Source organism: Pseudomonas citri, assembly GCF_025336485.1.
In the GTDB taxonomy this organism is placed as follows: Bacteria; Pseudomonadota; Gammaproteobacteria; order Pseudomonadales; family Pseudomonadaceae; genus Aquipseudomonas; species Aquipseudomonas citri.
On the sequence record NZ_JAODAB010000006.1, the window covers coordinates 112,750 to 337,120 of the forward strand.

General features: G+C 61.9%; 211 protein-coding genes, 1 other RNA gene, 2 pseudogenes and 1 riboswitch (2 of these 215 running past the window's edge). Of the genes and pseudogenes, 107 read left to right on the forward strand and 107 right to left on the reverse strand.

All coding sequences use genetic code 11. The features are described from left to right. The 4 genes from N4Q37_RS09430 to N4Q37_RS09445 all read right to left on the reverse strand — a co-directional run. Positions 1-356, reverse strand: partial view of an S-type pyocin domain-containing protein gene (locus N4Q37_RS09430; RefSeq protein ID WP_260957279.1) — the start only. It extends 514 nt beyond the left edge of the window; the window shows 356 of its 870 coding nt (coding positions 1-356); its start codon is at positions 354-356; its stop codon lies beyond the left edge, outside the window. 36 nt (positions 357-392) lie between these two features. After that, positions 393-1,127 carry a hypothetical protein gene (locus N4Q37_RS09435; RefSeq protein WP_260957280.1) on the reverse strand — a complete coding sequence of 245 codons (735 nt, stop codon included), beginning with the start codon at positions 1,125-1,127 and terminating at the stop codon, positions 393-395. 149 nt (positions 1,128-1,276) lie between these two features. Beyond that, on the reverse strand, positions 1,277-1,828 hold the full coding sequence (locus N4Q37_RS09440; protein ID WP_260957282.1) for a hypothetical protein: 552 nt from the start codon (positions 1,826-1,828) through the stop codon (positions 1,277-1,279). A gap of 441 nt (positions 1,829-2,269) precedes the next feature. After that, positions 2,270-3,247: an NADPH:quinone oxidoreductase family protein gene (locus tag N4Q37_RS09445; protein WP_260957283.1), complete on the reverse strand. Its 978-nt coding sequence runs from the start codon at positions 3,245-3,247 to the stop codon at positions 2,270-2,272. 150 nt (positions 3,248-3,397) lie between these two features. On the opposite strand from N4Q37_RS09445, the gene N4Q37_RS09450 reads away from it, so the two are divergent. Then, complete coding sequence (locus N4Q37_RS09450) at positions 3,398-3,805, forward strand: flagellar basal body-associated protein FliL (RefSeq protein ID WP_260957287.1); 408 nt, start codon at positions 3,398-3,400, stop codon at positions 3,803-3,805. A gap of 67 nt (positions 3,806-3,872) precedes the next feature. Here N4Q37_RS09450 and N4Q37_RS09455 read toward each other — a convergent pair whose 3' ends face one another. The 4 genes from N4Q37_RS09455 to N4Q37_RS09470 all read right to left on the reverse strand — a co-directional run bounded on the left by N4Q37_RS09455 (position 3,873) and on the right by N4Q37_RS09470 (position 9,207). After that, entirely contained in the window at positions 3,873-4,991 is a 1,119-nt protein-coding gene (locus N4Q37_RS09455; protein ID WP_260957288.1) for an ABC transporter permease, read from the reverse strand. Continuing rightward, positions 4,991-7,714: a ribosome-associated ATPase/putative transporter RbbA gene (gene rbbA, locus N4Q37_RS09460; RefSeq protein WP_260957290.1), complete on the reverse strand. Its 2,724-nt coding sequence runs from the start codon at positions 7,712-7,714 to the stop codon at positions 4,991-4,993. Before rbbA ends, N4Q37_RS09455 begins: the two co-directional genes overlap by 1 nt. Continuing rightward, a complete protein-coding gene (locus N4Q37_RS09465; protein WP_260957292.1) occupies positions 7,711-8,676 on the reverse strand; it encodes an HlyD family secretion protein in 966 nt (321 codons plus the stop codon). Before N4Q37_RS09465 ends, rbbA begins: the two co-directional genes overlap by 4 nt. 81 nt (positions 8,677-8,757) lie before the next feature. Beyond that, positions 8,758-9,207 (reverse strand): EVE domain-containing protein, encoded by a 450-nt coding sequence (locus tag N4Q37_RS09470; protein ID WP_260957293.1) that lies wholly within the window; start codon positions 9,205-9,207, stop codon positions 8,758-8,760. A gap of 193 nt (positions 9,208-9,400) precedes the next feature. Here N4Q37_RS09470 and N4Q37_RS09475 point away from each other — a divergent pair, with 193 nt between their 5' ends. Beyond that, positions 9,401-9,547, forward strand: coding sequence for a hypothetical protein (locus N4Q37_RS09475; RefSeq protein ID WP_260957295.1), 147 nt, complete (start codon positions 9,401-9,403; stop codon positions 9,545-9,547). Positions 9,548-9,576: 29 nt separating this feature from the next. On the opposite strand, the gene N4Q37_RS09480 is transcribed toward N4Q37_RS09475, so the two are convergent. From N4Q37_RS09480 to N4Q37_RS09495, 4 genes are all read right to left on the reverse strand, one after another. Continuing rightward, positions 9,577-10,182, reverse strand: coding sequence for a 5-formyltetrahydrofolate cyclo-ligase (locus tag N4Q37_RS09480; RefSeq protein ID WP_260957296.1), 606 nt, complete (start codon positions 10,180-10,182; stop codon positions 9,577-9,579). Positions 10,183-10,299: 117 nt separating this feature from the next. Further along, a non-coding RNA gene (ssrS, locus tag N4Q37_RS09485) (6S RNA) lies at positions 10,300-10,479 on the reverse strand. Between the two features lie 30 nt (positions 10,480-10,509). Further along, positions 10,510-10,824 (reverse strand): cell division protein ZapA, encoded by a 315-nt coding sequence (locus N4Q37_RS09490; protein ID WP_260957299.1) that lies wholly within the window; start codon positions 10,822-10,824, stop codon positions 10,510-10,512. Then, positions 10,821-11,030, reverse strand: coding sequence for a TIGR02449 family protein (locus N4Q37_RS09495; RefSeq protein ID WP_260957301.1), 210 nt, complete (start codon positions 11,028-11,030; stop codon positions 10,821-10,823). The genes N4Q37_RS09490 and N4Q37_RS09495 overlap by 4 nt, the downstream gene beginning before the upstream one ends. Positions 11,031-11,159: 129 nt before the next feature. On the opposite strand from N4Q37_RS09495, the gene N4Q37_RS09500 reads away from it, so the two are divergent. The 8 genes from N4Q37_RS09500 (at position 11,160) to gcvH (ending at position 20,112) form a co-directional block, all read left to right on the forward strand. Beyond that, positions 11,160-11,714, forward strand: a complete 555-nt coding sequence (locus N4Q37_RS09500; protein WP_260957303.1) for a YecA/YgfB family protein — start codon at positions 11,160-11,162, stop codon at positions 11,712-11,714. A gap of 25 nt (positions 11,715-11,739) precedes the next feature. After that, complete coding sequence (gene pepP, locus N4Q37_RS09505) at positions 11,740-13,074, forward strand: Xaa-Pro aminopeptidase (RefSeq protein ID WP_260957307.1); 1,335 nt, start codon at positions 11,740-11,742, stop codon at positions 13,072-13,074. Then, entirely contained in the window at positions 13,071-14,264 is a 1,194-nt protein-coding gene (ubiH, locus tag N4Q37_RS09510; RefSeq protein WP_260957308.1) for a 2-octaprenyl-6-methoxyphenyl hydroxylase, read from the forward strand. Before pepP ends, ubiH begins: the two co-directional genes overlap by 4 nt. Before the next feature lie 55 nt (positions 14,265-14,319). Continuing rightward, entirely contained in the window at positions 14,320-15,537 is a 1,218-nt protein-coding gene (locus N4Q37_RS09515; RefSeq protein ID WP_260957670.1) for a 2-octaprenyl-3-methyl-6-methoxy-1,4-benzoquinol hydroxylase, read from the forward strand. A gap of 149 nt (positions 15,538-15,686) precedes the next feature. Then, entirely contained in the window at positions 15,687-16,691 is a 1,005-nt protein-coding gene (locus N4Q37_RS09520) for an extracellular solute-binding protein (RefSeq protein WP_260957310.1), read from the forward strand. A gap of 188 nt (positions 16,692-16,879) precedes the next feature. After that, complete coding sequence (locus N4Q37_RS09525; RefSeq protein ID WP_260957312.1) at positions 16,880-18,496, forward strand: ABC transporter permease; 1,617 nt, start codon at positions 16,880-16,882, stop codon at positions 18,494-18,496. Positions 18,497-18,593: 97 nt separating this feature from the next. Next, entirely contained in the window at positions 18,594-19,676 is a 1,083-nt protein-coding gene (gene gcvT / locus N4Q37_RS09530; protein ID WP_260957315.1) for a glycine cleavage system aminomethyltransferase GcvT, read from the forward strand. Between the two features lie 52 nt (positions 19,677-19,728). After that, the gene (gcvH, locus tag N4Q37_RS09535; RefSeq protein WP_260957317.1) at positions 19,729-20,112 is read left to right on the forward strand and encodes a glycine cleavage system protein GcvH; all 384 of its coding nucleotides are present in this window, start codon (positions 19,729-19,731) and stop codon (positions 20,110-20,112) included. Between the two features lie 68 nt (positions 20,113-20,180). Here the strand turns inward: gcvH and N4Q37_RS09540 are convergent, their stop codons facing one another. The 3 genes from N4Q37_RS09540 to N4Q37_RS09550 form a co-directional block, all read right to left on the reverse strand. Next, entirely contained in the window at positions 20,181-20,501 is a 321-nt protein-coding gene (locus N4Q37_RS09540; RefSeq protein ID WP_172680574.1) for a DUF2388 domain-containing protein, read from the reverse strand. Between the two features lie 85 nt (positions 20,502-20,586). Beyond that, entirely contained in the window at positions 20,587-22,371 is a 1,785-nt protein-coding gene (locus N4Q37_RS09545) for a GspE/PulE family protein (RefSeq protein WP_260957319.1), read from the reverse strand. A 142-nt stretch (positions 22,372-22,513) separates the two neighbouring features. Further along, positions 22,514-22,852: a hypothetical protein gene (locus tag N4Q37_RS09550; RefSeq protein WP_260957321.1), complete on the reverse strand. Its 339-nt coding sequence runs from the start codon at positions 22,850-22,852 to the stop codon at positions 22,514-22,516. 127 nt (positions 22,853-22,979) lie between these two features. On the opposite strand from N4Q37_RS09550, the gene N4Q37_RS09555 reads away from it, so the two are divergent. After that, positions 22,980-23,450, forward strand: coding sequence for an Lrp/AsnC family transcriptional regulator (locus N4Q37_RS09555; protein WP_260957323.1), 471 nt, complete (start codon positions 22,980-22,982; stop codon positions 23,448-23,450). Between the two features lie 111 nt (positions 23,451-23,561). Here N4Q37_RS09555 and N4Q37_RS09560 read toward each other — a convergent pair whose 3' ends face one another. After that, positions 23,562-24,929, reverse strand: coding sequence for a CYTH domain-containing protein (locus N4Q37_RS09560; RefSeq protein WP_260957675.1), 1,368 nt, complete (start codon positions 24,927-24,929; stop codon positions 23,562-23,564). Positions 24,930-25,086: 157 nt separating this feature from the next. Here N4Q37_RS09560 and argE point away from each other — a divergent pair, with 157 nt between their 5' ends. The 3 genes from argE to N4Q37_RS09575 all read left to right on the forward strand — a co-directional run bounded on the left by argE (position 25,087) and on the right by N4Q37_RS09575 (position 29,463). After that, positions 25,087-26,244, forward strand: coding sequence for an acetylornithine deacetylase (gene argE / locus N4Q37_RS09565; protein WP_260957324.1), 1,158 nt, complete (start codon positions 25,087-25,089; stop codon positions 26,242-26,244). A 132-nt stretch (positions 26,245-26,376) separates the two neighbouring features. Further along, positions 26,377-27,675, forward strand: coding sequence for an amino-acid N-acetyltransferase (gene argA / locus N4Q37_RS09570; RefSeq protein ID WP_260957325.1), 1,299 nt, complete (start codon positions 26,377-26,379; stop codon positions 27,673-27,675). Between the two features lie 450 nt (positions 27,676-28,125). Next, positions 28,126-29,463, forward strand: coding sequence for an OprD family porin (locus N4Q37_RS09575; protein WP_260957327.1), 1,338 nt, complete (start codon positions 28,126-28,128; stop codon positions 29,461-29,463). A gap of 58 nt (positions 29,464-29,521) precedes the next feature. Here the strand turns inward: N4Q37_RS09575 and hepT are convergent, their stop codons facing one another. Beyond that, the gene (hepT, locus tag N4Q37_RS09580) at positions 29,522-29,950 is read right to left on the reverse strand and encodes a type VII toxin-antitoxin system HepT family RNase toxin (RefSeq protein WP_260957329.1); all 429 of its coding nucleotides are present in this window, start codon (positions 29,948-29,950) and stop codon (positions 29,522-29,524) included. Further along, positions 29,940-30,335, reverse strand: a complete 396-nt coding sequence (gene mntA, locus N4Q37_RS09585) for a type VII toxin-antitoxin system MntA family adenylyltransferase antitoxin (protein WP_260957331.1) — start codon at positions 30,333-30,335, stop codon at positions 29,940-29,942. The genes hepT and mntA overlap by 11 nt, the downstream gene beginning before the upstream one ends. Before the next feature lie 332 nt (positions 30,336-30,667). Here mntA and N4Q37_RS09590 point away from each other — a divergent pair, with 332 nt between their 5' ends. The 7 genes from N4Q37_RS09590 to N4Q37_RS09620 all read left to right on the forward strand — a co-directional run bounded on the left by N4Q37_RS09590 (position 30,668) and on the right by N4Q37_RS09620 (position 36,277). Beyond that, positions 30,668-31,306, forward strand: coding sequence for a peroxiredoxin (locus tag N4Q37_RS09590; protein ID WP_260957332.1), 639 nt, complete (start codon positions 30,668-30,670; stop codon positions 31,304-31,306). Between the two features lie 239 nt (positions 31,307-31,545). Next, positions 31,546-32,139 (forward strand): NADPH-dependent FMN reductase, encoded by a 594-nt coding sequence (ssuE, locus tag N4Q37_RS09595; protein ID WP_260957334.1) that lies wholly within the window; start codon positions 31,546-31,548, stop codon positions 32,137-32,139. A gap of 85 nt (positions 32,140-32,224) precedes the next feature. Next, the gene (locus tag N4Q37_RS09600; protein ID WP_260957336.1) at positions 32,225-33,190 is read left to right on the forward strand and encodes a sulfonate ABC transporter substrate-binding protein; all 966 of its coding nucleotides are present in this window, start codon (positions 32,225-32,227) and stop codon (positions 33,188-33,190) included. A gap of 24 nt (positions 33,191-33,214) precedes the next feature. Beyond that, on the forward strand, positions 33,215-34,363 hold the full coding sequence (gene ssuD, locus N4Q37_RS09605) for an FMNH2-dependent alkanesulfonate monooxygenase (protein ID WP_260957338.1): 1,149 nt from the start codon (positions 33,215-33,217) through the stop codon (positions 34,361-34,363). 7 nt (positions 34,364-34,370) lie between these two features. Continuing rightward, positions 34,371-35,153 carry an aliphatic sulfonate ABC transporter permease SsuC gene (gene ssuC, locus N4Q37_RS09610; protein WP_260957340.1) on the forward strand — a complete coding sequence of 261 codons (783 nt, stop codon included), beginning with the start codon at positions 34,371-34,373 and terminating at the stop codon, positions 35,151-35,153. Next, the gene (gene ssuB / locus N4Q37_RS09615; protein ID WP_260957342.1) at positions 35,150-35,956 is read left to right on the forward strand and encodes an aliphatic sulfonates ABC transporter ATP-binding protein; all 807 of its coding nucleotides are present in this window, start codon (positions 35,150-35,152) and stop codon (positions 35,954-35,956) included. The genes ssuC and ssuB overlap by 4 nt, the downstream gene beginning before the upstream one ends. A 105-nt stretch (positions 35,957-36,061) precedes the next feature. Beyond that, positions 36,062-36,277: a TOBE domain-containing protein gene (locus N4Q37_RS09620; RefSeq protein WP_007928303.1), complete on the forward strand. Its 216-nt coding sequence runs from the start codon at positions 36,062-36,064 to the stop codon at positions 36,275-36,277. A gap of 241 nt (positions 36,278-36,518) precedes the next feature. Here the strand turns inward: N4Q37_RS09620 and N4Q37_RS09625 are convergent, their stop codons facing one another. Then, positions 36,519-37,157, reverse strand: a complete 639-nt coding sequence (locus N4Q37_RS09625) for a TetR/AcrR family transcriptional regulator (protein WP_260957352.1) — start codon at positions 37,155-37,157, stop codon at positions 36,519-36,521. A 307-nt stretch (positions 37,158-37,464) separates the two neighbouring features. Beyond that, positions 37,465-38,841: a glutamine synthetase family protein gene (locus tag N4Q37_RS09630; protein ID WP_260957354.1), complete on the reverse strand. Its 1,377-nt coding sequence runs from the start codon at positions 38,839-38,841 to the stop codon at positions 37,465-37,467. 278 nt (positions 38,842-39,119) lie between these two features. Here N4Q37_RS09630 and N4Q37_RS09635 point away from each other — a divergent pair, with 278 nt between their 5' ends. The 8 genes from N4Q37_RS09635 to N4Q37_RS09670 all read left to right on the forward strand — a co-directional run bounded on the left by N4Q37_RS09635 (position 39,120) and on the right by N4Q37_RS09670 (position 47,964). Beyond that, entirely contained in the window at positions 39,120-39,560 is a 441-nt protein-coding gene (locus tag N4Q37_RS09635; protein ID WP_260957355.1) for a glutamine amidotransferase, read from the forward strand. 42 nt (positions 39,561-39,602) lie between these two features. Next, on the forward strand, positions 39,603-40,961 hold the full coding sequence (locus N4Q37_RS09640) for a glutamine synthetase family protein (RefSeq protein WP_260957357.1): 1,359 nt from the start codon (positions 39,603-39,605) through the stop codon (positions 40,959-40,961). 58 nt (positions 40,962-41,019) lie between these two features. Continuing rightward, on the forward strand, positions 41,020-42,384 hold the full coding sequence (locus tag N4Q37_RS09645; RefSeq protein ID WP_260957359.1) for an aspartate aminotransferase family protein: 1,365 nt from the start codon (positions 41,020-41,022) through the stop codon (positions 42,382-42,384). 184 nt (positions 42,385-42,568) lie between these two features. After that, positions 42,569-43,666 carry a polyamine ABC transporter substrate-binding protein gene (locus tag N4Q37_RS09650; protein WP_260957677.1) on the forward strand — a complete coding sequence of 366 codons (1,098 nt, stop codon included), beginning with the start codon at positions 42,569-42,571 and terminating at the stop codon, positions 43,664-43,666. A gap of 183 nt (positions 43,667-43,849) precedes the next feature. After that, positions 43,850-44,947 (forward strand): polyamine ABC transporter substrate-binding protein, encoded by a 1,098-nt coding sequence (locus N4Q37_RS09655; protein WP_260957361.1) that lies wholly within the window; start codon positions 43,850-43,852, stop codon positions 44,945-44,947. Between the two features lie 70 nt (positions 44,948-45,017). Further along, complete coding sequence (locus N4Q37_RS09660) at positions 45,018-46,160, forward strand: ABC transporter ATP-binding protein (RefSeq protein ID WP_260957363.1); 1,143 nt, start codon at positions 45,018-45,020, stop codon at positions 46,158-46,160. Then, positions 46,157-47,077: an ABC transporter permease subunit gene (locus N4Q37_RS09665; protein WP_260957365.1), complete on the forward strand. Its 921-nt coding sequence runs from the start codon at positions 46,157-46,159 to the stop codon at positions 47,075-47,077. Before N4Q37_RS09660 ends, N4Q37_RS09665 begins: the two co-directional genes overlap by 4 nt. Then, the gene (locus N4Q37_RS09670; RefSeq protein ID WP_260957366.1) at positions 47,074-47,964 is read left to right on the forward strand and encodes an ABC transporter permease subunit; all 891 of its coding nucleotides are present in this window, start codon (positions 47,074-47,076) and stop codon (positions 47,962-47,964) included. The genes N4Q37_RS09665 and N4Q37_RS09670 overlap by 4 nt, the downstream gene beginning before the upstream one ends. A gap of 124 nt (positions 47,965-48,088) precedes the next feature. On the opposite strand, the gene N4Q37_RS09675 is transcribed toward N4Q37_RS09670, so the two are convergent. The 3 genes from N4Q37_RS09675 to N4Q37_RS09685 all read right to left on the reverse strand — a co-directional run bounded on the left by N4Q37_RS09675 (position 48,089) and on the right by N4Q37_RS09685 (position 51,629). Beyond that, the gene (locus N4Q37_RS09675; protein ID WP_260957369.1) at positions 48,089-48,430 is read right to left on the reverse strand and encodes a carboxymuconolactone decarboxylase family protein; all 342 of its coding nucleotides are present in this window, start codon (positions 48,428-48,430) and stop codon (positions 48,089-48,091) included. A 99-nt stretch (positions 48,431-48,529) separates the two neighbouring features. Beyond that, positions 48,530-50,935, reverse strand: a complete 2,406-nt coding sequence (locus N4Q37_RS09680) for a penicillin acylase family protein (RefSeq protein ID WP_260957370.1) — start codon at positions 50,933-50,935, stop codon at positions 48,530-48,532. Between the two features lie 106 nt (positions 50,936-51,041). Next, positions 51,042-51,629, reverse strand: a complete 588-nt coding sequence (locus tag N4Q37_RS09685; protein WP_260957372.1) for a DUF6436 domain-containing protein — start codon at positions 51,627-51,629, stop codon at positions 51,042-51,044. A 108-nt stretch (positions 51,630-51,737) separates the two neighbouring features. Here N4Q37_RS09685 and N4Q37_RS09690 point away from each other — a divergent pair, with 108 nt between their 5' ends. After that, positions 51,738-52,685: an alpha/beta hydrolase gene (locus N4Q37_RS09690; protein WP_260957374.1), complete on the forward strand. Its 948-nt coding sequence runs from the start codon at positions 51,738-51,740 to the stop codon at positions 52,683-52,685. Between the two features lie 59 nt (positions 52,686-52,744). Here the strand turns inward: N4Q37_RS09690 and N4Q37_RS09695 are convergent, their stop codons facing one another. Next, positions 52,745-53,488, reverse strand: a complete 744-nt coding sequence (locus tag N4Q37_RS09695; protein ID WP_260957375.1) for a DUF2059 domain-containing protein — start codon at positions 53,486-53,488, stop codon at positions 52,745-52,747. A 131-nt stretch (positions 53,489-53,619) separates the two neighbouring features. Here N4Q37_RS09695 and N4Q37_RS09700 point away from each other — a divergent pair, with 131 nt between their 5' ends. Both N4Q37_RS09700 and N4Q37_RS09705 read left to right on the forward strand, forming a co-directional pair. Then, a complete protein-coding gene (locus tag N4Q37_RS09700) occupies positions 53,620-54,252 on the forward strand; it encodes a 2OG-Fe(II) oxygenase (RefSeq protein ID WP_260957378.1) in 633 nt (210 codons plus the stop codon). Positions 54,253-54,254: 2 nt separating this feature from the next. After that, entirely contained in the window at positions 54,255-54,746 is a 492-nt protein-coding gene (locus N4Q37_RS09705; protein ID WP_260957381.1) for a DUF523 domain-containing protein, read from the forward strand. 178 nt (positions 54,747-54,924) lie between these two features. Here the strand turns inward: N4Q37_RS09705 and N4Q37_RS09710 are convergent, their stop codons facing one another. Continuing rightward, a complete protein-coding gene (locus N4Q37_RS09710; protein ID WP_260957383.1) occupies positions 54,925-56,298 on the reverse strand; it encodes a GTPase/DUF3482 domain-containing protein in 1,374 nt (457 codons plus the stop codon). Beyond that, on the reverse strand, positions 56,291-57,658 hold the full coding sequence (locus tag N4Q37_RS09715) for a DUF2868 domain-containing protein (protein ID WP_260957385.1): 1,368 nt from the start codon (positions 57,656-57,658) through the stop codon (positions 56,291-56,293). Before N4Q37_RS09715 ends, N4Q37_RS09710 begins: the two co-directional genes overlap by 8 nt. Before the next feature lie 86 nt (positions 57,659-57,744). Between N4Q37_RS09715 and N4Q37_RS09720 the strand changes: the two genes are divergently transcribed. Both N4Q37_RS09720 and N4Q37_RS09725 read left to right on the forward strand, forming a co-directional pair. Next, entirely contained in the window at positions 57,745-58,257 is a 513-nt protein-coding gene (locus tag N4Q37_RS09720; RefSeq protein ID WP_260957387.1) for a dihydrofolate reductase, read from the forward strand. 209 nt (positions 58,258-58,466) lie between these two features. Beyond that, complete coding sequence (locus N4Q37_RS09725; protein ID WP_260957389.1) at positions 58,467-59,522, forward strand: haloacid dehalogenase-like hydrolase; 1,056 nt, start codon at positions 58,467-58,469, stop codon at positions 59,520-59,522. A 118-nt stretch (positions 59,523-59,640) separates the two neighbouring features. Here N4Q37_RS09725 and ilvD read toward each other — a convergent pair whose 3' ends face one another. From ilvD to N4Q37_RS09740, 3 genes are all read right to left on the reverse strand, one after another. Continuing rightward, a complete protein-coding gene (gene ilvD, locus N4Q37_RS09730) occupies positions 59,641-61,482 on the reverse strand; it encodes a dihydroxy-acid dehydratase (protein ID WP_260957391.1) in 1,842 nt (613 codons plus the stop codon). A gap of 267 nt (positions 61,483-61,749) precedes the next feature. Beyond that, a complete protein-coding gene (locus N4Q37_RS09735) occupies positions 61,750-62,955 on the reverse strand; it encodes an MFS transporter (protein WP_260957393.1) in 1,206 nt (401 codons plus the stop codon). Between the two features lie 241 nt (positions 62,956-63,196). Continuing rightward, a complete protein-coding gene (locus N4Q37_RS09740) occupies positions 63,197-64,393 on the reverse strand; it encodes a class I SAM-dependent rRNA methyltransferase (RefSeq protein ID WP_260957395.1) in 1,197 nt (398 codons plus the stop codon). 193 nt (positions 64,394-64,586) lie between these two features. Here N4Q37_RS09740 and N4Q37_RS09745 point away from each other — a divergent pair, with 193 nt between their 5' ends. The 3 genes from N4Q37_RS09745 (at position 64,587) to N4Q37_RS09755 (ending at position 66,648) form a co-directional block, all read left to right on the forward strand. Further along, entirely contained in the window at positions 64,587-65,402 is an 816-nt protein-coding gene (locus tag N4Q37_RS09745) for an HDOD domain-containing protein (protein ID WP_260957679.1), read from the forward strand. 44 nt (positions 65,403-65,446) lie between these two features. After that, the gene (gene mutM / locus N4Q37_RS09750) at positions 65,447-66,259 is read left to right on the forward strand and encodes a bifunctional DNA-formamidopyrimidine glycosylase/DNA-(apurinic or apyrimidinic site) lyase (RefSeq protein ID WP_260957398.1); all 813 of its coding nucleotides are present in this window, start codon (positions 65,447-65,449) and stop codon (positions 66,257-66,259) included. 68 nt (positions 66,260-66,327) lie between these two features. After that, entirely contained in the window at positions 66,328-66,648 is a 321-nt protein-coding gene (locus N4Q37_RS09755; RefSeq protein ID WP_260957400.1) for a multidrug transporter, read from the forward strand. A gap of 34 nt (positions 66,649-66,682) precedes the next feature. Here N4Q37_RS09755 and N4Q37_RS09760 read toward each other — a convergent pair whose 3' ends face one another. The 5 genes from N4Q37_RS09760 to N4Q37_RS09780 form a co-directional block, all read right to left on the reverse strand. Further along, positions 66,683-66,934, reverse strand: a complete 252-nt coding sequence (locus tag N4Q37_RS09760; RefSeq protein WP_085621653.1) for a YfhL family 4Fe-4S dicluster ferredoxin — start codon at positions 66,932-66,934, stop codon at positions 66,683-66,685. Between the two features lie 133 nt (positions 66,935-67,067). Beyond that, complete coding sequence (coaD, locus tag N4Q37_RS09765; RefSeq protein WP_260957403.1) at positions 67,068-67,547, reverse strand: pantetheine-phosphate adenylyltransferase; 480 nt, start codon at positions 67,545-67,547, stop codon at positions 67,068-67,070. A gap of 116 nt (positions 67,548-67,663) precedes the next feature. Then, entirely contained in the window at positions 67,664-69,259 is a 1,596-nt protein-coding gene (locus tag N4Q37_RS09770; RefSeq protein ID WP_260957405.1) for a GMC family oxidoreductase, read from the reverse strand. Positions 69,260-69,320: 61 nt separating this feature from the next. Then, positions 69,321-69,866 carry a twin-arginine translocation pathway signal protein gene (locus tag N4Q37_RS09775; protein WP_260957407.1) on the reverse strand — a complete coding sequence of 182 codons (546 nt, stop codon included), beginning with the start codon at positions 69,864-69,866 and terminating at the stop codon, positions 69,321-69,323. 27 nt (positions 69,867-69,893) lie between these two features. Next, positions 69,894-71,324: a coniferyl aldehyde dehydrogenase gene (locus N4Q37_RS09780; RefSeq protein WP_260957408.1), complete on the reverse strand. Its 1,431-nt coding sequence runs from the start codon at positions 71,322-71,324 to the stop codon at positions 69,894-69,896. Between the two features lie 150 nt (positions 71,325-71,474). On the opposite strand from N4Q37_RS09780, the gene N4Q37_RS09785 reads away from it, so the two are divergent. Both N4Q37_RS09785 and N4Q37_RS09790 read left to right on the forward strand, forming a co-directional pair. Further along, positions 71,475-72,146 carry a TetR/AcrR family transcriptional regulator gene (locus N4Q37_RS09785; RefSeq protein WP_260957410.1) on the forward strand — a complete coding sequence of 224 codons (672 nt, stop codon included), beginning with the start codon at positions 71,475-71,477 and terminating at the stop codon, positions 72,144-72,146. Positions 72,147-72,277: 131 nt separating this feature from the next. Continuing rightward, positions 72,278-73,132: a sulfurtransferase gene (locus N4Q37_RS09790; RefSeq protein ID WP_260957412.1), complete on the forward strand. Its 855-nt coding sequence runs from the start codon at positions 72,278-72,280 to the stop codon at positions 73,130-73,132. 47 nt (positions 73,133-73,179) lie between these two features. Here the strand turns inward: N4Q37_RS09790 and N4Q37_RS09795 are convergent, their stop codons facing one another. Genes N4Q37_RS09795 through N4Q37_RS09810 form a run of 4 tightly spaced genes read right to left on the reverse strand, consistent with a single transcriptional unit; the run spans position 73,180 to position 77,662 of the window. Then, positions 73,180-74,184, reverse strand: coding sequence for a hydrolase (locus N4Q37_RS09795; RefSeq protein WP_390897917.1), 1,005 nt, complete (start codon positions 74,182-74,184; stop codon positions 73,180-73,182). Between the two features lie 28 nt (positions 74,185-74,212). After that, complete coding sequence (rsmD, locus tag N4Q37_RS09800; protein ID WP_260957414.1) at positions 74,213-74,824, reverse strand: 16S rRNA (guanine(966)-N(2))-methyltransferase RsmD; 612 nt, start codon at positions 74,822-74,824, stop codon at positions 74,213-74,215. Then, positions 74,824-76,314, reverse strand: a complete 1,491-nt coding sequence (locus N4Q37_RS09805) for a M16 family metallopeptidase (RefSeq protein ID WP_260957416.1) — start codon at positions 76,312-76,314, stop codon at positions 74,824-74,826. Before N4Q37_RS09805 ends, rsmD begins: the two co-directional genes overlap by 1 nt. Further along, complete coding sequence (locus N4Q37_RS09810; protein WP_260957418.1) at positions 76,307-77,662, reverse strand: M16 family metallopeptidase; 1,356 nt, start codon at positions 77,660-77,662, stop codon at positions 76,307-76,309. Before N4Q37_RS09810 ends, N4Q37_RS09805 begins: the two co-directional genes overlap by 8 nt. A gap of 344 nt (positions 77,663-78,006) precedes the next feature. Here N4Q37_RS09810 and ftsY point away from each other — a divergent pair, with 344 nt between their 5' ends. The 4 genes from ftsY (at position 78,007) to rpoH (ending at position 82,058) form a co-directional block, all read left to right on the forward strand. Continuing rightward, complete coding sequence (gene ftsY, locus N4Q37_RS09815; RefSeq protein ID WP_260957420.1) at positions 78,007-79,404, forward strand: signal recognition particle-docking protein FtsY; 1,398 nt, start codon at positions 78,007-78,009, stop codon at positions 79,402-79,404. Continuing rightward, positions 79,401-80,072, forward strand: a complete 672-nt coding sequence (ftsE, locus tag N4Q37_RS09820; protein WP_053148274.1) for a cell division ATP-binding protein FtsE — start codon at positions 79,401-79,403, stop codon at positions 80,070-80,072. Before ftsY ends, ftsE begins: the two co-directional genes overlap by 4 nt. Continuing rightward, complete coding sequence (ftsX, locus tag N4Q37_RS09825) at positions 80,069-81,091, forward strand: permease-like cell division protein FtsX (protein ID WP_260957424.1); 1,023 nt, start codon at positions 80,069-80,071, stop codon at positions 81,089-81,091. The genes ftsE and ftsX overlap by 4 nt, the downstream gene beginning before the upstream one ends. Positions 81,092-81,203: 112 nt before the next feature. After that, the gene (rpoH, locus tag N4Q37_RS09830; protein WP_260957425.1) at positions 81,204-82,058 is read left to right on the forward strand and encodes an RNA polymerase sigma factor RpoH; all 855 of its coding nucleotides are present in this window, start codon (positions 81,204-81,206) and stop codon (positions 82,056-82,058) included. Between the two features lie 145 nt (positions 82,059-82,203). Here rpoH and mtgA read toward each other — a convergent pair whose 3' ends face one another. After that, complete coding sequence (gene mtgA / locus N4Q37_RS09835) at positions 82,204-82,926, reverse strand: monofunctional biosynthetic peptidoglycan transglycosylase (RefSeq protein ID WP_260957426.1); 723 nt, start codon at positions 82,924-82,926, stop codon at positions 82,204-82,206. A gap of 73 nt (positions 82,927-82,999) precedes the next feature. Between mtgA and N4Q37_RS09840 the strand changes: the two genes are divergently transcribed. From N4Q37_RS09840 to trmB, 4 genes are all read left to right on the forward strand, one after another. Beyond that, on the forward strand, positions 83,000-83,380 hold the full coding sequence (locus tag N4Q37_RS09840) for a DUF423 domain-containing protein (protein WP_260957427.1): 381 nt from the start codon (positions 83,000-83,002) through the stop codon (positions 83,378-83,380). A gap of 91 nt (positions 83,381-83,471) precedes the next feature. Beyond that, positions 83,472-83,672, forward strand: coding sequence for a sulfur carrier protein ThiS (gene thiS, locus N4Q37_RS09845; protein WP_260957429.1), 201 nt, complete (start codon positions 83,472-83,474; stop codon positions 83,670-83,672). Positions 83,673-83,726: 54 nt separating this feature from the next. Further along, the gene (locus tag N4Q37_RS09850) at positions 83,727-84,521 is read left to right on the forward strand and encodes a thiazole synthase (protein ID WP_003177480.1); all 795 of its coding nucleotides are present in this window, start codon (positions 83,727-83,729) and stop codon (positions 84,519-84,521) included. A 9-nt stretch (positions 84,522-84,530) separates the two neighbouring features. After that, positions 84,531-85,256, forward strand: a complete 726-nt coding sequence (gene trmB, locus N4Q37_RS09855; protein ID WP_260957434.1) for a tRNA (guanosine(46)-N7)-methyltransferase TrmB — start codon at positions 84,531-84,533, stop codon at positions 85,254-85,256. 67 nt (positions 85,257-85,323) lie between these two features. On the opposite strand, the gene N4Q37_RS09860 is transcribed toward trmB, so the two are convergent. The 10 genes from N4Q37_RS09860 to N4Q37_RS09905 all read right to left on the reverse strand — a co-directional run bounded on the left by N4Q37_RS09860 (position 85,324) and on the right by N4Q37_RS09905 (position 92,244). Next, the gene (locus N4Q37_RS09860; protein ID WP_053148260.1) at positions 85,324-85,647 is read right to left on the reverse strand and encodes a DUF3392 domain-containing protein; all 324 of its coding nucleotides are present in this window, start codon (positions 85,645-85,647) and stop codon (positions 85,324-85,326) included. Positions 85,648-85,665: 18 nt separating this feature from the next. Continuing rightward, entirely contained in the window at positions 85,666-86,865 is a 1,200-nt protein-coding gene (hemW, locus tag N4Q37_RS09865) for a radical SAM family heme chaperone HemW (RefSeq protein WP_260957439.1), read from the reverse strand. Beyond that, positions 86,862-87,458 carry an RdgB/HAM1 family non-canonical purine NTP pyrophosphatase gene (rdgB, locus tag N4Q37_RS09870; protein WP_260957440.1) on the reverse strand — a complete coding sequence of 199 codons (597 nt, stop codon included), beginning with the start codon at positions 87,456-87,458 and terminating at the stop codon, positions 86,862-86,864. The genes hemW and rdgB overlap by 4 nt, the downstream gene beginning before the upstream one ends. After that, positions 87,455-87,889 carry a DUF4426 domain-containing protein gene (locus tag N4Q37_RS09875; protein WP_260957442.1) on the reverse strand — a complete coding sequence of 145 codons (435 nt, stop codon included), beginning with the start codon at positions 87,887-87,889 and terminating at the stop codon, positions 87,455-87,457. The genes rdgB and N4Q37_RS09875 overlap by 4 nt, the downstream gene beginning before the upstream one ends. Positions 87,890-87,914: 25 nt before the next feature. After that, complete coding sequence (gene metW / locus N4Q37_RS09880) at positions 87,915-88,535, reverse strand: methionine biosynthesis protein MetW (RefSeq protein ID WP_260957443.1); 621 nt, start codon at positions 88,533-88,535, stop codon at positions 87,915-87,917. A gap of 7 nt (positions 88,536-88,542) precedes the next feature. Then, complete coding sequence (gene metX / locus N4Q37_RS09885) at positions 88,543-89,682, reverse strand: homoserine O-succinyltransferase MetX (RefSeq protein ID WP_260957446.1); 1,140 nt, start codon at positions 89,680-89,682, stop codon at positions 88,543-88,545. A 126-nt stretch (positions 89,683-89,808) separates the two neighbouring features. Beyond that, on the reverse strand, positions 89,809-90,102 hold the full coding sequence (locus N4Q37_RS09890; protein WP_260957448.1) for a DUF167 domain-containing protein: 294 nt from the start codon (positions 90,100-90,102) through the stop codon (positions 89,809-89,811). 3 nt (positions 90,103-90,105) lie between these two features. Then, on the reverse strand, positions 90,106-90,696 hold the full coding sequence (locus N4Q37_RS09895; RefSeq protein WP_260957450.1) for a YggT family protein: 591 nt from the start codon (positions 90,694-90,696) through the stop codon (positions 90,106-90,108). A 10-nt stretch (positions 90,697-90,706) separates the two neighbouring features. Then, positions 90,707-91,525 (reverse strand): pyrroline-5-carboxylate reductase, encoded by an 819-nt coding sequence (gene proC / locus N4Q37_RS09900; RefSeq protein WP_260957452.1) that lies wholly within the window; start codon positions 91,523-91,525, stop codon positions 90,707-90,709. Positions 91,526-91,563: 38 nt separating this feature from the next. Further along, entirely contained in the window at positions 91,564-92,244 is a 681-nt protein-coding gene (locus N4Q37_RS09905; protein ID WP_260957454.1) for a YggS family pyridoxal phosphate-dependent enzyme, read from the reverse strand. A gap of 56 nt (positions 92,245-92,300) precedes the next feature. Between N4Q37_RS09905 and N4Q37_RS09910 the strand changes: the two genes are divergently transcribed. Further along, positions 92,301-93,335: a type IV pilus twitching motility protein PilT gene (locus tag N4Q37_RS09910; RefSeq protein ID WP_260957455.1), complete on the forward strand. Its 1,035-nt coding sequence runs from the start codon at positions 92,301-92,303 to the stop codon at positions 93,333-93,335. Positions 93,336-93,384: 49 nt separating this feature from the next. Here the strand turns inward: N4Q37_RS09910 and N4Q37_RS09915 are convergent, their stop codons facing one another. After that, the gene (locus N4Q37_RS09915; protein WP_260957457.1) at positions 93,385-93,996 is read right to left on the reverse strand and encodes a C40 family peptidase; all 612 of its coding nucleotides are present in this window, start codon (positions 93,994-93,996) and stop codon (positions 93,385-93,387) included. A 248-nt stretch (positions 93,997-94,244) separates the two neighbouring features. Between N4Q37_RS09915 and N4Q37_RS09920 the strand changes: the two genes are divergently transcribed. Beyond that, on the forward strand, positions 94,245-94,673 hold the full coding sequence (locus N4Q37_RS09920; RefSeq protein WP_260957458.1) for an NINE protein: 429 nt from the start codon (positions 94,245-94,247) through the stop codon (positions 94,671-94,673). Between the two features lie 50 nt (positions 94,674-94,723). On the opposite strand, the gene N4Q37_RS09925 is transcribed toward N4Q37_RS09920, so the two are convergent. The 7 genes from N4Q37_RS09925 to gshB form a co-directional block, all read right to left on the reverse strand. Continuing rightward, positions 94,724-95,995, reverse strand: a complete 1,272-nt coding sequence (locus tag N4Q37_RS09925) for a dihydroorotase (RefSeq protein WP_260957459.1) — start codon at positions 95,993-95,995, stop codon at positions 94,724-94,726. Further along, positions 95,992-96,996, reverse strand: a complete 1,005-nt coding sequence (locus tag N4Q37_RS09930; RefSeq protein ID WP_260957461.1) for an aspartate carbamoyltransferase catalytic subunit — start codon at positions 96,994-96,996, stop codon at positions 95,992-95,994. Before N4Q37_RS09930 ends, N4Q37_RS09925 begins: the two co-directional genes overlap by 4 nt. 24 nt (positions 96,997-97,020) lie before the next feature. Beyond that, positions 97,021-97,527, reverse strand: a complete 507-nt coding sequence (gene pyrR, locus N4Q37_RS09935; protein WP_260957462.1) for a bifunctional pyr operon transcriptional regulator/uracil phosphoribosyltransferase PyrR — start codon at positions 97,525-97,527, stop codon at positions 97,021-97,023. Positions 97,528-97,612: 85 nt separating this feature from the next. Then, a complete protein-coding gene (gene ruvX / locus N4Q37_RS09940) occupies positions 97,613-98,050 on the reverse strand; it encodes a Holliday junction resolvase RuvX (RefSeq protein ID WP_260957464.1) in 438 nt (145 codons plus the stop codon). Next, positions 98,050-98,619, reverse strand: a complete 570-nt coding sequence (locus tag N4Q37_RS09945; RefSeq protein ID WP_260957466.1) for a YqgE/AlgH family protein — start codon at positions 98,617-98,619, stop codon at positions 98,050-98,052. The genes ruvX and N4Q37_RS09945 overlap by 1 nt, the downstream gene beginning before the upstream one ends. A gap of 66 nt (positions 98,620-98,685) precedes the next feature. Continuing rightward, positions 98,686-99,582 carry an energy transducer TonB gene (locus N4Q37_RS09950; protein WP_260957467.1) on the reverse strand — a complete coding sequence of 299 codons (897 nt, stop codon included), beginning with the start codon at positions 99,580-99,582 and terminating at the stop codon, positions 98,686-98,688. Between the two features lie 96 nt (positions 99,583-99,678). Continuing rightward, positions 99,679-100,650 carry a glutathione synthase gene (gene gshB / locus N4Q37_RS09955; RefSeq protein WP_260957468.1) on the reverse strand — a complete coding sequence of 324 codons (972 nt, stop codon included), beginning with the start codon at positions 100,648-100,650 and terminating at the stop codon, positions 99,679-99,681. Positions 100,651-100,889: 239 nt separating this feature from the next. On the opposite strand from gshB, the gene pilG reads away from it, so the two are divergent. The 17 genes and pseudogenes from pilG to madM all read left to right on the forward strand — a co-directional run bounded on the left by pilG (position 100,890) and on the right by madM (position 119,404). Beyond that, entirely contained in the window at positions 100,890-101,306 is a 417-nt protein-coding gene (gene pilG / locus N4Q37_RS09960; RefSeq protein WP_260957470.1) for a twitching motility response regulator PilG, read from the forward strand. A 42-nt stretch (positions 101,307-101,348) separates the two neighbouring features. Beyond that, entirely contained in the window at positions 101,349-101,714 is a 366-nt protein-coding gene (gene pilH, locus N4Q37_RS09965) for a twitching motility response regulator PilH (RefSeq protein ID WP_260957472.1), read from the forward strand. Between the two features lie 10 nt (positions 101,715-101,724). Further along, positions 101,725-102,264, forward strand: coding sequence for a chemotaxis protein CheW (locus N4Q37_RS09970; RefSeq protein ID WP_260957474.1), 540 nt, complete (start codon positions 101,725-101,727; stop codon positions 102,262-102,264). A gap of 210 nt (positions 102,265-102,474) precedes the next feature. Then, positions 102,475-104,535, forward strand: coding sequence for a methyl-accepting chemotaxis protein (locus N4Q37_RS09975; RefSeq protein WP_260957476.1), 2,061 nt, complete (start codon positions 102,475-102,477; stop codon positions 104,533-104,535). Between the two features lie 186 nt (positions 104,536-104,721). Then, positions 104,722-110,625, forward strand: coding sequence for an Hpt domain-containing protein (locus N4Q37_RS09980; RefSeq protein ID WP_260957478.1), 5,904 nt, complete (start codon positions 104,722-104,724; stop codon positions 110,623-110,625). Further along, positions 110,618-111,085, forward strand: a complete 468-nt coding sequence (locus N4Q37_RS09985; protein ID WP_260957480.1) for a chemotaxis protein CheW — start codon at positions 110,618-110,620, stop codon at positions 111,083-111,085. Before N4Q37_RS09980 ends, N4Q37_RS09985 begins: the two co-directional genes overlap by 8 nt. A 124-nt stretch (positions 111,086-111,209) precedes the next feature. Next, positions 111,210-111,836 carry a nucleotidyltransferase domain-containing protein gene (locus N4Q37_RS09990; protein ID WP_260957482.1) on the forward strand — a complete coding sequence of 209 codons (627 nt, stop codon included), beginning with the start codon at positions 111,210-111,212 and terminating at the stop codon, positions 111,834-111,836. Then, a pseudogene (locus N4Q37_RS09995) lies at positions 111,811-111,990 on the forward strand (hypothetical protein); the annotation flags it as partial. The gene N4Q37_RS09990 and the pseudogene N4Q37_RS09995, both read left to right, overlap by 26 nt. Positions 111,991-112,131: 141 nt before the next feature. Further along, positions 112,132-113,802 carry a malonate decarboxylase subunit alpha gene (mdcA, locus tag N4Q37_RS10000; protein WP_260957484.1) on the forward strand — a complete coding sequence of 557 codons (1,671 nt, stop codon included), beginning with the start codon at positions 112,132-112,134 and terminating at the stop codon, positions 113,800-113,802. Continuing rightward, positions 113,803-114,678 carry a triphosphoribosyl-dephospho-CoA synthase gene (locus N4Q37_RS10005; protein WP_260957487.1) on the forward strand — a complete coding sequence of 292 codons (876 nt, stop codon included), beginning with the start codon at positions 113,803-113,805 and terminating at the stop codon, positions 114,676-114,678. Continuing rightward, positions 114,678-114,977, forward strand: a complete 300-nt coding sequence (locus N4Q37_RS10010; protein ID WP_260957489.1) for a malonate decarboxylase subunit delta — start codon at positions 114,678-114,680, stop codon at positions 114,975-114,977. Before N4Q37_RS10005 ends, N4Q37_RS10010 begins: the two co-directional genes overlap by 1 nt. After that, the gene (locus tag N4Q37_RS10015; protein WP_260957490.1) at positions 114,970-115,821 is read left to right on the forward strand and encodes a biotin-independent malonate decarboxylase subunit beta; all 852 of its coding nucleotides are present in this window, start codon (positions 114,970-114,972) and stop codon (positions 115,819-115,821) included. The genes N4Q37_RS10010 and N4Q37_RS10015 overlap by 8 nt, the downstream gene beginning before the upstream one ends. Then, a complete protein-coding gene (mdcE, locus tag N4Q37_RS10020) occupies positions 115,818-116,621 on the forward strand; it encodes a biotin-independent malonate decarboxylase subunit gamma (protein ID WP_260957492.1) in 804 nt (267 codons plus the stop codon). Before N4Q37_RS10015 ends, mdcE begins: the two co-directional genes overlap by 4 nt. Beyond that, positions 116,615-117,238, forward strand: a complete 624-nt coding sequence (locus N4Q37_RS10025; protein WP_260957494.1) for a malonate decarboxylase holo-ACP synthase — start codon at positions 116,615-116,617, stop codon at positions 117,236-117,238. The genes mdcE and N4Q37_RS10025 overlap by 7 nt, the downstream gene beginning before the upstream one ends. Further along, positions 117,235-118,155 (forward strand): malonate decarboxylase subunit epsilon, encoded by a 921-nt coding sequence (gene mdcH / locus N4Q37_RS10030; RefSeq protein WP_260957496.1) that lies wholly within the window; start codon positions 117,235-117,237, stop codon positions 118,153-118,155. The genes N4Q37_RS10025 and mdcH overlap by 4 nt, the downstream gene beginning before the upstream one ends. Before the next feature lie 66 nt (positions 118,156-118,221). After that, positions 118,222-118,638 (forward strand): malonate transporter subunit MadL, encoded by a 417-nt coding sequence (madL, locus tag N4Q37_RS10035; protein WP_260957499.1) that lies wholly within the window; start codon positions 118,222-118,224, stop codon positions 118,636-118,638. Position 118,639: 1 nt separating this feature from the next. Further along, positions 118,640-119,404, forward strand: coding sequence for a malonate transporter subunit MadM (gene madM, locus N4Q37_RS10040; protein ID WP_260957501.1), 765 nt, complete (start codon positions 118,640-118,642; stop codon positions 119,402-119,404). Positions 119,405-119,454: 50 nt separating this feature from the next. Here the strand turns inward: madM and N4Q37_RS10045 are convergent, their stop codons facing one another. Beyond that, entirely contained in the window at positions 119,455-120,369 is a 915-nt protein-coding gene (locus N4Q37_RS10045; RefSeq protein WP_260957502.1) for a LysR family transcriptional regulator, read from the reverse strand. A gap of 207 nt (positions 120,370-120,576) precedes the next feature. Here N4Q37_RS10045 and trhA point away from each other — a divergent pair, with 207 nt between their 5' ends. Continuing rightward, positions 120,577-121,194 carry a PAQR family membrane homeostasis protein TrhA gene (gene trhA, locus N4Q37_RS10050; protein ID WP_260957504.1) on the forward strand — a complete coding sequence of 206 codons (618 nt, stop codon included), beginning with the start codon at positions 120,577-120,579 and terminating at the stop codon, positions 121,192-121,194. Here the strand turns inward: trhA and N4Q37_RS10055 are convergent. Continuing rightward, positions 121,191-121,910, reverse strand: coding sequence for a 16S rRNA (uracil(1498)-N(3))-methyltransferase (locus tag N4Q37_RS10055; protein ID WP_260957506.1), 720 nt, complete (start codon positions 121,908-121,910; stop codon positions 121,191-121,193). The genes trhA and N4Q37_RS10055 overlap by 4 nt on opposite strands. Before the next feature lie 129 nt (positions 121,911-122,039). Further along, positions 122,040-123,446 carry an adenosylmethionine--8-amino-7-oxononanoate transaminase gene (locus tag N4Q37_RS10060; RefSeq protein WP_260957508.1) on the reverse strand — a complete coding sequence of 469 codons (1,407 nt, stop codon included), beginning with the start codon at positions 123,444-123,446 and terminating at the stop codon, positions 122,040-122,042. Between the two features lie 247 nt (positions 123,447-123,693). On the opposite strand from N4Q37_RS10060, the gene N4Q37_RS10065 reads away from it, so the two are divergent. Then, complete coding sequence (locus tag N4Q37_RS10065; RefSeq protein WP_260957510.1) at positions 123,694-125,463, forward strand: flavin monoamine oxidase family protein; 1,770 nt, start codon at positions 123,694-123,696, stop codon at positions 125,461-125,463. A 369-nt stretch (positions 125,464-125,832) separates the two neighbouring features. Here the strand turns inward: N4Q37_RS10065 and N4Q37_RS10070 are convergent, their stop codons facing one another. Then, on the reverse strand, positions 125,833-126,339 hold the full coding sequence (locus tag N4Q37_RS10070) for a hypothetical protein (protein ID WP_260957512.1): 507 nt from the start codon (positions 126,337-126,339) through the stop codon (positions 125,833-125,835). A 357-nt stretch (positions 126,340-126,696) separates the two neighbouring features. Between N4Q37_RS10070 and N4Q37_RS10075 the strand changes: the two genes are divergently transcribed. Beyond that, positions 126,697-127,248, forward strand: a complete 552-nt coding sequence (locus tag N4Q37_RS10075; RefSeq protein WP_260957513.1) for a cytochrome b — start codon at positions 126,697-126,699, stop codon at positions 127,246-127,248. A 32-nt stretch (positions 127,249-127,280) separates the two neighbouring features. Further along, a complete protein-coding gene (locus N4Q37_RS10080) occupies positions 127,281-127,877 on the forward strand; it encodes a YceI family protein (protein WP_260957515.1) in 597 nt (198 codons plus the stop codon). Positions 127,878-127,949: 72 nt separating this feature from the next. Here N4Q37_RS10080 and N4Q37_RS10085 read toward each other — a convergent pair whose 3' ends face one another. The 5 genes from N4Q37_RS10085 to ahcY form a co-directional block, all read right to left on the reverse strand. Next, positions 127,950-129,797 carry a DEAD/DEAH box helicase gene (locus N4Q37_RS10085; protein ID WP_260957517.1) on the reverse strand — a complete coding sequence of 616 codons (1,848 nt, stop codon included), beginning with the start codon at positions 129,795-129,797 and terminating at the stop codon, positions 127,950-127,952. A 267-nt stretch (positions 129,798-130,064) separates the two neighbouring features. Further along, positions 130,065-130,838, reverse strand: a complete 774-nt coding sequence (locus tag N4Q37_RS10090) for a substrate-binding periplasmic protein (RefSeq protein ID WP_260957518.1) — start codon at positions 130,836-130,838, stop codon at positions 130,065-130,067. Between the two features lie 55 nt (positions 130,839-130,893). Beyond that, positions 130,894-131,970 (reverse strand): hypothetical protein, encoded by a 1,077-nt coding sequence (locus N4Q37_RS10095; RefSeq protein ID WP_260957520.1) that lies wholly within the window; start codon positions 131,968-131,970, stop codon positions 130,894-130,896. A gap of 77 nt (positions 131,971-132,047) precedes the next feature. Next, the gene (gene metF / locus N4Q37_RS10100; RefSeq protein WP_260957523.1) at positions 132,048-132,893 is read right to left on the reverse strand and encodes a methylenetetrahydrofolate reductase [NAD(P)H]; all 846 of its coding nucleotides are present in this window, start codon (positions 132,891-132,893) and stop codon (positions 132,048-132,050) included. 183 nt (positions 132,894-133,076) lie between these two features. After that, on the reverse strand, positions 133,077-134,486 hold the full coding sequence (gene ahcY, locus N4Q37_RS10105) for an adenosylhomocysteinase (protein WP_260957525.1): 1,410 nt from the start codon (positions 134,484-134,486) through the stop codon (positions 133,077-133,079). A gap of 23 nt (positions 134,487-134,509) precedes the next feature. Further along, positions 134,510-134,617: riboswitch (S-adenosyl-L-homocysteine riboswitch) on the reverse strand. A 193-nt stretch (positions 134,618-134,810) separates the two neighbouring features. Between ahcY and N4Q37_RS10110 the strand changes: the two genes are divergently transcribed. After that, positions 134,811-135,212, forward strand: a complete 402-nt coding sequence (locus N4Q37_RS10110) for an acyl-CoA thioesterase (protein ID WP_003206420.1) — start codon at positions 134,811-134,813, stop codon at positions 135,210-135,212. Between the two features lie 10 nt (positions 135,213-135,222). On the opposite strand, the gene N4Q37_RS10115 is transcribed toward N4Q37_RS10110, so the two are convergent. Then, positions 135,223-137,160 carry a patatin-like phospholipase family protein gene (locus N4Q37_RS10115; protein WP_260957527.1) on the reverse strand — a complete coding sequence of 646 codons (1,938 nt, stop codon included), beginning with the start codon at positions 137,158-137,160 and terminating at the stop codon, positions 135,223-135,225. A gap of 255 nt (positions 137,161-137,415) precedes the next feature. On the opposite strand from N4Q37_RS10115, the gene N4Q37_RS10120 reads away from it, so the two are divergent. Together N4Q37_RS10120 and N4Q37_RS10125 are read left to right on the forward strand one after the other, a co-directional pair. Continuing rightward, on the forward strand, positions 137,416-138,249 hold the full coding sequence (locus tag N4Q37_RS10120) for an EamA family transporter (protein ID WP_260957529.1): 834 nt from the start codon (positions 137,416-137,418) through the stop codon (positions 138,247-138,249). A gap of 51 nt (positions 138,250-138,300) precedes the next feature. After that, entirely contained in the window at positions 138,301-138,684 is a 384-nt protein-coding gene (locus N4Q37_RS10125; RefSeq protein WP_260957531.1) for an MAPEG family protein, read from the forward strand. 83 nt (positions 138,685-138,767) lie between these two features. On the opposite strand, the gene mltA is transcribed toward N4Q37_RS10125, so the two are convergent. Continuing rightward, entirely contained in the window at positions 138,768-139,955 is a 1,188-nt protein-coding gene (gene mltA, locus N4Q37_RS10130; protein ID WP_260957532.1) for a murein transglycosylase A, read from the reverse strand. A gap of 125 nt (positions 139,956-140,080) precedes the next feature. Here mltA and N4Q37_RS10135 point away from each other — a divergent pair, with 125 nt between their 5' ends. Beyond that, a complete protein-coding gene (locus N4Q37_RS10135; RefSeq protein ID WP_260957533.1) occupies positions 140,081-140,530 on the forward strand; it encodes a c-type cytochrome in 450 nt (149 codons plus the stop codon). 127 nt (positions 140,531-140,657) lie between these two features. Here the strand turns inward: N4Q37_RS10135 and N4Q37_RS10140 are convergent, their stop codons facing one another. Continuing rightward, positions 140,658-141,053 carry a DUF1090 domain-containing protein gene (locus N4Q37_RS10140; protein ID WP_260957535.1) on the reverse strand — a complete coding sequence of 132 codons (396 nt, stop codon included), beginning with the start codon at positions 141,051-141,053 and terminating at the stop codon, positions 140,658-140,660. A gap of 92 nt (positions 141,054-141,145) precedes the next feature. Continuing rightward, entirely contained in the window at positions 141,146-142,819 is a 1,674-nt protein-coding gene (gene ligB, locus N4Q37_RS10145) for an NAD-dependent DNA ligase LigB (protein WP_260957536.1), read from the reverse strand. Between the two features lie 206 nt (positions 142,820-143,025). On the opposite strand from ligB, the gene N4Q37_RS10150 reads away from it, so the two are divergent. Then, positions 143,026-143,646: a LysE family translocator gene (locus N4Q37_RS10150; protein ID WP_260957537.1), complete on the forward strand. Its 621-nt coding sequence runs from the start codon at positions 143,026-143,028 to the stop codon at positions 143,644-143,646. Positions 143,647-143,771: 125 nt separating this feature from the next. Here N4Q37_RS10150 and metK read toward each other — a convergent pair whose 3' ends face one another. After that, complete coding sequence (gene metK, locus N4Q37_RS10155; RefSeq protein WP_260957538.1) at positions 143,772-144,962, reverse strand: methionine adenosyltransferase; 1,191 nt, start codon at positions 144,960-144,962, stop codon at positions 143,772-143,774. A gap of 19 nt (positions 144,963-144,981) precedes the next feature. Beyond that, positions 144,982-145,977 (reverse strand): ArsR/SmtB family transcription factor, encoded by a 996-nt coding sequence (locus N4Q37_RS10160; protein WP_260957539.1) that lies wholly within the window; start codon positions 145,975-145,977, stop codon positions 144,982-144,984. 271 nt (positions 145,978-146,248) lie between these two features. Between N4Q37_RS10160 and tkt the strand changes: the two genes are divergently transcribed. The 6 genes from tkt to fba all read left to right on the forward strand — a co-directional run bounded on the left by tkt (position 146,249) and on the right by fba (position 152,532). After that, the gene (gene tkt, locus N4Q37_RS10165) at positions 146,249-148,246 is read left to right on the forward strand and encodes a transketolase (RefSeq protein ID WP_260957540.1); all 1,998 of its coding nucleotides are present in this window, start codon (positions 146,249-146,251) and stop codon (positions 148,244-148,246) included. Between the two features lie 167 nt (positions 148,247-148,413). Continuing rightward, positions 148,414-149,469, forward strand: coding sequence for an erythrose-4-phosphate dehydrogenase (gene epd / locus N4Q37_RS10170; protein WP_260957541.1), 1,056 nt, complete (start codon positions 148,414-148,416; stop codon positions 149,467-149,469). Between the two features lie 24 nt (positions 149,470-149,493). Then, positions 149,494-150,657 carry a phosphoglycerate kinase gene (locus tag N4Q37_RS10175; RefSeq protein WP_260957542.1) on the forward strand — a complete coding sequence of 388 codons (1,164 nt, stop codon included), beginning with the start codon at positions 149,494-149,496 and terminating at the stop codon, positions 150,655-150,657. A gap of 31 nt (positions 150,658-150,688) precedes the next feature. Then, positions 150,689-150,910 (forward strand): hypothetical protein, encoded by a 222-nt coding sequence (locus N4Q37_RS10180; protein ID WP_260957543.1) that lies wholly within the window; start codon positions 150,689-150,691, stop codon positions 150,908-150,910. A gap of 56 nt (positions 150,911-150,966) precedes the next feature. Beyond that, positions 150,967-151,302: an MliC family protein gene (locus tag N4Q37_RS10185; protein WP_260957545.1), complete on the forward strand. Its 336-nt coding sequence runs from the start codon at positions 150,967-150,969 to the stop codon at positions 151,300-151,302. Between the two features lie 165 nt (positions 151,303-151,467). Continuing rightward, positions 151,468-152,532 carry a class II fructose-bisphosphate aldolase gene (gene fba / locus N4Q37_RS10190; protein ID WP_053156043.1) on the forward strand — a complete coding sequence of 355 codons (1,065 nt, stop codon included), beginning with the start codon at positions 151,468-151,470 and terminating at the stop codon, positions 152,530-152,532. 46 nt (positions 152,533-152,578) lie between these two features. Here fba and N4Q37_RS10195 read toward each other — a convergent pair whose 3' ends face one another. The 4 genes from N4Q37_RS10195 to N4Q37_RS10210 all read right to left on the reverse strand — a co-directional run bounded on the left by N4Q37_RS10195 (position 152,579) and on the right by N4Q37_RS10210 (position 155,167). Then, positions 152,579-152,761 (reverse strand): hypothetical protein, encoded by a 183-nt coding sequence (locus N4Q37_RS10195; RefSeq protein ID WP_260957550.1) that lies wholly within the window; start codon positions 152,759-152,761, stop codon positions 152,579-152,581. A gap of 27 nt (positions 152,762-152,788) precedes the next feature. Next, positions 152,789-153,073, reverse strand: coding sequence for a fructose-bisphosphate aldolase (locus N4Q37_RS10200; RefSeq protein WP_260957552.1), 285 nt, complete (start codon positions 153,071-153,073; stop codon positions 152,789-152,791). Between the two features lie 455 nt (positions 153,074-153,528). Continuing rightward, entirely contained in the window at positions 153,529-154,197 is a 669-nt protein-coding gene (locus N4Q37_RS10205) for a polysaccharide lyase family 7 protein (protein WP_260957554.1), read from the reverse strand. Between the two features lie 298 nt (positions 154,198-154,495). Next, on the reverse strand, positions 154,496-155,167 hold the full coding sequence (locus N4Q37_RS10210) for a polysaccharide lyase family 7 protein (RefSeq protein WP_260957556.1): 672 nt from the start codon (positions 155,165-155,167) through the stop codon (positions 154,496-154,498). A 314-nt stretch (positions 155,168-155,481) separates the two neighbouring features. On the opposite strand from N4Q37_RS10210, the gene N4Q37_RS10215 reads away from it, so the two are divergent. From N4Q37_RS10215 to N4Q37_RS10225, 3 genes are read left to right on the forward strand one after another with little or no spacing between them, the layout of a single operon-like run. Further along, positions 155,482-157,605 carry a putative bifunctional diguanylate cyclase/phosphodiesterase gene (locus N4Q37_RS10215; protein ID WP_260957558.1) on the forward strand — a complete coding sequence of 708 codons (2,124 nt, stop codon included), beginning with the start codon at positions 155,482-155,484 and terminating at the stop codon, positions 157,603-157,605. A gap of 42 nt (positions 157,606-157,647) precedes the next feature. After that, on the forward strand, positions 157,648-158,151 hold the full coding sequence (locus N4Q37_RS10220; RefSeq protein WP_260957559.1) for a M48 metallopeptidase family protein: 504 nt from the start codon (positions 157,648-157,650) through the stop codon (positions 158,149-158,151). Between the two features lie 4 nt (positions 158,152-158,155). Continuing rightward, entirely contained in the window at positions 158,156-158,452 is a 297-nt protein-coding gene (locus N4Q37_RS10225) for a winged helix-turn-helix domain-containing protein (protein ID WP_260957561.1), read from the forward strand. A gap of 24 nt (positions 158,453-158,476) precedes the next feature. On the opposite strand, the gene N4Q37_RS10230 is transcribed toward N4Q37_RS10225, so the two are convergent. Beyond that, positions 158,477-158,935: a GNAT family N-acetyltransferase gene (locus tag N4Q37_RS10230; RefSeq protein WP_260957563.1), complete on the reverse strand. Its 459-nt coding sequence runs from the start codon at positions 158,933-158,935 to the stop codon at positions 158,477-158,479. 284 nt (positions 158,936-159,219) lie between these two features. On the opposite strand from N4Q37_RS10230, the gene N4Q37_RS10235 reads away from it, so the two are divergent. Continuing rightward, positions 159,220-159,957 (forward strand): substrate-binding periplasmic protein, encoded by a 738-nt coding sequence (locus N4Q37_RS10235; RefSeq protein WP_260957565.1) that lies wholly within the window; start codon positions 159,220-159,222, stop codon positions 159,955-159,957. 17 nt (positions 159,958-159,974) lie between these two features. Here the strand turns inward: N4Q37_RS10235 and yccS are convergent, their stop codons facing one another. The 12 genes from yccS to N4Q37_RS10295 all read right to left on the reverse strand — a co-directional run bounded on the left by yccS (position 159,975) and on the right by N4Q37_RS10295 (position 177,147). Further along, the gene (gene yccS, locus N4Q37_RS10240) at positions 159,975-162,149 is read right to left on the reverse strand and encodes a YccS family putative transporter (protein WP_260957568.1); all 2,175 of its coding nucleotides are present in this window, start codon (positions 162,147-162,149) and stop codon (positions 159,975-159,977) included. A gap of 144 nt (positions 162,150-162,293) precedes the next feature. Continuing rightward, positions 162,294-163,472, reverse strand: coding sequence for a BaiN/RdsA family NAD(P)/FAD-dependent oxidoreductase (locus tag N4Q37_RS10245; protein WP_260957570.1), 1,179 nt, complete (start codon positions 163,470-163,472; stop codon positions 162,294-162,296). Between the two features lie 186 nt (positions 163,473-163,658). Next, positions 163,659-164,996 carry an ATP-dependent RNA helicase DbpA gene (dbpA, locus tag N4Q37_RS10250; RefSeq protein ID WP_260957683.1) on the reverse strand — a complete coding sequence of 446 codons (1,338 nt, stop codon included), beginning with the start codon at positions 164,994-164,996 and terminating at the stop codon, positions 163,659-163,661. 442 nt (positions 164,997-165,438) lie between these two features. Next, positions 165,439-166,905: a multidrug transporter subunit MdtD gene (gene mdtD / locus N4Q37_RS10255; protein WP_260957572.1), complete on the reverse strand. Its 1,467-nt coding sequence runs from the start codon at positions 166,903-166,905 to the stop codon at positions 165,439-165,441. Positions 166,906-166,974: 69 nt separating this feature from the next. Further along, complete coding sequence (locus N4Q37_RS10260) at positions 166,975-168,312, reverse strand: TldD/PmbA family protein (protein WP_260957574.1); 1,338 nt, start codon at positions 168,310-168,312, stop codon at positions 166,975-166,977. Then, entirely contained in the window at positions 168,312-169,754 is a 1,443-nt protein-coding gene (locus tag N4Q37_RS10265; RefSeq protein ID WP_260957576.1) for a TldD/PmbA family protein, read from the reverse strand. Before N4Q37_RS10265 ends, N4Q37_RS10260 begins: the two co-directional genes overlap by 1 nt. Before the next feature lie 156 nt (positions 169,755-169,910). Then, positions 169,911-171,614: a choline dehydrogenase gene (gene betA, locus N4Q37_RS10270; protein ID WP_260957577.1), complete on the reverse strand. Its 1,704-nt coding sequence runs from the start codon at positions 171,612-171,614 to the stop codon at positions 169,911-169,913. Positions 171,615-171,793: 179 nt separating this feature from the next. After that, positions 171,794-173,266, reverse strand: a complete 1,473-nt coding sequence (gene betB, locus N4Q37_RS10275) for a betaine-aldehyde dehydrogenase (RefSeq protein ID WP_260957579.1) — start codon at positions 173,264-173,266, stop codon at positions 171,794-171,796. An 80-nt stretch (positions 173,267-173,346) separates the two neighbouring features. Continuing rightward, positions 173,347-173,967: a transcriptional regulator BetI gene (betI, locus tag N4Q37_RS10280; protein WP_260957581.1), complete on the reverse strand. Its 621-nt coding sequence runs from the start codon at positions 173,965-173,967 to the stop codon at positions 173,347-173,349. A gap of 145 nt (positions 173,968-174,112) precedes the next feature. Beyond that, the gene (gene choV / locus N4Q37_RS10285; protein WP_260957583.1) at positions 174,113-175,291 is read right to left on the reverse strand and encodes a choline ABC transporter ATP-binding protein; all 1,179 of its coding nucleotides are present in this window, start codon (positions 175,289-175,291) and stop codon (positions 174,113-174,115) included. Continuing rightward, positions 175,288-176,133 carry a choline ABC transporter permease subunit gene (choW, locus tag N4Q37_RS10290; RefSeq protein WP_260957584.1) on the reverse strand — a complete coding sequence of 282 codons (846 nt, stop codon included), beginning with the start codon at positions 176,131-176,133 and terminating at the stop codon, positions 175,288-175,290. The genes choV and choW overlap by 4 nt, the downstream gene beginning before the upstream one ends. Before the next feature lie 66 nt (positions 176,134-176,199). Next, the gene (locus tag N4Q37_RS10295; RefSeq protein WP_260957586.1) at positions 176,200-177,147 is read right to left on the reverse strand and encodes a choline ABC transporter substrate-binding protein; all 948 of its coding nucleotides are present in this window, start codon (positions 177,145-177,147) and stop codon (positions 176,200-176,202) included. A 428-nt stretch (positions 177,148-177,575) separates the two neighbouring features. Here N4Q37_RS10295 and N4Q37_RS10300 point away from each other — a divergent pair, with 428 nt between their 5' ends. Together N4Q37_RS10300 and gbdR are read left to right on the forward strand one after the other, a co-directional pair. Beyond that, positions 177,576-178,952 carry an L-serine ammonia-lyase gene (locus N4Q37_RS10300; protein ID WP_260957588.1) on the forward strand — a complete coding sequence of 459 codons (1,377 nt, stop codon included), beginning with the start codon at positions 177,576-177,578 and terminating at the stop codon, positions 178,950-178,952. A gap of 506 nt (positions 178,953-179,458) precedes the next feature. Next, on the forward strand, positions 179,459-180,562 hold the full coding sequence (gene gbdR / locus N4Q37_RS10305; RefSeq protein WP_260957591.1) for a choline metabolism transcriptional regulator GbdR: 1,104 nt from the start codon (positions 179,459-179,461) through the stop codon (positions 180,560-180,562). 104 nt (positions 180,563-180,666) lie between these two features. On the opposite strand, the gene N4Q37_RS10310 is transcribed toward gbdR, so the two are convergent. From N4Q37_RS10310 to choX, 6 genes are all read right to left on the reverse strand, one after another. Beyond that, positions 180,667-180,930, reverse strand: coding sequence for a hypothetical protein (locus N4Q37_RS10310; protein ID WP_260957592.1), 264 nt, complete (start codon positions 180,928-180,930; stop codon positions 180,667-180,669). 325 nt (positions 180,931-181,255) lie between these two features. Continuing rightward, positions 181,256-182,419, reverse strand: a complete 1,164-nt coding sequence (locus N4Q37_RS10315) for a gamma-butyrobetaine dioxygenase (protein WP_260957594.1) — start codon at positions 182,417-182,419, stop codon at positions 181,256-181,258. 20 nt (positions 182,420-182,439) lie between these two features. Further along, positions 182,440-182,916 (reverse strand): thioesterase family protein, encoded by a 477-nt coding sequence (locus N4Q37_RS10320; RefSeq protein WP_260957595.1) that lies wholly within the window; start codon positions 182,914-182,916, stop codon positions 182,440-182,442. Positions 182,917-182,994: 78 nt separating this feature from the next. Then, positions 182,995-183,960 carry an L-carnitine dehydrogenase gene (locus N4Q37_RS10325; RefSeq protein ID WP_260957597.1) on the reverse strand — a complete coding sequence of 322 codons (966 nt, stop codon included), beginning with the start codon at positions 183,958-183,960 and terminating at the stop codon, positions 182,995-182,997. A gap of 194 nt (positions 183,961-184,154) precedes the next feature. Further along, the gene (locus tag N4Q37_RS10330; RefSeq protein WP_260957599.1) at positions 184,155-185,042 is read right to left on the reverse strand and encodes a BKACE family enzyme; all 888 of its coding nucleotides are present in this window, start codon (positions 185,040-185,042) and stop codon (positions 184,155-184,157) included. 72 nt (positions 185,043-185,114) lie between these two features. Beyond that, complete coding sequence (gene choX / locus N4Q37_RS10335) at positions 185,115-186,059, reverse strand: choline ABC transporter substrate-binding protein (protein WP_260957600.1); 945 nt, start codon at positions 186,057-186,059, stop codon at positions 185,115-185,117. Between the two features lie 188 nt (positions 186,060-186,247). Between choX and N4Q37_RS10340 the strand changes: the two genes are divergently transcribed. Then, positions 186,248-187,207: a GlxA family transcriptional regulator gene (locus N4Q37_RS10340; protein ID WP_260957601.1), complete on the forward strand. Its 960-nt coding sequence runs from the start codon at positions 186,248-186,250 to the stop codon at positions 187,205-187,207. Positions 187,208-187,302: 95 nt separating this feature from the next. Here the strand turns inward: N4Q37_RS10340 and N4Q37_RS10345 are convergent, their stop codons facing one another. From N4Q37_RS10345 to N4Q37_RS10365, 5 genes and pseudogenes are all read right to left on the reverse strand, one after another. After that, on the reverse strand, positions 187,303-187,719 hold the full coding sequence (locus tag N4Q37_RS10345) for a DUF3010 family protein (RefSeq protein WP_260957602.1): 417 nt from the start codon (positions 187,717-187,719) through the stop codon (positions 187,303-187,305). Positions 187,720-187,779: 60 nt separating this feature from the next. Then, positions 187,780-188,556: a bestrophin-like domain gene (locus N4Q37_RS10350; protein WP_260957604.1), complete on the reverse strand. Its 777-nt coding sequence runs from the start codon at positions 188,554-188,556 to the stop codon at positions 187,780-187,782. A gap of 125 nt (positions 188,557-188,681) precedes the next feature. Further along, entirely contained in the window at positions 188,682-189,008 is a 327-nt protein-coding gene (locus N4Q37_RS10355; protein WP_260957606.1) for a helix-turn-helix domain-containing protein, read from the reverse strand. Beyond that, positions 188,992-189,246, reverse strand: a pseudogene (locus tag N4Q37_RS10360) (type II toxin-antitoxin system RelE family toxin). Before N4Q37_RS10360 ends, N4Q37_RS10355 begins: the two are co-directional and overlap by 17 nt. 100 nt (positions 189,247-189,346) lie before the next feature. Further along, a complete protein-coding gene (locus tag N4Q37_RS10365; protein ID WP_260957685.1) occupies positions 189,347-189,748 on the reverse strand; it encodes a lysozyme inhibitor LprI family protein in 402 nt (133 codons plus the stop codon). A 235-nt stretch (positions 189,749-189,983) separates the two neighbouring features. On the opposite strand from N4Q37_RS10365, the gene N4Q37_RS10370 reads away from it, so the two are divergent. The 7 genes from N4Q37_RS10370 (at position 189,984) to N4Q37_RS10400 (ending at position 198,702) form a co-directional block, all read left to right on the forward strand. Next, positions 189,984-190,961: a dipeptidase gene (locus N4Q37_RS10370; protein ID WP_260957607.1), complete on the forward strand. Its 978-nt coding sequence runs from the start codon at positions 189,984-189,986 to the stop codon at positions 190,959-190,961. Between the two features lie 212 nt (positions 190,962-191,173). After that, on the forward strand, positions 191,174-191,704 hold the full coding sequence (locus tag N4Q37_RS10375; protein ID WP_260957609.1) for a DUF5943 domain-containing protein: 531 nt from the start codon (positions 191,174-191,176) through the stop codon (positions 191,702-191,704). A 15-nt stretch (positions 191,705-191,719) separates the two neighbouring features. Beyond that, positions 191,720-193,780, forward strand: coding sequence for a dimethylglycine demethylation protein DgcA (dgcA, locus tag N4Q37_RS10380; RefSeq protein WP_260957611.1), 2,061 nt, complete (start codon positions 191,720-191,722; stop codon positions 193,778-193,780). A gap of 169 nt (positions 193,781-193,949) precedes the next feature. Further along, a complete protein-coding gene (gene dgcB, locus N4Q37_RS10385; protein WP_260957613.1) occupies positions 193,950-195,896 on the forward strand; it encodes a dimethylglycine demethylation protein DgcB in 1,947 nt (648 codons plus the stop codon). Continuing rightward, on the forward strand, positions 195,896-197,116 hold the full coding sequence (gene etfA, locus N4Q37_RS10390) for an electron transfer flavoprotein subunit alpha (protein ID WP_260957615.1): 1,221 nt from the start codon (positions 195,896-195,898) through the stop codon (positions 197,114-197,116). The genes dgcB and etfA overlap by 1 nt, the downstream gene beginning before the upstream one ends. A 15-nt stretch (positions 197,117-197,131) precedes the next feature. After that, on the forward strand, positions 197,132-197,902 hold the full coding sequence (gene etfB, locus N4Q37_RS10395) for an electron transfer flavoprotein subunit beta (protein ID WP_260957617.1): 771 nt from the start codon (positions 197,132-197,134) through the stop codon (positions 197,900-197,902). A gap of 233 nt (positions 197,903-198,135) precedes the next feature. Then, entirely contained in the window at positions 198,136-198,702 is a 567-nt protein-coding gene (locus tag N4Q37_RS10400) for a GNAT family N-acetyltransferase (RefSeq protein ID WP_260957619.1), read from the forward strand. Between the two features lie 315 nt (positions 198,703-199,017). Here N4Q37_RS10400 and N4Q37_RS10405 read toward each other — a convergent pair whose 3' ends face one another. Then, positions 199,018-199,272 carry a hypothetical protein gene (locus N4Q37_RS10405; RefSeq protein WP_260957620.1) on the reverse strand — a complete coding sequence of 85 codons (255 nt, stop codon included), beginning with the start codon at positions 199,270-199,272 and terminating at the stop codon, positions 199,018-199,020. A 475-nt stretch (positions 199,273-199,747) separates the two neighbouring features. Here N4Q37_RS10405 and N4Q37_RS10410 point away from each other — a divergent pair, with 475 nt between their 5' ends. The 4 genes from N4Q37_RS10410 to N4Q37_RS10425 all read left to right on the forward strand — a co-directional run bounded on the left by N4Q37_RS10410 (position 199,748) and on the right by N4Q37_RS10425 (position 208,238). Next, the gene (locus N4Q37_RS10410) at positions 199,748-203,200 is read left to right on the forward strand and encodes an alpha/beta fold hydrolase (RefSeq protein ID WP_260957622.1); all 3,453 of its coding nucleotides are present in this window, start codon (positions 199,748-199,750) and stop codon (positions 203,198-203,200) included. 83 nt (positions 203,201-203,283) lie between these two features. After that, complete coding sequence (locus tag N4Q37_RS10415) at positions 203,284-205,152, forward strand: c-type cytochrome (RefSeq protein ID WP_260957623.1); 1,869 nt, start codon at positions 203,284-203,286, stop codon at positions 205,150-205,152. Positions 205,153-205,179: 27 nt separating this feature from the next. Then, positions 205,180-206,430, forward strand: coding sequence for a metallophosphoesterase (locus N4Q37_RS10420; protein ID WP_260957625.1), 1,251 nt, complete (start codon positions 205,180-205,182; stop codon positions 206,428-206,430). Between the two features lie 161 nt (positions 206,431-206,591). Beyond that, complete coding sequence (locus N4Q37_RS10425; protein WP_260957627.1) at positions 206,592-208,238, forward strand: hypothetical protein; 1,647 nt, start codon at positions 206,592-206,594, stop codon at positions 208,236-208,238. Positions 208,239-208,292: 54 nt separating this feature from the next. Here N4Q37_RS10425 and gbcA read toward each other — a convergent pair whose 3' ends face one another. Then, positions 208,293-209,588: a glycine-betaine demethylase subunit GbcA gene (gene gbcA / locus N4Q37_RS10430; RefSeq protein WP_260957629.1), complete on the reverse strand. Its 1,296-nt coding sequence runs from the start codon at positions 209,586-209,588 to the stop codon at positions 208,293-208,295. A 286-nt stretch (positions 209,589-209,874) separates the two neighbouring features. On the opposite strand from gbcA, the gene gbcB reads away from it, so the two are divergent. Then, complete coding sequence (gbcB, locus tag N4Q37_RS10435) at positions 209,875-210,975, forward strand: glycine-betaine demethylase subunit GbcB (protein ID WP_260957631.1); 1,101 nt, start codon at positions 209,875-209,877, stop codon at positions 210,973-210,975. A 175-nt stretch (positions 210,976-211,150) separates the two neighbouring features. On the opposite strand, the gene N4Q37_RS10440 is transcribed toward gbcB, so the two are convergent. After that, positions 211,151-212,191, reverse strand: a complete 1,041-nt coding sequence (locus N4Q37_RS10440; RefSeq protein WP_260957633.1) for a threonine aldolase family protein — start codon at positions 212,189-212,191, stop codon at positions 211,151-211,153. 318 nt (positions 212,192-212,509) lie between these two features. Between N4Q37_RS10440 and glyA the strand changes: the two genes are divergently transcribed. From glyA to fdhA, 7 genes are all read left to right on the forward strand, one after another. Beyond that, on the forward strand, positions 212,510-213,763 hold the full coding sequence (glyA, locus tag N4Q37_RS10445) for a serine hydroxymethyltransferase (RefSeq protein WP_260957635.1): 1,254 nt from the start codon (positions 212,510-212,512) through the stop codon (positions 213,761-213,763). Positions 213,764-213,784: 21 nt separating this feature from the next. Next, a complete protein-coding gene (locus N4Q37_RS10450) occupies positions 213,785-215,035 on the forward strand; it encodes a sarcosine oxidase subunit beta (RefSeq protein WP_260957637.1) in 1,251 nt (416 codons plus the stop codon). Positions 215,036-215,050: 15 nt separating this feature from the next. Continuing rightward, positions 215,051-215,380 (forward strand): sarcosine oxidase subunit delta, encoded by a 330-nt coding sequence (locus N4Q37_RS10455; protein WP_260957638.1) that lies wholly within the window; start codon positions 215,051-215,053, stop codon positions 215,378-215,380. Beyond that, on the forward strand, positions 215,377-218,394 hold the full coding sequence (locus tag N4Q37_RS10460) for a sarcosine oxidase subunit alpha (protein ID WP_260957641.1): 3,018 nt from the start codon (positions 215,377-215,379) through the stop codon (positions 218,392-218,394). Before N4Q37_RS10455 ends, N4Q37_RS10460 begins: the two co-directional genes overlap by 4 nt. A 100-nt stretch (positions 218,395-218,494) precedes the next feature. After that, positions 218,495-219,127: a sarcosine oxidase subunit gamma gene (locus N4Q37_RS10465; protein ID WP_260957643.1), complete on the forward strand. Its 633-nt coding sequence runs from the start codon at positions 218,495-218,497 to the stop codon at positions 219,125-219,127. Positions 219,128-219,299: 172 nt separating this feature from the next. Further along, on the forward strand, positions 219,300-220,157 hold the full coding sequence (purU, locus tag N4Q37_RS10470) for a formyltetrahydrofolate deformylase (protein ID WP_260957645.1): 858 nt from the start codon (positions 219,300-219,302) through the stop codon (positions 220,155-220,157). Between the two features lie 128 nt (positions 220,158-220,285). Further along, complete coding sequence (gene fdhA / locus N4Q37_RS10475; RefSeq protein ID WP_260957647.1) at positions 220,286-221,485, forward strand: formaldehyde dehydrogenase, glutathione-independent; 1,200 nt, start codon at positions 220,286-220,288, stop codon at positions 221,483-221,485. Between the two features lie 49 nt (positions 221,486-221,534). On the opposite strand, the gene N4Q37_RS10480 is transcribed toward fdhA, so the two are convergent. The 4 genes from N4Q37_RS10480 to N4Q37_RS10495 all read right to left on the reverse strand — a co-directional run. Further along, the gene (locus tag N4Q37_RS10480; RefSeq protein ID WP_260957648.1) at positions 221,535-222,608 is read right to left on the reverse strand and encodes an RHS repeat-associated core domain-containing protein; all 1,074 of its coding nucleotides are present in this window, start codon (positions 222,606-222,608) and stop codon (positions 221,535-221,537) included. 56 nt (positions 222,609-222,664) lie between these two features. After that, positions 222,665-222,883: a hypothetical protein gene (locus tag N4Q37_RS10485; protein WP_260957650.1), complete on the reverse strand. Its 219-nt coding sequence runs from the start codon at positions 222,881-222,883 to the stop codon at positions 222,665-222,667. Between the two features lie 75 nt (positions 222,884-222,958). Further along, entirely contained in the window at positions 222,959-223,165 is a 207-nt protein-coding gene (locus N4Q37_RS10490; RefSeq protein WP_260957653.1) for a cold-shock protein, read from the reverse strand. Positions 223,166-223,352: 187 nt separating this feature from the next. After that, positions 223,353-224,371, reverse strand: the 3' portion of a protein-coding gene (locus N4Q37_RS10495) for an RHS repeat-associated core domain-containing protein (protein WP_260957655.1). It continues 43 nt past the right edge of the window; the window shows 1,019 of its 1,062 coding nt (coding positions 44-1,062); its start codon lies off the right edge, out of view — the gene reads right to left on this strand; its stop codon occupies positions 223,353-223,355.

Below are 224,371 nucleotides of genomic sequence, written 5' to 3' on the forward strand. Positions count from 1 at the left end.
TCTACTCTCCCCTCGATCTGGGTAATCCTGGCCCCAGGAAGGATCCTGATCTCCGGTTGCGTCGCGGGTAATTCGGTTGATCCCAGAAAACTTTCCCCTGGTGGGCCGTTCGGTGTCCAGGTCAGCGTTCTCGGTAGAATCCCTTCTGTCGTAAACGTATACAGGTTTGTCTTTGGGTCAAGTGGTACGTTTCTAACTCTGACATCGCCGGGCAGATTTTTTCCGGTAGGTGAAAAATAGAAGTTGGTATGTTCTCCTCGTGCAGATGAAACTACCCGAAATGGTAGGTGGTCGACGCTATCAGGAATTGGTTTGGCATTTTCTTTTAACTGGGACAGAGGAATGCTAATTACCACTGGATTGCGTTGAAGTTCACTGTGGCCGATTGTCGGTTAATAAGACACAGCCATGCCAAATACTGCCAAAGGACCATTTGCCGCGACGGCCCTCGCTTTTGTCAGTAGATCGATAACTCCTTGCAAAGAAACGGATGAGCCTTCATACCCGGCAATCAGGCCGTCGGGAGTAGCCATGAGCAGCCGCGATGAGGCCATCGCCCCGCTGGAGATGGATAATTGAATATTTTCGATGCGATATTTTGAACGAAAAGTCGCGTCGATATCGGCTTGTGCTTTACGCAGCGACTTCTCGCGAGGATCACTTTTCAGGAGGCTGTGACGGTCTCCCGCAGCGTGCTCCGCTTTGGTTGCGTCTTGATGTGCGATGGACAGCTCGCGGTGTTTTTGCTGCATCCAAGGCAGCCTTTGGTCGATGTCTTCGGGTTGGGCGTGGTTGAACTGATGGAGCAGCTCGTTGAAGCGGGCTGCCCAGGTCAACGCGATTTTCTGTTTTCGTTCTTGCTCAGCTTGTTGCGCTGCGGCTTGGGCTTCCGCTTGCTTTCGTGTCTGTGCTTGTTGCTCGGCTGCAATACGCAGCCTTTCTTGTAAGCGCTCGGCGACTAGAGCTCGGTCGATTAATCCGGTGAGTGAATTTGAGGTTTTTGTTAAGTAACGAACAGATTCTGAATGAAGAAGGGATATATGGTAGTCCAGCCACCGCTTCCCTAAATTCGTTTTTGTCTGCAGGGCCACAAGATTGTGAAGTGCCTCGAGTTCGGGTTTGCTCAATGGCGGCTTTATGTTTGGATTGGCTTTTTTATAAGCGGCAATAGCTGCTCGTTCAGTTGTGATTGTTTTAGTTACGGCCGTCTTGTAGTTTTTAAGTAGTTGAGAGGTAGGTAAGCCGACTGCTGTGCCCAGTATCGATGATATTTTTTTTAGCAAAAAACCAGGGAGGAGCTGGAGATGGATGTTTTTTCCTGATTGATAATTCTGAGTTTTTCATCTACAGCTAACGCTGAATGTTGTTGTCCGGGCTGGGCTTGGGTGGCAGTCTGTTCGACTTTGATCGACAAATTTCCGAGCTTTTCTGCAAGAATTTCTTTCTGCAAGGAAAGTCGTTTGAGCTCCAGTGCTGATCTATATGCGTTGTTAATTGCTGTATAAGCGACAATGGCGTTAGGTGGAGAAGTCTCTGTGCTTTCTCGTATTCTTCTTAAGGATAATTCTCGTAGTAGAAAAAATGGATTTTGACCATGCAATGAATAAGCTGGTTTGGTGCGCGCTTGATATTCTATTTCTTTGGCTTTAATGAGGTTTATGGTTGTTTCTTGTTCGCTTTTGACTTCTTCCAATGGCGAGAGTCGACGAGCGCCGATTGCTGTTTTATTTGCTTTTTCAATTTCTTTAGTAGTAATTTCCTTAAGGTTTTTAAAGATGCTTTTATACTCAGCATCGATGATCTCACAATATTCTTCTTGTATTGACATAAGGTCATCCCAGATAAAGGGAGTGGACGCATTGGATCGTTTGGAGCTTCTGCTGGTTCCTCTACGGGGCCCCTCCTGCGGACCCCAGGCTCCAGAGAAAAATCCTCCAGTGCCGAGATTTGGTAGCCTTTCTGTTTGAATCGATACAGGACCTATCTCGTATGAGCCAGGTCCTAGTTGTCTGTGAGGCCCTAAATAATTATTCGTGTTGCACATAAGATTTTTCCATGTCAGGTCGTCCATTAATAAATCGCAGCCTGCTCCTGCGGGATGCTGTTGTATATGAAGTAGGTTTACGTACTTTTTTGGCGAGGGTGCGGTATATATCTACCGCCAAATCGACTTTTATTTATGGTTTCCGAGTGTTCAGAGCAGTAGTAAGAAAGAAAAAATGCCAGAACCGCCTCGTCAGCGGTTCTGGCATTTTTTCCCTGCACGGTTTCAGCGAACTTGAATAACCACCTTCCCCACCGCCCTGCGCTGACCCAGGTCATTAATCGCCTGGGCGGCGTTGCTCAGTGGGTAAGTCTGCGACACCAGCGGCTTGAGCTTGCCTTCGGCGAACCAGCCGAACAGCTGCTGGAAGTTGGCGGCGTTGTCCTGGGGCTGGCGTTGGGCGAAGGAGCCCCAGAACACGCCGACCACGGCGGCGCCCTTGAGCAGGGCCAGGTTCACTGGCAGCTCGGGGATGCGCCCGCTGGCGAAGCCGACCACCAGCAGCCGGCCGTTCCAGGCGATGGCGCGGATGGCCTGGTCGAACAGGTCGCCGCCCACCGGGTCATAGATCACGTCGGCACCCTGACCGTCGGTGAGGCGCTTGATTTCATCCTTGAGGCTGGTTTCGTTGTAGTTGATCAATTCGTCGGCGCCGGCCGCCTTCGCCACGGCGAGTTTCTCTGCGCTGCTGGCGGCAGCGATCACCCGGGCACCCATGGCCTTGCCGATTTCCACGGCCGCCAGGCCGACGCCACCGGATGCGCCGAGCACCAGCAACGTTTCGCCAGGTTGCAGGTGGGCCCTTTGCTTGAGCGCGTGCATCGAGGTGCCGTAGGTCATGCTGAAGGCGGCGGCGGTGGCGAAGTCCATGGCGGAGGGGATTGGCAGCACGTTGTAGCCTGGCACCGCCACCTGCTCGGCGAAGCTGCCCCAGCCGGTCAGCGCCATGACCCGGTCGCCGACCTTGAGATGGCCGACCTTTTCTCCCACCGCACTGACGACACCTGCCGCCTCGCCGCCGGGGGAAAACGGGAAGGGCGGCTTGAATTGGTATTTGCCCTCAATGATCAGCGTGTCGGGGAAATTCACTCCGGCGGCGTGCACGTCCAACAGCACTTCGTTCTTTTTTATGACAGGGCTGGCGACGTCTTCCAGCACCAGCGATTCGGCAGGACCGAATTCTTTGCACAGCACGGCTTTCATCAGGGCTATTCCTTTGGGAGGGCTGGCCGATAAGTGTAGGTGTGAGAGTCAACGGGTCAACGAGCATGCCCCGCCCTGATAGCCGGCCATAAGCTTGTGCTGGAGCGGCGGGGCGGTATGCTGGGCCGCAAACCGGATGAGGAGTGGAATGTGAAAGCGTGGATCATGTTGATGCTGGCCTTGTCGTTGCCGGTGGCAGCGACGGCCCAAGAGGCGAAGGAAGGCGAGGCGCCGAAAGTCAGTTACATCACCCTCAGCCCGCCGTTCGTCGGCAATTATGGCCTGGATGGCACCGCGAAGTTGAAGGTCTACAAGGCCGACGTAGCCCTGCGCGTCACCGGTGACGCCGCGGCTGCGGCGGTGAAGGCCAATGAACCGTTGATCCGCAACCAACTGGTGGCGTTGTTCGCCCAGCAGACCACCGAGACCATGAACAATCTGGAAGCCAAGGAAAAGCTGCGCCAGGAAGCGTTGAAGCAGACCCAACAGGTCATGAACGACGAGACGGGCAAGCCGATGGTGGATGACCTGCTGTTCAACAACCTGATCATTCAGTAACCCGGTAGGGTCGCGGTCTCGGGCGGTGCCGGCAATCGGCAACGGCCCGGGGCTGTTGCTCGTGGGGTCAAGACGCCAGGCTTTTGCGGAATCGCCCCAGGGCGATGGCGAAGAACACCAGCCCGATCGCCGCCAGCGCCAGCAGGTCCGGCCATACCACGCCAACACCGGCGTCGCGGAACAGAATGGCCGCGCTGAGGCTGACGAAATGGGTCGACGGCGACCCTTGCATCACCCATTGCAGCCATTGCGGCATGCTGTCCAGCGGTGTGCTGCCGCCCGACAGCAGCAGCATCGGGATGATCACCGGGATCGCCAGCAAGCCGAACTGTGGTGTCGAGCGGGCCAGCGTTGCGAGAAAGATGCCCAGTGCGGTGCTGGCGAACAGGTAGAGTGCCGTCACCGATAGAAAGAGCACCATGGAGCCCGCAAGCGGCACACCCAAGGCTGCCTTGACGATGATTTGCAGCGACATCCAGGTGCACAGCACCACGACCAGCATGTTGCTCCAGATTTTCGCCAACATGATTTCCAGCGCCGTCAGTGGCAACACCAGCAGGTGATCGAGGGTGCCATGCTCGCGCTCGCGCAGCAGCGCGGTGCCCGTCAGGATAATTGCCAGGATGGTGATGTTGTTGACGATCTGGATCACCGCCAGGAACCAGCCACCCTCCAGGTTGGTGTTGAACAGTGCGCGGGTGCTCAACTGTATGGGCGTTTTTTCGCCGACCCCGGCCTGGCCACCGTAAGCCATCAGCTCGCGTTGGAAAATCCGCCCGATGTAGCCGGCGCCCATGAACGCCTGGCTCATGGCCGTGGCATCGACGTTCAGTTGCAGTGCCGGCTCGCGCCCGGCCAGCAGGTCGGCCTGGAAGTTGGCGGGCACGTTGATGACAAAGGTGTAGCGCCCACTGTCCATGACTTTATCCAGTTCGCCATAGGGCAATGCCATCGGCGCCTGGAATTCGGGTGGCAGCAGCGATTGCGCCAGTTGGCGCGAGAGGTGGCTGTGGTCTTCATCCACCATCGCCACGCTGGCGTTGTGGACGCCGATCACCGAACCGGCCGCCGGCATGTAGATCGCCACCGTGAACGCATAGCACAGGAACAGCAGGAGCACCGAGTCGTACCGCAGGCTGGTCAGTTCCTTGAGGCCAAGGCGCCAGATATGTGAGAGCGCGTGCATCAAGCCTCCTGTTTCTTCAGCATGAGCAGGCTGAGTCCGGTGAAACCGAGGAAAAATCCCGCCAACGCCAGGCATTGCGGCCACAGCTGGCGCAGGTCGAGAGCCTTGGTGAAGGTCCCGACGGCGATGTCCAGGAAGTATCCGGCGGGAAACAACTGGCCCATCACCGAGGCCGCACCGCCCAGGGAAGAGCGGGGCACGATCAGCCCGGAGAACTGGATAGTCGGCAGGCTGGTGAGGATCATCGTGCCGAGGATCGCGGCGATCTGGGTGCGGGTGAACGCCGAGATCAACAGGCCCATGCTGGTGGTCGCCAGCACGTAGAGCAAGCCGCCGAAGGCCAGCGTGAGGCCGCTGCCCTTGAACGGCACGCCGAACAGCCAGCGATTCATCGCCGTCAGCAAGGCGAGGTTGATCAGGCTGACCGCCAGGTAGGGCGCTTGCTTGCCGAGCAGGAATTCCAGGCGCGTCAGGGGCGTGGCGTAGAAGTTGGTGATTGAACCCAACTCCTTTTCCCGGACGATGCCCAGGGCCGTCAGCATGGCCGGGATGAATGCGAGGATCAGCGCCATCACCCCCGGGCCGATGGCGTTGACGCTGACCACGTCCTGATTGTAGCGGAACCGGGTTTCCAGCCTGGCCGTGGCAGATGGGTTCTGCGCCACGCTGCTCTGTTCGGCCAGTTGTTCGAGGTTGGCCTGATGCACCGCCTCGACGTAGTTGCGACTGGTCTCGGCGCGAAATGGCATGCCGCCGTCCAGCCAGGCGCCGACCGTGGGTTGTCGACTGGCAAACAGGTCGCGGCCGAAACCCGGCGGGATCTCCAGCGCCAATTTGATTTCCGAACGTTGCAAGCGTCGGTGCAGTTCGCCGGCATTGCGGATCGCTGGCTGCTCCTCGAAATAACGCGAGCCGCGAAATGCTTCCAGATAGGCACGGCTTTGCGGGCTCTGATCTTGATCGAACACGGCAAACGCCAGTTTCTCCACGTCCAGTGAAATGCCGTAGCCAAAAATGATCATCATGAACAAGGCGCCGAGCAAGGCGAATCCGAGTCGCACCTTGTCGCGCAACAGCTCCTTGCCTTCCCGGCTCGCGACCGCCAGCAACCGACCAAGGCGCAGGCCCGGGCGGTCTTGCAGGAGGGCGGCGCTGTCCAGGGTCACGGGGGCGGAATCTTGTCGTGTCTCGCCCTGGGCTTGTTCCAGGCAAGTGACGAACGCCGCTTCCAGGGTCTGGCCATTGAACTGGGCCTGTAGGGCCGCCGGTGTGTCGCAGGCCAGGACTTTGCCGGCGTGCATCAGCGAAATCCGGTCGCAGCGCTGGGCTTCGTTCATGAAATGGGTGGAAAGGAAAATGGTCACGCCCTGTTCGCGGGACAACTCGACCAGCAACCGCCAGAAGTCGTCGCGCGCCGCCGGGTCGACGCCGGAGGTCGGCTCATCGAGGATCAGCACTTCCGGACGGTGCAGCACCGCCACCGCCAGGGACAGACGCTGGCGCAGGCCCAGGGGCAGTGCACCGGAAGGTTGGTCGGCCAGCGCCTGGAGGTTGAAGCGCTGGATCAACGCCTCGATGCGCGGGCGGCTGTCGGCCGGCGGCAGGTCGAACAGCCTGGCGTGCAAGTCCAGGTTCTGGCGCACGCTCAATTCGCCGTACAGTGAAAAACTCTGGGACATGAAGCCTACCCGTTTGCGGGTGGCGAGGTCCTTGGCGTCGACCGGGTTGCCCAACAGGCGGGCGTCGCCTTCGCTGGCGGGGATCAGCCCGGTCAGCACTTTCATGGTGGTGGTCTTGCCGCAGCCATTGGAGCCCAGGAAGCCGAAGATCTCGCCGCGCCCGATGGCGAAACTGACGCTGTCGACCGCAGTGAAATCACCGAAACGCAAGGTGAGGTCTCGGGCCTGGATGGCGATTTCGGTGTTGTCGTCGGTCCTGGGAGGAATGACCAGTGGCCCGGCGTCGCGAACCTTGCTGCCCTGGAAGTGCGTGAAGGCCGAGTCGAGCTTGCCGTCGGGCGTGACGACCGCCAGCTCGGTGCTCAGCCCCTGGGCGATCAGGCGACCACCGTCGAGCATCAGGCAATGCTCGAATTGCTCGGCCTCTTCCATATACGCCGTGGCAACCAGCAAGGTCAGTTGCGGACGTTGGCGGCGGACGTCTTCGATCAGCTCCCAAAAGCGTCGGCGAGACAAAGGATCGACGCCCGTGGTGGGTTCATCAAGGATCAGCAGGTCCGGTTCGTGGATCAGCGCGCAACACAGGCCGAGCTTCTGCTTCATCCCACCGGACAGCTTACCGGCCGGGCGGTCGGCAAAGCGCTGCAGGTCGGTGGCGAGCAGCAATTGGCCCATGCGCTGCTCGCATTCCTTCTTCGATAGTCCGAACAGCGTGCCGAAAAAACCGATGTTCTCGCGTATCGACAGGTCAGGATAAAGATTGCCGCCCAGCCCTTGGGGCATGAACGCAATGCGTCGATAGAGGGTCTTGCGATGCCGTCGGTTCTCGATCGAGGCGCCCAGTACGTGCAGTTGGCCTCCCTGGCGTTTCTTGACCCCGGCGATCAACCCCAGCAGGCTCGATTTGCCTGCCCCATCGGGGCCGATCAGGCCGCAGCGCGTACCGGCGGGCAGGCTGAAGCTGATATCGCTCAAGGCGCTGTAGGCGCCGTAGCGGTGCTCGAGTCCCGAGGCTTGCAGCGCCGGTTCGTTGAGCGAACTCATTGCAGGTTGGCCGGCCATTCGACGGGGACGATGCGGACATAACCGGCGCCGGGCATGCCGGGTTTGGCCTGGGGGACTTCGCCGGGGCGGGTCAGGTGGACCTTGACCCGAAACACCAGCTTCTGGCGCTCATCGCGGGTTTCGACTTCCTTGGGGGTGAACTGGGATTTGGCGGAGACAAAACTGATCCTTGCCGGCAACGGTCGTTCGGGCAAGGCGTCGAGCAGCAGGCGCGCTTCGTCACCCACGGCAAGTTTCCCGGCCACGGATGCCGGCAGGTACAGGTTCATGTATTGGTCGTTCGGGTCGATCATCAACAGCACGCGCCCGCCCGCGCCCAGCACTTCTCCCGGTTCGGCCAGGCGCAGTTGGATGACCCCGTCGATGGGGGCGCGCAAGCTGCTGTCGTCTATTTCGCTGGTCAATTGGGCGACCTGGGCCTGGGTCGCGCCGATCGCGGCAGTTGCAGCCGACACCTGGGCCCGGGCGGCGTTGAGCGCCGCATTCGCGGTGTCCATGCGAGCTTGTTGCTGGTCGATAGCCTGGCCGCTGGCATAGCCGCGCTTGAACAGCTCCTGGGTCCGCTTGAGTTCCTGGTGGGCGAGCAGTTGTTCGCTCTGGCGCAGTTGCACGTTGGCCTCGTTGGCGGCGAGGTTCTCCCGGGCCCGGATCACCTCGGCTTCCGCCTGGCTGCGCTGGGCCTCCAGCGTGCGGGTGTCCATGCGCGCCAGCAATTGGCCTTTGGTGACCTTGTCGCCCTCGTGGACCTGGACGTCGGCCAGGCGCCCGGGCGACTTGCTGGCGATCTGGACTTCGGTCGCCTCGAGGCGACCGTTGCCCATGCTCAAGCCGTCCGGCAGGCGGTCATGCCGGGATTTCCAGTAGCCGAAGCCGCCGGCGGCCAGCAGCACGGTCAGCAATGCGAGGGCAAAGAAACGAGAAGTACGTGGGTTCGTGGACATGTGCGGCATCCTGCGGCAATAGCATGAGAGTCTGCAGGATCGCTGACAGACCCGGCTTGATGTCCATCAACTCTTGAACGATCAGCGCAGTGCGAGCACCGTCGCCCATTGCTCGGCCGTCACTGGCATCACCGACAGTCGCGAGCCTTTCTGCACCAACGGCATTTCGGCCAGGGCAGTCTGTTGCTTGAGATAGTCGAGCTTCAGTACGCGGGCAAACGTCTCGACATGGGCCACGTCGATCGCGGTCCAGGGGTTTTTCTCCGGGCTGGCCTTGGGGTCGAAATAATGACTGTCCGGGTCCAGGGCTGTCGGATCGGGATACGCTGCCTGGATGATTTTGCCGATGCCGGCGATGCCCGGCTCGGGGCAACTGGAGTGGTAAAAGAAAAATGAATCGCCCGCCACCATGGTCCGCAGAAAATTGCGCGCCTGGTAGTTGCGCACCCCGTCCCAGCATGCCTGACCGAGTTTTGCCAGGGCTTGGATGGACAACTCGTCGGGCTCGGATTTCATCAGCCAATAGGCCATGTTTTCTACTCCTGGGCGATGATGAAAAAAAGTTCAGCGATTTTATGACAAACCGACAGTCGGTTGACGCCAGAGTTTGCGTGACGGTTCAGGTTGCCGCAAAATGCCGGCCTCCAAGCTTGACGCTGCTGCACGGCCAAATAAGAAAACCGCTGCTGTCATCGTGTGGGATATGCCTTGAGGGGGGCAATCGATGAAACGCAAACCGGATTTGTTGTGGATCTTGGTCATTCTGTTCGGCCTGGGTGTCGTGACCACGGGTTACGCCCAGAGCTTGTGGGCCAGCAAGGCCGAAACACCCGTGGACGTCACCCAACCCGCGCCGTCGCTTAAACGCTGAACCGTCTTCCAGGCGCCGCCGAGTGGCGCCTATTGCGCGATGTACCATTGCCGGTCACTGACCGTTCCTTGCAGTGGTACGTCCCAACTTGCTTGTGCCAAGCGTTCGACTTTCTGACACTCATGAGCCAGGCCCAGCAATGTCGGCTTGCACCACTGCTTGCGCCTCGCCAGGTACGCCAGGCTTCGATCATAGAAGCCGCCTCCCATGCCCAGCCGACCGCCGACATCGTCAAAACCCACCAAGGGCAATAGCACCAGGTCCAGCGCCCAGGCCTTGCGTTGGCGGGCGATGTTCTTGCGCGGCTCCGGGATACGAAACCGATTGGGCTGCATTTTTTCGCCGGGATGGATGCGCTGGAAAACCATCTTGGTCTGCGGCCAGGGGCTGAGCACCGGCAGATAGGTGGCCTTGCCTCGGCGCTGGGCTGCGCGCAGCAGCAGGCGCGGATCGATTTCGCCATCGTTGGGCAGGTACAGGGCGATGTGGCGGGCTCGGCGAAACAACGGGTGCTGGGCCAGTTGTCGATAGAGCCCGCGGGCGGCATCGCGTTGCTGGGCGGGAGTCAGGGCTCGACGGGCCTGGCGCAGCAGGCGTCGCAGTTGCGGGCGGGGCAGCAGCGCAGGGTCGCTCATGTCCGGACTTCGAGATTGGCTACGGCTTTACAGCGTAACCGCAAATGGCCTGGCTCGAAAATGCCTGGGCCAGACACAACAATGCCAGTCGTGATGACTGGCATTGTCTGAAAATCCAGGCTCCCCGGATGAACCGCTGTCGGCTTAGCCCTTGAACCCGAGAGTTCAAGGTGGAAGTTGCAGGGGGCGTTAAGGCTTTCCGTCAAGCGGACATGCACACCGGCCCCAACGTGCAACCCCCGTGGTTGTGCGTATCGGCTCAGGGACATCACCAACTGGCAAGCACCCCAGGGAGTGGCGCCAGTATACCCCAGGCTGCCTCGCGAATCAGCCCTTGCTGACGTCCGGATCGGTGGCCAGCACCAAATCCACTCGCTCGAGCAGGTCGCGCACCTGTTCGCGGGTCGAGCCGCTGACCTGCACCGGCGTATCCTGGCGATGCAGCAGGTCGTGGGTAATGTTCAAGGCGGCCATGACGGCGATCCGGTCGGCACCGATGACCTTGCCGCTGCTACGGATCTCGCGCATCTTGCCGTCCAGGTAGCGGGCGGCACTCACCAGGTTGCTGCGCTCTTCCTGGGGACAGATGATCGAATACTCTTTATCGAGGATCTGCACGGTAACGCTATTGCTTGAACTCATGAGTCTTGCTCCAGGGCCTTGAGGCGCGAAATCATCGATTCGACCTTACGCCGGGCGATTTCGTTTTTTTCAATGAGGTGCGCGCGTTCCTCGCGCCAGGTTTTTTCCTGAGCTAATAGGAGTCTGTTTTGGCTCTTAAGTTGCTCGACCCGGTCAATTAGCAATTCGAGTCTGGCCATCAGCGCTTGCAGGTCGTTGTCTTCCATTGTGTCCACTGAAGATTGTGTCTGATGGAGGGCGGTGGGTCGCACGGCCTTTATGGTTTTGGCGAGTCTGTCGATGTAGGATACAAGGCCTCCATTCTAGACATAGCGCCGTCTGGCGCCTAGCTGCCCATGCCCATTCAGAATTCCCCGTATCAAGCCTTTGCCACCCTGCTGAGCACCAGCGGCCATCCCGTCTCGCCTGCCGAACTGCATGGCTTGTTGCTTGGTCGCAGCTGCGCCGGTGCCGGCTTCGAGGCCGACGGCTGGCTGGCCGACGCCGCCGAACTGCTGGAAGGCGAGCCGGCGGACAACGTCCGCAACGCCCTCATCGGCCTGCAGGAAATGGTCAAGGGCGAGCTGACCAGCGACGACATGACCGTCGTCCTGCTGTTGCCCACCGACGATGCTCCCTTGGCCGAGCGCGCCGCTGCGCTGGGCCAGTGGTGCCAGGGCTTCCTCGCGGGCTTCGGCCTGACCCGCCGCGAATACGCATTGAGCGAAGAGGCCAAGGAAGTGTTGCAAGACCTGGCCGCGATTTCCCAGGTCCAGGATGCCCTGGAAGAGTCCGACGACGGCGAAAGCGACTACATGGAAGTGATGGAGTACCTGCGGGTCGCGCCATTGCTGCTGTTCACCGAGACCAAGAAAACCGATGCGGCGGCCGCCAAGCCGTCCTTGCATTGATTTTTAGAGGGAATACCGTCTGCCCATGATTTATATCCCGAAATCGGAATACAGCCGTCGCCGCAAGGCCTTGATGGCGCAGATGGAGCCCAACAGCATTGCAATCCTGCCCGCCGCCGCGGTTGCGATCCGTAACCGCGACGTCGAGCACGTCTACCGTCAGGACAGTGACTTCCAGTACCTCAGCGGCTTTCCCGAGCCGCAAGCGGTGCTGGTGCTGATGCCGGGCCGGGCCCATGGCCAATACATCCTCTTTTGCCGCGAGCGCAACGCCGAACGTGAATTGTGGGACGGCCTGCGGGCCGGCCAGGAAGGGGCGATCCGTGACTATGGCGCCGACGACGCGTTTCCCATCACCGATATAGACGACATCCTGCCGGGCCTGATCGAAGGCCGCGACCGGGTCTATTCGGCCATGGGCAGCAACCCGGAATTCGACCGGCACCTGATGGAGTGGATCAACGTGATTCGCTCAAAGGCCCACCTCGGCGCCCAGCCGCCGAACGAATTCGTTGCCCTGGATCACCTGCTGCACGACATGCGCCTGTATAAATCAGCCGCGGAAGTGAAGGTGATGCGCGAAGCGGCGCGGATTTCCGCCCAGGCACATGTCCGGGCGATGCAGGCGGCGCGACCGGGGCTGTACGAATACAGCCTGGAAGCCGAGCTGGATTATGAATTCCGCAAGGGCGGGGCAAAGATGCCGGCCTATGGCTCGATCGTCGCGGCAGGCAACAACAGTTGCATCCTGCATTACCAACAGAATGACGCGCTGCTCAAGGACGGTGACCTGGTGCTGATCGACGCCGGTTGTGAAATCGACTGCTATGCCAGCGATATCACGCGCACCTGGCCAGTCAACGGCAAGTTTTCGCCCGAGCAGAAGGCGATCTATGAAGTGGTGCTGGCCGCCCAGGAAGCGGCATTTGCCGAGATCGCACCGAACAAGCACTGGAACCAGGCGCATGAAGCCACGGTCCGGGTCATCACCGAGGGGCTGGTGCGGCTGGGGCTGCTGGCAGGTGAGGTGGACGAATTGATCGCCAGCGAGGCCCACCGGGCGTTCTACATGCACCGCGCCGGTCACTGGCTGGGCCTAGACGTGCACGATGTGGGCGAGTACCGGGTTGGTGGCGAATGGCGGGTACTAGAGGTCGGCATGACGTTGACGGTGGAGCCGGGCATTTACATCAGCCCGAACAACCGCGACGTGGCGAAGAAATGGCGCGGCATTGGCGTGCGCATCGAGGATGACGTGGTAGTGACCAAGACCGGTTGTGAAATCCTGACCAGCGGTGTGCCGAAAACGGTCGCCGAAATAGAGGCCCTGATGGCCGCCGCACGGGCTCGCGCAGCATGAGCCGGGTCAATGTGGCGATCGTCGGCGGTGGCCTGGTGGGCGCCAGCCTTGCCCTGGCCCTGCAGGCCGGCGCCAAGGTCCGTGGCTGGAAAATCATGTTGATCGAACCCTTCGCCCCCGGCGATGCCTGGCAGCCAAGCTACGATGCCCGTTCCTCGGCGTTGTCCTATGGCGCCCGGCAGATCTATCAGCGGCTGGGGCTCTGGCAGGCGATTTCCCGTCGCGCCGAGCCGATCAAACAGATCCACGTGTCCGACCGCGGGCGCTTTTCCACGGCGCGGCTGTCGGCCATGGAAGAAGGCGTGCCGGCCCTGGGCTACGTGGTGGAGAACGCCTGGCTCGGCCAGTGCCTCTGGCAAGGCCTCGATAAAGACGTGGTGAGTTGGCACTGCCCGGCGCAAGTCATCCGGATGGAACCTCTGGTCGATGGCTATCGCCTGACCCTCGACGACGAGACTACCGTGGAGTGCGACCTCGCCGTGTTGGCCGATGGTGGCCGTTCCAACCTGCGCGAGCAGTTGGGCGTCGGGGTGCGCAACCGACCTTATGACCAGAGCGCCCTGATCGCCAACATCACCCCCGGCGAAGCCCACAACGGCATGGCCTTCGAACGCTTCACCGACGATGGCCCGATGGCCTTGTTGCCGCTGCCGGAGAACCGTTGCGCCCTGGTCTGGACCCGCCAGGGCATGGACGCACAACGGCTGGCGGCCCTCGACGAGCGCAGCTTCCTCAGCGAATTGCAGGGCGTGTTCGGCTATCGCCTGGGCACCCTGAAACAAGTGGGCGCGCGACATCTTTACCCGTTGGCGTTGGTGGAGGCCGAAGAACAGGTACGGCCACACCTGGCCATCCTGGGCAACGCTGCCCACAGCCTGCACCCGATTGCCGGGCAGGGGTTCAACCTGTCCCTGCGCGATGCCCAGGTCCTGGCCGATGCCCTGCTCGACAGCGACACCACGCCGGGAGATTTTGCCGTGCTGCAGGCCTATCGCGAGCGCCAGCGCCTGGACCAGACCCTGACCGTGGGGTTCTCCGACCAGGTCACGCGCCTGTTCAGCAGCAGCCTGCCGCTGGTGTCCGTGGGCCGCAACCTGGGCCTGCTGGGCCTGGACCTGCTGCCGCCGGCCAAGCGCTGGTTCGCCCGTCAGGCCATGGGCCTGGGGACTCGGCCCGATGTGTGGGATTAATTATTCTTTTCATGGGTGGCTCATGTCGCCCGCAAAACAGGCTTGAAGCATGGAATTGCGTGCAGATCTGCTGATTGTCGGCGCCGGTATGGTTGGCAGCGCCCTGGCGCTGGCGTTGCAGGGCAGCGGCTTGCAAGTGCTGCTGCTCGACGGCAGTCCGCTGAGCGTCAAACCCTTCGACCCGCAGGCGGCGTTCGAGCCGCGGGTCAGCGCCTTGTCGGCGGCCAGCCAGCGGATTCTCGAGCGCCTGGGCGTCTGGGACGGCATCACCGCCCGGCGCGCCAGTCCGTACACCGACATGCACGTGTGGGACGGCAGCGGTACCGGGCAGATCCATTTTTCCGCCGCCAGCCTGCATGCCGAGGTGCTGGGGCATATCGTCGAGAACCGTGTCGTGCAGGACGCCTTGCTGGATCGCCTGCATGACTGCGACCTGGGTCTGCTGGCCAATGCCCGGTTGGAGCAGATGCGTCGCTCCGGCGACGACTGGCTGCTGACCCTGGCCGATGGCCGCACCTTGCGCGCGCCGCTGGTGATCGCCGCCGACGGTGCGAACTCGGCCGTGCGCCGCCTTACTGGTGTCGCCACTCGTGAGTGGGATTATCTGCACCACGCCATCGTCACCAGCGTGCGCAGTGCCCGGCCGCATCGGATGACGGCATGGCAGCGCTTTACCGACAACGGCCCGCTGGCCTTCTTGCCGCTGGAGCGAGACGGCGAGCACGACTGGTGCTCGATCGTCTGGTCGACCACACCCGGCGAGGCGCAGCGCTTGATGGCGCTCGATGACGCCCAGTTCTGCAGTGAATTGGAACGGGCTTTCGAAGGTCGGCTCGGCACGGTGCTGGGCGCCGACCCGCGCCTGTGCGTGCCGCTGCGCCAGCGTCATGCCAAGCGCTACGTGGCCGAAGGGCTGGCGCTGATCGGTGATGCGGCCCATACCATCCATCCGCTGGCCGGGCAGGGGGTGAACCTGGGCTTCCTCGATGCCGCCGTGCTGGCCGAAGTGTTGTTGCAAGCGGCCGGACGTGGCGAGCGACTGGCGGACGTCAAGGTGCTGAGTCGCTACGAGCGCCGACGCATGCCTCACAATCTGGCGCTGATGGCGGCGATGGAAGGTTTCGAGCGCTTGTTCCAGGCCGATCCCTTGCCGGTGCGCTGGTTGCGCAACACCGGATTGAAACTGGTGGACCACCTGCCTGAGGCCAAGGCGCTGTTCGTGCGCGAGGCGCTGGGGTTGACCGGGGATTTGCCGGATTTGGCCAAGGCCTAGTGGGCAGGCCCCATCGCAGGCGAGCCTTGCCCCACAGATGAATGTGGGGCAGTTGCAACATTTGGAAATGTGTCCACCGACTGTTCGATTGAGCTGCCAAATGTGAGTCCTTATCATTTGCGCACTTCATTCATCGAGAGACTGCTCCCATGTCGGCACCCAAACGCCTGCTGTCCGCCCTCGCCTTGACCCTGATCGGCGCCACTGCCGCCCAGGCTGCCGACGAGGTGGTGGTCTATTCCTCGCGTATCGACGAACTGATCAAGCCGGTCTTCGATGCCTACACCAAGCAGACCGGCGTATCGGTGAAATTCATCACCGACAAGGAGGCGCCATTGATGCAGCGGATCAAGGCGGAAGGCGAGAACGCCACCGCCGACCTGCTGCTCACCGTCGATGCCGGCAACCTCTGGCAGGCCGAGCAGATGGGCATTCTCCAGCCGTTCACTTCGCCGGTGATCGACGCCAACATTCCTTCGCAATACCGCGCTTCTTCCCACGCCTGGACTGGCTTGAGCCTGCGGGCGCGGACCATTGCCTACTCCACCGACCGGGTCAAACCCGACGAACTGAGCACCTACGAAGCCCTGGCGGGTGACCAATGGGAAGGTCGCCTGTGCCTGCGGACCTCGAAGAAGGTCTACAACCAGTCGCTGACCGCCACGCTGATCGAGACCCACGGTGCGGAAAAAACCGAGGAGATCCTCAAGGGCTGGGTCCGGAACCTGTCCACTGACGTGTTCTCCGACGACACGGCCTTGCTTGAGGCGATCAACGCCGGGCAATGCGACGTCGGCATCGTCAACACCTACTACTTCGGTCGCCTGCACCAGCAGAAGCCGGACCTGAAGGTGAAGTTGTTCTGGCCGAACCAGGCGGATCGTGGCGTGCACATCAACCTTTCGGGCATCGGCCTGACCAAATATGCGCCGCACCCGGAAGCCGCGAAGAAACTGGTGGAGTGGATGACCACGCCGGAGGCGCAAAGTATCTTTGCCGACGTGAACCAGGAATTCCCGGCCAACCCGAAAGTCGAGCCGTCCAAGGAAGTGGCGGCCTGGGGCAAGTTCAAGGCCGATACCTTGCCGGTGGAAGTGGCCGGTAAGCGCCAGGCCGAAGCCATTCGCATGATGGATCGGGCTGGCTGGAACTGAACAAACGGGCAAGGTCCCTTGTGGCGAGGGGATTTATCCCCGTGGGCTTGCGAAGCAAGCCCAAAAAAAGCATTCGCCTGATGTAACCAGGAGCTCTACCAGGGTCGCTTCGCGACCCAACGGGGATAAATCCCCTCGCCACAGAATTCTGTGTGCCTGCCGATGCATCACTTGAACGAGAGCCTTCCTTGACCCACCCCGTCCAACGCCGCTGGTACCCCCTGGTCTTCGCCATCGCCGCGTTGGTCCTGCTGCCCCTGAGTGTCCTGCTGCTGTCCTGGCAGAGCATCGACCAGCAGATCTGGTCCCACCTGTGGGACACCCAGATGCCACGCCTGCTGGGCAACACCCTGACGTTGATCCTGGGGGTCGGGGTGGGGGTGACGCTGCTGGGCGTGAGTCTCGCCTGGCTGACCAGCCTGTGCGAATTCCCCGGACGACGCTGGCTCGACTGGGCGTTGATGCTGCCTTTTGCGATTCCAGCCTACGTGCTGGCGTTTGTCTTCGTGGGCCTGCTGGATTTCGCCGGCCCCGTGCAGACGCTGCTGCGCGAGTGGTTGGGCACGGGCCTGCGCCTGCCGCGAGTCCGCTCCACCGGTGGCGTGATCCTGGTGCTGGTGCTGGTTTTCTACCCCTACGTTTATCTGCTGGCGCGCAGTGCGTTCCTGGCCCAGGGCAAAGGCTTGATGGAAGCGGCCCGAGTGCTCGGACAATCGCCGTGGCAGGCGTTCTGGCGCGTGGCCCTGCCGATGGCCCGGCCGGCCATCGGTGCGGGCGTGGCACTGGCGCTGATGGAAACCCTGGCGGACTTCGGTGCGGTGTCGGTGTTCAACTTCGACACCTTCACCACTGCCATCTACAAGACCTGGTACGGCTTCTTCAGTCTCTCCAGCGCTGCCCAACTGGCCAGCCTGTTGTTGCTGGCGGTGATGCTGGTGCTCTATGGCGAACGCCGCGCCCGCGGTGCCCAACGGGCCAGTAACGAGCGCCCCCGGGCCAAGGCGCTGTACACCTTGCGCGGCCTCAAGGCCATGGCAGCCAGTGGCTGGTGTTTCCTGGTGTTTGCCTGCGCGTTCGTCATCCCGGTCTTGCAACTGGTGGTGTGGTTCTGGCAACGCGGTCGTTTTGACCTGGACGAGCGCTATGCCGGGTTGATCCTCCACACGCTGTACCTGGGCGGTTTGGCGGCGCTGGTCACGGTGTCTGTCGCCTTGCTGCTGGCGTTCGCCCGACGGCTGGCGCCGACCCGCCCGATCCGGGCCGGCGTCGGCCTGGCCAACCTGGGCTATGCCTTGCCCGGTTCGGTGCTGGCGGTGTCGATCATGCTCGCGTTCAGCTATCTGGATCGCGAGCTGGTCATCCCGTTGTCGACCTGGCTTGGCGGTGCGGGCAAACCGTTGTTGCTGGGCAGCCTGTCCGCGCTGTTGCTGGCCTATCTGGTGCGTTTCCTGGCCGTGGCCTACGGCCCGCTGGAAAGCAGCCTGGGGCGGATTCGCCCGTCGCTGCCTGAAGCTGCACGCAGTCTCGGGGTCAGTGGGCCGCGACTGTTCTTCAAAGTGTATCTGCCGTTGCTGCTGCCCGGCACCCTGAGCGCGGCGCTGCTGGTGTTCGTCGATGTCCTCAAGGAAATGCCCGCGACCTTGCTGATGCGTCCGTTCGGCTGGGACACCCTGGCGGTGCGGATTTTCGAAATGACCAGCGAAGGCGAATGGGCCCGCGCCGCATTGCCGGCGTTGACCCTGGTGCTGGTGGGATTGTTGCCGGTCATCGGCTTGATACGACGTTCGGCCCATCGAAACAGCTAGGTGTCAGTCCTACATCATGCGGCTACAATGCGCGGCATTCGGTGCGGTCCGTCTGTCGGACTTGCCGCACCTTCGCCAAGCCCGGAAGGAGAAACCCATGGGACAGCGCACGCCTCTGTATGACCTTCATCTCGCCCTCGGCGCGAAGATGGTCGATTTTGGCGGTTGGGATATGCCTTTGCATTACGGCTCGCAAGTTGAAGAACACCATCAGGTGCGGCGCGACTGCGGCGTGTTCGACGTATCCCACATGACCGTGATCGATATCGCCGGTCCCCAGGCCAAGGCCTGGCTGCAACGCCTGCTGGCCAATGATGTCGATCGCCTGCAAGACACGGGGCGCGCCTTGTACAGCGCCATGCTCAATGAGCGCGGCGGTATCGTCGACGACATGATCGTCTACCGCGTCGAGGACGGCTATCGACTGGTCTTCAATGCCTCGACCCGCGATCAGGACCTGGCCTGGATGCAAGCCCAGCTCGCCGGCTACGACGTGCAACTGCATGAGCGTTCCGAACTGGCGATGCTGGCGATCCAGGGGCCCCATGCGCGCCACAAGATTGCCGAACTGGTGGCGCAATCGCGCGGCCAGTTGATCCAGCAACTCAAACCTTTCGAAGGTCGCGCCGACGGTGACTGGTTCATCGCCCGCACTGGCTACACCGGCGAGGATGGTTTGGAAATTGTCCTGCCTGCCCACGAAGCCCCGAGTTTCTTCAACGACCTGGTGGGTGCCGGCATTTCTCCCATCGGCCTTGGCGCCCGCGACACTTTGCGCCTGGAGGCCGGCATGAACCTCTACGGCCAGGACATTCACCAGGATGTTTCACCGCTGGCCTCGAACATGGCCTGGAGCATCGCCTGGGAACCGGCGAGCCGCCAGTTCATCGGGCGCAGCGTGCTGGAAGCCGAGTTGGCGAAGGGCGTGCAGCACAAACTGGTCGGGCTGGTGTTGGAGGAGCGCGGCGTTCTGCGCGCCCATCAGGTGGTTCGCATTGCCGATGTTGGCGAAGGGGAGATCACCAGTGGTAGTTTTTCTCCTACGCTTAGCAAGTCGATCGCCCTGGCACGCGTTCCGATGGCCACCGCCGACCGTGCCGAGGTAGAAATTCGTGGTAAGTGGTACCCGGTACGGGTGGTCAAGCCGACCTTCGTCCGCCATGGCAAAACCCTGATCTAACTCTTTGCGGCAGGCCGCTGGCTGCTGAAACTTTCATTTGAGGACACAGAATATGAGCAACATCCCTGTCGAGTTGCGTTTTGCCGAAAGCCATGAATGGGCGAGAAAGGAAGGCGATTTGATCGTGGTGGGTATCTCCGACCACGCCCAGGAAGCGCTGGGTGACGTGGTGTTTGTCGAGCTGCCGGAAATCGGCAAGGTCTTCGCGGCCGGTGATACGGCGGGCGTGGTGGAGTCGGTGAAAGCGGCATCGGACATCTATTCGCCAGTGGCGGGTGAAGTGGTCGAAGTGAACGAAGGCCTGAGCGGCGAGCCGGAAGCGCTGAACAATGAGCCATACGAATCGTGGATCTTCAAGGTCAAGCCATCCAATGCCGATGCTGACCTGGCCAAGCTGCTGGATGCCGCGGGTTACGCAGCGGCTATCGGCGAGTAAACACAGGCCTGGGGTTCGCCGGGCAAAAAAATGCCGCTCGATCGAGCGGCATTTTTATTGGCCGGGAATCAGTCCTGGGCGACGGCGTTTTTCGCCAGGATCGCGTTGGCCAGTTCCATGTCGGTGGCCTGCAGGCCTGGATTGTCGGCACGGACTTTTTGCATCGCGGCCTCGAGGTACGGGCCACGGATACTGCCGTCACTGGCGACAAAACTGCCGGCGTCGTCCTGGGCGGCGACGATCAGCTTGTGATCCTTGAAGGTCAGGTAGGTAGAACCGGTGGTTGCACCGGAAGAGATGACGTTACGCCAAAACGTGTCGGCCATTGCCGAGCCCACAGGCAAAGAAAGCAGGGCTAGGGTCGCGACAGCAAGTTTGAGACGCATGATAGGTGACTCCACTGGGTTAACTATGGGTTTGGATTACTTGCGCCTCGATTCAGTTCCATGACGGTCCGGTCAAGCGTCGCCTGCCTCACTTTTGCTCGCTTTGGGGAGTGACCCGCAGCACTTCCTCGACGGTCGTCAGGCCGGCAGCCACTTTTTGCGCACCGGACAACCGCAGGCTGCGCATACCTTCCTTGAACGCCTGGCGACGTACCGCCAAAAGATCGGTGTCCGGATGGATCAGCGCCTTGACGCTGTCGGTCAGTTGCATGATTTCGTAGACCCCGGCGCGACCGTGATAACCGGTGTCGCGGCATTCCAGGCAGCCGACGGCCTGTTGGGCATTGCTCGGCAGCGGGGCCTGCCAGGGGCGTGTCAGGGTTTGCCAGTCATCTTCGTCCAGGGTCAGCGGGCTCTTGCAATGGGGGCACAGTGTGCGCACCAGGCGCTGCGCCATGACGCCCAGCACGGTGGCCTTGATCAGGTAATGGGGCACGCCCAGTTCCAACAGGCGGCTGATGGCGCTCGGCGCGTCGTTGGTGTGCAGTGTCGAGAGCACGAGGTGTCCGGTCAGTGCAGCCTGGATGGCCATTTCCGCGGTTTCCAGGTCGCGGATCTCGCCGATCATGATGATGTCCGGGTCTTGTCGCATCAGGGCGCGCACGCCGGCGGCAAAGTTCAGTTCGATGTTGTGCTGGACCTGCATCTGGTTGAAGGACGCCTCGACCATCTCGATCGGGTCTTCGATGGTGCAGAGGTTGACCTCCGATGTCGCCAGCTTCTTCAGGGTGGTGTAGAGGGTGGTGGTCTTGCCGGAACCGGTGGGCCCGGTCACCAGGATGATGCCGTTGGGCTGGCGCGTCATGTCCTGCCAGCGGCGCAGGTCGTCGGCGGAGAAACCGAGCTGGTCGAAGTCCTTGAGCAGCACTTCCGGGTCGAAGATCCGCATCACCATCTTCTCGCCGAACGCTGTCGGCAGGGTCGACAAGCGCAACTCCACTTCACCGCCGTCGGGGGTCTTGGTCTTGACCCGGCCATCCTGGGGTTTGCGTTTTTCCGCGACGTTCATTCGTCCCAGGGTCTTGAGGCGGCTGATGATCGCCATCGTCACCTGCGGCGGGAACTGATAAACGGTGTGCAGCACCCCATCGATGCGAAACCGTACGGTGCCCTGGTCGCGGCGCGGCTCGATGTGGATATCGCTGGCGCGCTGCTGGAACGCGTACTGGAACAGCCAGTCGACGATGTTGACGATGTGCGCGTCGTTGGCGTCCGGCTCCTGGTCGCTGGCGCCCAGGTTGAGCAGTTGTTCGAAATTGCCCTGGCTGCTCGACGGCTGGTCGGCCACGCTGGCACCGCTGACCGATTTGGCCAGGCGATAGAACTCCACGCTCAGGCGCTGGATATCCACCGGGTTGGCAACCACGCGCCGGACCGGGAGCTTGAGCACGTGGGTCAGGTCCGCTTCCCAACTGCTGACATAGGGCTGGGCGCTGGCCACGGTGACGGCGTCGCGGTCGACCGCCACGGCGAGGATCTTGTGGCGTTGGGCGAAGGCATAGGACATCAACGGCGTCACGGCCGCCACGTTGATCTTCAGCGGGTCGATGCGCATGTAGGACTGGCCGGCCTGGTGGGACAGCCAGAGGGTCAGGCTTTCCAGGTCCAGGTGCTTGCCGGGGCGGCTCAAGTCATCCAGGTGCTGGTTGGCGATGAACTCCAGCGGATGCACTTGGGCACTGGCGCTGTGGCGCCGGCGGGCATTGAGCGCGGTTTCGGCCGAGTCCTGGCTGATGAAGCCTTGGGCGACCAGTTGGCGCAGCAGATCATTGAGGTCCAGCCAGCGGTCCTGAGTGGCGTGTTTGGTGGACATGTGGGTTTCCTATTGGACAATTGCAGCAAAGCCGCGATATAGACGCTTCGGCGTCCTGCTCGTCTGCAAAAGGATAGCCCCGGCCCTATGGACCGTTGGGCCACTACCCGACCAATGCGTTTCGAATTCTTGCGCCCGCGGCTCAGCCGACCGCTTGGGCTGGCTCGGCCTGCGCGCTATCAGCGTCCTGCAGGTTCACCGCGTGCACGCTGATCAGGTTACGAAGTTTTTCCGCAATGACCTGGGCACGGTGCCAGCTCAGCCCCTCCATGAGTATCGTCATCGACAGCAGATCGTCGTGGCGTTCGACCTGGACCTGCTGCGGTGTCAGGCCTTGCAAGGCAAACAGGTTCAGCGCCCGGCACAGCAGGTCTGGTTCGGCTTCGGCCAGCAGTTGGTAATGGGCGCGACAATGAACATTGTGCAGGTGCCAGACATCGGCGCGGGTCGAAACAGGGGTGACGGCTTCAAGTGGGGGCATGTTGAGTCTCCTGGAATGCCGGGAGAAATATTTACATGGGGCGCGGGGTATTTCTTATCTAAGATGGGTGTTTAGACGAGATATGCGAATTGTGTGATTCTCATATCAGGTAATCATGGGTTTATTTATGCACGATGAGTTGGATGGCTACGACCGCAGGATACTGGCCCTGCTGCAAGAGGACGCTTCGCTGTCCAGCGCGCAGATCGCCGAACAGGTGGGTTTGTCCCAGTCGCCGTGCTGGCGGCGGATCCAGCGGATGAAGGAAGAGGGGATCATTCGTGGCCAGGTGACCTTGCTGGATCGCAAGAAGATTGGCCTCAACACGCAGATTTTTGCCGAGATCAAACTCAACACCCACGGGCGCTCGAATTTCACCGAATTCACCGATGCGATCCGTGGCTTTCCCGAGGTGCTGGAATGCTACGTGCTGATGGGGTCGGTGGATTTTCTGTTGCGCATCGTCACGGCGGACATCGAGGCCTATGAGCGATTCTTTTTCGAAAAGCTGTCGATGGTGCCGGGAATCCAGGAGGTGAACTCGATCGTGGCGTTGTCGGAAATCAAGTCGACGACGAGTTTGCCGGTGCTGCGGTGAGCTTGTTTCAAGGCGTTTGGACGGGGCTCATTGTCGGATCTCACCCGGAGCAAGCCCGCCTTCACAAAGGTCAGATCCAATGTGGGGGCGAGCCTGCTCGCGATAGCGCTATTACAGACGCAACAAGGTCTTCCAGGCCCGATTCTGGTACACCGCAATCGCCTGTTGCTTGCGCGCATCCAGCGCTTCGTCGGTGATCGGCTGGTTGGCCAGTTGCGCCAGTTTGTTCAGTTCGCCGTACAGACGGTCCATTTCCGGGATGTCCAGCGCCTGGCGGGCGTGGTGCAGCCAGACCTGGATCCGTTCGATGCGCGGCAATTGCTCGGCCAGATCTTCCGGCTGCTGCTGGTAACGTTGCAATTGCAGGGACGAGGCTTCTTCGCCGAGCAGGTGAGGCAGCCAGTTGCCCAGTTGTGCCGCGCCCTGGCGGTTGCCGCGGGTGTTGCGGTCGACGGCCCAGCTGCGAGCCAGCAGCCAGCGTGAGGCGCTCAGGGAGAGTTGGCCCCAGCGCGGGTCTTGAAGCTCTTCGAGGAACTGTTCCGGGGCCGCCTTGCGTACGTCTTCGTCGTCCAGGCCGGCCTGGACCAGCGGGCGCCAGTCTTCCAGCAAGGCGTCGAGGGCCACCCGCAGGGCGTGGGTCGATTGACGCGGTGCGGCCTGGCCGAGGCTGCTGAGCAGGGCGCGCAGTTCGACGAGGTTCTCCACCCAGTCCTGCAACAGGCGCCAGTGGCCGTTGAAACGGTATTGCTCGGCCAGGCGCTGGCTGCTGCCGAGCAAATGCCAACTCAGTGCGGCGAAGGCTTCGTCCAGCGGCATTTCGGCGTTCAGGGGCGGGGCCGGCAGGCTCAGGGCGTAGCTACCGGCGTCGTGCAGGCGATAGCCACGCTCGGCCTTGCTGATGTCGCAGGGCATCAGGGGCAGGGTTTCGGCCAGCTCGGCGGCCAGTTCCAGCAACGCGGCGGGTTCGCCTTCGCGTAACTCCAGCTCCAGCTCGCAGATTTCTTCCTTCTGCTTGCCTACGACGACGTGGCCCAGGTCCAACGCGGCCTCGATGACCACCTTGGCTTTGCCACGGCCCCAGGCGATTTCAGCGCGTTCGCGGACGAAATCGGTGGTGAAGATGGCCTTGAGGGTCTTCTTGTCCAGTTCGGCCAGCGCCTCGGGCCAGCATTCGCCGTCGAGCTTCTTCAGGTCGAGCTTGGCCTTGGGCAGGTGCCAATCGTATTCGTTGCGCTCGGACAGGCCGGCGATGCTCTGGCCGCGGGTCTTGAGGGTCTGGATCACCTCTTCGCCGTCGCGACGCAGGCGCAGGGCGACCTTGGCGCGGGCCAGATCGCGCTCGGGCGTGTCGAAGTACTGGTTCATCAGGTCACGCTGTTCCCAGCCGCCCTTGAGGCGTTTTTTCAGCAGCGGATGCTCGCGCAGGGCTGCCAGGGTCTCGCGGCTGACGCGGAGTTTGATTTCGGTTTCTTTCTGCATGGCCGGAAAATCCAGGGATCGGGTGCGCAGCCGGGGGAAGGTGTGGCTGCCAAGGCCGTGCAGTGTACAGGACTCGTCCATCCTGCGCGCCGCAACGGTTTATTCCTTTCTACAGATGGTTCTATGATGGGTACCAATCTGTAAGCCGGAGTCAGCGATGCCTTTGCCGTCCATGAAAGATCAATTCGCTGCCCTGATCGCCGCACCTTCGGTCAGTTGCACCCAACCCGGGCTGGACCAGTCCAACAGCGCCGTGATCGAACTGCTGGCCGGCTGGCTCGGCGAGCTGGGGTTCTCGTGCGATATCCAGCAGGTCAGCCCTGGCAAATTCAACCTGCTGGCCAGCTTCGGCAGCGGCCCCGGCGGCCTGGTACTGGCCGGGCACAGCGACACGGTGCCGTTCGACGGCGCGCTGTGGCAGACCGATCCACTGAAACTCACCGAGGTCGATGGCCGCTGGGTCGGCCTGGGCAGTTGTGACATGAAGGGCTTTTTCGCCCTGGCCATCGAAGCGGTCAAGCCCTTGCTGGACCAACCGTTCAAGCAACCGCTGCTGATCCTCGCCACTTGCGACGAAGAAAGCTCCATGGCCGGCGCCCGGGCGCTGGCAGAGGCGGGACGGCCGTTGGGGCGTGCCGCGGTGATCGGCGAGCCGACCGGCCTGCGGCCAATTCGCCTGCACAAAGGGGTGATGATGGAGCGCATCGATATTCTCGGGCGCAGCGGTCATTCCTCCGACCCGAGCCTGGGCCACAGCGCACTCGAAGCCATGCATGACGCCATGGGCGAGCTGCGCGGCCTGCGCCTGCAATGGCAGCGCGAATTCCGTAACCCGCAGTTCACCGTGCCGCAACCGACCCTGAACTTCGGCTGCATCCACGGCGGTGACAACCCCAACCGGATCTGCGGCCAGTGTTCCATGGAATTCGACCTGCGGCCCTTGCCGGGCATGGATCCGCAGGTGTTGCGGGCGGCGATCCGGCAGAAGCTTGCGCCCATCGCCGAGTGGCACAAGGTCAAGATCGACTATGCGCCGCTGTTCCCCGAAGTGCCGCCGTTCGAACAGGCCGAGGACTCCGAATTGGTCCGTGTGGCCGAACGGCTCACCGGTTATCGTGCCGAAGCAGTGGCGTTCGGCACCGAAGCGCCTTATCTTCAGCGCCTTGGTTGCGAAACCCTGGTGCTGGGGCCCGGCGACATCGCCTGCGCGCACCAACCAGACGAATACCTTGAAATGTCACGGTTACAACCTACCGTACAGCTGTTGCGGCAGTTGATCGGCCATTATTGCCTGACCCCGGCCACGGCCGGTTGAATTGCGCCCGTCCGGGTCCGTATCCATGAGGAGAGTACGCGTGTCGCCAAGCCTGTTCCGACGATAACCACCAGCCAGCTGTGCGTTCTGTCTCGTCTTTTTTCGGCTGTTATTTATTACAGGTCCAGGTTCATGCCCGAATACGTCAATTGGCTTCGTCACGCTTCGCCTTATATCAACGCCCACCGCGATTGCACTTTTATCGTCATGCTGCCCGGCGACGGGGTGGAACACCCCAATTTCGGCAACATCGTCCATGACCTCGTGCTTTTGCACAGCCTCGGCGTGCGCCTGGTGCTGGTCCACGGTTCGCGCCCGCAAATCGAGACCCGCCTCGCTGCGCGGGGACTGACGCCTCATTACCACCGTGGCATGCGCATCACCGATGCCGCGACCCTGGAGTGCGTGATCGATGCGGTCGGCCAGTTGCGCATTGCCATCGAGGCGCGCCTGTCCATGGACATGGCGTCCTCGCCGATGCAGGGCTCGCGGCTGCGGGTCGCCAGCGGCAACCTGGTCACGGCGCGCCCCATAGGGGTGCTCGAAGGCGTTGACTATCACCATACCGGTGAAGTGCGCCGGGTCGATCGCAAGGGCATCAATCGCCTGTTGGACGAGCGCTCCATCGTGCTGTTGTCGCCGTTGGGCTATTCCCCCACCGGGGAAATTTTCAACCTCGCCTGCGAAGACGTCGCCACCCGCGCGGCCATCGACCTGGCGGCCGACAAGCTGCTGCTGTTCGGTGCCGAACCCGGCTTGATCGGTGAAGACGGGCGTCTGGTGCGCGAATTGCGCCCGCAGCAGGTCCCCGCCCACATGCAGCGCCTGGGCAGCGACTACCAGGCCGAGCTGCTGGATGCGGCGGCCCAGGCCTGTCGTGGCGGCGTGGCCCGCAGCCATATCGTCAGCTATGCCGAAGACGGTGCGCTGCTGGCCGAGCTGTTCACCCGCGACGGCAGCGGTACGCTGGTGGCCCAGGAGCAATTCGAAGTGGTGCGCGAAGCGGCCATTGAAGATGTGGGCGGCCTGCTGGACCTGATCAGTCCGTTGGAGGAGCAAGGGATCCTGGTCCGCCGCTCCCGGGAAGTGCTGGAGCGCGAGATCGAGCTGTTCAGTGTGGTCGAGCGCGAAGGCATGATCATCGCCTGTGCCGCCCTTTACCAGATCGCCGATTCGGATGCGGGTGAATTGGCTTGCCTGGCGGTGAATCCGGAATACCGCCACGGCGGTCGCGGCGATGAGCTGTTGGAGCGGATCGAAACCCGCGCCCGCGCCCAAGGGCTCAAGACGCTGTTCGTGCTCACCACGCGCACCGCTCACTGGTTCCGCGAGCGGGGCTTTGAACCGAGCAGCGTGGAGCGTCTGCCGGCGGCACGGGCGTCGCTGTACAACTATCAGCGCAATTCGAAGATTTTCGAGAAGGCGCTATAGGCCCATCGCCCTGTCGCTGTGCACGGGTTGCACTCTTTTTGATCCCGGACAATGAATTGTCCGAAATAAAACCCTCAATATTGCTCAAGGCCAGGGCTTGCGGCTTTTCCCGCAAGCCCTGAGGTAGAGGGTCTTTGCCCTGAAAAGGTGCGAAAAAATTTCATTCAGCAATCCGCCGAACTGGCCGATATGCCCTGATTCAGTTTGAAGAGTTTTGATGGCCTATATATTTCAAAACGGTCTGAAAACTGATGAAACAATTCTTTTTGGAATTATCCAGAATCCATTATTCTGCGCGCCGATGTAGCAGGGTTAGACCTTGGTCGTAATCACAAATGGTTACGATTGACTTGTCAGTCACGGTCTGGCGCTAATCGCGCATCCGCGGACCCCGGGCGTTCGATTCGGGGCCAAAGATACACAAGAATTAGAAAATGAGAGGAGCTAAGCATGAAGAAGTCCACCTTGGCCATCGCTGTGGCCGTTGGGGTTTTGGCGCAGCAGGCAGGCGCCGCCGGTTTTATCGAAGACAGCAAGGCGAGCATCACTGCCCGTAACTTTTACATCAATACCGACAACCGTGATGGCACTGCCAATCCTTCCAAGCAGGAAGAATGGGGTCAGGGTTTCATCTTCAACTTCGCTTCCGGCTATACCGAGGGCACCGTCGGCTTCGGCGTCGACGCCATCGGTCTGCTGGGTGTAAAGCTGGACTCGGGCAAAGGCACCGCCTACAACGCCAATAGCACCAACAAAGGCGGCACCGTCTTTCCTAGCGATGGCGATGGCCGTGCAGTAGACGATTTCAGCAGCCTGGGCCTGACGGCCAAGGCCAAGATTTCCAAAACCGAGCTGAAACTGGGCACTCTGATGCCTAAACTGCCGGTCGTGACATCCAACGATGGTCGTCTGTTGCCTCAGACCTTCGAAGGCGGCCAAATCACTACCAATGACATCGACAACCTGACTCTGGTTGGCGGTAAGTTGGAGCACGCCAAGGGGCGTAACTCGACCAACAATGATTCTCTGACCATCGCCGGTTCCAACGGTCCGAACTCCACTGCGACTTCCAACCAGCGTAGCAACGAGTTCTACTTTGCCGGTGGTGACTACAAAATCACCAAGGACCTGACTGCGCAGTACTACTACGGCAACCTGGAAGACTTCTACAAGCAGCACTTCCTGGGCCTGACCCACAACTTGGCTCTGCCAGTCGGTAGTCTGAAGAGCGATCTGCGTTACTTCAACAGTGACTCCGATGGCAAGAACGCCAGCCAGGAAGGTCGTCTGGCGGGCTATCGCTCCTCGGGCTTTCAGAACAACGGTGGTGAGGTAGACAACCGCACTTGGAGCGCCAAGTTCACCTATAGCCTGCAAGGCCACGCGCTGAGCGCCGGCTACCAGCGTGTGAACGGCACCAGCGACTTCCCCTTCCTGAACCAGGGTGACGGCGCTTCGGCTTACCTGATCACCGACGTGCAGATCGGCAAGTTCCAACGTGCCGGCGAGCGTACCTGGTTGGGCCAGTACGCCTATGACTTCGCCACTGTCGGTTTGCCAGGTCTGACGACTTCCGTGATGTACCTCAAGGGCGACAATGTTGCGACTTCAACCGGTGACAAAGGCGAGTGGGAGCGTGATTTCACTTTGGGCTACGTTGTTCCGGAAGGCACCTTCAAGGGGCTGGGGCTGACATGGAAGAACGCTTCTCTGCGTTCCGAAGTGGCCAGCCAGCGTAACCAGGACGAGAACCGTCTGATTGTCAGCTACACGCTGCCGATTTTGTAATCCAGCTAAAGAAAGCCCCGCCCGGCATTGCGCCTGGCGGGGCTTTTGCGTTTTCGAGTCAGGTGGCGGACCCTGTCGAGTCTTTCTGCAGGATGAATGCGCTGAATCGCAGAAAATCATCCAAGTGCTGGGTGATGATAGCGACCATGATTGGCAGTTGCAGGGCCTGATAGTCATGCACGGCGATATTCCTGAAGCCGACCATGTTCTTCAGGTTCTTCACTAGGTCTTGCGCCACCCAACCACCTTGGAAAAGCAACTCGAACACGTCCCGAGCGCTTTGCGGGGCTCCCAATCGTTCACGGCGAATCAAATGCTGCCCCATGTCCAGCGCCGCTTCACAGGCACGCTGGATATTCAGAATGGCTGAATCCTGGCGAGTGAAGTCCGTGGCGAAGGTAGCAGGATCCTTCTCGTACTCCTCCCGCACCCTGGCGACGCAACGTTCGATACTGGCTGCTTTGTTAATCAGTATGTCATCGGCCATACACGATGCCTTTTTCTTGAATATCCTTGAGCAAGCCTGCCCGAGCCTCGTCGAAGGCGGTTTTTTCGCTGAGGATAAAGCTTTCGAACAGCCCCGCTTGTACGTCGCGGGCCCAGAGTCTCTGACCTCGGGTCACGATCTGGTATTGCATGACGGTCGTTGCCGCACGGAGGTCGAGCAGATCCACAGGACTGCCAGCGATATCCGCCAAATCACCTGAAAGTTCCCATAACGACACCGGGTCGACCTGGCCGGGCACGAGTACGGCCATATCGATATCACTGTCAGGTCCGGCGGCGCCCTGTGCATGGCTACCGAACAGGTAAACTGCCAGTAATCCAGGGAGGTGGTTTTGCAGGTGGGCTAGCAAGGCTTGAGTGTTCATGCTGCCTATCCTAGCCGCTCGTCCAGAAATCGCGTCAATAATTTCGTAGTGTGAATACAAAACAAAAAAAACCGCCCGGCATTGCGCCGGGCGGGGCTTTTGCGTTTTCGAGTCAGGCCCACCCCTGTAGCCCTTCTCGAAGTTTCTCCTCTTGCAGCAACTCGAGGCCTTCTCGAACCTCGCTGGCGATGGTGGGCCGGTATGCGAAAGGGTGCCAGTGAACAGTTTTTTATATTCACTATTAGTCTAAATAAATGGATATATATTCTTTTTAAAGCGATCGAAAGCGGTGCACAGTTGGGTTCACAACAACCTCATCCAGGAGCCGCATCATGAGCCTCAGACTCGGCGACATCGCCCCCGACTTCGAACAGGATTCCAGCGCCGGCAAGATTCGTTTTCACGAATGGCTCGGCGATAGCTGGGGTGTGCTGTTTTCCCATCCGGCGGATTTCACCCCGGTGTGCACCACCGAGCTGGGTTTCACCGCCAAGCTCAAGGATGAATTCGCCAAGCGTGGCGTGAAGGCCATTGCCCTCTCGGTAGACCCTGTGGACTCGCACCATAAATGGATCGAGGACATCAACGAGACCCAGGGCACCGTGGTCAATTTTCCGATCCTGGCTGACGCCGACCGCAAAGTGTCCGACCTGTACGACCTGATCCACCCCAATGCCAGCGACACCTTGACCGTGCGCTCGCTGTTCGTGATCGACCCGAACAAGAAGGTTCGCCTGACCATTACCTACCCGGCCAGCACGGGGCGCAATTTCCACGAGATCCTGCGGGTGATCGATTCCTTGCAACTGACCGACAACTACAAAGTCGCCACCCCGGCCAACTGGCAGGATGGCGAGGACGTGGTGATCGTGCCGTCGCTCAAGGATGAAGAAGAACTCAAGCAACGCTTTCCCAAGGGCTACCGCGCGGTGAAACCGTACCTGCGCCTGACTCCACAGCCTAACCGCTGAGCCTAGGCAAACCCTGTGGGACCGCGCGCTCCCACAGGGGAAATCGACTGTGCACCAAGGGTTTTGGCCGTTTCGACGGCCTTTTTTACGGCCGCGAAAAATTCAAGTCATATATATATTTTGAGAATAACTAAATGAATAAATATGATTTATGGATATATGCGTCCCCTGTTATGGTTTGACCCATGCAGCGAGATCGCCCGCCGCGAATCGCACGTGACAGTTAAGGAAAGGTAGGCATGTTGGTCGTCTCTCTCGGTGGCAGTCCCAGCCAGCGCTCCCGTTCCGGGGTGCTGCTGGAGCGTTCGCAACGCTGGTTGCAGCAGCAAGGTGTGGAGGTGGTGAGCTATCAGGTTCGCGATTTTCCGGCAGAGGATCTGCTCCATGCCCGTTTCGATAGCCCGAAGGTGATCGACCTGCTCCAGCAGATCGAAAATGCCGATGGCCTGATGATCGCCACGCCGGTGTACAAGGCGTCTTTTTCCGGCGCACTGAAGACTGTATTGGACCTGCTGCCTGAGCGGGCTTTGCATCACAAAGTGGTATTGCCCATGGCGACCGGCGGCAGCATCGCCCATATGCTGGCGGTGGATTACGCCCTCAAACCGGTGTTGTCGGCCCTCAAGGCCCAGGAAATGCTCCAGGGCATTTTTGCCGAAGACAGCCAGATCGCTTATGGCGAAGGCAGTGCCCAGGCGCAATTGACGCCGGCCCTGCAACAGCGGCTGGACGAGGCCCTGGAACAATTTCTCAGTGCCATGGCGCGGCGGCCCAGGCCGTTGGCCCCGGGCCTGTTGAACGAACGCTTATTGAGTGCTCGCTGGAGCATTTGAACCCTATTAGCTTCAACCCACCTTACTCAGCCGCCAACGGCCAAGCAGGTGCAGCCAAAACCCCACAGCAAAAAGGAGAGGCGCCATGCGCACTGTCATTTTGCGTCGGGGGCTGGTCGCGCTGTTTGCTGCGGCTGTGTCCCTCGGCGTCATCACCCAGGTTCAAGCCGAGACCTTGCGGATCGGTTATCAGAAATACGGCACCCTGGTGCTGCTCAAGGCCAAAGGGTCGTTGGAAAAACGTCTCGCCGCCCAAGGCGTCGACGTGCAATGGACCGAGTTCCCCGGCGGCCCACAGTTGCTTGAAGGCTTGAATGTCGGCTCCATCGATTTCGGTGTGACCGGGGAAACCCCGCCGGTGTTCGCCCAGGCTGCCGGCGCCGATTTGCTTTACGTCGCCTACGAACCCCCGGCGCCTGCCAGCGAGGCCATCCTGGTGCCGAAGGGCTCGGCCATCCAGTCGGTGCAAGACCTCAAGGGTAAGAAAGTCGTCCTGAACAAAGGCTCCAACGTTCATTACCTGTTGGTGCGGGCGCTGGAAGACGCCGCCCTCAAGTATGCCGACATCCAGACCGTGTTCCTGCCACCGGCCGACGCTCGCGCCGCGTTCGAGCGTGGCAGTGTGGACGCCTGGGTGATCTGGGACCCGTACCAGGCCGCCGCCGAACAACAGTTGCAGGCGCGCACTCTGCGTGACGGCAAGGGCATCGTCGACAACCACCAGTTTTACCTCGCCACCAAGCCCTATGCGCAAAAGCATCCCCAGGTCATCACGGCGCTGGTGGAAGAGGTGCGGGCAGTGGGGGAATGGTCCAAGGCCAACCCTGAAGACGTGACCCGGCAAGTGTCACCGCTGCTCGGTCTGCCTGCCGACATCACCCTGACGTCGGTGAAACGCCAAGGCTACGGGGCGCTGTTCCTCACGCCGGAGGTGGTGGCGGCGCAGCAGAAGATCGCCGACAGCTTCTACCAGCTCAAATTGATTCCCAAGCCCTTGAGCATCAAGGACGTGATCTGGACGCCGCCGGCGGCCGTTGCGACAGCGCAGTAATCCGATCCCTTAGGAGACCACTCCATGAGCCTCAATATTTTCTGGTTCCTGCCTACCCATGGCGATGGCCATTACCTTGGCACTGCCGAAGGCGCCCGCGCCGTCGATCACGGTTATCTGCAACAGGTCGCCCAGGCGGCGGATCGGCTGGGTTTCGGCGGTGTGCTGATTCCCACCGGCCGTTCCTGCGAGGACTCCTGGCTGGTGGCCGCGTCGTTGATTCCCGTAACCCAACGCCTGAAGTTCCTCGTGGCCCTGCGCCCCGGGATCATTTCCCCGACGGTGGCGGCGCGCCAGGCCGCGACTCTGGACCGGTTGTCCGGCGGCCGGGCGTTGTTCAACCTGGTAACCGGTGGCGACCCGGATGAGCTGGCTGGCGACGGCCTGTTCCTGGGCCATGAGGCGCGCTACCAGGCGTCGGTGGAATTCACCCGCATCTGGCGCCGGGTGCTGGAAGGCGAGACCGTGGATTACGACGGCGAGCACATCAGCGTGAAGGGCGCGAAGTTGCTCTATCCGCCGATCCAGCAACCGCGTCCGCCGCTGTACTTCGGCGGCTCGTCGGAAGCGGCCCAGGACCTGGCCGCCGAGCAGGTGGACATGGTGCTGACCTGGGGCGAGCCGCCCGCGGCGGTGGCGGAAAAGATCGAACAAGTGCGGGCCAAGGCGGCCAAGTTGGGTCGGACCGTGCGGTTCGGCATCCGCCTGCACGTGATCGTGCGCGAAACCAACGCCGAAGCCTGGCAAGCGGCCAACCGGCTGATCTCCCACTTGGACGACGACACCATTGCCCGTGCCCAGGCCTCCCTGGCGCGCTTCGATTCGGTGGGTCAGCGACGCATGGCCGCCCTGCACGGTGGTCGTCGCGACAAGCTGGAAGTCAGCCCCAATCTGTGGGCCGGCGTCGGCCTGGTGCGCGGTGGTGCCGGTACGGCGCTGGTGGGCGATGGCCCGACGGTGGCGGCGCGGATCAAGGAATACGCCGGGTTGGGGATCGACACCTTCATCTTCTCCGGTTATCCACACCTGGAAGAGTCCTACCGCGTGGCGGAACTCTTGTTCCCGCACCTGGACGTGGAGCGCCCGGAGTTGCCGAAGAACCAGGGCTATGTGAGCCCGTTCGGTGAGATGGTCGCCAACGATATCCTGCCCAAAGCCGCGTCCCAGAGCTGAGGCGGCCATGAAGAAAATCATCCACAACCTTGTGCCTTGGGCGGTGCCGTTGCTGTTACTGGCGGTGTGGCAGTTGTCGGTCTCGGCCGGCTGGCTGTCCACACGAATCCTGCCGGCACCGGTGGCGGTGATCGAAGCCGGGGTCAACCTGGTGCGCAGCGGCGAGATCTGGACGCACCTGGCCATCAGCGGCTGGCGCGCGGCAGTCGGTTTCCTGATCGGCGGCGGCATTGGCTTGGCGCTGGGGTTCATCACCGGCCTGTCGAAATGGGGCGAGCGCCTGCTGGACAGCTCGGTGCAGATGGTGCGCAACGTGCCGCACCTGGCGCTGATCCCGCTGGTGATCCTGTGGTTCGGCATCGATGAGTCGGCGAAGATTTTCCTCGTGGCCCTGGGCACGCTGTTCCCGATTTACCTCAACACCTATCACGGCATCCGCAACGTCGACCCGGCGCTGGTGGAAATGTCCCGCAGCTACGGCTTGTCCGGCTTCAGCCTGTTTCGCCAGGTGATCCTGCCGGGCGCGTTGCCGTCGATCCTGGTGGGCGTGCGCTTTGCCCTGGGCTTCATGTGGCTGACGCTGATCGTGGCGGAAACCATCTCGGCCAGTTCCGGCATCGGCTACCTGGCGATGAACGCCCGCGAATTCCTGCAAACCGACGTGGTGGTGCTGGCGATTCTGCTGTACGCCGTGCTCGGCAAATTGGCCGACCTTGCCGCTCGCGGGCTGGAGCGGGTCTGGCTGCGCTGGCATCCGGCCTATCAGGTGAGCAAGGGAGGTGCCGCATGACTGCGCAACAACCTCCGCGCCTGCGACAGGGCATTCCCCTGGCGGTGCGCAAGCTGGAAAAAAACTACGGCACCCGCCAGGTGCTGCGGGACGTCGACCTGCATATTCCGGCCGGGCAATTCGTCGCGGTGGTCGGGCGCAGCGGTTGTGGCAAAAGTACTTTGCTGCGCTTGCTCGCAGGCCTCGATCAGCCCACGACTGGCGAATTGCTGGCGGGTTCGACCGCGTTGAGTGCGGCCCGGGAAGACACGCGGTTGATGTTCCAGGAAGCGCGTTTGCTGCCCTGGAAAAAAATCATCGACAACGTCGGCCTCGGCCTCAAGGGCCATTGGCGCCCGCAAGCGTTGCAGGCACTGGAAGCGGTGGGCCTGGCCGATCGCGCCGATGAGTGGCCGGCGGCATTGTCCGGCGGACAGAAGCAACGCGTGGCCTTGGCTCGCGCGCTGATTCACCAACCGCGCCTGCTGTTGCTCGACGAGCCGCTGGGGGCGCTGGACGCCTTGACCCGCATCGAAATGCAGCAACTGATCGAACGCCTGTGGCAGCAACACGGATTCACCGTGCTGCTGGTGACCCACGACGTCAGCGAAGCGGTGGCGATTGCCGACCGGGTGATCCTGATCGAAGACGGCCAGGTCGGCCTCGACCTGCCCGTCGACCTGCCGCGCCCACGGGTTCACGGCTCCCATCGCCTGGCGAGCCTGGAAACCGAAGTCCTCAACCGTGTGCTGTCCCTGCCCGGCCAACCGCCGGAACCCGAACCCGTTTCACCCTTGCCCACGCAGTTGCGGTGGGCGCAATGAAGCCGCTTCAAGCGACAAGCCACAAGCTGCAAGAAGAAGCGCGTGCTTTTACTTGCAGCTTGTAGCTCGAAGCTTGCAGCTCATTTCGACCCCAGGAGAAATCGTATGACCATCAAAGCCATCAACGTACGCAACCAGTTCAAAGGCACCATCAAGGAAATCGTCGAAGGCGACGTGCTCTCGGAAATCGACGTACAGACCGCGTCGGGCATCGTCACTTCGGTGATCACCACCCGCTCGGTGCGGGAATTGGAACTGGCGATTGGCAGCGAAGTGATCGCCTTCGTCAAATCCACGGAGGTATCGATCGCCAAGTTGTGAGCGATGCTTGGCCCTCAGCCCCGGACGGCGTGAGCCCTTCGGGGCTTTTCTATAGCGTAGTGCCGGTCAGTTAAGGATCAAACGGCGCAAAAAATCTGTGGGAGCAAAGCTTGCTCGCGATTGGACATGACAGTCGAAAACGGCATTGGTTGGACCACCGCTATCGCGAGCAAGCTTTGCTCCCACGGGCTAGCTGACCGGCATTAATCGTTATAGTCGGAAGTAATTCTGGTGGCCGTCATCATCGGATGGCTTCGCGTTTGGGCAGATACGGCGGCAAGTACAACCCCAGGTAAGCATCGAACACCCGCATGCCTTCTTCAGCCAGGCGTGGGGTGATCTGGCCGTATTGCTGGACGGAGCGGGCATAAACGCGGTCGCCCAGTTCCATGGCCAGGGCAAACACGTCGATGTCTTCAGGCAGTTTCGGCAATTCGAAATGCCGGTTGAACAGTTTGTGCATCAAGTCGCCCAGCTCGACGTCGTGCTGGCGGTCGGCCTGGGTGACTTCGGTCAGGCCGTGCTGGGTCAGGATCAACTGGCGGGCGGCCGCGTCCTGTTCGTAGAGGGTCAGCATGCGCTGTTCCACCAGCCGTGACAGGTCGCGCCAGTGGTTGAGAGCCTGATGATCGATGGGTTCTTGCAGGCACGCGCGGAAGGCGGCGTGGACATCGGCGGTCAGGGCTTGCAACAGGGCCGGGACGCTGGCGAAGAAGTGATACACGGAGGAGGGCGGGATCCCGGCACGCTCGGCGACGCCGTAGATCGACAGACCGGCCACGCCTTCGGCGGCCAGCAGCGTGCGCGCGGCATCGAGAATCGAGTCGATCCGGGCCTGGCTGCGGGCGCGAGGTTTACGCGGGGTGGCGGTGCGGGTCATGGAGGTCTCCTGCGGGGCTGCCGGGCATTGTACGAGTCGGGTCCGGTGTTGTCTGCCAGGCCGTCATCGCGGGCAAGCCTTGCTCCCACAGAGAAATGCAATGGAATGATCACAAAGAATCCTGTGGGAGAGATGCATTGGAATGATCACAAAGAATCCTGTGGGAGAGATGCATTGGAATGACCACAAAGAATTCTGTGGGAGCTGAGCTTACTCGCGATCCGCCGAAGGCGGCCATTCACTCCAAAACCCCAAAAGAAAACGCCGCAGCCCCGAAGGTCTGCGGCGTTTTCTTCACAGCAACCGCTTACACGGTATGCAAGTACCAGTTGTACTCAAGGTCGGAGATGGAGTGTTCGAATTCCTCCAGCTCGCTTTCCTTGCAGGCCACGAAGATGTCGATGTATTTCGGGTCGATGTACCTGGCCATGACTTCGCTGTCGTCCAGCTCGCGCAGGGCATCGCGCAGGTTGTTCGGCAGGCTCTGCTCGTTTTGCTCGTAGCTGTTGCCTTCCACCGGCGCGCCGGGCTCGACTTTATTGACCAGGCCATGGTGCACACCCGCCAGTACCGACGCCATCAGCAGGTACGGGTTGGCGTCGGCGCCGGCAACCCGGTGTTCCAGGCGCACGGCGTCGGCGGAGCCGGTGGGTACGCGCAAGGCCACGGTGCGGTTGTCCAGGCCCCAGGAAGGTGAGTTCGGCACATAGAACTGGGCGCCGAAGCGACGGTAGGAGTTGACGTTAGGGCAGAGGAACGCCATCTGGGCCGGCAGGGTCTCGAGCACACCGCCGATCGCGTGGCGCAGCGCGGCGTTCTGCTCGGGATCCTCGCTGGCAAAAATATTCTTGCCATCCTTGTCCAGAACCGAGATATGGACGTGAAGACCGTTGCCCGCCTGACCCGGATAGGGCTTGGCCATGAAGGTGGTGTCCATTTCATGGTCGTAGGCGATGTTCTTGATCAGGCGCTTGAGCAGGACCGCGTAGTCGCAGGCCTTGATCGGGTCGGCGACGTGGTGCAGGTTCACTTCGAACTGGGCCGGGGCACTTTCCTTGACGATGGCGTCGGCGGGAATGCCTTGCTCCTTGGCCCCTTCCAGAATGTCCTGGAGGCAATCGACGTATTCGTCGAGGTCATCGATCAGGTAGACCTGGGTCGAGTGCGGGCGCTTGCCCGAGATCGGCGAACGCGGCGGTTGTGGGCGACCATTCACGTTCTCCTGGTCGATCAGGTAGAACTCCAGCTCGAAGGCGGCACAGATGGTCAGACCCAGCTCATCGAATTTGGCCACGACCTGGCGCAGGACTTCGCGAGGGTCGGCGAAGAAAGGCTCGCCTTCGAGTTCGTGCATGGTCATCAGCAGTTGCGCGGTCGGGCGCTTCTGCCAGGGTTCGTTGGAAAGGGTGCCGGGGATGGGATAGCAGATGCGGTCGGCATCGCCGATGTCCAGGCCCAGGCCAGTGCTTTCCACCGTCGAGCCGTTGATATCCAGGGCAAATAAAGAGGCCGGCAGGTTGATGCCTTTCTCGTAAACCTTGTGGAGGCTGGTGCGTTCGATGCGCTTGCCGCGCACCACACCATTCATATCCGCAATCAGAAGGTCAACGTACAGAACCTCAGGATGTTCCTTAAGGAACGCGTTCGCTTCGTTAAGCTGAACGGCACGCGGGGGTACCGACATGATGCAACACCTTTGTTGTTAAAAATATCAATCATTGATCTTTTCGAAACCCAGTCAACCCGAACGGCATGCCGAAGTCAAGCGAGGCCTTTTTTGCCCTAAAAAAGCACCTGAGGGGCTTTTTTGAGGCAATTTAGGGCGTTTTTTCCCCCTTGGGAGGCCTGTCGCCCGCAGGCTTGAGCGGGCCGTGTTGTATTTTTTACGGGGGTGTTGTGTAAAAAAATGAACAAGGCTAAGCTCGATTCAAACCCATAACAGCAATAATACCGGGGTGCTTCATGTCTCGCCTGCCGTTAATCGGCGTTACCACCTGCTCCAGGCAGGTGGGTCTGCATGCATGTTCCGTCAGTGGCGACAGATCTTTCCAGGCTGTCACGACAGCTACCCCGGGCATGCTTGCGTTCCTGGCAGGTCCGCTCCCGCCGTCCGATATTCTGGACGCCCAGACCGGCATTCTTTTTGCCAGCCTTCCTTTAAATGTAGAACTTTTCCGTGAACATCATCAGGGATCCGTCCATGGGCCGAATGCCGTTCATGACGCTGCCGGAGATGCCCAATGGGCGGTAAGCTCTAGGCTCTGTATGAAAAGCCTTGATACTTGTCTCAAGATTTCTCATACAGAGCCTAACCCGCACTACCTTGTGATGTTCCCGGTATTTGGCAACACCTGCCGAGCAAGGGCGACACAACGCGACGCCGACGCGTCAAACAACGCCTGACTACAGAACAGCAGTCAGGAAACTCAAAGCCTAGAGGCATTTATGAGTAACAACCTCGACCAGCTCACCGATTGGTTGAAAGACCACAAGATCACAGAAGTCGAATGCATGATTGGCGACCTGACCGGTATCACCCGGGGCAAGATCTCGCCGACCAACAAGTTCATTGCCGAGAAAGGCATGCGCCTGCCCGAGAGCGTCCTGCTCCAGACCGTGACGGGCGACTATGTCGAAGACGACATCTATTACGAACTGCTCGACCCTGCCGACATCGACATGATGTGCCGCCCGGACGAGAACGCAGTCTTCCTCGTGCCCTGGGCCATCGAGCCCACCGCCCAGGTCATCCACGATGTCTATGACAAACAGGGCAACCCCATCGAGCTGTCGCCGCGCAACGTGCTCAAGAAGGTGCTCAAGCTCTACGCCGACAAGGGCTGGCAGCCGATCGTCGCGCCGGAGATGGAGTTCTACCTGACCAAGCGCAGCGACGACCCGGACTTTCCGCTGCAACCGCCCGTTGGCCGCTCGGGCCGCCCGGAAACCGGTCGCCAGTCGTTCTCGATCGAAGCGGCCAACGAATTCGACCCGCTGTTCGAAGACGTCTACGACTGGTGCGAATTGCAGGAGCTGGACCTCGACACCCTGATCCACGAGGACGGTACGGCGCAGATGGAAATCAACTTCCGTCATGGCGACGCCCTGTCCCTGGCCGACCAGATCCTGGTGTTCAAGCGCACCATGCGCGAGGCGGCACTCAAGCACAACGTGGCGGCCACCTTCATGGCCAAGCCCATGACCGGCGAGCCGGGCAGCGCGATGCACCTGCACCAGAGCATCATCGACAAGGAAACCGGCCGGAACGTTTTCTCCAATGAAGACGGGACCATGAGCGAACTGTTCCTGCAGCACATCGGCGGCTTGCAGAAATTCATCCCTGAGTTGCTGCCGCTGTTCGCCCCCAACGTCAACTCGTTCCGCCGCTTCCTGCCGGACACTTCGGCGCCGGTCAACGTGGAGTGGGGTGAAGAAAACCGCACCGTGGGCCTGCGCGTACCGGATGCCGGGCCGCAGAACCGTCGCGTGGAAAACCGCTTGCCGGGCGCCGATGCCAACCCGTACCTGGCGATTGCCGCCAGCCTGCTGTGTGGCTACATCGGCATGGTCGAAGGCATCAACCCGAGCGCGCCGGTGGTGGGCCGTGGCTACGAGCGTCGCAACCTGCGTTTGCCGCTGACCATCGAAGACGCCCTGGAGCGCATGGAAAACAGCACCACCATCGAGAAATACCTGGGCAAGAAATTCATCACAGGCTACGTCGCGGTCAAGCGGGCCGAGCATGAAAACTTCAAGCGCATCATCAGTTCGTGGGAGCGGGAATTCCTGCTCTTTGCCGTCTGAAGCGTTGGGCGGGGCGGTCCCTGGCCGCCTCTCCCCTTCGAAATAAAGGAGAATTCGCATGACCCGCAACAACCCGCAAACCCGTGAATGGCAGGCCCTGAGCAGCGATCATCACCTGGCCCCGTTCAGCGATTTCAAGCAGCTCAAAGAGAAAGGCCCGCGCATCATCACCCACGCCAACGGCGTCTATCTCTGGGACAGTGAAGGCAACAAGATCCTCGACGGCATGGCCGGCCTCTGGTGCGTAGCCGTCGGTTATGGTCGCGAGGAACTGGCCGAAGCGGCCAGCCAGCAAATGCGCGAGTTGCCGTACTACAACCTGTTCTTCCAGACAGCGCACCCACCCGCGCTGGAACTGTCCAAAGCCATCGCCGACATCGCCCCCGAAGGCATGAACCATGTGTTCTTCACCGGCTCCGGCTCCGAAGGCAACGACACCATGTTGCGTATGGTCCGCCACTATTGGGCGATCAAGGGCCAGCCGAGCAAGAAAGTCATCATCAGCCGCAAGAATGGCTATCACGGCTCGACCGTGGCCGGCGCGAGCCTGGGCGGCATGACTTATATGCACGAACAGGGCGACTTGCCGATCCCCGGCATCGTCCACATTGCCCAGCCTTACTGGTTCGGCGAGGGCGGCGACATGAGCCCCGAGGAGTTCGGGGTGTGGGCGGCCAATCAACTGGAAGAGAAGATCCTGGAAATCGGCGTGGACAACGTCGGTGCCTTCATCGCCGAGCCGATCCAGGGCGCTGGCGGGGTGATCGTGCCGCCGGACAGCTACTGGCCGCGCATGAAGGAGATCCTCGCCAAGTACGACATCCTGTTCGTGGCCGACGAGGTGATCTGCGGGTTCGGCCGTACCGGCGAATGGTTCGGCACCGATTACTATGGGTTGAAGCCGCACCTGATGACCATCGCCAAGGGCCTGACCTCCGGCTACATCCCCATGGGTGGGCTGATCGTGCGCGACGACGTGGTGGCGGTGCTCAACGAGGGCGGCGATTTCAACCACGGCTTCACCTATTCCGGCCACCCGGTGGCCGCAGCGGTGGCCCTGGAAAATATCCGCATCCTGCGCGACGAGAAGATCATCGAGCGCGTCCACGACGAAGCGGCACCCTATTTGCAGAAGCGTTTGCGGGAGCTGAACGACCATCCGCTGGTGGGTGAAGTGCGCGGCGTCGGTTTGTTGGGGGCGATCGAGCTGGTCCGGGACAAGGCCACGCGCAAGCGCTATGAAGGCAAGGGCGTGGGCATGATTTGCCGGCAGTTCTGCTTCGACAACGGACTGATCATGCGCGCCGTGGGCGACACCATGATCATTGCGCCGCCGCTGGTGATCAGCAAGGACGAGATCGATGAGCTGGTGACCAAGGCGCGCAAGTGCCTGGACCTGACGCTCAATGCATTGCAAGGCTAAGTGCTAGGCTCAGAGCGGGGCCCCTGCGCGGGCCTCGCCCGGTGTGAATAAAAGACTGGGCTTGTGTTGTAAGCCTGCACCGTAACTTGCCAGACTATCCGCGCTGTTCAAGTTGCCCGCGAGCTGGTTACTGAACTTTGGCTAAGAAGAATAACTGGAGCATTTTTTCATGAAGGCATTAGGTATGAAGATAGCTGGCAAGACCCTCCTCGCCATGTCCCTGATGGGCGTGATGGCGGGCGCCGTTCAGGCGGACGATAAAGTGCTGCACGTGTATAACTGGTCCGACTATATCGCCCCGGACACCGTCGCCAAGTTTGAAAAAGAGTCGGGGATCAAAGTGGTCTACGACGTGTTCGACAGCAACGAAACATTGGAAGCCAAGCTGTTGGCGGGCAAGTCCGGCTATGACATCGTGGTGCCGTCGAACAACTTCCTGGCCAAGCAGATCAAGGCCGGGGTCTACCAGAAGCTCGACAAGTCCAAGTTGCCTAACTGGAAAAACCTCAACACCGACCTGCTCAAGGCCGTTTCGGTGAGCGACCCGGGCAACGAGCACGCGTTCCCCTACATGTGGGGTTCGATCGGCATCGGTTTCAACCCCGAGAAGGTCAAGGCCGCGCTGGGTGCCGACGCACCGACCAATTCGTGGGACCTGCTGTTCAAGCCGGAAAACGCGGCCAAGCTGAAGTCCTGCGGCATCAGCTTCCTCGACTCGCCGACCGAAATGATCCCGGTGGCCCTGCATTACCTGGGCTATCCGACCGACAGCCAGGACAAGAAGCAACTGGCTGAAGCCGAGGCACTGTTCCTCAAGATCCGTCCTTCGATCAGCTACTTCCACTCCTCCAAGTACATCTCCGACCTGGCCAACGGCAATATCTGCGTAGCGGTCGGTTACTCGGGCGACGTCTACCAGGCCAAGTCCCGTGCGGCTGAAGCCGGTGGCAAGGTCAAGGTCAGCTACAACATTCCGAAGGAAGGTGCCGGTAGCTTCTTCGACATGGTCGCCATTCCCAAGGATGCCGAGAACGTCGAAGGTGCCTACAAGTTCATGACCTTCCTGCAGAAGCCGGAAATCATGGCGGAAATCACCGACACCGTGAGCTTCCCGAACGGCAACGCGGCCTCGACCCCGTTGGTCAGCAAGGAAATCACCAGCGACCCGGGCATCTACCCACCAGCAGAGGTGCAGGCCAAGCTCTACGCGATTGCCGACCTGCCAGCCGCCACCCAGCGGATCCTGACCCGCAGCTGGACCAAGATCAAATCCGGTAAGTAAGCCGGCCTGAAGCATCGTCCTGTTGTCGCTGTCCTCGCGGCGGCGGCAACAGGAACAATAAATAACTAAAAGTTTTGCTGGATCGGTTTATCGAGGGTAAGTTGCGCGCCGGTTTTGTTGCAGGGCCCATCGTGGCCAAGTAACGGGGGCAACTTGGGCCCAACTATTCAAGAGGACCTCCACGTGCCAGTCTTTTCTTTGTTACGCAACGCTTTGCTGGTCGGTGCCGGCCTGACGCTCGCTGTCAGTGTCCAGGCGGCTTCCACCGTGCATATTTATAACTGGTCGGACTACATCGGCGAGACCACCCTGGCAGACTTCGAAAAAGCCACGGGCATCAAGCCGGTATATGACGTCTTCGATTCCAATGAAACCCTGGAAGGCAAGTTGTTGGCCGGACGCACTGGATATGACGTGGTCGTGCCGTCCAACCACTTCCTGGGCAAGCAGATCAAGGCCGGGGCGTTCCAGAAACTCGACAAGGCGCAACTGCCTGACTACGCCAACCTGGATCCTCAACTGCTCAAGCGCCTGGAAAAGAACGACCCGGGCAATCAATACGCCGTGCCGTACCTGTGGGGCACCAATGGCATCGGCTACAACGTCGAGAAGATCAAGGCCGTGCTGGGCGTCGACAAGATTGACTCGTGGGCCATGTTGTTCGAGCCGGAAAACATCAAGAAGCTGTCCAGCTGTGGTGTCTCGTTCCTCGACTCGGGCGATGAAATGATCCCGGCGATGCTCAATTACCTGGGCCTGAACCCCAACAGCGAAGACCCCGAAGACTACAAGAAGGCCGAGGCCCAGCTCCTCAAGATCCGGCCTTACGTGACCTACTTCAACTCCTCCAAGTACATCTCCGATCTGGCCAACGGCGAGATCTGCGTGGCCGCCGGGTTCTCCGGGGACATCTTCCAGGCCCGTTCACGTGCCAGCGAAGCCGGCAAGGGCGTCGAAATTGCCTACGTGATCCCCAAGGAAGGCGGCAACCTCTGGTTCGACATGCTGGCGATCCCTCGCGACGCCACCAACGTCAAGCAAGCGCACGCATTCATCAACTATCTGCTCAAACCCGAGGTGATCGCCCAGGTCAGCGACGCCGTCGGTTATGCCAACCCGAACCCCAAGGCTGGCGAGCTGATGGACCAGAAAGTCCGCACCGACGAAGCGGTCTACCCGTCACAAGCGGTCGTCGACAAGCTCTACGTCAACTCCGAGTTACCGCCCAAGATCCAACGACTCATGACCCGCAGCTGGACCAAGGTCAAGTCGGGTAAATAGCGTTAAACGCTCAAACTATCGAAGGTTCGCCCATATGGGGCGAACTGCAAATTCTGTGGGAGTTTCGTAAATGGCAGTTGCCTCCGGCGCCTATAAGAAAGCCCTCGAGGGCGACCAGACACCCAAGCAGGTGCTGGTCAAAATCGACCGGGTCACGAAGAAGTTCGACGAGACGATTGCCGTGGACGATGTGTCCCTGGAAATCAAGAAAGGCGAGATCTTCGCCTTGCTCGGCGGGTCGGGATCGGGCAAATCCACCTTGCTGCGTATGCTGGCCGGTTTCGAGCGGCCCACGGAGGGGCGCATTTTCCTCGACGGCGTGGACATCACGGACATGCCGCCGTACGAGCGGCCGATCAACATGATGTTCCAGTCCTACGCCTTGTTCCCCCACATGACCGTGGCGCAGAACATTGCCTTTGGCCTGCAACAGGACAAGATCCCCAAGGCCGAGATCGATGCCCGCGTGGCGGAAATGCTCAAGCTGGTGCAGATGAGCCAATACGCCAAGCGCAAGCCGCACCAGCTCTCCGGCGGCCAGCGTCAACGCGTGGCCCTGGCCCGTTCGCTGGCCAAGCGACCCAAGCTGTTGCTGCTCGACGAGCCGATGGGCGCCCTGGATAAAAAGCTGCGCTCGCAGATGCAACTGGAGCTGGTGGAGATCATCGAGCGGGTCGGCGTGACCTGCGTCATGGTGACCCACGACCAGGAAGAGGCCATGACCATGGCCGAGCGCATCGCGATCATGCACCTGGGCTGGATCGCCCAGATCGGCAGCCCGATCGACATCTACGAAACCCCGACCAGCCGGCTGGTCTGCGAGTTCATCGGCAACGTCAACATCTTCGAGACCGAAGTGGTGGACGACGCCGAAGGCCACGCCGTGCTGACCTGCAAGGACCTGGATCGCAACATCTACGTGGGTCATGGCATCAGCACCTCGGTGCAGGACAAGTCCGTGACCTACGCCATTCGCCCGGAAAAACTGCTGGTCACCGCCCAGCAGCCGACCTGCGACCACAACTGGTCCAGCGGCAAGGTCCATGACATCGCCTACCTGGGCGGTCATTCGGTGTTCTACGTCGAGCTGCCGAGCGGCAAGCTGGTGCAGTCGTTCGTCGCCAACGCCGAACGCCGTGGCCAACGGCCGACCTGGGGCGACCAAGTGTTCGTCTGGTGGGAAGACGACAGCGGCGTGGTGCTTCGCTCATGAACCTGCGCAAACTCAAACGCCGACTCGCTCGAATAACGCCCGGTGGCCGTCAACTGGTCATCGGGGTGCCCTTCATCTGGCTGTTCCTGTTCTTCATGCTGCCGTTCTTCATCGTCCTGAAGATCAGCTTCGCCGAAGCCGACGTGGCCATCCCGCCGTACACCGAGATCTACAGCTACGTCGACCAGAAACTGCAAATCCTGCTCAACCTCGCCAACTACACGATGCTCAGCGAGGACGAGTTGTACATCGCCGCCTATCTCGGCTCGCTGAAGATGGCGCTGGTCAGCACCGCGCTGTGCCTGCTGATCGGTTACCCGATGGCCTATGGCATCGCCAACGCCCGCAAGGAAACCCAGACGGTCCTGGTGCTGCTGATCATGATGCCGACCTGGACCGCGATCCTGATCCGCGTCTATGCGTGGATGGGCATCCTCAGCAATAACGGCCTGCTCAACGGTTTCCTGCTGGGCATGGGCTGGATCAGCGAACCGTTGCAGATCCTCAACACCAACCTGGCGGTGTACATCGGCGTTGTCTACTCGTACCTGCCCTTCATGATCCTGCCGTTGTACGCCAACCTGGTGAAGCACGATCCAAGCTTGCTGGAAGCCGCGTCGGACCTGGGTTCGAGCACCTTCAACAGCTTCTGGAAAATCACCGTGCCGCTGTCGCGAAACGGCATCATCGCCGGTTGCATGCTGGTGTTCATCCCGGTGGTGGGCGAGTTCGTGATCCCGGAACTGCTGGGCGGCCCGGAAACCCTGATGATCGGCAAAGTGCTGTGGCAGGAATTCTTCAACAACCGTGACTGGCCGGTGGCGTCTGCCCTGGCGGTGGTGATGCTGGCGATCCTGATCGTGCCCATCATTCTGTTCAACCGCAGTCAGGCCAAGGAAATGGAGGGCAAGGAATGAAGCGCTTGCGTTTTTCAAACCTGATGCTGGTGCTGGGATTGTTGTTTATTTATGCACCGATGGTGATCCTGGTGATCTTCTCCTTCAACGCCTCGAAACTGGTGACGGTGTGGGGCGGCTGGTCGATCAAGTGGTACGTTGGCCTGCTGGACAACACGCAGTTGATGGGCTCGGTGCTGCGTTCGCTGGAGATTGCCTGCTACACGGCGGTCGCGGCGGTCGCGCTGGGGACGCTGGCGGCCTTCGTGCTGACCCGCGTCACCCGCTTCAAGGGCCGCACGCTGTTTGGCGGCCTGGTCACCGCGCCGTTGGTGATGCCCGAAGTGATCACCGGCCTGTCGCTGTTGCTGCTGTTCGTGGCCATGGCGCAGATGATCGGCTGGCCCCAGGAGCGTGGCATCGTCACCATCTGGATTGCCCACACCACGTTCTGCGCGGCTTATGTGGCGGTGGTGGTGTCGTCGCGCTTGCGTGAGCTGGACCTGTCCATCGAAGAAGCGGCCATGGACCTGGGGGCGCGACCGTGGAAAGTGTTCTTCTTGATCACCATCCCGATGATCGCGCCGTCGCTGGCGGCCGGCGGCATGATGTCGTTCGCGCTGTCCCTGGATGACCTGGTGTTGGCGAGTTTCGTCTCCGGCCCAGGTTCGACGACCTTGCCGATGGAAGTCTTCTCGGCGGTACGCCTGGGGGTCAAGCCGGAAATCAACGCCGTGGCGAGCCTGATTCTGTTGGCTGTTTCCCTGGTGACCTTCCTGGTCTGGTACTTCAGCCGTCGCGCCGAAGAAAACCGCAAGCGGGCGATCCAGCAAGCCATCGAAGAAAGTGCCGCCGATTCCTGGAAACAACCGGAAGTACGCCGGGCGGTGGCTGCTGCTCAGGCTTGAATGTGGCAGTCGTGGTGAGGGAGCAAGCTCCCTGGCCACGGAGTTTTCGGTTACCCGTGAAACCGCTATCGCGGGCAGGCTCGCGATAGCGGTGGGACAGTCGATGAATATGTCACGCCATCCCTCATTTCTTCAGCGTGTCATGCGCCTCCAGCGCTCGCAGGGAGAAGATGTACGCTGCACCGGCATTCAGCGAGACGGCGGTGGCCAGGGTCGCGGCGATTTCTTCGCGGGTAGCGCCGGCCTTGATGGCGGCGTCGGTGTGGACGCCAATGCAGCCGTCACAACGGGTGGTGATGGCGACGGCGATGGAGATCAGTTCACGGGTCTTGGCATCGAGCACGTTGTTTTCGGCGGCGGCTTCATCCAGGGCCATGTAGGCCTTGACCATTTTCGGATTGCTCTTGCCCAGGGCACCAAAGGCACTCTTGATGGTAGGCAGCAGTTCGGACCAGTTGTTGAACATTGTGTTGACTCCTGTGCAGGTGGCTTGGAGGGATCCCTTGCAGTCTTGACCATCAATGGCGATCCAGCCCGCCGGTGATGAAAAAATACCCGCGCCGACTCAGGGGGCCCTGGCCGGCAGCAGTTTCAGGGTGCCGCGGGTGTTCGCCGTCACTTCTTCCTCGGCCAGGTGCGCCTGGTGATACAGCCCTTCGATATAGGCTTCGGCCTGGTCCTCGTAGTGCTTGTCGAACGGTACGCCGCTCTGGCCGACCGGGTTGATGGTGACGCTATGGGCCGGGTCGGCGAAGTCGATGATGCGCCGGGTCGAGGGTCCGTAGGTCACCGGCCAGGGCGCCGGGCCGATCCTGGCGGAGAGGTTGTTGGGCACTTCATGGGTGCCGGGCGCGGCGAAGGGGCCGATGTTGAAAATGCGGTCCAGTGGCTTTTGCATGCCCAGCGGATGGCCGTGGGTGAGGGTATGGGCCTTGCCCCATTGCCATTGCGTGGCATCGTCGCCCAAGGTTGCCTTGAGGTGCGCCAGGCTCTTGTCCCAGGCCTTTTTCACGGTGTCGGCCCGGGTTTCCTTGCCCGCTGTCGAGCGATCGTCCCACCACGGTGAATCCGCCGCAGCGGCCAGACGTGGCAGGGCTGCGTCAATGACCCGGGTCGACAGCGCGGTGTCGAAGAATCCGTCGCCCAGTTCATCGTGCAGGGCGGCGTCGGCGAGGTTGAACAGGAACTGGTTGAACAGCGTCGCACTGGTGGAGTCCAGCGGATAATCCCCCGGCCACTGCGCCAGTTGTTCGACCCATTTGCGTTCCTGCGGGTCGCTGACCACCTCACGCAGCACCGGCAGCAACGGCGCGAGCAGGCGAGGGCCGTAGGCGGTGGTGGTGCCCAGTTGCAGTTTCCGGGTGGTTTCGATGTCCCACTTTGCCTGCTTGTCGCTGAGCTGCCGGTTGAGTTGCTGGCCGCGATCGGCGAGGTTGTAGTAGCCGGGAATCTCGATACCGCTGGCCGGCACGGGCTGGAAATTGGCTGAGATGATGTAGCCCCGCGCCGGATTTTCTTCCTGCGGGTTGCTGCTGAACGGGTAGAAGCCTTCCTTTTCCGCCTCCGGGCGGCTGCCGTCGAGGAGAAAGCCGGGCTTCACACCGACCGGCCGCTTGGGCAATTGCGCGGCGGCCCACCAGCCAATGTCCCCCTTGGCGTTGGCCCACACCACGTTCAACCCAGGGGCGTGGATCTTGGCCGACGCGCCACGGGCCTTGGCGAGGGTGTCGGCGCGGTTGAGCTGGTAAAACGCGTCGAGGATCGGGTTGCGGCTTTCCAGGAACCCCCACCACATGGCGACCGGGGTCTTGCCGGCGTTCACCCCGAGGGCATCGTTGACGATGGGACCGTGGGGCGACTGGCGCAGCACCAGCGTCACCGGCGCCTGGCCCTTGACCGCGATCTGCTGTTCGCTGCGGGTCATGTCCACCCATTTGTCGCGGTACCAGACCTGTTCGGGGTTCTCCGGATTGACCTTCTCGACGATCAGGTCGAGGTCGTCGTTCTGGAACATGGTGACGCTCCAGCCGAAATCCTTGTTCATGCCCAGCGTCGCGAACGGCATCAGCGCCTGGTAATGCCCATAGAGCTCGAAACCCGGTGCCGACAGGTGCGCCTCGTACCACACCGAAGGGGCGGAAAAACGGATGTGCGGATCGCCCGCCAGCAATGGCTTGCCGCTGCGGGTGCGACTGCCGGAGACCGCCCAGGCGTTGCTGCCCTCGAACTGCGGCAAGCCATTGCCGGCCAGGGCCTGCTCGCTCAGTCGGGCCAGGGCATTGAGGTCTTTCCAATCGGAAGCGGCCAACGACAGGCCGCCGTTGCGTCCTTCGGTCAGCACGCCTTGGGACTGCCAGTCGAGGTCAAAGATGTTCAGGTAATGGGCACCCAGTTGATCGCGGACATAAGTCAGCAGCGGTTCGGTGCGAAACGCCGCGGCGAAGCTGTAGGCCATGTAACCGGTAATGCTCACGGTGTCTTCGGCGGTGAAGGGCCGCTTGGGAATGCCCAGCACATCGAATTCGATGGGGCGGGTGTGACTGTCCTGGTAGGCATTGATGCCCTCCAGGTAAGCCTGCATCGCCAGCCAGGACGGCGATTGCGGATCCTGTTCCGCCACATAGGCCGCGGCGCGCTCGCGAATGCGCAGGCTGCGCATCAGTTTGTCGGTGTCGAGCAGTTTGGGCCCCAGCACCTCGGCCAGTTCACCACGGGCGAGGCGGCGCAGCACCTCCATCTGGAACAGCCGATCCTGGGCCTGGACATAACCCAGGGCGCGGTACAGGTCGGTTTCGTTTTCGGCGCGGATATGCGGCACGCCGCGTTCGTCGTAGCGCACCGTCACCGAACCATGCAGCCCCTGCAACTGCACCGTGCCCTGGCGGGTGGGCTGCTTGCTGTAGAGGTAGCCGCCCGCGACGATGACGGCGGTGACGACCAAGGACAGCAGGGCGATGAGGGTGCGTTTCATGGAGATTCCTTATTCTGGTGACAGCACTTCCGTGGTTGCGCTATTCGTTCCCTGTTTAACATGCCGCTGTGCGACTTCGCATCGCTCCCCGAAGGATTTCCCGGTCTTATTCCTTGCCCGATGTATCTTGGGCCCACGGACAATAGCAACCCACCGCCATCGTGTGGGTCGCGTTGACCGTCCGGCCAGCGCTCAACGCTTCGAGAATCGGTTCGATGAAGCTGTTGCTCGAATTGCAGGTCAGGCCTTCGCTGTAGGGACCGAAGTACGCCAGCTCGCCGCTGCGATCCCAGATCGCCACGGCGGGGCTGGCGGGGATCCGGTTCGAGCCGGGGAGCGCCGACAGGGGCTTGAGACGGTTCAAGGTGGCGGGTAAATGGCCCTGGCTTGCGGTTTTCTGTACCGCGTAGAACTCGACCCCCTGGGGTATGTATTTGTCGAGCAGTTCGGCAAGGTGTTGCTGGTTGCCGACGTTGCATGGGCAGGCCGGATCCCAGAAATGCACCAGGCGAATCGCGCCAGGGCCGGCCAGGTCGGCGGGCAGGCGCAAGGGGTCACCGGAAAATACCGCCGTGTGTTGGCTGAAAGCCCGCAGGAAGCGGCCCTGGAACCACTCATACGCGAACCACAACACGGCGGCGCACCCGAGGGCAAGCAGGCTGGCGAGCAAGGTCGTGCGGTGGGACGGGCGCATGGAGTCGATCCTCTGGGGCCGGGTAGCTTGCCACGCCTGTCGCGACAGATGAATATCTGAGGCCTACAAAATCCGTTTCGCGCGATGCGCTTATCCCTGGAAATATCGATGCCTGCCACTTTCGACCCCGATCACTTGCGTGCCAGCCTGCAACCCCTGGCCCAGTGGCAGCCGCTTTCCGAGCAAGCCCTGGCCTACCAGCGGTTCTACGGCTTGGACTTTCCTCAACGCAGCTTGCGCAAGGGGCTGGGGCGTTTCCAGGTGGGCGGGTATGAGCTGGTCGGCCAGGTCTGGTGGCCGGAAAAAGCCGCGGCGACGCTGTTTGTGTTCCACGGTTATTACGATCACATGGGGTTGTATCGCCATTTGATCGAGTGGGCCCTGGAGCAGAAATTCGCGGTCATCGCCTGCGACCTGCCGGGTCACGGCCTGTCCAGCGGCGAACGTGCCAGCATCCATGACTTTGCCGAGTACCAGGCCACCTTGCAGGCTCTGTTGGCCGAGGCCGCGACACTGGCGCTGCCGCAACCCTGGCACCTGTGTGGGCAAAGCACGGGCGGGGCCATCGTGGTCGACCATGTGCTCAACCAGGGCGCGAACAGCCCGGCACAGGGCCAGGTCATCCTGTTGTCACCCTTGGTACGGCCGCGAGCCTGGGGCTGGTCACGCCTGAGTTATTACCTGCTCAAGCCGTTCGTCACCGGTATCGCCCGAGTGTTCAGCGAGAACTCCACCGATCCCCAGTTCCTGCCCTTTCTGCGAGCCGACCCGCTGCAACCGCTGCGCCTGCCCACCGCGTGGGTGGGTGCGTTGGCGCGATGGATCAAGCGTATCGAGGCGGCCCCGAGCAGCCCGCGCCAGCCGTTGATCGTGCAAGGGCAAGCGGACATGACGGTGGATTGGAAGCACAACCTGCAAGTGCTGAATAGCAAGTTCGACCGGCCGCAGGTGTTGATGTTGCCTGAAGGACGGCATCACCTGGCGAACGAAGCGCTGGCGATGCGGCAGGAGATGTTTGGGTTTCTGAGCAAGCGGATGAGCCGGAATCGGCGGTGACGGATCGATCGCTTTTGTCGGATCGCCGCCCGGAGCAGCCTCGCGATAGCGATGTTGGGCTATTGCCCGAGGTTCTGCCCCACCGCCAACCCCGCCCGGATCGCCGCCAGCGCAGCCTGATAATAAGCCTGGCCCTCGGCCGACTCGGCGAAGGTGGAAAACTCTTCCAGCTCGGTGTCCGTCAGGTCGCGGTAGACGTACAGCAACGTGTTGTTCAGGTCGGCGCCGATCTGCTCCATCAACCGCTGGCGCTGGCCATTGAGCATGCCTTGGGCCTGGCCTGCTCCCAGCAGGCCGGGGATCATCGAGCTGAGGCTGTCGGCCGCTACGCCGGCAATCGCCAGGCTGACCTCGGCGCCGGCTTCGCGGGCAGGCAGGGCCTGGGCCAGGTGACCGATGATCAACAGGCGATTATCGCTGGCCTGCATCTTCGGCAGCCCCTTGGCGTTTTTCGCCAGTTGATCGCGGCGGGTCGCCAGTAGTTCGGCCGCCACGACCTTGCGCCCCAGCGGCGACTGGAAAAACGCCAGTGCCGGTTGCGGGTCGCGCAGGTGCTTGCGCATTTGCGCCTCGGCCCGTTGGTCCACGGCCTGGGGAGCGAAACGTTGGTTGCTGTTGTCCACCAGCGCCTGGAACACTGCCGGCGGCAGGCTGTTTTGATAGCGCTGCTGGGCGGCGCTCAAGGCGTCATTGAAATGCGCCCGCTGTTCCGGCCAGCCGGCGACCTTGTACAACTGGTCGTAGCTGTCTGCCCAGGCGGGCAAGACACAGAACATCAACAGTGAGAAAAGCAAACGGCGCATAGGGGCTCCTATCAGCAGCCGACTATTCTCCGTGGGGTGTGGGAACTTGTCGAGAATTCGTATCAGGTTCGTACGCTCGTGCAATCAAAGTCGCTGCGCGGTGCTGTCGGTTTCGCAGACACAGGCATACTATGCGCACCATGCAAATACCCTCTGACCACCCGATGCTGCTGCGCATTGTCGACGACCTGGCCGAACGCGGCTGGTCGCAGCAGAACCTCTTCTTGCCGGATGCGCTGACCCGTAGCCTGGCGGCCGAATGTCGCCAGCGTGCCGCCGACGGCGAATTGGCGCCGGCCGGGGTCGGACGCGGGTCGTCCTCGCAGGTCCGCGAAGGGGTGCGTGGCGATCGCATCCAATGGCTGGAGCCCGGCCAGGCCGAGGCGTGCGACCGTTACCTGGCGTGGATGGACAGCTTGCGCGAGGCCCTCAACCGAGGGCTGTTCCTGGGCCTGGAAGATTTCGAAAGCCACTTCGCCTTGTACCCACCCGGCGCGTTCTACCTCAAGCATGTCGACCGCTTCCGCGATGACGACCGACGCGCGGTGTCGGCGGTGCTCTACCTCAACGAGGACTGGCTACCCGAGCAGGGCGGGCAGTTGCGCATGTACCTGGACGAAGGGGTGGAACATGACGTGGTGCCTTGCGGCGGTTGCCTGGTGGTTTTCCTTTCCGGAAGCGTTCCCCATGAAGTCTTGCCGGCCACGCGGGAGCGCTTGTCGCTGACCGGCTGGTTCCGCCGGCGTGGCAACGAGTTGTTCTGACCATGGAAAAGATCCTGGTCAGTCGTTGCCTGCTCGGGCATCGCGTGCGCTATGACGGCGGTGCCAGCGGGCCGTTCGATCAGCTCCAGCAGTGGCTCGACGAGGGCCGGGTCGTGCCGTTGTGCCCGGAAGTGGCCGGCGGCTTGCCGACACCCCGGGCGGCGGCAGAGATTCCCGGCGGGCAGGGCGCACGAGTGCTCGACGGCCAGGCGGGGGTGTTTACCGGTGAAGGCGAGGACGTCAGCGCGCAGTTTCTGTCAGGCGCCCATCAAGCGCTGGAGCTGGTGCGCGAGCATGGCATCCGGCTCGCAGTACTCAAGGCCAACAGTCCTTCGTGTGGCAACCTGCTGACCTATGACGGGACGTTCAGTGGCGTAAAGGTCAGCGGCGAAGGTGTGACGGCGGCGTTGCTCAAGCGCCATGGGGTGCGGGTGTTCAGTGAGTTGGAGTTGCCTGAGGCCGTGTTGGCATTCCAGGCCTTGGTCCACGAATAACCGTCGATTGGCGCTGCTCGTTCGGCAAGGATATTTTCTGTAGGAGCAAGGCTTGCCCGCAATGAAGACATTGCGGTCTTCAGGAAAAACGAGGTGTCCCTATCGCGGGCAAGCCTTGCTCCCACAAATCTCCTTGCCACAGAGGGAATGTGCACCTGACCACAGGGCACTGTGTTGCTCAGAGCTCCCCAGCCAACTGCTCGATCTGCTCCTGCCGCTCTGCCTGGCTCAACCGTGCCTGGGCATTGAGCGATGACCATTGCGGATGCGCCCGGGCCTTGCCCAGGGCTTCGGGCAGCTTGCCTTCGCGCCAGGTCTGGTCCTGGGGCGTGGCGATGCGGATGCTGTCCAGCGCCGCGTGGCCGCGTTGGTCGAGGGCTTGCAGCAGTTGCCGTTGGCGTAGCGCCAGCAGGCGCAGCACGTTGTCGTCCATCGTCAGTTCCCGTTGCCCCTTGAGCTTGCCCAGCAGTCGGTTGCCGTAGTTGCGAGCGGTTTGCAGGGCGCCGCCGGCCACCGCCCCGGCCAGGGCCGCGGCGCCGAGGGTCAGGCCACCCACCAGCAGGTCCACCCCGGCGCCGGCCGCCGCGCCCGCCGCGATGCCGCCGCCGACGCGTACGCCCACTTGCTTGAGGGTTTCGGGATTGAACAGGTCATCGCCCCAACGTCCATCGAGCAGCGGCAAATCGCTGGCCGCGGCGTCCCCGGGACGGAAGGCATAGAGCTTGAGCAGGGCTTCGACGCAGCGTTGCTCACGCTGACGCACGGCGCTGCGCAGCTCGCCGATGGCCTGGCGTTCCAGTTCGGGGTCGCTGGCGACGCTGCGTCGGCAGGCCGCGCAGTCGATCAGCAGTTCGGCGATCAGGCGCGTCGCACCCTGCTGGCGCGCCAGGCGTTGGACTTGCTGGTCGGCGATCAACCGTTCCAGAGGCGCGCGGGCATGTTCCAGCAGCAGCGCGAGGCTTTCATACAAGCGCCGCTCGCCGTCTTCGGGCGGGGCGACGCTGTCGAAGCGCACCAGGGCATGCAGCCCCAGCCGGGCCAGGGCGTCGCGCCAGTCGGGTTCGCGGTGGTGGGTGCCGCTGACGAAATTCAGCACCGGCAGCAGCGGCTTGCCACAACTGGCGAGGACTTCCAATTCATCGCGGTATTTGGCCAGCACCGGCTCCCGGGCATCGATCACATACAGCCCGGCATCGCTGGCGAGCAGTTGCCGCAGCACCTTGGCTTCCTGTTCGAAGCGTTGCCGCGCCTCGCTGCCTTCGAGAAACCGCGCCAGGCGGGCCGGGCCGTCGAGGCGCTCGCCGGGACGCTCCAGGCGTTCGAGGTAGTCGAGCAGGGCGATGGCATCTTCCAGGCCGGGCGTGTCGTACAGCTCCAGCAACGCGTCGCCCTCCACCGACAGCCGCGCGCCCTCGACATGCCGGGTGGTACTCGGGCGATGGGACACCTCGCCAAAGCCGACGTCCCGGGTGAGGGTGCGCAGCAGCGACGTCTTGCCCACATTGGTGTGGCCGACCACGGCCAGTTTCAGCGGCTTCAGCGGGTCAGTCATGGCCGGTCTCCAGCCAGTTCAAGGGCGCGCAGTCGGCGAAGGGTAATTGCAACTGTTGCAGGGCGTTGTGCCAGTCGCCCAGGCGATCGGCGTCCAGCGCTTCGCCGGGGGGCGCCTGCAACAGCCAGACACGGGTGGCGCTGGCGCTGCGGGCCAACTCGGCGATCAGTGCCACGCTGCCTCGGTCCGGTGAGCGTCGTGGGTCGCAGGCAATTGCCAGCCGGGCGGGCGGGAAGCGCGACAATTGTTCGAGGAGCTTGTGGCGCGATTCACGGCTGTCGAGGATCCCGGCGCTTTTCACGGTCTCGGGCAACTTGGGTGGCCAGGGCCGATCGTCCAGTTCGATCGCCACCAGCAGCGCGCCGTCGCTTTGCATGGGGTTGGCCGCGCTTTCGATGGAATGCAATTGCGCAGGAGCGGCATCGTTGACGCCCAGGCGTTCGCTGCTAGGCATCAGCCGTTCACGCAGTTGAGCGTAGCCCGGCAGGTTCAAGTCCAGGCGCAGCGTGGCGCGGCCACGTTGCCAGCGCCACAGGCACAACAGTGCCAGGCCCAGGCGCGGCAACACGCCATACACCAGCAGCACGCCCACCAGCCAGGTGGCCCAGGCCTGGCGGGCGCTCTCGATGTTCAGCGCGGCATCGCCGCTGGCGCGGATCATGTCCACCGTCGGCACGCTGAAGCCCAGCAACGCCGGAAGTGCCCCGAGGGCCTGGGTCATGGCGACGAAGGTATCGGCGCCGAGAATAGTGGTCTCCCACACGAAGCCATAGCGCCGGGTGGCCATCAGCATCAGCACGATGACCAGCGCGCTGAGCATCGCCAGCAGCCACAAACCGTTGACCAGCACACCGAGGGCCCAACGATTGAGCCTGCGCCGTTGCAGCAACAGCAGCAGGGCCGGCGCCAGTTGGGCGGCCTTGGCGTCGCGGGCGAGTTTTTCGCTGAGCCACAACCACAGGCGACCCAGCGCGGCGCCTTGCTCCCCGGCAAACAGCAGGCCCAGAGCCCAGCCGATGAGCAGGATCAGGTTCAGGCCCAGAAGGCTGCCGAGGGCCCAGAACACATTGACTGGAGTCTGTCCGTCGCCGAGGGCGGCAAACCCCAGGCCAGCGCCGCTCATCAGGGCCAGCAGCGCCAGGACGAACAGCGCCAGGCGCGCCCCTTGCAGCCAGTGGCGCAAAGCCTGGGTGAGGCTATCACGCTCGGCCAGCCAACGGGCGCGATGCTGGATGCGGCTAGACAGATCACCGCCCGCCGCACGGGCCAGGCGATTGGCTTCCTGGTCCTCGAGCGGGCCGGCGTGTTCTTCACGCAGGCGGATCGTCTCGGCCAGCCAGAGGTTTTGCAGATGAGTCACGAGGGCTTCCGTTGCTCGAATGAAGGTTGAGCATAACCGCTGTGACGCCTGTCGGGGTACGCCGGGCCTCTGGTATCCTCGCGGCCATGAACAAGACCCTTCCCTTAAGCCTGATCGCAGCCCTCGGTGAAAACCGCGTGATCGGCGTCGACAACAGCATGCCCTGGCACTTGCCGGGGGATTTCAAATACTTCAAGGCCACCACCCTGGGCAAGCCGATCATCATGGGGCGCAAGACCTGGGATTCCCTCGGTCGACCGCTGCCGGGGCGCCTGAACATCGTGGTCAGTCGCCAGCCGGGCCTGGTGCTCGACGGTGCCGAGGTTTTTTCCTCGCTGGAGTTGGCAGTGGCGCGGGCCGAGGCCTGGGCGCTGGAGCAGGGTGTCGATGAGCTGATGCTGATCGGCGGTGCCCAGCTGTACGCCCAGGCCCTGGCGCAGGCCGATCGCCTCTACCTGACCCGCGTGGCGCTGAGCCCGGAAGGGGATGCGTGGTTTCCGGAGTTCGATTCCAGCCAGTGGACGCTGGTTTCTAATCAACCGAACCCGGCCGAAGGTGACAAACCGGCGTACAGCTTCGAGGTGTGGGAAAAGCGGTAAGCCCTGTTCCCACACCTCATACAGAGCCTAACAACCTGATAACTAACGAATTAATGCTAAAGAAGCATATCGATTGTCGTTTATGGAATAAGGGCGTGGCGTTTATGGGTATGCCGCTGGCGTGATCAGGACGCAAGCGGTCGCGGGCAGGCGAGGACTGTCACAGGCATTTGTTAGCGTCGGGTTCTTTGAACCTGGGAGAAATGCCGATGAAGCTCGTACCTCGTTTTCTCGCTGTTGCCCTGAGCCTTGGTCTCGCCGGCCAGGCACTTGCCACCGAACTCAAGCACTGGCCGGCCGAGCAGGCCAAGGCGCTGGAGGCCATGATCGCGGCCAATGCCAACAAGGGTAACTACGCGGTGTTCGACATGGACAACACCAGTTACCGCTATGACCTTGAGGAATCGTTGCTGCCGTTCATGGAGAACAAGGGCCTCATCACCCGTGAATCCCTGGACCCTTCCCTGAAGCTGATGCCGTTCAAGGACACCGCCGATCACAAGGAAAGCCTGTTCAGCTATTACTACCGCCTGTGCGAAGTGGACGACATGGTCTGCTACCCGTGGATTGCCCAGGTGTTTTCCGGCTTCACCCTCAAGGAGCTCAAGGCCAACGTCGATGAGCTGATGGCGTCCGGCAAACCGGTGCCGACCACCTATTACGATGGCGACAAGGTGGTCCAGTACAACGTCAACCCACCCAAGGTCTTCACCGGCCAGGCCGAGCTGTACAACAAACTGATGGAAAACGGCATCGAGGTCTATGTCATGACCGCGGCGTCGGAAGAGCTGGTGCGCATGGTCGCCTCCGATCCCAAGTATGGCTACAACCTCAAGCCGCAAAACGTGATTGGCGTGACCACGCTGCTCAAGGACTCCAAGAGCGGTGAGCTGACCACCGCACGCAAGCAGATCACCGCCGGCAAATATGACGAGAAAGCCAACCTCGACCTGGTGTACACGCCTTATCTGTGGACCCCGGCAACCTGGATGGCCGGCAAGCACGCGGCGATCCTGACCTACATCGACGAATGGAAAAAACCGGTGCTGGTGGGCGGCGACACGCCAAGCAGTGACGGCTACATGCTGTTCCACGATGTGGACGTGGCCAAGGGCGGCATCCACCTGTGGGTCAACCGCAAGGACAAGTACATGACCCAGATCAACGGCATGATGGCCAAGCACGCCGCCGCCCAGGCCAAGGAAGGGCTGCCGGTGACGGCGGACAAGAACTGGGTGATCGTCAAGCCGGAAGATATCCAGTAAGCCCACGATCCCCTGGGAGCAAGCTCCCTCGCCACAAGAGACTCCATGGCTGCAAGGCAAATGAGAGCCCAAAAAATGCCCCGCACTTGGCGGGGCATTTTCATGGGCGATGTAAGGCTTACAGCCCTTCGAGCATCGCCTTGTTACGCACCGCACCCTTGTCGGCGCTGGTGGCGAGCAGGGCGTAGGCCTTGAGGGCCGTGGTGACTTTGCGCGGACGCACTTCCACCGGTTTCCAGCCCTTGTTGTCCTGTTCGATGCGGCGGCCGGCCAGTTCTTCATCGCTGACCAGCAGGTTGATCGAGCGGTTCGGAATGTCGATCAACACCTTGTCGCCGTCGCGCACCAGGCCAATGGCGCCGCCCGCGGCGGCTTCCGGCGAAGCGTGGCCGATGGACAGGCCCGAGGTGCCGCCGGAGAAGCGGCCATCGGTCAGCAGGGCGCAGGCTTTGCCCAGGCCCTTGGACTTCAGGTAAGAGGTGGGGTAGAGCATTTCCTGCATGCCCGGGCCGCCTTTCGGACCTTCGTAGCGAATGATCACGATGTCGCCGGCCTTCACTTCGTCGGCGAGGATGCCGCGCACGGCGCTGTCCTGGCTTTCGAAAATCTTCGCGTTGCCTTCGAACACATGGATCGACTCGTCGACGCCGGCGGTTTTCACCACGCAGCCGTCCAGGGCGATGTTGCCGTAGAGCACGGCCAGGCCGCCCTCCTTGGAGTAGGCATGTTCGACGCTGCGGATGCAGCCGTTTTCACGGTCGTCGTCCAGGGTTTCCCAACGGGTCGACTGGCTGAAGGCGGTTTGCGTCGGAATACCCGCCGGGCCGGCCTTGAAGAAATGATGCACGGCTTCGTCGGTGGTCTGGGTGATGTCCCACTTGGCGATGGCCTCGGCCATGGTCTTGCTGTGCACGGTCGGCAGGTCGGTGTGCAGCAGCCCGCCACGGGCCAGGGAGCCGAGGATGCTGATGATCCCGCCGGCACGGTGCACGTCTTCCATGTGGTACTTCTGGATGTTCGGCGCGACCTTGCACAACTGCGGCACGTTGCGCGACAGGCGATCGATGTCCCGCAGGTCGAAATCCACCTCGGCTTCCTGGGCTGCTGCCAGCAGGTGCAGGATGGTGTTGGTGGAACCGCCCATGGCGATGTCCAGGGTCATGGCGTTTTCGAACGCCTTGAAGCTGGCGATGTTGCGCGGCAACACCGACTCGTCGTTCTCACCGTAGTAACGCTTGCACAGTTCAACGATGGTGCGGCCCGCTTCCAGGAACAGCTGTTCACGATCACTGTGGGTGGCGAGGGTCGAACCGTTGCCCGGCAGGGCCAGGCCCAGGGCTTCGGTCAGGCAGTTCATCGAGTTGGCGGTGAACATGCCGGAGCACGAACCGCAGGTCGGGCAGGCGCTGCGCTCGTACTCGGCGACCTTTTCGTCAGAGGCACTGGAGTCGGCGGCGATCACCATGGCATCGACCAGGTCGAGGCCGTGGCTGGCGAGCTTGGTCTTGCCGGCTTCCATCGGGCCGCCGGAGACGAAGATCACCGGGATGTTCAGGCGCAGGGCGGCCATGAGCATGCCGGGGGTGATCTTGTCGCAGTTGGAAATGCACACGATGGCGTCGGCGCAGTGGGCATTGACCATGTACTCGACGGAGTCGGCGATGATCTCGCGGCTCGGCAGCGAATAGAGCATGCCGTCGTGGCCCATGGCGATGCCGTCGTCCACGGCGATGGTGTTGAACTCTTTCGCCACGCCGCCAGCGCGTTCGATTTCCCGGGCGACCAGTTGGCCCAGGTCCTTGAGGTGCACGTGACCGGGTACGAACTGGGTGAAGGAGTTGGCAATGGCGATGATCGGCTTCTTGAAGTCGTCATCCTTCATCCCCGTGGCGCGCCACAAGGCACGGGCGCCGGCCATGTTGCGGCCGTGGGTGGATGTTTTCGAGCGGTAATCAGGCATGGAGCACTCCGGGCGGCAAATCAGGTACTTATCAGGTATCAATGGGAAGTGAGCTTCTGTTGACCTCTGGAACACCCGTGTTTGCCCGTGTGTCCGGAAGTGGCCGCTGACCGTGCAGGATCGCTGCGCGCCTCGGCATGAGCTCATAAACCCGCCGGGGATGAATGGCGATGAATGTCGCGATTCTACACCGCTGGCGCCAGGATGAAATGACGCAAAGCGCTGATCGGATGCCAATGTCGCGTGCGGGATGACGACTGGCAATCGTCAACCTGCCAACAGCACCCTGTGGCGACGCCGGACCAGAGCGTTGAGGGCCAGCCCCAGCAGGCTCAGTGAGATCAGGTTCAGGGCCAGGGTGGTTTGCAGGGCCAGCGGGGTGAGGCTTAGGGTGGCGCTGGCCAACCCGCCGACAATGAAGATCAGCACACTGCCGGCCGAGGCTGACGTCCCGGCCTGATCGGGGAATATGTTCATGGCCCGGGTGTGGGCGGCGGCGCGGGCGATGGTGGTTCCGGCGGTGCACACGATCATGGGTAGCAACAAGGTGGTGACCGACAGGCCCAGGCGGCTGGCGAGAAGCAGCATCAGGACGCCCGCCGCGAGGATCAGGCAAAGACCGGTGATGATTTGTGTCTGCGAGTCGATCCGATTGCTCAGCACCGACGCCACCGCGCCCCCGCCGATGTAGGCCAGCCCATAGCCCAGCAATGCCAGCGAAAAAGCCTCGGGCGAAAGGTGTAGCTGGTCGATCAGGATCAGTGGCGAAATGACGATGAACGAGAAGTGGCAGGAAAACGCGAGCGCGGATGTGAGCCAATAGGCCATGAAACTGAAGTCGCTGCAGACCTTTGAATAGGCTGCGATGTAATCCAGGCGCCTGGGTTGGCCCACCGTGGCAGTGTGTTTCAGCAACAGGGCAGCGCCCACCCACACAGCGATGGCCAGGCCAATGAACACCAGGAAGCTGCCGCGCCAGCCCATCCAGCTTTGCAGCCCGGTGCCGGCCAGGGGCGAAAGCGAAATGAAAATGCCCCCGCAGGTGACCAGGAAGATCCGCAGTCGCTGCTGTTCCCGGGCGCTGAACAGGTCTTGGATCAGTGCCTGTGCCAGGACAAAACAACCACATCCCAGGGCCTGGACGACCCGAAAGAACAGAAAGGACCAGTAGCCGTCGGCGAGCACGCAACCTGTTGCGCCGATGGCGGACACCGTGATGCCGATCAGCAGCAGTTTTTTTCGCCCCATGACGTCGGAGAGCGGGCCGACCAGCAACTGTGAAAGGGCGATGCCCACCGCGAACAGGCTGACCGACAGGGCGATGTCCGACGATGAACTGTCAAAATGCTCGGAAAGGGCTGGGAAGGACGGCAGCACGACATCGATGGGAAAGACACTGAGCAATGTCAGCGCCAGCAATAAGCCGACGGTGGCAGGTTTGCCGGTCGCCACACGGTTTTGCGTATCAGTCATTGCCGGGTTCCAGAGCGTATTCAAAGGGTCGTGTTCAATCCTAATGGCGAATGCTTGTCTGGCACGGGGAGATTGAGTAGGAAGGCTCTGGTAATAACGTGGGGGTTCTCCTACAGGCTTCTGCTGTTCATTAACTTTTGTGTGAAAGCCCTGTCAGACGGGCAAAAAAAATCGCAGCCAAGGCTGCGATTTCGGTGTCGGGTGTGCGGGGCATGAGCGATGGCTCCAGCCCCGCCCTGCCTCAGCTGTTGGGCAACAACCGGCAGGTGATGCTCTTGATGTAGCGGGTCTCGGCGATGGCCGGGTGCACCGGATGGTCCGGCCCCTGACCGCCGCGTTCGAGCAACTGGATGTTGCGGTCCAGGTGGCGGGCGCTGGTCAGCAGGATGTTTTGCAGGTCGTCTTCGGGCAGGTGCATCGAGCACGAAGCGCTGACGAGGATGCCGTCCTTGGTCAGCAGGCGCATGGCTTGCTCGTTCAGGCGGCGGTAGGCGCCTTCGCCGTTTTTCATGTCTTTCTTGCGTTTGATGAACGCAGGTGGGTCGGCGACGATCACGTCGAAGCGTTCTTCGCTGGCCTTGAGTTCCTTCAAGGCTTCGAAGACGTCACCTTCGATGCAAGTCATTCTGTCGGCGAAACCGTTCAGGGCGGCGTTGCGCTCGACGCCATCGAGGGCGAAGCCCGAGGCGTCGACGCAGAACACCTCACTGGCGCCGAAAGCCGCCGCTTGCACGCCCCAGCCGCCGATGTAGCTGTACAGGTCGAGGACGCGCTTGCCTTTGGCGTAGGGGGCCAGGCGGGCGCGGTTCATGCGGTGGTCGTAGAACCAGCCGGTTTTCTGGCCTTGGATGACCGGCGCTTCGAATTTCACGCCGTTCTCTTCCAGCGCTACCCACTCCGGCACCAGGCCGAATACCGTGTCGACGTAGCGCTCGAGACCTTCGGCATCGCGGGCGGCGGAGTCGTTCTTGAACAGGATGCCGCTGGGCTTGAGCACCTGGGTCAGGGCGGCGATCACGTCGTCCTTGTGGGCTTCCATGGTGGCCGAGGCGATCTGCACCACCAGGATGTCGCCGAAACGGTCGACCACCAGGCCTGGCAGCAGGTCGGAATCGCCGTAGACCAGGCGATAGAACGGCTTGTCGAACAGGCGTTCGCGCAAGGACAGCGCCACATTGAGGCGATGCACCAGCAGGGATTTGTCCAGCGGCAGCTTCGCGTCACGGGACAGCAGGCGCCCGCAGATCAGGTTGTTGGGGCTCATCGCGACGATGCCCAGCGGCTTGCCGCCAGCGGCTTCGAGGATGGCCTGGTCGCCGGCCTTGAAACCGTGCAGCGGGGTAGCGGCTACGTCGATTTCGTTACTGTAGACCCACAAGTGGCCGGCGCGCAGGCGACGGTCGGCGTTGGCTTTGAGGCGCAGGCTGGGCAGGGACATGACGTCGCTCCGGAAAAAAAGAGCGGGAGTATACCGTGTTGCGGCGCTTGTCGGGCCTGAAGGACGATCGGTGGCCGGGCGGTGTATCGGATCCATCTTTAAGGGTTAGAATCGCCGCCTGATCCCGGAGTGTGTACCCATGTCCCAAGAGCTTTCCGCCGAACAGATCCAACAGTCCCTGCAAGGCATCAGCGTGCCGCCCCAGCCGCAGATCATGGTGGACCTGCAGATGGAGCAGTACATGCCCGACCCGGACCTGGAGACCATCGCCAAGTTGATCTCCCAGGACCCGGGCCTGTCGGGGGCGTTGCTCAAGATCGTCAACTCGCCGTATTACGGCCTGCGCAACAAGATCACCTCGATCCAGCGCGCGGTGAACCTGTTGGGCAGCCGGTCGATCATCAACCTGATCAACGCCCAGTCGATCAAGGGCGAGTTGCACGACGACGCCATCGTCACCCTCAATCGCTTCTGGGACACGGCCCAGGACGTGGCGATGACCTGCCTGACCCTCGCCAAGCGCGTCGGCCTGGACAACGGTGACGAAGCCTACGCATTGGGGTTGTTCCACGATTGTGGCGTGCCGCTGATGCTCAAGCAGTTCCCCGATTACATGGGTGTGCTGGAAGAGGCCTATGCCAATGCCAGTACCGAATGCCGGGTCGTGGATACAGAGAACCGCGTGTTCAACACCAACCATGCGGTGGTCGGCTACTACACCTCCAAGTCCTGGCGCCTGCCGGACCACGTCAGCCAGGCCATCGCGAACCACCACAATGCCCTGGCGATTTTCAGCGACGAGTCTTCGCGCAACAACAGCCTGCTGAAGAACCTGCTGGCGGTCTTGAAGATGTCCGAGAACATCTGCGCCTCGTACCGGGTGCTCGGTAACCAGGCCGTCGATCACGAGTGGGAGTGCGTCGGGCATCTGGTGCTCGATTACATCGGTTTGTCGGAATACGATTTCCAGACCCAGAAACAGGAAATCCGCGACCTCGCCACTCGCTAAGCGCCGGGCAACCCGCGCCGAGCTTCGCCTGATTTGAGAGCCCTATGCCAGAACTGCCGGAAGTCGAAACCACCCGCCGCGGGATCGCCCCGCATCTCAAAGGACAGCGGGTCAGCCGTGTGATCGTGCGCGACCGGCGTTTGCGCTGGCCGATCCCCGAAGACCTCGATGTGCGGCTTTCGGGCCAGCGCATCGTGCAGGTGGATCGGCGGGCCAAGTACCTGCTGATCAATGCCGAGGTCGGCACCCTGATCAGCCACCTCGGTATGTCTGGTAACCTGCGGCTGGTGGAGGTCGGCCTGCCCGCCGCCAAGCATGAGCATGTCGACATCGAGCTGGAGTCCGGCCTGGCCTTGCGTTACACCGACCCCAGGCGTTTCGGCGCGATGCTCTGGAGCCTGGACCCGCTCAATCACGAACTGTTGATTCGCCTCGGGCCGGAGCCGTTGACCGATCTGTTCGACGGTGAACGCTTGTTCCATCTTTCCCGCGGACGTTCCATGGCGGTCAAGCCGTTCATCATGGACAACGCCGTGGTGGTGGGCGTGGGCAATATCTATGCGACCGAAGCGCTGTTCGCCGCCGGCATCGATCCGCGCCGGGAAGCCGGAGGCATTTCCCGGGCGCGCTACTTGAAGCTGGCGATCGAGATCAAGCGCATCCTCGCCCATGCCATCGAGCGCGGCGGCACTACATTGCGGGACTTCATCGGCGGGGACGGCCAGCCCGGTTATTTCCAGCAGGAACTGTTCGTGTATGGCCGGGGTGGAGAGCTGTGCAAGGTCTGCGGCGCGGGGCTGCGGGAAATCCGCCTGGGCCAGCGCGCCAGTGTCTGGTGTCCACGCTGTCAGAGCTGAGCGGTCAGTTGATCTGTCCTACGGTCTATAGTCAGTAGTCATACTGTTTTTAGCCGAAGGATCGCACCATGAAACTGTTTCGACCTGTCGTTCCAGCGCTGCTGCTGACGGTCGCTTTGCCTGCCGTGGCGAACAACGGCAGCGGCGACCCGCGCTACACCATCCAGAATCCACCCGCCTACGCCATGATCGGCGACCTGCTGATCGCCCGGCCGCTGCTGCTCGCCGCCACGGTGATCGGTGCCGGGGCGTTCGTTGTGTCGTTGCCCTTTACCGCGCTGGGCGGTGGGGTGGGCGACGCGGGGAAAGCGCTGGTGGTGGACCCGGCGAAGGCCACGTTCGTGCGGTGCCTGGGGTGCGTCGGGGAGGGGTTTGAGCAGCAGGAGTGAGGCTTTTCGTACAGAGCCTACAAAACCACCCGGCTCAAGCCTTGCCGGTAATCCTGCGATACTTCTCCATCAACTGTTCTTCAGTCTCCGGATGGGCTTCGTCCAGCGGGATGCAATCCACCGGGCAAACCTGCTGGCACTGGGGTTCGTCGTAATGGCCGACGCACTGGGTGCACAGGTTCGGGTCGATGACGTAGATCTCTTCGCCCTGGGAAATGGCTTCGTTCGGGCATTCGGGTTCGCAGACGTCGCAATTGATGCAGTCGTCGGTGATGATCAGGGACATGCAAGCTCCTGCCGGGGCATTCGGCCCGGGCATCTGAAAACGTATGGGCGCAATTGTGCCGCATTGGCGAGCGCAGTGCACGCGGGTGCGATGGACTGCGCCGGGCTGCGAGACGAGTCGCAGCGCTTGCGAGTTACTTCTTGAAGCGCTCGGTCAGCGCATCGGCCACGACCGGATGGACGAACTTGGTGATATCCCCGCCCAGGGCCGCGATTTCCCGCACCAGGGTCGAGGAAATGAATGAATAACGTTCCGACGGGGTCAGGAACAGGCTTTCGACGTCGGGCGCCAGTTGGCGGTTCATGTTGGCCAGCTGGAACTCGTACTCGAAGTCCGAGACCGCGCGCAGGCCGCGCAGGAACACATTGGCGTTCTTTTCCTTGGCGAACTGCGCCAGCAGTGTCGAGAAGCCGACCACTTCCACGTTGGGCAGGTGCTGGGTGACCTCGCGGGCCAGTTCTACACGTTGCTCCAGCGGAAACAGCGGGTTTTTCTTCGGGCTGGCGGCGACGGCAATGATCACGTGGTCGAACAGGCGCGAGGCGCGTTCGACCAGATCGCCATGCCCCTTGGTAATAGGGTCGAAGGTACCTGGGTACAACACTCGGTTCATCGCGTCGTCCTGGCGGGAGTGCGTTGGGGAGTCGGATGGTATCGCAGCCTGCTACGGTCGGCCAAGTCGACTGTGGGATAAGGCGGCACTATAGACGCTGCGAATAAACCGGATCCTCATGGGTTTTTCAGGCGTTCGGCCAGGGCGCTCGCCAGTTTCGCCGTCAGCCCGTACACCGATAATTGCGGGTTCGCACCAATGCTCGTGGGAAACAGTGAACCGTCGTGGATCGACAGGTTGCCCAGTTGATGGTGACGACCGAGGCTGTCGGCCACGGCACTTCCGGGGTCTTCACCCATGGCGCAGCCCCCCATCACGTGGGCACTGCCCAGGCGCGTGCGGTACAAGGCCAGGTCCAGGCCGTCGATCAGGTTGCGGGCCTCGGCCAGGCGCTTCACATAGCGCGCATTGCTGTGCAGCGGCATGACCGCCCGGGCGCCGGCGGCGAACTGAATCTCGGCCATGCTGTGGAACGCCCGGCGCAAGCCGTCCCAGGCATAGGGCGAAACCTTGTAGTCGAGTACGGCGGAGCCATCGCTGCGCAATTCGACGGTTCCGCCGGGGCTGTCCGGATGGAAGCCGTCGCGCATCAGCGCCAGCATGGCGTGGGTGTGGGGCAGTCGGGACATGTGCAGAGCGTTCTCGGTGCCGTAGCCGCCCAAGAGCGTGGCGGCGAGGGCCGGGTGCAAGGGCGGGACTTCGAGCTTGTAGGACATTTTGCCCGTGGTTCCGTCCTGCCATTGGAAGTGATCGGAATAGATCGACTGCGGCGCGCCGTAGAACGGGTTGATGACTTCGTCGAACTGCCCGGCGGATATGTTCACCAGATGCAGGAACGTGCGTTTGCCCAGGCGTTCATGCGGGTCCGGTGCAGCGGAGCGCAACAGCAGCCCGGGGCTGTTGATACCGCCGCCGGCCAGCACGTAGTGCCGTGCCTTGACGACGATCCGCCGCCCGGTTGGCGCCACGCAGCGCGCGTCCATGGCCAGGCACTCCAGGCCGACGACGGCGTCGTTCTTGATCGTCAGCCGTTCGGCTCGGGCCAGGTAAAGCAGCGCGCCACCCTTGTCCAGGGCGGCCGGGATGGTGGTGACCAGCATCGACTGCTTGGCGTTGGTCGGGCAGCCCATGCCGCAGTAACCCAGGTTCCAGCAACCGCGGACATTGCGCGGGATGACATGCCAGCTGTAGCCCAGGCGCTCGCAGCCTTTGCGGATCACGTCGTTGTTGGCGTTGGGTGGAATCAGCCACGGCGCCACGCCCAGGCGTTGCTCCATGCGTTCGAACCAGGGGGCCATCTCGGCGGGGCCGTGTCCCTTGACGTTGTGCTCGGCGGCCCAATGCTCGAGCGTTTGCGTGGGCGTGCGGAAGCTGGAGGTCCAGTTGATCAGCGTGGTGCCGCCCACCGCTCGCCCCTGGAGGATGGTGATGGCGCCGTCCTTGCTCATGCGCCCGAGGCCTTCCTGGTACAGGCTGCTGTAGGCCTGGTCTTCAAGGAGCTTGAAGTCGCTGCTGGTCTTGAGCGGACCTTCCTCGATCAGCAATACGTCATAGCCCGCGGCGCTGAGGATTTCGGCGGTGGTGCCACCGCCGGCACCGCTGCCGACGATGGCCACGTCCGTTTCCAAGGTCAGGTCCTGGGTCAGCTCGGCGCCGTTGTAGGTGGTCCAGCCATGGGCCAAGCCTTCGCGGAAGAGATCGGGGACGGGCATGTTCGGGGGCTCTTATTGTTATGAGTTGATAAGGAAGGTCCCGCAGGTTTTGCTTGGGTTTTCAGACTGTTGGAGGCCCCGGATACCCACAATGCGCCCAGGCCTCGGGGCGGCTGTACCAAGCCATCATCACCAGTTGCAGCAATGAGTTGTGGCCTTGGCGCAACAGGTCGAGCGAGCTGTTTTCCCACCGGGCGAGGAACTGGTGAATGTCCTCGGCGCTGGCGCTTTCCCACGAGCCCCAGATGCCTGTCAGCGGTCCACGGGTGACGCCCAGGGTGAGTACGTCGAACAACTGGTGGGTGAGCTTGAGCATGGACGGGGACAGGTGGGCCAGGCCGGTGTCCAGATTTCGCAGGGTCGCGTCGCTGGCGACGGGGATCTGTTCGGCGATTACTGCGCCGTCCAGCATCACCGGGATGATGCTGCGCAGGAACGGCAGGTCGCTGTCGCGCAGGGCCATCAGGCCACTGGCCGGTTGGCTTGGCGAGCAACCGCTGAGGCTGACCCCCACGCCCACGGTGGCCAGGAACAGGCTGCTGCCGAGACTGAATTTCAGCAGGCCGCGCCGTGACAGCGCGGGTGTGTCGGTGAGGCTTGGGTTCATGATGGTGACTACCCGGGAAGACGCGCGTCAGCGGACAAACAGCTTCTGGATCAGCTTCTGCAAAGGTTTGCCGTAGGGCGGATAAATCAGCTTCGCGGCGTTGAAGCGCTGTTTGGCCAAGACGCCCTTGGCCTTGCTGAAGGTCAGGAAACCTTCGTGCCCGTGGTAATGCCCCATGCCCGAGGCGCCGATTCCGCCGAACGGCATGTCGTCCTGGGCGACGTGCAGCAGTGTGTCGTTCAGGCAGACACCACCGGAATGGGTTTCGTGGAGCACGCGCTGCTGTTCCGCCTTGTTGTAGCCAAAGTAGTAAAGCGCCAGTGGACGGGGTCGCCGGTTGATATAGGCAAAGGCCTGGTCCAGGTTTTCGTAGGGCACGATAGGCAGCAGCGGACCAAAGATTTCATCCTGCATGACGGTCATCTCGTCGCTGACGTTGAGCAGCACGCTGTGGGCCATGCGGCGGTCCTGGCCTTGTTCGAACAGCTCGATCAGCAACGCGCCCTTGCTGGTGGCGTCGCTGATATAGCCATTGAGTCGCGCCAACTGACGGTCGTTGATGATGGCGGTGTAGTCCGGGTTGTCCGCCAGGGTCGGATAAAACCGGCGAACCGCCTCGCGATAGGCTTCGACGAATTCAGCGACGCGGTTCTGTGGCACCAGCACGTAGTCCGGTGCCACGCAGGTTTGCCCGGCGTTCAGGGTCTTGCCGAAGGCGATACGTTCGGCGGCGTCCCTGGCAGGCACATCGACGGACACGATGGCGGGCGATTTTCCACCCAGTTCGAGGGTTACCGGGGTCAGGTTTTCAGCGGCGGCGCGCATCACGTGCTTGCCGATACTGGTGGCGCCGGTGAACAGCAGGTGATCGAAGGGCAGTCTGGAAAAGGCCATGCCGACCTCCGCCTCGCCCAGCACCACGCAGACCAGATCCTGGGGAAACACCCGGGCCAGCAGTTGCTTGAGCAGCAACCCGGTGGCCGGGGTCGCTTCGCTGAGCTTGAGCATCACTCGGTTGCCGGCCGACAGTGCTCCCACCAGCGGGCCGATAGCCAAGAACAGCGGATAGTTCCACGGCACGATGATGCCAACCACGCCCAGTGGCTGGTACACCACCTTGGCCGACGCCGGCTGGAAGGCCAGGCCCACCTTGCGTCGGGAAGGTTTCATCCAGCCTGTTAGGTGCCGGCGGGCGTAATGGATGCCATGCAGGCTGGGCATCAATTCGGCCAGCAGGGTTTCGTCGGCGCTGCGATGGCTGAAATCCTGGCGGATGGCGTCGATCAGGGCCTGGCGTTCGTTACTCAGCACCTCCTGCAATGCCTTGAGCCATTGTCGGCGTTGTTCGGCCGCAGGCATCGGATGGGCGGTGTAGGCTTGGCGCTGGGCTTCGAAGAGCGCGCGCAGTTCGCCCGGTTGCAGTTGAGATTCATGCAGGTAAGCGACGTCGGCAGGCATTGTCGGCCCCGGATTATTATTGGAGTGGGTGCTTTTTAGAGCTATAACTCTAAAAAGTCAAATGACATCCGTAAAGGGCTTTGGGGTTGTGCTACGACCGATAGGTCGTAAGATGCCTTTCAATGCCTTCGACGAATTAAAGTCCAAATCATGGCCACACGAATAAAAACCAGCGAGCGCATCGTGCAGAACAGCCTGGAGCTGTTCAACCAGCAGGGCGAGCGCAGCGTCAGTACCAACCACATTGCCGCTCATATGGACATGTCGCCGGGCAACCTCTATTACCACTTCCCTAACAAGCAAGCGATCATCGCCGTGCTGTTCAGTGAATACGAGAACCTGGTGGACAGCTTCCTGCGGCCTCCCCAGGGGCGTGCGGCCACGGTGGAAGACAAGCGTTTCTATTTGCAGGAGTTGTTGGCCGCGATGTGGCGCTACCGCTTCCTGCACCGGGACCTGGAACATCTGCTCGACAGCGATCCGGACCTGGCCGCGCGCTACCGGCGGTTTTCCCAGCGCAGCCTGATCCATGGCACCGCAATCTACGAGGGGTTCGTCGCCGCCGGCATCCTGAAGATGGACCGCGTGCAGATCGAGTCCCTGACGCTCAACGCCTGGATCATCCTCACCTCGTGGGTGCGGTTCCTGTGCACCACGCGGGAGAACTTCAGCCACCTGAGCGAACAGGCCATCAAGCGGGGCGTGTACCAGGTGTTGGTGCTGGAAGCCGGTTTCGTGACCGACCAGGCCCGCGAAGCGGTGGATGCGCTGTGCAAGGAGTTTTATGTACCACTGGCCCAGACCCTGGAGGATGGGCAGTAGGCCTAGGCGCTGTCTGAAAAGCCTTGATACTCGGTGATGCTGCGTTAAAAACCGCCTCACCTTCGTCTCAAGACTTTTCAAACAGAGCCTGGGATTGGACTTTCGATTTTCGCCAAAGGAGCTAGCCCACCATGCCGATTGCGCAACTCATCAGCCCCCAAGCCCTCGAACAGAGACGATCCCAACCCGGGTTGGTGATCCTCGATTGTCGCTTTGCCCTGGAGGACCCGGATTATGGCCAGCGCAGTTATGCCGAGGGCCACATTGCGGGTGCGTCGTTCGCGGACCTTGAACGTGACCTGAGCGGGCCGGTGACCAAGGGTGTGACCGGGCGTCATCCGCTGCCCGAGCCCGGGGCTTTGATAGCGCGCCTCCAGTCCTGGGGTATCGACAACGACAGCGAGATCGTGCTCTACGACGATGGCCCCGGCGCCTACGCCGCGCGGGCCTGGTGGCTACTGGCCTGGCTGGGTAAGCGCGAGGGTGTGTTCATCCTCGACGGCGGACTCAAGGCCTGGCACGCCGCCGGCTTGCCTTTGAGTCTCGATCCCCCTGCTGGCCGTCGGGGGACATTCAGCGGCGCGCCGGACGCTACCCTGCTGCTCGACGCACAAGCGCTGCAACGACGCCTGGGTCAATCGGACATGACCTTGCTGGACGCCCGCGCGCTGCCGCGTTTCAAGGGTGAAGTCGAGCCGATTGACCCCATAGCTGGGCACATACCGGGGGCGCAATGCGCCGCATTCACCGACAACCTGGGCGGTGACGGGCGCTTCCTGCCGGCCGACCAGCTCAAGCAGCGCTTCGCCGAAAAACTGGGTGCACGCTCACCCACCGATCTGGTGGCCTATTGCGGCTCCGGCGTGACGGCGTGCCATAACCTCTTTGCCTTGTGCCTGGCCGGGTATCCCCTGGGGAAACTGTACGCCGGGTCGTGGAGTGAATGGATCAACGATCCCCGGCGGGGCGTGGCGACGGGGGAATAAGCTGTAGGGGTAGGCTTGCCCCATAGGGGTTATTCCGTCGGAGGGTTCTACGCTCGGCCATGGCCCAGGCTGGCCAACCAATGGGGAATCCGCCGCTCCAGGTAATACCCCGGACGCCGCAAGGAGCCTTCGACGAAACCCACATGCCCACCTCGTGCATGGAGTTCGAATCGGGTAGAGGCGGATAACTCGCCGGGTTCGGGCAGGCTGTGGGGAAATACGAAAGGGTCGTCGGCAGCCTGGATGACCAGCGTCGGCGTACTGATTCCACCCAGGAAATATCGACTGGAGGCGCGACGGTAATAGTCCGCCGCGTCCGAAAAACCGTGCAGAGGAGCCGTTACCCGGCCGTCGAAGTCCCAGAAGGTCCGCATGTTCTCCAAGGGGCCCAGTGCGGTGAGGGTTTGCAGCCCTTCGTGGCGCCCATCGTGCTGGAACTTGCGCTGCTTGTTGCGCACGTAGGTCACCAACGAGCGCATGAAATGCGCCTGGTAGAACCTGGAGAAGCCCTGGCCGATGCGGTCTGCGCACTGGTCGAGGCGAAACGGCACCGAAACGGCCACCGCGCCTTGCAGCTGGCTGTTGTGGCCGGTCTCTCCCAGGTGCTTGAGCAGCACGTTGCCGCCCAGTGAATAACCCACTGCAAACAAGGGGGCCAAGGGCCGGCAGGCCCGCAGATGAGCGATGGTGGCTGCCAGGTCCTCGCTGACGCCTGAGTGATAGCTGCGCGGCAGCAGGTTCGGCTCGCCCGAGCAGCCGCGCCAGTTCAACGCGACACTGGCCCAGCCCCGGTTGCCGAGGGCTTGTTGCAGACCCGCCACATACGGCGAGTTGGATGAGCCGGTCAGCCCGTGAAGCACCAATACCACCGGGGCCTTGACGTTGTGAGGGCCGTGCCAGTCGAGGTCGAGGAAATCCCCGTCATCCAGCCACAGCCGCTCGCGCTCGCGCTCGATGGGTGTGGTTTTGCGCCATAGGGGGCCCCACAAGGTTTGCAAGTGTGGATTGCCAAGGCCCAGGGCGGGGACGAAATGTTCAGGGACGGCAGGCACAATCACTCTCGATGCAAGGGGCGGCCGTTTAGTCCATGTCCTTTGTCAAACGCTGCCACAACGCGTAATACACCCGTCCGGACTTCTGCTCGCGATGCAGGCGCCAATTTCCCGGCAAGCCCAATGTGGACGGGGCGGTCTCGCTTTCAGTGTAGACCCAGGCATCCTCGGCCAGCCAATACCGCTCCTCGAGTAACGTGCACACCGTCGGCAACAGATTCTGATTGAAGGGCGGGTCGAGGAACACCAGGTCGAAGGGGGTCGCCGGCTGGCTGTCGAGGTAGCGCAGCGCGTCGGCGGTCTGCACCTGGCCGACGGTGCAGCGCAGCGTGCCCAGGTGTTCTTTCAGGCTGGAGACCGCCAGGCTGCTGGCGTCCAGCGCCTGGCCCATGGCGGCGCCACGTGACAGCGCCTCGAGAAACAGCGCGCCGCTGCCGGCGAACGGGTCGAGCACCCGGGCACCTGCCACGTAGGGCGCCAGCCAGTTGAACAGGGTCTCGCGGACCCGGTCCGGGGTGGGGCGCAGACCGGGGGCGTCGGGGAAGCTCAGGCGTCGACTGCGCCATTCACCACCAATGATGCGCAACTGGTTCACGCCATTGTGAGTGGGTTTCTTGCTGGAATTCGATGGACGGGCCATTAATGCTCCGGGACTCCGAGCGGTTGCTCGGCAGGTTTGTCAGAAGGGGCCGGCAGCGGTTTCTGCGCAACGGTCGGGCCGGCGGTGACGATGACCATTTTGTCCGTGCTCAAATGTTTGTTCAGGGCAGCCTTGACCTGCTCCACGGTCAGCGTCTGGGACTGGCGCATGAAATCCTCCAGGTAGCTCAGCGGCAAGTCATAGAACCCCATGGCTCCGAGCTGGCCGACGATATCGGCGTTGCTGGCGGTGGACAGGGGAAAGCTGCCGGCCAGCTCACGCTTGGCGTCGTCGAGTTCTTTCTGGGTAGGACCATCCCTGAGGTAGTCGGCGAACACGTCCTGCACCAGTTTCAAGGTGCCTTCGCTCATCTCGGCACGGGTTTGCAGGTTGATCATGAAGGGACCGCGGGCCTGCATCGGCGTGAAGCCGGAGTATACGCCGTAGGTCAGGCCACGCTTTTCCCTGACCTCGGACATCAGCCGCGTGCCGAAACCGCCGCCGCCCAAGATCTGGTTGCCCAGGGATACGGCGGCGTAATCCGGGTCGTCCCGGTCGATACCCAGTTGGGCCAGCAGCAGGTTGGTCTGCTTGGACGGGAATTCGATATGGCTGACGCTCGGGCTCGGCTCCACCGGCGCCGGGGTCTTTGCCAGTGCGGGACCTTTGGGGAGCGCTGCAGATACCTGACCGGCAATCGCTTCGGCCTCGGCGCGGGACAAGTCGCCCACCAATGCAATCACCGCGTTGCTGGCGGTGTAGGCCTTGGCGTGGAAGGCTCGCAATTGAGCCAGTGTAATCGGCGGGATGCTTTCGGCGGTGCCGTCGCTGGAGTGGGCATACGGATGGTCGCCGTACAGGCGCTTCATCAATTCCAGGCCCGCCAGCTTGCCGGGGTTCTGCTTCTGATATTCGAAGCCCGCCAGCATCTGGTTCTTGATGCGGGCGAAGGAGTCGGCCGGGAAGGTCGGTTTACCGACGACGTCGGCGAACAACTTCAAGGCCGGCTCACGCTTGTCCACTGCGCTGAGGCTGCGCAGCGAGGCCAGGGCCATGTCCCGCAACGCACCGTTGCCAAAGTCTGCGCCGAGGCTCTCGAACCCTTGGGCGATGGCGCTGACGTCCTTGCCCGCCACGCCTTCGTTGAGCATCGCGTTGGTCAGCAGCGCCAGGCCCGGCGTGCCACCGTCCTGGCTGCTGCCGGCGGCGAAGGTCAGGCGCAGGTCGAACATCGGCAGCTCACGGGCTTCTACAAACAGCACCTTGGCGCCGTCGGCGGTTTTCCAGGTCTGTACGTCAAGCTGGCGGTGGCTGGGGGCCTTGTCGTCCAGTTCGGCCAGTGATTGCAGTTTGTTGCCGGATTTGGCCTTGTCCAGGGCCTGGCTGGCCGTCACGCCCGTGGTGGGCGCCAGGTAGAACGCCAAGGATCCGGCCAGGGCCAGGACGGCCACGCCGATCAATACCAGGCGCGGTGATTTACGCTCACTCATGAGCCTTTTCCTCGGGCAGGATGTGGGCAACGCTCAGGCGCGAGCGGGTGAAATACAGCTGGGCTGCCTTCTGGATGTCTTGCGGGGTCACGCTTTGCAGGTCGGCGAGCTCGGTGTCCATCAGCTTCCAGGACAAGCCGACGGTTTCCAACTGGCCGATAGCCGTGGCCTGGCTGGTGATCGAATCGCGTTCGTACACCAGGCCGGCGATGACCTGGGCGCGCACACGTTCCAGCTCTTCGGCGGTGGGGGCGGTGCTCTTCAACTGGTCGAGCAGGCGCCACAGGCCGGCTTCGGCCTGCGCCATGGTTTTGTTTTTCTGGGTATTGGGTGCGGCCGACAACGTGAACAACGAATCGCCACGGGTGTAGGCGTCGTAGCTCGACGAACCGCCCGACACCAGTTCTTCGCCGCGCTCCAGCTGGGTCGGGATCCGACCGCTGTAGCCGCCGTCCAACAAGGCCGAGATCAGCCGCAGGGCATTGACCAGGCGCTTGTCCGTTGCCGTGGCGATGCTGGGCACGTTGAAGGCCAGCATCAGGCTCGGCAACTGTGTCTGCACATGCAAGGTGATCTGGCGTTCACCCGGCTCGGCCAGTTCCAGTGGGATCTTCGCCGAAGGCACGTCACGCCGGGCAATGGGGCCGAAATAACGTTGGGCCAGGGTCTTGACCTCGTCCGGTGTCACGTCGCCGACCACCACCAGGGTCGCGTTGTTCGGCACGTACCAGGATTCGTACCAGTGACGCAGCTCCGTTACCGTCATCCGGTCCAGGTCGGCCATCCAGCCGATGGTCGGGGTGTGGTAGCCGCTGGCCGGGTAGGCCATGGCCTTGAAACGCTCGAAGGCCTTGGACATCGGCTTGTCGTCGGTGCGCAGGCGGCGCTCTTCCTTGATCACTTCGATCTCGCGGCTAAACTCCTCCGGCGGCAGGCGCAGGCTGGCCATGCGGTCGGCTTCCAATTCGAAGGCCACGCCCAGGCGGTCCCGGGCCAGTACCTGGTAATAGGCGGTGAAATCGTCGCTGGTGAAGGCATTTTCTTCGGCGCCCAGGTCGCGCAGGATCAACGATGCCTCGCCGGGGCCGACTTTCTCGCTGCCCTTGAACATCATGTGTTCCAGGGCATGGGACAACCCGGTCTGGCCAGGCGTCTCGTAACTGGAGCCGACCTTGTACCAGACCTGGGAGACCACCACTGGGGCCCGATGGTCCTCGCGCACCACGACCTTCAGGCCGTTGTCGAGGATGAATTCATGGGTGGGTTGTGGGTCGGCAGCCAGGACTGAAAACGGCAGGCAGACTGTGCTGAGCAGCAGGCCTGCGGCGCGGCGGGCAAGGGCATTCATTCGTGTTTAAACCTGTTGGGCTGCCCGCTAGGTCTTAGCGTCGGCGGGCGAGAGGGTGCTAGGATAACGGTCCGTTTTACTGGCGGCCACGCCTATCGGGCCTTTTATCGGCCTGGGGTTGTCCGGGTTTTTCGCAGAAGCAGCGGGTTTGCTCGTTGATCCCTGCGTTTTCGCCGATGATGCCGTGCCAGTCCTGAGTAAAAAACGACCGCGGGGTGTCCAGGGGACATTTCGACAATCTGTTGCGCGTGAACAAGCTGGATGAAACGCAGTCTGTTCAGCATCGAATTTTTTATCACCGAGGCGCCCCGTGGCGCGTCGCTACCGTGAGATAGCCGTCCTCCATGTTTGGTTCCAACGACGACAAGAAGACCCCAGCTGCGGCTGGCGAGAAAAAAGGCCTGTTCGGATGGCTGCGCAAGAAGCCGCAGGAAACCGTCGTCGAACAGCCACAACCGACGCCTGAGCCCGCCGCCGAACAGCCGGTCGAAGAGGCGGCGCCCATCGTCTTGCCGTTGGCCGAGCCGGTGCTGCAACCGGTCGAGCCGGAGCCTGTCGTCGAGCCGCTGGCTGAACAGCATCCGCCCCGGCCCGCCGAACCTGCTGCCTGGCTGACCCTGCCGGTGGCGGAAGAACCGGTGGCGCTGGTTGAAGACGCCCAGGCCCCACACATCACCCCGCCGATTCCGCCCCTGGTGCAACCTGTCGCGGCGATGCCTGTGGAGCCGATTGTCGAGGCTCCGGTGCAAGCCAGCGCACCGGCGGCGCCTGCGCCGGTCGTCGAGCCAGAGCCCGCGGCGGAGCAAAGCAAGCTCGGCTTCTTCGCCCGACTCAAGCAAGGCCTGTCCAAGACCAGCGCCAGTATTGGCGAAGGCATGGCCAGCCTGTTCCTGGGCAAGAAAGTCATCGATGACGAATTGCTGGACGATCTCGAAACCCGCCTGCTGACTGCGGATGTCGGTGTGGAGGCCACCTCGGTGATCATCCAGAGCCTGACGCAGAAAGTGGCACGCAAGCAGCTGACCGATGCCGATGCGCTGTACAAGTCCCTGCAAGGTGAGCTGACCAACATGCTCAAGCCGGTGGAACAGCCGCTGGTGATCACCTCGCAGAACAAACCGTTCGTGATCCTGGTGGTGGGCGTCAATGGCGCCGGCAAGACCACCACCATCGGCAAGCTGGCCAAGAAGCTGCAGTTGGAGGGCAAGAAGGTCATGCTCGCCGCTGGCGACACCTTCCGCGCCGCGGCGGTCGAACAATTGCAAGTGTGGGGCGAGCGCAACAGGATCCCGGTGATCGCCCAGCACACCGGCGCCGACTCTGCCTCGGTGATCTTCGATGCCGTCCAGGCCGCCAAGGCCCGTGGCATCGATGTGCTGATCGCCGACACGGCCGGTCGCCTGCACACCAAAGACAACCTGATGGAAGAGTTGAAGAAGGTCCGCCGGGTGATTGGCAAGCTCGACGTCGACGCGCCCCACGAGGTGTTGTTGGTGTTGGACGCCGGCACCGGCCAGAACGCTATCAACCAGGCCAAGCAGTTCAACCAGACCGTCGAACTGACCGGCCTGGCGCTGACCAAGCTCGACGGCACGGCCAAGGGCGGGGTGATTTTCGCCCTGGCCAAGCAATTCGGCCTGCCGATCCGCTACATCGGCGTGGGCGAGAGCATCGACGATTTGCGCACCTTTGAAGCCGAGCCTTTTGTCCAGGCTCTGTTCGCCGAGCGGGAGCACTCATGATTCGTTTCGAACAGGTCGGTAAACGCTATCCGAACGGTCACGTCGGCCTGCATGAGCTGAGCTTTCGGGTCCGTCGGGGCGAATTTCTGTTTGTCACCGGCCATTCCGGCGCCGGTAAAAGCACCTTGCTGCGCCTGTTGCTGGCGATGGAGCGGCCCACCAGCGGCAAGTTGCTGCTGGCCGGCCAGGACCTGAGCACCATCAGCAACGCCCAGATCCCGTTCCTGCGACGGCAGATCGGCGTGGTGTTCCAGAATCATCAGTTGCTGTTCGACCGCACCGTGTTCAACAACGTGGCGTTGCCATTGCAGATCCTTGGCTTGTCCAAGGCCGAGATCAGCAAGCGCGTGGATTCGGCCCTGGAGCGCGTGGCCCTGTCGGACAAGGCCGAGCTGTACCCGGGTGACTTGTCCACCGGCCAACAACAGCGGGTCGGCATCGCCCGCGCCATTGTCCACCGTCCGGCCTTGCTGCTGGCGGACGAACCCACCGGTAACCTCGACCCGCGTCTGGCGGCGGAAATCATGGGCGTATTCGAAGACATCAACCGTTTGGGCACCAGCGTGCTGATCGCCAGTCACGACCTGGCGTTGATCGCTCGCATGCGTCACCGCATGCTCACCTTGCAGCGCGGTCGCTTGATCGGTGACGGGGAGGCTGGCGTATGAGCGCAACCCGCAGTCCGAAAGTGGCCGAGCGTGTGGCTCCGAAGGCCTCCGACCCGCAGCCGCAAAAGAAAAAGCGCGATGACGACGATGGCCCGGACTTCGCCACGCTGCTCAGCGCCTGGATCGAAAGCCACCGCGCCAGCCTGCTCGACAGTCTGCGGCGCCTGGGCAAGCAACCCATTGGCAGTTTCTTTACCTGCATGGTGATGGCCGTGGCGCTGAGCTTGCCCATGGGGCTGTCATTACTGCTGAGTAATGTCGAGCGCCTGGGGGGATCCTGGCAGCGCGCGGCACAGATTTCCCTGTACCTGCAACTGGAGGCGACGCCGGGCGAAGGCCAGGCTTTGCGCGGGCAGATCAAGGTCATGCCAGGGGTGGCCGATGCCGAATACATCGGCCGTGACCAGGCGCTGGAGGAGTTCCAGCAGCAATCCGGCCTGGGCGAAGCCCTGCGGGAGTTGCCGGAAAACCCCCTGCCGGGCGTGGTGCTGGTGACGCCGAAGGAGGTCGATAAGCCAACTCTTGAAGCATTAAGACAAAGACTTTCCGAATTGCCGAAGGTGCAACAGGCGCAACTTGATCTAGTCTGGGTCGAGCGTCTTGCGGCGATACTCAAGCTCGGCGACCGGTTTGTCTTCGGCCTGACGGTGCTCCTGGTGTCTGCATTACTTTTGGTGATAGGCAATACCATTCGTCTTCATATTGAAAACCGCCGCACCGAGATAGAAGTGATTAAACTCGTCGGCGGCACGGACAGTTATGTACGCAGGCCCTTCCTTTATATGGGCGCGCTGTATGGCTTCGGCGCCGGGATCCTGTCCTGGGGTGTATTGGCGTTCGGCCTGGACTGGCTGAACGATGCGGTAGTGGGGTTGGCTGGTTTGTACGGCAGCGATTTCTCGCTGGCCGGTGTGCCAGTCGCCGACGGTCTGTCGCTCTTGCTTGGCGCGGTGCTGTTGGGTTATATCGGTGCATGGATTGCGGTAGCACGCCACCTGCGGGAGCTTGCACCAAAATAGTTTTTTTTGCGCGTATTGACCTTTCGGTTTTTGTGGGAACTTGCCTTGCGGTTCCCGGTCAATTTTCGCAGTGCTGAACTGCACGAGTTATGTGAGTCGGAGGTTTTTTCGTATGACCACTTCTTTGCAACCTGCTTATGCCTTGGTCCCGGGTGCGAACCTGGAGGCCTATGTGCACACGGTGAACAGCATTCCATTGCTGACGCCTGAGCAGGAGCGTGAACTGGCCGAGAGTCTCTACTATGAGCAGGATCTTGAGGCGGCTCGGCGGATGGTGCTCGCCCACCTGCGTTTTGTCGTACATATCGCCCGTAGCTATTCCGGCTACGGGCTGGCCCAGGCCGACCTGATCCAGGAAGGCAACGTAGGCCTGATGAAGGCGGTCAAGCGTTTCAACCCGGAAATGGGTGTGCGCCTGGTGTCGTTTGCGGTGCACTGGATCAAGGCGGAAATCCACGAGTTCATCCTGCGCAACTGGCGCATCGTGAAAGTCGCGACCACCAAGGCCCAGCGCAAGCTGTTCTTCAACCTGCGCGGCCAGAAGAAGCGTTTGGCCTGGTTGAACAACGAGGAAGTCCATCGCGTGGCGGAAAGCCTGGGGGTGGAACCTCGGGAAGTGCGTGAGATGGAAAGCCGCCTGACCGGCCAGGACATGGCCTTCGACCCGGCTGCCGAAGCGGACGACGACAGCGCTTTCCAGTCACCAGCCAATTACCTGGAAGACCACCGGTACGACCCGGCGCGTCAACTGGAGGATGCGGACTGGAGCGATAACTCCAACAGCAGCTTGCACGAAGCCTTGGAAGTGCTGGACGAACGTAGCCGCGACATCCTCTACCAGCGTTGGTTGGCTGAGGAAAAAGCCACGCTGCACGACCTGGCGCAGAAGTACAACGTATCGGCCGAGCGGATTCGCCAGCTTGAGAAGAGTGCGATGAACAAGCTCAAGATGTCGATCGCCGCCTGACGGTGGTAGCCACATGAAAAACGCCCCGATCAGTGATGATCGGGGCGTTTTTGTTCGTGTCCGATGTTCAAGTCCACGCGGCTCCTGTGGGAGCAAAGCTGAACTCCCACAGGCTCGCTCCCATAAGGGAACTGAGGTGTTGCGGTTACTGCGCCCAGGGCGCTCGGCGGGCGTTGTTGAGGCCCAGCAGATAACTGTCGCCGCCCAATTGACTCATCTGCTGGCGAATCCAGCTCGCGCGCCGCAGCACATACGGGCTTGGCCGACTGGCGCTCCACGCGCGCGGGTTGGGCAGTACGGCCGCCAGCAGGCTGGCCTGCTGGCGGGACAAGGCGCTGGCGCCTATCCGGAAATGATGTCGCGCTGCCGCTTCGGCGCCGAACACTCCGTCATCCCACTCGACGCTGTTGAGGTACACCTCGAGGATCCGCTGCTTGGGCCAGAACACTTCTATCAACGCGGTGAACCAGGCTTCCAGGCCCTTGCGCAGCCAACTGCGGCCCGACCACAGGAACAGGTTCTTGGACACTTGCTGGCTGAGGGTGCTGGCGCCGCGAATCGAGCCGCCGCGCCCGTTGTGAGCAAACGCGGCCTGGATGGCACTGATATCGAATCCCCAATGTTCGGGGAATTTCTGGTCCTCGCCGGCAATCACCGCCACCTTGAGGTTGTCGGAGATCTGGTCCCAGGGCTGCCAGGTACGTTGCAGGTCAATCGGCTCGCCGCTGAACCACGATTCAACCTTGCGCTCGATCATCAGCGCCGTGAACGGTGGGGGGACTACGCGAAACAACAGCACCAGCGCAACGCTGCCAATGGCGAACCATAGCAGTGCCTTGAGGAGTCGTGGAAACAATGTACGCAGCATAGAGATAGCTTGGCCGAACCGGTCGAGCGGGCCATTATACAGACCCTGCCGACCGAGTCTGACTGGAGTTCTCATGCTGCGTAGCTTTCTGATGCTGGCTGCTTTTTTTGGCTTCACTGGCGTGGCGCTGGGAGCGTTCGCCGCCCATGGCCTGAAAAACCGCCTGAGCGCCGATTACCTGGCGATTTTCCACACTGGCGTTACCTACCAACTGGTGCACACTCTGGCATTGCTGGGCGTCGCGCTGCTGGCCACGCACATCCCCGGCCGCATTGTCACCTGGGCCGGAATCTCATTCGTGATCGGTATCCTGTTGTTCTCCGGCAGCCTTTACCTGCTCACCCTGACCGGCATCAGCAAACTCGGCATCATCACCCCGTTTGGTGGCATGGCGTTCCTGATCGGCTGGCTCTGCCTGGGGCTCGCCGCCTGGCGCCTGCAAGTTGCCGCTTGAAGCTTGCAGCTTGTAGCTGACCAAGGGACTTGGGTCACCCAGACTGATCGGGCTAGAATGCCAGCCCCTAAAAATGATGGCGGCATCCGGCATGCGCATTCAATTGAACGGCGAACCCTTTGAACTGCCCGACGGTGAAACCGTTGCGGCCCTGCTGACCCGTCTGGAATTGACCGGACGCCGCGTCGCGGTGGAGCTCAATCTGGATATCGTCCCGCGCAGCCAGCACGCCGACACCGCGTTGAACGACGGCGATTCGGTCGAAGTGGTCCACGCCATCGGTGGCGGCTAGTCGCCTCGGTTTCACAGCATTTCGCAAGAACCTCACCCCTACAGAGGATTTCCCATGAGCATCGTTCGTAGCGACAAGCCTTTCGTCCTGGCCGGTCGTACCTACCAGTCGCGCTTGCTGGTTGGTACCGGCAAATACCGCGACATGGAAGAAACCCGCCTGGCCATCGAGGCTTCGGGCGCGGAAATCGTGACCGTCGCGGTACGCCGGACCAATATCGGCCAGAACCCGGGCGAACCGAACCTGCTGGATATCCTGCCGCCGGATCGCTACACCATCTTGCCGAACACCGCAGGCTGCTTCGACGCCATCGAGGCCGTGCGCACCTGCCGCCTCGCCCGCGAGCTACTCGACGGCCACAACCTGGTGAAGCTGGAAGTGCTGGCCGACCAGAAGACCCTGTTTCCCAACGTGATCGAAACCCTCAAGGCTGCCGAAACCCTGGTCAAGGAAGGTTTCGACGTGATGGTGTACACCAGCGACGACCCGATCATTGCTCGTCAGTTGGCGGAAATCGGCTGCATCGCGGTCATGCCGCTGGCTGGCCTGATCGGTACTGGCCTGGGGATCTGCAACCCGTACAACCTGCAGATCATCCTTGAAGAAGCCAAGATCCCGGTGCTGGTGGATGCCGGTGTCGGTACCGCCTCCGACGCCACCATCGCCATGGAGCTGGGTTGCGAAGCGGTGTTGATGAACTCTGCCATCGCCCATGCCCAGCAGCCGATCCTGATGGCCGAAGCCATGAAACACGCCATCGTGGCGGGTCGCCTGGCTTACCTGGCCGGGCGCATGCCGAAAAAACTTTACGCCAGCGCCTCCTCGCCGCTGGATGGTCTGATCAAGTAAGAGCCATTGATGACTGAATCGAACGACACGCCTGTCTTGCCAGAAGAAGGTGAAGAGCGCCAACACCGGCGCATCAAGAGTTTCGTGATGCGCGCCGGGCGTATGACTGAAGGCCAGCAACGCGGCCTGGAACAGGGCGCGCCGCGGTTCGTGCTGCCCCTGGCCGATGCGCCGGTGGATTTTGACCAGGTGTTTGGCCGCTCGGCTCCGCGCTCGCTGGAAATCGGCTTCGGCATGGGCCACTCGCTGCTGGAGATGGCCGCTGCCGCGCCGGAGCAGGATTTCATCGGTGTGGAAGTGCACCGTCCCGGCGTAGGTGCGTTGCTCAACGGCGTGCTGACCCAAGGGCTGACCAACCTGCGGGTCTATGATTGCGACGCCATCGAAGTGCTCAACCGCTGTGTGGCCGACAACAGCCTCGACCGGCTGATGTTGTTCTTCCCGGACCCTTGGCACAAAAGCCGTCACCACAAGCGCCGTATCGTCCAGGCGTCGTTCGCCGAGCTGGTGCGTAGCAAGTTGAAGGTCGGCGGTGTGCTGCACATGGCCACCGACTGGGAACCCTACGCCGAATACATGCTGGAAGTGATGAACGCCGCCCCGGGCTATCGCAACCTGGCCGAGGACGGCAAATGCGTCCCACGCCCGGCCGAACGGCCGATCACCAAGTTCGAACGCCGTGGCGAACGGCTTGGTCATGGGGTGTGGGATTTGAAGTTCGAGAAGTTGTCTTAAGCATTACTCAATAAAAACAGTGGGAGCAAAGCTTGCTCCCACTGTTTTTTTTGGGTTGTGCCCGGGATCAGCGCCGATCCGCCACCACCCCAATCAGCACCAACACCACCAGTAGCACTGGCGCCAGGCTGTAGTTGTTGAACTGGCTCAGCCCCCGCACCACCCATGGCGTGGCATAGATCAGCGCGGCACCGCTGCCGATCATGCACAGCAGGGCGATCAACGGGACGCGCAAGGCACCGGCGATGCTGCCCAGGCGCTGTTCGATCCAGCCCTTGATGTCGGCGCCAAACAGCACCAACAGGCAACCGACCAGGGCCAGGGAGATTTCCGACAGGTTACTGCGGCTCCAGCGGGACACGGTGGCGAGCAGGTCGAGTACCAGATCCATTCGATTTCCTTGTGTTGATCAGCTCAGAAAATTCTGCAGCAGGTCGTTGAGAAACAGTTGCCCGCGTTCGGTGGCCACCAGGCGTGACGGTTCGACCTGCAACAACCCGCTTTGTTCGGCTTCGCGCCGGCCTTCGGCGAGGCTTTGCAGGGGCAGTCCCGTGCGCTCGGGGTAGAGCCGCGCCTCCACGCCTTCGGTCAGGCGCAGGGCGTTCATCAGGAACTCGAACGGCAGTTCTTCGTTGGCCAGGGTTTTCTCACCGGCCAGGAAGCGTTTGGCCGGGTTGAGGTAGTCCTTGGGCAGGCGCGTCTTCCAGGTGCGCACGATGCGCCCGTCCGGATGGCTGAGCTTGCCGTGGGCGCCGGCGCCGATGCCGATGAAATCACCGAAGCTCCAGTAATTGAGGTTGTGCCGCGCCGCCCGACCGGGTTGGGCGTAGGCCGAGACTTCGTATTGAACGTAGCCATGCTCGGCCAGCAGCGCTTGCCCCGCTTCCTGGATGTCCCACAGGGTGTCGTCTTCTGGCAAGGTCGGTGGCTGGTTCCAGAACACCGTGTTCGGCTCCAGCGTCAGCTGGTACCAGGACAGGTGGGTCGGTTTCAGCGCGATGGCCTGGCGCAGGTCGCTCAGGGCGTCGTCCAGGGACTGGTCGGGCAGGCCATGCATCAGGTCCAGGTTGAAGTTATCGAACCCGGCCTGGCGGGCCATGCCGGCAGCGCGCACCGCCTCATCGCCGTTGTGGATCCGCCCCAGGGCCTCAAGCTTGGCCTGCTGGAAGCTCTGGACGCCGATGGACAGGCGATTGATGCCCAAGGCGCGGTAAGCGACGAATTTCTCTTGCTCGAAGGTGCCGGGGTTGGCTTCCAGGGTGATCTCGATGTCCTGGGTGAACGGGATCCTTGCCTCGACCCCTTTGAGTAACCGGTCCAAGGCCTGGGCGCTGAACAGGCTCGGGGTGCCACCGCCGAAGAAGATCGAACTCAATGGCCGGCCATGGACCGCGTGCAGATCCTGGTCGAGGTCGGCCAGCAGGGCGTCGACGTATTCCTCTTCCGGCAATTGCGGGCTGGCCGCGTGGGAGTTGAAGTCGCAATACGGGCATTTGCGCACGCACCACGGAATGTGGATGTACAACGCCAGGGGCGGCAGTACCGGCAGCGGCGCCCGGGGCGTTTGCGCACCGCCGTGAATCAGCGGTGCGGGGCTGTCATCGGTCATTGCAGGCCCAGGCGTTGACGCAGCAGGGCCATGGCGCGGGCGCGGTGGCTCAGCTGGTTTTTTTCCACCGGGCCCAGTTCGGCGCTGGAGCAATTGCGCTCCGGCACCCAGAACAGCGGGTCGTAGCCAAAGCCGTGCTCGCCGCTGGCTTCGGTGAGGATGCGCCCGTGCCACAAGCCTTCGCACAGGATCGGCAGCGGATCGTCGGCGTGACGGACCAGGGCCAGGACGCACACGAACTGCGCGTCGCGTTCGGTTTCTGGTACGTCCTTGAGCACTTCGAGCAACTTGGCGTTGTTGGCCGCATCACCCTTGCCGTCGGCGTAGCGGGCCGAATAGATGCCCGGCGCGCCGCCAAGGAAATCCACCGCCAGGCCCGAATCGTCGGCCAGCGCCGGCAGGCCGGAGATGCGCGCGGCGTTGCGGGCCTTGAGGATGGCGTTCTCGACAAACGACAGGCCGGTTTCTTCAGGTTCCACCTGGCTGAACTCGCCGATCGAGCGCAACTGCACCGATCCGCCGAGCATGGCCTGGAGTTCCTTGAGTTTGCCGGCGTTGTGGCTGGCCAGTACGAGTTGGGTGAAGTTCATCATTCGCCGGGGAACAGTTCCTGGTTGAAGTTGATGGTGTTGATCTTGCCGTCCGTCTGCACCTTGATTTCAAAAGTGCGGGTTTCCTGCTGTTCCACCGGGTACTGGGCGATGTAGTAGATCGCGCCTTGCTCGGTCACCTGCTTGAATTTCAACGGGACGCTCTGGCTGGTGAGGTCCTTGACCGTGCCGCTGACCTGGGCGATCAACGGTTTGCCAGCCTTGAGCACCGAGATGTTGATCACGCCCTGGTGCTTGCTGCGGGTCAACTCGGCCGCCTTGGCGATGTCCGGCGTCAGGAATGTGGAGTTGAAGGTGTTGTAGTGCACGGTGATGTCGCCGAACACTTCCTTGCGCTCGCCTTTGATGGCATCGGCGGCGATGGCGCCCACGCTGAGGCAGGCGGTGATGAGAAACAATGCTAGACGTTTCATGTCGTGCTCCTGGTTCGGCCGGGCTTCATACCGCGACCTGGTGATCGGCAAGGCCTGGGCTGCTGACCCGATAAATGCCTATTTCACCTAACAGATTAGGCCATAGCTTGCTCGCCCACCCATGACGGTGTTGCTGGTCCACCGCCAGGCGGTCGATGACCGTGGCTTTACGTTCGCGGCACAGTTCTTCGAAATCCTCGAAGGTGCAGAAGTGGATGTTCGGTGTGTTGTACCAGGTGTAGGGCAGGAACTCCGACACCGGCATGCGTCCCTTGCTCGCCAGGTACCAGCGGCAGCGCCAGTGGCCGAAGTTGGGGAACGTGATGATGCACTGGCGCCCGACCCGCAGCATTTCGTCGAGGATCTTGTCCGGGTAATGCACGGCTTGCAGGGCCTGGGTCATGACCACGATGTCGAAGCTGTTGCTGGCGAAGTTGCCCAGGCCCTTGTCCAGGTCCTGCTCGATGACGTTGATGCCCTTGGCGACGCACTCGGCAATGTTGTCCGGGTCGTTTTCCAGGCCGTAGCCGGTGACTTGCTTGTTGTCCCGCAACCAGGTCAGCAGTTCGCCGTCGCCGCAGCCCAGGTCGAGCACGCGGCTGCCGGCGGGGATCCATTCCTGGATGATTTCCAGATCGGCTCTCATGGCGTCCTCACAGCGTTATACGGTTCATGTAGTTGCCGAACGCCTGCAAATAACGCGGGATCGGGATCAAGAAGGCGTCGTGGCCCTGGGGGGCGTCGATCTCCAGGTAGCAGACGTCCTTGCGCGCGGCCATCAGCGCGTCCACCAATTCCCGGGAGCGCGCCGGGGAGAAACGCCAGTCGGTGGTGAACGACATCACACAGAACTTGGCGGTGGCATTTTCGAAGGTTTTTGCCAGGTTATCGTTGAAATTCGCTGCTGGATCGAAGTAGTCCAGCGCCTTGGTCATCAACAGGTAGGTGTTGGCGTCGAAACGCCCGGAGAACTCCTCGCCCTGATAGCGCAGGTAGCTTTCCACCTGGAATTCGACGCTGTGGAAGTCGTAGTTGAGCTTTTCGCTCTTGAGTCCGCGGCCGAATTTCTCGCCCATGGAGTCGTCGGACAGGTAGGTAATGTGCCCGACCATCCGCGCCAGCATCAGGCCGCGCTTGGGGATCACGCCGTGCTCCTGGAACGAACCGCCATGAAATTCCGGGTCGGTGAGAATCGCCTGGCGCGCCACCTCGTTGAAGGCGATGTTCTGCGCCGACAGCTTGGGCGCCGAGGCGATGGCCAGGCAGTGACGCACGCGGTCCGGGTAGGTGATGGTCCATTGCAGCGCCTGCATGCCCCCGAGACTGCCGCCGATCACCGCGGCCCACTGGCCGATCCCGAGGCGGTCGGCCAGGCGCGCCTGGCTGTGGACCCAGTCTTCCACGGTCAGCACCGGGAACTCAGCGCCGAAAGGCTTGCCGGTATCCGGGTTGATGCTGCTCGGGCCGGTGGAACCGTTGCAACCGCCGAGGTTGTTCAGGCTGACCACGAAGAACTTGCGGGTATCGATGGGCTTGCCCGGGCCGATGCAACTGTCCCACCAGCCGGGCTTGCGGTCGTCGACGCTGTGATAGCCGGCGGCGTGGTGATGCCCGGACAAGGCGTGGCAAATCAGCACGGCATTGCTCGCCGTGGCATTGAGGGTGCCGTAGGTTTCGTAGATCAGGTCATAGGCTGGCAACGAACGACCGCAGGCCAGGGCCAGGGGCTCGCTGAAATGCGCCATTTGCGGCGTCACCAGACCAACGGAATCGGCGGGAAAGGCAGCTGGCATCGACCCTGCTCTCGTTGAAATGAGGCGTAAGTCTAAAGACCGCTGTGGCGGGCGGCAAGCAATGGGCGGAGCTGATTGTTCGCCGCTTTACCTGTGGCGAGGGAGCAGGCTCCCCCGCCACAGGTATCAGGCGGGCCCGGACAGCCCCGGCAACGCCGGCAGCTTCTTCGGCGAGCTGATCCGCACCCGCTTCTGCCGGTTCAACTCGCCGCTGAGCAGGCTGACCTGGCTCTTGGACACGCCGAACGTCTTGGCCAGGAACGCCATCAGGTAGGCGTTGGCCTTGCCCTCGACCGGCGGGGCGGTGAGGCGGATTTTCAGGCGATCGCCGTGCAGCCCGGCGAAGTCGTCGCTGCGGGCTGCCGGTTGCAGGTGGCATTCCAGGATCAGGTCGTCACCGTCCCAACGGAAGTAACTCATGGGTCAGATCAGCACGCGCAGGATTTCCGGCATCATGGTCATCGCCGCCAGGTTGTTGATCACCAGCATGTCGATCAGCTTGAGCACCATGAACGCCAGGATCGGCGAGATGTCCAGGCCGCCGAGGTTCGGCAGGAGGCGGCGGAACGGTGCCAGGGCCGGTTCGCAGATCTGGTTCACCAGTTCCGCTCCCGGGTTATGGCTACCCGGCGCGACCCACGAGAGGATCACGCTGATGATCAGGGCGAAGAAGAAAATCTTCATGAACAGCGCGGTTACGCCGATGACCGACCAGATCAGCAGTTGCAGCGGGTTGCCGGTGGTGCCGTAGGTCAGCAACAGGGTCAGGGCCATCAAGGCCATTTGCACCAGGATGGCCAGCAGCAGCGAGGACATGTCCAGGCCGAACAGGCTCGGGATGATCCGGCGCAGGGGCTTGAGCAGCGGTTGGGTGGCCTTGACGACGAACTGGCACAGCGGGTTGTAGAAGTTGGCGCGCACCAGTTGCAGCACGAAGCGCATCAGCACGATCAGCAGGTACAGGCTGCCGAGGGTTTGCAGCACGTAGACCGCTGCGGTGTTCAATCCGATCATGGGTGGCTCCTTATTGGCCCAGTTGTTCGGCCATTTCGGCCGAGCGGTGCGCGGCGGCACCCAGTGCTTTCTCCACCAGGGCTTCGAAGCCGCCGGCCTGGAACGATTTGATGGCCGCTTCGGTGGTCCCGGCCGGCGAGGTCACGCGACGGCGTAATTCGGCGGCGTCGACGTCGCTTGCGACGGCCATGTGGGCAGCGCCGAGGGCGGTCTGAAGGGTCAGTTGTGCGGCGGTTTCCCGAGGCAGGCCAAGTTTCTCGCCGGCGGCGGTCATGGCTTCGATCAGCAGGAAGAAATACGCCGGGCCCGAGCCGGAGACGGCGGTGACCGCATCCAGTTGCTGCTCGTTCTCCAGCCACAACGCCAGGCCCACGGCCGACAGCAGTTCTTCGGCCTGCTGGCGTTGCGCGGCGCTGACCTGTGCGGTGGCGAACAGGCCGCTGACGCCCTGGCGCAACAGGGCCGGGGTGTTGGGCATGCAGCGCACGATCGGTTGCTCGCCGAGCCAGTTGTTCATGCTGGCGCAGGTGATGCCGGCGGCAATCGACACCACCAGTTGATGGGGCTTGAGGCTGGGCCGCAGGGCCTCGCACACGGTTTTCATCGCTTGCGGCTTGACCGCCAGCACGACGACGTCCACGCCGTCGATGGCCTGGGCGTTGTCGGCGAAGGTTTCAATGCCGTGTTCGGCGCTGACGCGCGCGCGGGTGGCGTCGCCCGGATCGCTGGCGCGGATCTGCGCGGCGTCCAGGCCCTTGGCCCGCAGGCCACCGATCAGGCTGGCGGCCATGTTGCCGGCGCCAATAAAGGCAATACGCGTGTTGCTCATGACAGGTCCTTGATTAGAGAGTAGGTCGGCATGACTGGCTAGCTGTAGTCGCGCGCACCGAACAGCGCGGTACCGATGCGCACCCAGGTGGCGCCTTGGGCAATGGCTGATTCGAGGTCATGGCTCATGCCCATGGAAAGTGTGTCCAATGGCAGGTCCAGGCTGGCTTGCAGGCGTTGCACGGCCGCGAAGGCGGCGTCCTGGGCGGCACGGTCTTCGGTGGGTTCGGGAATCGCCATCAGGCCGCGCAATTTCAAGCGTGGCAAGGCGCTGATGGCTTCGGCCAGGGCCGGCAGGTCGGCTGGCGTGCAACCGGATTTACTGGCCTCACCGCTGACGTTGACCTGGATACAGATGTTCAACGGCGGCAGCTCGGCGGGGCGCTGCTCGGACAGGCGTTGGGCAATTTTCAAGCGATCCACGGAGTGCACCCAATCGAAATGTTCGGCGATGGCACGGGTCTTGTTCGACTGGATGGGGCCGATGAAGTGCCAGATCAAGGGCAGGTCGGTCAGTTCCGCCTGCTTGCCCAGTGCTTCTTGCAGGTAATTCTCGCCAAAGTCCCGCAGGCCGGCGGCATAGGCTTCGCGCAAGGCCGGGGCGGGCTTGGTCTTGCTCACGGCCAGCAGGTGGACGCTGTGTCCGGCGCGTTGGGCGGCCAGCTCGGCTGCATGGATGCGCGATCTAACCTGAGAAATGTTGTCTGCTATCGTGGACATAAAGAAGCGCCGGCGGGTCTGAGGTTCGCGGCATTCTACTGGAATTGGGGAGCGCTATGGATATCACTGAGTTGCTGGCGTTCAGCGCCAAACAGGGGGCGTCGGACCTGCACCTGTCTGCCGGGCTGCCGCCGATGATCCGCGTCGATGGCGATGTCCGGCGCATCAACCTGCCGGCACTGGATCACAAGCAAGTCCATGAGCTGATCTACGACATCATGAATGATCGGCAGCGAATGGATTACGAAAAGTTTCTGGAGACCGATTTTTCCTTCGACGTGCCGGGTGTCGCCCGGTTCCGGGTCAACGCCTTCAACCAGAATCGCGGCGCGGGGGCGGTATTTCGTACCATTCCGTCGAAAGTCCTGACCATGGAAGACCTGGGGATGAGCGATGTGTTTCGCAAAGTGACCGAGGCGCCTCGCGGGCTGGTACTGGTGACGGGGCCGACGGGGTCAGGCAAGTCCACCACCCTGGCGGCGATGATCGATTACCTCAACAGCCACAAGCATCACCACATCCTTACCATCGAAGATCCGATCGAGTTCGTGCATGAACCGCGCAAATGCCTGATCAATCAGCGCGAAGTGCACCGCGACACCCAGGGTTTTTCCACGGCCCTGCGTTCGGCGCTGCGCGAAGACCCGGACGTGATCCTGGTGGGGGAAATGCGCGACCTCGAAACCATCCGCCTGGCGCTGACCGCCGCCGAAACCGGGCATTTGGTGTTCGGCACGTTGCACACGACCTCGGCGGCCAAGACCATCGATCGGGTGGTGGATGTGTTCCCGGGGGATGAGAAGTCCATGGTTCGCTCGATGCTGTCGGAGTCGTTGCAGGCGGTGATTTCCCAGACGTTGATCAAGAAAATTGGCGGCGGCCGGGTGGCTGCTCATGAAATCATGCTGGGCACCTCGGCCATCCGTAACCTGATCCGCGAAGACAAGGTGGCGCAGATGTATTCGGCGATCCAGACCGGCGGTTCGCTGGGCATGCAGACCCTGGACATGTGCCTGAAGGATTTGGTGAACAAAGGGCTGATCAGCCGCGAACATGCGCGGGAGCGGGCGCGTACGCCGGATAACTTCTGAGGAAACTGCGTGGAGCCCGTGGCGAGGGAGCAAGCTCCCTCGCCACGGATCAGCGCTGCACCACCCGCATCGTTCCCGGTTCTTTCGGCAGGACTCGCTTGGCAACCACGTAATGGCTGTCCCAGTACGGTTTGTTCAGGGTGTCGATGGACACCGACTTGCCCCGGCGCGGGGCATGGATGAAGCGGTCGTTACCCAGATAGATCGCTACGTGGTTGACCCGGCGGCTCTTGAGCTTGAAGAAAATCAGGTCGCCGGGCTTGAGGTCGTTGCGATCGACCTTTTCGCCGTGGCCGCTGGCCATGGCGTTGGAGGTGCGCGGCAGGTCGAAGGTGGCGTCGTTGAAAGCGTATTTCACCAGCCCGCTGCAATCGAAGCCTTTACTTGGGCTGCTGCCGCCCCAACGATAAGGTGTACCGAGCACATTCACGGCACGACTCAGCACGTTGCTGCTGGCCTTGGTTGCCATGGGCGGCACCAGTTTGCCGTTGACGGTGCTCACCGGTTGGACGGTTGGCCCGTTTTTGCTCGAAGGAGCAGAAACATGGGACTTGGGGGTGTAGCCGTTGATGTTGGGAAGACGTTGCTCACGGTTGGTGGCGTGGGCGGCCAGTGGCAATAATAGGCAAATGGTTAGCCATGTCTTGAAAAATGGACGCATTAGGCAGGGCTCGTATGGGTTAGCGCGCAACTTTATAACAGCTTTTTTCCCCATTCCCGGGCCGTTTGTCGACTCGAAACCCTGCGTAATCACGTGCTATTGCGACAATTTGCCCTGACTGTCCGACAAAACCCCCATGTCACGGGCGTTTCACCGGTTCGCGTCGCCAAGGACCGCTTGTCGGCAAGACACATAAAAGTCACAGAAAGTCAGAAAAAATTTTTCTATCGCGGAAAAAGAGAGGATTCATGAACAGCTATCGGCAGGACGTAAACTCCGACACCCACAGTAAGGTCATCGGTTATCTGCTGTGGATTTTCGGCTTTACCGGCGCCCATCGGTTCTATTACGGCAAGCCCGTGACCGGCACGATCTGGTTCTTCACCCTCGGCCTGCTGGGCATCGGCTGGCTGATAGACCTGTTCCTGATTCCGGCCATGGATCGTGAAGCGGGCCTGCGGTTTACCCCAGGGCCGATCGAATACAGCGTGGCGTGGATCCTGCTGACGTTTCTCGGTGTATTCGGCGTGCACCGCATGTACCAGGGCAAGTGGCTCAGCGGGATTCTTTACCTGTTGACCGGCGGGGTGTTTTTCCTGGGGGTGCTGTATGACTTCTGGACGCTGAACGATCAAATCTCTATTCGCAATGCGCAGAAGCGTGGGGCTTTTCAGTAAGACAGGTCGCCCTTATCCCGAGCACGCTCGCGATAAGGGCGACCCTGTACTCAGGCCTGGTGCGTGATCCGCCCATCCATCAGGGTATAGCGCACCACGCCCGGCAGGCTGTGGCCCAGGAACGGGCAGTTGTCACCCTTGGAGCGCCAGGCTTCGCCGGCTACGGTGGAGGCGGCGGGGTCGAACAGCACCAGGTCGGCCGCGGCCCCCACGGCCAGTGTCCCCGCTGGCAATTGCACTGCCTGGGCCGGGCCGCTGCTCAGGCGTGCCAACAGGGTCGGCAGGTCCAGCAGACCATCTTCCACCAAGGTCAGGGCCAATGGCAGCAACAGCTCGACGCTGCTGATACCCGGTTCGGTGGCGCCGAACGGTGCCAGCTTGGCATCGCGCTCGTGGGGTTGGTGGTGGCTGGCGATGGCCGAGATCACGCCGGATTTCACGGCTTCGCGCAGGCCATCGCGGTCGGCGCGGGTGCGCAGCGGCGGTTGGACGTGATAGACGCTGTTGAAGTCGATCAGCGCTTCGTCAGTCAGGATCAACTGGTACAGCGCCACATCGGCGGTCACCGGCAGGCCGCGGGCCTGGGCCTGGGCAATCAGGGCCGCGCCGCGGGCGCTGGTCAGCTGGCTGAAGTGCGCGCGCACGCCGCTTTGCTCCACCAGCAGCAGATCCCGGGCCAGGGCCACGGTCTCGGCGGTTTCCGGGATGCCCGGCAGGCCGAGGAAACTGGCGGTCGGGCCTTCATGGGCCAGGCCACCTTCGGCCAGGTCATGGTCTTGGGAGTTGAAGATCACCGTCAGGCCGAACGTCGCCGCATATTCCAGGGCGCGGCACAGGGTGCGGGTGTTGCGGAAACTATTCAGGCCGTTGCCGAATGCCACGCAACCGGCGTCACGCAGGGCGATGAGCTCGGCCAGTTGTTCACCGTCGAGGCCCTTGCTCAGCGCGCCGATCGGGAAGACCTTGGTGTTGCCGGCTTCGCGGGCGCGGTCGAGGATCAGTTCGGCCACGGCCGAGGTGTCCAGCACGGGTTTGGTCTGTGGCGGGCAGCACAGGCTGGTCACGCCACCGGCGGCGGCGGCCCGGGTTTCGCTGACGATGCTGCCTTTGCGGCTGTAGCCGGGCTCGCGCAGGGCGACGTTCAGGTCCACCAGTCCGGGAGCGGCCACCAGGCCTTGGGCGTCGAGGGTCTGGACCGCGACGAAGCCAGCCGGGGCGGCGCCCAGGGCGACGATTTTGCAGGCATCGATATGGATATCAGTCACTTGATCCAGGCCACTGGCCGGATCGATCACGCGTGCGCCGAGAATGCTGAGCTTCACTGGGCGTTCTCCTGGTCGAATTGGCGCTGGGCCGTTTGCCCGCTCATGGCCATGGACAGCACGGCCATGCGGATGGCGATGCCGTAGGTCACCTGGTTGAGAATCACCGAGTGCGGTCCGTCGGCTACCGCCGATTCGATCTCCACCCCACGGTTGATCGGCCCCGGGTGCATGACGATGGCGTCCGGCTTGGCCCCGGCCAGGCGGGCGGTGGTCAGGCCGAACAGGCGGTAGAACTCGCCTTCGCTGGGCAGCAGGCCGCCGGTCATGCGTTCGCGCTGTAGACGCAGCATGATCACCACGTCCACATCCTTGAGGCCTTCGGTCATGTCGGTGTAGACCTTTACGCCGTATTGCTCGACGCCGATGGGCAGCAGGGTCTTCGGGGCGATCACGCGGATGTCGGGGCAGCCGAGGGTCTTGAGGGCCAGCATGTTCGAGCGCGCCACTCGCGAGTGCAGGATGTCGCCGACGATCGCCACCGACAGGTTTTCGAAGCTGCCCTTGTGCCGACGAATGGTCAGCATGTCCAGCATGCCCTGGGTCGGGTGGGCGTGACGGCCGTCGCCGCCGTTGATGATCGCCACTTGCGGGCAGACATGTTCGGCAATGAAGTGCGCGGCGCCGGAATCGGCGTGGCGCACGACGAACATGTCGGCGGCCATGGCTTCCAGGTTACGCAGGGTGTCGAGCAGGGTTTCACCCTTGCTGGCCGAGGAGGTGGACACGTTCAGGGTGATCACGTCCGCCGATAGCCGTTGGGCCGCCAGTTCGAAGGTGGTGCGGGTACGGGTGGAGTTTTCGAAGAACACGTTGCACACGGTCTTGCCGCGCAGCAGCGGGACTTTCTTCACTGCCCGGGCGCCAACCTCGAGGAACGAGTCGGCGGTGTCGAGGATTTCTGTCAGCAGCTCGCGGCGCAGGCCGTCGAGGGACAGGAAATGCCGCAGCTGGCCCTGATCGTTGAGCTGCAGCGGGCGCTTGGTTTCGAGAGGCGTCATCGCGATGGACTCTTACAAGGGCAGTTAAAGGGCAAGGTCTTGCAGTTCGAGTTGCAGTGGCGCAGGGCCCAAGAGCTTGACCCGCTCGTGGGCGGCCAGGGTCAGCGTCGCCCCCACCACGTTCGGGCGGATCGGCAGCTCGGCGGCGTCCAGGTCCAGCAGGCACACCAGCGTCACGCTGGCCGGGCGGCCGTAGTCGAACAGTTCGTTCATGGCGGCGCGGACGGTCCGGCCACTCATCAGTACGTCGTCGATCAGCACCAGATGCTGGCCTTCGATCTCGAACGGCAGCGCCGAGGGACGTACCTGTGGGTGCAGGCCGTTCTGGCTGAAGTCGTCGCGGTAGAAGGACACGTCCAGGGTGCCCAATGGCGCCTGGTTGCCCAGTTCATCGAGCAAGGCCTGGGCGACCCAGACGCCGCCGGTACGAATGCCGATATAGCGCGGTTCGCGGATGCCGCGTTGTTCCAGGTGCGCCGTGAGACGGATCGCCATCTGGCTGATCAGGTCGGCAGGATTGGGCAGGCTCATGCTGGCTCCTTCAGGTTCCCGGGCCGGTGGTTAAGCGGCGCGGTGTATCACTAAAAGAAAGCGCCTTGGCGGCGCTTTCGAACAATCAGCTTTCAAACAGGGCGGCGTTGGCGTCGAGCCAGCCTTGCAGCAGCAGGGCGGCGGCGATGGCGTCCACCGGGTTGTCGCGGTAACTGCCTTTCTGCCCGCCGCGCACCAGGCGCTCGCCCTTGGCCTCGAAGGTGGTCAGGCGTTCGTCATGGGTATAGAAGGGCAGGTTGAAGCGACCGTTGAGCCGGCGGGCGAATTTCTCGGCGCGCACGCACATGTCGCTGGGCGTGCCGTCCATGTTCAGCGGCAGGCCGACCACCACGGCGTCGGGTTTCCATTCCTTGATCAGCGCTTCGACCTGGTTCCAGTCCGGAACGCCATTCTGCGCTTTCAAGGTGCACAACTCGCGGGCCTGGCCGGTCACGACCTGGCCGACCGCCACGCCGATCTGTTTGGTGCCGTAATCGAAGCCCAGCAGCAAACGCAGGGCCATCAGGCGTGTCCTGCCTGGCTGGTGAGCAGGCTGAGGTTGATTCCCAGCCGGCTGGCCGCCGCCTCCAGGCGCAGTTCGCTGCTGGTGTTGAACAGGATGTCTGCATCGAACGGGCAGGTCAGCCAGGCGTTGTCGGCCAGTTCGGCTTCCAGTTGCCCGGCTTCCCAACCGGCGTAACCCAGGGCGATCAGGCTTTTTTCCGGGCCGACACCGTCGGCGATGGCGAACAGCACGTCCTGGGAGGTGGACAGCGAGACGCCGTCCAGGTCCACGGTGGCCTGGTATTTGGGGCCCGACGGGTGGAGCACGAAGCCGCGGTCGGTCTGCACCGGTCCGCCGATGAAAATCGGCACGTGCTGGCACAAGAGTGGCGGCTCAACCTCCGGACGCAATTGCTCGAGAATGTCCGCCAGGTTCAGCTCCTGCGGACGATTGATCACCAGCCCCATGGCGCCATTGGCCGTGTGCTCGACGATGTAGGTCAAGGTATGGGCGAAGTTCGGATCGGCCATGTGCGGCATGGCGATCAGGAAGTGATGCTTGAGGTAGCTGGGGCTGACATTTTTCATAGGCGCTAGTGTGGCGGCGTGGGGGCGAACTGACAAGCTGGGGATGTGCGGCAATCCTTCTTGTCTTTAGTTACTGGAAAGCCGATCGCCCCGGGAGAATCGCCAGGTGCGGATGATTTCCAATCGGTCGATGTCCGACAGGTCGCCGGTAAACGGCGCGAAGGGCGCGGCCAGGCGCACGATCCGCTGGGCGGCCTGGTCCAGCAACGGCTGGCCGGAGGATTCGAGCACCAGCACTTCATACAGCGAGCCGTCGCGGTTGATCGAGACCATTAGACGCAGGTTGCCGTAGATCTGTTTGCGCCGCGCTTCGTCGGGGTAGTTGAGGTTGCCGATGCGCTCGACTTTCTTGCGCCATTCGTCCTTGTACCAGGCACCCTTGTCGCGCATGGTCGAGGCGGCGCTCAGGCGGTGGATGCGTGGGCGCTTGGCATACAGTTGCTGTTCCTGGGCCAGTTCGGCTTCCAGGCTGGCGATGTCGCTGGACAGTTGGGAACTGTCGAAGGTCGGTGCCGGGGCCTTGGGCTTGGGGTCGGGCTTGACCTCTTCCTTGGCGGGGGCCTTTTTCGGCTTCGGCGCCACGGTGGTCACGGCGGCCTTGGGCGCCGTCTCCTGCACCTCCGGCTTGGCCGCCGGCGGTGGGGTGACTTTCTGCACCGTGTTGTCCTGGAATGGCGCGATCTCGGTGGTCTTGGGAACCGCCTTCTTTTCCAGGGTGCCGCTGCCTTGCTGGTTTTCCTGGGCAAGGAAATCCGCCTTTGCCGGCTTGGTTTCGCTCTTGAACGTGGCGAGGGTGATTTCCAGGGTCTGGCTGATCTGCTTGGGCTCGACCGTGGCGAATCCCACCCCCAACAACAGCGCCAGGTGGATCAGCGCCGCCAGGAACAGGGTAAAACCGAGGCGATCGGCCGGGCGCACGCCACGATGGGCGAGCTCTGGGGGCAGATCGGACGGGAGGGTCATGGCAAAAAAACCAACATCGCAGGTTTCACAGGCCGGGCATGATAACGCAATGTTGGTTTTTAGCTTCAAGCCTCAAGTGACAAGCGACCAGTTGCATCAAGCCTGGGGCTTGACGCCCTTGGCTTGCAACTTCTTGTCGATGGCCTCCATCAGCATGCCGCCGATGTCGGTGCCGAAGGCGTTGTCGATCTCGCGGATGCAGGTCGGGCTGGTGACGTTGATTTCCGTCAGGTGCTCGCCGATCACGTCCAGGCCTACGAACAACAGGCCTTTTTCGCGCAAGGTCGGGCCGACCTGCGCGGCGATCCAGCGGTCCTTGTCGGTCAATGGGCGGGCTTCGCCACGACCGCCGGCCGCCAGGTTGCCGCGGGTTTCGCCGGCCGCCGGAATGCGCGCCAGGCAATAGTCCACCGGCTCGCCGTCGATCATCAGGATGCGCTTGTCGCCATCGACGATGGCCGGCAGGTAAGCCTGGATCATGATCTGCTGCTGGCCATGCAAGGTCAGGGTTTCCAGGATCACCGAGAGGTTCGGGTGGCCGGCGGTGTGACGGAAGATCGACGAACCGCCCATGCCGTCCAGCGGCTTGAGGATCACGTCGCCATGGTGGTCGGCAAATTCACGCAACACGTCCGGGCGACGGCTGACGATGGTCGGCGGCGTGCAGTGCGGGAACAGCGTGGCAAACAGCTTTTCGTTGCAGTCGCGCAGGCTCTGGGGTTTGTTGACCACCAGCACGCCGGCACTTTCGGCCTGCTCCAGCAGGTAGGTGGAGTAGACGAACTCCATGTCGAAGGGCGGGTCCTTGCGCATCAGGATCACGTCCAGGTCGCTCAGCAATGCATCGCTTTCGTTGCCCAGTTCAAACCATTTTTCCGGGTTGGCGAAGACTTTCAGCGGTTTCATCCGCGCCCGTGCCTGGCCCTCGGCCTGGTAGAGGTCGCGCTGCTCCATGTAGAACAGCTCCCAACCGCGCTTCTGGGCGGCCAGCAACATGGCCAGCGAGCTGTCCTTTTTGTAGGAAATACTGGCGATAGGGTCCATGACAATGCCGACGCGTACGCTCATGGCTCGATTCCTCGAAAATGGGGTGGGCATGAATGCCGTGAAAAAGTGGCGTCAGAGTGGCGCCCGGCGGATTTGCGGTCAAGGAAAAACCACCGCGCCGCCCGCCCGATAGCCCGGCGCTGGAGACTGTGCTAAAAAGGCTGCCATGTGACGTGCAGGCCTTGAACATCAAGGGTTTGCGCTGTCGTTCACTCTTGAGCGTTAAAAACCGGTTCGCAGTGGCAATGGCAGAGCATCCGATGCAGCAGCAACCCAGTGCCTTGAAGGTCATGGTCATCGATGATTCGAAGACCATCCGCCGCACCGCCGAAACCCTGTTGCGCAATGTGGGCTGCGAGGTGATCACGGCCGTCGACGGCTTCGAGGCCCTGGCGAAGATCGCCGACCATCATCCGGGCATCATTTTCGTCGACATCATGATGCCGCGCCTGGACGGTTACCAGACCTGTGCCCTGATCAAGAACAACAGCGCCTTCAAGGCTACGCCTGTGATCATGCTGTCGTCCCGTGACGGGTTGTTCGACAAGGCCAAGGGGCGCATCGTCGGCTCCGATCAGTTTTTGACCAAGCCGTTCAGCAAGGAAGAATTGCTGGGGGCGATACAGGCCCATGTCCCGGGCTTTGCCGCTGTCCAGTCGCACCAGGCAAATCAATGACGCCGGCCAGAGGGCCAGGGGTCGAAAAAAATGGGGAACACCATGGCACGTATCCTGATCGTCGATGATTCGCCGACCGAAATGTACAAACTGACCGGCATGCTGGAAAAACACGGCCACCAGGTCTTGAAGGCCGAGAACGGCGCCGATGGCGTGGCGCTCGCCCGCCAGGAAAAACCCGATGCGGTGCTGATGGACATCGTCATGCCCGGCCTCAACGGCTTCCAGGCGACACGCCAGTTGACCAAGGACCCGGAGACCGGCCACATCCCGGTGATCATCATCACCACCAAGGACCAGGAAACCGACAAGGTCTGGGGCACGCGCCAGGGCGCGAAGGATTACCTGACCAAACCGGTGGAAGAACCCACGCTGATCGCCACGCTGAACAAAGTACTGGCCGGTTGACCGCGCGGCCATGAGCCAGTCCCTGACGGCATTCGAGCTGCTGTTGCAGATCGACCGGCGCTGCCGCTTGTTGGGCGCGGACCTGCCGTCCCAGACGACCCACCGCTCCGGTTGGAGTGGCATCGGTTTTCGCCTGGGCGAGCATTGGTACGTGGCGCCGATGGGCGAAGTCAGCGAAGTGCTGCACGAACCGCGCTACACGCCGTTGCCCGGGGTCAAGGCATGGGTTCGCGGGGTGGCTAACCTGCGCGGACGCCTGTTGCCGCTGATGGACCTGTGTGCGTTCTTCGGCCATGAGCTGTCGCCTGTGCGCAAACAGCGGCGGGTGCTGGTAGTGGATCACGACGAGGTCTTTACCGGGTTGCTGGTGGATGAAGTGCTCGGGTTGCAGCATTTTCCCCAGGACAGCCTGGAAGCGCCCCTGGAGGACGCCCTCGACGGCCCGGAATCAGCCTTCGTCAAGGGGCGGTTCCGCGGCGAGCGGCCATGGCAGGTGTTCAGCCCGTTTGCGCTGGCGCGATCGCCGGCGTTCATGGATGTGGCGGTTTAGCGCGAGGCCGTACAGACCTCTGATAGGAGCGAGCCTGTGGGAGCAAAGCTTGCTCGCGATGACGGCGCCTCGGTTGGCGCGAGACCGTGTTGTTTCCATCGCGGGCAAGCCTTGCTCCCACAGGGCCGCGCTGATTGAGCGGGTGCCACCGCAAAGGCTTGTTCACCGTTAACCGCAATGAGTTGGATTGGGTCGTACAGGCGAGGACCGATGATCAAAGCAAACACAGACAATTCACTGGAAGCGTCGCGCAGCCGTTCGCAGATCATCGTGCTGTTCGTCGCGCTGATTGTCTTCATCATGCTGCTGTTCGCCAATTTCGCTTACCTCAACACCCAGGCCACCTACGACAAGCAGTACATCGGCCATGCCGGTGAGCTGCGGGTGCTGTCCCAGCGCATCGCCAAGAACGCCACCGAGGCCGCTGCCGGCAAGGCGGCGGCTTTCAAGTTGTTGAGCGATGCGCGCAATGATTTCGCCCAGCGTTGGGGTTACCTCAAGCAGGGCGACCCGGTCACCGGTTTGCCGCCGGCACCTGCGACCCTGCGACCGCAAATGCGCGCTGTGCAGTTGGACTGGGAGCGCCTGCTCAAGAACACCGATGCGATCCTCTCCAGCGAGCAGACCGTACTGTCCCTGCATCAAGTGGCGGCCACCCTGGCCGAAACCGTGCCGCAGCTACAGGTCGAGTACGAGAAAATCGTCGAGATCCTGCTGCAACGCGGCGCACCCGCCGCCCAGGTGGCGGTGGCCCAGCGCCAGTCGTTGCTGGCCGAGCGGATTCTCGGCGCGGTGAACACCGTGCTGGCGGGAGATGAAAATGCCGCCCAGGCCGCCGAAACCTTTGGCCGCGACGCGGCGCGCTTCGGCCAGGTGCTCAATGGCATGCTGCAAGGTGACCCGACCTTGAAGATCTCCCAGGTCCAGGACCGCGATGCCCGGGCACGCTTGAGCGAAATCAGTGATCTTTTCGAGTTCGTCTCGGGTTCGGTAGACGAAATCCTCGAAACCTCGCCGGAGCTGTTCAAAGTCCGCGAATCGGCCGGCAACATCTTCAACCTGTCGCAAACCCTGCTGGACGAAGCCTCGCACCTGGCCTCGGCCTTCGAAAACCTCGCCGGCGGGCGTTCCGTCAACACCATCGGCGGTTATGTGCTGGGTTTGCTGGCGCTGGCGTCGATCATCCTGATCGGCCTGGTGATGGTGCGCGAGACCAACCGTCAGTTGCATGAAACCGCGCAAAAGAACGAGCGCAACCAGAACGCGATCATGCGTCTGCTGGACGAGATTGCCGACCTGGCCGACGGCGACCTCACGGTGACCGCCTCGGTCACCGAGGACTTCACCGGTACCATTGCCGATTCCATCAATTATTCGGTGGACCAACTGCGCGATCTGGTCGCCACCATCAACCTCACCGCCGGACAGGTCGCCGCCGCCGTGCAGGAAACCCAGGCCACGGCCATGCACCTGGCCCAGGCTTCCGAACATCAGGCCCAGCAAATCTCCGAAGCTTCGACTTCAATCAATGAAATAGCGCGGTCCATCGACCAGGTCTCGGCCAATGCCGCCGAATCGTCGGCGGTGGCCGAGCGCTCCGTGGAGATCGCCAACAAGGGCAATGAGGTGGTGCATAACACCATTCATGGCATGGACAACATTCGCGAACAGATCCAGGACACCGCCAAGCGCATCAAGCGCCTGGGCGAGTCATCCCAGGAGATTGGCGACATAGTCAGCCTGATCGACGACATCGCCGACCAGACCAACATCCTGGCCCTCAACGCCGCCATCCAGGCGTCCATGGCCGGCGATGCCGGGCGTGGGTTCGCGGTGGTGGCCGATGAGGTGCAACGACTGGCGGAGCGTTCCTCGGCGGCGACCCGCCAGATCGAAACCCTGGTGCGGGCGATCCAGGCCGACACCAACGAGGCGGTGATTTCCATGGAGCAAACCACCACCGAAGTGGTGCGTGGGGCGCGGCTGGCCCAGGATGCCGGGGTGGCCCTGGAGGAGATCGAAGGCGTGTCCAAGACCCTGGCGGCGCTGATCCAGAGCATTTCCAACGCGGCGCAGCAACAGACCACCTCGGCGGGGCAGATCTCCTTGACCATGAACGTGATCCAGCAGATCACCACCCAGACCTCGTCCGGCTCCACCGCCACCGCCGAAAGCATTGGCAACCTGGCGAAAATGGCCAGCCAACTGCGCCGTTCGGTGTCGGGGTTTACCTTGCCGCCTGCGGCTGTGGTGGATGAGGACAAGGTGTGACCAGGCTGTTTTTTCTGTTGGAAGGGGTTTTTTGTGACGATGAAATTTCTGTGGGAGCAAGGCTTGCCCGCGATGAACACAGCGCGGTGTCGCCGGGACTGAGGCGTCTGCATCGCGAGCAAGCTTTGCTCCCACAGATGAACGCTTTCTCCAGGGAGGCTTTTTATCCTCCTTATGGGAGTGGTTATGGGTGATCGGCACGACTATGTGGCCCTGGAATGGGTCAAGGGCGAGATTGCCGAAACGCTGAAGCAGGCCCACCTGGCACTCAACCGCCTGGTGGAGGATCCGCAGGCGCTGGATGCCCTTGCCCATTGCCTGGCCTGCATTCACCAGGTGCATGGTGGCTTGCAGATGGTCGAGTTCTATGGCGCGGCGTTGCTGGCCGAGGAAATGGAGCACCTGTGCACCGCGCTGCAGAACAACCGCATTGCCCATCGCGACGAAGCCATCAGCCTGCTGAGCCAGGCCCTGGGCCAGTTGCCGATCTACCTCGACCGCGTACAAAGTGCCCGCCGCGACCTGCCGCTGGTGGTCCTGCCCTTGATCAATGACCTGCGCAGTGCCCGGGGCGAGGGCCTGTTGTCGGAGACCAGCCTGTTCAGCCCCGAGTTGCCCGAGATTGCGCCGCTGGGCGAAGACGCCTTGAAGCGGCTCGAACCGCCCGACCTGCCGGGCACTTTGCGCAAGTTGCGCCAGAGCCTGCAAGTGGCCCTGGTGGGGCTCTTGCGCGAGCAGGATGACGCCACTCACCTCGGTTACCTGGCCAAGGTCTTCCATCGCCTTGAAGGCCTGTGCGCCGGTGCGCCGCTCAACGCGTTATGGCAGGTCGCTTCGGCGCTGGTCGACGGCATGCGCGAGGGGCGCATCGCCAACAGCCCGGCGTTGCGCAGCCTGTTCAAGGAAGCCGACAAGGAACTCAAGCGCCTGCTGGACCAAGGCATGCCCGGCATCAATCAGCCGGCACCGCCTCCGTTGCTCAAGAGTTTGTTGTTCTATATTGCCAAGGCCGAACATCCCAGCGGGCAGATGCAGATCATGAAAGAACGCTACTCACTGGACGAGGCGCTGCCCGACAGCGCCATGGTCGACGAAGAACGCACGCGACTGGCCGGGCCCGACCGCGATGCCCTGCATTCGGTGCTCGTGGCGCTGTGTGAAGAACTGGTACGGGTCAAGGAACGCCTGGACCTGTTCGTGCGCAGCGACCGCCAGCACGCCTCTGAGCTGGACAGCCTGCTGGCGCCCCTGCGGCAGATCGCCGATACCCTGGCGGTGCTCGGCTTCGGCCAGCCGCGCAAGGTGATCATCGATCAACTGGCGGTGGTGCTGAGCCTGGCCCAGGGCCAGCGCGCACCCGATGACGCGACCCTCATGGACGTCGCCGGCGCCTTGCTCTACGTCGAGGCGACCCTGGCCGGCATGGTCGGTACCGTCGAGCCACAGAGTGGTGAAGACAGCCGACTGCCCACGACCGACCTGAGCCAGATCCACCAGATCGTCATCAAGGAAGCCCATACCTGCCTGCAACAGGCCAAGGACATGATCGTCGACTACATCGACGCTGACTGGAACCGCGAGCAATTGCAGGCCCTGCCGGCGCTGTTGACCCAGGTCCGGGGGGCGCTGGCGATGATTCCCTTGAGCCGTGCGGCCAGCCTGGTGGAGGCCTGCAATGGCTTCATTCGCGAACACCTGTTGCTGGAACAGGGCCAGCCGGGCTGGGAAGCGCTCGATCACCTGGCCGATGTGATCACCGGCCTCGAGTATTACCTGGAGCGTTTGAGCGACGACGCCGAAAGCCCTGGCGAACCCTTGCTGGACGGGGTCGAGCGAAGCCTGGCCGCGCTCGGTTATTTCCCTGATGAAGCCGGTGTGCCGCTGCTCGACGATGTGCTGAGCCCCAATGAGGCCCAGGTCATGCAGGACCTGCAGGAGCTGGACGACCCGCAGACCGTGCAATCGCTGGCCCAAGTGCTGGCCAATCCGGTCTCGGCGGTCAACCCGCCGGCCCGGAACACGCCGGGCAGCCTGCTGCCGCCGCCGATGGACGAGAGCCCGGTGGACGATGAGCTGCGCGAAGTGTTCCTTGAAGAAGCCGATGAGGTGCTGGATGTCCTGGAGGAGTACCTGCCGCGCTGGAGCGCTCACCCCGACGACCACGTCGCCCTGGGCGAATTGCGCCGGGCCTTCCACACCCTCAAGGGCAGCGGTCGGATGGTCCGGGCGCTGGTGTTGGGTGAGCTGGCCTGGGCCGTGGAAAACCTGCTTAACCGGGTATTGGAGCGCAGCGTCGAACCCGGGGCGGCGCTCCGGCAAGTGCTGGAAGACACGGTGCGGTTGTTACCGGCCCTGGTGGCCGAGTTCGCCGCCCACCATCAGCGTCAGCGCGACGACGTCGACCGTTTGGCCGCTCGGGCCCATGCGCTTGCCAAGGGCGGCGATGAAGACGAACGCGATGTGGCCGCCCTCGATCCGCTGCTGCTGAAGATCTTCGACAACGAAGCCCGGGGCCATCTCGCCAGCCTCGACCGTTTTCTCGACCAGGCGGCCGAACACTTGCCCTTGCAGGCCAGCGATGAACTGCAGCGGGCCTTGCACACGCTCAAGGGCAGCGCTTCCATGGCCGGCGTGTTGCCGATCGCCGAGCTGGCCGGTGCGATGGACCAACTGGCGCGTGAATACAAGGCGCACTTGATCGCCCTCGACCTGGAGGAAGTGGAGTTGTTGCTGGAGGCCGGCGGGTTGTTGCGCCTGGGCCTGCGGCAGTTGCACAGCGAGCCGCTGGCACCGATCCCGGGAGCGGCGGACCTCATACAGCGCACCCAGGCGCGGTTGACCGAGCGCGTGCAAACCGCCCTCAACGCCCCGGACAAGGGCGTGCGGACCAAGCGCGATCCCCAACTGATCAACAATTTCCTCGCCCAAGGCATGGATATCCTGCTGGACGCCGAAAGCCTGTTGCAGCGCTGGCAACAGCATTCCGGCGAAGGCCAGGAGCTGAGCGCGCTGCTCGATGAGTTGACCACCCTGGGCGAAGGCGCGCACCTGGCCGACCTGCACCCGGTGGACGAACTCTGCGAAGCCTTGCTGGACCTTTATGGCGCCGTGGAAGAAAGCAGCCTGGCAGTCAGCGATGAATTTTTCCAGGAGGCGCAACGTGCCCACGAGGCGCTCATCGACATGCTCGATGAGCTGGCGGCGGGGCAGCATGTCCATCCGCAGCCCGAACGGGTCCGGGCCCTGCGCGAGTTGTTGCAGGCCAGCCTCGATCCGCTGGCGGCCGGCCTGGTTCGCAGCGACGGCAGTCGTACCTTGAGCATTCGCGAGCTGGGTGCCGCGACGGCCGAGCTTGAGCGCAACGTCGCCGGCCATTCGGTGGACGACGAGCTGGTCTCGATCTTTCTCGAAGAGGCCCAGGACATTCTCGAAAGCGCGGCCCAGGCCCTGCGACGCTGGCTGGCCGAGCCGGACAACAGCGCCCCGTTGTCCTCGTTGCAACGCGACATGCACACTTTGAAGGGCGGGGCGCGTATGGCCGACATCCGCCCGGTGAGCGACCTGGCCCAGGAGCTGGAAAACCTCTACGAAGGTCTGGTGGACCGTCGCTACAATTACAGCGAAGAGTTGGTGCAACTGCTCAACAACAGTCATGAGCGCCTCGACCTGTTGCTCGGACAATTGCAGCAGGGTCAACCGCTGGGCGATCCGGTCGCATTGATCGATGCCATCCACCGGTTGCGCCGGGACAAGCCCGGCGCCAGCGAAACCTGCGACCCGACCCACAGCGATGTCGCCGGGCATGATCCCGAATTGCTGGAGATCTTCCTCGAGGAAGGTTTCGACATCCTCGACAGCTCTGGCTCGGCCTTGCTGCGTTGGCAGGCCGAACCTTCGAACCGCCAGGCCGTGGAGACCCTGCTGCGCGACTTGCACACCCTCAAGGGCGGGGCGCGGATGGTGGAAATCGTCCCCATCGGCGACCTCGCCCATGAGTTGGAAAACCTCTATGAGGGCCTGTCCGCCGGCCTGCTTCAGCCGAGCCCGGCGCTGTTCACGCTGCTGCAGAGCAGCCATGACCGATTGGCGCAGATGCTCGACGCGGTCCGGGCCGGCCACCCTTGTCCGCCGGGCGATCGGCTGATCGCGCAGATCCAGGCGGTCAATCATCCGCAGGACAGCGAGCCGCCCCAAACCGTCGCGGAGCCGGCACCGCTGGCGCCGCCTGTACCGGCCAAGCCTGAGCCCGCCGCACCGGGTGACGGCGCGGACATGGTCAAGGTGTCCGCCGAACTGCTCGACGACCTGGTGAACCTGGCCGGTGAGACGTCGATCTTCCGTGGACGCATCGAGCAGCAGGTCAATGATGCGCGCGTGGCCCTGGGCGAGATGGAAACCACCCTGGAGCGCATGCGCGACCAGTTGCGCCGCCTGGATACCGAAACCCAGGGCCGGATTCTCAGTCGCCAGCAGGTGGAAGCCGAGCGCCTGGGTTATGAAGAGTTCGACCCGCTGGAGATGGACCGCCACTCCCAACTGCAGCAGTTGTCCCGGGCGTTGTTCGAATCCACCTCGGACCTGCTCGATCTCAAGGAAACCCTGGAGCGCAGCAACCACGACGCCGAGAACCTGCTGCAACAACAGGGACGCATCCACACCGAACTCCAGGAAGGCCTGATGCGCACGCGCATGGTGCCGTTCGAACGCATGTTGCCGCGCCTCAAGCGCATCGTCAGGCAAGTGGCGCAAGAGCTGGGCAAGGACGTGGAATTCGTCGTCGATAACGCCGAGGGCGAATTGGATCGCAATGTGCTGGAACGCATGGCCGCGCCCCTCGAACACATGCTGCGCAACGCCGTCGATCATGGCCTGGAGCCGGCCGACGTGCGCATCGCCGCTGGCAAACCGGCGCGAGGGCGCATCAGCCTCGACCTGTCCCGCGAAGGCGGCGACATCATTTTCGACATCCGCGATGACGGCGCCGGTGTGCCGCTGGACGCGGTGCGCCGCAAGGCGATCAAGCGCGGGTTGCTGGCCCCGGACAGCGACATCAGCGACCGCGATGTGTTGCAGTTCATCCTCCAGCCGGGGTTTTCCACGGCCGAGAAAATCACCCAGATCTCCGGGCGCGGCGTCGGCATGGACGTGGTCCATGAAGAGGTGCGGCAACTGGGCGGCACCATGGTCATCGACTCCACGTCGGGGCAGGGCGTGCATTTTCGCATTCGCCTGCCCTTCACCGTGGCGGTGAACCGGGCACTGATGGTGCAGTGTCACGAAGACCAGTACGCGATCCCGTTGAACACCATCGAAAGCATTGTGCGGGTGCTGCCAGCCGAGCTGGACGCTTACTACCAGCTCGATCCACCGGCCTACACCTATGCCGGGCAACGTTATGAGCTGTGTTACCTGGGCGAGCTGCTGAAAACCGCTGCCCGGACGAACCTGCTGGGCCAGAGCCAGCCCTTGCCGGTGCTGCTGATGCAATGCAACGAGCGACATATCGCCGTGCAAGTGGACGCGACCGCCGGCACCCGCGAGATCGTGGTCAAGAGCCTCGGCCCGCAATTCTCGGCGGTGCAGGGGCTGTCCGGGGCGACCATCCTGGGAGACGGTCGCGTGGTGCTGATTCTCGACTTGCTGGCGCCGATCCGTGCCTTGCCCAGCCAGGCGCCGCGTCGCCAGGCCCCGGCACAGGGCGAGAGCGAACACCCGCGGCCGTTGCTGGTGCTGGTGGTGGACGACTCGGTGACGGTGCGCAAAGTCACCAGCCGCCTGCTGGAACGTCATGGCATGCACGTGCTCACCGCCAAGGACGGCGTGGACGCCATGGCGCTGCTGGCCGAGCATTCCCCTGACCTGATGCTGCTGGACATCGAGATGCCGCGCATGGACGGTTTCGAAGTGGCCACGCAAGTGCGCAACGACCCGCGCCTGGCACACCTGCCGATCATCATGATCACCTCCCGCACCGGCCAGAAACACCGCGACCGCGCCATGGCCATCGGCGTCAATGACTACCTGGGCAAGCCGTACCAGGAGTCGGTGCTGCTCGACAGCATCGCCTACTGGAGCAAGACCCATGCATGACCTTCATCCGCGTACCCACCAGCTCACCGGGCTATTGTTGCCCCTGGCGGACCGTCACCTGATCCTGCCGAACGTGGCGGTGGCCGAACTCATCGACTACCAGGGCAGCGCCTTCGATCTGGACACCCCGCCGTGGTTCCTGGGTTGGGTCGGCTGGCGCGAACGCCAGGTCCCCTTGCTGAGCTTCGAGTCGGCCTGCGGACAGAAAACCGTGATCGGCGAACGAGCCCGCATCGTCGTGCTCAACGCCCTGGGGGGGCGGGCGGAGTTGCGCTTCATCGCGCTGGTGGTCCAAGGCATCCCGCGCTCCTGCAAGCTCGACAGCCAGTTGAGCTACGTCGACGTGCCGCTGTGCGGGTTGGAGCAGGCGGCGGTGCAAGTAGGCGAGCACGTGGCGAAGGTGCCGGATTTACTGGCGTTGGAAGAGTTGGTGCTGGCGGCGGGGTTGCTGGGGGACTGAGTCTCAATGAAACGGTCCCATAAAAGGTCTGATCAGTCCTTTTTTGGGACCTATTTCATATTCAGGATTTGATAAGTCCCCAAAAGGGACCTATCGTTCCCTTTTTGGGACTTCTGGCGGCCTCATGTACCCACTCTCTCTCAGTGATGCCTTGTTTACTGCCACCCAACAACGCGTCTTGGGTTTGCTTTTCGGGAAACCGGATCAAAGCTTCTATACCAATGAAATTGCTCGCTGGGCCCACATAGGTAAAGGCAGCCTCACAAGGGAGTTGGAGCGCTTACAGCGCTCAGGTGTACTCACCATGACTCGCCGGGGCAATCAAACCCATTATCAAGCTAACCCACGCTGTCCGATTTACGCTGAGTTGCTGGGTATTGTGCAGAAAACTGTAGGCATCGCCGAACCTTTACGCCTGGCATTGAAGCCTTTTGCAGGACAGCTGTGCTGGGCGTTCATCTATGGTTCCGTTGCCAAGGGCCAGGCAAACGCATCCAGTGACATAGATCTCATGCTGATAGGCGAGGACCTGCACTACAGTGAGGTGATGGAGCGGCTTCTGCCTCTGGAAGAACAATTGGGTCGCCCTCTGAACCCTACGCTCTACACACCTCGGGACTGGGCTGAAAAGTTTGCCGCAGGCAACAGTTTCGTGGTGCGAGTAGCGCAACAGGACAAGATCAATTTGCTGGGCGAAGACCCTTTGGAGTCCCAGGATGGGCAAGCTGGTTCACACGGCAGACGCCAGTAAAGTGCAAGTCCGAGTATTCGCACTGTGTCATGAACGACGCAATCTTGCGGAGTACGAGGGCTACATGAATGAAGATGACGCACTGCTTGCCCAATTGATGGAGAGTACTGCCGAACTGGTCCACCGGGTTGGGCGACTGATGGCTAGCTGTTGAACCCTGGCAATCTGCAAGAAACTCAAGCCAAACACAACTCATCATTACTCCAAGCGTAACGATCAGCCGCTGAGCTTGATTGATGCCCACGCCTCAACACTCCTAAGGTGACCTCCACGACAGCGAACCCGTGGAGTGGTCATGACAACAACAATATCCCCCGACTCGCGCTGGACGCGGCGGCGCAGCGAGAAGCAGCGGCGGCTCGGGCAGGTGAAGGGGCTTGCCGACGGTGTGGTGTTGCCCACCGACAAGATCGTCGCGGCGCTGGAGGCATTGATCCTGCCCGGCGACCGTGTGGTGCTGGAGGGCAATAACCAGAAGCAGGCGGATTTCCTTTCGCGTGCCTTGGCCAAGGTCGATCCGGGCAAGTTGCATGACCTGCACATGATCATGCCCAGCGTCGGTCGCTCCGAGCACCTGGACCTGTTCGAACGCGGCATCGCCCGCAAGCTGGATTTTTCCTTCGCCGGCACCCAGAGCCTGCGCATCAGCCAGTTGCTCGAAGACGGCCTGCTGGAGATCGGCGCGATCCACACCTACATCGAACTCTATGCCCGGCTGGTGGTGGACCTGATTCCCAACGTGGTGCTCTCGGCCGGTTTCATGGCCGACCGCGCCGGCAATATCTACACCGGCCCCAGCACCGAAGACACGCCCGCGTTGATCGAACCGGCAGCCTTCAGCGATGGCATCGTCATCGTCCAGGTCAACCAGTTGGTGGACGATGTCAGTGACCTGCCGCGCGTGGACATCCCGGCGTCCTGGGTGGATTTCGTGGTGGTGGCCGACAAGCCGTTCTACATCGAACCGCTGTTCACCCGCGACCCGCGCCACATCAAGCCCGTGCATGTGCTGATGGCGATGATGGCGATCCGCGGGATCTACGAAAAACACAACGTCCAGTCCCTCAACCATGGCATCGGTTTCAATACCGCCGCCATCGAGTTGATCCTGCCGACCTACGGCGAGTCCCTCGGTCTGAAGGGCAAGATCTGCCGCAACTGGACCCTCAATCCGCACCCCACACTGATCCCGGCCATCGAAAGCGGCTGGGTCGAAAGTGTGCATTGCTTCGGCACCGAGTTGGGCATGGAAAACTACATCGCCGCCCGGCCCGACGTGTTCTTCACCGGTCACGACGGCTCGCTGCGCTCCAATCGCATGGTCTGCCAACTGGCCGGGCAGTACGCCGTGGACCTGTTCATCGGCGCCACCCTGCAAGTGGACGGCGATGGTCATTCCTCCACCGTCACCCGGGGCCGCCTGGCCGGTTTCGGTGGCGCGCCGAACATGGGCCACGACCCGCGCGGGCGTCGTCATGGCACGCCTGCCTGGCTCGACATGCGCCACGGCGATGGCGAGGCGCCGCTGCTCGAACGTGGCAAGAAGCTGGTGGTGCAGATGGTCGAGACGTTCCAGGAGGGCGGCAAACCGACTTTCGTCGACACCCTCGACGCGGTGGACGTGGCGAAGAAAGCTGGCATGCCCCTGGCGCCGATCATGATCTACGGCGACGACGTCACCCACCTGCTCACCGAAGAAGGCATCGCCTACCTGTACAAGGCCCGCTCGCTGGAAGAGCGCCAGGCGATGATCGCGGCGGTGGCCGGCGTCACCAGTATCGGCCTGCGCCACAACCTGAAAGACACCGCGCGCCTGCGCCGCGAAGGGTTGATTGCCCTGCCCGAAGACCTCGGCATCCGCCGTACCGACGCCACCCGTGAGTTGCTCGCGGCCAAGAGCGTGGCCGATCTGGTGGAGTGGTCCGGTGGTCTCTACAACCCGCCCGCCAAGTTCAGGAGCTGGTAAATGCGCGCCTTCAACCTGCAACCGAAAACACTCTCCCTGGCCGAGCACCTGGCCGATCTGGCGGTGGACGCACTGATCGACGAGGCGGACCTTTCGCCCAAACCGGCGCTGGTGGACCGGCGCGGCAGTGGCGCCCACACCGACCTGAACCTGGGCCTGATGCACGCCTCGGCGCTGTCGTTGTGGCCAGCGTTCAAGGCGATGGCTGACGCAACCATGGACTGCGGCGAGATCGGCTTGCCGCTGCGCGAAGCCCTCGGCCAGATCGGCCGCGATGGTGAAGCGGCGATGCTTGCCACCACCGGCGGCGTGAACACCCACCGGGGGGCGATCTGGGCCCTGGGTCTGCTGGTCGCGGCAACGGCGCTGGAGCCTGAATCCAGCACCCCGGGTGCCGTCACCTTGAGAGCCGCACGTCTGGCCTTGCTCAACGACCGCTATGCGCCGCACCCCTTGAGCCACGGCGCCCAGGTCGCCCAGCACTACGGCGTGCGCGGCGCCCGGGAAGAAGCGCAACTGGCGTTCCCGGCGGTCACTGGCCTGGGCCTGCCGCAACTCAAGCGCAGCCGCACGGCGGATGCAGGCGAACAGAATGCCCGGCTCGACGCGTTGCTGGCGATCATGACCGGCCTGGCTGACACCTGCGTGCTCTATCGTGCCGGCGAAGCGGGTTTGCAGACCATGCAGCAGGGCGCCAAAGCGGTGCTCGAAGCCGGTGGCAGCGCCACGTTGGACGGTCGCCGCCAGTTGCATGCGCTGGACCGCCAATTGATTGCCTTGAACGCCTCGCCCGGCGGCGCTGCCGATCTGCTCGCCGCGTGCCTGTTCCTCGACCGCGTCGAGCGCGGCGCTGGCCTCTTCCCAGGAGTGTGCTGATGCAAACCTTATCCTTTGAATTCCCCGCCGGACAGCCGCCGCGGGGCCGGGCGCTGGTGGGCTGTGTCGGCTCGGGCGACCTGGAAGTGCTGATCGAGCCCGGCGTGGCGGGCAAGTTGACCATTCAGGTGCAGACCTCAGTCAACGGCAGTGAGCAACGTTGGCAACATCTGTTCGCCCGCCTGTTCGACGGCCAGACGCCACCGGCCCTGGCCATCGACATCCACGACTTTGGCGCGACCCCCGGCGTGGTGCGCTTGCGCCTGGAACAAGGCTTCGAGGAGATCGGCCATGACTGACAGTGCAGCGCTGCTCAATAAGCACAGCTTCGTCGAGCTCGGTGCTCGGCAACGGGCAAAAGCGTTGCTCGACGACGGCACCTTTCGCGAATTGCTCGACCCCTTCCAACGAATCATGTCGCCGTGGCTGTTGCGCCAGGGCGTGGTGCCGCAAAGCGACGACGGCGTGGTGATCGCCAAGGGCACGCTCGACGGCCTGCCGGTGGTGATCGCTGCCATCGAGGGCGCGTTCCAGGGCGGTAGCCTGGGTGAAGTCGGCGGGGCGAAGATTGCCGGTGCGCTGGAATTGGCCGCCGAGGATAACCGCAAGGGTATCCCGACCCGCGCCGTGTTGCTGCTGGAAACCGGCGGCGTGCGTTTGCAGGAAGCCAACCTCGGGTTGGCGGCGATTGCCGAGATTCATTCGGCGATTGTCGACCTGCGCCAGTACCAACCGGTGATCGGCGTGGTGGCCGGCAGCGTTGGTTGCTTTGGCGGCATGTCGATTGCCGCCGGGTTGTGCAGTTATCTGCTGGTGACCCAGGAAGCGCGACTGGGCCTGAACGGTCCGCAGGTGATCGAGCAGGAAGCCGGGCTCGAGGAATACGATTCCCGCGACCGGCCGTTCATCTGGAGCCTGACCGGCGGCGAACAGCGTTTCGTCACCGGGCTGGTGGATCGCTACGCGGCGGATGATGTGGCGCAGATTCGCCAACAGGTCAGTCAGTTGCTGCACCTGGGCGTGCCCGCCGAACACCGCAGTGGCCAGGCCGAGTTGTTTTTACAGCGTCTGGCTTGCTTGGACACCGAAGTGCAAATCGAGCCGGCAGTGGTTCGTCAGCTGTATCAGGGGGAACGGCCATGAGTTCGTATTCATTGAGAGGCCTGCGCTGGTTCGAGGCCCTGAGTGGCGGTGCCAGTCCGGTGCAAGGCTTGCCTGCTTCGCTGAAAGTGGCTGATGTCAGGTTGGGCGAGCAAACCGTGCGCCTGCTGGCGGTGGTAGCCGACCCCGATAACCGCTTCCCACGGGCGCGCAGCGGCGAAGTCGGTTTGCTTGAGGGCTGGGGCCTGGCGAAGGCGGTGGATGAGGCCATCGACGCTGATCGAGACGCATCACAAAAACGTCCGTTGATCGCCATCGTCGATGTGCCGAGCCAGGCTTACGGTCGGCGTGAAGAAGCCTTGGGCATTCATCAGGCCCTGGCCGGTGCAGCCGAGAGTTATGCCCGCGCCCGACTGGCCGGCCATCCCGTAATCGGCTTGCTGGTGGGCAAGGCGATGTCCGGGGCGTTCCTGGCCCACGGCTACCAGGCCAACCGGTTGATCGCCCTGCGCGACCCGGGCGTGATGGTCCACGCCATGGGCAAGGCGTCGGCGGCGCGGGTGACCCTGCGCAGCGTCGAAGAACTGGAAGCCCTGGCCGCCAGCGTGCCGCCGATGGCCTATGACATCGACAGCTTCGCCAGCCTTGGCCTGTTGTGGGAAACCCTCTCGGTGGAGCAGATCGAACGGCCCTCGGCGGCCGATCTGGCGCGGGTCGTCGATTGCCTGCAACAGTCGATCAATGAAGTGGCCGGGTCGCCCCGGGATCTGCGCAGCCGCCTTGGCGCGCCGCATCGGAGCGCCTCCGGCACGGTCCGCCAGTTGCTGAGGGCGCAGTGGTGAACAGTGTGCTGGCCCATGACCTGCTGTGGGGAATGACCCCACTGCAACTGCCTGTGGACGCGCCGTCGTGGGTCACTGACTCCCTCAGTCACGGCCAACCGGTGGTGGTGCGGCGCGCGTTGATGGGCCCTGGGCACGTCGCGATTGGTGTGCGCGGCGCCTCGCGGGAACAACGCTACGCCACGTCGATGCCGCTGGCTGCGATCCAGCGCCGGTTGCGTCCGGAGGATCTGTGCCACATCGAGTCGACCCGTGCTCTGCCGGCCTTGCAGGCATTGGCCCAGTTGCGACCGCTGCTCAATGCCAGCGGCTGGACCTGGGGCGTGAGCGGCAGCGCCGGGTTCGAACTGGCCAGCGGCATCGAGGCCCTGCATGCCCACAGCGACCTGGACCTGATCCTGCGCGCGCCCGATCCTCTGGATCGCCTTCAGGCCAGGGCATTGCTGGCCCGTCTGGATGCCTCGGTGTGCGTCGTGGACATGCAGTTGCAAACGCCCTTCGGCGCTGTCGCCCTGAGGGAGTGGGCCGGCCCGGCGCGGCGGGTGCTGCTCAAGGACAATCGACAGGCTCACTTGGTAAGCGATCCGTGGCAGCCTTCATTGGAGCGTGTCGCGTGAGCAGCTTGCTGGTGTTTCCCGGCCAGGGTGCGCAGCGACCGGGCATGCTTCGTGGCGTGTCTCCGCAGGTATTGGCCGAGGCGACTGCTGTCCTCGGCGAAGACGTGCAGCAAATGGACAGCGTCGAGGCCTTGCAATCGACCCGTGCGGTGCAGGTGTGCCTGTTGATTGCCGGTGTGGACGCAGCCCGTCGGTTGCTGGAGCACGCCCCATCGCCGGACTATGTCGCGGGCCTGTCCATTGGCGCGTATCCGGCGGCGGTGGTGGCCGGCGCGCTGGGGTTTGCCGACGCGCTGCGGCTGGTCAGCCTGCGGGGTGAACTGATGCAACGGGCGTATCCCCAAGGCTACGGCATGACCGCCATCATCGGCCTGGACCTGACAGCCGTGGAAGCCTTGCTTTCCCGGGTGCACAGCGACACGACGCCGGTCTACCTGGCGAACATCAACGCCGATCACCAGGTGGTCATCGCCGGCAGTGACGAGGCGATGGCGATCGTTGCCGCGCAGGCTCGTAGCCAGGGTGCCGCCAAGGCCTGTCGCCTGGCGGTGAGCGTGCCGTCCCATTGCCCGTTGCTGGAAGCGCCAGCGCGGTCATTGGCCCAGGCGTTTGCCGATGTGCCGTTGCAGCCTCCGACCCTGGGTTACCTGAGCGGTAGCCGCGCGCGGCCGGTGACAACGATCGAGGTCTTGCGCGACGACCTGGCGTTCAACATGTGCCGCGTTGTCGATTGGCGGGGCACGGTGCAAAGCGCCTACGAACGCGGCGTGCGGCTACAGATCGAACTGCCGCCCGGTGCGGTGCTGACCGCCCTGGCGCGCCGGGTGTTCGAGCAGGGTAGCGTCATGGCTTTCGACGGTGCGCGGCTCGACACTCTGCAAGCTCTGTTGCGTGAGGAGGGAAACCGCCAACCCTGAACCTTCGACTCAGGCTTCGAACGACAAAAACAACAACTTCGACGATGCACTTTGAGGACTACGACAATGATTATTTACGGTGTGGCACTGTTGGCGATCTGTACGCTGACGGGAGTGATCCTGGGCGACATGCTCGGCGTGTTGTTGGGCGTGAAATCCAACGTCGGCGGGGTCGGCATCGCGATGATCCTGCTGATTTGCGCGCGTTTGTGGATGCACAAGCGTGGCGGCATGACCAAGGATTGCGAGATGGGCGTCGCCTTCTGGGGCGCCATGTACATCCCGGTGGTGGTGGCGATGGCTGCGCAGCAGAACGTCGTTACGGCGCTGCACGGCGGGCCGGTGGCGGTGCTGGCGGCCATCGGCTCGGTGGTGCTGTGCGGCGCGACCATTACGCTGATCAGCCGCACCCATAAGGGTGAGCCCTTGCCCGATGAACCGACGGACATCGCGTCGGTCGGCACCCCGGTAGGAGGTCGCTGATATGTGGGATCTCATCGAGAAAGGCCTGGAACACAACGGCTTGATCACGGCGTTCGCCTTCGTGGGCGTGATCATGTGGGTGTCGGTGGTGCTGTCCAGGCGCCTGACGTTCGGACGGGTCCATGGCTCGGCGATCGCCATCGTCATCGGCCTGGTGCTGGCCTGGGTCGGCGGGACCATGACCGGCGGACAGAAGGGGCTGGCGGACCTGTCGCTGTTCTCCGGCATCGGCCTGATGGGCGGGGCGATGTTGCGGGATTTCGCCATCGTCGCCACGGCCTTCGAGGTGCAGGCCACCGAGGCGAAGAAGGCCGGGATGATCGGCGCCATCGCGTTGCTGTTGGGCACGATCCTGCCATTCATTGTCGGGGCGAGCATCGCCTGGGTATTCGGCTATCGCGATGCGGTGAGCATGACCACCATTGGCGCGGGCGCGGTGACCTACATTGTCGGGCCGGTGACCGGGGCGGCGATCGGGGCGACGTCCGATGTCATGGCGCTGTCGATTGCCACCGGGTTGATCAAGGCGATTCTGGTGATGGTCGGCACACCCGTGGCGGCGCGCTGGATGGGCCTGGATAACCCCCGTTCGGCGATGGTGTTCGGCGGCCTCGCCGGGACCGTGAGTGGCGTGACGGCAGGCCTGGCCGCGACGGATCGGCGACTGGTGCCCTATGGCGCGTTGACCGCCACTTTCCACACCGGGCTGGGCTGTTTGTTGGGGCCTTCATTGCTGTTCTTCATCGTGCGCGGGATCGTCGGCTAAGAGCAGCCGCTTCTGTGGCGAGGGAGCTTGCTCCCTCGCCACAAGGTTTCTCAACCCTGGCGATTGGCATACATCCGGCACTCAGCCAGCAACGCCAACAGGTTCGGGTCGCGCTCCTTGGCCTTCAGGAACACCACGCCGATGTGCTGCTGCAAGCGGTACTTCTCCTGCAATGGGATGAGCTTCACCCGGTTTTCATACACCGCTGCAATCCTGCCTGGCAACAAGGCATAGCCGACCCCGGAACTGACCATGCTCAGCAGGGTGAAGATGTCGTTGACCTGCATCGCCACCTTCGGCTCGAACCCCGCCTGCTTGAATACCCGGATACCGTCCTGGTGCGTGGCAAAACCCTGGGTCAGGGTGATGAACGTCTCGTCGCGGACCTCGGCCAGGTCGACTTCACTGCGTTGGGCGAAGGGTGAATCGGCGGGCGTGGCGAGGAAGATGTCATCGGAAAACAACGGGATCTGCTCACAATCCGGATCGTTGACGCTGTCGTCCAGCGACACCAGGATCGCATCGACTTCCATGTTCTTGAGCTTGTACAACAGGTCGATGTTGGAGCCCATGATCAGGTCGATGTTGAGTTCACTGCGACGGATCTTCAGGCCCATGATCAACTGCGGCACGGTCTTGACCGTCAACGAATACAGCGAGCCCAGCTTGAAGCGCTCGGCGGAGAAGCCGGCGGCTTCGCGGGTCAGGCGCACGCTGTCGACCACGTCCTGGATCAGCTTCTGCGCCCGCTCTTCCAGCACATAGGCACTTTCCAGCGGCGTGAGGTTGCGGCCTTCATGCTTGAACAACGGGCAACGCAGGGCGCTTTCCAGCGAATGAATGGCCCGGTGGACGCTGACGTTGCTGGTCTGCAACTCGGCCGCCGCCCGCGCCAGGTTGCCGGTGCGCATGAAAGCCAGGAACACCTCGAGTTTTTTCAGGGTCAGTTCTTCATCGATCAGCATGGGGCGGGCTCTTATTCGTGTCATCCGATTGTGCCCCAATAGCCTGTGGGGGCAAGGCTTGCCCGTGATGAATACACTGCGGTGTTTTTTCAAGCATCGATTCGCCTGTTTCGCGAGCAAGCTTTGCTCCCACGGTGCAAACCATTGCACTTTTGCGCCGCAGGGCTGAGCCTTGGCGCCATGTTTTATCATGGAGGGTAGGGATAGATGTATCACGGGGAACGACTCAATGCCTGGACTCACCTGGTCGGGGCGGTCGCAGCGTTTATCGGTGCGGTGTGGTTGCTGGTGATTGCCGGGATGGCCGGCGACCCTTGGAAGATCGTCAGCGTGGCGATCTACGGTTTTACCTTGCTGGTGCTCTACAGCGCCTCGACGGTGTATCACAGCGTGCGCGGGCGCAAGAAAGCGATCATGCAGAAGGTCGATCATTTCTCGATCTACCTGCTGATCGCCGGCAGCTACACGCCGTTCTGCCTGGTCACCTTGCGCGGGCCATGGGGGTGGACGCTGTTCGGGATTGTCTGGGGGTTGGCGCTGATCGGGATTTTGCAGGAGATCAAGCCGCGCTCCGAAGCGCGGATCCTGTCCATCGTGATCTACGCCGTGATGGGCTGGATCGTGCTGGTGGCGGTCAAGCCGTTGTGGGCCGCCCTGGGCGGCGCCGGGTTTGCCTGGCTGGCCTCGGGTGGGGTGTTGTACACCGTGGGCATCCTTTTTTTCGCCCTCGACAGCCGCCTGCGCCATGCCCATGGCATCTGGCACCTGTTCGTCATCGCTGGCAGCCTGCTGCACTTCGTGGCGATTCTGTTCTACGTTCTCTAGAAATCTCCCCACAACTGCTGCGCTACCGCCAGCGCCACCACCGGTGCGGTTTCGGTGCGCAGCACGCGAGGACCGAGGCGGGCGGCGTGGTAGCCGGCGGACTTGGCCTGCTCGACCTCGGCATCCGACAAGCCGCCCTCGGGGCCGATCAGGAAGGCCAATGCCTGCGGCTTGGCATGGCTGACCAGTGGCTCGGCCACGGGATGCAGCACCAGTTTCAGTTCGGCTTCGGTCTGCTTCAGCCAGTCGGCCAGCAGCAGCGGCGGATGGATCACCGGTACGGTGGAACGCCCGCACTGCTCGCAGGCGCTGATCGCCACTTGGCGCCAGTGCAACAGGCGTTTGTCGGCGCGTTCGTCCTTGAGCCGCACTTCGCAGCGTTCGCTGAAAATCGGCGTGATCTCGTTGACACCCAGCTCCGTGGCTTTCTGGATCGCCCAATCCATGCGCTCGCCTCGGGACAGGCCCTGGCCGAGGTGAATGTGCAGCGGTGATTCAGGCTGGCCGGCGAATTGCTCATCGAGCTGCACCCGCACGCGTTTCTTGCCGATTTCGGCCAGGGTGCCGCGAAATTCCTGGCCCGAACCGTCGAACACCTGCACCGCATCGCCCTCGGCCATGCGCAGCACACGGCCGATGTAATGGGCCTGGGCTTCGGGCAGCTCGTGGTCGCCGAGGCTCAGGGGGGTGTCGATGAAGAAGCGGGACAGTCTCATGTTCAATCTCTGCAAGAAAAAGGGTCGCGGTTGACGCTGAAGGCCTTGTCGCGGGCAAGCCTTGCTCCCACAGGAGTACGGTAACCCACTGTGGGAGCAAGGCTTGCCCGCGATGGCGGTGGCCCAGGCTCAGCCCGGATCACGAAACCCCGGGTGGAAGTCCTTCGGCACCGCCACGCTGACGGTGTCCCGCGTGGCAATATCGATGCCTTCGCTGGCCACTTCGGCGAGGAAATCGATCTGCTCGGGCGTGATCACATACGGCGGCAGGAAATACACCACGCTGCCCAACGGCCGCAACAGCGCACCACGCTCCAGCGCGTGCTGGAACACGCTCAGCCCACGGCGCTCCTGCCAGGGATAGGCGGTCTTGCTGGCTTTGTCCTTGACCATCTCGATGGCCAGGACCATGCCGGTCTGGCGCACTTCGGCCACGTTCGGGTGGTCGGCCAGGTGTGCGGTGGCGCTCGCCATGCGCTGGGCCAGGGCCTTGTTGTTTTCGATGACGTTGTCTTGTTCGAAGATGTCCAGCGTCGCCAGGGCCGCCGCGCACGCCAGTGGGTTGCCGGTGTAGCTGTGGGAGTGCAGGAACGCGCGCAGGGTCGGGTAGTCGTCGTAGAACGCGCTATAGACCTCATCGGTGGTCAGGCACGCCGCCAGCGGCAGGTAGCCACCGGTCAGGGCCTTGGACAGGCAAAGGAAATCCGGCGTGATACCGGCCTGTTCGCAGGCGAACATCGTTCCGGTACGGCCGAAGCCGACGGCGATTTCGTCGTGGATCAGGTGCACGCCATAACGGTCGCACGCTTCGCGCAGCAGCTTCAGGTATACCGGGTGGTACATGCGCATGCCGCCAGCGCCCTGGATCAACGGCTCGACGATCACCGCCGCCACCGTGTCGTGGTGCTCGGCAAGCGTCTGCTCCATGGCCGCGAACATCGTGCGTGAGTGTTCTTCCCAGCCCATGCCTTCGGGGCGGTGGTAGCAATCGGGGCTCGGCACCTTGAGGGTGTCCAGCAGCAAGGCCTTGTAGGTTTCGGTGAACAACGGCACATCGCCGACCGACATCGCCGCGATGGTTTCGCCGTGGTAACTGTTGCCCAGGGTGACGAAGCGCTTCTTGGCCGGCCGACCGCGATTGACCCAGTAGTGAAAGCTCATCTTCATCGCCACTTCGATGCAGGACGAGCCGTTATCGGCATAGAAGCACCGCGTCAGGCCTTCGGGCGTCATGTTCACCAGGCGCTCGGACAACTCGATCACTGGCTGGTGGCTGAAACCGGCGAGGATGACGTGCTCCAGTTGATCGACCTGGTCCTTGATCCGCTGGTTGATCCGCGGGTTGGCGTGGCCGAACACGTTGACCCACCAGGAACTGACGGCATCGAGGTAGCGCTTGCCCTCGAAGTCTTCCAGCCACACGCCTTCACCGCGCTTGATGGGAATCAGCGGCAGTTGTTCGTGATCTTTCATTTGCGTGCAAGGGTGCCACAGCACCGCGAGGTCGCGTTGCATCCACTGGTTATTCAGGCCCATGTACAGTCTCCTCGAGGCGGCTCGCGGCGGGCGCGGGCAAAACAATCGCGCAAGCCTATGCAATGGCGGCCATGCGGACAACCCATTGTGTCGTTCCCGCTACTTTGAGGCAGGCGATAGACGTCGCTGGCGGCGTTTTGATGGCTGACGTATTCTTCGCCGTTCCCTGGGTCGACTGGCCCGAAAAACCACGAGCCGTCTGGCTCGAAAACAGAAATTTCCTACGTTTTAATCCGGAGTTCGTTGAATGTCTGCTGGTTGGCTGCGCGCTTGTGCGCTGGTGATGATAGGGCTGTTCAGCGTTTCGGCGCTGGCCAAGGACAAGCAACCGACGGCGATCGTCATCGGCGGTGGCCTGGCGGGACTGACAGCGGCCTATGAGCTGCAGAACAAGGGCTGGGGCGTGACCCTGCTGGAAGCCAGGCCAGACCTGGGCGGTCGTTCGGGCATGGCCACCAGCGAATGGATCGGCAACGAAAAGACCCAGCCGGTGCTGAATAAGTACGTCTCCACATTCAAGTTGAGCACCACGCCGGCCCCGGAATTCGTGCGCACCCCCAGCTACCTGATCGACGGTACTTACTTCACCGCGGCGGACCTGGCGACCAAGCAGCCGGCCACCGCCGAAGCCCTCAAGCGCTACGAAACCACCCAGGACGAACTGGCGCGCTCCATCGAGGACCCGCAGAACCCCGCGGCCACCAATGCATTGCATGCCCTGGACCAGATCACCGTGTCCAACTGGCTCGACCGCCTGCAACTGCCGGCCACCGCGCGTCAGTTGGTGAACCAGCAGATTCGTACTCACTACGACGAACCTTCGCGGCTGTCGCTGCTGTATTTCGCCCAGCAGAACCGGGTCTACCGTGGCATCTCCGACCGCGACCTGCGGGCCTCGCGCCTGGTGGGCGGCAGTCCGGTGTTGGCCCAGGCTTTCGTCAAGCAACTGAAAACCATCAAGACCAATTCGCCGGTCTCAGCAATTTCCCAAGACAAGGATGGCGTGACGGTCAAGGTCGGCAGCGTCGGCTACCAGGCTGACTACGTGGTGCTGGCCGTGCCGTTGCGGGCCCTGAACAAGATCCAGCTGACGCCGGCACTCGATGCCCAACATCAAGCGGCGATCAAGGGCACCAACTACGGCTGGCGCGACCAGATCATGCTCAAGTTCAAGAACCCGGTCTGGGACAGCAAGGCGCGCATGTCGGGTGAGATCTACAGCAATACCGGCCTGGGCATGATGTGGATCGAGCCGGCCTTGAAGGGCGGCGCCAATGTGGTCATCAACCTGTCCGGCGACAACGCCCGGGTGATGCAGGCCTTCGGTGACAAGCAGATGGTCGACCAGGTGCTGATCCGCCTGCATGCTTTCTATCCACAAGCGCGTGGCGCCTTCACCGGTTATGAAATCCGTCGCTACAGCACCGACCCGTCCACGGGCGGCGCTTACCTGGCCTTTGGTCCGGGCCAGATCAGCAAATTCTGGCGCCTGTGGGAAAAACCATTGCAACGCGTAGCCTTTGCCGGCGAACACACCGACACCCTGTATCCGGGCACCCTGGAAGGCGCCTTGCGCACCGGCCAGCGCGCCGCCAGCCAGGTGCAGGACCTGGCGGCGGGCAAGTCGTTCGAACCGGCCAAGGTCGTTCCGGCTGCCACGGCGGCAGCGGCCGGCGCAGTGGCGGCGAAGAAGGGCAACTTCTTTACCAACCTGTTCGGTGGTTCGGATGACGAGAAGAAGCCAGAACCGGTCAAGGCGCCTGAGCCGGTAGCGCCGCCGGCCCCGACACCTGCTCCAGCGCCAACTCCGGCACCAGCCCCCGTAGAAGCGCCGAAGCCTGTTGCTCCGGTAAAAGCTGAGCCTGCCAAGAAGACACCGACTAAAGCTTCGACGAAGAAGCCGGCAGCCAAGGCGGCGGTAAAGAAACCCACTGTGAAGGCGCCGGTGAAAAAGGTGGATCCGGCGAAGACCCCAGCGGCTAAACCGGTGACGGGTACTGAGACCAAGGCTCAGTAACGTCAGGTTGTAAAGAAAGCGCGGCCCAAAGGCCGCGTTTTTCTTTTAAGGTCCTACAGGTCCTGGCGATATATCAGATGCTTCCCACAAAACAGTCGGAAGGAGATGATAGAGCGCGCGAGGTATTGCGCTCTAGTCTCTTCAAAAAACTGGGGTGCATATGAAATTATTAACGGCGGTAATAATGTTGATCATGCTTGCTGGTTGTGTAGTTGGCGAATGTAGAGATCCTCTGCAAATTCCGATGATTCCAAAGAGGGACCCTCAGCTGGCATACAAATGTACGATAGATCCGTATAAGCCGGAGTGTTCGGTCAATTAATGCTTTTTAAATTGCCCTGAGCTTTTGTACTTGGGCTGCCAATAGCGCTAAAGAGACCCTAAGGAAAATTTCCATGTATGGATAGGTATATCTTCGAATAGGATTTTGACTCGTCTTGGCTTTGAGGTGCGCCCTGGGACGAAACTAAAGCGGGCCCAGCATAGCTTGCCCGTTCGCCTATCATGGATAACCAGATTGCCGTCATCCTCAATGACCATACAAGCGTTGTACCAAAGCGACTTATCAGTGCTGTGAGTACTTTCAGCGATCCATAAGCGTCTTCTGGACGGGTCATAAAGAAATCCACTGTTGGCAATTACAAATTGCAGAGGCTCGCGCATTCTTTTGGGATACAAAGTTGCGCTATAGCGTTGATTGTCATTGGCAACCCAAATGACAGTTTCACCGCCCTTGATGACCAGATTTCCATCTGCCTGCAACACCAATCGATATTTCCCGTTTGGGGATTGGAGGTATTGCCCCGGCGACATCGTTTGATTGGGCGGCAGCAGCGGCGAACCATTTGCTCGAAATGGAGTGTAAGGAACGGCCATGTTCTTCACCTTGTTCATGAGTTGTTGGAAACTCATTCAACCAAGGGCAGAAGCGAAAATGGCGATACATATATATACCGTCGCAAAAAGAACCTCGCCGTGTCGGTTGCGATAATGTGCAAGCTCCCACGGCAAGCACGCTCACCAATGTGTGCGAGCCTCCGCCGGGGGGGGCGATCCGACTAAGGGCCCCGTCCTGACGCGTTGATGCCAGGCACCGTACTGGCTTTAATCCTTCCTTAACCCACCCCACCCAGACTGATCATCGTATTTCTCGATATTTCAAAGCGAAATTTTCCGCTTTAAATCGATAGATAACTCGCTAGTCTTGGTCGCAGTTTTTACAGGATATGAGAAATGCAGCTACGCAACTCTTCTTCTCGCTATGGCTGGGTCAGCCTCGTTATGCACTGGGGCGTTGCGCTGGCGGTGTACGGGTTGTTCGCCCTGGGCCTGTGGATGGTCGGGCTGGACTACTACAGCAGTTGGCGCAAAGACGCGCCGGACCTGCACAAGAGCATCGGCCTGGTGCTGTTGGCGGTCATGGTGTTGCGAGTGGTCTGGCGTTTTGTCAGCCCGCCGCCGCCAACCCTGGAGACCTATGGGCGCCTGACCCGGGTCAGCGCCAAGCTGGGTCACAGTGCGCTGTACCTCGGGTTGTTCGCCGTGATGGTGGCCGGTTACCTGATTTCCACCGCAGACGGTGTCGGGATCCCGGTGTTTGGTTTGTTCGAAGTACCGGCGCTGGTGTCCGGACTGCCCGATCAGGCAGACGTCGCCGGCCAGATTCACCTCTACCTGGCATGGGCGCTGGTTATTTTCTCCGGCCTTCATGCGTTAGCTGCATTGAAACACCACGTTATCGACCGTGACGCGACCCTCAAGCGCATGCTGGGACGCCAAGCCTGATGTACAACCTCGACTCCAAAGGAATAGAAAGCATGTTGAAAAAGACGCTCGCCGCCTTGGCAATCGGTTCTGCTCTGTTGTCGGCCGGCCAGGTCATGGCCGCCGACTATGTGGTCGACAAGGAAGGCCAGCACGCCTTCGTCGACTTCAAGATCAGTCACCTGGGCTATAGCTACATCACCGGGACCTTCAAGGACATCGACGGCAAGTTCAGCTTCGATGCCGCCAAGCCTGAAGCCAGCAAGATCGAATTCAACGTACGTACCGCCAGCGTCTTCACCAACCACGCCGAGCGCGACAAACACATCGCCAGCAAAGACTTCCTGGACGTCGGCAAGTTCGCCGATGCCAAGTTCGTCTCCACCAGCGTCAAGCCCACCGGCAAGAACGCCGATGGCAAAGACACTGCCGATGTGACAGGCGACCTGACCCTGCACGGCGTCACCAAACCGATCGTGGTCAAGGCCACCTTCCTGGGTGAGGGCAAGGACCCGTGGGGCGGCTACCGTGCAGGCTTCGAGGGCACCACCAGCATCAAGCGCTCGGACTTCGGCAAGATGATGGACCTGGGTCCACAATCCGATGCCGTTGAACTGTACATTTCGTTTGAAGGTGTCAAAGCGAAGTAACTTTCGCCACGGCCAGACAAAAAAACGCCCCTGATCTTGCGATCAGGGGCGTTTTTCATTACTTGGAAAAACTCAGCGATTGCGGGTCAGCAGCGCAGGTTTCTCACCGCGAGGGCGGCTTGGCAGTTGGTCCAGTTGCTCAGGCGTCGGGAAGCGATCGAGTTTCGATTCCTTGTGCATGATCTTCGGCTGGTTGCCACGGGGGTTCTGTACCGCCGGTTCCTGACGCGACTGATCGTCCCGGGCCGGACGGCGGGGGCGCGAATCTTCGCGACGGGCCTGACCGTCACGTGCGCTGCCGTTGCGTGGGCCGCTGCGTTTGGCAGGTGAGTTGCCCGTGGACGAACCGCTGTTGTTGCGAGGACCGTTCTGGCGTCCCTGGGACTGACCGCGCCCAGTACCTGCACCCGCGCCTTGGGCTGGCGTGCCCGGACGGCGGCCGCGACCTTGGGCAGGCTTCTGTTGCGGCACGTAGTCGACGCGGTTACCGAAATTATCGATATCGTCATCCAGGAATTCGTCCGGAGCGCGATCGGCAGGCATGCGGGGGGCCTGGCGCTGCGCTTCGCGGGCCGGGGTGCCTTCGCGGGGCTTTTGCTCGCGGGCGGGGCGTTCGCCGCGGCCATTGGCAGCTTTTTCCTTGCCCTTGTCCTTGCCTTTGTCCTTGCGGCCGCTGCCGCTGTTGGAGCCTTCGCCACGTGGGCCGCGGGCGTTGCGCGGGTTGCGCACGTCCGGACGTTCACGGACCTCAGGCTTCTCGGCTTCTATCGTGCTGGCGTCGAAGCCCATCAGATCGCCGTCAGGGATCTTCTGCTTGGTCATGCGCTCGATGCTCTTGAGCAGCTTTTCCTCGTCCGGCGCGACCAGCGAGATCGCTTCGCCCGAACGACCGGCGCGACCGGTACGGCCGATACGGTGCACGTAGTCTTCATCGACATTCGGCAGTTCGAAGTTGACCACGTGAGGCAACTGGTCGATGTCCAGGCCGCGGGCGGCGATGTCGGTGGCGACCAGGATCCGTACTTCACCGGCCTTGAAGTCGGCCAGGGCCTTGGTGCGGGCGTTCTGGCTCTTGTTGCCATGGATCGCCACGGCTGGCAGGCCGTGCTTGTCCAGGTACTCGGCCAGGCGGTTGGCGCCGTGCTTGGTGCGGGTGAATACGAGCACTTGTTCCCAGGCACCGGCGGTGATCAGGTGCGCCAGCAGCGCGCGCTTGTGGCTGGCGGCCAGGCGGAACACGCGCTGTTCGATACGCTCGACCGTGGTGTTCGGTGGCGTGACTTCGATGCGCTCTGGGTTGTGCAGCAGTTTGCTGGCCAGGTCGGTGATGTCTTTGGAGAATGTTGCCGAAAACAGCAGGTTCTGGCGCTTGGCCGGCAGGCGTGCCAGCACTTTCTTCACGTCATGGACAAAACCCATGTCGAGCATGCGGTCGGCTTCGTCCAGCACGAGGATTTCAACGTGGGACAAGTCGACGCTGCCCTGGCCAGCCAGGTCCAGCAGGCGACCGGGGCAAGCCACCAGGACATCGACGCCGCGGGCCATGGCCTGGACCTGGGGGTTCATGCCGACGCCGCCGAAAATGCAGGCACTGACGAACTTCAGGTCACGCGCGTAGACCTTGAAGCTCTCGTGTACCTGGGCTGCCAGTTCGCGGGTCGGGGTCAGGACCAGCACGCGCGGTTGGCGCGGGCCATGACGCTGGGACTTGTCCGGGTGACCGTTGGGGAACAGCCGTTCCAGGATCGGGAGGGCGAAACCGCCGGTTTTGCCCGTACCTGTCTGCGCCGCAACCATCAGGTCGCGACCTTGCAACACGGCGGGAATGGCCCGCTGTTGCACCGGGGTAGGCTCGGTGTAGCCGGCGGCTTCGATGGCGCCGACCAAAGCCTCGGAGAGACCGAGGGAAGCAAAGGACATGAGTAATCCTGTTTTTAGTGAGGGCTTGGCCCAATGGGATAATCTTGCCGGGCGCGAATGACGTTCAACCAAAAGACGTCATCCCGTCCGGTCCTGCCGGGTCTCAGAGGCGGGTCCGGACAAGCTCGCGCGGGGCTGGAAGCTGCGCTGTAGCGGTGTCGGGCTGCCTTTTGCAAGACCGGGCGTCCGGGCGTGAGCCTGGCGGGAAGGCGCGAGTATAACAGAGCAAACGCCGTACGCCGCTTTCCTGCTGCTCAACGGTTTATTTCAGCGCCGCAACGGGGCTGTCGTTGCGCGGGTTGCCGGGGCGGCGTCATATCGGGCGATCAGCTCGGCATAGGCCTGTTCGCGCTTGAAACGCTTGAGTTCGGCACTGAAACGCTGCACGAGCAGGTCCATTCCAGCCTTGCGCCTGACGGCCAGGTACTGGCTTTGTCGGCTCACCACCATGGGGTTCTCGGTGAACTGCCCGCTCAGTTGCATCTGCTGGAGCACGCGCCGACCCACTCGGCGATCCGTGATGAGCAGGTCGATCCGTCCCAACTGCAACTTCCCGAAGTTGGCTTCGTGGGTGGGCGCCGTCTCACGCTCGAACACTGTCGAGTCCATGAAAGCCTGGCCATACAAATAGCCGGGGGATGTACCGACGGTCAGGCCGGACAGCTCATCGAGCGTGCGAAACGGATGGGGGCGGGCGTTGGCGTAGAACATCACGAATTCCACATCCGAGAGCGGTTCGCTGGGGTAAAGCAGCAGGGAGTCGCGCTCGTCGCTGTGAAAAATGTCCAGCGCCCCGTCGGCCATGCCTTGTTCCAGCATGGCCAGGCAGCGCTTCCAGGGCAGGAACTGCCATTCAATGTCGATGCCCAGGCGTTTGAACACGATGGCCGTGGTTTCGTAGTCCAGGCCCAGCACCCTGCCATTTTCTTCGTAGACGTAGGGCGCCCAGGGTTCGGTGACGATGCGCAACTTCTCTGCCCGAGCGGCCAGGCTCAGGCAGAGGAGAACAACGACAGTGAATAGCTGGGTGATGATGGGCATGACCTGAGGTTACGACGGGAACTCATCAAATAGCTAGAGCGCTCTGGCTTGGGGGTTAGTGGCCTTTTGCTTGCATTAGATGCGTATAAATGGCTTCACGGCGTTTGCCCAGCACCAGGCGAATCAACGGATGATTGAGCCAGCGCTTGAGTTCATGGTCTTGCAAGGGTTGGTTGCGGCGGTGCTCGACGTTCTCCAGGGCCTTTTCCCACCAGACCGGGGCACAGGCCTGATCGAACGGGTTGGTATGGCGGTAGCAGCCGTAGAGGATCTCGCGCATGAACTGCCGTTTATGTCCGGGCAATGCCAGGGTGACGAGTTTATAAGCCAGGCGCTGGAAGGTCGGCGGCCGAGGCAGGATCGCGGTGACTTGCCGCGTTTCATCCAGGGCATGCTGGCACACCGGCGAGGCACGGTGCTTGTCGAGCCAGGCCTTGGTCTTGGCGCGGAACAGCTGCTTGCGGCTCCAGTAGTGATGGATCAGGTCCGGGCATTCGCGCACTTGCACCGTGCGATAGGCGGCTACCGAGAGGCAGAACTCCTCCAGGGTATAGGCGCCCTTTGCCACGGGGTAGAACTCGTCCATCAGGGCAATCGAGCGATCCATGATCGACGCGTCTGTGTAATGGAGACCGATGACGCCCGAATTCAACAAGGGCATGTCGTCGTCCGCCAACCCACGCTGGCGCAAGATGTCCGCCAGCGTCAGGTGCAGTAGCGAGTCCTTGTTGGCGCCATACGCCAGGCCGAAGGCATTGCATAGCAGGGTGCCAGGCTGGACGCGGCGGAACAGTTCCAGGGGGGAGCTGTGGAAGAAGGTGTCGGTGTCGATCAGCAGCGCCAGCTCGGCTTCTTCGAGGACCTTCTGCATCACCACATGTTTGGCGCGAAAGTGATACCCGTGGGGCTGGATCCAGGCCTGGCGGGTTTCGTTGTCCAAGAGACGCAAGCGCACCGGCAACCCTTCGTACGGCGCCAGGTTATCGGTGAAAACCTGGATGTCCAGCGCTTCGCCGGGCGTCTCGCGCAGCATGGCCAGCGCACTGGCGATGCTGAACAACGCTTCCTGGTGATAAGTCTCGGCCCCGTAGACCAGGTATATGAGTTGTGGGGTCGTTAACCTGCTGGGCATCCATCGAATCCTTCAGATGACTGGGATGGCAACAGGCCTTGGTCCGGGCCAAGGCCTGTTGCCATCCCATGAATCATTTAACGCGGCAGCTTGAGGTTGTTCCATACCGCCAGGCTGGGTTCGGCCTGGTTCAGGGTATAGAAATGCAGCCCTGGTGCGCCACCTTGCAACAAACGTTCGCACATCTGCGTGACGACGTCTTCGCCAAAGCGCTGGATGCTTGTCGCATCGTCGCCATAGGCTTCCAGTTGCTTGCGGATCCAGCGTGGGATTTCTGCACCGCATGCGTCGGAAAAACGCGCCAGCTTGCTGTAGTTGGTGATCGGCATGATCCCCGGTACGACAGGAATGTCGACACCCAGTTTTTGGACGCGTTCGACGAAGTAGAAGTAGCTGTCGGCGTTGAAGAAGTACTGGGTTATCGCGCTGTTGGCGCCGGCCTTGGCCTTGCGCACGAAGTTGCGCAGGTCTTCTTCGAGATTGCGCGCCTGGGGATGCATTTCCGGGTAGGCGGCGACTTCGATGTGGAAGTGTTCGCCGGTTTCTTCACGAATGAAACTCACCAGTTCATTGGCATGGCGCAGCTCGCCGCTGGCCATGCCCATGCCCGACGGCAGGTCGCCGCGCAGGGCAACGATGCGCGTGATGCCCGCCGCCTTGTATTCGGCCAGCAGGCTGCGCAGGTCTTGCTTGCTGTCGCCCACGCAGGAAAGGTGCGGAGCGGCGGGGATTTTGACTTCGCTTTCGAGCTGCAACACGGTGTTCAGGGTGCGGTCACGGGTCGAACCACCGGCGCCGTAGGTGCAGGAAAAGAAGTCGGGGTTGTAAGTGGCCAGCTGGCGGGCAGTGGCGATGAGCTTTTCATGTCCAGCATCGGTCTTCGTCGGGAAGAACTCGAAGCTGTAGCGACGGTCTTGGGACATGGTCATATCCTTGGAAACTCGTAAGCCGGAGAGGTCAGCTCTTGCCTTGAGAGGTAGGCTTGTGTGGGAGCGAGCTTGCTCGCGATTGGCGTCGCCTCGGTCTGACAACGGAACCGAGGTGTCTGCATCGCGAGCAAGCTCGCTCCCACAGAAGAGCCTGCTCCCACGGGGGAGCAGCGCCGATCAGTAGCGGTAAGCGTGCGGCTTGAACGGGCCTTCGACGGTGACGCCGATGTAGTCAGCCTGTTGCTTGGTCAGTTGGGTGACCACGCCGCCGAAACCGCGGACCATTTCCAGGGCCACTTCTTCGTCGAGTTTCTTGGGCAGTACTTCCACGGTCAGGCGCTCGGCTTTCTGGGCCGGCGACAGGTCGGCGTATTTCTGGCCGAACAGGAAGATCTGGGCCAAAACCTGGTTGGCGAACGAACCGTCCATGATGCGGCTTGGGTGGCCGGTGGCGTTGCCCAGGTTAACCAGGCGGCCTTCAGCCAGCAGGATCAGGTAATCGTCGTTCTGCGGGTCGAAGCTGCCAGCACCGGTGCGGTGGATCTTGTGGACCTGCGGCTTGACCTCTTCCCATGCCCAGTTCTTGCGCATGAAAGCGGTGTCGATTTCGTTGTCGAAGTGACCGATGTTGCACACCACGGCACGCTTTTTCAGGGCCTTGAGCATGTTGGCATCGCACACGTTGACGTTGCCAGTGGTGGTCACGATCAGGTCGATCTTGCCCAGCAGCGCCTTGTCGATACTGGCTTCGGTGCCGTCGTTGTTACCGTTGATGAACGGAGAAACCACTTCGAAACCGTCCATGCAGGCTTGCATGGCGCAGATCGGGTCGACTTCGGAGACCTTGACGATCATGCCTTCCTGGCGCAGGGACTGGGCCGAACCCTTGCCCACGTCACCGTAGCCGATCACCAGCGCCTGCTTGCCCGACAGCAGGTGGTCGGTGCCGCGCTTGATGGCGTCGTTGAGGCTGTGACGGCAGCCGTACTTGTTGTCGTTCTTGCTCTTGGTTACCGAGTCATTGACGTTGATGGCCGGGATTTTCAGCTCGCCCTTGGCCAGCATGTCCAGCAGGCGATGCACGCCGGTGGTGGTCTCTTCGGTCACGCCGTGGACCTTGTCCAGTACGGCCGGGTATTTCTTGTGCAGCAGCTCGGTCAGGTCGCCGCCGTCGTCGAGGATCATGTTGGTGTCCCATGGCTGGCCATCCTTGAGGATGGTCTGCTCCAGGCACCACTCGTACTCTTGCTCGGTCTCGCCTTTCCAGGCGAATACCGGGATACCGGCAGCGGCGATGGCGGCGGCAGCCTGGTCCTGGGTCGAGAAGATGTTGCAGGACGACCAGCGTACTTCGGCGCCCAGGGCGACCAGGGTCTCGATCAGCACGGCGGTCTGGATGGTCATGTGGATGCAGCCGAGGATCTTCGCGCCCTTGAGCGGTTGTTCGCCAGCGTACTTGCGACGCAGGCCCATCAGGGCAGGCATTTCGGATTCGGCGATGATGATTTCGCGACGGCCCCAGGCAGCCAGGGACAGGTCGGCAACTTTGTAGTCGGTAAAATCTGCAGGCGTGATAACAGCGCTCATGAAGAGCCTCCATTCGTAATGTATGCGAATGGGCGCCGTTGTGCGTTTAGTGTCCGTGCGGGGAGCCCCCGTACAAACAACGCCCCATCCGAGCCTGACAGGTCGAGCCTGCTGCAGCGCCCCTCGGACAGGTGGCGGGAACGGTCCAATGCGTGGACCGAGGTAAAGCGGTGGCGATTATAGCGGGCTAATCGGATCTTCCAAAAGGGTTTGTTGTCGGCAAATCGAAATTGCCGATGACTGTTATCAGGCCGGCGGCGTAGAGCCTGGCGGTCCGGTCTGCCATGATGCTCGCATCGATCGGCCAGACACTCAGGAGTGAACATGAATTTCCACACCCGCAAATGGGTCAAGCCCGAAGACCTTAACCCCAACGGCACGCTGTTCGGCGGCAGCTTGCTGCGCTGGATCGACGAGGAGGCGGCGATCTACGCGATTGTCCAGCTCGGCAACCAGCGCGTGGTCACCAAGTACATCTCGGAAATCAACTTCGTCAGCGCTTCGCGCCAGGGTGACATCATCGAACTGGGCATCACCGCCACCGAGTTCGGACGTACGTCCATCACCCTGACCTGCGAAGTGCGCAACAAGATCACCCGCAAAAGCATCCTGACCGTGGAGAAAATGGTTTTCGTCAACCTCGGCGAAGACGGTCTGCCCGCGCCGCACGGGCGGACCGAGATCAAGTACGTCAAGGATCAGTTCAAGGACGCCGTCGTCGAGTGAGAGCGGTGTATCAGGCTTTCTGTTCCGGATACTTCATGGCGAGCAGGCTGTTGCGGGTTGTTGATTCAGGATTAGGCAGCCCCGTGTAGCGCGATTTGTAGTTTGCGATGACCCGGTCGAGTGCGCTGTTGAACGCCTCTTGGCTGCGTACTTCGTTCAGGTCCCTGATGGCTCCGTTGAGCAACTTGATGTTCGATTCCGGCTGGCCACCGCGAAACAGCGAGGGGTAGAGCACGTAGCGCACGACGTTATCGACGCGCGTGGCCAGGTCGTGCAGCTTCATCTCCTCGACGGCCTGGCGGGTCACCTCGGACACACCGCTAGACGCGCCTGTGTCCCAGCGGGCGGCGGCTTGCAAGAACTGCATGAAGTCCGGGTCATTGCCATGGTTGAGGCGTTTGGCCAGCCATTCCAGCTTGCCGGGCCGGTCGGCAAGTTGATCGAGGGCCCAGATGGCCATGTGTATTTGTGGGCTTGGTTCAAGCCGGGTGGAGGTGTCGTTGGCCTCCTGGATCGCTTGTTTCAGTTGCGCCAGTGCCTGTTGCGCCAACTGCCTGAAGGCGATCACCTCGGTGCAGGCTTGGTCGTGCTCCAGTTCTGCGCTTAGCTGCGCGAGCGTTTCGTCGCTCAATGCCAACAGGGCGTCTTCGGTCGAGGCAAACCAGAAGGTCTGCTGCGTGGCGCTACGTGTGTCCAGGTGCGTTTGGACAACCTTGCGCAGTTCTTCCTGGAGATGATTCTTGATGTCCTTGGACATGCGGAAGTTGACCGTTCCATTCAACAGTCCACGGAAGTCGCCTTTATCGGTGTTCAGTGGCACGGTGACGATCTGGTCGGCAAAGTGCTTCATTTGCTCGGCATTCAGTGCAGAGGACGCTGTATGGGGCGCCTTGAGGAATCTGTCTGTCAGCGCCGAGAGGCCCGTAGCTCGCTGGCTTTGTTTGCCCGGTTCGTCAGCGTCGAATACCAGGATCAAATGCTCACCGTCCGGGATCGGGCTCATGGAGGAGTGCGGGTTGTAGAGGGCCGGTATCGGTGTGTTGTTCAGGATGCCGCCATCGGCAAATGCCGTGGTCTCAGTACGGTTCTCGTCGCTCTGTTGGAAGGGCAGTTCCTGCTGAGTCGGTTTGCTGAAGACGACCGGCAGCGACGCGGAGATATGCGCCGCCACGGCAATGTCCATGTCCGGGGTCAGTTCCGCGCTGAAGACCACCAGTTGCGCGCTTTTCTCGAACAGGGCGGTGCCGGTGATCTCCACGGTCTTGATCTGCGGGATCTCCTGGCTCAGGACGGCCAGGTCGGCAAAGGTGACGTACCGGTTGTTTTCCACGTTGGCAACGGCTTGTTGCGCTGCTGCGGAAAGAGGCCCCGGGTGTTCTTTGCAACGCTGTAAAAACGCCTTGCAGGATTTCTCCCGAATCAGATTCTCCAGCGGTATTCCTTTGGAACCCAGGCGCGGCCATAGATCACAGAGCAATTGCGCCAGCGGGACTTTTTTCAGTTTCTCGCCCCACTTCGACCATTCGTCCTGGCTGGCTGATACGTCAGGCTTGGCGCTGTTGAGCAGGGAAATGAGGGGGACGTGGTCAGAGATCTGGTCGAAAACTTTGTGATTTATGCCGCTGGCCAGTAAAGCGGCCGATATGGCCCCTGCCGAGGATCCTGAAATCGTCCGGATACATTTCAGGACATCCATGTTTTCGAGCGCATTGACGAATCCAGAATAGGCCACCCCCTTGGCGCCGCCGCCACTCAGGACAAGTTTGGTAGCGGGCGGAGGCTGCATGCTGACATCGACGCTACCGTCCTCATGTCGAACGATGGAGATCGACCGGTCTGTCGCGTTGGTGACCAATCGGTAGCCATCTGCCGGGGGCGCTTGTTTTGTGACCGGTCTTTCGTCATTAAAAGAGCGAGTGGCTTGGGTGCTTTGAGAGATTGCTAGCATTCTGGTTCGTTCCGTGTGCCCAGGAGTGAAGGACCGAACTGTAAGCAAGTTCTGTAGGCTTATGGCGTTGAGACTCAATTGGATAAACATCCATCGACTGCAAGCGAGCCCCGGCAGGTTTCCATGGAAACGCTCTGGAATAGGGCTTTGGGGAGGTAGGTAAAACAGCCCACATGGATGGGGATAACGTCTTACTGAGCGCGTCGCTTGTTCGCTAGTGGCGTGGGCAGATTTCTCAATGATAGGGAGTCCACTGTGCTGGCAACGACCCTGGTACTGATCGCCGCGCTGCTGCACGCGGCTTGGAATACGCTGATCAAGTTCAGCGGTGAGCGCTTGCTGGTGGTGGCGTGCATGGACAGCGTCGCCTTGCTGTTCGCCGCGTTGGCCCTGGGTTTCGTGGCGCTTCCACCGCCTGGGATCTGGCCATGGATCGTGGCGTCGGCGGCGCTCGAGTTGTTGTACCGGTATCTGCTGATCCAGGCCTATCGGGTTGGCGACCTGGGGCTGGTCTATCCGTTGATGCGCGGTCTCTCTCCGCTGGTGGTGCTGGCGTTGACCTTTATCTTTGCTGGCGAGGCGCTGACGGCGCAGCAGGTTACCGGCATCTTGCTGATTCCCTTCGGCATGCTTTGCCTGTTGTGGCGAGGTGGTGGCGGTGAGCGGCTGCCCTGGTCAATGTTGCCGGTGGTGGCGCTGATCGGGCTGTGCATCGGCGGCTACACCTTCATTGACGGTCATGCGCTACGGCGCTGGCCCCATCCGCTGGATTACCTGGTCTGGGTCACGCTGCTCAGCGCCTGGCCGTTCCCCTTGCTGGCGTTGCTGGGCAAGCGACCGGCGTTCATCTCGTTCTGGCGTGAACAATGGGCGCTGGGGGTGGCGGTCGGATTCTGCGTATTGCTGAGCTACGCTCTGGTGCTGTGGGCCATGCAATTGGGCTCGATCGCCGAGGCTGCGGCGCTGCGCGAGATCAGCGTGATCCTGGTGGTGCTGTTCGGCATGCGCTACCTCAGAGAACCTTTCGGCTTGCCGCGGCTCTTAGCCTGCGGGCTGGTGCTGATTGGCATGCTGGTGATGAAGTCTTGACCTGCGCCCGGATTCTCGACTCCCTATGAAACCCAAAGAAGGAACTGCGTCATGACGGTTGCCCTGTGGTGTATTTTGATTGCCTTTTTGCTGCCGTATCTGTGCATTGCAATCGCCAAGATCGGCGGAAGATTCCGGTTGCGCGACAACCACGATCCCCGGGACTTCCTCGAATCCCTTGACGGTGCTCCCCGGCGTGCCTATGCCGCGCACCTGAATGGTTTTGAAATCTCGCCGTTTTTCGCTGCCGCGGTGATCGTCGCGCATCTGGCCGGCAATGCTGAGCTGGTGACTATCAACGTGCTGGCAGTGCTGTTCATTACCAGTCGCCTGCTGTACATCATCTGTTACCTGGCGGATTGGGCGATCCTGCGTTCGCTGGTGTGGCTCGTGGGCGTAGGGTTGATCGCGAGTTTCTTCTTTGTCTCGATCTGAGCCTGGCTGTTGAGTCCTGGTTCTTGTGTCGGCCCCGTCGCGAGCCTGATCGCGATGGGGCCGGCACAAGTCAGCGCGTTTACTCAGGGATTGGCGGTAACGGCATTGCCCACCTGCGGCACTTGCGGCAACGCCATGCCCTTGGGCCAGAGCATCCAGATCTGGCCTTGTTGCTTCATGTCCCCGGCCAGTTGCCCGGCCACTTCACCCGTACCCCAGAACAGGTCGGCCCGTACCTCGCCGGCGATGGCGCCGCCCGTGTCCTGGGCGGCAACGGGGCGGTTCAAGGGGCTACCATCGGGGCGCGTGGTGGAGAGCCAGAGCAGGCTGCCCAGGGGGATCACCTTGCGGTCCACCGCCACGCTGTAGCCGGCGGTCAATGGCACGTTCAGCGAGCCACGCGGGCCTTCATTGCTGTCAGGGTTGCGGTTGAAGAACACATAGCTGGGGTTGCTGCCGAGCAGCTCGGGAATCCGGTTCGGGTTGGCCTTGGCCCAGGCGCTGATGGCGCCCATGGTCACGTCTTCTTTCTTCAGCTCACCCTGTTCGACCAGCCAGCGTCCGATGGGGCGGTAAGGGTGGCCGTTCTGATCGGCATAGCCGATGCGCAATTGCCGACCGTCATCGAGTCGAATGCGGCCCGAGCCCTGGATTTGCAGGAATTGCAGGTTCATAGGGTCTGTCAGCCAGGCGATCACGGGCGCCTTCACCCCGTTGGTTTCGATGCTGGCGGCGTCGTCGTAGGGCTTGAGCACCCGGCCTTCGAGACGACCGCGCAGGCGCTTGCCCTTGAGTTCGGGGTAAATGCTTTCCAGCGACACGATGATCATGTCTTCCGGTACGCCATACACCGGAATGTTCGCGCGGCTGGTCTGGGTGAGGCTGCCGGGATAGACCGGTTCGTAGTAACCGGTGATCAGGCCGTTGGGGCTGTTGTCCCCCGAGCGCAGGCCATAGACGTCCAGGTTCTGTTTCAGGAAATGGCGCACATCCGTTGGGTTCTGCGGCACGCTGGCCGCCGCCGCGCAGGTCGGGCCCCAGGTGGCGTCCGCCTTGAGCCGGGTGCAGGCGCTGCGCCAGGAAGCGAAGCCGGCCAGCAGGTCTTCGTCGCTAACCGATGGCAGGGCGTCCCACGGTGCATTGACATAAGTGGCGACGGCATGGGTTTCCGGCTTCTCGGTCTTGTCCCCCAGGTTGCAGCCGGCCAGCAGGGCCATCAGCGGGAGGGTCAATGCCAGGCCTTTGTGCCAGGGCTTGGAGCGGCTGTTCATGAAGATTTCCTTCGCGATCGTTCAAACGCAGTCAGGGGTTAGAACAACCCGCATTGTTGATGGGGCCATTGGTCTTTACCGACGATCCGAGGATACTAACCGCCGTTTCCTGCTCCGAGGCCAAGATGTTTGTAAAACGATTTTCCCTGGCAGTACTGGCCTGCCTGTTGCTTTCCGCCTGTGGCGGCGTCGATCCCAATTCTCCCCTGGGCCAGCGCAAGGCGATCTTCAAGCAGATGCTCAAGACCAATGAAGAGTTGGGTGGCATGCTGCGAGGTCGCGTCCCGTTCGACGGAGCGCGTTTCGCCGAAGGCGCGGTGCAACTGGACCAACTGTCCCATGAGCCGTGGAAACATTTCCCGCAAGTGCGCGAAGAAAGCCACACCAGCGCCCGGGATGAGGTCTGGCAAAAACAGGCACGCTTCCAGGACCTGGCTCGAAGCCTCGAGGCCGCCACCGGCGAGTTGGTGACCGTCAGCAAGGTCCAACCCTACCAGGCGAGCAACCTGGGGCCGGCGGTGCAGAAGGTCGAAGATGCGTGCAGTGCCTGTCATAAGGAGTTTCGGGATCATTGATTAGGCTCTGTACGAAAAGCCTTGATACTCGTTCATGCTGCGTTGAAAACAGCCTCGCCTGACCTTCGTCTCAAGACTTTTCGTACCAGAGCCAGCAGCTACAAGCGGCAAGTTTCGAGCTTGTAGCTTACTTATCCAACTCCTCCACCGCGTCTTGCAGTTCCTTGCGTGAAGCCGCCAGTTTGTCCTTGCGCTTGTTGATCCGTTCCGCGTCGCCCTTTTTCATGGCTTTTTCCAGGTCGGCCTGACGCCGGCTGACTTCATGCTTGGCATCGAGCACCTTGTTTTCACGTTCCTTGCGCAAGGACGCGTCGGTGCAATGGCTGGTGACTTCGCTCAGTGCGGTTTCAAGGCCAGCCTGCTGGTCCGGGTTGCCATGGGACTTGGCCAGTTCGATCTGGTTGATGATGCCTTGGCGCTTGGCTGCGCAGCCGGTGAGCTCCGGCGCCTGCTCGTCCGCCAGCAAAGGCGTGGCCATGACACTGCACAGGATCAGCAGGGCAGCGGGGGACAGGAAATTCATAGCAACTCCGTAAAATAACTCGCGAGCGGTCGGTACAGATGCGCTGTTGGAACGCATGTTTGCCCCTTGGGTTCAACTGCACGGGGCTCGCGTCAAAAACCATCGACCCCGGCGGCGCGTAACTGTTCACTCAAAGCCACTACCTGCGGGTCGCGAAAGAACGCGCTCAATTGCGCGGCGCGTCCCGGTCCTATACCGGCTTCGGCTTGCCACTGTTCGGTACTGCGCTCGGCCAGTACCTGCCAAGGCCCCTCCAGCCGGGCTTCGCCAGTGGGCGGTAAGCCCAAGGCCTTGAGCCATTGCCGGAAAGGGCGTTGCCGGGCGCTGTGCAGGCTGTCGAGCAGACGGGCGCTGCTGCGCTCGCCGAAACCGGCAATGTTAGCAAGCTCGGCGGCATCGAGGGTCAACCAATCCAGCATTGTGTCGAGCCGGCCGGCGGCCAGCAGCTTTTGCCAGGTGCCCGGACCGACGTGGGGCAGGGCCAGCCCTTGTTTGCCGCTGAGCCAGGTCATTCGTGCCAGGAACTGGCTTTCGCAGCCGAGTGTCGGTTGCCAGCAACTCAAAAAGTGATAATCGGCTGCCGCTGGAGCGCTGACGTCCTGGCGCTCGGTGCTGCGCAGCACGACGGCGTCGAGGCGTGGAATGGTCAGCCCCGCGAGACTGATGGCAACCTGGTCGCCGGGGCGGATGTCCATGTCGGTCCAGCGCTCGAGGGAGCTGACGCTCACCCTGCGGATGCGTCGATCGTCGAGCAGCGTGGGTTCAAGTTCCAGGATGGGTGTGATGCGTCCGGTTCGACCGACCTTGAAATGCACCTTTCGCACCTCGGCCAGCGCCTGGGCATAGGGGTATTTCCAGGCCACGCTCCAGAACGGCGCCCGGGCCTGCCAGCGAGCCGCGGGTGGACGGCGGCTCTGGCGCAGGACAATGCCGTCACTGGCGAATGGCAGCGATGCGTGATACCAGTGGTCGCGCCAATACTGGGCGTCGGCCAGGCCGTGGACCGGATGGCTGAAACGGCCAGGCTCGGCGAAGCCCAGGTCCGCCAGCGCGCGCTCTCGCTCGGGCAGGGTTTGCGGACCCTCGGGCCAGTCCCAGACGAACAGGCCGATGTCGGACGCCTCCTGCGCCGTCAAGTTCGAGCGTGCCATCAGGCCCGCCACGGTGCCCCGGGCGTTGAGGCTGCCGCTGCTGGCCTGGACATGGGTGTTCAGCCGCCAGTACAACTCGCCTTGGACCACCAGGTCCGTGGGCTGGCGCAGTTGTTGGGGGATGGCCTTGATCTTGCATGCGTTCACGGTCCAATCGTGTCCATGAAGGCCGTCGCCACGGCTGATCGCTTGATGCAGGCGGCCCTCGCGATAGACCAGGGTCACCGCCACGCCGTCGACTTTCGGCTGGACCCAGACGTCTTGCCGCCCATGCAGCCACGCCTGTACGGCGTGCGCATCCTTGAGCTTGTCCAGGCCGGTATGAGCAACCGGGTGCGGCACCTTGCCGTCAACCGTGCGCAGGGGATCGTCGGGCGCTTCAAGGTTGAAGCAGCGGCGCCATTGGCCCAGTTGTGCACGAGACTGATCGTAAAGCGCGTCGGTCACCTGGGATTGGCCGAGGCGGTGATAGCTGTCGTCCCAGGTGTCGATTTGCTGTTGCAGCGCGACGATCTCGGCCCGGGCGCGCTCAGTGGGCCAGTCAGGGCAGGGCGCGGCCTGGGTGGGTGTGACAATGAATAACAGACAGGCGAGTGTATACAAAAACGGTGGCATCGAAGCATCCTTGCTTGGTTGAGTACCTGAAGGCTAGCCAGCGTCCGGGAAGTTGCGAGGCTCGGAGCGTTACCGGATTTTGCACAGCCTGATGGCAAAGTCGCGGCGGTACAGTCCAGCTCGATTTAGCCGTGCAACTGTCCCTTGCACGGTGCAAGGGGCGGCGCAGAATGGGCCTTCGATCGACCTGTACCAGGAGCCCCTGGATGGACCTGCCGACACTCGCTGTATTCATTCCGGCCTGCTTCGCGCTGAACATGGCGCCGGGGCCGAATAACCTGCTGTCCATCAGCAACGCCTCGCGTTATGGCTTCGTCCGGGCGTGCAGCGGTGGTGTCGGTCGGTTGCTGGCATTTGCAATCATGATCGCCCTGGCTGCGGCGGGGCTCACCGCCGTGCTGCATACCTCGGAGTTGTTGTTCCTGGGGATCAAGCTGGTCGGCGCCGGTTACCTGTTCTACTTGGCCGTGCAATTGTGGCGGGCCCAGCCGGAGGTCGGTGGCGAAGCGGCGCTCGCGTCGATGAGTCGCCGCAGCCTGGCGCGCCAGGAGTTCTGGGTGGCCATCGGCAATCCGAAGGCGATCCTGTTGTTTACCGCGTTCCTGCCGCAGTTCGTCGACCGGACGGGCACCGTCGCGCAGCAATTCGCCGTGTTGGGCGGCTTGTTCCTGGCGTTGGAGTGCATCGCCATCGGCTTGTATTGCTACATGGGGATTTACGCGCGGCGGCTGTTCGCCCGGCCCAGTGGCAAGCGTTTATTCAATCGGCTGTGTGCGGGGCTACTGGCCAGTGCGGCTTCGTTTTTGCTGGTGGCACGACGGACCTGAACATTGCGCTAAGCCTTTGTGGCGCGAGGGAGCAAGCTCCCTTGCCACAAAGGCATGAAAACACAACGGCATGAAAAAGCCCCTGACGACCCAGTCGCCAGGGGCTTTCTCTTTACACGCGGGTATTACAGGCCGGCAGCGGCGCGCAGGGCGTCGGCGCGGTCGGTCTTTTCCCAGGTGAAGGTGGTGAAGGTGTCACCGTCGACCGTCTTGGTCTGTGGCGTACGGCCGAAGTGACCGTAGGCTGCGGTGTCCTGGTACATCGGGTGCAGCAGGTCGAGCATGGTGGTGATGGCGTAAGGGCGCAGGTCGAACACTTCACGGACCAGCTTGATGATCTTGTCATCGCCGATCTTGCCGGTGCCGAAGGTGTTCAGCGAGATCGAAGTAGGCTGGGCGACGCCGATGGCGTAGGACACCTGGATCTCGCAACGCTCGGCCAGGCCGGCGGCGACGATGTTCTTGGCGACATAACGACCGGCGTAGGCCGCCGAACGGTCAACCTTGGATGGGTCCTTGCCGGAGAATGCTCCGCCGCCGTGACGGGCCATGCCGCCGTAGCTGTCGACGATGATCTTGCGACCGGTCAGGCCGCAGTCGCCGACCGGGCCACCGATGATGAACTGGCCAGTCGGGTTGATGTGGAACTGGGTGTCCTTGGACAGCAGTTCGGCAGGCAGTACGTGCTTGACGATCAGTTCCATCACACCTTCGCGCAGGTCTTTGTAGGACACGTCGGGGTTGTGCTGGGTCGACAGGACCACGGCGTCGATGCCGACTACCTTGCCGCCTTCGTAGCGGCAAGTCACCTGGGACTTGGCGTCCGGGCGCAGCCAAGGCAGCAGGCCGGATTTGCGCGCTTCGGCCTGGCGCTGAACCAGTTGGTGCGAGAAGGTGATCGGGGCCGGCATCAGCACGTCGGTTTCGTTGCTGGCGTAGCCGAACATCAGGCCCTGGTCGCCTGCGCCCTGGTCTTCAGGCTTGGCGCGATCGACGCCTTGGTTGATGTCGGGGGACTGCTTGCCGATGATGTTCATCACGCCGCAGGTCGCGCCGTCGAAACCGACGTCGGAGCTGTTGTAGCCAATGCCCAGGATCACGTCGCGGACGATCTGTTCCAGGTCGACCCAGGCCGAGGTGGTGACTTCGCCGGCGATGATCGCCACGCCCGTTTTCACCAGCGTCTCGCACGCCACGCGGGCGAATTTGTCTTCAGCAATGATGGCGTCCAGCACCGCATCAGAAATCTGGTCGGCGATTTTGTCCGGATGCCCTTCAGACACGGACTCGGAGGTGAAAAGGGAGTATTCGCTCATCTCGATGTTTTCCTGCAAGTTACCGTTGGTGAGTGTCGCCAGTGGGTCGCTGAAAGTGGCGAACCTGGATCTGGAAACCATTGCGTAAGCCTAAGTAGAGGCTTTCTCCGGGTGCGAGACCCGCAGCGGTGGCCCAACGGGCCAAGTCGTCCTGTTCGAAGCCCAGCCAGAGATCCCCGCAGGCTTCCCTGGCCCAGCTCTGGTTGTGGCTGCATAACTCCGTCACCAGTAGGCTGCCGCCCGGCTGCAACAGGCAGGCCATGTGTTTGAGTGCATCGGCCGGCGCGGCGAAATGATGAAGCACCATGTTCAATACCACGCAATCGGCCTGATGGTTCACACCGTTCAAGGCATCGGCCAGTTGCAGGCTGACATTGGCCAGCGCTTCGCGTTCGCACACCTGGCGGGCCAGTTCGAGCATGGCCGGGCTGTTGTCCAGGGCCGTCACCTGGCTGAAGCGTCGTGCCAGTTCCGGCAGGAACGCGCCGTCGCCGGGGCCGACTTCGATGGCGGTGGCGTCGGGTTCGAAGCCTAGCTTGTCCAGCAACGCCACCACGCTTTCCCGGTACTGCGGCAGCCCTGCGATCAGGTCTTGCTGGGCGCGGAATTTCTCGGCCACCCGGGCGAAGAAGTCCTGGCTGGCGGCGGCGCGTTGCTGGTGCACTTGGGCGATGCGTGCCTGTACGGCCGCTGGCAGGTGCAACTGATCGACTTCGTCGAGGAGCGCTGCGTGCAGCCGGCCGCCCGGAAGATCGGTATGAGGCAGGGCGCGACGGTAGAAAATGGCATTGCCTTCGCGCCGGGTCGCGACCAGGTCGGCCTGGGCCAGTACCTTGAGGTGGTGGCTCATGCCGGACTGGCCGATATCGAAGATCTGCGCCAGTTCCAGTACGCCGAACGAATCATTGGCCAGGGCGCGCAACACGTTGAGTCGCAAAGGATCGCCGCCGGCCTTGCAAAGGGCCGCCAGGTCATCGCAATCGTCATGACGGAGCGTGGGCGCGGGTAAATTCATAGAGCGGCAGTCTAGTGAGGGGGGCGGATCATCGCAAGTTCAATATCAAAAAATTTTGATATTGAATGATGGGCGGCACTTTCCAGACCTGCTCGGCCTTGCAAACCACGGGCGGAAAGGTTTCATCGGGCGAAGGCGACTGAAATCCACCGCAAAAAACGCCTCCGGATGACTATCTGTCATTGCCCCAGGCGGGTGTGTGAGGGAAAATGCACGCCTTTTTCAATTTCGTTTTATTCACTTTCGATTCAATACCCGCAGGAGATCAGCGATGCCCAGCCGTCGTGAGCGTGCCAATGCCATTCGTGCCCTCAGCATGGATGCCGTGCAGAAAGCCAACAGCGGCCATCCCGGTGCCCCTATGGGTATGGCGGATATTGCCGAGGTGCTTTGGCGCGATTACCTCAAGCACAGCCCGAGCAACCCGTCGTTCGCCGACCGCGATCGCTTCGTGCTGTCCAACGGCCATGGCTCGATGTTGATCTATTCGCTGCTGCACCTGACCGGCTACGACCTGTCGATCGATGACCTGAAGAACTTCCGTCAACTGCACAGCCGCACCCCGGGCCACCCGGAATACGGCTACACCCCAGGCGTGGAAACCACCACCGGCCCGTTGGGCCAGGGCCTGGCCAACGCCGTGGGCTTTGCCCTGGCGGAAAAAGTGCTGGCGGCGCAGTTCAACCGCCCGGGCCACAACGTCGTGGACCACCACACCTACGTGTTCCTGGGCGATGGCTGCATGATGGAAGGCATTTCCCATGAAGTCGCCTCCCTGGCCGGCACCCTGGGCCTGGACAAGCTGATCGCCTTCTACGATGACAACGGCATTTCCATCGACGGCGAAGTCGAAGGCTGGTTCACCGATGACACGCCCAAGCGTTTCGAAGCCTACAACTGGCTGGTGATCCGCAACGTCGACGGCCACGATCCGGAAGAGATCAAGACTGCCATCGAGACCGCCCGCAAGAGCTCCCAGCCGACCCTGATCTGCTGCAAGACCACCATCGGTTTCGGCTCTCCGAACAAACAAGGCAAGGAAGACTGCCACGGTGCGCCACTGGGTGCCGAGGAAATCGCCCTGACCCGCGCCGCGCTGAAATGGGAACACGGCCCGTTCGAAATCCCGGCGAACATCTATGCCGAGTGGGATGCCAAGGAAAAAGGTCGTGCGCTCGAAGCCGACTGGGACCAGCGTTTCGCCGCTTACGCCGCCCAATTCCCAGAGCTGGCCAATGAACTGGTGCGTCGCCTGCGTGGTGAGCTGCCGGCCGATTTCGCTGAAAAAGCCTCGGCCTACATCGCCGAAGTCGCGGCCAAGGGCGAAACCATCGCCAGCCGCAAGGCCAGCCAGAACACCCTGAACGCCTTCGGCCCGTTGCTGCCGGAAATGCTGGGCGGTTCGGCCGACCTGGCCGGTTCCAACCTGACCCTGTGGAAAGGTTGCAAAGGCGTGAGCGCCGAAGACGCCAGCGGCAACTACGTGTACTACGGCGTTCGCGAATTCGGCATGAGCGCGATCATGAACGGCGTGGCCTTGCACGGTGGCCTGGTGCCTTACGGCGCGACCTTCCTGATGTTCATGGAATACGCCCGCAACGCGGTGCGTATGTCGGCGCTGATGAAAAAACGCGTGCTGTATGTGTTCACCCACGATTCCATCGGCCTGGGTGAAGACGGTCCGACTCACCAGCCGATCGAGCAACTGGCCAGCCTGCGCTGCACGCCGAACCTGGACACCTGGCGTCCATGCGACGCCGTGGAATCGGCAGTGGCCTGGAAATTCGCCATCGAGCGTAACGATGGCCCTTCGGCACTGATCTTCTCCCGCCAGAACCTGCCGCATCAGGCCCGTGAAGCCGGCCAGATCGACGACATCGCCCGCGGTGGCTATGTGCTCAAGGATTGCATCGGCGAGCCTGAGCTGATCCTGATCGCTACCGGTTCCGAAGTCGGCCTGGCCGTGCAGGCCTACGACAAGCTGACCGCGCAGGGCCGCAACGTGCGCGTGGTGTCCATGCCGTGCACCAGTGTGTTCGATGCCCAGGACGCCGGCTACAAGCAATCGGTATTGCCGCTGCAAGTCAGCGCCCGGATCGCCATCGAGGCTGCCCACGCCGACTACTGGTACAAGTACGTGGGCCTGGAAGGCCGCGTGATCGGCATGACCACCTACGGCGAATCGGCCCCGGCGGCGGCGTTGTTCGAAGAGTTCGGCTTCACCCTGGAGAACATCCTGGGGCAGGCTGAAGAGCTGCTGGAAGACTGATCCAAGGAATGTATTGCCTGTTCTGACGCTGTCGCGGGCAAGCCTTGCTCCCACAGGATGGTATTTCCCTGTGGGAGCATGCACATCCTGTGGGAGCAAGGCTTGCCCGCGATGACAATGGAATGTTCAGCGCCCTCTTCATGGAATCAACCAAGTCAGAGACCCCCATGCCCCAACCGCGTCCCTACAAAGTTGCACTCAACGGCTACGGCCGGATTGGTCGTTGCGTCTTGCGTGCGTTGTTCGAGCGAGGAGCGAGGGCCGGTTTCGAGATCGTGGCCATCAACGACTTGGCCGACATGGCCAGTATCGAATACCTGACACGCTTTGACTCCACTCACGGCCGGTTTCCCGGCGAAGTGCGGGTCGAGGGCGATTGTCTGCATATCAATGGCGACTGCGTGAAGGTTCTGCGCAGTGCCAGCCCCGAAGGCATCGATTGGGCGTCCTTGGGCGTCGACCTGGTGCTTGAGTGTTCCGGTGCCTACCACACCCGTGAAGACGGCCAGCGTTTTCTCGCCGCCGGTGCGCCGCGGGTGCTGTTTTCCCAGCCGATGGCCAGCGAAGCGGATGTCGATGCCACCATCGTCTACGGTGTGAACCAGGATTGCCTGACCGGCGACGAACTGCTCGTGTCCAACGCGTCCTGCACCACCAACTGCGGCGTGCCGCTGTTGCGCCTGCTGGACCAGGCCGTCGGCCTGGAGTACGTGTCGATCACCACCATCCACTCGGCGATGAACGATCAACCCGTGATCGACGCCTACCACCATGAAGACTTGCGCCGCACCCGCTCGGCGTTCCAGTCGGTGATTCCGGTGTCCACTGGTCTGGCGCGCGGCATCGAACGGCTGCTGCCGGAACTTGCCGGGCGAATTCAGGCCAAAGCCGTGCGGGTGCCGACGGTCAACGTGTCCTGCCTCGATATGACGATGCAGACCGTGAGCGATACCGACGCCACCGAGATCAACCGGATCCTGCGCGAAGCCGCCACCAGCGGCCCGCTCAAAGGCCTTTTGGCCTACACCGAGTTGCCTCATGCCAGCTGTGATTTCAACCATGACCCGCATTCGGCCATCGTCGATGCCAGCCAGACCCGTGTTTCCGGGCCACGGCTCGTGAACATCCTGGCCTGGTTCGACAACGAATGGGGTTTTGCCAACCGAATGCTGGACGTTGCCGGGCATTACCTGCAAACCGCTTCTAAAAAAACCGCTCTCTAAACAGTTACCCAGGAATTGCGACCCATGACCGTGTTGAAGATGTCCGACCTCGATCTGCAAGGTAAGCGCGTACTGATCCGCGAAGACCTCAACGTCCCCGTCAAGGACGGTGTTGTCACCAGCGACGCGCGTATCCTGGCTTCGCTGCCGACCATCAAGCTGGCCCTGGAAAAAGGTGCGGCTGTGATGGTCTGCTCCCACTTGGGTCGTCCGACCGAAGGCGAGTTCTCGGCCGAAAACAGCCTCAAGCCCGTGGCCGATTACCTGAGCCGTGCTTTGGGCCGCGAAGTGCCGCTGGTGGCTGACTACCTGGGCGGCGTCGATGTGAAGGCCGGCGATGTCGTGCTGTTCGAAAACGTGCGCTTCAACAAGGGCGAGAAAAAGAACGCCGACGAGTTGGCGCAGCAATACGCGGCCCTGTGCGACGTGTTCGTGATGGACGCCTTCGGCACCGCTCACCGCGCCGAGGGCTCGACCCATGGCGTGGCCAAGTTCGCCAAGGTCGCCGCTGCCGGCCCACTGCTGGCCGCCGAGCTGGAAGCACTGGGCAAGGCCCTGGATGCCCCGGCCAAACCGATGGCCGCCATTGTGGCCGGCTCCAAGGTGTCCACCAAGCTGGACGTATTGAACAGTCTGAGCCAGATCTGCGACCAGTTGATCGTCGGTGGCGGCATTGCCAACACCTTCCTGGCCGCCGCGGGCCATCCGGTTGGTAAGTCCCTGTACGAGCCGGATCTGCTGGACACCGCGCGGGACATTGCCGCCAAGGTCAGCGTGCCGTTGCCGGTTGACGTCGTGGTGGCCAAGGAGTTCGCCGAGAGCGCTGTCGCCACCGTCAAGCTGATCGCTGACGTGGCCGAAGACGACATGATCCTCGACATCGGCCCGCAAACCGCAGCCAACTTCGCTGAACTGCTGAAAACCTCCCAGACGATCCTATGGAACGGTCCAGTGGGCGTGTTCGAATTCGAGCAGTTCGGCAATGGCACCCAGGTATTGGCCCGGGCCATTGCCGAAAGTGCTGCCTTCTCTATCGCCGGCGGTGGCGACACCTTGGCGGCCATCGACAAATATGGCGTGGCCGAGCAGATCTCCTACATTTCCACCGGCGGCGGCGCGTTCCTCGAATTCGTCGAAGGCAAAGTGCTGCCGGCCGTGGAAGTCCTGGAAAGCCGGGCCAAGGCCTGAGGCTGCGTTGACCGGGCAAAGGAGTGTTCTGATGGTCAAGACGTTCGCGCTTTTGTTGCTGACCGGTTTTCTGACGGCTTGCGGGAGTACCCCGAAAGCCGCGCCGGAGCCGGCATCCAGTGAGCCGCAGGCAGGCTGCTATCAGGCAGACTGGCAGGCCGAAACCAACCCGGTGCTCAACAAGCGCTCCGGACCGGACGGCCTGGATAAATACGAGACGCAAACCCCGGACAAGGAACATGGATGCCCTTGACGGGTCTGACTCTTAACTCAGGGCTGGCGGCGTATGCCGTCAGCCGAGGAACGTGGATGAAAGGCTTTATCGCCGTTGCGTTGCCGGCATTGCTGGCGGGGTGTGCGCAGTTGGACTTGTTGCATTCGTCCGAACCTGCCGCGCAAGGCTGGACGACCTGGACGTGCGACAGCGAAGCCAAGGTGCTCTGGCGCTACACCGATGCGGCTCGCAAGGCCGTCGATGTGCGTCTGGGCGGTGCCGAGCAGGTTTACCACCTGAAACAGGAGCCGGGCGCGTCGGGTTCGCTGTACAGCGACGACATGCTGGCGTTTCACGTCAACGGTGAGGAAGGCCTGGTGTACTGGGTTGCCACCAATGACTTGATCGGGCGTGGCTGCAAGGCGCAGTGACAAGCATGCCGCAAGCCCGCTCCCACAGGGGTTGAGTCAGCATCCGAATTTTGTTGTAGCAATTTACCGGACCGGGCCAACCCCCGATCCGCAATGACTTGAATAGCCGCCGCCGCTCCGGCAGGCTGGCACGATTAACGACCCTCGACCGGGAGAGATACACCCATGGCACTTATCAGCATGCGTCAGATGCTGGACCACGCAGCCGAGTTCGGCTACGGCGTCCCAGCCTTTAACGTCAACAACCTTGAGCAGATGCGCGCCATCATGGAAGCCGCTGACAAGACGGACTCTCCGGTGATCGTCCAGGCTTCGGCTGGCGCCCGTAAATACGCCGGTGCGCCGTTCCTGCGTCACTTGATCCTGGCCGCGATCGAAGAGTTCCCGCACATCCCGGTGTGCATGCACCAGGATCACGGCACCAGCCCGGACGTCTGCCAGCGCTCCATCCAACTGGGCTTCAGCTCGGTGATGATGGACGGCTCCCTGGGCGAAGACGGCAAGACCCCGACCGACTACGAGTACAACGTACGCGTCACCCAGCAGACCGTCGCCATGGCCCACGCCTGTGGCGTTTCGGTAGAGGGTGAGCTGGGTTGCCTGGGTTCGCTGGAAACCGGCATGGCCGGTGAAGAAGACGGCATCGGTGCCGAAGGCGTGCTGGACCACAGCCAGATGCTGACCGATCCGGAAGAAGCCGCCGACTTCGTCAAGAAGACCCAGGTCGACGCCCTGGCCATCGCCATCGGCACCAGCCACGGCGCCTACAAGTTCACCAAGCCACCTACCGGCGACGTGCTGGCCATCGACCGCATCAAGGAAATCCACAAGCGCATCCCCAACACCCACCTGGTGATGCACGGCTCTTCCTCGGTACCGCAAGAGTGGCTGGCGATCATCAACCAGTACGGCGGCGACATCAAGGAAACCTACGGCGTGCCGGTTGAAGAAATCGTCGAAGGCATCAAGCACGGCGTACGCAAGGTCAACATCGACACCGACCTGCGCCTGGCTTCCACCGGTGCCATGCGTCGCCTGATGGCGACCAACCCGAGCGAATTCGACCCACGCAAGTTCCTCGGCGCTACCGTCACCGCCATGCGTGACGTGTGCATCGCGCGTTACGAAGCGTTCGGCACTGCCGGCAATGCTTCGAAGATAAAGCCGATCTCCCTGGAAGGGATGTATCAGCGTTATCTGAAAGGTGAGTTGAACGCCAAGGTTAACTGAGGCTCAACGGTCATGAAAAAACCCGCAGTGATGCGGGTTTTTTCATTTACGGCTTCAGAGTGGCATTTTCGTGCTCTGCCGCCAATCGGGAGCGCACCTGATCGATGCTCAGCGCACGCGAGGGGTCGGCTTGCAAAGCATCATAGGCTGGGGCTACTTGGCCTGCGAGCCAGTTTTCCAATGCACGATCACGAGCCAGCAGCGCCCGGAGGCTGATGATCCGCTGCATCGCGAACAGGCTCGCTCCCACTGGGCTTTATTGTTCTTCGAGGCCGCGCTGTTCGATGACCCCGAACACGTCGGTGACATCCTGAACCAGTATCCGCGCAACATTGGTGAGGGTATTGAAATCGCTGGCCGCCGAGTCGCGCAGGGAAGCACAGGCCATGAGCGTCAAATAATCGAGCGTGGCGTGCAGGCGTTCGCTGGCGCAGGCGTGGAGTTCGGTCAGTGGGACCGTGCGGTCGATGAACAGGACGGGGTGGGTGGTGGCGATTGGGGTGAGCGGGGTGAAGCGGCCAAGCAATTGTTCGGCTTTCATGACAAACCTCTAACTCAAGAAAGATATTTGCCACCGTTTGCTGCGAAACAAATGAGGTGGCAGCCATGTGCGGGTTCGCAGACCGAGGAGTTAGCACCCGGCAGATCCGAAGATCTCCCACACACAGCCGCCATAAAAACCGAACACAGGCAGGATATGCCCATGTTGATTTTTGACGGCCATGATTCTAACTCACCAGGGCTGCGAAACCCCTGCCCACTGACCAAGTCAGCAGGCCAACCGAACTATAGAGCAGATTTCCAAGGCCAAAACCGACCTGTAGGACGCCCTCCGTTCCTGTGGCGAGGGAGCTTGCTCTCGCTCGGGGGCGCAGCCGCCGTAAAACCGGCGCATGCGCAAGGGCTGACGAAAAGAAGGGCTGCTTCGCAGCCCTGCGGGAGCAAGCTCCCTCGTTACGGGACGTAAATTCCTACGAGATTTTCGGAAGTGGAATTTCAGGTGTTGTGATCGATATCCAGCACGCTGAACGTCACTTTCCCGCCTTCGGTGCTGTAGCCCGTGTTGTCCTGCACATACACCCCGGCCTTGAAATACAACGGCTTGTCGCGCCACGTTGCGCTGACGGTGGTGTACCAGCTGTTGCCGGCGGCGGTGATGCCCAGGTCGCCGGTACGGTCCAGGTGGATCCGGTAGGAGAAGGAGCGGTTGAGCTGTACCCCCGTGGCAACCGTGATGACCCGGCCTTCGTCATCGTCGGGGCGCATGCGCACCTTGGCGACGATGTTGCCGGTATCGCTGTCCTCCTTGTATTGGTATTCCAGCTTGACCATGGGCTTGCTGCTGTCCTTGGCATGGATCTGGCCAATCACCACTTTGCCGCTGCTGGGCACCTGGTTGACGGCGAGGGTGGCCCGCAACTGGTTGTCGGCATCGGGGTACACCCAGTTGCGCAGGGTGCCGTCGCGGTAGGTCTCGCGTAATTCACTGCGGGGGTAGATCGCGTTTTCCGTCTTGGTGCCGGTGACCGGCGACCAGAAGTACACCGTACTGCCTTCGGGATTGAAGTATTTGTCCTGGAACCCGTCCAACAGGCGCGGTGTTTCGATGGTTTTCGGCGGGCTGCCCTCGGGAATGCTCAAGTTCCAGGTTGCTAAATCGACCATGGGTGATCCTTACTCGGAGTGAAAAAACTCAAAGCCTCATCCGCAGGGTGTTATCCCGCGTTGTTATTGTTCTTGGGCGCGGGGGAGATGAACTTTCCAATACCTGACCGGCGGATGGTTGGCGTCAACTGTCCGTCAGAGTGGTCTCGACGGATTTTGTGCCCGAGAGGCGTGACCGTTGGTCGACTTTTTCGCTTTTCTTTTTGAACAAAAATCGCAATGTCCTTGGCGGCTCCCCCCATGGGATGCGCCAGGCAAGGACCAGCAGCCATCCGTGCTGCTGCGCGATTGCCTCCAATCAGAGGGTGTTGTGCTTGATTTCCAACAGGCTGAACGTCACTTGGCCACCTTCAGTGGTGTAGCCGGTGTTGTCCTGCACGTAGACGCCTGCCTTGAAGTACAACGGCTTGACCTTCCAGGCCGGATTGATGGTGGTCCGCCAGTTGTAGCCGGCTGCAGTGATGCCCAACGCGCCACCTGGGCTGAGGTGGATCATGTAGGAGAAGTTGCGATTGAGCGTTACGCCTGTCGCGATGGTAATCACCTGGCCCGTTTCGTCATCGGGGTGCATTCGCACCTTGGCGACGATGTTGCCCGTGGCGCTGTAGGCCTTGTATTGGTATTCCAGTTTCACCATGGGGCTGGTGCTGTCCTTGGTGTGGATCTGGCCGATCACGATCTTGCCGGTGCTGGGCACCTGGTTGACTGCCAGGGTTGCGCGCAGGATGTTGTCCGCCGTCGGATACAGCCAGTTGCGCAGGCTGCCGTCGCTGTAGGTTTCGCGCAATTCGCTGCGCGGATAGATCGCGTTGGCGGTCTTGGTGCCGGTCACCGGCGCCCAGAAGAACAGCGTGCCGGTGTCGGAGTGGAAGTATTCATCCTTGAATCCTTGCGCCAGCCGAGGCGTTTCGATGGTGATGGCCGGGCTGCCTTCGGGGACGCTCAAGTTCCAGGTATTGAGATCGATCATGGTGGGATCCTGCGTAACTAGTGTAAATGTACTCACCAAAGCGGGAGGCTCTACTCCGGGCATTTGGAAGGGTTGATCACGCAGGATGGAGGGTCACCGTCCGGCGGATGATTGACGTCAATTGATCGTCAGTGACTGCCGTTGCAGCTTTTGTGCCTGGGAGGGGTGACCGTTAGTCGGCTATTTCTGGCTTTGTCTGGATGATGGCTGGGTGACAGCTACTGCTTTTCAAAATCCCGGTCTAGAGTGAGATCACAGTATTTTGTCCGTTCCGGTACATAAAACGGACAGGGCGCCCCGATAAGAGAAGCAGCATGGAATGCGCGCAACTTAAGCTTGATGAACAAAGCTCCGTCCTTTTGATTGTTGATGATTACCCTGAAAACCTGCTCAGCATGCGAGCGTTGTTGCAGCGTCAGGATTGGCAGGTGATGACGGCGTCCTCGGGGTTCGAGGCTCTTAACCTGCTGCTCGAGCATGACATCGACCTGGTCCTGCTGGACGTACAGATGCCTGGAATGGACGGTTTCGAGGTGGCCCGCCTGATGCGCGGCAGCCAGCGCACACGGCTTACGCCGATTATCTTCCTGACCGCCAACGAACAATCCCAGGACGCGGTGATCAAGGGCTACGCCAACGGCGCGGTGGATTACCTGTTCAAACCCTTCGACCCGCAGATCCTCAAGCCCAAGGTCCAGGCATTGCTGGAGCACCAGCGTAATCGCCGGGCCTTGCAGCGCCTGAGCCAGGACCTGGAAGCTGCCAGGGCCTTCAATGCCTCGGTGCTGGAAAATGCCGCCGAAGGCATTCTCGTGGTGAATGAAAACGGCGCGATCCGCTTCGCCAACCCGTCGACCTGCCGCTTGCTCAACGCCACCGCTGCGCAACTGCAAGGGATGCCGTTCCTCGATTTCCTGCAGAACCCCCACATTCCCGAATGGGCCGACTCTTCGCTGCTGCAAGCCTATCGTCGCGGCGAAACCCTGCGTTTGCACGATGCCGTGTTGCGCACTGCGCCCGGCCAGCAGGTGTCGGTGGCTTTGTCCTGTGCGCCGCTGCCTTCGGAACAGAAGGCCATGGTGGTGACATTGCAGGACATGTCGGTGATACGTCACTTGCATCAACAACTGGAATACCAGGCCGTCACCGACCCGCTGACCGGTTTGCTCAACCGCCGGGGTTTCTATCAGACGGCGGAAAACCTGTTGATGCGCAGCGAGCGGTTGGAAAGCAATTGGGTGTTGCTGTACCTGGACCTCGACGGCTTCAAGCGCGTCAATGATTCCCTGGGCCACGACGCCGGTGACCGGGTGTTGCGCTGGGTGTCGGAACAACTGAAGGCCTGCCTGCGGCCGTTCGATATCCTGGCACGCCTGGGCGGTGACGAATTCACGGCGTTGCTGGACCTGGAGTTCCCCGAGCAAGCAGCGAAGATCGCCGAGAAACTGATCGAGCGGGTTGCGATCTGCCAGCAGATCGAAGGCATGGATGTGGCGCTGGGAGCCAGCATTGGTATCGCGACGTACCCTGATTGCGGTGCCAATCTCGATGGCCTGCTGCGTGCCTCCGACATCGCCATGTACGAGGCCAAGCGAGCCGGTCGCCAGCAGTATCGTTTTTACGATCATGAAATGAACGGCCGCGCCCGTTCACGGCTGATGCTTGAAGAAAGCGTGCGCTCGGCCATCGAGAACCGCGACTTCAACATGGTCTATCAGCCCCAGGTGAGTATCGTCGATGGGCAGGTCCGTGGATTCGAGGCGTTGTTGCGCTGGCAGCATCCGAGTGTCGGCGATGTACCGCCGGGGCTGTTCCTGCCGTTGCTGGAGGAAGCGCGGTTGATCAGCCAGTTGGGCAGCTGGATTTACCATCGCAGCGCGGCCCAGCGCAAAATCTGGGGGCAGATATTCTCGGAGGATCTGGTGTTGGCGGTGAGCTTGAGCAGCACTCAGTTCGGCATGCCTAACCTGGTGACCGAGTTGCGTCAGGTCCTGGAGCGTCATGCCTTGCAACCCCGGCAACTGGAGGTCGAGGTGACCGAGGATGCGCTGATGCGCAATCCCGACGAAACCCAGAAGCAACTGCAACTCTTGCGTCACCTGGGGGTTCGGGTGGCCCTGGATGATTTCGGCTCGGGGCCTTGCTCGCTGACGCATCTGCGCGACCTTGAGCTCGACACGCTCAAGCTCGACCGGCACTTGATCGCGCGCCTGCCGGCTTCGCCCCGGGACGCCGCGTTGGCCGCGGCGGTGATCGACCTGTGCACGCAGCTGGGGTTGCGGGTGATCGCCGAAGGCGTGGAGACGCTGGAGCAATATCACTGGCTGCAAGCCCACGGCTGTGAGTACGTGCAAGGGTTCCTGGTGGCACGGCCGTTGATGGCCGCCGATACCAGCGCCTTCGCCAAACCTTTCGACTGGAGCGCGGTGCAGGCCTGAATTCGCTACACTGGCGACCTTTCGTGACCGTGTTGCCGCCCGATGACCGCGCTCAAGTACCTCCAGGCCTATCCCGCCGCCCTGCAAGCCCAAGTGCAGCAATTGATCACCCAGGATCGGCTGGGCGATTACCTGCACCAGCGCTATCCGCAGCGCCATTCGATCCAGAGCGACAAGGCCTTGTACGGCTATGCGCTGGAACTCAAGCAGCAATACCTGCGCAACGCTCCGGCCATCGACAAGGTGCTGTTCGACAATCGCCTCGACCTGACCCATCGTGCCCTCGGTCTGCACAGCACGGTGTCACGGGTGCAGGGCGGCAAGCTCAAGGCCAAGAAGGAGATCCGCATCGCCGCGCTGTTCAAGGAAGCAGCCCCGGAGTTCCTGAAGATGATCGTGGTGCACGAATTGGCGCACTTCAAGGAATCGGATCACAACAAGGCGTTCTACCAGCTCTGTGAGTACATGCTGCCTGGCTATCACCAATTGGAATTCGACCTGCGGGTGTACCTGACCTGGCGGGACTTGCAACCACACAAGGAATGACTGGATGGACGTCAGCAAGACCAAAAGCAGTTTCTATCGGCGTTTGTACGTGGCTTACCTGATCGACAGCGGCATGGCCTGCAACGTCCCGGCGCTCACCGAAGCCACCGGCATGCCACGGCGCACCGCCCAGGACACCGTGGCGGCGCTGGCGGACCTGGATATCGTGTGCGAATTCGAGCAGCAAGAGGGGGCCCGCAACCACGCCGGGCGGTATCGGATCCGGGATTGGGGGGCGATCGATCGACGGTGGATCGAGGAGAATTTGCAGCGGATCAAGGCGGTGCTTGAGTACCCCTGACGCTGGCTGCCTGGGCTGGCCTCATCACGAGCTGGGCCTGTGCATGCCAATGTGTGGAATCCCGTCCTCCAGGTATTCCACCCCCACCACCACAAACCCGTATCGCCCGTAATAGCCCTGGAGATGCGCCTGGGCCGACAATGAGACCGGCGTGCCGGGCCAGTGTAGTTCGGCCTGCTTGAGGGCTTGTTCCATCAGGATGTGGCCTAACCCCTGGCCGCGTGCGTGGGGGGCGATGATTACGCGGCCGATCACCACGTCACTGTTTTGCGAGTGCGGGTCGAGCAGGCGTAGATAGGCCACCAGGTGATTGTCCTGCCAGGCCATCAGATGGCAGGTGTCCCCTTCCAGGTCGAGACCGTCGACGTCCTGGTAGGCGCAGTTCTGCTCGACGACGAACACCTCGGCGCGCAACTTGAGGATGGCATACAGCTGTTCCTTGCTCAGGTCACTGTGATGTTTGCAGACCCATTCGATGTCCATTTTTGAATTTCCTCAAGAACCTGATACCGATAGTAAGCGTGCAGTGGACGGAAGTCTCTTTTCGGTCGGGCGGATGAACCGTCTGAAAGAAAACAAAATGCCATCACCCTGCTGCCGCCGCTGTCTTCTTTGTGTAATCTTCATTCCAGGGCTGTGCAGCGGTTTCGATGAGCTAATGTTAGGACCGGACACCCAAGGATGTTTTTGAGTGACGGCTAGGCTTTTACGAAAAAGTAAAAATCCTAAGAACCAACCGGGCTATGAACCCGTCAAGGATGTTTGGCATGCCGCGATTGCATCGAGCTCTGGCTTTGGTCGGGTTGCTGTTGTTGAGCCACAACGCCTGTGCGCAGAAGTTACGCCTGGTGGCCGATGCCTGGCCACCGTTCACCGACTCGACGCTGGTCAATGGTGGCCTGGCGACCGATATCGTCAGCACCGCCCTGGCCCGTGCCGGTTATGCCAGTGATTTCGAACAGGTGCCCTGGGCCCGGGCGATGCTGGGCATCGGCGAGGGCCGTTATGACGTACTGATCAATGCCTGGTATGCCGAGGAACGCACCCGTATAGGCCAGTTTTCGGCCGAGTACCTGCTCAATCGCGTGTGCTTCCTCAAGCGCAAGGACGATGCGATCCAGTTCGACAACCTGCAACAGTTGCGGGCTTATCCCATCGCCGTGGTTCGCGGTTACGCCTACGGCAAGGATTTCGACGAAGACCCGCTGTTGCAGAAAGTCCCTGTGCATAACTTCGCGATGGCCGCACGCATGCTGGCGGCCGACCGCGTGAAGCTGACGCTGGAAGACGAATACGTGGCTCGCTATTACCTGGCTCGCGAATCCCCCAAGGTGCGCAATGCCTTGGAATTCCTGCCCAAGCCCTTGAGCGAAAACAGCCTGCACATCCTGGTCAGCCTGAAGAATCCCGAGCATGAAGAGATCGTGGCGGGATTCGATCGGGCGATTGCGGAGATGAAGGCGGATGGGAGTTATGACAGATTATTGAAGGCGCATGGGATGTAGCAGCTCGGAGCTCGCCGTCAGGCCTCCTTCATCAGATGCGCCGCCAACGTGCGCAACGGCCCCAACTGACGGCAGATCAATGCCAATTGCGTTTGCACCAGCCGTTGGCCTTCATCGATTTCATCGGGCATCTGCTCAAGCTCACTGGCGAGGGTTTCCTCCTCGTCGCTCTGGATCGCGATCGGAGCCTTGTTCGCCAGCCCCTGGGCGATTTCGTCGATGCTTGTCGCCAGTTTCGCGCCGGCGCCTTCGATCAATTGTTCGCGCACCTGAGCCGGCAGTTCGGTGCCTCGATGGGCGCCCAGGCCTGACAGGTAGCTGAGCAGGGTGTGGGAGAGCACCAGGAAGCGGAACCCAACGTCGGCCTCCTTACGGAAATGTCCCGGCTCCATCAGCATGTTCGCCAGGGTGGTGGACAGCGCGGCGTCGGCGTTGTGGGCGTTGCGCCGGGCCAGGCGATAGGCCAGGTCGTCGCTTTTGCCGGCGGCGTACTGCTGCATGATCTGGCGCAGGTAGATGCTGTTGCAGGTCAGCGTGTTGGCCAGCACCTTGTTCAACCGGCGTCCTTGCCAGTCCGGCAGGAACAGGAACACCGCCACCCCGGCAATCAGGCTGCCGAGCAAGGTATCGAACAGCCGCGGCAACAGCAGCCCGTAGCCGTCGCCCACCTGGTTGAAGCAGAACAGCACCATGACGGTGATCGCCGCCGTCGCCAGGGTGTAGCGCGTCGTGCGGTTGGTGAAGAACAGCACGCCGGCGGCGATGGCGAAGCACGATTGCACCAGCGGGTTGGGGAACAGATCGAACAGCGCCCAGGCCACTGTCAGGCCGATGGCGGTGCCGACGATCCGTTGGCCGAGTTTGCGCCGGGTGGCGCCATAGCTCGGTTGGCAGACGAACAGCGTGGTGAGGATGATCCAGTAACCCTGGGACGGGTGGATCACGTGCACCAAGGCGTAGCCCACACTCAGGGCCAAGGGCAGGCGCAGGGCATGGCGAAACAGCAGCGAGGTCGGCGTAAGCTGCGTGCGCAAGCGTAGCCAGATGTCCTTGAGGTTGTGCGGCGAGCGGTCCAGCAGGCTGCTGTCGGTGGCGTCCGCCAGGGCATCGGGGTTGCTCGCGTCGCTGAGCAGGCGGTCCATGGTGGCCAGGTTCACCGACAAGGCCCGCAGTGAGCGCAGCAACCCGCGCCAGGCCGGATTGCTCTGGATGCGCAAGTGCTCCAGGGAGGCGTGCAGATCGTTCAGGGCTTCGGCGAAGCTGTCGTCGTAGACGAACGGCTGGCGCATCTGGATCGATTCGCCAAGCGCCTGGCAGGCCTTGCCTTGCTGGCGCAACAGGCGCTGGCAGCGAAACAGTACGTCGCTGTGGAAGAAGGCTTCGGCCAGTGCGTTGTAGGGGTAGTGGGAAGAACTGGCGCGCTCGTGGATGTCCTGGGCGAGGAAGTAGAGCTTGAGGTAGCGGCTGACTTTCGAACCCGGTCGGCCATTGCCCACGCGGTGCAGGATGATCTCCTTCGCGGCGTTGAGGGCTGCCACCACCCGCCCGTTCTGTTGCGCCAGCTCCAGGCGTCGGGCTTCGATGTCCAGTTGGCGGATGGGTTCGAGCAGCGTCGACTTGAGTTTCAGGTAGCGCCCCAGTTCGCGAAACAACCGCGCCAGGCTTTGCTGCACCGGTTGGTTGGAAAACAGCGCCTGCCATAGCACCGAGAGCAAGCCGTACCACGCGGCACCGGCCACCAGCAACACGGGTTCGTGCCAGAAATCGTTGACCGCGCCACCGCGCTGGTCCACGCCGATCATGGTGTAGACCGAAAGAATCAACGTGGCCGAGGCAATCGCGCCGTAGCGCTCGCCGAGGGCGCCGAGCATGGTCAAGCCGAAGGCCGCCAGGGCCAGGGCAATGATGAACAGCCAGGGGTAGGGGAACAGCAACTCCACCGACAGCGCGGCGATGGTGAAGCACACCAGGGTCACGGCCAGCGCGTTGAGGCGGCCTTGCCAGGTGTCGTCGGTCTCGGCCAGGGCGCTGGCGATAATCCCCAGGAACAAGGGGATCAAGAGCACCATCTGATCCAGGTACCAGCACAGCGCCATGCTGCCGGTCAGGGCGATGAACACCCGTACGCTGTAGCTGAATTTATCCAACGCCCAAAGGCGACGCAGAGATTGGCTGAACGAGGTCGATGACATGAAGTGCACGGGCCTGACGGGCAATGACGCTAAATTGAGGCAGTAATGACGCCGACGCAATGGCGGCGATCACATCTCACAGCAAAAAGTGTTCCGCCAGGCTCATGGACATACTCACCACAATGCTGGCCTGCATGTGTTGGCTCAGACGTACTGAGCCGCCGCATACCCCGACGCCCAGGCCCACTGGAAGTTGAACCCGCCCAGGTGGCCGGTGACGTCCAGCACCTCGCCAATGAAATACAGCCCCGGGCTTTTCAGCGATTCCATGGTCTTGGAGGAGACTTCCCGGGTGTCGACGCCGCCCAGGGTGACTTCGGCGGTGCGGTAGCCTTCGGTGCCGGCGGGGACGACGTTCCAGCTCGCCAGTTTCTCGGCGATGTCCGCCAGCTCCGCGTGGGTGTATTGCTTCATGGGCTTGGAGACGAACCAGGTGTCGGCCAGCAGGCCGGCCATTTTCTTGGTGAACAGTTCGCCCAGCAGCGTCTTGAGCTCACTGTTGGGGCGTTCGGCCTGTTGTTGGGTCAACCACTGCGGCACGTCGTGATCGGGCAGCAGGTTGATCTGCACTGTGTCCCCCGGCTCCCAGAACGAGGAGATCTGCAAGATCGCCGGACCGCTCAGGCCGCGATGGGTGAAGAGGATGTTTTCGCGAAAGCTCTGGTCGTTGCAGCTCACCAGGCAATCGACCGACGTGCCCGAGAGCTCGGTGCACAGGGTCTTGAGCTGGTCGGTGATGGTAAACGGCACCAGCCCGGCGCGGGTGGGCAGCAATTGATGGCCGAATTGTTTGGCCACTTGGTAGCCGAAACCGGTGGCGCCCAAGGTCGGGATCGACAGCCCGCCCGTGGCGATCACCAGCGATTGGCAGGTAACGGCGCCGAGGGTGGTTTGCAGCAGGTAACCGCCTTCAATCTTTTCAATGTGGGTGATCGAGGTGTCCAGGTGCAGGTCGACGCCGGCCTGCTCGCATTCATCCAAAAGGATCCCGAGGATGTCGCTGGACTTGTTATCGCAGAACAACTGGCCGAGTTTCTTCTCGTGATACGGCACGCCGTGCTTGGCCACCAGGGCGATGAAGTCCCATTGGGTATAGCGGGCCAGGGCCGATTTGCAGAAGTGCGGATTCTGCGAGAGGAAGTTGCCAGGCTCGGTGTACATATTGGTGAAATTGCAGCGCCCGCCGCCCGACATGAGGATTTTCTTGCCGGCCTTGTTGGCGTGGTCGAGCAGCATCACCTGCCGGCCACGTCCGGCGGCAGTCAGCCCGCACATCAGCCCAGCGGCGCCAGCGCCAATGATCACGACTTCGGTAGAGCGCAAAACGGTGTCCTCACACAAATTTTAATTTCACCGAAAACCACTGTGGGAGTGGGGCTGTGTGGGAGCAAGGCTTGCCCGCGATGAAAACGCCGCGGTCTCTTGAGGACCGCAGCGCCTGGATCGCGAGCAAGCTTTGCTCCCACACAGCCCGCTCCCACAAAGGGATTTCGTTGGATGGAAGATCGTTTACAGGATCCGCACCCGCAACGAACGCCCCTTGATTTTGCCTTCGTTCAAACGCTTCAGCGCCTGCTTGGCGATGCCGCGTTCCACCGCCACGTAGGCCTGGAAGTCGAAGATCGCGATCTTGCCGACCTGGGTGCCTGGGATGCCGGCCTCGCCGGTCAGGGCGCCGAGGATGTCGCCGGGGCGGACTTTGTCTTTGCGCCCGGCGGCGATGCACAGGGTGCTCATGGCCGGCAGCAGCGGGCCACCGGCCTGGGGCTTGAGCGTGTCCAGCTGGTCCCAGTTCAATGGCGCTTTCTGCAACTGCTCGATGGCCTGGGCGCGGTGGGCTTCGGATGGCGCCACCAGGCTGATGGCGAGGCCTTTCTCCCCGGCGCGACCGGTGCGGCCGACTCGGTGGATATGGATTTCCGAGTCGCGGGCCAGTTCGACGTTGATCACCATGTCCAGGGCATCGATGTCCAGGCCGCGGGCCGCTACGTCGGTAGCTACCAGCACCGAGGTGCTGCGGTTGGCGAACATCGCCAGCACCTGGTCGCGGTCGCGCTGTTCCAGGTCGCCGTGCAGGCCGACCGCAGAGATGCCCTTGGACACCAGGTGATCGACGGTGTCCTGGACCTGTTGTTTGGTGAAGCAGAACGCCACGCAGGAGGCCGGGCGGAAGTGCGCCAGGACCTTGCCCACCACGTCCATGCGCTGTTCGGGAGCGATCTCGTAGAAACGCTGCTCTATCTGTGCGTCGGAATGCAGCGCCTCGACTTTGACCTGCTGCGGGTCGCGCATGAACTTGGACGACAATTGCTTGATGCCCGCCGGGTAGGTGGCGGAGAACAGCAGCGTCTGGCGGCGTTCCGGGGTCTGCTGGATGATGTCCTCGATGGCGTCGTAGAAGCCCATGTCGAGCATGCGGTCGGCTTCATCGAGGATCAGCGTGTTGAGGCCGTCGAGCACCAGCGAACCCTTGCGCAGGTGCTGCTGGATGCGTCCCGGGGTGCCGACGATGATGTGGGCACCGTGTTCAAGTGAAGCGATCTGCGGACCGAAGGACACGCCGCCGCACAGGGTCAGGACCTTGATGTTGTCTTCGGCGCGTGCCAGGCGGCGGATTTCCTTGGCGACCTGGTCGGCCAGTTCGCGGGTCGGGCACATCACCAGGGCCTGGCAGCCGAAGAAACGCGGGTTGATCGGGTTCAGCAGGCCGATGCCGAAGGCGGCGGTCTTGCCGCTGCCGGTCTTGGCCTGGGCGATCAGGTCCATGCCCTTGAGGATCACCGGCAAGCTCTGCGCCTGGATCGGCGTCATCTGGGCGTACCCGAGGGATTCGAGGTTGGCCAGCATGGCGGCGGACAGCGGCAAAGTGTTGAAAGCGGTGGCAATGGTGGTCACGGGACAGGCCTGCAAAACAAAATGTCGCGCAGTGTAGCAGCCTCTTGCCACTTCCTCGAAAGATCTGGACGAGCTGTGGGGGGGCGTGCGTTCGCCTTGGTTTCTTTTTGTGGGAGCAAAGCTTGTTGTGGGAGCAAAGCTTGCTCGCGATGCAGACAATGCGCTCTTCAAGAAAACCGCGTTGCCCGCATCGCGGGCAAGCCTTGCTCCCACCGGTGCCTCATTCGCCATTGAGATCCTAGGCTCTGTTTGAAAAGTCTTGAGACGAAGGTCAGGCAAGGCGAAAACCGCCGAGGAACGGCCGGGGTCGCGCTCGACTTTACTGGAGTAAATGAGCATTCCGAGGCGGTTTTCAACGCAGCATCACCGAGTATCAAGGCTTTTCAGGCAGAGCCTAGTGCTCGATGTGCTCATCCGGCCGCTTTTCCCGCCGCCCATCCTGCTTCGACAACTGCGAAAAAATCGTCGCCGCCAGCATTGCCATGATCCCCACCGTCACGAACGTCAACTGGAACGCCCCCAGCACGGTGTCCACGCCGTCGTTGCCGACCTGGGCGGTGAAGCCGCCGAGCAGGGCGCCGGCGCAGGCCACGCCGAGGCTCAGGGACAGTTGCGCGACCACCGACAGCAGGCTGTTGCCGCTGCTGGCGCTGGCGTCGTCGAGGTCGATGAGGGTCACGGTGTTCATCGCGGTGAATTGCAGCGAGTTGATCGCCCCCAGCACTGCCAGTTGCGCCAGCAGCAGCCAGTACGGTGTCTGTTCGCTGACCAGGCCCATGCTCGCCAGCATCAGGCCCAGGGCCAGGGTGTTGCCGGTCAGGACGATGCGATAGCCCAGGCGTTCGATCAACGGCCGGGCCACGGACTTGGCGAGCATCGCGGCGGCGGCCAGGGGCAGCATGCTCATCCCGGCCTGGGACGGCGAATAGCCCAGGGCCACTTGCAGCAGCAACGGCACCAGGAATGGCAGGGCACCGCTGCCCAGGCGGGCGAACAGGTTGCCGAGAATGCCCACGGCGAAGGTCCGGGTCTTGAACAACGACGGCGGGAACAGCGCGTTCTCGACGTGCCCGGCCCGCAGCCAATAGGCCGCCAGGCAGGCCATGCCGCCGAACAGCAGCAACATCACCCGCAGGTGTGGCAGATGCAATTCACCCAGGCCCTCCATGGCGATGGTGATCAACACCATCGCCGCGCCGAACAGCAAGAAGCCCAGGCCATCGAAACGAGTGCGCTCGCTGCCACGCAGGTCGGGGATGAACTTCCACACCGCGTAGCAACCGATCACGCCCACCGGCAGGTTGATGATGAAGATCCAGTGCCAGGTCAGGTATTGCACCATCCAGCCGCCCATGGTCGGGCCGATCAGTGGGCCGAGTAGCCCGGGAATCGTAATGAAACCCATGATCCGCACCAGTTCCGAACGCGGATACGCCCGCAGCACCACCAGCCTGCCCACCGGCAGCATCAGCGCGCCGCCCAGGCCCTGGACCACCCGTGCGCCGACCAGCATGGTCAGCGAACTGGACAGGGCGCACAGCAATGAGCCGAAGCTGAACAGCAGGATTGCCCCGAAGAAGATCTTCTTGGTGCCGAAACGATCGGCGATCCAGCCCGAGGCCGGGATCAGCAGGGCCACGGTGAGCATGTAGGCAATGATCACGCCCTGCATGCGCAGCGGGTTTTCCGCCAGGTCGCTGGCCATGGCGGGCAGGGCGGTGTTGAGGATGGTCCCGTCCAGGGATTGCATGAAGAAGGCGATCGCCACCACCCATGGAAGCCAGCGGGCGGTGACGGCGTCGAGCGGTTCGCGGTTGGGCATGGGGCCTCTTGTTTGTGTTCGGGTGTCTGTTAGCTTCATCGCGGGCAAGCCTCGCTCCCACAGGTACGGCACACATTCTGTGGGAGCAAGGCTTGCCCGCGATGCTTTTTACAGGGTCAATGTCAGCCGCTTGACCAGCGCCCCCGGCAACAGCATCGAGGCCGTGGCCCGTTGGCTGTAGGTGCTGGCCGAGAGCAGCAGTTCCCGTTCCCGGGTCAGGCCTTCGAGTTGCGAGCCCAGCAGGCTGTAGGCACTGTCGTCGAAGCGCATGGTGCTGACCGGTGCCACGATCTGGCCGTTCTCGACCCAGAACGTGGCGAAGCGGGTCATGCCCGTCAGGCGCGCGGCCGGCTGATCGGAGTAGTTCAGGTACCAGAGGTTACTGATGTACAGCCCGGTGCCGAGGCGTTCGAGAATGTCCGCTTGCTCCAGTTGCCCCTCTTCCATGACCAGCGCCGTGGGGTACTCGTAGCTGCTCGAACCGTTGGCGGTGAGGCCGTATTCGGCGGCGCTGCGCGAGTTGACCAGCCGGGCGTTGGCGCTGCCCTTGGCGATCAGCGCCAGGTCGTCGCGGGGATAACCTTCATCGGAAAACGCCGGGCTCAAGGAGCCGCTGACCTGCTCGCTCAAGCACACGCAAGGGCTGAAGCTGGCCTCGTCGGCGTAGAACTTTTGCAGCGGGCTCTGTTTGCTGGCGATCGCCCGGGCGGAGAAGCCGCCCCAACTGAGCATGCCCATGATCTCTTCCAGGGCGGCCGGCGCCAGGTAGGCGCGGTATTCGCCGGGCGCCAGCGTGCGCAGTGGGCGACCCAGGAACGCCAACTGCTGGCGGGCCTGTTCGAAGCGCCGGGCAAACCCGTCGCTGCTCCACTGCTGGCCGGCGTAACTGGCTTTGACCGCCTGGCCGTTCTCATGGAACAGGCTGAAATCGAAGTTGAAGCTGTTGGCCTGGTGCCAGCCGAACGCCCCCGACGAACTGGCGAACCCGCGGCTGATAGGCCCGGCGGCGTAGAAACCGACCAGGTCCAGGCCTTCGGCGGCGCGGCTGATTTGCGCCACGGCCTGCTCGGTGTCCGGCAGCGGATGATCCTGCACGTTGTCGCTCTGCCAGTGGTTGTGGTTGAGCAGCAGGTACGGATCGCGGGGCAGCAGCGGCAGGGTTTCGCGCAGCTGTTGCAGACCTTCGGACAGGCGTTGCAGATCGGTCCCGGCGTCGCCGGACAAGGTGATCTGCAAGTCGGCGTGGCGGCCGTCATCGATCAGTTTGAGACTGACGTTGGCCTGTTGCACATGCCCGGCCTGGCGGACCTTGCCATGGTTGAAGCGCACGAAGGCCGAGGATTCGGCGGCGTAGCCGAGGGTGAATTGTTCAGGCGTATGCAACGCACTGTGCAGCCAGTCGACCAGGGCCTTGAACGCCTCGGCCTGATTATAGACAGTGCTCATCAGGCATCCCCCCCAAACACATCAACGTTGCTGAATACGCAGGCCGGCGACGCGTGCCCGACGCGGATGACCTGGTTCGGTTCGCCCTTGCCGCAGTTGGGCGTGCCCAGCACCTGGCGGGTACTGGCATCGCCCACGGCGCGCAGGCTCTTCCAGAACTGCGCGGAAATGCCCCGGTAGTTGGGGTTTTTCACCACGCCCTTGAGCTCGCCGTTTTCGATCAGCTGGCCCCATTCGCAGCCAAACTGGAATTTGTTGCGGGCGTCGTCGATGGACCAGGAGCGGTTGGTGCGCATCAGCACACCCTGTTCGATGCCCTGGATCAGTTGCGCGAGGGATTGATCGCCCGGCTCGATGTTCAGGTTCGCCATGCGGTCGATGGGTGGGCGGTTCCAGCCACAGGCGCGGCTGTTGGCGACGCCGCTAAGCCCCGCGCGAAACTGCGACAGCGCGCCGCCCAGCGGGCGCAGCAGCAGGCCTTCACGGATCAGGAATTGTTTGCTGGCGGCGCTGCCGTCGTCGTCGTGGCTATAACTGGCCAGCTCTTCGGGAATGTCCGGATCGAAGGTCACGTTCAACAGGCTGGAGCCGTATTGCAGGTGCCCGAAGTCGCTGGCCTTGACGAAGCTGGTGCCGGCGTAATTGCGCTCATCCCCCAGGATCCGGTCCAGTTCCAGCGGATGGCCGATGGATTCGTGGATCTGCAACATCATCTGGTCGGGCATCAGCAGCAGGTCCCGTGGACCTTGCGGGGTGTTCGGTGCCAACAGCAGTTGCAGGGCCTGGTCGGCGATCTTCGGACCGGCACCGATCAGGCCGCAGCGGCTGATCACATCGAAGCCACCCTGCTGGCCGAAATTTTCCCGGCCCAGGGTGCGGGTCTGGCTGTCGTGGCCATCGAAGGCGGTGACTTCCAGCGCCGGGTAGACAAAACGCTGGGCCTGGCGCAGTTCGGCGCCGGCACTGTTGAGGTAGATCTGTTCGACCTGCGTCAGGCCGATGCTGGCCTGCCAGTTCACCAGTCGCTCGTCCACCGGCACGGCGGCGGATTCCGCGCCGAGCAATTCATAGCAGTCGCTCAGGGAGGGGAAGGCCTGGTCAAAATGCGGCGAGAAGTAATCGGCACGGTCGCTGGACACTGCTTGCTCGCGCAAATCCAGCAGTGCATGGGGCTTGAGGCGGCGGGCTTGCTGCTCCGCTCGCTCCAGCGCCGCCTGCAGGCCGGCCTGGGACAGGTCGTTGGTGGCGGAATACGCCTCGACGCCATTGACCCGCACGGTGAGCATTGCCCCCTCGTCACGGCCCAGGCTCGGTGGTTCGGCGACGTTCTTGCGTACCGACAGATGCTGGCCGGACTCGCGCACATAACGCAGGGAAAAGAATTCGGCGCCCGTGCGCAAGGCAGCAAAGCGCTGCTTGAGCTGGGGGTGGAAGTCGAACATGGAACCTCCTTGTCTGAAGTGGCGATTGCTGCGAGGTGCGGTGCTTTGACGCGGCGGCTTTTCATACAAAGCCTAGAGTAGGCCTGGGCGGGGGAGGGAACAAGGGATACAGGGGGGACGCTATCGCGAGCAGGCTCGCGATAGCGGTGCGGCGTGTTACCGGGTTGTAGCCCCGACTTCACGCAGTGGCTTGCCTTTCACCGGGGCGCCGTCGGCGACGTAGTACGGCGCGGTACTGCGAGGCAGGGGCTTGCGACCACGGATCCTGTCGGCGATTTTCTCGGCCATCATGATCGTCGGCGCGTTCAGGTTGCCGGTGGTGATGATCGGCATGATCGAGGCATCCACCACGCGCAGGCCTTGCAAGCCATGCACGCGGCCTTCGCCATCCACCACCGCCATGTCGTCGGTGCCCATCTTGCACGAGCAGGATGGGTGGAACGCGGTTTCAGCGTGTTCGCGGATGAATTTATCCAACTGCTCGTCGGTCTGCACCTCGATGCCGGGGCTGATCTCGTGACCCCGGAACGCGTCGAGCGCCGGTTGCTGCATGATCTCGCGGGTCAGGCGGATACCGTCGCGGAATTCCTGCCAGTCCTGCTCGGTGGCCATGTAGTTGAACAGGATGCTCGGGTGCTGGCGCGGGTCCTTGGATTTCGCCTGGATCCGGCCACGGCTTGGCGAACGCATGGAGCCCATGTGCGCCTGGAAGCCATGTTCCTGGACACCGTTGCTGCCGTTGTAGTTAATCGCCACCGGCAGGAAGTGATACTGGATGTTCGGCCACTCGAATTCCGGGCGGGTGCGGATGAAACCACCGGCCTCGAACTGGTTGCTGGCGCCGATGCCGGTGCCGTTGAACAGCCATTCGGCGCCGATGGCCGGCTGGTTGTACCAGAGCAGCGACGGGTACAGCGAGACCGGTTGGGTACAGGCGTATTGCAGGTACAACTCCAGGTGATCCTGCAAGTTTTCACCGACGCCCGGCAGGTCGTGGACCACGGGAATGTCGAGGCTTTGCAGCAATTTGGCCGGGCCGACGCCGGAACGCTGGAGGATCTGTGGCGAGGCGATGGCGCCGGAACACAGCAGCACTTCCTTGCGGGCGCGGGCTTCGACGCGTTCTTCAGCGGCGCCCACCAGGTAGCGTACGCCGGCCGCGCGCTTGCCTTCGAAGAGGATCTTGTCGGTCAGCGCATGGGTGACGATGGTCAGGGTCGAGCGCTTCTTGGCGATGTCCAGGTAACCACGGGCGGTGCTGGCGCGCCGACCCTTCGGCGTCACGGTACGGTCCATCGGGCCGAAACCTTCCTGCTGGTAGCCGTTGAGGTCTTCTGTACGCGGGTAACCAGCCTGTACGCCGGCCTCGACCATGGCACTGAACAGTGGGTTGTTGCCAGCCTTGGGCGTGGTCACGCTGACCGGGCCGTCACCGCCGTGGTAGTCGTTCGGGCCGATGTCCCGGGTCTCGGCTTTTCTGAAGTAGGGCAGGCAGTCCAGGTACGTCCAATCCTCGAGGCCTGGCAACTTCGCCCAGTTGTCATAGTCCAGGGCGTTGCCGCGGATGTAGCACATGCCGTTGATCAGCGACGAGCCACCCAGGCCCTTGCCGCGACCGCACTCCATGCGGCGACCGTCCATGTGCGGCTCCGGGTCGGTCTCGTAGGCCCAGTTGTAGCGCCGACCTTGCAACGGGAACGCCAGGGCGGCGGGCATTTGTGTACGGAAATCCAGGCGATAGTCCGGGCCGCCGGCTTCGAGCAGCAGGACGGTGACGCCTTCGTCTTCGGTGAGGCGGGTCGCCAGGGTGTTACCGGCCGAGCCGGCACCGATGATGATGTAGTCGAATTCTTGGGACATGAAATGCACCCTCTTTTAATGGGTTCAGGTCAGGGCCGGGGAGTGCCTTGCACTCCATCGCGAGCAAGCTTTGCTCCCACAGGTCTCTGGTGGACACAACAGTTGTGTTACAGCAGATTCCTTGTGGGAGCATGGCTTGCCCGCGATGACGGCCTCGCAGGCGCCGCAGAAGCTGGGCCTTAGAACACCGAGGCGTAATCGCCCAACTCGACCTGTACCGATTTGATGCGCGTGAAGTTGTTCAGTGAACTGATGCCGTTCTCGCGGCCCACACCCGATTGCTTGTAGCCACCGACCGGCATCTTGGCGTCGGATTCGCCCCAGGCGTTGATCCAGCAGATACCGGCTTCCAGTTGATGGATGATGCGGTGGGCGCGGTTCAGGTCGCGGGTCACGACGCCGGCGGCCAGGCCGAAGTCGGTGTCGTTGGCGCGGCGGATCACTTCTTCTTCGGTTTCGTAGCTGAGGATCGCCATGACCGGGCCGAAGATCTCTTCGCGCACAATGGTCATCTCGTCGGTGCAATCGGTGAACACGGTCGGTGCGACGAACGCGCCCTTGGCGAATTCGCCGTCGGTCAGGCGCTTGCCGCCACACAGCAGGCGTGCGCCTTCAGCCTTGCCCTTCTCGATGTAGCCCAGCACGCTCTCCATGTGGGCGAAGCTCACCAGTGGGCCGAAGTTGGTGTTTTCGTCCTCCGGGTTGCCGATGCGGATGCGCGCCACACGCTCGGCGATCTTGGCTTCGAAGGCAGCCTTGAGGTGGCTTGGCACGAACACGCGGGTGCCGTTGGTGCAGACCTGGCCGGAGCTGTAGAAGTTGGCCATCATCGCGGTGTCGGCGGCGCGGTCCAGGTCGGCGTCGTCGCAGATGATCAGTGGCGACTTACCGCCCAGTTCCATGGTCACGTCCTTGAGGGTCGAGCCCGAGGCGCTGGCCATGACTTTTTTGCCGGTGTCGGTGCCGCCGGTGAACGAGACCTTCTCGATGCGCGGGTGCTCGGTCAACCAGGTGCCGACTTCACGGCCGCTGCCGGTCAGTACGTTGAACACACCCGGCGGCACGCCCGCTTCGGTGTAGATCTCGGCCAGCTTCAGGGTGGTCAGCGAAGTGACTTCGCTGGGTTTGAAGATCATTGCGTTGCCGGCCGCCAGGGCCGGTGCGGATTTCCACAGGGCGATCTGGATCGGGTAGTTCCACGCACCGATCCCGGCCACGATGCCCAGCGGCTCGCGACGGGTGTAGACGAACGAGGTATCGCGCAACGGGATCTGCTCGCCTTCGATGGCGGGCACCAGGCCGGCGTAGTATTCGAGCACGTCGGCGCCGGTGACGATGTCGACGTAGCGGGTTTCGGAGTAGGCCTTGCCGGTGTCCAGGGTTTCCAGGGCGGCCAACTCGTCGTTGCGTTCGCGCAGGATTTCCACGGCGCGACGCAGGATGCGCGAACGCTGCATGGCGGTCATGGCGGCCCAGACTTTCTGGCCTTTTTCGGCGCTGGCCACGGCGCGCTCGACGTCTGCGAACGTGGCGCGCTGCACTTGGGCGAGCACTTCACCGTTGGCTGGGTTGATGGCTTCGAAGGTGGCGTCGCCGCTGGCATCGCTGTACGCGCCGTCGATGTAGAGTTTTTGCAGTTCGAAACGGGCCATAAAGTCCTCGCAAGTGCATAAGTGGTTGGCTGACCACCGAGCGTGTCGTTTTATTGCTGACTACGCGCTTGGGTGGCGGTTCAGGAGTCGAGCGGTTCTGTGTGCTCTGGCACCCCTGCCTTGGTCAGTTGGAAATCCATGTATTCGTAAGCGATGCGGTGCGCCTGAGCGGTGTCGAACGCGTCGCCCGACAGCGCTCCGCGCAGCCACAAACCGTCAATCAGGGCGGCCAGGCCCCGTGCCGCGTTGCGTGCCTCGTCGAGGGGCAACACGCGGCGGAACTGGCAACACAAGTTGGAATACAGACGGTGATCGTTGATCCGCTGCAACCTGTGCAAAGACGGGTGATGCATGCTGGTGGCCCAGAAGGCCAACCAGGTTTTCCTGGCCGGGCCACTGACCTGGCTGGCGTCGAAGTTGCCTTCGATGATCACCTTCAGGTGAGCCCGTGGGCTGCTATCCACCAACGCCAGGCGGCGTGCGGTGACGTTCTCGCTCAGGACCGTCATCAGGTACTGGGCAGTCGCTGCGATCAGGCCGTTCTTGTCCTGGAAGTAGTGGCTGATGATGCCGTTGGAAACGCCGGCCAAACGAGCAATCAACGCGATGCTGGCATCCCCCATGCCGACCTGATCGACCGCTTGCAACGTGGCATCGATCAATTGCTGGCGGCGAATGGGTTGCATACCGACCTTGGGCATCTGGACCTCTTTCTTTGAATCATCCGGCAGGCGCCGGCTTCGTGAACGCAGTCTATTTTGTTTTAATTGAACGTTCAATCAATAAAAAAGAAGTAAAGCAAAACCCTGTGGGAGCGAGCAAGGCTCGCCCCCACAGGGTTGAGGATCAGCCCAGGTTCTTGCCTAGCAATGCGTGGTACAGCTCGCTGTCACCGAGAATCCCGACGACCTTCTGGTTGTCGTGAAGCACCAGTTTGTTGCCGGTCTGGTAGCGGATCTGCAAGGCTTCGCGCATGCCGATGTTGGAGTCCACCAGGGTCGGACGGCGACCCAAATCTTCGACCGCTTGGCCTGGTACCCAGTTTTGCAGGTCCAGTGCCGCGCCGTTCTGCCGTGCGCCCTTGATGGTGTTGCCCTCGGCCAGGTCGAGCCAGGAGTCGCCGCCCGGATCCAGGCACACCGAACCGTTGATGCGCTTGCAGTTGTCCAGGGTGCGCATGAGGCTGCGGCCGCAGAGCACGTTGAGCGGGTTGGTATGGGCGACGAAGGTACGCACATAGTCGTCCGCCGGGTTCAGCACGATTTCTTCCGGCTTGCTGTACTGGATGATCTTGCCGTCTTTCATGATCGCGATACGGCTGCCCAGTTTCAGGGCTTCGTCCAAGTCATGGCTGACGAACACGATGGTCTTGTGCAGCTTGCGTTGCAGTTCCAGCAACTCGTCCTGCAGGCCTTGGCGGATCAGCGGGTCGAGGGCCGAGAACGGTTCGTCCATCAGCAGGATGTCGGCGTCCATCGCCAGGGCACGGGCCAGGCCGACCCGTTGCTGCATGCCGCCGGACAACTCGTCGGGTTTCTTGTTGCGCCACTGGGTCAGGCCCACCAGTTCAAGCTTGTCGTCGACCAGCTTGCGGCGTTCCTTTTCCGGCCGGCCCTGCATTTCCAGGCCAAAGCTGATGTTCTCGCGCACCGTCAGCCAAGGCATCAGGGCGAACTTCTGGAACACCATGGCGATACGCTTGGTGCGCATCATCTTCAGTTCGGCGGGGGTGCAGGAGGCGATGTCGATCTGCCGCCCTTCGTGCTCGACGAACAACTTGCCACGGCTGACGGTGTTCAAGCCGTTGATGCAGCGCAGCAGGCTGGATTTGCCAGAGCCGGAAAGGCCCATCAGTACACAGATCTCGCCTTTCTCGATGGACAGGCTGGCTTTTTCCACGCCGACGATCAGGCCGGTCTTCTGCAGGATTTCCGGGCGCGAAAAGCCTTGGTCAAGCAGGTCCAGCGCAGCCTTTGGACGGGCGGAGAAAATGACGTCGACGTCTTCGAATCGAATGATGCTCATGCGTCACCCCCTACTTTTGCGTCGGGTTGTTTGCAGATTCGGTCGAGCATGATCGCCAGCAATACGATCGCCAGGCCGGCTTCGAAGCCCAGGGCGATATCTGCGGTGTTCAGTGCGTTGACCACGGGTTTGCCCAGGCCGTCGGCACCCACCAGGGCGGCGATTACCACCATCGACAGCGACAGCATGATGCATTGGGTGATACCGGCGGCGATGCTTGGCATCGCATGGGGCAGCTCGATGCGCGACAGCAACTGGCTACGGGAGCAGCCGAAGGCTTTGCCGGCGTCCATCAGTTCGTCGGGAACGTCGCGGATACCCAGGTAAGTCAGGCGGATGGGTGCGGCAATCGCGAACACCACCGTGGAGATCAGGCCTGGGACGACACCCAGACCGAAAAGGGTCAGGGTAGGAATGAGGTACACGAAGGTCGGAATGGTCTGCATCAGGTCGAGCACCGGACGCATCACGGTGTAGAACACCGGTTTGTGCGCGGCAACGATGCCCAGCGGTACGCCGATCACGACACAGACCAGGGTGGCGAACATCACCTGGGCCAGGGTTTCCATGGTCTCCTGCCAGTAACCCAGGTTCAGGATCAACAGGAACGAGGCGATGACGAACAGCGTCAGGCCCACTTTGCGCTGGATGAAGTGTGAAAGTGCCGCAATCAGGCCGATCAAGGCCAGGGGGTTGAACCAGACCAGCGCAAACGTCACGCCGTGAATCATCGTTTCGAGGGACAGGGCGATCAAGTCGAAGAGGCTGGCGCCGTGTTGCGTCAACCATTCCACGAAAGCCGCCATGTACTGGCCTAAGGGTATTTTCTGATCAATGAGCATGGTAGTGAACGTCCGCATGCAAGGAATAAACAGCCCGGGCGAGCGAACTCGCCCGGCATAAGCACGTTACTGGGCGAGCTTGGCTTTCACGGCCTCCAGGCCTGGTTTACCGTCAATGGTGGTCACGCCAGCGAGCCAGGTATCGAGCACCTGTGGGTTCTTTTTCAGCCAGGCCTTGGCGGCGGCCTCGGGCTTCATCTTGTCGTCGAGCACGTTGCCCATCAGCGAGCTTTCCATGTCGACGGTGAATTCAAGGTTCTTCAACAACTGGCCGACGTTGCTGCATTCCTGGCTGTAGCCCTTGCGGGTGTTGGTCGCCACGGTCGCCGCACCGAAATCGGCGCCGAAAAAGTCATCGCCGCCGGTCAGGTACTGGATCTTGAAACGGGTGTTCATCGGGTGTGGCGCCCAGCCCAGGAACACCACGTCGGTGCCGCGTTTAGAGGCGCGGTCGACCTGGGAAAGCATGCCCGCTTCACTCGACTCGACGACCTTGAAGCCGGCGTCCTTCAAGCCGAAGGCGTTCTTCTCGATCATGCTCTGGATCAGGCGGTTGCCATCGTTGCCGGGCTCGATCCCGTAGATCTTGCCGTCGAGTTCTTTCTTGAATTTGGCGATGTCGGCGAAGTCGTGCAGGCCTTTGTCATACAGGGCCTGGGGAACGGCGAGGGTGTACTTGGCGCCCGTGAGGTTGGTGCGCACGGTTTCCACGGTTCCGGCATCGCGGTAGGCCTTGATGTCGTTCTCCATGGTTGGCATCCAGTTGCCGAGGAATACATCCATGTTCTTGCCGTCGGCCAGGGACTTATAGGTCACCGGAACGGAAATCATGGTGGTCTTGGTCTTGTAGCCCAACGCCTGGAGAACCACGCTGGTGGTGGCCGTTGTCACGGTGATGTCGGTCCAGCCGACGTCCGAGAAGTTAACGGTGCTGCACTGTGCGGGGTCTGCGGCGTTGGCCAGCATTGGAAGACTCAACATGGCGGCCAACAACAACGGCTTGGAACCTTTCATGGGTGGACTCCTGGTGTTTTATCGGCGGTGTCCGCTCGGGACAACCGCGCGCTTATGGGATGTTGCGGTTGGTGGCGCGTGGGCAATCTCTTGACACGCGGCCTTGCAAACGAGCCGTAACTGATCATGTACCAGTGCAAATCCGACGCCTACAGGGATAGTCGTATCCAGTACAGGGAGGGTCGCATCCAGTGTTGGTGACGTCGTTTACAGATTTTTTCAGCCCCCGGCGGGCCTTTGAAACGCGAAAAAGCGGCGCAAAACCGGGCTGAAGGGTGGGCGGCGTTGCTGGGCATGATTGCGTCGGTGTCAGACGTCGAACCCCTAGGCAAAAGCCGGATGATGCGGCCATCCCGGCGTTGAGCGTAGCAGCTCCGTCACCGGTCGCTCCTGCGTCCGGAAGTGCCCTGTTCTGGAGATTTTCGACAATGGCAATCAGCGTGTTCGACCTGTTCAAGATCGGTATCGGCCCGTCCAGTTCCCATACCGTTGGCCCCATGCGCGCGGCGGCGTTGTTTGTCCAGGCGCTTCGGGAAAAGGCTCTGCTGCACGAGGTGCGCCGGGTAGAAGTGCAGTTGTTCGGCTCGCTGTCGGCCACCGGCATCGGTCACGGCAGCGACACGGCAGTGATCATGGGCCTGATGAACGAATGGCCGGATGCAATCGACCCGTCGCAGATCGCCCCGCGCATCGCGCAGTTGCGTGAAACCGACACGTTATTGCTGGACGGTCACCTGCCGGTGCCTTTCGTCTGGTCGCGGGACATGCGCCTGCTCGACGAGAACCTGCCGTTCCACCCCAACGCGATGACATTAATAGTCGAGGGCGACAACGGTGAGTTGCATCGCGACACCTACTATTCAGTCGGCGGTGGTTTCGTCGTCGACCAGGCCCAGGCGTCCAGCGGTGTGGTGGACCTGGATGACACGGTGCTGCCTTATGATTTTTCCAGCGCCGAAGAACTGCTCCAGTTGTGCCGCACCCATAACCTGCGGGTCGCCGACCTGATGATGGCCAACGAGAAGGTCTGGCGCTCGGAGGAGGGAATCCGCAGCGGCCTGATGAAACTCTGGCGGGCCATGCAGGATTGCGTCGAGCACGGCCTCAAGCACGAGGGCATTTTGCCCGGTGGCTTGAATGTGCGGCGGCGTGCAGCCAAGTTGCATCGCAGCCTGCAAGAGTTGAACAAGCCGAACGTCATCGGCTCGACCTTGAGCGCCATGGAGTGGGTCAACCTGTATGCCTTGGCGGTCAACGAAGAAAACGCGGCCGGCGGGCGCATGGTCACTGCGCCGACCAATGGCGCGGCGGGGATCATTCCAGCGGTGCTGCATTACTTCATGAGGTTCAGTGAAGCGGTGACCGACGCCAACGTGGTGGATTATTTCCTCGGCGCGGCAGCGGTGGGCATCCTGTGCAAGAAGAACGCTTCGATCTCCGGTGCCGAGGTCGGCTGCCAGGGCGAAGTCGGTTCGGCCTGCGCCATGGCGGCGGCGGGATTGGCCGAGGTGCTTGGCGCCACGCCGGAACAATTGTGCAATGCGGCGGAAATCGGCCTGGAGCATAACCTCGGCCTGACCTGCGATCCGGTGGGCGGCCTGGTGCAAGTGCCGTGCATCGAGCGCAACGCGATTGCCGCCGTGAAAGCGATCAACGCCGCACAAATGGCGCTGCGCGGTGACGGCCAGCACTTCATTTCCCTGGACCGGGTGATCCGCACCATGCGCGATACCGGTGCCGACATGCATGACAAATATAAAGAGACATCGCGCGGCGGCCTGGCGGTCAGCGCGGTGGAGTGCTGATCGAACCCGGGGTTCGGTGGGAACAAGGCCAGCTTTGTTCCCACATTGTCTCCCACAGATGATTCACTTTTTCAGCAGATCGAAACCGCTCGTTAAATGAACACCGAGCGGAAAAACGCCACCTTTTAGCGCGTCGCAAACAGACAAGTTGGCTGGGCGGGGCGCGTCTGAGTCTTCGCTTGACCGTCCGTCCTTCGCTCCGGTGGTGATACCCGTAGCGCAAACGCCGCAGCCCAGTTCCCACAAGTGCTACCGAACTGCTCACAGTTTGCTGTGGCAGGTGCCAGACGGCGTTTGATCGCGCCTATAACCCCACTCGACGCACGCCTTATATAGACGGGCCGAGATGTCGTTTTCAGGATTTATCGAACGCCTATTCAAATTTAGGCATGGCATTTGCTGTATTGCTGTAAAGCCCAACGCTTGTGAAAAAAGCCCGGGGCCATAACCAATAAAAAGAGCCTGAGCCTGAGGCCATTACCCGCTTTGTGTGAGGAGATACCGCGATGACGACGTCCAACTCCGGGGCCCAACCCCAGAACCGTGCGCCTCAATCCATTGGCTTTTTGCTGCTGGACAATTTCACGCTGATTTCCCTGGCGTCTGCGGTTGAACCGCTGCGCATGGCCAACCAGTTGTCCGGTCGCGAGCTGTATCGTTGGACCACCCTGACCGTCGACGGCGGGCAGGTCTGGGCCAGTGACGGATTGCAGATCACCCCCGACGCCGCCATGCACAAAGCACCAAATCTGGACACCGTCATCGTCTGTGGCGGCATCGGCATCCAGCGCACGGTGACCCGCGAGCACGTGTCATGGTTGCAAGGCCAGGCCCGTCAGTCCCGTCGCCTTGGCGCAGTGTGCACCGGCAGTTGGGCCCTGGCCTGCGCTGGCCTGTTGGACGGTTTCGATTGCAGCGTGCACTGGGAATGCCTGGCCGCGATGCAGGAAGCCTTCCCACGGGTATCGATGAGCACGCGCCTGTTCACCCTCGACCGTAATCGTTTCACCAGCTCCGGCGGCACGGCGCCGCTGGACATGATGCTGCACCTGATCAGCCGCGATCACGGCCGTGAACTGTCGGCGGCGATTTCCGAAATGTTTGTCTACGAACGTATCCGCAACGAGCAGGATCACCAACGCGTGCCGCTCAAGCACATGCTCGGCACCAACCAGCCGAAGTTGCAGGAAATCGTGGCGCTGATGGAAGCCAACCTCGAGGAGCCGATCGACCTGGACGAACTGGCGGTGTATGTCGCGGTGTCCCGGCGTCAGCTGGAGCGGTTGTTCCAGAAATACCTGCACTGTTCGCCGTCGCGCTACTACCTCAAGCTGCGGTTGATTCGCGCACGGCAATTGCTCAAGCAGACGCCGATGTCGATCATCGAAGTGGCCTCGGTGTGTGGCTTCGTTTCCACGCCACATTTCTCCAAGTGCTACCGCGAATACTTTGGCATCCCGCCGCGCGATGAGCGTGTAGGTTCGAATACCACGCAACAAGTGGCGATGATGCCATTGCCGCAGGCCATCGTGATGTCACCGTTGTCCGGCCCGCTGTCGGCGTTGAGCCAGGCGCGCAATGAGTCGACGTTTGCCAGCGTAAGGTTGTAAACCGAGGCGCCTTTATCGCGAGCAAGCTTTGCTCCCACACAAGCGTTGTTCCCTCAGGTGTTCGATTGAGCCCGTGGGAGCAAAGCTTGCTCGCGATTGGGTTCTCAGGCGCTGTGGTTCTGCTGATACTCAGCCAGTGCCGGTAACAGCTGCTTGTCGATCGCCTGGCGCACGACCGGCAGGATGGTCGCGCTGCTGGTGTACATCTCCTTGACCATCCTGCGCAGTTCATTGGCGCGAGCCCTGTCCAGACCCCGTACCGCGCATTCGCAGGCCTGCTCGGCCGTGGAGCCACTGGGTATCTGCAGCCCGAGGGCCTTGAGCTGGCCCAGCAGGTCTTCCTGGTCGATCAAATCGGCGTGCATCATGACGCTTTTCCTTGTTCAGGGATTGGGGTCGTGAACCGATTCTGGTAGCCACCCGAAGCGGCGGCAAGGGCAAATTGTCGCAATGGCCCGGATACCTATGAACAGGTCGTTTTCGGTTAACTCGAATGAACGAACAGGGGGCACACTGATCCCAAGCTGAATCACGATGGTTTGGTCACCCTCGCGCTGCAGCTCCTCCAGTAACGCCATCTGCCCCGATCCTGTCACGGCTTGATCGGGGATTTTTTTGCCTGTGAATCAGGTTTCAATAGGGTGTTTGACGGGCCGCTATCGCGAGCAGGCTTGCGCTGAGCGAGGACGCGCTCTAACGCTGCAACACCAGAATCCGCGACAACAACTCATCCCGATCCACATAGCATCCCTGGAAATGCCGCGCCCCGGTGCCCGGGTCGAAGGCGTTGCGGGCGTGGAGGGTGCGGCGGTTGTCGAAGCACCAGAGCTGGCCGGGTTCGAGGCGTTGCGTCAGGCAAAACTGTGGCTCGCGGGTCAATGCGATGAATCGTCGGTAGGCGTGATAAAGCTTCGGCATCTGTTCGACCGAGGTGTCGAATGGTCCGCGCAAAAAATTCGCCATGCGGATTTCCGAGACCTGCCCCACGGCATCCAGGGCGATGATCGGCGCCAGGCAGCGGTAATCGCTGTGGCGGTCCTTGTTGCGAAACTCCACCGGAATCTGGCACAGCGCGGCGAACGCCTCCGGGTCCTCCTGGCGCAGCGCCTGGGCGATGGCGAAACCGTCGACAAAAATGCTCTCGCCGCCGTCGGCGTCATTCACCAGGCAATGCAAGAACTGCAAGCCCGGCTGCAATTCCCGGGTCGGCAGGTCGCTGTGCAGCGGCAGGTTGAACGCGGTGTAGGCGTTGCTGTCGGCATCGGCCTTGGATTGCACATTGAACAGCACGCCGAAATTGCTCTCACGGATGAAGGAAATACGCTGGGCGATCTGTTTCAGCGAACCCGGTTCGGTGGGGACGCCGCGCACTTGGGTCAGGCCGATGTCGCGTACAGCCAGCAGCCATTGCAGCAGCGTGTCGGCGTCTTCCATCAGCGCCGGGTAGTCGAACACCGGCAGTTGCAAATCGTGCCGCCATAAATGGCGTTTGGGTTTGTTCGCCAGGCGTTCGGCCCTGGAGATGTCGTCGTAGGCATGAGCGCGCAACCAGCCCGGGTCGAAACGGCTGCGGTGGCCGTCCTGCCAATCCACGCACAGGCAGCCTTCGCCATCGATGCGGGTGGCGCTGGGTGTCAGGTCTTCGGGGACGTCGACGATCTCCAGCACCTGTTCGCGGGTCACGCTGTAGACGCATTGCGGGCAGGGGCAGTTGTCCCGTAGCCATTGATGATGAAACGGGCTGATACGGCCGTCGGCCCAAATGACCTGCACCCGGTCGGCCAAGGAAGTTGCACCGGCTAACGCGCAGATCAGCGGATACGGGCGGAAGTCGGCAAAAGCGGCAGCGGTGTGCATGGCTATCTCCTGTGCAAGGCTTATCGGGCGGGTGGCAAGGCGATGACCCGGCCGACATAGGCCGGGGCTGGCAGGTCGGATTGCGCTTCGAGCAGGGCGCCGAGTTCGCCCAGTGTCCGTTCGGTGAAGGGCGCCGCGCGCGGGCCGGCCAGGTCGACGTGCAGCAGCATTTGCTCGTTGCCCGCCAACTCCTTGTCCCCGCCGGCCAGGTGCAGGCTGTGGTAGAGGTGCAGGCGTTTCTGGTCATGGCCGATGATCTGCGTACGTACTTCCACGTCGGCGCCGAGCTTCACTTCGTGCAGGTAATTGAGGTGCAGTTCCAGGGTGAATAGCGAATGACCGCTGGCTTCGCGGTCCTGGCTATCCAGGCCGAGCCGGTCCATCAGCGCGTCGGTGGCGTAGCTGAAGATCAGCAGGTAGAAGGCATCGCGCAGGTGGCCGTTGTAGTCGACCCATTCGGGATGGATGCGGGTCTGGTAGGTGGTAAGGGTGGGCATCGTGGAACTCCACAGAGAGTCGCGGGTGTACACAATTTTTGGCGAGAGAGCTTGCTCCCTCGCCACATCGGCCGGTGTTTATTCGGTAAAGGCCATCCCATGCTTGGCCTTGGTGCTCTTTACCGCCTCCAGCACTGCCAACAGGCAATCGTCGCGGTAGCGCTCCAGGGCTGGAATGCTGTGATGACCCAGTTGCGCACTCGTGCCGTCCACCACATCGTCGATCAGTTTTTCGGTCAGTTCTGGTGCCGGCAGGTAGGTCCACGGCAACTGCAACGCCGGGCCGAACTGGGCCATGAAGTGACGCATCCCGGCGTCGCCGCCGGCCAGGGTGTACGTCAGGAACGTGCCCATGAACGACCAGCGCAACCCGGCGCCGAAACGGATGGCGTCGTCGATTTCCCCGGTGGTCGCCACGCCGTCGTTGACCAGGTGCAGCGCCTCGCGCCACAGCGCTTCGAGCAGGCGGTCGGCGATGAAGCCGGGCACTTCCTTGCGCACGTGCAGCGGGCGCATGCCGAGGGATTCGTACACCTGCATCGCCGCCTGCACGGCGTCGGGCGCGGTGTTTTTACCGCCGACCACTTCTACCAGCGGTAACAGGTAAACCGGGTTGAACGGGTGCCCGACCACGCAGCGTTCCGGGTGAGTGGCGCTTTCGTAGAACTCGCTGGGCAGCAGCCCCGAGGTGCTGGAACCGATCAACGCGTTCGGCTTGGCGGCGGCGCTGATCTGGCTGTGCAGTTGGAGTTTAAGCTCCAGGCGCTCGGGGGCGCTTTCCTGGATGAAATCGGCGTCGCGCACGCACTCCTCGACGGTCGCGACAAAGCGCAGCCGGTCCTGGGAAGCACCCGGTGCCAGGCCTTGCTTTTCCAAGGCGCCCCAGGCATTGGCGACGCGCTTGCGCAGTGCCGCCTCGGCGCCCGGCGCCGGGTCCCAGGCGACGACGTCCAGGCCATGGGCCAGGGCGCGGCTGACCCAGCCGCTGCCGATCACGCCGCTGCCCAGGGCGGCGAAAGTCTTGATGTCGGTGATAAAGCTCATGGTGGTTTCCTGAAAAAATAGTTCGGTGATCGTCTCCTGTGGAAGCAAGGTCTGTGGGAGCAAGGCTTGCCCGCGATGGCGGCAGTGGATTCAACAGGGATGTTGACTGACATACCGTTATCGCGGGCAAGCCTTGCTCCCACAGGCCTTGCTCTCAACAGGTCTTGCTCTTACAAGCAATGTTCCTACGTCGCTCAACCGCGCTGGGTCAGCCCCATCTTCTTGCGGCCTTCAGCCGGCGTGAGCACGCGCGCGCCGAGGCGGCTGAGGATCTCGCCGGCGCGCTCCACCAGTTGGCCGTTGGTGGCGAGTACGCCTTTGTCCAGCCACAGGTTGTCTTCCAACCCGACTCGCACGTTGCCCCCCAGCAGCACGGCCTGGGCCGCCATTGGCATTTGCATGCGGCCGATGCCGAAGCCGGCCCACACCGCGTCCGTCGGCAGGTTGTCGACCATGGCCTTCATGGTGGTGGTGTCGGCTGGCGCGCCCCACGGGATGCCCAGGCAGAGCTGGAACAGCGGGTTGTCCAGCAGGCCTTCCTTGATCATTTGCTTGGCGAACCACAGGTGGCCGGTGTCGAAGATTTCCAGCTCGGCCTTGACCCCCAGCTCAGTGATGCGCCTGGCGCCGGCTCGCAGTTGTGCCGGCGTGGAGACGTAAATGGTGTCGCCGTCGCCGAAGTTCAGGGTGCCGCAATCCAGGGTGCAGATTTCCGGCAACAACTCTTCGACGTGGGCCAGGCGGGTCAGGGGGCCCACCAGGTCGGTGTTGGGGCCGAACTCCATTGGCCGTTCGCCCGCACCGATCTCCAGGTCGCCGCCCATGCCGGCGGTGAGGTTGACGATGATGTCCACGTCCGCCTCTCGGATGCGTTCCATCACTTCGCGGTACAACGCCACGTCGCGGCTGAATTTGCCGGTCTGCGGGTCGCGGACGTGGCAGTGGACCACCGTGGCGCCGGCCTTGGCGGCCTCGACGGCGGCTGCGGCGATCTGTTTCGGGGTGACCGGCACGTGGGGGCTCTTGGCGGTCGTGTCGCCAGCACCGGTGAGTGCGCAGGTGATGATGACGTCGTGGTTCATGGTGCGGTTTCCTTCAGGCGTAGTGAGTCACTGCGCAGCCAGTTGGGTGCTGCGCAGAGGAATAACGTTCGATCAGTTACTGGTCAGTTTCAGATTTTCGGCGGCCGGCTTGCCGTCGAAGGTGGTCACGCCTTCGAGCCAGCGCTGCTTGTCCTGTGGATGGTCCTTGAGCCATTGCCGCGCCGATTCGAGCGGATCCTTGTGATCGAGCAGCGGCTGCATCATCCGGCTCTCGTCTTCAGCGCTGAAGGTCAGGTTGCTCAGCAGGCGGCTGACGTTCGGGCATTGTTCGGCATAGCTCGGCGCCGTAACGGTCCATACCGTGGCCATGCCTTCGTTCGGGCCGAGGGCGTCTTCGCTGCCGGTGAGGTAGGTCATCTGCACGTTGACGTTCATCGGGTGCGGCGCCCAGCCGAAGAACACCACGGCTTCCTTGCGTCGCACCGCGCGGTCTACCGCGGCGAGCATGCCGGCTTCGCTGGACTCCACCAGTTGGAATTTGCCCAGGCCGAACTGGTTCTTGGCGATCATTGCCTTGATCTGGGTGTTCGCGCCGGAGCCGGGTTCGATGCCATAGATCTTGCCGCCCAGTTCTTTTTCGAATTTGGCGATGTCGGCGAAGGTCTTCAGGCCCTTGTCGGCGAGGTAAGTCGGCACTGCCAGGGTGGCGCGGGCGTCCTTCAGGCTGGGTTGCTCCAGTACCTTGACCTGCTTGGCCTCGACGAACGGCGTGATGGTCTGGGTCATCAGCGGGTTCCAGTAGCCCAGGAACATGTCCAGGTGCTGATCGCGGATACCGGCGAAGATGATTTGCTGGGAGGCACTGGTCTGTTTGGTCTGATAGCCGAGGCCGTCGAGCATCACTTGGGTCAGGGCGCTGGTGGCGATGACGTCGGTCCAGTTGACCACCCCAAGGCGTACGTCCTTGCACGCGGCGGGCTCGGCGGCCATGGCGGCCGGGCTCAGGAGTTGGGTGGCGCTGAGTGCAAGAACGCAGTAACTGATCAATCGTTTCATGGCGTGGGTCCTCGGCAGCTTATTGTTATGGGTTCCGGTGTCTGCGCGCCGGTGATGCCAAGTTACGCAGCCAGGCCCTGGGCAAAACGCCCTGCGGCGACGTGCTCTTGCACTGCGGCGACTCTTGTACGGTTGTTGCAACTGGCGTATCAAGGTCCGCACGCTGCCCCGTCAACCGAGTGTGCCCCATGTCCCAGGATTTCTACTTCTTGTTGATGCCGGGTTTTTCGGCCATCGGTTTCATTTCGGCCATCGAGCCGTTGCGGGTCGCCAACCGTTTTCGCGGCGAGCTGTACCGCTGGCACGTGTTGAGCAGCGATGGCGGGGCGGTGCTGGCGAGCAATGGCATGTCGGTCAACGCCGATGCGGCGCTGGAGCCGTTGAGGAAAGGGGCGACCTTGTGGGTGGTGGCTGGGTTCGAGCCGTTGAAGTTCGTGACGCCGGCCCTGGAGCGCTGGCTGCACCGCCTGGACAGCGAAGGCGTGATTCTCGGCGGGATCGACACCGGCAGCGTGGTCCTGGCCGAGGCGGGGCTGTTGGAGGGCCACCGCGTGACCCTGCATTGGGAAGCGATCGAGGCGTTCAAGGAGTCTTATCCACAGCTGGGGGTGACCCAGGAGCTGTTTGAAATCGACCGTCGACGCATTACTTGCGCCGGCGGCACCGCATCCATCGACCTGATGCTTGACCTGATCGGCCAGGCCCATGGTCCGGAGCTGGCGATCCAGGTCAGCGAACAGTTCGTGCTCAGCCGCATCCGTCCGCGCAAGGACCACCAGCGGATGGAGATCGCCAGCCGCTACGGCATTCGCAACAAGAAACTGGTGCACGTCATCGGCGAGATGGAGGCCCACAGCGAGCCACCGTTGAGCACCCTTGAACTGGCCGAGTCCATCGGCGTCACCCGTCGCCAGCTCGAGCGCCTGTTCCGCCTGCACCTGAACGACACCCCGAGCAATTTCTACCTGCGCCTGCGCCTGGAAAAGGCCCGGCAACTGCTGCGCCAGACCGACCTGAGCGTGCTGGAAGTGAGCATCGCCTGCGGGTTCGAATCACCGTCGTACTTCACCCGCAGTTATCGGGCGCGATTCGAGCGGTGCCCTCGGGAGGATCGGCGGCGCCAGGGGGATGGGCGGGAGCTGGTTTGACAGGCTTTTATACTCAATTATGCTCGCGACTATAAATTATACCTGTTGCAATAATTGAGTATAAAACCATGCCGATTGGTTGAAGGGGGATCGGTTTATTTCTTCACCAGCGCCGCACACGCTGCCTTATAGGCCTCATGCTGATACTTGTTCAGCGTCGCCGGCAGGGCGAAGTCGTGTTTCTTGCTCTGCGCGTTGATGGTCTGTGGCGACAACAACGTCACCTCACACCCTTCCAGCAACTGGAACACCCCTTCGATCTTGAATGTGGTCGGTCCACCCGCGAATTCACCTTTCTTACTGCGCTTCTTGATGGCGATGCGTTCGATGCCGTTTTCGGCGACGAATGCCCGTACCCGGGCCGCGAAGGCCTTGACGTTGGTGGCTTCGTCATCGTCGTCCAGGGCAATTTTCCGGGTGTTCAGCGCGACGTGGCTCAATGCCTGTTGATCTAGCGAGGCCACGGCGATGATCGCTTCGCTGCCTTTGATTTCGATGCCGCAGATAATCATGTGAGCCCTTGGGTTGAAGGTCTGGCGTTGCAGTGTATCCCGCCCGGGCGAGCGCGTGGTTCAGTTCATGCCCTGACGCAGATCCAGCATGATTTTATCGAAAGAGTCGACCCGGATAACGCCGAAGCGTGGGTATTCGAAGTCCAGGATCACATACAACACACAGACCATGACTGCCGCGTAGCCCAGGCTGTGCAGCCAGTTGCGCCGCTGTGTCCCGGCCATGCCGTAGCCGATCAGCAGGGCGCTGATCAGGGTCATGGTCAGCAGCATCAAGTAGATGGCCAAAGGTGGATGGGTCTCTTGGGCGACGGTGCGGGTGGTGGTGATGTCGATCATTTCGTTTTGCGCCTGCAACACCGGGGTGCCCAGGGTTGGGGTGGGCATCTGCTGGAGGGCGGCGACGGTGCGTTTCCAGATGGTTTGCTGCAAGTCATTGGCCCGGTCATAGGCGGCTTCGTCGAATGCGTCCTCTCGCAGGTTGCGGTAGTACTCAATGCGGGCGTCGACATAATCCCTGAAGACCTGGCGCAGAGCCGGTTGCTCGCTGGCCGGCAGCAGGTCCAGGCGCAACCAGGCCGTGCCCATGGCGTTGGTTTCAGCGACGATCAGCGCGCGCCGCTGGTCCAGGCGCGAGGCCGCACCGGAGAAGGTAAAGGCAATCAACAGCGCCAACAGGCCGAACACCGCCCCTTCGATGGCACCGATGCCCTGGCGGGCACCGTCAGGGTCCAGGGCCAGATGGCGGTTACCGACACGCCGCCCGGCCTCGATGCCCAGCACGATGGCGATGAAGATGGCTAACCCGTAGAAGGGCAGGGCGGTAAGCGAGAGCATACGAAAATCTCCTGATCGTCGTGTGTGACTCGTCTGTACGGCCGGGCTCGGACGGGTATGCAGCCAGTGTAGGAGGTGTTGCGGATTATTCCTGTCCCAACTGATCGAATGGCGACCGGTGTTTACTACAGTTCCAACTGATCAGCATGAATGCCAAAGGCTGCGGCAATTTTCTCGCGGGTTGCCCGCCGGGGTTTGGTCACTGATTCCTGCTGGGCAAATGCTGGCTGGGAAATGCCCAAGCGCCGGGCCACCTCGTCCTGAGTCAGGCCCAGGTGCTCGCGCCAGGCGCGGATGGGCGTGGCGCCGTCGACGATTCGGCTAACGACTTCATGGGGAATCAGATCAGGGTGCAGTTTATGTTGCGCCACGTATTGGGCATAAGGAATGACCACAAATGCCGGGTGCCCATCTGCGTCATTGATGATCTGGATATCAGTAGGTGCGTTCATCGCGTTTCTTGACCTCTTGAATGCTGACGATCTTGATCGCCCCGTCCTAATCGAACATGACTCGATAGCTGCCTACCCGAAGACGATAGGCGTAGTCATGGCCGACAAGCGCTTTGACGTTCATCGCATCGGGCATCTGGGCGAGCGCCGTAACGGCGTCCCGAACCTGAGCCTGATGGGCAGAATGCAACTTCAGAAGCTGCTTAACGGCTTTTCGGGTCCAGTGGATAGTGTTCATGGAAGAATATAAGTCTTTTATAAGATTTGCGAATCCTGACTTATATCCGTCCCAAGGCCAACGCGTGAAAAGTGTCTGGATATTTGCCCGCGGGTTGCCCTCACTCCTGCCCGATCGACTCCAAGAACTCCGACCGATCGTCGCTTACCTGGGCCATGCAGTCGTTTTCGGCGATTTTGTAGGCTTCGCTACCGGGTTTGGCCGGGAAGGCGGCGATGGCGCAGTCGGCGTCGCGTTGTTTTTGCCAGAGTTGCTGGGCGGCCTTGATCTTGTTGGTGATGTCAGCGAGTTGGGCCTTGTCGCTGGCGTAGCGGGTTTGCAGGCGTTCGTTGAGGCTTTGCAGGTTTTCGCTCAGCAATTGTTCGGCGGCAGTCTTGCCGTAGGCCGAGCAGGCCAGGGTCTGGACGTCGTTTTCCACCGCGTCGCAAGGGTTTTGTTCGGTGTCTTCAGTCGCGTGGGCGACGGTGCTGATCAGTGCCAAAGCCAGGAAAATAGATTTCATCGCGTTGCCGCTCAAGTCCAGGGAAAACCAGTGATGCGGCGGATTCTGGCGCAAGCGTCGGGTAAAGAACAGACGGGCAGGGTGGGCCTGTCGTAGCCCTTTGTCGCGGATTGACGCTTTCGGCAATTCCCCTGTCGTTTTTGCACCGGGTCGCCACGGCCCTCCGGCATATGCTGGCCCCAAAGCGCCGGCACACGATTCGGCGCATGAATCGCTGACAAAAGGGGACTGCCTGATGAGCCCAGCCGAATTGCACGCCGACAGCATCGTTATCGACGGTCTGATCATTGCCAAATGGAACCGCGACCTGTTCGAAGACATGCGCAAGGGTGGCCTGACTGCCGCCAACTGCACCGTGTCGGTGTGGGAGGGCTTCCAGGCCACGATCAACAACATCGCCGCCAGCCAGAAACTGATCCGCGAGAACAGCGACCTGGTGATCCCGGTGAAAACCACCGCCGACATCCTCCTCGCCAAGAAGCAGGGCAAGACCGGCATCATCTTCGGCTTCCAGAATGCCCACGCCTTCGAAGATCAGCTCGGCTACGTCGAGATCTTCAAGCAGCTTGGCGTCGGTGTGGTGCAGATGTGCTACAACACCCAGAACCTGGTGGGCACCGGTTGCTACGAGCGTGACGGCGGCCTGTCGGGTTTCGGTCGCGAAATCGTCGCCGAGATGAACCGCGTCGGCATCATGTGCGACCTGTCCCATGTCGGCTCCAAGACCTCCGAAGAAGTCATCCTCGAATCGAAGAAGCCGGTGTGCTACTCCCACTGCCTGCCTTCCGGTCTGAAAGAGCACCCGCGCAACAAGTCCGATGAAGAATTGAAATTCATCGCCGACCACGGCGGTTTCGTCGGTGTGACCATGTTCGCGCCGTTCCTGGCCAAGGGCATCGACTCGACCATCGACGACTACGCCGAAGCCATCGAATACACCATGAACATCGTCGGCGAAGACGCCATCGGCATCGGCACCGACTTCACCCAGGGTCATGACCAGGCATTCTTCGAAATGCTGACCCACGACAAGGGCTACGCCCGTCGCCTGACCAACTTCGGCAAGATCATCAACCCGCTGGGCATCCGCACCGTGGGCGAGTTCCCGAACCTCACCGAGACGCTGCTCAAGCGCGGCCATTCCGAGCGGGTGGTGCGCAAGATCATGGGCGAAAACTGGGTCAATGTCCTCAAGGACGTCTGGGGCGAGTGAATACCTCTGGAGCCTACTCCGCTCGCCGATAGCTGCGTCAGGTCCTCGCGCCAAGCTCGCCGTACATGCGTACTGTCTCGCTTGTCGCTCCGGTCCTTCCTTGCTCTCGACGTGCTCGCTACGGCTCCAAAGGCATTCACGCAGTTTTTTTATAAGAGCAAAAGCAAACGCTTCGCTCAGTAATGATCACGAATTTCCGGAGTCAAGTTTTCATGGCCAAAATCGCCCCCCAACTGCCTATCGAAGTCGACAGCGAAACCGGTGTCTGGACCTCCGACGCCCTGCCGATGCTGTACGTACCGCGTCACTTCTTCGTCAACAACCACATGGGCATCGAGGAAGTGCTGGGCGCCGAGGCCTACGCCGAGATCCTCTACAAGGCCGGCTACAAATCGGCCTGGCACTGGTGTGAAAAAGAAGCCGAATGCCATGGCCTGGAAGGTGTCGCGGTGTTCGAGCACTACATGAAGCGTCTGTCGCAGCGTGGCTGGGGCCTGTTCAAGATCCAGGACATCGACCTGGACAAAGGCACCTGCAGCGTCAAGCTCGAGCACTCGGCATTCGTCTATGTGTACGGCAAGGTCGGGCGTAAGGTCGACTATATGTTCACCGGCTGGTTCGCGGGTGCCATGGATCAGATCCTCGCCGCCCGCGGCAGTTCGATCCGCACCGTGGCCGAACAGGTCTATGGTGGCTCCGAAGAAGGCCACGACGACGGCCTCTTCATCACCAAGCCGTTGTAAGTCGAGGATTGCGCCATGGCTTTTGAAGCAATGTTCCAGCCGATCCAGATCGGCAAACTGACCATCCGCAACCGCGTGCTCAGCACCGCCCACGCCGAGGTCTATGCCACTGACGGCGGGATGACCACCGACCGGTACGTGAAGTATTACGAAGAGAAGGCCAAGGGCGGTATCGGCCTGGCGATCTGCGGCGGTTCGTCGGTGGTGGCCATCGACAGCCCGCAGGAATGGTGGAGCTCGGTGAACCTGTCCACCGACCGCATCATCCCGCACTTCCAGAACCTGGCCGATGCCATGCACAAGCATGGCGCCAAGATCATGATCCAGATTACCCACATGGGTCGTCGCTCGCGCTGGGACGGTTTCAACTGGCCGACCCTGATGTCGCCGTCCGGCATCCGTGAACCGGTACACCGCGCCACCTGCAAGACCATCGAGCCGGAAGAAATCTGGCGGGTGATCGGTAACTACGCCCAGGCGGCGCGTCGTGCCAAGGCCGGTGGCCTGGACGGCGTCGAGCTGTCGGCCGTGCACCAGCACATGATCGACCAGTTCTGGAGCCCGCGGGTCAACAAGCGTACCGACGAATGGGGCGGCACCTTCGAAGGCCGCATGAAATTCGGCCTGGAAGTGCTCAAGGCCGTGCGCGCCGAAGTGGGCGACGACTTCTGCGTGGGCATGCGCATCTGCGGTGACGAGTTCCACCCGGACGGCCTGTCCCATGAAGACATGAAGCAAATCGCCAAGTACTACGACGACACCGGGATGTTGGATTTCATCGGCGTGGTGGGTTCGGGTTGCGACACCCACAACACCCTGGCCAACGTTATCCCGAACATGAGTTATCCACCGGAGCCGTTCCTGCACCTGGCCGCCGGTATCAAGGAAGTGGTCAAGGTTCCGGTACTGCACGCGCAGAACATCAAGGACCCGAACCAGGCCACGCGGATCCTGGAGGGCGGTTACGTCGACATGGTCGGCATGACCCGCGCCCACATCGCCGACCCGCACCTGATCGCCAAGATCAAGATGGGCCAGGTCGACCAGATCAAGCAGTGCGTCGGCGCCAACTACTGCATCGACCGTCAGTACCAGGGTCTGGACGTGTTGTGCATCCAGAACGCCGCGACCTCCCGTGAATACATGGGCGTGCCGCACATCATCGAAAAATCCACCGGGCCGAAACGCAAGGTGGTGGTGGTCGGTGCCGGTCCTGCGGGTATGGAAGCCGCTCGCGTGGCCGCCGAACGTGGCCACGACGTGACCCTGTTCGAGAAGAAGGAATTCATCGGCGGGCAGATCACCACGGCGGCGAAAGCCCCGCAGCGCGACCAGATCGCCGGTATCACCCGCTGGTTCCAACTGGAACTGGCACGCCTGAAAGTCGACCTGCGCCTGGGTGTGGCGGCGGACGCGGCGACCATCATGGACCTGCGTCCAGACGTGGTTGTGCTGGCGGTCGGCGGGCATCCGTACCTGGAGCAGAACGAACACTGGGGCGCCGCCGAAGGGCTGGTGGTCAGCAGCTGGGACGTGCTCGACGGCAAGGTTGCACCGGGCAAGAACGTGCTGGTCTACGACACCATCTGCGAGTTCACCGGCATGTCGGTGGCCGACTTCCTCGCGGACAAGGGCAGCCAGGTCGAGATCGTCACCGACGACATCAAGCCGGGCGTGGCCATCGGCGGGACCTCGTTCCCGACGTACTACCGCAGCATGTACCCGAAAGAAGTGATCATGACCGGGGACATGATGCTGGAGAAGGTCTACCGCGAAGGCGACAAGCTGGTGGCGGTGCTGGAGAACGAATACACCGGCGCCAAGGAAGAACGCGTGGTGGACCAGGTGGTGGTAGAGAACGGCGTGCGTCCGGACGAAGAAATCTACTACGCGCTCAAGGAAGGTTCGCGCAACAAGGGCCAGATCGACGTCGAAGCCCTGTTCGCGATCAAGCCGCAGCCATGCCTGGAACAGAGCGGCGACGGCTACCTGCTGTTCCGCATCGGCGACTGCGTGGCCCAGCGTAATACACACGCCGCCATCTATGACGCCCTGCGGTTGTGCAAGGATTTCTAACGGCTTGTGGATAACCCTGTGGGAGCAAGGCTTGCCCGCGATAGCAGCGATACGGAGCATCTGACTGACCGAGTCGATCCCATCGCGGGCAAGCCTCGCTCCCACAGGAATCGAGCAAGACATCCAGGTTTCTGTGCCTGCAAGACCTGAGGTCTTTGGGAGCTTCACCATGTTGAACACCCTTCTTCCCATCCTGCTGTTCGCAGCCCTGGGCCTGGCGGCCCTCGGTGCCTTGCGGCGGGTGAACATGTGGCGCCGGGGGCGACCCTCCAAGGTCAACCTGATCGGCGGTCTCTTCGCCATGCCCAAGCGCTACATGGTGGATTTGCACCATGTGGTGGCGCGGGACAAATACATCGCCAACACCCACGTCGCCACGGCCGGCGGTGCGGTGGCGTCCATTGTGCTGGCGATCCTGGTGCATGGTTTCGGCCTGCATAACCGTTTCCTCGGCTACGCGTTGCTGCTGATGTCGGCGGTGATGTTCGTCGGTGCGATCTTCGTCTACCTGCGTCGGCGCAACCCGCCTTCGCGGCTGTCGAAAGGCCCGTGGATGCGCCTGCCGAAAAGCCTGCTGGCGTTCTCGGCGTCGTTCTTCCTGGTGACCTTGCCGGTGGCCGGTATCCTGCCGGAAAACTTTGGTGGCTGGCTGGTGGTGGCCATCCTCGGTGTGGGCGTGCTGTGGGGTGTGTCGGAGTTGTTCTTCGGCATGACCTGGGGCGGGCCGATGAAACACGCCTTCGCCGGGGCCCTGCACCTGGCGTGGCACCGTCGTGCCGAGCGCTTTGGCGGTGGCCGCTCCACGGGCCTCAAGCCGCTGGACCTGAATGACCCTGCCGCACCGCTGGGCGTGGAAAAGCCCAAGGATTTCACCTGGAACCAACTGCTCGGCTTCGACGCCTGCGTGCAGTGCGGCAAGTGTGAAGCCGCCTGTCCGGCCTTTGCCGCCGGCCAGCCGCTGAACCCGAAAAAGCTGATCCAGGACATGGTCGTCGGCCTGGCCGGCGGCACTGATGCGAAATTTGCCGGTAGCCCTTACCCAGGCAAGCCTGTGGGCGAACACGGCGGCAATCCGCACCAGCCGATCGTCAACGGCCTGGTGGACGCCGAGACCCTGTGGTCCTGCACCACCTGCCGGGCCTGCGTCGAGGAATGCCCGATGATGATCGAGCACGTCGATGCCATCGTCGACATGCGTCGCCACCTGACCCTGGAAAAAGGCGCCACCCCGAACAAGGGCGCCGAGGTCTTGGAAAATCTCATCGCCACCGACAACCCTGGCGGTTTTGCCCCCGGCGGACGGATGAACTGGGCGGCGGACCTGAACCTGAGCCTGCTCAGCGAGAAGAAATCCACCGACGTGCTGTTCTGGGTCGGCGACGGCGCCTTCGACATGCGCAACCAGCGCACGCTGCGTGCGTTCGTCAAAGTGCTCAAGGCGGCGAAGATCGATTTTGCCGTGCTCGGCCTCGAAGAGCGCGACAGCGGCGACGTGGCCCGGCGCCTGGGCGACGAGGCAACGTTCCAACTGTTGGCCAAACGCAACATCCAGACCCTGGCCAAGTATCGCTTCAACCGCATCGTTACCTGTGACCCTCACAGCTTCCATGTGCTGAAGAACGAATATGGCGCCTTCGATGGCAACTACCTGGTGCAGCACCACAGCACCTACCTGGCGGAAATCATCGACGCCGGTGCGTTGAACCTCGGCCAGCACAAGGGCGACAGCGTGACCTATCACGACCCGTGCTACCTGGGCCGCTACAACGGCGAATACGAGGCGCCGCGCCAGGTGCTGCGTGCGCTGGGTATCGAGGTCAAGGAGATGCAGCGTTCCGGTTTCCGTTCGCGTTGCTGCGGCGGTGGCGGCGGTGCGCCGATCACCGACATCCCGGGCAAGCAGCGTATTCCTGACATGCGCATGGAAGACATCCGCGAGACCGGTGCCGAGCTGGTGGCCGTGGGTTGTCCACAGTGCACGGCGATGCTCGAAGGCGTGGTCGAACCACGGCCGATGATCAAGGACATTGCCGAGTTGGTGGCCGACGCGTTGCTGGAAGACGCGGCCCCGAGCAAAGCGGCCTCGGCCAAACGTGAACCTGCGGAGGTGCATTAATGAGCGACATCGTCCGCCGCGACCCTCGCGCCGAGTGGATCGCCCGTAACCGCCTGCATCCGCTGCACGCGGCCATGCAACCGGTGCAGCACAGCTGGATGGGCCCTAACGGGATCATCCGCAAGAATGTCCACGGCGTAGGTTTCATTGGCCCCAACGGCATCAAGCGGATCGACCGCAGCGGTGCCCAGCAGGGCGGTACGACCAAGCGCACCGCCGCCGCTGAAGTGCAACTGCCGTTGCATTCGGTGCCGCAACCCAAGTTCTACATCAGCGTGGTGCCGGACATGGTCGGTGGCCGCTTGAGCAGCCACGACCGCGACTTGCTCGGCCTGGCCCATCAGCTGGCTGGCACGGACGGTGCGGTGCTGGCGGTGGTCTTCGGCGAGCACAAGGAAAGCGCTTTCGCCACAGCGGGCGTCGACCGTCTGTTGGTGCTCGAAGGCGAGGAATTCAGCGGTTATGCACCGGAACAACGGGTCCAGGGCCTGCGGGCTGTGGATAACCAGTTCAGCCCACGTCATTGGTTGCTGCCTGACAGCCGCAGCGGTGGTGGCGAACTGGGCCGGCGTTTTGCCGCGGCCTTGGGCGAACGCCCGGCCACGCGGGTCTGGCAGGTCAAGGGCGAAGAGTGTATCGGTCGCGCCGGTGCGGGCCTGCAAGACTTGGCACGGCCGTTGGCGCGCCTGATCCTGGCGGCGGCCGAATGCGCCGAGCCGGTCAGCGAAACCCGTCACGAAGCCTTGCCGGTGGAGTTATCCACAAGCGTGGCGCGCAGCCTGTCGCGGATCGAAGACCTCGGCGCGGTGGCAGTCGACCCGGGGGCGATCCCGATGGCCGAAGCCGAGTTCATTTTCTCCGGTGGCAACGGCGTCAAGGACTGGGAGCTGTTCCACAAGACCGCCGCGGCCCTGGGCGCCACCGAAGGCGCCTCGCGGGTGGCGGTGGACGACGGCTTCATGTCGCGCGATCGCCAGGTCGGTGCGTCCGGCACCTGGGTCACGGCGCGGGTCTACGTGGCGGTCGGGATTTCCGGGGCGATCCAGCACCTGCAAGGCATCGGTGCCTGCGACAAGGTGGTGGCGATCAACCTCGATGCGGGCTGCGACATGATCAAGCGGGCGGACCTGTCGGTGATCGGCGACGGCTCGGCGATTCTCCAGGCCTTGATCGCGGCGGTAGAGGCTTACCGCAACGAAGCCAAGCGCGATGCGGCTTAAGCGAAGGATTCAACCATGAGTACTCAAGTGATCAGCCTGGTGTCCATCGGCGCCCACCCGACTTCCGGTCGGCCCCGGCGCGCCGAGCAGGACGCCCGGGCGGTGGAGCTGGGCCTGCAACTGGCCGGCAAGGACCTGCAAGTGTTGCACGCCGGCGATGTGGCCGAGCCGGCCCTGCGCGCCTACCTGGGCATGGGCCTGGACGAACTCCACGTGCTGGAAAACCCCATGGGCGCCGACGCATTGCCGGCCTTGACCGATTACCTGCGCGACGCGGGCCCCCAAGTGGTGCTCACCGGCAGCCAGGCGGAAACCGGCGAAGGCTCGGGCATGCTGCCGTTCCTGCTGGCGGAAAAACTCGGCTGGCCGCTGGTGGTGGGATTGGCGCAGGTCGAATCCATCAACGATGGTGCGGCCCTGGTGCTGCAAGCCTTGCCTCGCGGCCAACGGCGTCGCCTCAAGGTGCGCCTGCCGTTCCTCGCCACTGTGGATAACGCTGCGCCGAAGCCTCGGCAAAGCGCCTATGGCCCGGCTCGGCGTGGTGTCTTGCACGCCGAAGAGGTGGAGGTGATCGACGATGCCCTGCTGGCGGTGGCCACCCTGCAACCGGCCAAGCCACGGCCCAAGCGTTTGAAAGTGATCAAGGCCAAGAGCGGCGCCGACCGCATGAAAGCCGCCACGGCCAAGGCCAGCGGCGGAGGCGGGCAAGTGCTCAAGGGGCTCAGCCCGCAAGCGGGTGCCGAGGCGATTCTCAAGTTGCTGGTCGAGGAAGGGGTGGTTCGCTGATCCCGGCGATCAACGCGATCCCCTGTGGGAATGGGCCTTTGTAGGAGCGAGCAAGCTCGCTCCTACAAAGGTTTCAGGTACACCCAGACGCATCAAGCCCTTGTAGCCTTCGCTCAAGAGACAACCCATCCGACCTGCCGCAACATCTGGCGATAAAAGCGCTGGCCTGACGCGTTGTTATGCCTCGAACCTGGCGTTAAAAAGGTCGCCCGATAGACAATGGAGTCACCTCGATGGAAGTTGAATTTCGTTCAGCTTTGCCCACGGATACGCGTGATATCGCCCGCCTGTTCCAAATCTCCTCGGAAGGTGCGTCGGATTACATCTGGAGCCAACTGGCCGAGCCTGGCCAGGATCTCCTCGACGTGGGCGCTGCACGTTATGCCCGGGATAATGTCGATTTCTCCTACCAGAACTGCCTGATCGCAGAGGCCGATGGGCAGGTCATCGGCATGATGCACAGCTACGTGATGCGTCACGACCCCGAGGCGGAGCCCGTGACCGACCCGATCCTGGCTCCCTATGCCGACATGGAAGTGCCCGACACGCTCTACATTTCCAGCCTGGCCCTGCACGAGGGCTGGCGGAACAAGGGGTTGGGCGTGCGTTTTCTCGAACGGGCCCAGCAGCGTGCCGAGCAATTGGCGCTCAACGGCCTGAGCCTGATCGACTACGCCGCGAACACCGGTGCCCGACGCTTTTACGAGCGCCACGGCTTCGCCATCGTCAAGACCTGCCAGGTCGTCCCGCATCCGCTGATCCGGGTGACAGGAGAGGCGTACCTCATGCATCGGCCTTGAACGTCAGGAAACGGCTCTGATGCCCTGAGATGAAATCCTTGGGGCGCGGGTTTACCCACAATCGCTGTGCGCGCCTCTGTGGATAACCTGTTCGCCCCTCGCCACACTCCCCGCCAATCAAGCCCTCCAGGCTTGCGATCAAAAACTGATCAACCTAACTCGCTGTTTTTAGGGACTTTTACCGGTGCATAAACGCGGACACGGGGGGCTACTTGCCCCCAATCTCTGTTGGCGCCTTTGTGGATAAGATGTTCGCTCTCCGCTGCAAGCCTTATGCATCGTGCGTTTCAGACAATTGATCAGTAAATGATCAATTCAGGTTTTTCCGCCGCAAGGATCCTGCAATCCCAGGTTTATCCAGGCATTGCGGCGGTTTTCCACAGAGCCGTCCAAATTACCCCCAAACACTGTTGGCGTTTCTGTGGATAAGATGTTTGTTTTCCCTTGGAAGCCAGGCCAGGCGGGGCTTTCCATGAATTGATCAAAAAACAACCAATCCTCTGCGCCGACCGCACTTGTTAATAAGTCGCGGTTTTTTTCTGATTTTTTTGGCCCAGCGAGACGCCCCATAAGCGCAGTTGTCCCCATTTGCTGTGGGCGGTCATGTGGATAACTTGTTCGTCAAACGCTGCGACCCGCGCCGGCTATAGTTCGAAACGCGATTGATCAAATTTCATACAGTTCTAAGGAGCTACCTTGACGAGGGACTGTCGTGTGTCTTCACTCATGGCACAAGGACACCGCGAATGTATCCACATCTGGTTCAGGGAGAACGCATGATGGATAGCCAGGGCCCCAAGGCCTACCCCACTTCTCTTGTAATAGGCCCTGTGATAGGCGTCCCGACGCCCCCTGTTTCGTTGCCCCGGCGCACTCACCGTCGTGCCGTCAACCAGCGTGCGCGTCTATAGCCCGCTGTAAGACCTGATTCCCCTAGTAAACCGCTGACTGCCGCTCGCCTCTGTACCGGAGAGTGGCCAGGCGTTCGTGCGCCTGACTTGCAGGCAACCGCAGAGTTGCCCATCTGCCTTGAGAGGACTTGGACATGACACGGATCTCGACCCCCATCAGTGAAATCAAGGAACACTACGACGTGATCGTCATCGGTTCCGGCTACGGCGGCGGTATTGCCGCTTCGCGCCTGTCCCGGGCCGGGCGCAAGGTGTGCCTGCTGGAACGTGGCCGGGAGATGCAGCCCGGCGAATACCCCAACACCATGCTGGCCGCCACCGAGGAGTTGCAGGTGCATGACCCGGACGGTCACATCGGTTCGCGTACCGGGCTGTTTGACCTGCACGTCAACGCCCAGCAGAACGTGGTGGTCGGTTGTGGCCTGGGTGGTACGTCGTTGATCAACGCCAATGTGTCGCTGGAGCCGGAGCCGGGCGTGTTCGAGGATCCGCGCTGGCCACAAGCGGTGCGCGAACACCGCGACACGCTGCTCAAGGACGGTTACGCGCGGGCCCGGGAGATGCTCAAGCCCAACCCGTATCCGGCTTCGCAGCCGAACCTGCCCAAGCTCGATGCCCACAAGAAATCCGCCGATTACCTCAAGCAGAGCGCGCATTTTTACAAGCCGCCGATCAACGTGACCTTCGACAAGTTGCCCAATAACCTCAACCACGTCGGCGTCGAGCAACTGCCTTGCAACGGCTGTGGCGATTGCGTCTCGGGCTGTAACAACAAAGCCAAGAACACCACGCTGATGAATTACCTGCCGGATGCCTGGAACCATGGCGCGGAGATTTTCTGCCAGGCCGAGGTGCGGCACCTGGAACGCGACGGCAATGGCTGGATCGTCCACTTCCAGTACCTGGACAGCGGTCGCGAGCTGTTTTCGGCGCCGACGCTGTTCGTGCGGGCCGACATCGTGGTCGTCTCCGCCGGTACCCTGGGCACCACCGAGATCATGTTGCGTTCCCGCGACAAGGGCCTGTCGATGTCCAGCCAACTGGGCGAGCACATGAGCGGCAACGGCGACATCCTCGGGTTCGGCCACAACTGCGACCAGGTCATCAACGGCATTGGCTTCGGTGCCCATTCGGCCAAGGAGCTGGAGGCGGTAGGGCCGTGCATCACCTCGATCATCGACATGCGCACCGAGGGCGACTGGCGCAGCCGCATGGTTATCGAAGAAGGCTCCATCCCCGGTGCCCTCGGCCGCCCCATGGTGCCGAGCATGGCGGCATTCGCCGAAATGATCGGCGTGCCCACCGACACCGGTTTCGGCGCCGGGGTCAAGTACAAGGCCCGGGAGGCCGAGAGCTTCCTGCGCGGCCCGTACCACGGCGCGCTGCACAACATGCAGACCTACCTGATCATGAGCCATGACGACGCCAAGGGGCGCATGGTGCTCGACAATAAGGACCAGTTGCGCATCGACTGGCCGGGTGTGGGCGAACAGGAAAACGTCACCCTTGGCAACGAGCGCCTGCACCAGAGCACCAAGGCCCTGGGCGGGATCTGGGTCGAGAACCCGATCTGGACCAAGCTGCTCAAGCACAGCATCGTTTCGGTCCATCCGCTGGGCGGTTGCGTGATGGGCGAAGACGCGGGCCAAGGCGTGGTCAACCACAAGGGCCAAGTGTTCAGCGGTACCAGCGGCACCGATGTGCATCCGGGCCTGTACGTGGCGGACGGCGCGGTGATCCCCACGTCCCTGGCGGTCAACCCGCTGTTGACCATCTCGGCGGTGAGCGAGCGCAACATGGGCCTGCTGGCGGCTGACCGGGGCTGGATCATCGACTACACGTTGCCTTCCGCACCGCGTAAACCGGTGGCGGCGCCGACCCTCGGCGTGCAGTTCACCGAAACCATGAAAGGCTACTTTTCCACCGCCTTCACCCAGCCCCAGGGCACCGACCTGACGGTCTACGAAACGGCGGCCAAGCGCGGCAAGGCAGACAACTCGCCCATCGAGTTCACGCTGACCATCACCGCCGCCGACCTCAACCGCCTGATCAAGGAACCGGAACACGCCGCGACCCTGGTGGGCACCCTCGACGCGCCGATGCTTTCGCCCAAGCCCCTGGTGGCCAGCAATGGCGTGTTCAACCTGTTCGAGCAGTACCAGGAACAGGTCGATGTGCGGCACATGAACTACGACATGAAGCTGACCGCCGAAGACGGCACGGACTATTACTTCAGCGCGTTCAAGACCGTGCCCGAGGACAACGGCGTGCTGAATGTCTGGCACGACACCAGCACCTTGTACGTCACGCTCTATCACGGGCCGGACAAGAGCGGTGCGGTGCTCGGCTCAGGCGTGATGCATATCCAGCCGGCCGACTTCGCCAAGCAGATGACCACCATGAAGGTGCTCAACGCCCGCAACGAGCGCGAACGGGTGGAGGCATTGGCGCGGTTCGGCAAGTTCTTTGCCGGGATCTTGTGGGAAAGCTACGGCGGGGTGTTTGCCGGCGATGTGTATTTCAACCCCGATGCGCCGCCCCGGTTGAAACGGCCACTGGATGCGCCGGCGCCGGTCGTGCATTTCTTCCAGACCGAGGACAACGTCCAACTGCGCCTGACCCGCTACCAGGCGGGCAATAAAGGCCCGGTGATGCTGGTCCATGGCCTGGGCGTGGGTTCGAACATCTTCTCCACCGACACCATCCACACCAACCTGCTGGAGTACCTGTGCAAGCACGATTACGACGTCTGGCTGCTGGACTTGCGGGTGAGCATCCTGTTGCCCGCCAGCAAGCGCGAGTGGAACGGTGACCAGGTAGCCCAGTACGACTTCAAGGCGGCCATCGAGCAGATCCAGCAGGCGACGCTGGCCCGTGACGTGCAATGCGTGGTGCATTGCTACGGCGCGACGACGTTCTTCATGTCGCTGCTGGCCGGGTTGCAAGGGGTGCGTTCGGTGGTCTGCTCGCAGATCGCCGCCGATACGGTGGTTGCCACCGCCACGGGCCTGAAGGCCGGCCTGCACCTGCCGGGGATGCTCGACGCCATCGGCATCAAGTCGCTGACCGCCTACGCCGACACCAAGGAAAACTGGTTCAACAAGCTCTACGACAAGGCCCTCAATGGCTATGCCCGGATCGAGGCCCAGGGCTACTGCACCAACCCGGTCTGCCACCGCATCACCTTCATGTACGCCTCGCTGTACCGCCACGACACCCTCAACGAAACCCTGCACGACAACCTGCATGAACTGTTCGGCGAGTCGAACATGCACACCTTCGAGCATCTGGCGCTGATCGTGCGCAAGGGGCATCTGGTGGACTTCAAGGGCAACGACGTCTACATGCCGCATTTCGACCGGCTGAAGTTGCCGATCTGCTTCATCAGCGGCGCCGAGAACCAGTGCTACCTGCCGCAAAGCACCCTCAAGACCTACGAGCGACTGTGCGACATGCATGGCCCGCAGTTGTTCAGCCGCCATGAAATACCGGGCTACGGCCACATCGACTGCATCTTTGGCAAGAATGCGGCGGTGGATGTGTATCCGATCATCCTTGAACACCTGGAGAAGACGGCGCTGGGTTGATTAGCGCCGAACCCGTGGCGAGGGAGCAAGCTCCCTCGCCACGACGGCGTCGCTCTGGGGCAAGAATAAGGAAAAGGATGCTTATGAATACTTACATCCGCTGGTTCCAACGCATCATCTGGGTCGGGATTGTCATGAACATGGTCTTTGCGATCCCGGCGCTGTTCGCGCCGGCGTTGCTGACGTCCATGCTCGGCCTGCCACCCGTGTTGTCCAATCCCTGGCTCGAAAACACCGGCATGTTGCTGGTGGGCATCAGCCTGTTCTACATGCCCTCGGGGTTCAACGCGCCGCGTTTCGTGGTCAATTCCTGGTTGTGCGTGCTGTCCCGACTGGTGGCGGTGGTGTTCTGGATCTACCTGATCAATACCAATAACCAGGGCCAGTTGTTCGAGCCGATGCTGCTGGGCGACCTGACCATGTTCGTGCTGCTGGGCATCCTGTTGTACCTGGGCAGCCCAGCGGAGAATCGCCCGGTGGCCTTGCTCTGTGCCGGTTGTCGAGCGTGGCGCGAAGCGTGGGCGCGGCATTGGCAGAGCCGCGGTTTCCGGCTCGGTACGCTGGTGGTGGTGTTGCTGCTGGGGTTCATCGGCTACCAGACCTGGTACCAGATGATCAGGGAGGTGCCGCAACCGGACTTCGCTTCCGATGAAGACCATTACAAGTACGCTGCCATTGGCCTGGGCATCGAGGCGCGGATCCCGTACTACCTGTTCGCCGTGCTGCCGCAGATGTGCCCGGAAAAACTGCCCAAGCCGGGCGGCTACGAGGTGTTCGGCTTCCTTTATGAGAACGGCAAAGACCTGCCCATCGGCATGGCCAAGCGGCAGCTCGGCTACCCGACCGTGGAGCCCAATTGTGCCCTGTGCCATACCGGCTCCTACCGGGCCAACGCCACGGACGTCGCGATCCCGGTCGCCTCGGCGCCGGCCAATACTTTACAGCTGCAAGCCTTCCAGTGGTTCGCCTACGATTGCGCCAGCGATCCGAAATTCACCCCCGACGCGGTGATGGCCGCGATCAATAGCAAGTTCCAGCTCGGTTTTTTCGAAAAGCTCTACAACCGTTACCTGATCATCCCGATGGCCAAGAGCGCGCTGCTCAAGCAGAAACAGGCCTATGCCTGGCAGAAACTGCGGCCAGCCCAGGGCCCCGGGCGGACCGACACCTTCAACCCGACCAAAATGGTGGTGTTCGGCTTCCCGGATGATTCCACCATCGGCACCGTGGATCTGCCGCAGGTCTGGAACCAGAAACCCCGCGAGTCGATGTACCTGCACTGGGACGGCAATAACAATAAGATCCATGAGCGTAACTACGCCGCGGCCATGGCCGTGGGTGCGACGCCGCAGTCGGTGTTGCCGCCGAGTTTCAACCGGGTGACCAACTGGCTGCTGGGGCACAAGGCGCCGGCCTGGCCGTTTGCACTGGATCAGGCGAAAGTCGCCCAGGGCAAGCCGATCTGGGAGAAGAACTGCGCCGGTTGCCATGATTTCGGGCGCACCGACACCGGCCAGGTCACCACCAACATCGACCAGTTGGGCACCGACCCCCATCGGCTGGATTCCTTCACCACCGGCCTGGTGACGGCGTTCCACGGCTTCAAGAAACCGCCGTTCGACTTTGGCGCCTACCGCAAGACCCAGAGCTACAGCAACACCCCCACCGACGGCATCTGGCTGCGTGCGCCGTACCTGCACAACGGTTCGGTGCCGACCCTGTGGGATCTGTTGCAACCGCCTGAGTTGCGCCCGCAAGTGTTCTATACCGGCTCGGATATCTACGACCAGGAGAAAGTCGGCTTCGTCACCCGTGGCGCGCAGATGAAGGCCTCGGCGGACTTCAAATACGACACCCGCCTGGAGGGCAACCACAACGGTGGCCACCTGTATGGCACACAGCTGTCGGATGTCGATAAACGGGCCCTGATCGAATTCATGAAAACCCTGTGATCCAGGGCACTGCGAAGGAGCGTTCACATGTCATTACTGCAGCATTGGGAACATGAGTTCGACAAGGTCAAGGTCCGCCTCCACGGGTTGGTCACGCGGCTGGAAATGTCCTGGAAAAAACTGGTCAACGACCTGGAGCCCGAGGAGTTCGAGGCCATCGTCAAGCTGTTGCAGCGCGGTCACGACCAGGCGCGGCACGTGATCGACCACGGCGACCTGCCAGACGACGAGCCGGCCGTGCCGTGGGAGTTGGCCCATGGCCTGTCGATCCTGAAAATCGGCAACGCCAGCCCGTTGCCACAAACCGAGGAGGAGCTGCCGACCCGGGTGCTCAAGGACGGCACCTTGCTGGGCTGTCGTAAATGGGAGCTGTTGGATCTGCTGTGGAGCGAGGCGCTGCTCAAGTGGATCGAAAACCTGCGCCACCACGCGAAATTCGCCACCAACCCGGCGCTGGTGAAAATGGACAGCGACGTGGTGCTGGCGATTGCCGGCGACTGGGGCACCGGGCCGTTCGACAGCCATGCGCCGGCGGTGGCCGTGGCCAACCAGATGCAACTGGCCCAGGCCGATTTCACCATTCATCTGGGCGACGTGTATTACGCCGGAACCCAATCCCAGGAAGACGTCGACATGGCCGGTTGGCCCCAAGGCAAGCATGGCGCCTTCACTCTCAACTCCAACCACGAGATGTACAGCGGCGCGCATGGCTATTTCAAGGAACTGGCCAAGCGTTTTCCGGTGCAACAAGGCACCAGCTATTTTGCCCTGTACAACGACGACTGGCTGGTGGTCGGTCTGGACACCGCCTATGCCTCCGATGTGATGAACCTGTACATGGACGGTGCCCTCAATGCGCCACAGATCGAGTGGATGAAAACCCTGCCCAAACGCAAGAAGCTGATGGTGCTCAGTCATCACCAGGGCTTCGACATCAGCGGGCACAACAAGACCGCGATTTACCAACCGGTCTGCGATGCGCTGGGGCGTGAGCCGGACTACTGGTACTGGGGCCATCTGCACAACGGCATCTGCTACGCGCCCCAGGGCGGGTTGCACGCCCGCTGTGCCGGACACGGGGCGATCCCCTATGGCACCACCAGCGAGTTGAACGGGCATGCGCGGGTGCTGTGGTCGGAGACGCAACTGGCCGGGGACTCGGCGTATCCGGAGCGGGTGTTGAATGGTTATGTGAAGGTGCAACTGCGCGGGGAGGCGATTGTCGAGACGTTCTACGGGGAGGATGGGTCGGTGCGGTGGTCTTCGGTCAGGGGATGAAGGCGGATGTTCTCGGAGGGATTCGATGTGCTCTTTCGGGGCACATCGTACAGAGCCTAAATATCGAGTAAAGATCTTCGGGCCTGTATCAGGCCCGGTTTTCCGTATGGTGACGGTCCGACTTCAATGGAGTTGTCGCAGTCATATCACGGAAGATTGGAATGATTCATTTTAAAAAGGCTGTATGTTTTTTGAGTCTCCTGGGTGTTCAGATCGGCGTTGCCAACCTCGCCCGCGCGGCTGAAACGGCACCGGGGATCACGGATTTGAGCAAGCCGTTCAACGAATATGCGTGGGTCACGGCGCATCATGGCTATCGGGATGACATGCGTTCCCAGCTTGAGCGAGGTACGCGTGGCTTCAGGCTGGACCTGCGCCCGGGCAACCTGACCGGTGGTTCGGATGTCTACCTGTGCGATGCGCAAGATACCGCCTCCTGCGATATACGGGCCGACATCAAATTTGCCGATGCGTTGAATAGGGTGTTCCTGCCCTACTTGCGCAGCAACGCCGATGCGGTGGTGACGCTGTTGCTCCAGAGTCATGTCGACAGGGAGAGCCTGGCCCATGCTTTCGGTCGCGTGCCCGGCCTTGCGGACATGGTTTTCGATCCAGAGGTTTACAGGAACTCTGCGGGCTGGCCGACGCTGCAGCAAATGATCAGCCAGGGCAAACGTCTGGTCATCCTCTCTGACAACCGAGCCGGTCAGTATGAGGTCGATGGAAAAACCATCAATGTGCTGGAGGACAGTCAATGGGAAAGCCAGAACACCTGGGAGCTTGGGGAAAACACGCGCAAACATGATTGGAGTTGCCTATCCCGCTGGGGTTCCTACAGGTCAACGGTGGCGGCATCGGGGTTTGTCCAATGGCCGAGATTGTTCGTGATGAATCAGTTTCACCCCAATGGAGCGACGGCCGAACATGCGGGTGGTCTGGATAACAACCTGACTGAGCTTGAGCGACGGGTCGACAGTCACTGTGCAAGTGCGTTAGGCAAGCGTACCGCTCCCAATTACCTGGCGATCGAGTTCAACCAGGCGGGCGATGGATTTTCCTATGCGGCGGCGTTGACCCAGGGTGGCCTGTACTTCTACGAAAAAAATGACGCGGCCCCTGACGGTGACACGCTCTGCGTTCTTGCGGTCGGTCATGATTACGACCTCAGCTTGCCGGCCCAGGGTTGTGGGAACGATGAGGCCCGGTCCATGCGGTTACGCGGCGTAAAGGCAGGAACGCGAATCAGCATTTATGATTCGCCCGATGGCAACCTGAAGGATGACCATGCCTATATCGATGTAAAACGCGATATCGGTATTGACGAGTCGGTGGTGATCGGCACTTTCGAGCGCAATGACGATAACGCAGACTACAAGCTGGCCTATGTTCGCAATAACGGCCTGGACGGCAAGGTATCGCGGATTACGGAGGGCCGTACGCCGGATGATTTTTCCGATGGGAAGGTGGTGTTGTATGAGGGTAATGGGGCCAGCCAGAGTATCGTCTGCACGGTAAGCCTGGCTCCCGACACCCGGTTCAATTTCGGGGAGGGTTGCAGCAATGATGAAGCCCGGTCCGCGAAAATCCTCAGTGCCCGGGCCGGTACCCGTTTCAGTGTGTATGGCAATCGCGACCAGAAAGAAGACCAGGGTTTCGCCCGGGTGGAGATAGTGAGTGATATCACCCAGCCCGTCATCATCGACAGCTTCGAGCGCAGCCATGATGAAGGCTCATGGAAAATTATCTCGCACGCTGATGCGGGTCAGTTGGATGGCAAGGTTTCGAGCATGGACATTCAATTGCCCTGAGCAAAACACCCCGTGGCGTCTCGACGCCACGGGGTGTTCTTCCATCGATCATGCTTACTTCTGAATAGCCACGTCCTTGAGGTACGGTGCCGGTTCGGCCCCCAGGTTGTGGAGCATGCGGCCGCTGTACCAGTCGATGAAGTTCACCACGCCGAACTCATAGGTCTTGGAGTAAGGGCCAGGCTGGTAGGCGGTGGAGTTGATGCCGCGCTGGTTTTCCTCGGCCAGGCGACGGTCCTGGTCGTTGGTGGCGTCCCAGACTTCGCGCATGCGCTGCACGTCATAGTCCACGCCTTCGACCGCGTCCTTGTGCACGATCCACTTGGTGGTGACCATGGTTTCCTGGGCACTGATCGGCCACACGGTGAACACGATGATGTGGTCGCCCATGCAGTGGTTCCACGAGTGCGGCAGGTGCAGGATGCGCATCGAGCCCAGGTCCGGGTTCTTGATGCGGCCCATCAGCTTGGCGCAGCCTTGCTTGCCGTCCATGGTCATCGACACGGTGCCCTTGAGCAACGGCATGCGCACGATACGGTTACGCAGGCCGAAGCTGGCGTGGGCGTACGGGATCTTCTCGGCTTCCCAGGCAGCGGCGGAGGCAGCGACGTGGTCCTTGAACGCCTGGTCGGCGCGCGGGTCGGTGACGTCGTCCCATTCCAGCAGGGTCTTGAGCAGCTCAGGGTGCGAGCCGTTGCAGTGGTAGCACTCGCGGTTGTTTTCCAGCACCAGCTTCCAGTTGGCCTTTTCCATCAAGGTGGTTTGCACCGCCACCTTGGTGTTCTCCATGTCGTACGGTTCCATGTAGTGGCTCAGGGTCGACAGGAAGCTGTCGATGGCCGGAGGGTTTTCAGCCAGGCTGATGAAGATGTAGCCCCCAGCGGTCTTCACATTCACCGGCTTGAGGCCATACTGCTTCATGTCGAAGTCGGCGCCCATTTCGGTGCCGGCGAACAGCAGGCGGCCGTCCAGCTCGTAGGTCCACTGGTGATAAGGGCAAACCAGCTTGGCAACCTTGCCCTTGTCGCTGGTGCACAGGCGCGAACCGCGGTGGCGGCAAACGTTGTGGAAGGCATGCACGACACCGTCGGCACCGCGGATCACGATGATCGGGTTCTTGCCGATCTGCAGGGTCAGGAAGTTGCCCTTGGCCGGAATCTCGCAGGTCATGCCGGCGATCAGCCATTCCTTGTGGAAGATTTCCTGCATGTCGATATCGAACACGCGCTCATCGCTGTAGAACGGCTGCGGCAGCGAATAGGTGCGTTCGCGCTCTTGCAGCATCTGCGCGGTGGCCTTGCGTGCGGGTTCCAGCGGATCGCCCAGGCTCAGGGTAGTGGTGACGTCCATCGTTTTATCCTCAGTGGCTCTCTAAGTGGAGCCGGTGAAAGTGGCTAATCGGTAGTGCTACGCAAGGCAGAAATTATGTTTGTCTGTGGAGGCGAGTGTGGGGCCGCGCAGGGGTCGAACCTTATCCATGGGCGACATGGCCCAATCTGTTCCCGACGCGCAACCCCCGGTGGTTGGGGGCTGGTCGCGATAAGTATGTGAATGTCGCGAATAGGTAAACGACGCTTTCGGCGCCTGCGCACAATCGCCATCATGATGAGGCCGACAGTCGGCCGTGGAGAACAACATGTCCAATAATTTCCTGAACCCGGTCACCACCCAGACCTGGGCCAATGGCCGACATATCGTGCGCTGCGTCAAAGTCATCCAGGAAACCTGGGATGTGCGCACCTTCTGCTTCATGGCAGACCAGCCGATCATGTTCTTTTTCAAGCCCGGGCAGTTTGTCACCCTGGAGCTGGAAATCGAAGGCCAGCAGGTCATGCGCTCCTACACCATCTCCAGCTCACCGTCGGTGCCCTACAGCTTTTCGGTGACCATCAAGCGCGTGCCGGGGGGTAAGGTCTCCAACTGGCTGCACGACACCCTGCACGAAGGCCAGGAGCTGGCGGTGCACGGGCCGGTGGGGCTGTTCAATGCCATCGATTTCTCCGCCCCGAAGGTCCTCTACCTCAGCGGCGGCGTCGGCATTACCCCGGTGATGTCCATGGCGCGCTGGTACTACGACACCAATGGCAACGTCGACATGGTGTTCATCCACAGCGCCCGTTCGCCCAAGGACATCATCTATCACCGCGAACTGGAACACATGGCGTCGCGGATCGATAACTTCAGCCTGCACCTGATCTGCGAAAAACACGGTCTGGGCGAGCCTTGGGCCGGTTATCGCGGTTACCTGAACCACAAGATGCTGGAGCTGATGGCGCCGGACTTCATGGAGCGCGAGGTGTTCTGCTGCGGCCCGACGCCGTACATGAACGCAGTCAAGCGCTTGCTGGAAGCCGCCGGCTTCGACATGAAGCGCTATCACGAAGAATCCTTCGGCGCCACGCCGCCGGAAGCCAAGGCCGACGCCGTGGAACATGCCGGCCAGGCCGCCGAGGCAGCCGAGGTCGATGATGCGGAACTGCACCTGGTGGAATTCACCTCCTCTGGCAAGAGCATTCGCGTGGGCCCGGGAGAAACCGTCCATGCCGCCGCTGCAAAACTTGGCATGATGATTCCCAAGGCCTGCGGCATGGGCATCTGCGGGACCTGCAAGGTCCTGAAGCTGGGCGGGGAAGTGGAAATGGATCACAACGGCGGCATCACCGAGGACGACGAGGCCGAAGGCTACATCCTGTCGTGCTGCAGCGTGCCGAAAGGGGACGTGCGGATCGAGTATTGATCCGCATCTCCTGGTAGGGGTGGGCAGGCGCTTGTGGGAGCAAGGCTTGCCCGCGATGAAGGTTGCGCGGTTTCTCGGGAACCGAGTCGTCTGCATCGCGAGCAAGCTTTGCTCCCACAGTGTTTTTTTGCCCTCGCAGTGCCTTTTGCTATCGATGGCGCGTGAGCGTCCTTTTCTAGATTGCCATCACTTCCCGAATATCCGCCGCCAATTCCCGCACCCGTGCCTCTTCGGTGTCCCACGAGCACATGAAGCGTGCGCCACCCTTGCCTATGAAGGTGTAGAAGCGCCAGCCCCTGGCCGTCAGGGCGGCGATGGCCGGTTCCGAGAGTTGTAGGAACACGCCGTTGGCCTGGACCGGGAACATCAGTTCCACGCCGGGGATGTCGCTGACCAGTTGTGCCAGCAGATGGGCGCAGTGGTTGGCGTGGCGGGCGTGCTTGAGCCAGGCGTCGTCTTGCAGCAGGCCGACCCACGGCGCCGAGAGAAAGCGCATCTTCGAGGCCAGTTGCCCGGCCTGTTTGCAGCGATAGTCGAAGTCTTCGGCCAGGTCGCGGTTGAAGAACAGGATCGCCTCGCCCACCGCCATGCCGTTTTTCGTTCCGCCAAAGCACAACACGTCCACGCCGGCCTTCCAGGTCAGGTCGGCCGGGGTGCAGCCGAGGAAGGCGCAGGCGTTGGAAAAACGCGCGCCGTCCATGTGCAGGTTCAGCCCCAGTTCCTTGCAGGTGATGCTGATGGCGCGGATTTCTTCCGGGGTGTAGACGCTGCCGACCTCCGTGGCCTGGGTCAGCGTGACGACTCGCGGCTTGGGGTAATGGATGTCCTGGCGCTTGAGGGCGATTTCGCGGATCGACTCGGGGGTCAGCTTGCCGTTTTCAGTACGGGCGATGAGCAACTTCGAACCGTTGGAGAAGAATTCCGGGGCGCCGCATTCGTCGGTTTCGACGTGGGCGGTTTCCGAGCAGATGACGCTGTGGTAGCTCTGGCACAGCGACGACAGGGCCAGGGAGTTGGCCGCAGTGCCGTTGAAGGCAAAAAACACTTCGCAGTCGGTTTCGAACAGGGCCCGGAACCCGTCCGCCGCGCGGTGAGTCCATTCGTCGTCGCCGTAGGCGCGTTGATGGCCCTGGTTGGCTTCTTCCATCGCCGCCCAGGCTTCGGGGCAAATGCCGGAATAGTTGTCGCTGGCAAACTGTTGACTCTTGTCGGTCATGGCCTTGCTCCTTGAATCTTGAATAGAGAGTCCTGGGTAAAGAACTCCCTGGTTCGGCGTGCTTGGGTCCGCAGCGCCGTGCTCGATGCTGGTGCGCACTTTACCCAAGATTGGTGGGGGAGCGCACTTGCGCAGTTATCCCGCCCCAGGTTTTGCTCCCAAAGTCTGCGCGCTCATGTCGTAAAAGCACCTTTGCGTGGCGTCCATAGGCATTTGACCTGCCTGCGCCCGCCATACCATCGCATCCAAAGGGTACTGTCGAAGGGGCAGTGCCTTTACCAAGACAATAGGCGCACCGCCACCGCTGGGAGAGACGCGATGTTCAGCAAGCAAGACCAAATCCAAGGTTATGACGATGCACTGTTGGCGGCGATGAATGCCGAAGAGCAACGCCAGGAAGATCACATCGAACTGATCGCGTCGGAAAACTACACCAGCAAGCGCGTCATGCAGGCCCAGGGCAGCGGCCTGACCAACAAGTACGCCGAAGGCTATCCGGGCAAGCGCTACTACGGTGGCTGCGAGTACGTCGACAAAGTCGAGGCCCTGGCCATCGAGCGCGCCAAGCAACTGTTCGGCGCCGACTATGCCAACGTCCAGCCGCACTCCGGTTCTTCGGCCAACGCCGCGGTCTACCTGGCGCTGTTGTCGGCCGGTGACACCATCCTGGGCATGAGCCTGGCCCACGGCGGCCACCTGACCCACGGTGCCAAGGTGTCGTCCTCGGGCAAGCTGTACAACGCGGTGCAATACGGCATTGATACCACCACCGGCCTGATCGACTACGACGAAGTCGAGCGCCTGGCGGTCGAGCACAAGCCGAAAATGATCGTGGCTGGTTTCTCGGCCTACTCCAAGACCCTCGACTTCCCACGTTTCCGCCAGATCGCCGATAAGGTTGGCGCACTGCTGTTCGTCGACATGGCCCACGTTGCCGGCCTGGTGGCCGCTGGCCTGTATCCGAACCCGCTGCCTTACGCCGACGTGGTCACCACCACCACCCACAAGACCCTGCGCGGTCCACGTGGCGGCCTGATCCTGGCCAAGTCCAACGAAGAAATCGAGAAGAAGCTCAACGCCGCAGTGTTCCCGGGCGCCCAGGGCGGCCCGCTGATGCACGTGATCGCCGGCAAGGCCGTGTGCTTCAAGGAAGCGTTGGAGCCAGGTTTCAAGGCCTACCAGCAGCAAGTGATCGACAACGCCCAGGCGATGGCTGGCGTGTTCGTCAAGCGCGGCTACGATGTAGTGTCCGGCGGCACCGATAACCACCTGTTCCTGGTCAGCCTGATCCGTCAGGGCCTGACCGGCAAGGATGCCGATGCTGCCCTGGGCCGTGCCCATATCACCGTGAACAAGAACGCCGTGCCGAACGACCCGCAATCGCCGTTCGTGACTTCCGGCCTGCGCATCGGCACCCCGGCGGTGACCACGCGCGGCTTCAAGGTCACCCAGTGCGTCACGCTGGCCGGCTGGATCTGCGACATCCTCGACAACCTCGGCGATGCCGACGTCGAGGCCAATGTCGCCCAGCAAGTGGCGGCCCTGTGCGCGGACTTCCCGGTTTATCGCTGAGTCGGTTTTGGAGTAATGACTATGCAACGCTATTCGGGCTTCGGCCTCTTCAAACACTCTCTCAGCCATCACGAGAACTGGCAGCGGATGTGGCGCACGCCGACCCCGAAAAAGGTCTACGACGTGGTCATCGTCGGCGGTGGCGGGCACGGTCTGGCGACCGCCTACTACCTGGCCAAGGAGCACGGCATCACCAACGTGGCCGTGGTCGAGAAAGGTTACCTGGGCGGCGGTAACACCGCCCGTAACACCACCATTGTGCGCTCCAACTACCTGTGGGACGAATCGGCCCACCTGTACGAGCACGCGATGAAACTGTGGGAAGGCCTGTCCCAGGACCTGAACTACAACGTGATGTTCTCCCAGCGTGGCGTCTACAACCTGTGCCATACCCTGCAGGACATCCGTGACTCCGAGCGTCGGGTCAACGCCAACCGCCTCAACGGCGTGGACGGCGAGCTGCTCAACGCCAAGCAAGTGGCCGACGAGATCCCGTACCTGGATTGCTCGAAGAACACCCGCTACCCGGTACTGGGCGCAACCGTCCAGCGGCGTGGCGGCGTGGCCCGTCACGATGCCGTGGCGTGGGGCTTCGCCCGTGCCGCCGACGCCTTGGGCGTGGACCTGATCCAGCAGACCGAAGTAATCGGCTTCCGCAAGGAAAACGGCGTGTGCATCGGCGTGGAAACCAACAAAGGCTTCATCGGCGCCAAGCGTGTCGGCGTGGTGACCGCCGGTAACTCCGGGCACATGGCCAAGCTGGCCGGCTTCCGCCTGCCGCTCGAGTCGCACCCGCTGCAAGCGTTGGTGTCCGAGCCGATCAAGCCGATTATCGACAGCGTGATCATGTCCAACGCCGTACACGGCTACATCAGCCAGTCCGACAAGGGCGACCTGGTGATCGGTGCCGGTATCGACGGCTACAACGGCTACGGCCAGCGTGGTTCGTACCCGGTGATCGAGCACACCGTCCAGGCCATCGTCGAGATGTTCCCGATCCTCTCGCGGGTCCGCATGAACCGCCAGTGGGGCGGTATCGTCGACACCTCGCCGGACGCCTGCCCGATCATTTCGAAGACACCAGTGCCGAACATGTTCTTCAACTGCGGTTGGGGTACCGGTGGCTTCAAGGCCACTCCAGGCTCGGGCAACGTGTTTGCCGCCAGCCTGGCCAAGGGTGAAATGCACCCACTGGCCGCACCGTTTTCCATGGACCGCTTCCACAGCGGTGCACTGATCGACGAACACGGCGCTGCTGCCGTCGCCCACTAACAGGAGAAAAATCCTATGTTGCACATCTTCTGTCCTCATTGCGGCGAACTGCGCTCCGAAGAGGAATTCCACGCCGGCGGCCAGGCACATATCCCGCGTCCGCTGGATCCGAACGGCTGCACCGACGAGCAGTGGGGCGACTACATGTTCTTCCGCGACAACCCGCGTGGCCTGCACCATGAGTTGTGGATCCATGCCGCCGGTTGCCGCCAGTACTTCAACGCGACCCGTGACACCGTGACCTACGAAATTCTGGAAACCTACAAGATCGGCCAAAAGCCGCAATTCACCGACAAGGCTGACAGTCCGAAAGCGGCCGCACAGGCTCTGGGAGAGAAGGTATGAGCCAGATCAATCGCCTGTCCAACGGCGGACGGATCGACCGCAGCAAAGTATTGAGCTTCACCTTCAACGGTCAGAGCTACAAAGGTTTCGAAGGCGATTCCCTGGCCGCTGCGCTGCTGGCCAACGGCGTCGATATCATTGGCCGCAGCTTCAAATACTCCCGTCCACGGGGCATTTTCGCCGCCGGTGCGGAAGAGCCGAACGCCGTGCTGCAGATCGGTGCCACCGAAGCCACGCAGATCCCTAACGTGCGTGCCACGCAACAGGCGCTGTACCAGGGCCTGGTTGCCTCCAGCACCAACGGCTGGCCGAACGTGAACAACGACGTGATGGGGATCCTGGGTAAAGTCGGCGGCAAGATGATGCCACCGGGCTTCTACTACAAGACCTTCATGTACCCGCAATCGTTCTGGATGACTTACGAGAAGTACATCCGCAAGGCCGCGGGCCTGGGTCGCTCGCCGACCGAGAACGATCCGGACACCTACGACGCCATCAACCGTCACTGTGACGTGCTGGTGGTCGGTGCCGGCCCTGCCGGCCTGGCGGCTGCGCTGGCTGCCGCGCGCAGCGGTGCGCGCGTGATCCTGGCCGATGAACAGGAAGAGTTCGGCGGTAGCCTGCTCGACACCCGTGAAAGCCTGGATGGCAAGCCTGCGACCGAATGGGTTGCCGCTGCGGTGGCTGAACTGCGTTCGCTGCCTGAAGTGGTGCTGCTGCCGCGCGCCACGGTGAACGGTTACCACGACCACAACTTCCTGACCATCCACGAGCGCCTGACCGACCACCTCGGCGATCGCGCGCCGATCGGCCAGGTCCGTCAGCGCATCAACCGTGTCCGCGCCAAGCGTGTCGTGCTGGCAACCGGTACCTGCGAACGTCCGCTGGTCTACGGCAACAACGACGTGCCGGGCAACATGCTGGCCGGTGCGGTGTCCACCTACGTGCGCCGCTATGGCGTGGCACCGGGCAAGAAACTGGTGCTGAGCACCAACAACGACTACGCCTACCGTGTGGCCCTGGACTGGTATGACGCCGGCCTGCAAGTGGTCGCCGTTGCCGACGCCCGCAGCAACCCTCGCGGTGCGCTGGTGGAAGAAGCACGCGCCAAAGGCATTCGCATCCTCACCGGCAGCGCCGTGATCGAGGCCCGCGGCAGCAAGCGTGTCACCGCCGCCCGTGTCGCCGCGATCGACGTCCGCGCGCACAAAGTCACCAGCCCTGGCGAATGGCTCGATTGCGACCTGGTCGCCAGCTCCGGCGGCTACAGCCCGGTGGTCCACCTGGCTTCGCACCTGGGCAGCCGGCCGGTCTGGCGTGAAGACATCCTCGGTTTCGTACCGGGCGAAGCGCCACAGAAACGCGTCTGCGTCGGCGGCGTGAATGGCGTCTACAGCCTGGGCGATGTGCTGGCCGACGGTTTCGAAGGCGGCGTGCGCGCAGCCAGCGAAGCCGGCCTCAAAGCCGTGAAGGGCGTGTTGCCCAAAGCGCTGAGCCGTCACGAAGAAGCGACCCTGGCGCTGTTCCAGGTGCCGCATGAAAAATCCACTGCACGGGCACCGAAGCAATTCGTCGACCTGCAGAACGACGTTACCGCCGCCGCCATCGAACTCGCCACCCGCGAAGGCTTCGAGTCGGTGGAGCACGTCAAGCGCTACACCGCACTGGGCTTCGGCACCGACCAGGGCAAGCTGGGCAACATCAACGGCCTGGCCATCGCGGCACGCTCGATGAACGTGAGCATCCCGCAGGTGGGCACCACCATGTTCCGGCCGAACTACACGCCGGTCACCTTCGGTGCGATCGCCGGTCGTAACTGCGGGCATATCTTCGAGCCTGTGCGCTTCACCGCGCTGCATGCCTGGCACGTGAAGAACGGTGCCGAGTTCGAAGACGTCGGCCAGTGGAAGCGCCCTTGGTACTTCCCGAAGAACGGCGAAGACATGCACGCCGCGGTCAAGCGCGAGTGCAAGGCCGTGCGCGACAGCGTCGGTTTGCTGGACGCCTCGACCCTGGGCAAGATCGACATCCAGGGCCCGGATGCCCGTGAGTTCCTCAACCGCATCTACACCAACGCCTGGACCAAGCTCGACGTGGGCAAGGCCCGCTACGGCCTGATGTGCAAGGAAGATGGCATGGTGTTCGACGACGGCGTGACCGCCTGCGTCGGTGAGAACCACTTCATCATGACCACCACCACCGGCGGTGCGGCCCGTGTGCTGCAATGGCTGGAGATCTACCAGCAGACCGAATGGCCGGAGCTGAAGGTGTACTTCACCTCGGTCACCGACCACTGGGCGACCATGACCCTGTCGGGCCCCAACAGCCGCAAGCTGCTGAGCGAAATCACCGACATCGACATGGACAAGGACAACTTCCCGTTCATGACCTGGAAGGAAGGCCTGGTGGGCGGCGTGCCGGCCCGGGTGTTCCGGATCTCGTTCACCGGTGAACTGTCGTACGAAGTCAACGTGCAGGCCGACTACGCCATGGGCGTGCTCGAGCAGATCGTCGAGGCGGGCAAGAAGTACAACCTGACTCCGTACGGCACCGAAACCATGCACGTACTGCGGGCCGAGAAAGGCTTCATCATCGTCGGCCAGGACACCGACGGCTCGATGACCCCGGACGACCTGAACATGGGCTGGTGCGTAGGCCGTACCAAACCGTTCTCGTGGATCGGCTGGCGTGGCATGAACCGCGAAGACTGCCTGCGCGAAGACCGCAAGCAACTGGTGGGCCTCAAGCCGATCGACCCGAATGTCTGGCTGCCGGAAGGCGCGCAACTGGTGTTCAACCCCAAGCAGGCCATCCCGATGACGATGGTCGGCCACGTGACCTCCAGCTACGCGCACAACTCCCTGGGCTACTCGTTCGCCATGGGCGTGGTCAAGGGCGGGCTCAAGCGCATGGGCGAACGCGTGTTCGCACCGCTGGCCGACGGCACGGTGATCGAGGCAGAGATCGTTTCTTCGGTGTTCTTCGATCCGAAGGGGGATCGGCAGAATATCTAAATGACCTGGACCCTGTGGGGGTGGGGGCGCGTGGGAGCAAGGCTTGCTCCCACGCGCCACGCCTCGACAGGTCTAAAGCAGAATTCAAGACAGGTGCTATATGACCGCAGTCAACGTGTACCAACAACGCCCAACCAATGGGGCCAAGGCCGAGTCGTCGCTGCACCATGCCGACCTCGCCAGCCTGGTCGGCAAGGGCCGCAAGAACGCCGGCGTGACCGTGCGCGAGAAAAAACTCCTGGGTCACCTGACCCTGCGTGGCGACGGCCATAACCCGGCGTTCGCCGCGGGTGTGCACAAGGCCCTGGGCCTGGAATTGCCAGGTGCGCTGGCCGTCATCGTCAAGGGCGAAACCAGCCTGCAATGGCTTGGCCCGGACGAGTGGTTGCTGGTCGTGCCAAGCGGTGAAGAGTTCGCCGCCGAGAAAAAACTGCGTGAAGCGCTGGGCGACCTGCACATCCAGATCGTTAACGTCAGCGGCGGCCAGCAGATCCTCGAACTGTCCGGTCCGAACGTGCGCGACGTGCTGATGAAATCCACCAGCTACGATGTACACCCAAGCAACTTCCCGGTCGGCAAGGCCGTGGGCACGGTGTTCGCCAAGTCGCAACTGGTGATCCGCCATACCGCCGAAAACACCTGGGAACTGCTGATCCGTCGCAGCTTCTCCGATTACTGGTGGTTGTGGTTGCAGGATGCGGCGGCCGAGTACGGTTTGAACGTGCAGGCCTGAAACACGAAGGACTTTGTGGGAGCAAAGCTTGCTCGCGACTTCAGGCGCCTCGGTCCCCAACGAGACCGCGTTGTCTTCATCGCGAGCAAGCTTTGCCCCCACAGATAAACTCCTCTGCCACAGGGTTCTGTGCTGGGCAGGGGGGTATCCATAACGAACAGGAGTCACCCCCATGAGCCGCGCCCCAGACACATGGATTCTCACCGCCGACTGCCCCAGCGTGCTCGGCACCGTGGATGCGGTCACACGCTTTCTGTTCGAGCAGGGCTGCTACGTCACCGAGCACCATTCCTTCGACGACCGGCTCTCGGGGCGTTTCTTCATTCGTGTGGAGTTCCGCCAGCCGGACGGTTTTGACGAACAGCGGTTCCGCACCGGCCTGGCCGAGCGGGCGCAAGCCTTCAGCATGGTCTTCGAACTGACCGCGCCGAACTACCGGCCGAAAGTGGTGATCATGGTCTCCAAGGCCGATCACTGCCTCAACGACTTGCTCTACCGCCAGCGCATCGGCCAGTTGTCGATGGACGTGGTGGCCGTGGTATCCAACCACCCCGACCTCAAGCCGCTGGCCGACTGGCACCAGATTCCCTACTACCATTTCCCCCTGGACCCGAACGACAAGCCGGCCCAGGAGCGGCAGGTGTGGCAAGTGATCGAAGACACCGGCGCCGAGCTGGTGATTCTCGCCCGCTACATGCAGGTGTTGTCGCCAGAGCTGTGCCGCAAACTCGACGGTAAGGCGATCAACATCCACCACTCGCTGCTGCCGGGTTTCAAGGGTGCCAAGCCGTACCACCAGGCCTACAACAAAGGCGTGAAACTGGTGGGCGCGACGGCGCACTACATCAACAACGACCTGGACGAAGGCCCGATCATCGCCCAGGGCGTGGAGGTGGTGGACCACAGCCACTACCCCGAGGACCTGATCGCCAAGGGCCGGGACATCGAAGGCCTTACATTGGCCCGGGCGGTGGGCTATCACATCGAAAGACGGGTGTTCCTGAACGCCAATCGCACTGTCGTTCTTTAGATGCTTTGTGGCGCTTTGAGGTGCGTTGGCGAGCAGTTCTTCTCTGATAATCCCAGTACTAATCCGAGCACAAACGCGCTGCCTGCCTGGGTGACGCAGTTCCACAAAAACAACAGCGAGGTGAAAGCATGTCTGGTAATCGTGGTGTCGTGTATCTCGGCAACGGCAAGGTCGAAGTACAGAAAATCGACTATCCAAAAATGCAGGACCCGCGCGGCAGGAAGATCCAGCACGGTGTGATCCTGCGCGTGGTATCCACCAACATCTGCGGCTCCGACCAGCACATGGTGCGCGGCCGTACCACTGCCCAGACCGGCCTGGTCCTGGGGCACGAGATCACTGGTGAAGTGATCGAAAAGGGCACTGACGTCGAGAACCTGAAAATCGGTGACCTGGTGTCGGTGCCGTTCAACGTGGCTTGCGGGCGCTGCCGTTCCTGCAAAGAGCAACACACTGGCGTCTGCCTGACCGTCAACCCGGCGCGTGCCGGTGGTGCCTACGGTTACGTCGACATGGGCGACTGGACCGGCGGCCAGGCCGAATACGTGATGGTGCCATACGCCGACTTCAACCTGCTGAAGCTGCCGGACCGCGACAAGGCCATGGAGAAAATCCGTGACCTGACCTGCCTGTCCGACATCCTGCCGACTGGCTACCATGGCGCCGTCACTGCCGGCGTTGGCCCTGGCAGCACCGTCTACATCGCCGGTGCCGGTCCGGTTGGCCTGGCGGCCGCCGCTTCCGCCCGCCTGCTGGGCGCTGCCGTGGTCATCGTCGGCGACGTCAACCCGATCCGCCTGGCTCACGCCAAGGCCCAGGGTTTCGAAATCGCCGACCTGTCCCAGGACACCCCGCTGCACGAGCAGATCGCTGCGTTGCTGGGCGAGCCAGAAGTGGACTGCGCTGTCGACTGCGTCGGCTTCGAAGCCCGCGGCCACGGCCATGACGGCGTCAAGCACGAAGCCCCGGCTACCGTGCTCAACTCGCTGATGCAAGTGACCCGCGTCGCCGGCAAGATCGGTATCCCTGGCCTGTACGTGACCGAAGACCCGGGCGCGGTCGATGCCGCCGCCAAGATCGGTGCCCTGAGCATCCGTTTCGGCCTGGGCTGGGCCAAATCCCACAGCTTCCACACCGGCCAGACCCCGGTAATGAAGTACAACCGCGCGCTGATGCAAGCGATCATGTGGGATCGCATCAACATCGCCGAAATCGTCGGCGTACAGGTGATCAGCCTGGACGACGCGCCGAAAGGCTACGGCGAGTTCGACGCGGGCGTGCCGAAGAAGTTTGTGATTGATCCGCACAAGTTGTTCAGTGCGGCGTAAGCGGTAAAGGGCAAGACGGAAAAAAGGGCGACAGTGATGTCGCCCTTTTTTATGGGGCTTTTCTGATGTTTATGAATTTTTCGGGGCGATAGTTAAATAACAAGCGACTGAGATAGCGATCTTTGACCACCATGTACTCTGATACGGTGTTATCGATGGTTCCGTTCGGTAGGTTGTTTTTAGGCGTCTGGGTTGGCCCAGAAAGAACCCGGCCCGAGAATGCTTTTACTGGCTTCCCAGTGAGTTCTGAAAGCGTCGAGCCGAATGGTATTTCGCCATCGGCTGAATAGCAGACGAGTGTCCGAATGGTGTCATATTTTCCAAGGTTAACTCTATTTTTAAGTCTGAAATGTAATTGGGAGGGTGTTATAAGTCTATCGTCTGCGATGATGTACGGAAATTTTCCTTCGATGGGCTGTCCGCCATGGGCTACTACATTCAAACGACTCAAGTTGCTTTTTTGGGTGTCCTCGAATATAGCAACACCTTTTGCAATTGTTCGATAGTTTTTGATGGTTTTTCTTGTGATGCCAAATAGCTTGTCGATGTAGCTTCTAAAGAGTCGGTGCAACGTGCTACCCAATAAGCTGAATGATATACCTCCTGTCGGGTCTATCTGATTGATCGGATCCCCCAAACAATAGGTATAGCTATTCAACCCACCCGCTCCAAACGGACTCTGACTGTCCGGACTGTTAAACCGCATCAGCACCGGATTGAACGCCCGATAACCATTTCCCAATAAATAGTGCCCGGTAATTGGGTCTGGTCGTTCGCCGTTGAAGCCGAGCAGGCTGAGTAAACCATTTTCCGGGGCGCGGTAGCCGTACGGCGTATAGACGAAAGGGTGAGGTTGCGTGGCATTGAGTGCCTGCAATACCGAGTGTTGGTGATCAGTGGCGAGCAGGGTGGTTTCAATGACATTGTCCTGGCGCTGTTGTACCGCCAGGAGTTGGTCCTCGTGCTGGAAAATCGAGCGCTGTGCCGCGCCTTGAACCTCAGTAGCCAGACGACTCTTCAGATAAAAGCGCTGATGACTTGTCAGGTTGGTCGGTGTGCAACTCACCACCCGGTCGAGCGGATCGTAGCGATACCGGCTGAGCAGTGTCCGTGTGGATGTCATGGGTGGCTTCCAGAGGGAACCGGGTTGGACTGGTTTCTGGCTGGGCTCGACCCAACTCAGGGGTCTTTGCTGATAAGTTCCAGGTTGACCGCGTAATACTGTCCATCGCTGCCCAACATCAGTTCGTACGTCACTTTCTGCCCAGGTTTTATAACGGGCCCGCCGTCTTCCGTCGGTGGTGAGCAAAAATAGATATCCCGCTCGCATTCGGCGGCAATCCTCGACACGGTGCTTCCGGCCGCAGGGATATTGCGTCTTGCGGGCTGCTTTTGCATGGCCATCTCCTATTCAAAGAGTTGACCTGCGATCAGGAGCGTCGGCGTATGGAAACACCTCAGCCGGCGCTCACCTCATGCAGGTTGGACATTTTCGGCTTGCATGCCTTTTTGTCCCTGGACTGCTTCGTAGGACACTTTTTGTCCTTCTTTCAGGGTCTTGAAGCCGCTGCCTTGTATGGCTTTGTAATGAACGAAGAGGTCCGCTCCGCCGTCCTCCGGCGTGATAAAGCCAAAGCCCTTCTCATCGTTGAACCACTTGACTGTTCCGACATTACTCATGGTGTTCTCGCCTTGCCGAATGGTTGGTGCATAAAAGCGATGGAAGTCGCTTGTGTTTCTTTTGGTGCGTGTTCGAGCTTAACGCTCTGGAAATGGGGGGCTACTGTCAGAGTTGACAGTGGGTTAGGGCTGTTTGAAATAACTCGGGTGCCTCAAGGTGATTTAAGTTGTTTAGTATGCGACGGGTTTAGAAAGCTAAGAAGGGAAGAAGCCGCACTTGATTAACCATCTCCCCGTTTCTAATAACTTTTTGGGCGTCGTTGTAGTGATCAATGCCTATTATATTGATCATCATAGCTTTCTTTATGTATTGAGGCGTTTGAGGGCTTGGGTGCTCAGGAATGGTTTCTAAACGGCGAGGGCGTGACGAGGTTGTTTTATTTTCTGGTACGTCATAGAGCGAACCTTTTAAGAACTCCGGCTCAGGAACAGACCATTCGGTATGCAACCGTGCATTTGGAGGTGGAGCTGGTAATGGTCCAGTTCGCTGGGAGATTTTTACTGGAGCTTGACTGTCCTGGACCTGAGCGTAAATGGGGTCTTTGGAAAAGCGCTCAAGTGACGATTGAGGGATAGACTTTTCAGGTGATTTCCCCCGCTTCGTAAGGCTTTGGGCGGTGGCTTGAACATTGCTGTTCGTAGCACCTGCGGTGGTAGCTACCCGGGTTCTTGGTGTTTGAGGTCTCAGAAAATTTCTCAGAAATTTAAGAAAGGAAGGAAGGTGTCCAGAGGGGTCAGTTCTATTAACCGGATCACCAACACAATATGCATATGCATTCAGCCCCCCCTCCCCAAACGGACTCAAACTGTCCGGGCTGTTAAACCGCATCAACACCGGGTTGAACGCCCGATAACCATTGCCCAATAAATAGTGCCCGGTAATCGGGTCTGGTCGTTCGCCGTTGAAGCCAAGCAGGCTGAGTAAACCATTTTCGGACGGGCGATGGCCGTACGGTGTGTAGACCAGAGGGTGAGGTTGCGTGGCATCAAGTACATGCAACACCGAGCGTTGCTGATCGGTCGCGAGCAAGGTGGTTTCGATCACGCCGTCCTGGCGCTGCTGCTGCGCCAGGAGCTGGTCGTCCTGCTGGAAAATCGAGCGCTGCGTCGAGCCTTGAATCTCGGTGGCGAGACGGTTCTTCAGGTAAAAGCGCTGGCTGTTCGCTTGCGCCGATGGCGTGCAGTCGGCCAGGCGATCCAGCGGGT

What these genes read in the sequence shown, in the direction of transcription:
- N4Q37_RS09440 (WP_260957282.1), bottom strand. Translation starts at nt 1,828, where the DNA reads ATGTCAATACAAGAAGAATATTGTGAGATCATCGATGCTGAGTATAAA.
- N4Q37_RS09445 (WP_260957283.1), bottom strand. Translation starts at nt 3,247, where the DNA reads ATGAAAGCCGTGCTGTGCAAAGAATTCGGTCCTGCCGAATCGCTGGTG.
- N4Q37_RS09455 (WP_260957288.1), bottom strand. Translation starts at nt 4,991, where the DNA reads ATGCACGCGCTCTCACATATCTGGCGCCTTGGCCTCAAGGAACTGACC.
- rbbA (WP_260957290.1), bottom strand. Translation starts at nt 7,714, where the DNA reads ATGAGTTCGCTCAACGAACCGGCGCTGCAAGCCTCGGGACTCGAGCAC.
- N4Q37_RS09465 (WP_260957292.1), bottom strand. Translation starts at nt 8,676, where the DNA reads ATGTCCACGAACCCACGTACTTCTCGTTTCTTTGCCCTCGCATTGCTG.
- N4Q37_RS09470 (WP_260957293.1), bottom strand. Translation starts at nt 9,207, where the DNA reads ATGGCCTATTGGCTGATGAAATCCGAGCCCGACGAGTTGTCCATCCAA.
- N4Q37_RS09475 (WP_260957295.1), top strand. Translation starts at nt 9,401, where the DNA reads ATGAAACGCAAACCGGATTTGTTGTGGATCTTGGTCATTCTGTTCGGC.
- N4Q37_RS09480 (WP_260957296.1), bottom strand. Translation starts at nt 10,182, where the DNA reads ATGAGCGACCCTGCGCTGCTGCCCCGCCCGCAACTGCGACGCCTGCTG.
- N4Q37_RS09490 (WP_260957299.1), bottom strand. Translation starts at nt 10,824, where the DNA reads ATGAGTTCAAGCAATAGCGTTACCGTGCAGATCCTCGATAAAGAGTAT.
- N4Q37_RS09495 (WP_260957301.1), bottom strand. Translation starts at nt 11,030, where the DNA reads ATGGAAGACAACGACCTGCAAGCGCTGATGGCCAGACTCGAATTGCTA.
- N4Q37_RS09500 (WP_260957303.1), top strand. Translation starts at nt 11,160, where the DNA reads ATGCCCATTCAGAATTCCCCGTATCAAGCCTTTGCCACCCTGCTGAGC.
- pepP (WP_260957307.1), top strand. Translation starts at nt 11,740, where the DNA reads ATGATTTATATCCCGAAATCGGAATACAGCCGTCGCCGCAAGGCCTTG.
- ubiH (WP_260957308.1), top strand. Translation starts at nt 13,071, where the DNA reads ATGAGCCGGGTCAATGTGGCGATCGTCGGCGGTGGCCTGGTGGGCGCC.
- N4Q37_RS09520 (WP_260957310.1), top strand. Translation starts at nt 15,687, where the DNA reads ATGTCGGCACCCAAACGCCTGCTGTCCGCCCTCGCCTTGACCCTGATC.
- gcvT (WP_260957315.1), top strand. Translation starts at nt 18,594, where the DNA reads ATGGGACAGCGCACGCCTCTGTATGACCTTCATCTCGCCCTCGGCGCG.
- gcvH (WP_260957317.1), top strand. Translation starts at nt 19,729, where the DNA reads ATGAGCAACATCCCTGTCGAGTTGCGTTTTGCCGAAAGCCATGAATGG.
- N4Q37_RS09545 (WP_260957319.1), bottom strand. Translation starts at nt 22,371, where the DNA reads ATGTCCACCAAACACGCCACTCAGGACCGCTGGCTGGACCTCAATGAT.
- N4Q37_RS09550 (WP_260957321.1), bottom strand. Translation starts at nt 22,852, where the DNA reads ATGCCCCCACTTGAAGCCGTCACCCCTGTTTCGACCCGCGCCGATGTC.
- N4Q37_RS09555 (WP_260957323.1), top strand. Translation starts at nt 22,980, where the DNA reads ATGCACGATGAGTTGGATGGCTACGACCGCAGGATACTGGCCCTGCTG.
- N4Q37_RS09560 (WP_260957675.1), bottom strand. Translation starts at nt 24,929, where the DNA reads ATGCAGAAAGAAACCGAAATCAAACTCCGCGTCAGCCGCGAGACCCTG.
- argE (WP_260957324.1), top strand. Translation starts at nt 25,087, where the DNA reads ATGCCTTTGCCGTCCATGAAAGATCAATTCGCTGCCCTGATCGCCGCA.
- argA (WP_260957325.1), top strand. Translation starts at nt 26,377, where the DNA reads ATGCCCGAATACGTCAATTGGCTTCGTCACGCTTCGCCTTATATCAAC.
- N4Q37_RS09575 (WP_260957327.1), top strand. Translation starts at nt 28,126, where the DNA reads ATGAAGAAGTCCACCTTGGCCATCGCTGTGGCCGTTGGGGTTTTGGCG.
- hepT (WP_260957329.1), bottom strand. Translation starts at nt 29,950, where the DNA reads ATGGCCGATGACATACTGATTAACAAAGCAGCCAGTATCGAACGTTGC.
- mntA (WP_260957331.1), bottom strand. Translation starts at nt 30,335, where the DNA reads ATGAACACTCAAGCCTTGCTAGCCCACCTGCAAAACCACCTCCCTGGA.
- N4Q37_RS09590 (WP_260957332.1), top strand. Translation starts at nt 30,668, where the DNA reads ATGAGCCTCAGACTCGGCGACATCGCCCCCGACTTCGAACAGGATTCC.
- ssuE (WP_260957334.1), top strand. Translation starts at nt 31,546, where the DNA reads ATGTTGGTCGTCTCTCTCGGTGGCAGTCCCAGCCAGCGCTCCCGTTCC.
- N4Q37_RS09600 (WP_260957336.1), top strand. Translation starts at nt 32,225, where the DNA reads ATGCGCACTGTCATTTTGCGTCGGGGGCTGGTCGCGCTGTTTGCTGCG.
- ssuD (WP_260957338.1), top strand. Translation starts at nt 33,215, where the DNA reads ATGAGCCTCAATATTTTCTGGTTCCTGCCTACCCATGGCGATGGCCAT.
- ssuC (WP_260957340.1), top strand. Translation starts at nt 34,371, where the DNA reads ATGAAGAAAATCATCCACAACCTTGTGCCTTGGGCGGTGCCGTTGCTG.
- ssuB (WP_260957342.1), top strand. Translation starts at nt 35,150, where the DNA reads ATGACTGCGCAACAACCTCCGCGCCTGCGACAGGGCATTCCCCTGGCG.
- N4Q37_RS09620 (WP_007928303.1), top strand. Translation starts at nt 36,062, where the DNA reads ATGACCATCAAAGCCATCAACGTACGCAACCAGTTCAAAGGCACCATC.
- N4Q37_RS09625 (WP_260957352.1), bottom strand. Translation starts at nt 37,157, where the DNA reads ATGACCCGCACCGCCACCCCGCGTAAACCTCGCGCCCGCAGCCAGGCC.
- N4Q37_RS09630 (WP_260957354.1), bottom strand. Translation starts at nt 38,841, where the DNA reads ATGTCGGTACCCCCGCGTGCCGTTCAGCTTAACGAAGCGAACGCGTTC.
- N4Q37_RS09635 (WP_260957355.1), top strand. Translation starts at nt 39,120, where the DNA reads ATGTCTCGCCTGCCGTTAATCGGCGTTACCACCTGCTCCAGGCAGGTG.
- N4Q37_RS09640 (WP_260957357.1), top strand. Translation starts at nt 39,603, where the DNA reads ATGAGTAACAACCTCGACCAGCTCACCGATTGGTTGAAAGACCACAAG.
- N4Q37_RS09645 (WP_260957359.1), top strand. Translation starts at nt 41,020, where the DNA reads ATGACCCGCAACAACCCGCAAACCCGTGAATGGCAGGCCCTGAGCAGC.
- N4Q37_RS09650 (WP_260957677.1), top strand. Translation starts at nt 42,569, where the DNA reads ATGAAGATAGCTGGCAAGACCCTCCTCGCCATGTCCCTGATGGGCGTG.
- N4Q37_RS09660 (WP_260957363.1), top strand. Translation starts at nt 45,018, where the DNA reads ATGGCAGTTGCCTCCGGCGCCTATAAGAAAGCCCTCGAGGGCGACCAG.
- N4Q37_RS09665 (WP_260957365.1), top strand. Translation starts at nt 46,157, where the DNA reads ATGAACCTGCGCAAACTCAAACGCCGACTCGCTCGAATAACGCCCGGT.
- N4Q37_RS09670 (WP_260957366.1), top strand. Translation starts at nt 47,074, where the DNA reads ATGAAGCGCTTGCGTTTTTCAAACCTGATGCTGGTGCTGGGATTGTTG.
- N4Q37_RS09675 (WP_260957369.1), bottom strand. Translation starts at nt 48,430, where the DNA reads ATGTTCAACAACTGGTCCGAACTGCTGCCTACCATCAAGAGTGCCTTT.
- N4Q37_RS09680 (WP_260957370.1), bottom strand. Translation starts at nt 50,935, where the DNA reads ATGAAACGCACCCTCATCGCCCTGCTGTCCTTGGTCGTCACCGCCGTC.
- N4Q37_RS09685 (WP_260957372.1), bottom strand. Translation starts at nt 51,629, where the DNA reads ATGCGCCCGTCCCACCGCACGACCTTGCTCGCCAGCCTGCTTGCCCTC.
- N4Q37_RS09690 (WP_260957374.1), top strand. Translation starts at nt 51,738, where the DNA reads ATGCCTGCCACTTTCGACCCCGATCACTTGCGTGCCAGCCTGCAACCC.
- N4Q37_RS09695 (WP_260957375.1), bottom strand. Translation starts at nt 53,488, where the DNA reads ATGCGCCGTTTGCTTTTCTCACTGTTGATGTTCTGTGTCTTGCCCGCC.
- N4Q37_RS09700 (WP_260957378.1), top strand. Translation starts at nt 53,620, where the DNA reads ATGCGCACCATGCAAATACCCTCTGACCACCCGATGCTGCTGCGCATT.
- N4Q37_RS09705 (WP_260957381.1), top strand. Translation starts at nt 54,255, where the DNA reads ATGGAAAAGATCCTGGTCAGTCGTTGCCTGCTCGGGCATCGCGTGCGC.
- N4Q37_RS09710 (WP_260957383.1), bottom strand. Translation starts at nt 56,298, where the DNA reads ATGACTGACCCGCTGAAGCCGCTGAAACTGGCCGTGGTCGGCCACACC.
- N4Q37_RS09720 (WP_260957387.1), top strand. Translation starts at nt 57,745, where the DNA reads ATGAACAAGACCCTTCCCTTAAGCCTGATCGCAGCCCTCGGTGAAAAC.
- N4Q37_RS09725 (WP_260957389.1), top strand. Translation starts at nt 58,467, where the DNA reads ATGAAGCTCGTACCTCGTTTTCTCGCTGTTGCCCTGAGCCTTGGTCTC.
- ilvD (WP_260957391.1), bottom strand. Translation starts at nt 61,482, where the DNA reads ATGCCTGATTACCGCTCGAAAACATCCACCCACGGCCGCAACATGGCC.
- N4Q37_RS09735 (WP_260957393.1), bottom strand. Translation starts at nt 62,955, where the DNA reads ATGACTGATACGCAAAACCGTGTGGCGACCGGCAAACCTGCCACCGTC.
- N4Q37_RS09740 (WP_260957395.1), bottom strand. Translation starts at nt 64,393, where the DNA reads ATGTCCCTGCCCAGCCTGCGCCTCAAAGCCAACGCCGACCGTCGCCTG.
- mutM (WP_260957398.1), top strand. Translation starts at nt 65,447, where the DNA reads ATGCCAGAACTGCCGGAAGTCGAAACCACCCGCCGCGGGATCGCCCCG.
- N4Q37_RS09755 (WP_260957400.1), top strand. Translation starts at nt 66,328, where the DNA reads ATGAAACTGTTTCGACCTGTCGTTCCAGCGCTGCTGCTGACGGTCGCT.
- N4Q37_RS09760 (WP_085621653.1), bottom strand. Translation starts at nt 66,934, where the DNA reads ATGTCCCTGATCATCACCGACGACTGCATCAATTGCGACGTCTGCGAA.
- coaD (WP_260957403.1), bottom strand. Translation starts at nt 67,547, where the DNA reads ATGAACCGAGTGTTGTACCCAGGTACCTTCGACCCTATTACCAAGGGG.
- N4Q37_RS09770 (WP_260957405.1), bottom strand. Translation starts at nt 69,259, where the DNA reads ATGCCCGTCCCCGATCTCTTCCGCGAAGGCTTGGCCCATGGCTGGACC.
- N4Q37_RS09775 (WP_260957407.1), bottom strand. Translation starts at nt 69,866, where the DNA reads ATGAACCCAAGCCTCACCGACACACCCGCGCTGTCACGGCGCGGCCTG.
- N4Q37_RS09780 (WP_260957408.1), bottom strand. Translation starts at nt 71,324, where the DNA reads ATGCCTGCCGACGTCGCTTACCTGCATGAATCTCAACTGCAACCGGGC.
- N4Q37_RS09785 (WP_260957410.1), top strand. Translation starts at nt 71,475, where the DNA reads ATGGCCACACGAATAAAAACCAGCGAGCGCATCGTGCAGAACAGCCTG.
- N4Q37_RS09790 (WP_260957412.1), top strand. Translation starts at nt 72,278, where the DNA reads ATGCCGATTGCGCAACTCATCAGCCCCCAAGCCCTCGAACAGAGACGA.
- rsmD (WP_260957414.1), bottom strand. Translation starts at nt 74,824, where the DNA reads ATGGCCCGTCCATCGAATTCCAGCAAGAAACCCACTCACAATGGCGTG.
- N4Q37_RS09805 (WP_260957416.1), bottom strand. Translation starts at nt 76,314, where the DNA reads ATGAGTGAGCGTAAATCACCGCGCCTGGTATTGATCGGCGTGGCCGTC.
- N4Q37_RS09810 (WP_260957418.1), bottom strand. Translation starts at nt 77,662, where the DNA reads ATGAATGCCCTTGCCCGCCGCGCCGCAGGCCTGCTGCTCAGCACAGTC.
- ftsY (WP_260957420.1), top strand. Translation starts at nt 78,007, where the DNA reads ATGTTTGGTTCCAACGACGACAAGAAGACCCCAGCTGCGGCTGGCGAG.
- ftsE (WP_053148274.1), top strand. Translation starts at nt 79,401, where the DNA reads ATGATTCGTTTCGAACAGGTCGGTAAACGCTATCCGAACGGTCACGTC.
- ftsX (WP_260957424.1), top strand. Translation starts at nt 80,069, where the DNA reads ATGAGCGCAACCCGCAGTCCGAAAGTGGCCGAGCGTGTGGCTCCGAAG.
- rpoH (WP_260957425.1), top strand. Translation starts at nt 81,204, where the DNA reads ATGACCACTTCTTTGCAACCTGCTTATGCCTTGGTCCCGGGTGCGAAC.
- mtgA (WP_260957426.1), bottom strand. Translation starts at nt 82,926, where the DNA reads ATGCTGCGTACATTGTTTCCACGACTCCTCAAGGCACTGCTATGGTTC.
- N4Q37_RS09840 (WP_260957427.1), top strand. Translation starts at nt 83,000, where the DNA reads ATGCTGCGTAGCTTTCTGATGCTGGCTGCTTTTTTTGGCTTCACTGGC.
- thiS (WP_260957429.1), top strand. Translation starts at nt 83,472, where the DNA reads ATGCGCATTCAATTGAACGGCGAACCCTTTGAACTGCCCGACGGTGAA.
- N4Q37_RS09850 (WP_003177480.1), top strand. Translation starts at nt 83,727, where the DNA reads ATGAGCATCGTTCGTAGCGACAAGCCTTTCGTCCTGGCCGGTCGTACC.
- trmB (WP_260957434.1), top strand. Translation starts at nt 84,531, where the DNA reads ATGACTGAATCGAACGACACGCCTGTCTTGCCAGAAGAAGGTGAAGAG.
- N4Q37_RS09860 (WP_053148260.1), bottom strand. Translation starts at nt 85,647, where the DNA reads ATGGATCTGGTACTCGACCTGCTCGCCACCGTGTCCCGCTGGAGCCGC.
- hemW (WP_260957439.1), bottom strand. Translation starts at nt 86,865, where the DNA reads ATGACCGATGACAGCCCCGCACCGCTGATTCACGGCGGTGCGCAAACG.
- rdgB (WP_260957440.1), bottom strand. Translation starts at nt 87,458, where the DNA reads ATGATGAACTTCACCCAACTCGTACTGGCCAGCCACAACGCCGGCAAA.
- N4Q37_RS09875 (WP_260957442.1), bottom strand. Translation starts at nt 87,889, where the DNA reads ATGAAACGTCTAGCATTGTTTCTCATCACCGCCTGCCTCAGCGTGGGC.
- metW (WP_260957443.1), bottom strand. Translation starts at nt 88,535, where the DNA reads ATGAGAGCCGATCTGGAAATCATCCAGGAATGGATCCCCGCCGGCAGC.
- metX (WP_260957446.1), bottom strand. Translation starts at nt 89,682, where the DNA reads ATGCCAGCTGCCTTTCCCGCCGATTCCGTTGGTCTGGTGACGCCGCAA.
- N4Q37_RS09890 (WP_260957448.1), bottom strand. Translation starts at nt 90,102, where the DNA reads ATGAGTTACTTCCGTTGGGACGGTGACGACCTGATCCTGGAATGCCAC.
- N4Q37_RS09895 (WP_260957450.1), bottom strand. Translation starts at nt 90,696, where the DNA reads ATGATCGGATTGAACACCGCAGCGGTCTACGTGCTGCAAACCCTCGGC.
- proC (WP_260957452.1), bottom strand. Translation starts at nt 91,525, where the DNA reads ATGAGCAACACGCGTATTGCCTTTATTGGCGCCGGCAACATGGCCGCC.
- N4Q37_RS09905 (WP_260957454.1), bottom strand. Translation starts at nt 92,244, where the DNA reads ATGTCCACGATAGCAGACAACATTTCTCAGGTTAGATCGCGCATCCAT.
- N4Q37_RS09910 (WP_260957455.1), top strand. Translation starts at nt 92,301, where the DNA reads ATGGATATCACTGAGTTGCTGGCGTTCAGCGCCAAACAGGGGGCGTCG.
- N4Q37_RS09915 (WP_260957457.1), bottom strand. Translation starts at nt 93,996, where the DNA reads ATGCGTCCATTTTTCAAGACATGGCTAACCATTTGCCTATTATTGCCA.
- N4Q37_RS09920 (WP_260957458.1), top strand. Translation starts at nt 94,245, where the DNA reads ATGAACAGCTATCGGCAGGACGTAAACTCCGACACCCACAGTAAGGTC.
- N4Q37_RS09930 (WP_260957461.1), bottom strand. Translation starts at nt 96,996, where the DNA reads ATGACGCCTCTCGAAACCAAGCGCCCGCTGCAGCTCAACGATCAGGGC.
- pyrR (WP_260957462.1), bottom strand. Translation starts at nt 97,527, where the DNA reads ATGAGCCTGCCCAATCCTGCCGACCTGATCAGCCAGATGGCGATCCGT.
- ruvX (WP_260957464.1), bottom strand. Translation starts at nt 98,050, where the DNA reads ATGGCCCTGCGTTTGCTGCTGGGCTTCGATTACGGCACCAAACAGATC.
- N4Q37_RS09945 (WP_260957466.1), bottom strand. Translation starts at nt 98,619, where the DNA reads ATGAAAAATGTCAGCCCCAGCTACCTCAAGCATCACTTCCTGATCGCC.
- N4Q37_RS09950 (WP_260957467.1), bottom strand. Translation starts at nt 99,582, where the DNA reads ATGACCCTCCCGTCCGATCTGCCCCCAGAGCTCGCCCATCGTGGCGTG.
- gshB (WP_260957468.1), bottom strand. Translation starts at nt 100,650, where the DNA reads ATGAGCGTACGCGTCGGCATTGTCATGGACCCTATCGCCAGTATTTCC.
- pilG (WP_260957470.1), top strand. Translation starts at nt 100,890, where the DNA reads ATGCAGCAGCAACCCAGTGCCTTGAAGGTCATGGTCATCGATGATTCG.
- pilH (WP_260957472.1), top strand. Translation starts at nt 101,349, where the DNA reads ATGGCACGTATCCTGATCGTCGATGATTCGCCGACCGAAATGTACAAA.
- N4Q37_RS09970 (WP_260957474.1), top strand. Translation starts at nt 101,725, where the DNA reads ATGAGCCAGTCCCTGACGGCATTCGAGCTGCTGTTGCAGATCGACCGG.
- N4Q37_RS09975 (WP_260957476.1), top strand. Translation starts at nt 102,475, where the DNA reads ATGATCAAAGCAAACACAGACAATTCACTGGAAGCGTCGCGCAGCCGT.
- N4Q37_RS09980 (WP_260957478.1), top strand. Translation starts at nt 104,722, where the DNA reads ATGGGTGATCGGCACGACTATGTGGCCCTGGAATGGGTCAAGGGCGAG.
- N4Q37_RS09985 (WP_260957480.1), top strand. Translation starts at nt 110,618, where the DNA reads ATGCATGACCTTCATCCGCGTACCCACCAGCTCACCGGGCTATTGTTG.
- N4Q37_RS09990 (WP_260957482.1), top strand. Translation starts at nt 111,210, where the DNA reads ATGTACCCACTCTCTCTCAGTGATGCCTTGTTTACTGCCACCCAACAA.
- mdcA (WP_260957484.1), top strand. Translation starts at nt 112,132, where the DNA reads ATGACAACAACAATATCCCCCGACTCGCGCTGGACGCGGCGGCGCAGC.
- N4Q37_RS10005 (WP_260957487.1), top strand. Translation starts at nt 113,803, where the DNA reads ATGCGCGCCTTCAACCTGCAACCGAAAACACTCTCCCTGGCCGAGCAC.
- N4Q37_RS10010 (WP_260957489.1), top strand. Translation starts at nt 114,678, where the DNA reads ATGCAAACCTTATCCTTTGAATTCCCCGCCGGACAGCCGCCGCGGGGC.
- N4Q37_RS10015 (WP_260957490.1), top strand. Translation starts at nt 114,970, where the DNA reads ATGACTGACAGTGCAGCGCTGCTCAATAAGCACAGCTTCGTCGAGCTC.
- mdcE (WP_260957492.1), top strand. Translation starts at nt 115,818, where the DNA reads ATGAGTTCGTATTCATTGAGAGGCCTGCGCTGGTTCGAGGCCCTGAGT.
- madL (WP_260957499.1), top strand. Translation starts at nt 118,222, where the DNA reads ATGATTATTTACGGTGTGGCACTGTTGGCGATCTGTACGCTGACGGGA.
- madM (WP_260957501.1), top strand. Translation starts at nt 118,640, where the DNA reads ATGTGGGATCTCATCGAGAAAGGCCTGGAACACAACGGCTTGATCACG.
- N4Q37_RS10045 (WP_260957502.1), bottom strand. Translation starts at nt 120,369, where the DNA reads ATGCTGATCGATGAAGAACTGACCCTGAAAAAACTCGAGGTGTTCCTG.
- trhA (WP_260957504.1), top strand. Translation starts at nt 120,577, where the DNA reads ATGTATCACGGGGAACGACTCAATGCCTGGACTCACCTGGTCGGGGCG.
- N4Q37_RS10055 (WP_260957506.1), bottom strand. Translation starts at nt 121,910, where the DNA reads ATGAGACTGTCCCGCTTCTTCATCGACACCCCCCTGAGCCTCGGCGAC.
- N4Q37_RS10060 (WP_260957508.1), bottom strand. Translation starts at nt 123,446, where the DNA reads ATGGGCCTGAATAACCAGTGGATGCAACGCGACCTCGCGGTGCTGTGG.
- N4Q37_RS10065 (WP_260957510.1), top strand. Translation starts at nt 123,694, where the DNA reads ATGTCTGCTGGTTGGCTGCGCGCTTGTGCGCTGGTGATGATAGGGCTG.
- N4Q37_RS10070 (WP_260957512.1), bottom strand. Translation starts at nt 126,339, where the DNA reads ATGGCCGTTCCTTACACTCCATTTCGAGCAAATGGTTCGCCGCTGCTG.
- N4Q37_RS10075 (WP_260957513.1), top strand. Translation starts at nt 126,697, where the DNA reads ATGCAGCTACGCAACTCTTCTTCTCGCTATGGCTGGGTCAGCCTCGTT.
- N4Q37_RS10080 (WP_260957515.1), top strand. Translation starts at nt 127,281, where the DNA reads ATGTTGAAAAAGACGCTCGCCGCCTTGGCAATCGGTTCTGCTCTGTTG.
- N4Q37_RS10085 (WP_260957517.1), bottom strand. Translation starts at nt 129,797, where the DNA reads ATGTCCTTTGCTTCCCTCGGTCTCTCCGAGGCTTTGGTCGGCGCCATC.
- N4Q37_RS10090 (WP_260957518.1), bottom strand. Translation starts at nt 130,838, where the DNA reads ATGCCCATCATCACCCAGCTATTCACTGTCGTTGTTCTCCTCTGCCTG.
- N4Q37_RS10095 (WP_260957520.1), bottom strand. Translation starts at nt 131,970, where the DNA reads ATGCCCAGCAGGTTAACGACCCCACAACTCATATACCTGGTCTACGGG.
- metF (WP_260957523.1), bottom strand. Translation starts at nt 132,893, where the DNA reads ATGTCCCAAGACCGTCGCTACAGCTTCGAGTTCTTCCCGACGAAGACC.
- ahcY (WP_260957525.1), bottom strand. Translation starts at nt 134,486, where the DNA reads ATGAGCGCTGTTATCACGCCTGCAGATTTTACCGACTACAAAGTTGCC.
- N4Q37_RS10110 (WP_003206420.1), top strand. Translation starts at nt 134,811, where the DNA reads ATGAATTTCCACACCCGCAAATGGGTCAAGCCCGAAGACCTTAACCCC.
- N4Q37_RS10115 (WP_260957527.1), bottom strand. Translation starts at nt 137,160, where the DNA reads ATGCTAGCAATCTCTCAAAGCACCCAAGCCACTCGCTCTTTTAATGAC.
- N4Q37_RS10125 (WP_260957531.1), top strand. Translation starts at nt 138,301, where the DNA reads ATGACGGTTGCCCTGTGGTGTATTTTGATTGCCTTTTTGCTGCCGTAT.
- mltA (WP_260957532.1), bottom strand. Translation starts at nt 139,955, where the DNA reads ATGAACAGCCGCTCCAAGCCCTGGCACAAAGGCCTGGCATTGACCCTC.
- N4Q37_RS10135 (WP_260957533.1), top strand. Translation starts at nt 140,081, where the DNA reads ATGTTTGTAAAACGATTTTCCCTGGCAGTACTGGCCTGCCTGTTGCTT.
- N4Q37_RS10140 (WP_260957535.1), bottom strand. Translation starts at nt 141,053, where the DNA reads ATGAATTTCCTGTCCCCCGCTGCCCTGCTGATCCTGTGCAGTGTCATG.
- ligB (WP_260957536.1), bottom strand. Translation starts at nt 142,819, where the DNA reads ATGCCACCGTTTTTGTATACACTCGCCTGTCTGTTATTCATTGTCACA.
- N4Q37_RS10150 (WP_260957537.1), top strand. Translation starts at nt 143,026, where the DNA reads ATGGACCTGCCGACACTCGCTGTATTCATTCCGGCCTGCTTCGCGCTG.
- metK (WP_260957538.1), bottom strand. Translation starts at nt 144,962, where the DNA reads ATGAGCGAATACTCCCTTTTCACCTCCGAGTCCGTGTCTGAAGGGCAT.
- N4Q37_RS10160 (WP_260957539.1), bottom strand. Translation starts at nt 145,977, where the DNA reads ATGAATTTACCCGCGCCCACGCTCCGTCATGACGATTGCGATGACCTG.
- tkt (WP_260957540.1), top strand. Translation starts at nt 146,249, where the DNA reads ATGCCCAGCCGTCGTGAGCGTGCCAATGCCATTCGTGCCCTCAGCATG.
- epd (WP_260957541.1), top strand. Translation starts at nt 148,414, where the DNA reads ATGCCCCAACCGCGTCCCTACAAAGTTGCACTCAACGGCTACGGCCGG.
- N4Q37_RS10175 (WP_260957542.1), top strand. Translation starts at nt 149,494, where the DNA reads ATGACCGTGTTGAAGATGTCCGACCTCGATCTGCAAGGTAAGCGCGTA.
- N4Q37_RS10180 (WP_260957543.1), top strand. Translation starts at nt 150,689, where the DNA reads ATGGTCAAGACGTTCGCGCTTTTGTTGCTGACCGGTTTTCTGACGGCT.
- N4Q37_RS10185 (WP_260957545.1), top strand. Translation starts at nt 150,967, where the DNA reads ATGAAAGGCTTTATCGCCGTTGCGTTGCCGGCATTGCTGGCGGGGTGT.
- fba (WP_053156043.1), top strand. Translation starts at nt 151,468, where the DNA reads ATGGCACTTATCAGCATGCGTCAGATGCTGGACCACGCAGCCGAGTTC.
- N4Q37_RS10195 (WP_260957550.1), bottom strand. Translation starts at nt 152,761, where the DNA reads ATGCAGCGGATCATCAGCCTCCGGGCGCTGCTGGCTCGTGATCGTGCA.
- N4Q37_RS10200 (WP_260957552.1), bottom strand. Translation starts at nt 153,073, where the DNA reads ATGAAAGCCGAACAATTGCTTGGCCGCTTCACCCCGCTCACCCCAATC.
- N4Q37_RS10205 (WP_260957554.1), bottom strand. Translation starts at nt 154,197, where the DNA reads ATGGTCGATTTAGCAACCTGGAACTTGAGCATTCCCGAGGGCAGCCCG.
- N4Q37_RS10210 (WP_260957556.1), bottom strand. Translation starts at nt 155,167, where the DNA reads ATGATCGATCTCAATACCTGGAACTTGAGCGTCCCCGAAGGCAGCCCG.
- N4Q37_RS10215 (WP_260957558.1), top strand. Translation starts at nt 155,482, where the DNA reads ATGGAATGCGCGCAACTTAAGCTTGATGAACAAAGCTCCGTCCTTTTG.
- N4Q37_RS10220 (WP_260957559.1), top strand. Translation starts at nt 157,648, where the DNA reads ATGACCGCGCTCAAGTACCTCCAGGCCTATCCCGCCGCCCTGCAAGCC.
- N4Q37_RS10225 (WP_260957561.1), top strand. Translation starts at nt 158,156, where the DNA reads ATGGACGTCAGCAAGACCAAAAGCAGTTTCTATCGGCGTTTGTACGTG.
- N4Q37_RS10230 (WP_260957563.1), bottom strand. Translation starts at nt 158,935, where the DNA reads ATGGACATCGAATGGGTCTGCAAACATCACAGTGACCTGAGCAAGGAA.
- N4Q37_RS10235 (WP_260957565.1), top strand. Translation starts at nt 159,220, where the DNA reads ATGCCGCGATTGCATCGAGCTCTGGCTTTGGTCGGGTTGCTGTTGTTG.
- yccS (WP_260957568.1), bottom strand. Translation starts at nt 162,149, where the DNA reads ATGTCATCGACCTCGTTCAGCCAATCTCTGCGTCGCCTTTGGGCGTTG.
- dbpA (WP_260957683.1), bottom strand. Translation starts at nt 164,996, where the DNA reads ATGCTGGCCAACCTCGAATCCCTCGGGTACGCCCAGATGACGCCGATC.
- mdtD (WP_260957572.1), bottom strand. Translation starts at nt 166,905, where the DNA reads ATGAAGCTAACAGACACCCGAACACAAACAAGAGGCCCCATGCCCAAC.
- N4Q37_RS10260 (WP_260957574.1), bottom strand. Translation starts at nt 168,312, where the DNA reads ATGAGCACTGTCTATAATCAGGCCGAGGCGTTCAAGGCCCTGGTCGAC.
- N4Q37_RS10265 (WP_260957576.1), bottom strand. Translation starts at nt 169,754, where the DNA reads ATGTTCGACTTCCACCCCCAGCTCAAGCAGCGCTTTGCTGCCTTGCGC.
- betA (WP_260957577.1), bottom strand. Translation starts at nt 171,614, where the DNA reads ATGTCCCAAGAATTCGACTACATCATCATCGGTGCCGGCTCGGCCGGT.
- betB (WP_260957579.1), bottom strand. Translation starts at nt 173,266, where the DNA reads ATGGCCCGTTTCGAACTGCAAAAACTCTACATCGACGGCGCGTACAGC.
- betI (WP_260957581.1), bottom strand. Translation starts at nt 173,967, where the DNA reads ATGCCCAAGGTCGGTATGCAACCCATTCGCCGCCAGCAATTGATCGAT.
- choV (WP_260957583.1), bottom strand. Translation starts at nt 175,291, where the DNA reads ATGAGCATCATTCGATTCGAAGACGTCGACGTCATTTTCTCCGCCCGT.
- choW (WP_260957584.1), bottom strand. Translation starts at nt 176,133, where the DNA reads ATGCTCATTGATCAGAAAATACCCTTAGGCCAGTACATGGCGGCTTTC.
- N4Q37_RS10295 (WP_260957586.1), bottom strand. Translation starts at nt 177,147, where the DNA reads ATGAAAGGTTCCAAGCCGTTGTTGTTGGCCGCCATGTTGAGTCTTCCA.
- N4Q37_RS10300 (WP_260957588.1), top strand. Translation starts at nt 177,576, where the DNA reads ATGGCAATCAGCGTGTTCGACCTGTTCAAGATCGGTATCGGCCCGTCC.
- gbdR (WP_260957591.1), top strand. Translation starts at nt 179,459, where the DNA reads ATGACGACGTCCAACTCCGGGGCCCAACCCCAGAACCGTGCGCCTCAA.
- N4Q37_RS10310 (WP_260957592.1), bottom strand. Translation starts at nt 180,930, where the DNA reads ATGATGCACGCCGATTTGATCGACCAGGAAGACCTGCTGGGCCAGCTC.
- N4Q37_RS10315 (WP_260957594.1), bottom strand. Translation starts at nt 182,419, where the DNA reads ATGCACACCGCTGCCGCTTTTGCCGACTTCCGCCCGTATCCGCTGATC.
- N4Q37_RS10320 (WP_260957595.1), bottom strand. Translation starts at nt 182,916, where the DNA reads ATGCCCACCCTTACCACCTACCAGACCCGCATCCATCCCGAATGGGTC.
- N4Q37_RS10325 (WP_260957597.1), bottom strand. Translation starts at nt 183,960, where the DNA reads ATGAGCTTTATCACCGACATCAAGACTTTCGCCGCCCTGGGCAGCGGC.
- N4Q37_RS10330 (WP_260957599.1), bottom strand. Translation starts at nt 185,042, where the DNA reads ATGAACCACGACGTCATCATCACCTGCGCACTCACCGGTGCTGGCGAC.
- choX (WP_260957600.1), bottom strand. Translation starts at nt 186,059, where the DNA reads ATGAAACGATTGATCAGTTACTGCGTTCTTGCACTCAGCGCCACCCAA.
- N4Q37_RS10340 (WP_260957601.1), top strand. Translation starts at nt 186,248, where the DNA reads ATGTCCCAGGATTTCTACTTCTTGTTGATGCCGGGTTTTTCGGCCATC.
- N4Q37_RS10345 (WP_260957602.1), bottom strand. Translation starts at nt 187,719, where the DNA reads ATGATTATCTGCGGCATCGAAATCAAAGGCAGCGAAGCGATCATCGCC.
- N4Q37_RS10350 (WP_260957604.1), bottom strand. Translation starts at nt 188,556, where the DNA reads ATGCTCTCGCTTACCGCCCTGCCCTTCTACGGGTTAGCCATCTTCATC.
- N4Q37_RS10355 (WP_260957606.1), bottom strand. Translation starts at nt 189,008, where the DNA reads ATGAACGCACCTACTGATATCCAGATCATCAATGACGCAGATGGGCAC.
- N4Q37_RS10365 (WP_260957685.1), bottom strand. Translation starts at nt 189,748, where the DNA reads ATGAAATCTATTTTCCTGGCTTTGGCACTGATCAGCACCGTCGCCCAC.
- N4Q37_RS10370 (WP_260957607.1), top strand. Translation starts at nt 189,984, where the DNA reads ATGAGCCCAGCCGAATTGCACGCCGACAGCATCGTTATCGACGGTCTG.
- N4Q37_RS10375 (WP_260957609.1), top strand. Translation starts at nt 191,174, where the DNA reads ATGGCCAAAATCGCCCCCCAACTGCCTATCGAAGTCGACAGCGAAACC.
- dgcA (WP_260957611.1), top strand. Translation starts at nt 191,720, where the DNA reads ATGGCTTTTGAAGCAATGTTCCAGCCGATCCAGATCGGCAAACTGACC.
- dgcB (WP_260957613.1), top strand. Translation starts at nt 193,950, where the DNA reads ATGTTGAACACCCTTCTTCCCATCCTGCTGTTCGCAGCCCTGGGCCTG.
- etfA (WP_260957615.1), top strand. Translation starts at nt 195,896, where the DNA reads ATGAGCGACATCGTCCGCCGCGACCCTCGCGCCGAGTGGATCGCCCGT.
- etfB (WP_260957617.1), top strand. Translation starts at nt 197,132, where the DNA reads ATGAGTACTCAAGTGATCAGCCTGGTGTCCATCGGCGCCCACCCGACT.
- N4Q37_RS10400 (WP_260957619.1), top strand. Translation starts at nt 198,136, where the DNA reads ATGGAAGTTGAATTTCGTTCAGCTTTGCCCACGGATACGCGTGATATC.
- N4Q37_RS10405 (WP_260957620.1), bottom strand. Translation starts at nt 199,272, where the DNA reads ATGGGGCGTCTCGCTGGGCCAAAAAAATCAGAAAAAAACCGCGACTTA.
- N4Q37_RS10410 (WP_260957622.1), top strand. Translation starts at nt 199,748, where the DNA reads ATGACACGGATCTCGACCCCCATCAGTGAAATCAAGGAACACTACGAC.
- N4Q37_RS10415 (WP_260957623.1), top strand. Translation starts at nt 203,284, where the DNA reads ATGAATACTTACATCCGCTGGTTCCAACGCATCATCTGGGTCGGGATT.
- N4Q37_RS10420 (WP_260957625.1), top strand. Translation starts at nt 205,180, where the DNA reads ATGTCATTACTGCAGCATTGGGAACATGAGTTCGACAAGGTCAAGGTC.
- N4Q37_RS10425 (WP_260957627.1), top strand. Translation starts at nt 206,592, where the DNA reads ATGATTCATTTTAAAAAGGCTGTATGTTTTTTGAGTCTCCTGGGTGTT.
- gbcA (WP_260957629.1), bottom strand. Translation starts at nt 209,588, where the DNA reads ATGGACGTCACCACTACCCTGAGCCTGGGCGATCCGCTGGAACCCGCA.
- gbcB (WP_260957631.1), top strand. Translation starts at nt 209,875, where the DNA reads ATGTCCAATAATTTCCTGAACCCGGTCACCACCCAGACCTGGGCCAAT.
- N4Q37_RS10440 (WP_260957633.1), bottom strand. Translation starts at nt 212,191, where the DNA reads ATGACCGACAAGAGTCAACAGTTTGCCAGCGACAACTATTCCGGCATT.
- glyA (WP_260957635.1), top strand. Translation starts at nt 212,510, where the DNA reads ATGTTCAGCAAGCAAGACCAAATCCAAGGTTATGACGATGCACTGTTG.
- N4Q37_RS10450 (WP_260957637.1), top strand. Translation starts at nt 213,785, where the DNA reads ATGCAACGCTATTCGGGCTTCGGCCTCTTCAAACACTCTCTCAGCCAT.
- N4Q37_RS10455 (WP_260957638.1), top strand. Translation starts at nt 215,051, where the DNA reads ATGTTGCACATCTTCTGTCCTCATTGCGGCGAACTGCGCTCCGAAGAG.
- N4Q37_RS10460 (WP_260957641.1), top strand. Translation starts at nt 215,377, where the DNA reads ATGAGCCAGATCAATCGCCTGTCCAACGGCGGACGGATCGACCGCAGC.
- N4Q37_RS10465 (WP_260957643.1), top strand. Translation starts at nt 218,495, where the DNA reads ATGACCGCAGTCAACGTGTACCAACAACGCCCAACCAATGGGGCCAAG.
- purU (WP_260957645.1), top strand. Translation starts at nt 219,300, where the DNA reads ATGAGCCGCGCCCCAGACACATGGATTCTCACCGCCGACTGCCCCAGC.
- fdhA (WP_260957647.1), top strand. Translation starts at nt 220,286, where the DNA reads ATGTCTGGTAATCGTGGTGTCGTGTATCTCGGCAACGGCAAGGTCGAA.
- N4Q37_RS10480 (WP_260957648.1), bottom strand. Translation starts at nt 222,608, where the DNA reads ATGACATCCACACGGACACTGCTCAGCCGGTATCGCTACGATCCGCTC.
- N4Q37_RS10485 (WP_260957650.1), bottom strand. Translation starts at nt 222,883, where the DNA reads ATGCAAAAGCAGCCCGCAAGACGCAATATCCCTGCGGCCGGAAGCACC.
- N4Q37_RS10490 (WP_260957653.1), bottom strand. Translation starts at nt 223,165, where the DNA reads ATGAGTAATGTCGGAACAGTCAAGTGGTTCAACGATGAGAAGGGCTTT.